Here is a 230,151-nt window from a genome sequence, read left to right as displayed (position 1 = left end):
GCGAAGCGTCGGGCCGGGCCAGCGCGATGTTCTCGGCGATCGTGGCCGAGAACAGGAACGACTCTTGCGGCACCCAGCTGGTGGCGCCGCGCAGGGCGCTCAGGCGATAGGCGTCGAGCGGCTGCCCGGCCCAGCTCACGTGGCCCTGCTGCGGCGTCGCCTGGCGCAGCAGCACGCGCAGCAGCGTCGATTTGCCCGAGCCGGTCGGGCCGACGAGGCCCAGCGTCTGGCCGGGTTCGAGCGTGACGGACACGTCGGACAGTGCTGGCGCCTGCGCCGTGTCGTCGGCGGCCGCGCCGTCCTTGCCGGCACCGTTCACGCCATACGTGAACGTGACGCCATCGAGTACCAGCGGGCCCTGGCCCACCTGGTCGATCGTGCCGGCGTCTTCGACCGACAGCGGCGCCTCGAGCAGCGGCTGCAGGCGCGCCATGCCGGCGCGGCCCCGTTCGATCAGCGTGACCACCCAGCCGGCGGCGAACATGGGCCAGATCAGCTGGCCCAGGTACATCGTGAAGCTGGTCAGCGCGCCGACCGTCAGTTCGTTCTGCCAGACCAGGTAGCCGCCCAGGCCCAGCGTCAGGCCGGTGGCAGCAGTCAGTGCCAGGCCGACCGCTGGTTCGTAGGCCGCTTCCCATTTCTGTGCGGTGAAGCTGGCCTCGGCCGCATTGGCCGTCAGCACGCCGAACTGGGTGCTGCTGCGCGCTTCGAGGCCCAGGGCGCGCAGCGTGCGCACGCCCGACAGCGACTCCTGCACATGGTCGTTCAGCTTCGAGAACCCCTTGAGCGCATCCCCCTCGGCCTTTTGGATGTGGGTCGAGATGTACCAGAACGCGAGCCCCATCAGCGGGAACGGCAGCAGCGCAACCAGCGCCAGGCGCCAGTCCACGCCCAGCGTCATGATCCCGAGCACCATCACCAGCGTGAGCGTGCCGTCGAACGCGGCCAGCAGCGCTTCGCCGGCGGCCATTTCGATGGCATCGATGTCGTTGGTGGCCAGCGCCATCAGGTCGCCGGTGCGCTGGCGCTGATAGAAGGCCGGGCCTTGCGCAGCCAGGCGTGCATACAGGCGCGTGCGCAGCTCGACACCGAGCTGGTAGGCGGCCGAATACAGGCGGATGCGCCAGCACACGCGCAGCACATAGATGGCCACACCCAGGCCGAGGACCTGGGCAATACCGAGCAGGAGGTCCTGTTCGGCCAGGCGGTTGTTGGCGAGCGCGTCGACCAGTGCGCCGACCTTGCGTGGGATGAGGACCGTGCAGATCGCCACACCGACGAGCATTACGGCCGATGAGGCATAGGATTGCCAATGCCGGCGCACGAAGCCGCCGATCAGCCTGGACAAACTCATTCGAATTCCTTGCGGTTGCGCCCGAAAAAAAAGCGGGCCAGAGCCCGCTAGTGTAGTCGTTTTGCCTAGTTGGCGCAGCGCAGCACCCTGCTTGATGCCCTCGTCTGCTGCGCTCTGGCTATGACGCCCGCCATGTCACTACTTGCGGCGCCGGCGTGGCGTGGCCGCCGTGGCAGGAGCGTCCGGGTCGCGCCGCTCGATCGGCGCGGCTGCTGGCGCCAGTGGCGTTGCCGCCAGGACGGCGCCGTTGCCGGCGGCCTGGGCGATCGGCGTGGGCTTGGCGGCCGCAGGACTCGACAGTACATTCAGCGCCGCGTCATCGGGCGCTGGTTCCTGCACCATGCTGGCCACTTCTTCGATGGCCGGGGCAGGCTGGGGTGCAGCTTCTGCTGCTGGCGCTGTTTCAATTTCTGGCGCTGGCGATTCTGCAACCGGCGCCGGTGCCGCTGCAACGGCCTCGATCGTGCGCTCGGCCGCTGCCTGCAATGTAGCAGAGGCGTCCTCGCCGGCTTCGGTTACGGCCTGCGCCATCTCGGCGACCGGCGCTGCCATTGGTGCCGGCGTCACGCTGCGCACCAGAAACGGCTGGACGCCGGCAGCGATGCCGAGCAATTCGCGGCTGTAGGCAAACAGGCTGCGCACCTGTTCTTCGGCGTGGCTGCGCAGTACGGCGAGGTCGCGCGCATCGCGTGCGCCGATCAGCTGGCGCGCCGTCTGCGCCGAGCGCTCGAGGACTTCCTGGGACGTGGACAGGTTCAGCGCCGTGATGCGGCTGGCGCTGTCGAGCGCCTGGGTGGTCAATGCATTGAGCACCGTGAGTTGGGCGTTCATCGGTGCAGTCAGGTAATGATTGGGTGCTGCGGACAACTGCTCGGAGAGTGAGGTCATGAAGTTTCCTATCTATCAAGTATGGCGCGCTGCAATAAAGTCAGTGTACCCACGATTGTGGGCCCATGCAATGAACGATGGCGGCTTATTCGGCGAGGGTGATATTGCGTTGCAGCATTGCCATACGGCGGCGCTACAGTTGCTACAATCGGGCAACCATTTAATGGAGTCACCATGGACCTCGTGATCCGCAATACCACGCTGCCAGATGGCCGCACCGGCATCGATATCGGCATTCAGGACGGCCGCATCGCAGCGCTGGCCCCCCAACTCGCAGCGCGCGGCGTGCGCGAGATCGACGCTGCCGGCGACCTGGTCAGCCCGCCATTCGTCGATGCGCATTTCCATATGGATGCCGTGCTGAGCTACGGCCTGCCGCGCGTGAACCGCAGCGGCACCTTGCTGGAAGGGATCGCGCTGTGGGGCGAGTTGAAACCGCAGCTGAGCCAGGATGCGCTGATCGAGCGCGCGTTGCGTTATTGCGACTGGGCAGTGGCGCGCGGCCTGCTGGCGATCCGCACCCACGTCGACGTGTGCGACGACCGGCTGCTGGCGGTCGAGGCGCTGCTGGAAGTCAAGCGTCGCGTTGCGCCGTATCTCGACCTGCAACTGGTCGCGTTTCCGCAAGACGGCCTGCTGCGCAGCGCCAATGCGTTCGAGAACCTCAAGCGCTCGATTGACATGGGTGTCGATGTGGTCGGCGGCATTCCGCACTTCGAGCGCACGATGGCGCAGGGTGCCGAGTCCGTCCGCCTGCTGTGCGAATTCGCCGCCGAACGGGGTCTGCGCGTGGACATGCACTGCGACGAGAGCGACGATCCGATGTCGCGCCATATCGAAACCCTGGCGTACGAAACGCAGCGCCTGGGGCTGCAGGGCAGGGTGGCTGGCTCGCATCTGACGTCGATGCACTCGATGGACAATTATTACGTGAGCAAGCTGATCCCGCTGATCGCCGAGAGCGGCGTGGCGGCGATCGCCAATCCGCTCATCAACATTACGCTGCAGGGCCGCAACGACACCTACCCGAAGCGGCGCGGCATGACGCGCGTGCCCGAGCTGATGGCGGCCGGCGTCGACGTCGCCTTTGGCCACGATTGCGTGCTCGATCCGTGGTACGGCATGGGCTCGGGCGACATGCTCGAGGTGGCGCACATGGGCCTGCACGTGGCGCAGATGACGGGGCTGGAAGCGATGCAGTCGTGTTTCACCGCCATCACCGAAACGCCCGCGCGCATTCTCGGACTCGACGGCTATGGCCTGGCGCCCGGCTGCCATGCCGACCTGGTGATCCTGGACGCCGGCTCGACGGTGGAAGCCATCCGCCTGCGCGCCCCGCGCCGTCTCGTCTTGCGGCGCGGCCAGGTCGTGGCCGAAGCGCCGGCAGCGGCCAGCCGCCTGCATCTGCCGGGGCGCCCGGACAGCGCCGACTTCCGCCTCGGCCGTAGCTAAAATGTCAATATAGTGCGTGATAATCTGTGTATTTTCAGGCAAAATAGCGGACCGCCCTGTCCCGGCACTCCTGTAGATTGTTGTGAAAGATCTTGTTATCCGTCCTGCGCTCGAAGCCGATTTCGAGTCGATCTGGACTATTTTTTGCGCCCATATCGAGGCGGGTGAAAGCTATGTCTTCAGCACGGCAACGTCCCGCGAAGCCGGTTACCACTACTGGCTGGGTGAGGGCGTGGCCAGCTTTGTCGCGGTGAGCGCGGGCGGTCGGGTGCTGGGCATGTACCGCCTGGTACCGAACCAGGTCGGGCGCGGCCATCACGTGGCCAATGCCTCATACATGGTCAGCCCGACGGCGCAGGGCGCGGGCGTGGGCCGTGCGATGGGTCAGCACAGCCTGGCCGAAGCGCGCGAGCGCGGCTATCTGGCGATGCAATTCAACCATGTGGTCAGCACCAACGGTCCGGCCATCGGGCTGTGGAAGAAGCTCGGTTTTTCGATTGTCGGCACACTGCCCAAGGCGTTTCGGCACAAGCGCCTGGGCTATATCGATGCCTATGTGATGTACCAGCTGCTGCAGGATCCCGATCACTGGCCGACGGCTGACGACGTGCCAGTTGCGTGACGGGTACTGCCGATCCCGGTGCTGTTACGTGGTCGAAGGGCGCATTTGTAGGATCCCTCAAACTTCGATGAGGTTAGTGCCCCCGAATGACGACGCTCAGGGCTCGGTGCGCACAGTACCCTGATCATACTGGTCGTCGTCGGTCTCACTTGGCGGCATCGTCGCCTGCTGTTCTTCAGTTTCGGCCGGTTTGTCCACGGCGGGGTCGCTGCCTGCGCCGTCACCCATGCGCTGCTGGTCACGATTTGCCTTGACGTCATTGTCTTCATTTTGCATAGCCATGCTGATCTCCTCGTGATGAAATGTAGCCTCATGATAGTCAGGTACCTTCAGCACACGAATAGTCCCGAAGCTGGCTCGAATGTAGGATTGCGCTGTCTGTAGTCGCTGCTGCGCTCATCGTTTTCGGAACCAGTGCGGCATCCTCAGGCGCGCACTCGTCATCCATTGCAGTACCATTCGGAAGCGATGCCAAGCTCATGGCTCAATTCAATATCTGGATTACGCAGCGATCGAACCCAGTCAATCGGACCACATGACGACATCCAGAAGAACAAGACCAGCTTATGCATTTTTACTGGCAGCATGTCTCTCGTTTTCTTCCTCTGCGAATGCCGCAGAGCTGGCACGCGATCCATCCAGTGTCATCGCATCTTTGGCTGACCGTATTTACTCAGTGGGAGAAACTACAGGAAGTGCTGAAGAAATGATCGCGGCTGAAGCCAGCGCTGCCGATGAAATACGCCGATATATCTTGAGCGGTTCGACGGCTGGTTTGCTCGGAAAAGAGCAGGGGCGTCAGTCTCCGCTGACATTGGCGGCCTATCTTGGCTACCCGAACGTTGTTTCTGCATTGCTGACATCTGACGTTATCAGGCTTCATATCAATGATGCAGGCGAAAAGGGAATGACACCATGGATCGCCGCCATCTTGTCGCTGAAGCAAGCCGCGCTGGCTTGCAACCCGAAGATGATCGAAGATCCATCCGTATTCGTACCGTTCATGGTAACGCAACCGTATTACCTGTCCAATCCGGTACCGCCGTACGCAAAGATCACCGGCATTCTCGTGGCGGCGGGAGCCGCATCCAGTCCAGACGCTGCCAAAGAGGTTTGGCTAGCACGGTGCAAGGGTCAATCAGCCGATCGCATTGCAAAAATTAAAACCAGCGTGGACCTTCAAAAAACGGTACAGGAGCTTGGTCTGCTTGAACTAATTTCGCATTTGCAAAATCTGCAAAAAAAGGTGGAAAGCAGGCGAAAAAATTGAGTTTGCGGCCTTGATCGATGATTTCACCTATCTGGCCAGAATTCTCTCTCAACACGTAAAATCGCGCATTTGCACATGGAAGAAATCAGAAAACGGGTTGTCGTTGTTTGTTACACACTCACGTCCTCGATATTTTGGGGATGTGTCGCGGCGATTGCCATTCGATATGCCATCGGCATCGATCCTGGTACGGCGCTGGTTGCGGTTGGGTTGCCTGTCGCAATAGCAGTATCGGTATTCATTTACCCGAAGCTTCGCAGAATCATCGCGGCACGCTAGTGGAGTCCAGTCACGTTACAGGCATGTGGGTAACTTGAAATGAAGTAAAAAAGTGAATCGTGCGCGCAACAAAATGTTTCGCTGATCCGGGTATGTGCCACTTTCATCGCTGGAGATTGCGTCGCGCACCGCCCTGGCGCCTGCACGTGACGGTTGAATAACGCACCTAGCGCCGGCAACGCCGGTGATACGATGGCTGCAATTTCGATCAACCATCCTTCACCGAATCGACCCTGCGATGCCAGCCACCGAGTTGCTACCTGATGCTCCTTTCTTCATTGTTCTGAACGCGGGGTCGGGTCATTCCGAAACCGAGATGCGCATCTCCACGATCAACGAGGTCATGGACGCCGGTGGCCGCGTGTGCCATCTGGAAGTGGTGGACGAGCCCGAGCGCATCGAACAGATTGCAAAGGACATGGCGGCCAAGGCCGTCGCCAGCGGCGGCGTGCTGGTGGCTGCTGGCGGCGATGGCACCATCAACACGGTCGCGCATCAGGCAGTGCTGGCCGGGTGTCCGTTCGGCGTGCTCCCGCAGGGCACCTTCAACTATTTCGGGCGCACCCACGGGATTCCGGAAGACCTGGCCGAGGCTGTTCACGCGCTGCTACGCGCCAAGATCAAGCCGGTGCAGGTAGGCATGCTCAACGACAAGATCTTCCTGGTCAATGCAAGTGTTGGCCTGTACCCGGCGCTGCTCGAAGAACGCGAGCACGACAAGCGCGAGTTCGGACGCAGCCGCGTGGTCGCGTTTCTGTCGGCCATCAAGATGGCGCTGCGCGCGCATCGCCACCTGCAGATCCGGCTCGAGCTCGATGGCAAGGAACAACGCTTGCGCACGACGACGCTGTTCGTGGGCAATAACCGGCTGCAGATGGAACAGGTCGGCATGGAACAGTTGACCGATGCGGTCGAGGATGGCCAACTGGCGGCGCTGGCGCCCAAGCCGATGGGTAAACTCGGGCTGCTGGGCCTGCTGGTGCGCGGCGCGCTTGGCAAGCTGGGCAACGCCGACGACGTCGTGGCGTTTTCGTTCAAGCGCATGACCGTGCGCACGCCGTCGCTGTATGGGCGCAAGCGCCTGAAGGTGGCCGTCGATGGCGAAGTCAGCAAGATGGCGACGCCGTTCGAGTTCCGGGTGCTGGAAGGGCGGCTCAAGCTGCTGCTGGCGCCGCCACAGGCCGCCGCCGCCACACCTGGCGAAGCCGCCTGAGCCAGCCGACCTACTTCACCCGCAGCAAGCGCACGCCCTGGATGTCGAACCGGTTCGCCGGTTCAGCGCCACCGGCGCCCGTGAAGGTGCGGTTGCTCTCCAGGTAGCTCATATTGTAGAAGTCCGTCATCTCCAGACGGTAGCTGCCGGCCTGCAGGCGCGCGGCCAGCGGCGTCGAATACACGGTTGGCGTCGCGCCCTTGAACAGCGGCGCATGCGGCAACTGGATCACGCCCTGGGCCACGACCTTGCCAGCGCCATTCTTCAGTGCCAGCCACTTCACGCCGCCGCTGATCCCCAGATTTACCTGGTTCGCGCCGTTGTGATAACGCACCTGAATCCGGTAATCACCCGTGCTTTCGACGCGCATCCCATCCACGGCAAAGCGGTCTTGCGGCCGGCCCCAGTCGCGGATCGCGGGTAGTGAAAAGCGCGCATCCGGCGCGGTGCTCGTCAGGTTCGACGTCACACGCGGGTCGGTCACGCCGATGTCGATGCCATTACCAGCACCAGCCACGGCGTCGATGCAGCGCGGCTGGCTGTGGTGACTGACATTGCCGCTGTCGGCAAAGCGCGCCTCCACCGCATAGCACGACGCCACGCCGGCCTTGTCGTCGGTCCAGGCGCCGGCCGGCAGCTTGTCGGCCACCAGCTTGCCGTCGCGGTAGACGCGGTAGGTCACACCCGTCGCATTGCCATTCGCGCCGATCATCAATCCCACGGCGCCGGACGATGCACGCGTCAGCGCCTCGATCACCGGTTCGCGCGGACCAAAGGTGACGGACGATTCTTCATACGGATTGGCCTGCACGCGGCGGATGCCCTGCGCACCGGCGACGAGCTTGCCCAGCACGATCTCGATACGGTTCCCGGCCTGCAAATCGCTGGATAGCAGTGTGTCCCTGACCTGCTTGCCATTCAACAGAATGCGCTCGACCCGGTGATAGCCGTCGCCTTCGGCCGCTGGCGGCAGGCGCAGCACCACGTCGATGCGTTTGCCGTGCAGGCGCAGGTCGTGCAGGGCAATCTCGTTGGTCGCGCCGAAGGTCTCGCGCCGCAGCCTGGCCGTCACGAACGGGCGCAGCGCAATGCCGTCGTCCTGCACGGTCACGCCGAACACATTGTCGATCACCATGCCCAGATACCCGCCGACCGACCATAACTGGCGCCGCGAGTTGATCACGGGGCCACTCAGCGCCGGGGTCTTCTCGTCGAGCAGCAGCGGCTGGCCCGACAACCACTCGAGGTTTTCCATGTTCGACAAATTCACCGCTGCGCCGCGCATCAGCGTCGCGTAGGCGGCGTCGGCCACCGCTGCGTTCTTGCCCTGCACCGCAGCGCGCAAGCCATATGCGGTGACGAAGGGCCAGATGGCGCGGTTGTGGTACACCGGCGCGCCGATCTGCTGAGGCCAGATCACCGGCGCGCCCATCGGGCCATGCGGATAGCGCGCCAGGATCGATGCCGTCTGCTGGTCGTCGGCCACGCCGCTGACAATCGCCAGCGCCTGGCCGAGCCAGTCGAACTTGTGCAGCGGCGCGCCGTCCAGGTGGCCGGCGGTAAGGCTGCTATACATGCCTTCGTCGGCCAGCCAGAGTTCCTTGTTGATCGCGCGTTTCAGCTCCGATGCCCAGCGCGTGTAGCGCGCGGCCTTGGCCGCATCGCGCTGTTCGCGCGCCAGTTGCGCCGCCAGCTTGAGCGCCTGGAAGATGACGACGTTGGTCGACAGCGCCTTCGAGCTGGCCATTGACGCCAGGTCGCCCGGCATCCACGCAGCGTAAGTCTGGTCGCGCCAGTCGAGGAACGATTCTTCGCCCGTGTACAGGCCCGTGGCTGTATCGAACGCTGCCACGCGGTCGATCTCGAGCGTGTTCGACAGCGCGATCAAAGCCTTGCTGGCAAAAGGCGCGCGCTCGGCAGCGGGCAGCGTGCGCAGCGTTTCTTCGGCCGCGAAGGCCCATGTCAGGCGGTCGGTGCTGACCGGCCAGCTGCCGCCGCTGCCGGTGTCCTGCACGATCTGCAGGCCGCCCGCCGTGGCAGGAATCTGCGCCACCGGCGTGACGCCGGCGCGCCAGCCAGAGAGCTTGAAGTCGAGCGAATTGCGCACGCGTTGCGGGTCGAGCAGGGCCAGGCCCAGATCGGCCGCATACGACAGGTCGCGTGTCCAGACATACGCCCACTTCTCGCCAGTGGAGAAGCAGTCGCAATCGATGGCGTTGCCGCTGTTGTAGTTGCCGTCCTTGATCTGGCTGACCGAATTGAGGCGCATCTCGGCGCCGGCCAGCGCGAACAGCGCATCGAAGGCGAGGTTACCGGTGCGGGCGCGCGGCAAGCCTTCCTGCTCGGCGTACGCGACATGCTGCGGACCGGGATCGCGCAGGCTCATCGTGCTTGACTGGACGTACTGGCGTAGCAGCGCCTGCGCATCCGGCGTCGAGTAGCGCACCGTCTCGGTCTTGCCGTCCCACGTTGGCCAGGCTTGCGTGGCGACCGCAGCGTGGCCCTCATGCGGATCGGGCGCGCTGGCACGGTCGGCATCGGCAAGGCGTGTGACCTTCAGCGCAGGTTTGGCCGGATCGCTCGCGTCCAGCGTGAAGCGGTAGGTGCCCGATGTGCGCACGAACAGGAAGGTCTCGGGTCCGGACAGGCGTTCGAGCTGGTACGCGGTGTCGGGCGCCACATTGACGCTCTTGTCCGGATCGATGACCCACTCGGCAGCCCAGTCGCTGCTGCCAAGCTTGAAGGCGTGGTTGCCTGGCGCGACGGCGATGTCGGCCTGGTAAATGCCCTTGCCTTTGGGCGCCAGCGCATCGGCCGTTCCCCAGCCATTGAACGCGCCGCGCACGAATAGTGCGGTATCGATCTGCGCGTGGGCGGCGCCGCAGGCGAGGAGGGCGGCCACTGCGATGGCGCTGCGCATCATCGTGCTGCCTCCAGCTCCAGCTCCAGAATCACGGTAGCACGTGCAGGCAGCGTGAGCGTCGAGCGCAGGTCGAACGTCTTGCCGGTCAGGACATCCACGCCGCTGGTCACGCCCGTGAGCATTTCGCGGAAGCGGTCGACGTCGAGCGCCATTTCTTTCGCGTTGTTGTTGAACGCGACCAGCACCTTCTTGTCCGCGTTGTAGCGGAAGTAGACGTAGGTATTGTTCTGCGGCCCGTAATGCATCATGCGGCCGCTGTGGATCACCGGCTGGCCCTTGCGCCAGTTGGCCAGCTTGCGCACGAACGCTTGCGCCGCGCGCGGCTTGTCCTTCAGACCCGTGCCGGTAAAGGCGTTGACCTTGTCGCCGGCCCAGCCGCCCGGGAACGGGATGCGGTAGCTGGCGTCGTCGCGGTCTTTCGTCGGGCTGGTAAACAGCAGCTCGTCGCCCACGTAGAACTGCGGGATGCGCGGCGCCGTCATCATGAACACCATCGCCATCTTGTACTTGTCGAAGTCTTCGCCGGCGACGCTGTAGATGCGCGACATGTCGTGGTTGTCGGCGAACAGCACCAGGTTGCTGGCTTGCGGGTACAGATAGTCGAGCGACAGCGTTTCGTACACGTCCGAGAACACGTTGCCGCCTTTCTTGTCGGCCAGCGCGTTGCGCATCGCCTCGGCCACCGGGAAGTCCATCATGCTCGGCATGTAGGCGCGGTAGCCGTCGAAGTTGTCCTTGCCGCGCTGCCAGCGCGCCACGACCGGCACCTTCGTGTTCCACTCTTCGCCGACCATGTTCAGGTTCGGGTATTCGGCCATGATGCGGCGCGTGTACTCCGACAAAAACGCGCTGTCCGAATAGCCGAAGGTGTCGATGCGCAGGCCCGAGAGCTTCGCGTATTCGATCCACCAGATGTTGTTCTGGATGATGTAGTTGGCCAGCAGCGGATTGGACTGATTCAGGTCGGGCATGCTCTTGACGAACCAGCCGCGCGTGAAGTTGTCAGCGTCTTCCTTCGAGCCGTACGGGTCCTGCACCGCCGTGTGGTAGTGCTGGGTCGGGACGAACTTGTCGTTGTAGTTGATCCAGTCCGGCGCCGGCACGTCCTTCATCCACCAGTGGTGCGAACCGATGTGCGACAGCACCACGTCCTGGATGATGCCGATGCCGCGCTTCTTCGCTTCGGTCGACAGGCGCACGAAGTCTTCGTTGCTGCCGTAGCGCGGGTCGATCTTGTACAGGTCCGTGGCTGCATAGCCGTGGTACGAGTAGCCCGGCATATTGTTCTCGATGAGCGGCGTCGGCCACAGCTGCGTAAAGCCCATGTCCGCGATGTAATCCAGGTGGTTGATCGCGCCCTGAATGTCGCCACCGTGGCGGCCAAGGCCGCCCTTGCGGTCGGCCTTGTCGAGCATGCCGGCGACGTTGTCGTTGGACGGGTCGCCATTGGCGAAGCGGTCCGGCATGATCTGGTAGATCGCGTCCTTGCTGGAAAAGCCCTGGCGCGTTGCGGAACCCGGATCGCGCGCCAGCAGGCGGTAGGCGTGCGTGGTCGTGCGGCCGGCGCCGCTGAACGTGATGTCGAACGTACCGGGCGCCACCTTCGGATCGAGCACAAGGTCGATGAACAGGTAGTTGCGATTCGGTGTGCGCGTGACGGACGCAATGCGCGCGCCGGGGTAGGTCAGCGTCGGTGTCAGCTCGCCAATTGCCTCGCCATGCACCATCAGCTGAACCTTGTTGTCGTGCATGCCAGCCCACCAGAACGGCGGCTCCATGCGGTCGATGGCCGGGGTCTGGGCGAAGGCGGCAAGCGAAGCGCTGCCGAGCACGATGGTGGCGAGGAGTTGTCTCATGGGTTCTGGGGCTGGTGCCAGTCGCGATACTGCTGACGTAGTTGGACTACAGGATCTGCATGTCGACGCTGGAACGCGGGGCCGGTAATTGTTGTGTTGATGGAAGGTTACTATAAACCCTGCCGCCCAACAATCATGCGGAGCGGATTCGATTTCACCCCGACTACATAGGCTCATCACGGGCCAACCTTCAGATTACCTTCAGATTCGGTGCGAAAGTCTTTGAAGTGCCTGAAAACGCCACAAATCTGTAGCCCAAGTACAACGTGCACAATGTTGTTGTCGTGCAAAGCATGCCATGATCCTCGCCACACATTGCTGCCTGTTCCGGTTCTAGTTTTAGTACAGAGCCGTAGCCGGCAGTTAAGAAAAACCGAGGAGACACATGAACGCCACCGCCACCCGGGCCACCCAGGCCCGCCGCCGTACTGCAGCCACTTTTGCATTCCCGTTGAACCCGTTCGCCGCCGGTTGCGCCGTGCTGCTGTCGGTCCTGGCAGGTAACGCGTATGCGCAAGCCTCGGGCAGCGAAGAAGCCACCCCCGTCGCACCGAACACGCCCGTGGCAGCCTCCACGGTGCAAACGCCGGAAGAAGCGCCGGCCGCCGCACCCACTGCGTTCCCGAACAGCGCCGTGTCGAAAGTCACCGTGACCGGCATCCGTACCGGTATCGAAGCGGCGATCTCGATCAAGCGCAATTCGAATTCGATCGTTGAAGCGATCTCGGCCGAAGACATCGGCAAGTTGCCGGACACGTCGGTTGCCGAATCGATCGCGCGCCTGCCGGGCGTGACCGCCCAGCGCAGCCGCGGTTCGGGACGTGCATCGGAAATCTCGGTGCGCGGCCTGTCGCCAAGCTTCAACGGTACGCTGCTCAATGGCCGCGAAATGGCCTCGACCGGCAATGCCCGCAATCCCGAATTCGACCTGTTCCCGTCCGAGCTGATGGGCGGCGTCGTGATCTACAAGACGCCGGACGCGAGCGTCATCGGCCAGGGCCTGGCCGCGACGATCGACCTGAAAACCGTGCAGCCGCTGGACTTCGGCAAGCGCGTCATTGCCGCCAACTACAAGCGCAGCCGCCTGGGCGTGCGCACTGCCGAAGAAGGCAGTGGCGACCGCGTCTCGTTCTCGTACATCGACCAGTTTGCCGACCGCAAGTTCGGCATCGCACTGGGCATCACGTCGTACGACGAGACCGGCGGCGAGCAGCGCAAGTTCGACGCGTGGGGCGGCAACACGGCAGCCCTGCCGTTCAACGGTCAGAACGTGCTGGTGCCACTGGGCTTTACCGCCGACACCGAATCGACGTCGCACAAGCGTGACGGCGCCTTCATGTCGCTGCAGTTCCGTCCGAACCGCGACTTCCGCTCGACCCTCGACCTGTTCTACTCGGCTGGCGAGACGGGCCTGAAGCGCAGCGGTTTCGAAGGCGCGGTCGGCTCGAACACGTCGGGCCTGTATGACCCGGCCGGCGTGCTGCAGAACGTCGTCGTGCAGAACGGTGTCGCCACCAGCGGCACGCTGACCAACTACAAGGGCGTGGTGCGTAACCACGTCGAAACGTCGGAAGACGACTTGAAGACGGTCGGCTGGAAGAACGAACTGAAGCTGGGCGACTGGAGCACCAGCGCCGACATCACGTGGTCGAAAGCGACCAAGCTGAGCGCGCGCTACGAAACCACTGCCGGCCTGCCGGGCAATGCGAACCCGCTGGACACGATCTCGTGGACTGGCTTTAACGGCGGCAATTTCACTGACGTCGCGTGGCGCACTGGCCTGAACTACTCGGACCGCGCGGTTGCGCAACTGACCGACGTGAACGGCTGGTCGGGCACCGCCACCAACATCCTGCCGCAAGCCGGTTACCTGGCCCAGCCGTACGTGGAAGACACGCTCAAGGCGATCCGCCTGAACGCCAAGCGTCCGGTGGAGTGGGGCCCGATGTCGGCTGTGCAGTTCGGCTATAACTTCACCGACCGCGAAAAAGCGCGCAGCGGCGAAGAAGGCCGTCTCGAGATTCTGGGCGGCGCCCAGTTCGCTGCGCAGACGATGCCGGGCACGGGTACCGGCGTTGCCGGCACTACCGGCCTTCCGATCGCCACGTGGAATCCGTCCGGCTCGCTTGGCACCGTGTACCAGCTGGCCACGAAGGTCAATGCCGACATCCTGACCAAGTTCTGGGATGTCAAGGAAACGGTCCAGACCGCTTACCTGATGGGCGATCTGAACGGCGAGCTGTTCGGTTTTGAGTACCGCGGTAACGTCGGCTCGCAGTTCGTGCACACGAAGCAGACGGGCGGCGGCTACAACAGCGGTAACTGCACCGGCGAAACGGCCGATGCCTGCCCGGCCGTGCGCGTTGTCGACAGCGTCAGCTACTGGGACGTGCTGCCAAGCCTGAACCTGTCGTTCGACCTGAAGAACGACCAGGTGCTGCGCATGGGTCTGGCGCAAGTGCTGTCGCGTCCGAACCTGGACGACCTGCGCGGCGGCATCGGCTTTGGCGTGAACACCGGCGTGACCAATCCGTTCATCAGCGGTGGTGGCGGCAACCCGGGACTCAAGCCATTCAAGGCCAAGGCGTTCGACCTCTCGTACGAAAAGTACTTCGCGAAGAAGGGCTATGTCAGCGCAGCCGTGTTCTACAAGAAGCTTGACACGTTCATCCTGCGCACGCCGTCGGAATACGACTTCGCGCCATGGGCGACCTCGACCACGCCGCTGCCGACCACCGGCGACTTCGCCGGCTCGACCGTTGGCGTGCTGAACCGTCCTGAAAACGGTAACGGCGGCAGCATCAAGGGCTACGAGCTGGCGGTGAATATTCCGCTGAACATGGCAAGCGAGTGGCTGGACGGCTTCGGCATCATGGCCAACCACTCGTTCACCAGCTCGGCGATCGACATTCCGGCCCTGGGCTTTGGCAACGTGCAGACCTCGGCGCAGTCGATCCCGCTGCCGGGCCTGTCGCGCAAGGTCAGCAATCTGCGCGTGTACTACGAAAAGTACGGCTTCCAGATCGCTGCCGCAGCGCGCAAGCGTTCGGACTTCCTGGGCCAGTCGCCGGACTTCTCGGACACGCTGCAGTACACGTTCGTGAAGGGCGAGACGATCGTCGACTTCCAGCTGTCGTATGAAATCCAGTCGGGCTTTGCCAAGGGCCTGTCGGTGTTTGCCCAGGCCAACAACTGGAACAATGCGCCGTACCAGGAGTACACGAACAGCAGCGATTCGATCACCCGTCGCGTCGACTACGGCCGTACCTACCAGTTCGGCGCCAACTACAAGTTCTGATGACCGGCGAGGCTGCGTAACAGTCTCCAGAGCGCATCAAGCGATCCCCGACAGCCGAAAGGCTGCCGGGGATTTTTTTCGTCTGTTGTAAAAATACAAAATTTACGTAGTGAAGTTACAAGCTGCGTTTCAGGGGCTGATTGTTTTACTACATCCTGCGCACTGATTCGGTGCAATTGAGCATAAATCGTTTCTTTTTAGAGCGTTTGTAGCGCGACTACACGCGTGAAAAACCACGCGCGTGCTACTCATCAGTTAGCAAGTCATTGTTTTTATTGATGATATTGATCGGCTGGCACCCGAGTTCGTTTGAAACCTACTCCCGTTGACAGTGCATCTAGTTTTAATACAGAATCCCGCCGAGCGTTGATGTTGAGGCGTGTCATAACAAAGTCCCGAACATGGCGGTCGAAAGCTGCTCTAGGGAAATTACGTCGTTCTGAGGAGATCATGAAAACTTTCGCCAACAAGCGTTCCGCGTTCCAGCTGAGCCCAGTGGCCGCCGGATGCGCCATCTTTGTCACCATCATGGCCGGCAGCGCGCAGGCGCAAACCGCCACGACGACTGACACCGCCGCAACCGATGTGCCAGTCGCTACCGTCACCGTGACCGGCATCCGCCGCGCCATCGAGGACGCGATTGCCGTCAAGCGCGAATCGACCGGCATCGTCGAAGCCATTTCGTCGGAAGACATCGGCAAGCTGCCGGACGTGTCGATCGCCGAATCGCTGGCCCGCCTTCCAGGTCTGTCGGCGCAGCGCGTCAACGGCCAGGCCCAGTCGATCAGCATCCGCGGCACCTCGGGCGACTTGTCGACTGCGCTGCTCAACGGTCGCGAACAAGTCACCACCAGCTCGGACCGTACCGTCGAATACGACCAGTACCCATCCGAACTGATCAGCGCCGTTACCGTGTACAAAACCGGCGACGCTGCCGTGATCGGCCAGGGCCTGTCGGGTACGGTCGACCTGCAGACCATCAAGCCGCTGTCGCTGCGTGAACGCGTCGTCACCGTCAATGTGCGCGGTGAAAAGAACTCGAAAGGCGAAATCAGCGCCGGCTCGCCGGACACCGGCAGCCGCGTCAGCGCGTCGTACATCGACCAGTTCGCCAACCGCACGATCGGTGTGGCCATCGGCTACGCCCGCCAGGACAAGCCGAACGTCGGCGAACAGTTCGAAACCTGGGACTGGGTGGACGACACCAATGTCGTGCCAGGCTCGACCGTCAAAGTGCCAAAGGGCATGAAGTCGATCGCCACGACCGGCAACCAGGTGCGCGATGGCCTGATGGGCGTGCTTGAATGGCGTCCTAACCGCAACTTCAGCTCGACCTTCGACGTCTACCACTCGCGTTTCGACCAGGAAGAAATCCGCCGCGGCATCGAAATGCCGCTCAAGGACGACGGCCAGGTGAGTTTCTCGAACCCGACCGTCGTGAACGGCACGATGATCAGTGGCACCGCCAATAACGTCAATCCGGTCGTGCGCAACAACCGCCTGACGCGCGATGACAAGCTGACCGCCTTCGGCTGGAACAACCGCTACACGACGGGCGACTGGGTCGGTATCGTCGACATCAGCCGCTCGAAGGCTGACCACAAGGAACAGCTGATCGAGATCAACGCCGGCCGCGCTGCGCGCCAGACGCTGAACTACAGCTACAACGGCGGCACGATTCCGGTGCTGGGCCTGTCGGGCACCTACGACGATCCGTCGCAGATCGCCATCGGCGGCCAGTTCGGCGAAGGCTATGTCAATGCCCCGAACATGACCGACAAGATGACCTCGTTCCGCACGAGCATCGAGCGCAAGTTCGACAACGCGTACTTCAACAGCTTGGAGCTGGGCTTCAACTACTCCAAGCGCGAGAAGGAAAAAGAACACCTGGAAACGGGCTTCTCGAAGATCGGCAACGGCACCTTCGGCGCCAACGTTCTCAACAGCTCGCAAGCGCTGTACGGTCTGCAGAACAGCCTGAGCTGGGACATCGACGGCGTGCTGGCCAACAACTTCGGCCCATTCACGCCAGCCGTGCTGGTGCCATGGGGCGCGACCAAGAACTGGACCATCGAAGAGAAGGTCAAGACCGGCTACGCCAAGCTGAACATCGACACCGAACTGATGTCGATGCCACTGCGCGGCAATATCGGCATGCAGGTCATCGAAACGGACCAGAGCTCGACCGCGAACACGCTGCGCGCCTGGCCGTTCGCCGACCTGGTGCCACTGACCGACGGCAAGAAGTACACCGACTACCTGCCAAGCATCAATCTGGCATGGAGCCTGCCTGACCAGCAATTCCTGCGCTTTGGCGCCGGCAAGACGCTGGCCCGCGCCAAGCTGAACCAGCTGAACGCGGCGCTGGAAGTGGGCCTGACTGCCCAGACCACCGGCACCCCGTACGGTAACGGCGGCAATGCGCAGCTCGATCCATGGCGCGCCAAGCAGGTCGATCTGTCGTATGAAAAGTACTTCGGCAACAAGGGCTATATTTCGGCGGCTGGTTTCTACAAGGATCTGTCCTCGTACATCTACAGCGTGACCGTGCCGCGTGACTTCTCGGAGTTCAACCTGCAGGGCGCCCTGACCAACATCGGTACCATCACCCAGCCGCGCAACGGCGAGGGCGGTAGCCTGCGTGGTCTGGAGTTTGCGGCATCGACCCCGCTGGACATGATCCACCCGATGCTCGACGGTTTCGGCATCACCGCCAACGCGTCGTTCACCAACAGCGAGATCTCGATTCTCGACCAGCGCTTCGGCAATGTCGCGATTCCGCTGCCGGGCCTGTCCAAGCGCGTGTTCAACGTGACGGCGTATTACGAGAAGGATGGCTTCTCGGCACGTATCAGCCAGCGTTATCGCAGCGATTATGTGGGTGAAATCGGCGGAATTGGTGGTGCAACCGAGCTGACTTACGTAAAAGCTGATAAAGTAGTCGACCTGCAATTGGGTTATGACTTCAAGCAAGTCGAAGGTCTGTCCGTGCTGTTCCAGGTCAACAACCTGACCGACACTGCCTTCCGCAGCTACGCTGGTACCGAAGACCGTCCGCGCGGCTATGCCAAGTATGGCCGCCAGATGCTGTTCGGCCTGAACTACAAGCTGTAATCCGGTATCAAGCGAAGGTGGCGCCACCCAATGGGGCGCTACCGCGATCGCCAATGCCCTTGCAGGTGTGCCTGCAAGGGCATTTTTCATTGTTCGGATTCTGTGGTTTCGGCCGCCCGGTCCATTGTATTTAGCGCCCCCAACGAAGCAACGGTGTAAACTGTCGCATTCGTACTTACTTAATAAGAGCAACTTCCTCTATGTCAGACACCCCAATCCCATCGTTTTCCGACCTCAATCTTTCGGCGCCTGTCCTGAAAGCATTGAAAGACGTCGGATACGAAACGCCGTCGCCGATCCAGGCAGCCACCATTCCCCTGTTGCTGGAAGGGCGCGACGTGCTGGGACAAGCGCAGACCGGTACCGGTAAAACCGCCGCCTTCGCACTGCCGATCCTGTCGAACATCGACATCAAGCAGACCGCGCCGCAAGCGCTGGTGCTGGCGCCGACGCGCGAACTGGCGATCCAGGTCGCCGAAGCGTTCCAGAGCTACGCCGCCCACATCAAGGGCTTCCACGTGCTGCCGATCTACGGCGGCCAGAGCTACGGCCCGCAACTGTCGTCGCTGCGCCGCGGCGTGCACGTCGTTGTCGGCACGCCAGGCCGCGTCATCGATCACATCCAGAAGGGCTCGCTCGACCTGTCGAAGCTGACCACCCTCGTGCTGGACGAGGCCGATGAAATGCTGCGCATGGGCTTTATCGACGACGTCGAGCAGATCCTGCAAAAGACCCCGGCCACGCGCCAGACCACGCTGTTCTCGGCCACCATGCCGCCAGCGATCAAGCGCATCGCCAAGACCTACCTGCGCGACCCGCAAGAGATCACGGTCGCGGCCAAGACCGGCACCGCCGACAATATCCGCCAGCGCTACTGGCTGGTGGCCGGCATGCACAAGCTCGACGCGCTCACCCGCATCCTCGAAGCCGAAGCGTTCGACGGCATGATCATCTTCGCGCGCACCAAGCTGGGCACCGAAGAACTGGCGACCAAGCTGCAGGCGCGCGGTTTCTCGGCTGCTGCCATCAACGGCGACATCGCCCAGCAGCAGCGCGAGCGCACGATCGATAACCTCAAGAAGGGCAAGATCGACATCCTGGTCGCGACCGACGTTGCCGCACGCGGCCTGGACGTCGAGCGCATCAGCCACGTCATCAACTACGACGTGCCGTCCGACCCCGAGAGCTACACCCACCGCATCGGCCGTACCGGCCGCGCGGGCCGCAGTGGCGAAGCGATCCTGTTCATCACCCCGCGTGAGCGCAGCCTGCTCAAGCTGATCGAGCGCACTACGCGCCAGCCGGTGTCGCCACTCGAACTGCCGACCGTCAAGGCCGTCAACGAAGTGCGCATGACGCGCTTCAAGGACCAGATCCGCGCCACGCTGGCCGAAGGCAACCTCGAAGTGTTCCGCGCGCTGATCGAAGACGTCGAGCGCGACGACAATGTCCCGGCGATCGATATCGCTGCCGCCCTGGCCAAGATGGCACGTGGCGACGAACCGCTGCTGCTGACCAAGCCTGACCGCGACGTGCGTCCTGAAAGCATGCCGTCGCAGCGCGAATTTGGCGGCAGCCACGAGCGCGCACCACGCGAGCCGCGCGGTGACTGGGAAGAGCGTCCGGCGCGCCCTGCGCGCGAGCCGGGCTTCAAGAAAGAGCGCGTCATGCGCGACCCTGAGCCGGGCATGGCGACGTTCCGCATCGAAGTGGGCTTTGCCCACGGCGCCAAGCCGGGCAATATCGTCGGCGCGATCGCCAACGAAGCGAACATCCCGTCGAAGCAGATCGGCCGCATCGAGATCTATGACGATTACTCGACGCTCGACCTGCCATCGGACATGCCGGCTGAGCTGTTCACGCAGCTCAAGTCGATCTGGGTCGCCGGCCGCCAGCTGTCGATCACGCGTGACGGCGAAACGCCAGCCGTGCCAGCCGCCGGCGCCAAGAAGCCGTTCACGAAAAGCGGCGCCGACCGCCGCGTGACCGACAAGCCGATGCCGGGCAAGAAGCCGCATCGCAAGGGCGAGGGCAGCAAGGACTGATCGTTTCACGGTAAGCTGAAAAACGTCGTTCCCGCGCAAGCAGGAGCGACGTTTTTGCATCTGCACGTCAAATAACATGCGTGCGTGCGCATGTTGTTTGACTACAAAACGCCGCATGCTCTGCGGGTGTAGCCTTGATCTCACTATGAGATCTCCACGATTGACACCCCGATAACCCCATGTTATTTTGCTACAGATACGCTGGCAGGATTGTTGTCTGTTCCGGCACGCCTCTGCATCAACGGCGCGCACCACCAGTGCGCCGCGCATTCACATAACAGCGCCCGCTCCCGTGTCGGGCCAGATTGGGGACACACATGGATATGCAATCGACCGTGCTCAAACCACGCCTGTCGTTCTGGCAGCTGTGGAACATGAGCTTCGGTTTCTTCGGCATCCAGTTCGGCTTCGCACTGCAGAACGCGAATACCAGCCGCATCTTCGCCACCCTCGGCGCCGACCCCGAAAACTTTTCCCTCTACTGGCTCGCTGCGCCCGTCACGGGTCTCTTGATCCAGCCGATCGTCGGCTACCTGAGCGATAACACCTGGCACCCGAAGTGGGGCCGCCGCCGGCCGTTCTTCTTCATCGGCGCCGTGCTGGCTGCCATTGCGCTGTTCCTGATGCCCAATTCCACCGCGCTGTGGATGGCCGTGGCCGTGCTGTGGATGATGGACGCCGCGATCAACGTGTCGATGGAGCCGTTCCGCGCCTTTGTCGGCGACAAGCTCGATCCCTCGCAGCAGACCGCCGGTTACGCGATGCAGACCTTCTTCATCGGTTGTGGCGCGGTCATTGCGTCGCTCCTGCCGACCTTCTTTGAAAGCATGGGCGTGTCGAACGCCGTCATCGGCGGCGTGATCCCCGACACCGTGCGCTACTCGTTCTATGCCGGTGGCCTCGTGTTCTTCCTGGCCGTGACCTGGACCGTGGTGTTCGCCGACGAACTGCCGCCGCCCGACATGGAAGCGTTCAACAAGGAACGCGCCGCTTCGCGCAGCGTGGGCGTGGCCATTGCCGAGATCTTCGGCGGCTTCGGCAAGATGCCGCGCACGATGGTGCAACTGGCATTCGTGCAGTTCTTCACCTGGATCGCGCTGTTCGCGATGTGGATCTACACCGGCACCGCGATTGCCGACAGCGTCTATGGCACCACCGACGCGCAGTCGAGTGCTTACCAGGACGCAGGCAGCTGGGTCGGCATCATGTTCGCCGTGTACAGCGGCGTGTCGGCACTTGCCGCGTTCATCCTGCCCGTGTTTGCGCGCATGACCAGCCGCAAGGTCGTTCATGCGACCTGCCTGACCATCGGCGGCCTGAGCCTGGCCAGCGTGTTTCTCATCACCGACAAGAACATGCTGGTCGTGCCGATGATCGGCATCGGCATCGCGTGGGCGTCAATCCTGACGATGCCGTACGCGATCCTGGCCGGCTCGCTGCCCGCCAAGCGCATGGGCTACTTCATGGGCCTGTTCAACTTCTTCGTCGTGATTCCGCAGATCGTCAGCGGCCTGCTGCTGGGTTTCGTGACCAAGCACCTGTTCGATGGTCACGCGGTGCTCACGCTCGTGCTGGGCGGCGTCTGCATGCTCATCGCCGCGCTGCTGACCCTCCTGGTGACGGACAAGGCGGCGCCGGTGCGCGCTGCCGTGTAACTGCTGGGGCGCCAGGCGCGCACGGTACGCGTGTGCGCGCCGTGAATCCGGCGTCTGTCGTATCGTAACGTTTTATCAACATTGTCCGGCCCCGTCCGGCGGTGTTGCGAACGCTTACATTGACAGGAGTAAAGCATGACCATCCAGACCGTCGCGACCACCCCGTTCGCCGGCCAGCGGCCCGGCACCTCGGGCCTGCGCAAGAAAGTGACCGAGTTCCAGCAACCCGGCTACCTTGAAAACTTTGTCGAGTCGATCTTCCTGACGCTGGGCGAAGGCGCCTGCCGTCACCTGGTCGTCGGCGGCGATGGCCGCTACTTCAACCGCGAGGCGATCCAGACCATCCTGCGCATGGCAGCCGCGCACGGTGTCGAGCGCGTGCTGGTCGGGCAGGGCGGCATCCTGTCCACGCCGGCCGTCAGCTGCGTGATCCGCAAGCACGGCGCCCAGGGCGGCATCGTGCTGTCGGCGAGTCACAATCCGGGCGGCCCGGACGGCGACTTCGGCATCAAGTACAACATCGACAATGGCGGCCCGGCGCCTGAGAAAATCACCGACGCCATCTTCGCGCACACGCAGACGGTCACGCAGTACCGGATCAGCGATGCAGCGGCCGTCGACCTCGACGTGCTGGGCACCACGCATCTCGAAAACATGGTGATCGAGGTGATCGACCCAGTGGCCGACTACGCCGAGTTGATGGGCGGCCTGTTCGATTTCGATGCGATCCGCGGCCTGTTCGCGAGCGGCTTCCGGATGCGCTTTGACGCGATGCACGCAGTGGCCGGCCCGTATGCCAGCACGATCCTCGAAGGCATCCTCGGCGCACCCGCCGGCACGGTCGTCAATGGCGTGCCGAGCGAAGACTTCGGCGGCGGGCATCCGGATCCGAATCCTGTCAATGCTGCCGAGCTGATTGCGGCCATGGCCGCACCCGATGCGCCGGACTTCGGCGCCGCTTCGGACGGCGATGGTGACCGCAACATGATCGTCGGGCGCGGCATCGCCGTCACGCCATCGGACAGCCTGGCCATCATCGCCGCCAACGCCACCGTGGCGCCGGGTTACGCAGGCGGCATCAAGGGCATCGCCCGTTCGATGCCCACGTCGATGGCGGCCGACCGCGTGGCCGAAGCGCTGGGTATCGCGTGCTTCGAGACGCCTACCGGCTGGAAGTACTTCGGCAACCTGATGGACGCCGGTCTCGTCACGCTGTGCGGCGAAGAGAGCTACGGCACCGGCTCGTTCCACATCCGCGAAAAAGACGGCGTGTGGGCCGTGCTGTTCTGGCTCAATCTGCTGGCCGTGCGCGGCCAGACGGTCGAACAGCTGCTGGCGGCGCACTGGGCGCGCTTCGGCCGCAATTACTATTCGCGCCACGACTACGAGGCCGTGGATGCCGGCGCCGCCGGCGCCATGATGGACGCGCTGCGTGCGCGCCTGCCCGAGATGGCAGGGCAGACGCTGGCCGGCCACCAGATTGCGCTGGCCGACGACTTTGCCTATACCGACCCGGTCGACGGCTCGGTCTCCACCAAGCAGGGCATCCGCATCATCATGGCGGACGGCTCGCGCATCGTTTTCCGCCTGTCCGGCACCGGCACCGAAGGCGCCACCGTGCGGGTCTACCTCGAACGCTACGAAGCCGATCCGGCGCACCACAACCTCGACACGCAGGCCGCGCTGCAAGGCCTGATCGACCTGGCCGAGAGCCTGTCCGATCTGCGCCAGCGTACCGGCCGCAGCGAACCCACGGTCGTCACCTGACCCCTTCACCACACAGGAACCCCGCATGAAACTACCCGTCCTTGCTTCCGCCATGCTGCTCGCCTTTGGTGCGATGGCCTCTGCCAGCGCCCAGTTGCCCGGCCCGGCGCCCGCCGCCAAGCCGTTCGTCTGGGAGAACGCGACCGTCTACTTTTTGCTGACGGACCGCTTCAACAACGGCAACCCGGCCAACGACAAGGCCTATGGCCGCAAGGACGACGCAGCGCCGCTGCGCGGTTTCATGGGTGGTGACATCGCCGGCATCACGGCCAAGATCAAGGAAGGGTATTTCACCGACCTGGGCGTGAACGCGATCTGGCTGACGCCCGTGATCGAACAGATCCACGGCGCGACCGATGAAGGCACCGGCAAGAGCTACGCCTTCCACGGCTACTGGGCGAAGGACTTCACGGCGCTCGACGCTGCGTTTGGCACCGAGGACGAACTGCGCACGCTGGTGGACACGGCGCACGCGAATGGCATCCGCATCGTGTTCGACGTGGTGATGAACCACACCGGTCCCGTGACGCCGCAGGACAAGGTGTGGCCAGCGTCGTGGGTGCGCACCGGCCCGACCTGCACCTACAAGGATGCGCGCACGACGGTCGACTGTACGCTGGTGGCGAACCTGCCAGACTTTTTGACCGGCAGCGACAAGCCGGTCGACCTGCCGCCGCACCTGGTGGCCAAGTGGAAGAAGGAAGGGCACTACGAACGTGAGGTGAAGGAGCTCGACGCGTTCTTCAAGCGCACCGGCTACCCGCGCGCACCGCGCTACTACCTGATGAAATGGCACGCCGACTGGGTGCGCAAGTTCGGTATCGATGGCTTCCGCGCCGACACCGTCAAGCACACCGAGCCTGGCCTGTGGAAGGAACTGAAACAAGAAGCGAGTCTGGCGCTGGCTGACTGGAAGCGCGCCAACCCGGCCAAGAGCATCGACCAGAAGCCGTTCTGGATGGTGTCCGAGGTCTACAACTACGAGATCAAGCATGCGCGCAAGTTCGACCTGGGCGGCGGCGAATTCGTCGACTACCTGGACCAGGGCTTCGACAGCATGATCAGCTTCAGTCTGCGCAGCGATGCCAAGCGCCCGTATGAACAGGTGTTCTCGGAATACTCGAACATCCTGCACGGCGACATGAAAGGCTTCTCGGTGCTGAACTACATCAGCTCGCACGATGACAGCAGCCCGTTCGATCCGCTGCGCCAGCAGCCGTTCGAGTCGGCCAACAAGCTGCTGCTGGCACCTGGCGCGGCGCAGATCTACTACGGCGACGAAACGGCGCGCATCCTGAAGTTCGACGGCGCCGAGGGCGACGCCAACCTGCGCACCTTCATGAACTGGGACGAGCTGGCGTCGAACGCCGAGCGTGGCCTGCACCGTGTGGCCGATATCCGCGCGCACTGGGCGCGCCTGGGACGCTTCCGCGCTGCGCATCCGGCCGTCGGCGCCGGCAAGCACCAGATGATCGGCTCGAGCCCGTACACGTTCAAGCGCACGTGGGAACAGAATGGCGTGAGCGACCGCGTGGTCGTCGCGCTGGGCCTGTCGACACAGCAGCCGGTGGCGATTTCGGTGGGCGGCGTCTTCAATGACGGCGCCACGGTGCGGGACTGGTACACGGGGAATACCGCCGTGGTCAAGGACGGCAAGGTGCGGTTCGCAACGGCCGCACAGGTGGCGCTGATCGCGCAGGACTGACCGGGTTCCGGGGTAGACTGGCCGTTCCGTTAACTCTCCGGCTGCCAGTCTGCCCACCTCCATGCCCGTCTTTACGCACATCGCCCGCGCCATCGCGGGCCTCGGTTTCGCCCTCGCGCTGGCCCCGGCGCAGGCGCAACCGGCCGCCGCGCCAGTCTACGGCGCCGAACTCGAAGAATTCGCCTACCCCGCGCCGACGCAGCAATACCGCTTCACGTCGCAGCGCGTCGACCTGCAGATGACCTATATGGACGTCAAGCCGGCCAGCCCGAACGGCCGCACCGTCGTGCTCATGCACGGCAAGAACTTCTGCGGCGCGACCTGGGCCGGCACCACGAAAGCACTGAGCGACGCGGGCTACCGCGTCGTGGTGCCCGACCAGATCGGCTTTTGCAAATCCACCAAGCCGCAGCATTACCAGTACACGTTCCAGCAACTGGCCGACAACACGCGCAAGCTCCTGGCCTCGATCGGCGTGAAGAAGGCGATCATCATCGGCCATTCGACCGGCGGCATGCTGGCCACGCGCTACGCGCTGATGTATCCCGAACTGACGGACCAGCTGGTGATGATCAACCCGATCGGCCTGGAAGACTGGAAGAACCTGGGCGTGCCGTCGCTGGGTGTCGATCAATGGTACGAGCGCGAGCTGAAATTGTCGGCCGAGCGCGTGCGCGAGTACGAGCGCACGACCTATTACAACGGCCAGTGGAAGCCGGAGTACGAAGTGTGGGTGGAGATGCTGGCCGGGATGTACCGTGGCAAGGGCAAGGAGCTCGTGGCCTGGAATTCGGCGCTCATCTACGACATGATCTACACGCAGCCGGTGGTGCATGAATTCCCGCTAATTAAAACGCCGACCTTCCTGCTGATGGGCTTGAAGGACACGACCGCGATCGGCAAGGACGCCGCGCCCGCTGACCTGCGCCCGACACTGGGCAACTACAAGGTGCTGGCCGAGACCACGCGCAAAGCAATCCCGGGGTCGGTGCTGGTGACATTCCCCGAGATGGGGCACGCGCCGCAGATGCAGGACCCGGTGCAGTTCCACAAGGCGCTTCTCAAGGGACTCGTGCGCTGACCAGAGGCCATTCTTTTGTCATTCGGTTAATGCTATCCTTGCGCGATGACGGAAGACCCTGATCCAAAAAGCAAACCACCGCGCGCCGCCTTCGCCGACGGCCCGCGTCTGCTGGCCGACATCGGCGCCACCCATGCGCGCCTGGGCCTGGAGACCGCGCCCGGCGTGCTGGGGCAGGTCGCCGTGCTGCGTTGCGACGATTTCGACGGCATCATCCCGCTGCTGCACGCCTATCTCGAACAGCATCCGGGCGGGCGCATTCACCACGCGGCCTTTGCGCTGGCCAATCCGATCAGCGGCGATTTCATCCGCATGACCAACCGCGACTGGCAGTTTTCGACGGATGCCGTGCGCCGCGCGCTGGGCCTGTCGACGCTGCTGATCGTCAACGACTTCACCGCGCTGGCGATGGCGCTGCCGGGCTTTCAGCCGAAGGACCTGTTGCAGATCGGCGGCGGCGCGCCGCAGACGCATGCCGTGTCGGGCGTGCTGGGGCCGGGCACGGGGCTTGGTGTCTCGGGTGTGATTCCGACCATCGACGGTTTCGTCACGCTCGGCAGCGAGGGCGGCCACGTCAACTTCGCACCGAGCGACGAGCGCGAATTCGCGATCCTGCAGTATGCGTGGCGCGAGTGGAAGCACGTATCGAACGAGCGCCTGATTTCCGGCCCCGGCATCGAACTGATTTACCGCGCGCTGGCCGAGCGCAACGGCGTGGATGCGCCAGCGCGCAGCACCGCCGATATCGTCAGCGCGGCGCTCGATGCCCACGATCCGCTGTGCCTCGAAGTGCTGGAGACCTTCGCCGGCATGCTGGGTAGCGCAGCCGCGAATCTGGCCGTGACGCTGGGCGCATTTGGCGGCATGTTCATCGGCGGCGGCATCGTGCCGCGCATGGGCGCCTGGTTCGCGCAGTCGCCGTTCCGTGCGCGCTTCGAAGCCAAGGGGCGCTTTCGCGACTACATCGCCCAGATTCCGACCTACATCATCATGACGCCTAACCCGGCGCTGTACGGCGTCTCGGCGATCCTGTCCGAGCACCTGCGCGGGCGCAGCGGTGCCAACACGCTCACCGACCGCGTGCAGCAACTGCTGCACGAGCTCTCGCCGGCCGAGCAGCGCGTGGCGGCGCTCGTGATCGAGCATCCGCGCAAGGTGCTGTCCGAACCGATCGCCGAAATCGCGCGCCTGGCGGATGTGAGCCAGCCGACCGTGATCCGGTTCTGCCGTTCGCTGGGCTTCCAGGGCCTGGCCGAATTCAAGCTCAAGTTCGCCGGCAGCCTGACCGGCACCATCCCCGTGCGCCACAGCCAGGTGCGCGTTACCGACAGCACGCATGACCTGTCGGCCAAGGTGATCGACAACACGGTCTCGGCGATCCTGAAGTTTCGCGATGCGCTCGACGTGCACGCGATCGACCGCGCCATCGAGCTGCTGCGGCGCGCGCGCCGGGTCGAATTTTACGCACTGGGCAATGCGCGCGCAGTGGCGCTCGACGGCCAGCACAAGTTCTTTCGTTTCCGCATCCCGGCCGCATCCTACGGCGACTCGCACCTGCTGAACCTCGCTGCCGATCTGCTGGGGCCGGGCGACGTGGTGATCGCGATTTCCACGGGCGGCGAGCTTCCCGAGCTGCTCGAGGCGATCGACACGGCGCGCGCGCGCGGCGCCGACATCATTGCGATTACGGCCAGCCGCTCGCCGCTGGCGAAAAAGGCCAGCGTGTGCCTGGCGGTGGATCACAGCGAAGACAGCACGAGCTTCCTGTCGATGATCTCGCGCATCCTCCAACTGCTGCTCATCGACATCATGTCGGTCGGGATTTCGCTGGGCGCACAGGGGGAGGGCAGCGGGCATCAGCAGAGCGATATCGACGCTCGCCGGCTGCTGATTTCGCACCTGGATATCTGACAAACCTGGCACTGCGGCGTCACGGACACGCGTCAACATGGCCTGCTTTGCGGGTCATGGATGGCCGGTCCACGCGCTTTTGTACCGATGTATCGCTAAAAGTTGTCAAAAAAACGTCAACGCCACGCGACGCACGGGACGGAACCTGTAGTTTCCACACAGCACTGCGTGCTACCATTTCATGTGGCTCCCCCAATCCCCGGCGCCGTGTCGACAGGGTCGTCCTGCCCTGCCGTCCCCCGTCCGGACCATGGAAGAGGTTTTATCATCGTCAGCCAAATGTTAATTGAACAGGCCCGCCTTGCTGCGCTGGCCGAACTGCAGATTCTCGACACCCCTGCCGAGACCCGCTTCGACCGCTTTACCCGCCTGGCCGCCATGACGTTCGATGTGCCGATCGCGCTGGTATCGCTGATCGATGCGGAGCGCCAGTGGTTCAAGTCGCACCATGGCCTGGACATGTCGGAAACCCCGCGCTCGCTGTCGTTCTGCAGCCACGCCGTGCAGGCACGCGCGCTGCTCGTGATTGAAGACGCGGCGCTGGATCCGCGCTTTGCCGAGAACCCGCTGGTCACCGGCGAGCCGCATATCCGCTTCTACGCCGGACAGCCGGTCTACAGCGATGGCGAAGCCGTGGGCACGCTGTGCATCATCGACCGCGCGCCGCGCCGCCTGAACCAAGAGCAGCGCCAGGTGCTGGCCGATCTGGCCGGGCTTGTCGAAGTCGAAATCAATCACCTCAAGGCCGTGACGGCGCGCATGCTCGCCGAGCAGGCGCTCAAGTCGCTCAATACCGACCTGGAAGCGCGCATCGGTGTCCGCACCGCCGAACTGGAAGACAAGGTCGCGCAACTGTCGCACGAAGTGACGCAGCGCGAAGCGGCCGAAGCGCTGCTGCGCGAGAGCGAAGCGTGGAACCGCACGATCATCGACTCGTCGTTCAGTGGTTTCATCGGCGCCGACAGCAACGGCGTGGTGGTGGCGTGGAACACGTCGGCCGAGCGCATCTTCGGCTGGTCGGGCGAGTACGCGCGCGGCCGCCAGTTGTCCGACCTGGTCATGCCGGCGCAGCAGCGCGAAGCGCATGACGCGAACATCCGCCGCCTGCTCGATACCGGCGCCGGCCCGTACCTGAACCAGAACGTCGAACTGCCGGCGCTGACCCAGAGCGGGCGCCAGATCACGATCCAGATGACGGTGGCGGCGCACGAATGGAATGGCGCGCGTTACATCGGCGCCTTCGTCAACGACATCTCGGACCGCATCCGCACGCAGCAGCAGCTGGAAGAAAAACAGGAACTGCTCGACGCAGTGCTCGAATCGATCGACGTCGGCGTGGTTGCCTGCGACGCCGTCGGCAACCTGACGCTGTTCAACCGCACGGCGCGCGCCTTGCATGGTCATGACCTGAAGGCGATCGCGCCATCGGAATGGCCGCAGTTCTACTCGCTGTTCCACGGCGATGGCCAGACCGCGATGGCGATGGACGACGTGCCGCTGGTGCGCGCGCTCAAGGGCGAAGTCGTGCGCGACGGCGCGATGGTGATTGCGCCGGCCGGCCGCGCGCCGTACACGCTGCTGGCCAGCGGCCGCCCGCTGCGCAGCGCCCAGGGCAAGACCCTCGGCGCCGTGGTGGCGATGAAGGACATCACCGAACTGAAGGCATCGCGCGACCGCCTGGCCGACAGCGAAGAGCGCCTGCGCACGATTACCGACAACCTGCCGGTCCTGATCGCGCACCTCGACCAGGATCACCGCTACATGTTTGCCAATGCGGTGCACCAGTCGTGGCTTGGCAAAGCGTCCGAGCAGGTCGTCGGCCAGACCATGGTGGAGGCCTTCGGCGAAGATTTTTACCTGCAGCAGAAGGAAGCGCTGGACGACGCCTGGCTGGGCAAGGCGTCGCAGTGCGAGCATGACATCGTGCGCAAGAAGCACATCCGCATCGTCCACTCCACCTTCCTGCCGCATCTGCGCGATGGCGAAGTAGTGGGCGTGTATATCCTGACCACCGATGCCACCGCTGCGCGCATGCACGAACGCAACCTGCACGCACTGGCCCACACCGACGCGCTGACCGGCATCCCGAACCGGCGCCAGTTCGAGCTGGCGCTGCAGGCGGCCGTGGAGCGCGCGCCGCAGCGCGAGCGCGCCTTTGCGCTGTTCTATCTCGACATCGATTTCTTCAAGCGGATCAACGATACCTACGGCCACGCAGTGGGCGACATGGTGCTGGTCGAATTTGCGCGGCGCGTGCGCAAGGTGGTGCGCAGCTCCGATATGGTGGCGCGTCTGGCCGGCGACGAATTCACGGTGCTGCTCGACGAAGTCAATTCGCCGCGCGACGTGGAGCTGGTGGCCAAGAAAATCATGCAGGTCATGGAAGCACCGTTCATGGTCGGCTCCCAGCCGATTTCCATCAGCGCGACCATCGGCATTGCACTGGCCGACGCACCGGGCGTGACGGCGCTGAGGATCAGCGAGCTGGCCGACAGCGCCTTGTATGAGGCCAAGGACAAGGGGCGCAACACGTTTGCGATTGCGCGGCTGGCGATGGTGGCGGCGCCGGTGCCCGTGCTGGAGCATGCCGGCTGATCTCGCTGCAGACTATCCCCGCGTGGACGGCGTAGCCGTCCACCCTACTCGACGAACACGACGGCCGTGCGCGCCGGTATCGTGAAGGTGCCGCTGGCGCTGTCGAAGCGCGCTTTGAGCGCGCGCTTGTCGGCTGCGCCAGGTGCGCTGTGCACCGGATGCAGCTTCATGCGCTTGCCGCGCAGCGTGGCGTCCTTGATCGTGTGCGCCCGCTTGTCGACGTTCACCAGGTAACCCATCCCGGCAAAGCCCGCACCCGGATAACCTTTGCCATCGAGCCAGGCGGCCAGCACGGTCGGTTCCTGCTGCGGCCCCGTATTGAAGAAGCGCAGGCGCGTGTTGATGTCGTCGGCCGTGCGCAGGCGCAGCAGCGTGCTGCTGGCGCGGATGCGCAGCAGGTCGCGGAACGCATCACGCGCGAACGCGATGTCGGCGGGCGCCGGCTTCATCGCGGCATTGGCCAGCAACGGCTTGAACAGCGGCCAGTCCTTCGCGTTGTCCGGCGCCGGCGGCAGACCGGTGCCGAAGAAGTTGTCCTGATACGTCCAGTCGATGCGGTTGAACCAGTCGCCCGAATTGAAGCTGTTGCGGTCCAGCGATTTCGAGCGCAGCGTGTCGATGCCGGCATGGTAATACGCCACGCCCTGGCTGAATGCATTGATCGCCATCCCCAGCACCTGGACCCGCGCGCGATCGAGGCTGCTCGTTGCCACGGGCAGCTTGAGCACGTTGATGTCGTACAGCGTCTGGTTGTCGTGGTTCTCGACGTAGTTGACCGCCTCACCCGGTTCGCTGGCGTAGCCGGCCGGCTGATTGCCGCCGTAGACCATCGCCTGCAACTGGCGCACCTGGCCATCGAACCCTTGCATCGGATACGTGCGCACCGAGCCGGCCAGGCCGACGCGGATCAGGTCCGCCGCGCGCAGCAGGTCGGCCTTCTGTGCATCGCCGCCAAGGGCGTTGGCGTCATACACCAGGCCATTGATATAGCCTTGCTGCTTGATCACAGGCAGGCCCGAGTCGCCGGGCGAGCCACCACGCACGGCGTCACGCGCGCGGTCGCTGAAGGTGCCGATGCCGGTGCCGTTCAGTGACAGCTGCGAGGCCTGCACGAAGCGCGCGCCGTCGGCCACTTCACCGAAGTTCCAGCCTTCGCCGATCAGCTGCACGTGGCGGCCTGCCGCCGCGTCGACGGCCTGCTGCAGGCGCACCATCGCCTCGCGCGGCTGGTGGCCCATCAGGTCGAAGCGGAACGAATCGATCTTGTACTGGCGCGTCCACAGCACCGACGAATCGATCATCAGCTTGGCCATCATCGTGTTTTCGGTCGCCGTGTTGAAGCAGCAGGTCGACGCTTCGATGCCGCCCACGGCGTTCAGGCGATGGTAGTAGCCCGGCACCACGCGGTCGAGGATCGATTTTTCTTCCTGGCCGGCGATGAAGGTGTGGTTGTAGACGACGTCGGTGCCCACGCGCAGGCCGGCCTTGTGCAGGTCCATCACCATCTGGCGGAACTCGATGATGCGGCGCGCGCCGTCCTGCGGGTCGCTCGCGTAACTGCCTTCGACGGCGTTGAAGTGCTGCGGGTCGTAGCCCCAGTTGAAGCAGTCGGTGTGGGCGGTCTTGACGACCAGCGCCTGCTGGCTCTCGCCATCCGGCGCGCCGGCAGGGGCGGGCTGCGCGCACGCCACTTCGGGGATGCTGCCGATGTCGTACACGGGCAGCAGGTGGATGTCGGTCAGGCCGGCCTGTGCCAGCGCGCGCAGGTGCCGCATGCCGTTGGAATTGGCTTCGCCAAACGCGCCGTACTTGCCGCGTTTGGCCGGCGGCACGGTCTGGTCGATCAGCGAAAAGTCGCGCACGTGCAGCTCGTAGATGACCATGTCGGTCTGCGCCTTGACCGTGGCCGGTGGCTGCGTGGTGTCCCAGCCGGCGGGCTTCAGGTTCGGCGCATCCAGGTCGGCGATGTAGCTGCGTTGGGAGTCGGCGTTCAGGCTGACCGAATATGGGTCGGTCACGAGGTTGCGTACCAGCCCGGCGCCCTCGGCGACGACGTCGACCGCGTACTTGTAATAGGTGCCGGACAAATCGCGCGGGACGCTGGCGGCCCAGGCGCCGGTGCGGGCATCCAGTGCCATTGGCAGCACGGCGTTCGCGCGCCCCGTTGCGCTGTCATAGGTGCACACTGCCACATCGCGCGCGGTCGGCGCCCACAGCTTGAAGTCGGTTTTATTGGAGGTGGGCGTCGCGCCCAGATCCGGGATGCGTTCAGCCGCCGCATACAGGTCGTCGAGTGCGCCGGCCGCTTGCACGCGGGTTGCGTCGCGCACGGTGCCGTCGGGGTTTTCGTGGACCAGCACCAGCTGTTCGCGGTGCAGGGCAGGCAGGCGCGCCAGGTCGGCTTCCTGCACGCTCAGGGTCGGGCCGCTGGCGACCCATTTGAAGCGGGTGGCGACGGCTTGCGGCACCGCGACGCGCGAGACGGCCAGCGCGATCGAACCGGCGCTGCCGGTGACCTTGCTGCCGGCCGTGGCCTGGATGCTGCCGGCAGGGGAGTGGTACAGGCGATACACGCCATCGGCAGCCACGCCGGGCCAGCGCACGAGGCGGCGGTCAAGCCAGACGGCGCGCGCGTCGAGCTTGGTGGCGGAGGCGCTGAGCACCTCCTGGAAGGCCGGGCTGTCGCAGGTGGCGAGAGGAACAGCAGCATACGCGCTGGAGGACAGCGATGCTGCAAGCAGGACAAGGTGACGTTTCATGGACCGCTTACCCCGCGACGCTGCTGCGATAGTGGTCGACCATGCGGTAGCGCGTTGCATACCAGCCGAACGCCGCCGCCGACAGCAGCGCAAACGCGGCAAAGAAGTACATCTGGAACGCCATCACGCCGACGCCCGAGCCTTCGATATAGGCGATCACCGATTCGTTCTTCACGCTGGCATTGACGATCAGCACCCACAGGTTGCCGACCGTGACGGCCAGGTACCACAGCGCCATGATCACGCCCTTCATCGAGGCTGGCGCCTGGCTGTAGGCGAATTCCAGGCCCGTGGCCGAGACCAGCACTTCACCGAGCGTGAGCAGCGCATACGGCGCGATCTGCCACGCGATCGAGACGGCGTCGCCGGCGTCGAGCGCCACCTGCAGATTGCCCACGACGATCCAGGCCGCGGCCGACAGTGCGATACCGGCCGTCATGCGGCGCAGTGGCGTTGGCTCGACGCCCATCTTGCGCATCAACGGGAACAGCGCGATGTTGTTGATCGGGATGAGCAGCATCACGAGCAGGGGATTCAAGGCCTGCATCTGGGCCGGGATCACGTCGATGGTCCAGCCCAGGAGGTTCACCTGCGTGGTCATCGTGTTGGCCTGCACGATCCAGGTCGACGCCTTCTGGTCGAACAGCGACCAGAACGGCGTGACGAGCGCGAACACGATCAGGATGCGCAGCACGGCGCGTACGCCATCGACGGCGTCGTCCGGATGCAGGCCGCGCGCGCGGTCCAGCTGCATCGAGGTGCCCATGCCGCCAAAGGCCATCAACAGCACCAGGGCGGTACACGCCGCGATCACGAAGCCCCATTGCGCGGCCATGACCAGCGACGCCAATGCGCCGGCCGCGCCCAGCAAGGCGAGGTTCAGGCCCGGACGGCCCTGGCCGGGCTGCCTGGCCAGCAGCGCGCTTTTGGCGACGCGCATGAACGAGTGCGGATTGGCGGGCGCCGGCGGCACGTGGACGTACTTCTTTTTGCCGCTCCAGAACACCATGGTCGCGATGAACATCAGGATGCCGGGCACGCCGAAGGCCCAGGCCGGACCGTAATTGCGCAGCAACAGTGGCATCGAGAGCGACGCGAAGAACGAGCCGAAATTGATGATCCAGTAGAAGGCGTCGAAGACGACTTTTGCCTTGTCCTTGTTGGTGTGGTCGAACTGGTCACCGACGAAGCTGGCCACCAGCGGCTTGATGCCGCCCGAGCCCAGCGCGATCAGGAACAGGCCGAAGTAGAAGCCGTTGACGTTGTCCTCAAAAATGGCCAGGCAGGCGTGACCGAGGCAGTACACGAGACTGAGCCAGAACACCGTGTTGTACTTGCCGAAGTAGCGGTCGGCCAGCCAGCCGCCCAGCAGCGGGAAGAAATAGACGCCGATGACGAAGGTGTGGAACACGTGCTTGGCTTCGCCGGTGCGCATGTCTTCCGGCAAAAACATCAACAGGGTCGTAATCAGGAAGGGCGTCAGGATGTTGCGCATCCCGTAGAAACTGAAGCGTTCGCACCCCTCATTGGCAATGATGTAGGGGATTTGCCGGGGCATGCGCCCGGTGCCTGGTTTTGCGAGAGTTGTCATCGAACCGCTTCCTTGAATTGGCAAACAGACGCGATGCTATGACGGGGAAGCCTCTCTTTGCAACATAAAAATTGTCGTGAAACAAACTAGAAACAAAGTGGCAACATGCATACGTAGTTTAGGTACGGATGAAGATTCGGCACAATCCAATATAACGTTTCAAGTCATTGAAATCAAATGATTAAATGGGATTTATCGCTGTCTGGCTGGAATTGTCAAGAAGGTTCGCCTGATGTATATTGCCTAGAATTACACATCACGCACCTGCCCGGACTTGCCAATGACCCAGATCTCGACGACCGACAACCCGAACTGGTGGCGCGAAGCCATCATCTATCAGGTGTACCCGCGCAGCTTCCTCGACACGGACGGCGATGGCGTCGGCGACCTGAACGGCGTGACCGAAAAGCTCGACTACATCGCGAGCCTGGGCGTGGACATCGTCTGGCTCTCGCCGTTCTTCAAGTCGCCGATGGCCGATTTCGGTTACGACATCGAAGACTATTGCGACGTCGATCCGCTGTTCGGCGACCTGGCCGACTTTGACCGCATGGTCGCCAAGGCGCACAGCCTGGGCCTGAAGATCATGATCGACCAGGTCATGTCGCACACGGCCGATACCCACAAATGGTTCGTCGAAAGCCGAGCCAGCCGCGACAATCCGAAGTCGGACTGGTATGTGTGGGCCGACCCGCTCCCGGACGGCAATCCGCCCAACAACTGGCTGTCGGTGTTCGGCGGCTCGTCGTGGCAGTGGGATACCCGCCGCAAGCAGTACTACCTGCACAACTTCCTGGTAAGCCAGCCGCAGCTGAACTTCCACAATCCGCTGGTGCAGCAGGCGCACCTGGACGCGCAGCGTTTCTGGCTCGAGCGCGGCGTGGACGGCGTGCGCATGGATGCATGCGTGTTCCACTTCCACGACCGTCAGTTGCGCAGCAATCCGCCGGCGCTGGTGCGCGACACGTCGACCGTGACGGACGTGAACCCGTACGGCATGCAGGCGCACCTGTACGACAAGACGCAGCCCGAGAACATCGCGTTCCTCGAGCGCGTGCGCACACAACTGAATGAATTTGGCGCCGTGTCGATCGGCGAGATCAGCTCGGACGATGCGCTGGCCCAGATGAGCGAGTACACCGAAGGCGGCAACAAGCTGCACATGGCCTACAGCTTCAACCTGCTTACGCCGGTCTTCAACGCCGCACACGTGCGTCGCCAGGTCGAGGAATTCAACGAGCGCGTCAAGGATGGCTGGGCGTCCTGGTCGGTCGGTAACCACGATGCGATCCGCGTGGCCACGCGCTGGGGCGGCGTCAACCCGGCCCCGGATTTCACCAAGCTGGTACTGGCGATGCAGCTCTCGCTCAAGGGCACGCCATGCCTGTACCAGGGCGATGAACTCGGCCTGACCGAGGCTGACGTGCCCTACGAACTGCTGCAGGACCCGTACGGCAAGACCTTCTGGCCCGAGTTCAAGGGCCGCGACGGCTGCCGCACGCCGATGCCGTGGGTCGCCGCTGCGCCACACGCGGGCTTTACCGACGGCCAGCCATGGCTGCCGGTGGACGCCGCGCACGTCAAGGCTGCCGTCGACGTGCAGGACAGCGACCATGACTCGATGCTGAACTTCCAGCGCCGCTTCATTGCCCTGCGCCGCAGCCTGCCGCAACTCACGCGCGGCGAGATCGCGTTCTTCGATGCACCCGAGCCGGTCCTGGCCCTGCGCCGCGACCTGGCCGGGCATGACAGCGTGCTGGCCGCGTTCAATCTGTCGGGCGAGGAGGTCAGCTTCCACTGGCCGGCAACCGATGGAGTGGCGCAGATGCCGGTCGATGGCCTGCAGGGTAGCGCGCAGCAGGGCCGCGTCACGCTGGCGCCCTACGGCGCCTGGTTCGGCACCGTGGCGGCGAACCGCTGATGGCCGGCGCGCAGCCCGAAAAATTCGCGCGCACGGCGTTTGCCGATGGCCCGCGCCTGCTGGCGGACATCGGCGCAACGCATGCGCGCTTCGCGCTGCAATACGCGCCTGGCGTGTTTCGCGACGTGGCGGTGCTACGCTGCGACGACTTCGCCGGTATCGTGCCGCTGTTGCGCCATTACCTGCTCGACCACCAGGATGTCACGCTGCACCACGGCGCGTTTGCGGTGGCCAATCCGATCAGCGGCGACTATGTGCGCATGACCAACCGCGCGTGGGAGTTTTCCACCGATGCGGTGCGGCGCGAGCTGGGCCTGGCCACGCTGTTGATCGTGAATGACTTCACGGCGCTGGCCACGGCCTTGCCGAATTTTGCGCGCGACGACCTGATGCAGGTCGGCCCGGGCAAGGCGGTGCCGGGCGCCGTCATCGGCGTGCTGGGTCCGGGCACGGGCCTGGGCGTCTCGGGCGGCATTCCGACTGCCGACGGTTTCGTCACGCTGGGCAGCGAAGGTGGGCACGTGAACTTCGCGCCGTTCGACGAGCGCGAATTCGCGATCCTGCAATACGCGTGGCGCGAGTGGCCGCACGTGTCGAACGAACGCCTGATTTCCGGGCCGGGGATGGAAGTGATCTACCGGGCGCTGGCCGACCGCAATGGCGTCGACGCCGCGCCGCGCACGGCCGCGACGATCGTGGCCGGTGCACTCGAACAGAACGATGCACTGTGCCTGGAAACGCTCGAATGCTTCTGCGGCATGCTGGGCGGCGCAGCGGCCAATCTGGCCGTCACGCTCGGCGCGTTTGGCGGCGTGTACATCGGCGGGGGCATCGTGCCGCGCCTGGGCGAGTGGTTCGCCAGCTCGCCGTTTCGCGCGCGCTTCGAAGCCAAGGGCCGTTTCTCGGACTACCTGGCCGACATTCCGACCTGGGTGATCACGACGCCGAACCCCGCCTTCCACGGCGTGGCCACCATCCTGGCCGAACACCTGCGCGGGCGCAGCGGCGCTAACACGCTGATGGAGCGCATCACGCAGCTGCGCCACGAACTCTCGCCGGCCGAAGGGCGCGTGGCCAGCCTCGTGATCGACCAGCCGCGCATGGTGCTCAATGAACCGATCGCCGAGATCGCGCGCCTGGCCGACGTGAGCCAGCCGACCGTGATCCGTTTTTGCCGCTCGCTGGGCTTCCAGGGCCTGGCCGACTTCAAGCTCAAGTTCGCCAGCAGCCTGACCGGCTCGATCCCCGTGCGCCACAGCCAGGTGCGCCTGAGCGACAGCACGCACGATCTGTCGGCCAAGGTGATCGACAACACGGTGTCGGCGATCCTGCGTTTTCGCGACCAGCTCGACGTGCGCTCGCTCGACCGCGCGATCGAGATGGTCAGCCGCGCCAAGCGGGTCGAGTTCTACGCGATGGGCAATTCGCGCGCGGTGGCGCTCGATGGCCAGCACAAGTTCTTCCGCTTTCGCATTCCTACCGCGCTGTATGGCGACGCACACCTGTTCACGCTGGCCGCCGAATTGCTCGGGCCGGGCGACGTGGTGATTGCGGTGTCGAATTCAGGCGGTCTGCCCGAACTGCTGGAGGCGGTGGACATTGCGCGCGCGGCCGGCGCCGACGTCATCGCGATCAGCAACAGCCAGTCGCCGCTGGCGCGCAAGGCCAGCGTGTGCCTGGCGGTCGACCATGCCGAGGACAGCACGAGTTTTCTGTCGATGATTTCGCGCATCCTGCAGTTGCTGCTGATCGACATCATGGCAGTCGGGATTTCGGTCGATGGCCAGCATGGACCGGCCCCGGGGCAGGACCCGCGCCGGCTGCTGATCTCGCACCTGGATAGTTAATCCGCGCTTTTCAGGTTGACGCGCTCGATCGTGCGGCGCCATTCCTGCAGGCTCAGGAGAGTGTCCGATTCGGTGTCCTCGACCAGGATCTCGCTGCCGTCCTGCGCGACCAGGAAGCTCTCGTGGCGCCGCGCGTCCTGCGCGCGGTTTTCGACAAAACTCAGCTGGTAGTAGGTCTTGCCATTCACCTCGCGCGGGGCCGGGTTGTCTTCGACCACGGCGCCGTGCGCCTTGCCGCCCGTGCGCCGCTCGATCTGCGCCGACCAGGCAGCCAGTTCCGGCAATGCCAGCAGCGTTGCCATCGCCTGTTCCTTGCTGTACGCGGGCGCCTGGGCGACAGGCGCAGCTGGCGCTGCTGCGGGTGGTGTCACGGGCCGCTCGGCGCGCTTGCAGCCGGCGAACGCGCAGCACAGGGCGAGCGCGGCAAGGGTCATGCGCAGGGTAGGGAAGGCAGCGGCGCGATTGGACATGGCAGGTTCCGGGAGACGAGACGGCCATACTAAACCATGCTTGTTTTAGCGGCAACATGCGTCGCCAGCGACGTCCATACGAGCGTTATTATTTCCACATGGAAATGCTTTCGTGGTTTTCACCACGCTCGCCAGGTGTTTCATGATGGCATCTGATTATGTTGGTGCAACTAATGCTATTCTGTAGGATCACTCCTACCAGTCAGTACATCGCATGGATACCCGCGCTACTTATCAACGTCGTCTTGAAAAAAGCTCGCACCGCGAAAAACGCCTGATGACGCTGGCTGTGCTGGGCGTAGCTGTCGGTGTGGCTGGCGTCGTGCTGCCAGCGCCATCGATCAGCTGGCCGACTTTCGGAGCGCCGTCGAATGCGGCCATGGGCACCGCAGCACCGGCACACGCATTGAGCCCGACGGCGCCAACGGCGCAGCAGACAGCCTCGGCGCGACGCATCTACCGCCATTCGGTCGTGCCGGGCGGTGTGGCAGACAAGGTCGAACTGGCGCGGATACTGCGGACCGACCGGCTCGTGGCAGCGCACTATGCGACGTTCAATGTCGACAATGCGCGCGCCGTCACCGTAACATCCCCGCGCGCCGTCTACGTCTCGTACCGGAAGAACGACCAGATCTACTGGACGTCGAAGAAGGTCATGCTCGAAAAGGGCGAGACACTCCTGACCGACGGCGAGCACGAAATCCGCGCCCGCTGCGCCAACCGCATTTCGGACGTGCCGCAGTATCCGGTCGAACCCCATGGCCCAACCGAAGCCGAGCTCGATACCGTGCTCGCGGTTGCCGCCCCATCCGATATGGTGGGAGTGGACGGTGAAGAAGGCGGCATGCTGCCCGTAGGCATGGACGACCTGACCACCAATGAGGCAGTGGGGCAGCGTTACTACCCGACCAGTTTCCCCAACGGCGCCGGCCTGCTGACGATGGCAAATACGTTGCCGATGCAGTCGCGGCAGGATCCGGCACCGGGCTTGCCTGGCTTGTACGACACACCGATCTATCGTGGTGGCGTGCTGGGTCCCGTCAGCCCTGCCGGCGGCATCGACGACATCGGCAATGGCCAGCCGGCGCTGGTCGCGGACCTCGGCGGGACCAGCTCGATACCGGGACGCGCCAGCGTTGTTGACGCCGGTGGCGTTGGTCGACCTGGCGGCGACACGCGGCCGGTCCCGGTCGCAACGCCGGATGGTGGTGGGACGACGGAGGTGCCGGTCGGTACACCGCCCTCCGTGCCAACACCAGCCGCTGATACGCCAGGCGATACGCCTGTCACGCCGGCCACGCCAACGACGCCTGGCACGCCAACCGCACCAACACCACCGGGCAACACCGTGGTCGAACCGGTCGCCCCGACCGAAGTCCCGGAACCAGGCACGCTCTGGCTTGGCGGTATCGCACTGGCCGCGCTGTTGTGGCTGCGCCGCAAAGGGCCGCGCGCCCGCTGAGGCGCACGAACGCACGAAGCGCAGGCAACAAAAAACCCGCGAGGTGTGAACCTCGCGGGTTTTTTATCGTGGGTGACCTGGGCGAAGCATGCAGCGCGCTTCGCCCGGACCGCCCCGGCAATTACATCATGCCGTCCATACCACCCATACCGCCCATGCCGCCCATACCACCCATGCCGCCGGCTGGCTTGTCTTCCGACAGTTCCGACACCATGCAATCGGTCGTCAGCATCAGGCCGGCGATCGACGCTGCATTCTGCAGTGCCGAACGGGTGACCTTGGCTGGATCCAGCACGCCCATTTCGACCATGTCGCCGTAGGTGCCGTTGGCTGCGTTGTAGCCGTAGTTGCCGGTGCCGGCCAACACTGCTGCAACGACGACCGATGGCTCTTCGCCGGCGTTCTGGACGATCATGCGCAGTGGCTCTTCCATTGCGCGCAGGACGATCTTGATACCAGCGTCCTGGTCAGGGTTGTCGCCCTTGACGGTGATGTTGGCACGAGCGCGCAGCAGGGCCACGCCGCCGCCGGCAACGATGCCTTCTTCCACGGCAGCGCGGGTAGCGTGCAGTGCATCTTCAACGCGTGCTTTCTTTTCTTTCATCTCGACTTCGGTAGCTGCACCGACGCGGATCACGGCAACGCCGCCGGCCAGCTTGGCCACGCGCTCTTGCAGTTTTTCGCGGTCGTAATCCGAGGTCGCTTCTTCGATCTGGGCGCGGATCATCTTGACGCGGCCTTCGATCGATTCAGCCTGGCCGGCGCCGTCGATGATGATGGTGTTTTCCTTGCCGACTTCGATGCGCTTGGCCTGGCCCAGCTCTTCGAGCGTGACCTTTTCGAGCGTCAGGCCGACTTCTTCAGCGATGACCTGGCCGCCGGTCAGGACAGCGATGTCTTCCAGCATGGCCTTGCGACGGTCGCCAAAGCCTGGGGCCTTGACAGCGACGGTCTTCAGGATGCCGCGGATGTTGTTGACGACCAGGGTCGCCAGCGCTTCGCCGTCGATGTCTTCAGCGACGATGACCAGTGGACGGCCAGCTTTCGCGACTTGTTCCAGTACCGGCAGCAGGTCACGGATGTTCGAGATTTTCTTGTCGCACAACAGGACGAATGGGTTTTCGTGCACAGCGACTTGCTTGTCCGGGTTGTTGATGAAGTACGGCGACAGGTAGCCGCGGTCGAACTGCATGCCTTCCACGATGTCCAGCTCGTCGTTCAGCGACTTGCCGTCTTCCACGGTGATGACGCCTTCCTTGCCCACTTTTTCCATCGCTTCAGCGATGCGCTCACCGATCGAGGTTTCCGAGTTGGCCGAAATGGCGCCGACTTGTGCGATCTCTTTGGTGGTGGTGGTTGGCTTGGCGATCTTGCGCAGTTCTTCGACGGTGGCAGCAACTGCCTTGTCGATGCCGCGCTTCAGGTCCATCGGGTTCATGCCGGCGGCAACGAACTTCATGCCTTCGCGAACGATGGCTTGTGCCAGCACGGTCGCGGTGGTGGTGCCGTCACCGGCGTTGTCGCTGGTCTTGGAAGCAACTTCCTTGACCATCTGCGCGCCCATGTTCTGCAGCTTGTCTTTCAGTTCGATTTCTTTGGCGACCGAGACACCATCCTTGGTGACGGTCGGCGCACCGAACGAGCGCTCGAGCACGACGTTACGGCCTTTCGGGCCCAGGGTGACTTTGACTGCATTGGCGAGGATGTTGACGCCTTCGACCATCTTGGCGCGCGCTGCGTCGCCGAATACTACTTCTTTAGCTGCCATTTGTTATTTCTCCGAATGTTCGTGAGTGGGGTCAGAAATTACAGTGCGACGATCGCGAGAATTTCTTCTTCGCGCAGCACCAGCAGTTCCTGGCCATCGATCTTGACGGTCTGAGCGCCATACTTGGAGAACAGCACGCGATCGCCGACTTTCACTTCCAGAGGGCGGAGCTGGCCGTTATCTTGCACTTTACCGTTACCAACGGCGAGAACTTCGCCTTGGTCCGGCTTCTCTGCCGCGGCATCAGGGATGATCAGGCCGGACGCAGTTTTGGTTTCCTGGTCGAGACGCTTCACGATTACGCGATCGTGCAGAGGGCGAAGGTTCATGCAAAACTCCTTAATATTCAATGGTTTAACTGGCGTTTTTGACGCCGCCGCAGCAATTTGATGATGCTGCGCCGGTCTGCAAAGAGTTGTTAGCACTCTCAGCTAACGAGTGCTAATTATAGGGACGATACCCTGTCATTTCAAGGCGCATGATGGCGAAATCATTTTATACATGTGATATAGCGCAATGATGACATTGGCATTCGCACCATGTTTGCAGCGCCTTATCCGCTGTTGACAGCAAGACAGGAGGCCGGCAGCGTACACCGCCAGCCACATCGGCGCCGCACGCCAGTGCGCTACTACTGCCGCACAGCAATTTGAACCGGTTGACGGAAAAAGCAACTCGATCCTATAGTGTCGGATGATTTCCGAATTCCAAGACCTCCCAGAAAAAATCGACCGGCTTGCGCAACTGACCCAGTCGTTGCGCGCCGAGAATTACCTGCTGCGCCAGGCCAATACGCTGCTCAGCGCCGAAAATCTGGCGTTCAAGGAGCGCCTGATCGAAGCGCAGCGTCGCGTCGAAGCGTTGCTTGACGAGCTGCCCAAGCCGCCAGACGCGTCGGACGCTGCAGACGAACCTGCCGCAGACGCGCTTGCCTCAGACGCACCGCGCGATGCCAGTGCGCCGGTCCCGCCGCATCTTGCCCACGCCCATCGTGAGGGGACAGCATGATCTATCTCGACGTACATATCATGGGCCAGTCGTACCGTCTGTCCTGCCGCGACGGCGAACAGCGCACGCTGCGCGAAGCAGTGAGTTATCTCGACAACAAGATGTGCCAGCTGCGCGATTCGGGCAAGGTCAAGGGCACGGACCGCATCGCCGTGATGGCGGCGCTGAGCGTGGCCGCTGAATTCCTGTCGGTGAAATCACCGCAAGGGCCGCTGTCGGACATGTCGATTCTCGAGGTCAAGCAAAAACTCGAGTCGATGCACATGGTGCTGGACCGGGTTTTGGCTGACCAGGAAAATCTGGCCTGAAAGGCCGAATCCGTTTGACAGGGCCGGACAAAGGAGTAAACTCCTTTCTACCCTGCGGTGTTCGAGATTTGCCATATATTCCTTGAACCATTCTTACGCATAGGTCGTGGAACAAGTTCGATGGGTGTGAGCGTCGCTAGTCCGACGAACCCGAAATTGATCTGACCGTGACCGCCTTGAACCGTTGTGGTTCAGGATGCCGGCAAAAACGGCACAGGCGGGGGCTAAACATACAGGCGGTTGCGCACTCGGTACGCAGCCGCTTTTTTTATGTGCGCATTCACTGATGCATCCGGTGCATCGTGTGCTGGCAGGGAGAACAGCGCGATGCGCTATTGGTTGATGAAATCCGAGCCCGACGAAGTCAGTTTCGACGACGTCCTGGCCGCCCCCGGCGCCACCGTGGCCTGGTTTGGCGTACGCAACTACCAGGCGCGCAACTTCATGCGCGATGCGATGGCCGTCGGCGACGGCGTGCTGTTCTATCACTCGGGCGGCAAGCTGCCGGGCGTGGCCGGCATCGCTGAAATCGTCAGCGGCGCGTACCCGGATGCATCGCAGTTCGACACCGCCAGCCACTACCACGATCCGAAGGCCACGCCGGAAACGCCGCGATGGGTCTCGGTCGATGTCAAGGCGGTTGAAACGGGCCGCTTCGTGCCGCTGGCCGAACTGCGCACCGTCGCTGCGCTGGAGGACATGGTGCTGCTGCAGAAGGGCAGCCGGCTATCGATCTCGCCAGTCACGAAAGCCCAGTACACGGCCATCGTTGCGCTCGTGCGCGGCAAGGGAGCTCGATAATGGTGCCCGCATTCGATCCGCTGCTGATCCTGGCCCTTCTGGGAATGGGCGCGTTTGGCGGCTTCGTGGCCGGCATGCTTGGCGTCGGTGGCGGCATGATCCTGGTGCCGTTCATCACGATGATCTTCACGGCGCGCGGCTTTCCCGAAGAACTCGTGGTGCACATGGCGATCGCCACCTCGCTTGGCACCATTTTTTTCACGTCGTTGTCGTCGGTACGTGCGCACCACAAGCACGGCGCCGTGCTGTGGCACGTCGTACGCCTGTTCACGCCCGGCATCCTGCTCGGCGCGTGGATCGGGCCCTGGATCGGCAAGCAGATGAACACCTCGGTGCTGGCATTTTTCTTCGGCTGCTTCGTGGCGTTTTCGGCGATCCAGATGCTGATCGGGAAAAAACCGGCGGCGGCGCGCGAACTGCCCGGCAAACCGGGCATGTTCGCAGCGGGCAGCGTGATCGGCATCCTGGCGGGGCTTGTGGGCGCAGGCGGCGCCTTCGTCTCGGTCCCGTTCATGACGCGCTGTAATGTGCGCATCCATAATGCGGTGGCCACCAGTGCGGCAATCGGCTTTCCGGTGGCGCTGATGGGCACCCTGTCGAACATCTATTTCGGCTGGGGCGAACCCGGGTTGCCGCCCTGGTCGCTGGGCTTCATCTACCTGCCGGCGCTGGCGATCATCGTGCTGGCCAGCGTGTCGATGGCGCCGCTGGGCGCGCGCACCGCTCACAAGATGCCGGTGCGGCAGCTGCAGCGCATCTTCAGCGTCATCCTGTGTGCGCTGGCTGCCTACATGTTCTGGAAAGCCTTCAACTAGGCTTTGCGAACTCGTGCCCGATCCAGCGGCAGGTCGCGCATGCGCAGGCCGCAGGCGTCGAACACCGCATTGGCGATGGCCGCCGCAGCCGGGCCCTGCGCCGCTTCGCCGGTGCCCAGGAATGGCTGGCCGGGCCGGTCGATCAGGTGCACGTCGATCTGTTCCGGCGCCTGGGCAAAGCGCAGGATCGGATACGACGCCCAGTCCACCGTCAGCACGCGCGACGCGTCGAAGCGCACCTGTTCCAGCAAGGTCCAGCTGGCCGACTGGATGATGCCGCCCTCGATCTGGTTGCGCACGCCGTCCGGGCTGACGATCTCGCCGCAATCGACGGCGCTCACCGCGCGCGTGATGCGCACCAGGCCCGTCTCGCGCGCCACCTCGACTTCCACTGCGATGGCGCAGTACGACGCCAGGTTTTTATAGCGTGCAAACGCGAAGCCTCGGCCGCGCCGGGCCGGGCGCCGGTACGCATCCCAGCCGAACTTCGACGCCGCCAGCTTGACCACGTCGAGCGCGCGAGGATCGTCCAGATGCCGCAGCCGGAACGCGACCGGGTCGCTGTTCGCGGCGCGCGCCAGTTCGTCTATGAAGCTTTCGATGGCAAACACATTGCAGTAAGCGCCCAGGCCCCGCAGCGCCGACGAGCGCAGGACCGGCTTTGGCTGAAAGTGGTGCACCACGCGCGCATTGGGCAGCACGTAATACGGAATCGCATTGCGGTCACCGCTGCCTTCGGGTTGCGGCGCAGGCTTGGCGACCGGTGGCGCAAACGGGCGTGCCAGGTGCGTGGCCGCCAGCAGGTTGCCCGCCTTGCCGGGGCGCGTGTTGTGCGGCGGCGTGAAGACATCGTGCTGCCAGTCGGCGATGCGGCCGGTGCTGTCGAGCGTGGCGGCCACCTGCACCACCATCGCCGCGCCGAATGGCTCCCATGCGTGTTCTTCTTCGCGCATCCACTGCACGCGCACGGGCCGGCCGGGCAGGGCGCGCGCAAGCAGGATGGCGTCGGCCGCGACATCGTCGGCGCCATTGTGGCCGTAGCAGCCCGACCCCTCGACGTGGATGCAGCGGATCGTGTCTTCGTTCACGGCGATCAGTTCGGCCAGGGCCGTGCGCAGTGGGAACACACCCTGTGCGTGGGTCCAGACCGTGTAGCGGCCGTCGACCAGTTGCGCCACGGCGCACGAGGGACCGATGGAGGCGTGCAGCTGGAACGGGCGCGTGTAGCGCGCGGCGAACTGGCGGCCGGCCGATCCTGCGGCGCCGCGCGCCAGAATCGGCAGCGCCTCGGCGGGCTGGGCGCGGATGAACGCATTCACGTCGGGATGCACCGGCAGCGACGCCGGCGTCTCCCAGCGCGTGGCCCGCGCCAGCGCCGTCGCCGCCTTCACGGCGCGGTACTCGCCCTCGGCGATCACGGCGAGAAAGCGTCCGTCCTGCACTACCTTGAGCACGCCCGGCAGGCGTTCGATTGCGGCGACATCGACGGCGATCAGCCGCGCGGCCTGCGACGGTGGCCGCACGATCCGCGCATGCACCATCTGCGGCAGGCGCAGGTCTTGCACATAGGCGGCGCCGCCCGTGACCTTGGCCGGAATGTCGACGCGCGGCACCGACTTGCCGATTGCCGTGCGCGGGCCTGGCGGGGGTGGTGCGGGCACCAGCGTGGCGCGCAGGTGCAGTTCCTGGCCCGTCACCAGCTGGCCGAACGTCACGCGCCGGCCACCCGCGCCGAATGCGCCATCCTTGAGCGCCAGGCTGGCCACGGGTGCGCCCAGCTGCGTGGCGGCCAGTTCGCCCAGGCGCATGCGTACCTGGCCTGCCGCATGGCGCAGCGCCGTGCCGCTGTCCTTCATCGAGTTGCTGCCCGCGGTGATGCCTTCGTCCGGCGTGCGCGCCGTGTCGGCGGTGACGAGCTGCAGGCGGCCAGGCGCCAGGCGCAGTTCGTCGGCCACCACCTGCAACAGCGCGGTCTTGATGCCTTGCCCCAGTTCGGCCTTGCCGGTAAACACCGTGATGCGTTCATTGGCCTCGATGCGGATCCAGGCGTCGAGCCACGGCGACTTGTCCAGGCTCTTGGGCAGTTCGCCCGGGGCGGCAAAGGCGCTTGCCGGCATCGCGAACGACAGCGTCAGGGCGCCGCCGCCGGCGAGAAAGGCACGGCGGCCGGTATCGATCGTCATTGCTTGCCCTTCGCTGCCAGCGTATTGGCGGCGCGCCGTACGGCGCGCAGGATGCGCATGTGCGTGCCGCAGCGGCACAGGTTCGGCGACATGTGGGCGCGGATCTGGGCGTCGGTCGGCGCGGGGGTCTTTTCGAGCAGCGCCGTGGCCTGCATCAGCATGCCGGCGATGCAGTAGCCGCACTGGGCTGCCTGCTCGTCGATGAACGCTTGCTGCAGCACGCCCGGGGTGGTGGCATTGCCCAGGCCTTCGACCGTGCGCACCGGCCGCTGGCCAACGACGGACACCGGCACCATGCACGACATCGCCGGCTTCCCGTCCAGCAGCACGGTGCACGAACCACACTGGCCAAGGCCGCAGCCGAACTTGGCGCCATTGAGTTCCAGGTCGTTGCGCAGCACGTACAGCAGTGGTGTATCGGCGTCCTGATCGACGGCGTGCACCTTGCCGTTCACTTGCAGGCGGTAGGTCGTCATTCTTTGCTCGCTTTGCGCACGGCCTTGTCCAGATCGGGCCACACGGGTTGGTTTGCGCCGTATTTGCGCAGGTAGGCCGCCAGAGCGCCGGTCTGTTCGTCGGTGAGAATCGTCCGGAAGGCCGGCATGAAGCGCGACGGCTCGCCATCGGGCGGCGTGATGCCGTCCAGCGTGATGTGAATCAGGTCGCGCGGGTCGGGGTCGTATAGCGCGATCGCTTTTTGCAGCTGCAGTGCGGTACCCGAACTGGCGTCGCGTCCGGCGTCGTGGCAGCGCGCGCACGAATTGGCATACACGGCGTAGCCGAGCGTCATGCGCTGCAGGTCGGGGTCGTCATTGGCCGGCTTGGGCAGTGGGCCGGCCTGCTGCGCCGGCGTCGCGCGCGGCGGCGCCTTGGCCAGCTGGCTGTGGGTCCAGGCGGCCAGCGCCGCCACGTCGCGCTCGTCCGCTTGCGCCAGGTGCGTGACCACATCCTGCATCGGCCCGGCTGCCATCGCGTGGTCGTGCGCGACGCCGGTGCGCAGATACGCCTGCAACTGGTAACGGGTCCATGGCAGGGGCGACGGCGACTTCTCGTTCAGCGCCGGCGCGTACCAGTCATCGGCTTCGCCGCCGCCAAGCTGCTTCTTCAGATCGGGGCCGCCCAGCAGCGTGCGCGGCGTGTGGCAGGCCGCGCAGTGTGCGACTGCGTCGGCCAGGTACGCGCCGCGGTTCCATTCGGCCGATTGTGCAGACACCGGCTGCCATGGCGCATCGTCCAGGTACAGCACATTCCAGAAGGCTACCAGTGGGCGGAACCCGAACGGGAAGGTCATCCGGTTCTCGCGCGCCGGTGCCACGATCGCGGGGCGCGTCATGAAATAAGCGTACAGGTCCTGGATGTCGCCGTCGGTCATCCGTACGTAGTGGTTGTACGGGAAGGCGGGGTACAACAGGTGGCCGTCGCGCGCGACGCCTTCGCGCATCGCGCGTGTAAAAGCCGCTTCGCTCCAGGCGCCGATGCCGGTCGCGGTGTCGGGGGTGATGTTGGTGCTGTGGACTGTGCCGAACGGGGTGTTCATCGGCTTGCCGCCGGCGAAGGGCCGCGACAGATCCGGTGTATGGCACGACGCGCACATGCCAAGGCGCGCCAGGTTGGCGCCGCGCCCGATGCGGGTGGTGTCGAAGGATGCTTGTGTGGATTGCGGCGCCAGTGCGGGGCGCCACATGATGGCAAACGCGATGCCGCTGGCGACGATGACGGCTGCGAGCAGCAGCCACCAGCCGATATGTCGTTTGCGCCGGATTTTTACCATCGGGACTCCGTGTCGGGGAGTCCCATTGTCGATGCGGTACGGGTGGGCGCTCTGTGCGTTCGCCCACCCAGGGGATACTTATGCCGTCAGGGGCCGCGCTGGCGCTTTGCGATACGCCCACACCAGCATGGCCAGCGCAGCGACGATCATCGGCAGCGACAATACCTGGCCCGACGTGATCGGCAAACCGAACACGGTGGTTTCCCAATCCGGCACGCGGAACCATTCGGTGAAGAAGCGCGCGCAGCCGTACAGCAGCGTGAACATGGCGCCTACGGCAAGGCGCGGACGCGCCTTGCGCGCGAACAGCCACAGGATGATGAAGACCAGCACGCCGTCGATCAGCGCCTGGTACAGCGGCGACGGATGGCGCGGGCCGGTCACGCCCGGCCACAGCATGGCCCACGGCAGGCTCGGATCGGCCAGGCGGCCCGGCAGTTCGGCGTTGATGAAGTTGCCCATGCGGCCGGCGGCATACCCGAGCGGCACGAGCGGCGCGATGAAGTCGTACACGTCGAGGATGTTGCGGCGGCGCTTGCGGGCCCACAGCGCCATCGCGATCAGCACGCCCAAAAAGCCACCATGGAACGACATCCCGCCGCGCCAGATCATGAAGATTTCGAGCGGGTGGGCCAGGTAGTACAGCGGCTGGTAGAACAGCACTTCGCCCAGGCGGCCGCCGAGAATCACACCGAGCATCCCGTAGAACAGCATGTCGTCCAGATCATCCTTGGTCCAGCCCTGCACCGCCACGTGCGGCATGCGGATGCGCACGCGGCCCAGCATGATGAACAGGGCAAAGGCGACCACGTACATCAGGCCATACCAGTGGATTTGCACCGGCCCGAGCGCGAGCGCGATCGGGTCCGGCTGCGGATGAATCAGCATAGTCAGTCTTTCTTCAATAGGTCCAGGAAGCCCTTGAGGACGGGCGAATCGTTATCGCGCCGCCACGCCAGGCCCGTTTCGGCCAGCGGCGCGGCGTCGCGCAGGGCACGGTATTCTACGCCGGGGCGCATCAGGTTCGACACGGATTGTGGCACAAGTGCCAAGCCCATGCCGCCGGAAACCAGGCTGACGATGGTCTGCATCTGGATTGCCTCCTGCCCGATCGTGGGCAGCACGCCGGCGGCGCGGTAGCACGCGAGGATCGCATCGTGCAGGCTGGGCGCCACCGTGCGCGGGAAGATCACCAGCGGCAGCGGGGGCAGGTCGCGCAGCCACACCGGCCCCGGTGCAGCCAGCGCCGCCAGTCCGCTGGGCGCGCACAGTACCAGTGGCTCGTCGAGCAGCTTGCGGTAGTCGAGCGCAGGATCGGCCATGCCTGCCGGTGCGCCCGGCTGCAGCGGGATCACGAAGCCGGCATCGATGCGGCCGGACAGCAGGTCGTCGAACTGCACGTCGGACGTCGCCTCGTGCAGCACCAGGCGCACGCCCGGGAACGCGGCGCGGTAGCGGCGCAGCACGTCGGGCAGCATGCCCAGGCCGGCCGTGGAAACAAACGACAGCGCCAGGCGGCCCGCCTCGCCGCTGGCCGCGCGCCGCACCAGTTCGGGCAGCGCGCCGGCTTCGTCGAGGATGCGGCGCGCTTCAGGCAGCAGCGCGCTGCCGGCCGCCGTCAGGCCGACCATGCGGCGGTTGCGCAGGAACAGCGGCGCGCCGAGCAGGTCTTCGAGATTGGCGATGCTTTGCGAGAGCGGCGGCTGCGTCATGTGCAGGCGCTGCGCGGCGCGGCCGAAATGCAGCTCTTCGGCCACGGCGACGAAATGGCGAAGCTGGCGCAGTTCGGGATGCATTGATGGAGGTGATGAATGGACAGGACTCGGTGAGTTGTCCAATGTATCACAGCAAGGCGGTCACCGGCCCTGCGGCTGGCGGCAATGCGGTCGTGCTAGCGGCGTTTTTCCATCGACTTTTTCACGCGGTCGGTGCGACGCTGTTCATCGACGTCGTGCGCCTTGCGCTTGTCCAGGCCCAGTGCCTTTTCGATGTATTCGAACCAGATGAAGGCGACCACCATCAGGCCGATGATGTACCACCAGGACAGGTCGGCGAAACGCCAGACCTCGAAGCCGCGCAGGGCGGCAAGCAGGGCGATCAAGAGGATCAGGGGCATGGTGAAAACTCCTTGTAGCCACACATCTTACGGCGTAAATGATGCTCATGGGCAAATTTAACAGTTTCCTGTTACACCGTATGAGCAAATGTGGTGATCGCGTTACAGAGTGTATCGCTTGCAGATGGCCCGGGGGATTGCCGGTAAAATTCACTCAATCACTAATCCGGAGAATTCCATGAAGCGGTCCCTGTTGTTGTGTGTCGTGCTGTCGGCGTTTGCATCCGGCAGCGCCCTGGCCCAGGCCGACCTGGCCAAGGCCAAGAATTGCATGGCCTGCCACACGTCGGCTACCAAGCTGGTCGGGCCGGCCTACAAGGACGTCGCCGAGAAATACGCGGGCCAGAAGGGCGCCGAAGACAAGCTGGTGCAGAAGGTGCTCAAGGGCGGCTCGGGCACCTGGGGTCCGATCCCGATGCCCGCCAATCCGCAGGTTAGCGAGGCCGAAGCGCGCTCGCTGGTCAAGTGGGTGCTCGCGACCAAGTAAGCCATCTGGCTGCTGCACGACATGAAGCGCGCCTGCGTGAGCAAGGCGCGCTTTTTCATTGGGGGGGGCACAGGCAGCGTGGTGTAAGATCGCCCTTTGTTCGCCTGCCACCCCACCTGACCGACGCATGACCACCACCGATCCTGCTGTACCCGATACGCCCCGCCAGGTCGTCAAGCCCACCATCGGCGTCTACCGCCGCCACCTGCTCGTGTGCACCGGCCCTCGCTGCAATGCCGATGGCGCTGCACAGGCGCTGTTCGACAGCCTGGGCGAGAAGTTCAAGGCCAGCGGTCTGGATGGCGGCCCGCTGCGCGTCAAGCGCAGCCGGGTGAGCTGCTTCGCCGCCTGCAAGGGCGGGCCGATCGTCTGCGTCCAGCCGGACGGCACCTGGTACTACGACGTCACGCCGGACAACATGGACCGCATCATCGACCAGCACCTGTGCAAGGGCGAGCCGGTCGAGGACCTGGTGTTCCACCAGGCAGGCACAGAAGCGTGACGACAATGGCGCACCGCTTCGACGACGCCCAGGTCGACGGCGTCTACCGCGCCATCGCCGAACGGCGCGACGTGCGCCATTTCATCCCCGGCGCGATCGATGAGGCGGTACTGGTGCGCCTGTTGACGGCGGCGCACCAGGCGCCCAGCGTCGGCATGATGCAGCCGTGGCGCTTCATCCGCATCGCGTCAACGCCATTGCGCGAGCAGATCTGCACGCTCGTTGAAGCGGAGCGCGTGGCCACCGCCGACGCCCTGGGCGAGCGTGGCGCCGAATTCATGCGCCTGAAGGTCGAGGGACTGCGTGAATGCGGCGAGGTGCTGGTCGTGGCGCTGATGGACGGACGCGAACGCCACGTGTTCGGGCGCCGCACGCTCCCCGAGATGGACCTGGCCTCGGTGTCCTGCGCGATCCAGAACATGTGGCTGGCCGCGCGTGCCGAAGGCTTGGGAATGGGGTGGGTGTCGCTGTTCGATCCCGCGCAACTGGCGGCCTTGCTCGGCATTCCGGAAGGCGGCAAGCCGGTGGCGATCCTGTGCCTGGGGCAAGTGGCCGAGTTTTATCCGAAGCCGATGCTGGAACTGGAAGGCTGGGCCCAGCGGGGCACATTGGGCGACTTTGTCACGCTCGACCGCTGGTAGCGGGCGCTGCTGCGGCATCAGCTCGGGATCAGCTCGCAAACATCTTCAGTAACGCCACTGCCGGGGCTGCTGCGCCGATCCGGCGATTGGCTTGCGCAGCTTCCAGGACCTCGACCAGTTCATCGTATTTGTCGGCTTGACGATCGTTCAGGTTGATCATGTTCATGCTCCAGCGTGGGAACGTACGGAACTTGGCCGGCTCGTTGTAGAGAACGCGCGAATTCTTGTGGCGGGGATCGAGTTCGATTTTCTGGTACAGCTCGTCGAGCGTGCTCACCGGCCCCTCCAGCACCTGCAGGAACCAGCCGCCGTTGTAAAACAAGCTTCCAGTCACGTCGAGTGGAGCATTATTGTTTTTCGCCGTATCCTGAATAGCAGCCAGGTCGGCAGGGGACATCTTGCGGGTGGCCTGGCTGACGTAGACGAGTTGATTGATCGACATGGTGAAGTTCTTTCTTTTTGGAAAGAAAGAACGATAGCGCGACAAAACCCGCATGTCGATGTAATGTTGCTTTGTGGAAAATTAGAGCGGTTCAAAGATGCGCGCATCTGCACCGTGGAGTCGGCTGCGGGTTGTTGCCAAAAACTTATGTGACAACTGCTATCGCAACCATCAACATTGCCAATCCACGAGTGAGCGAATTGTTCCTATAATTTTGTCAAATCTTACCGATCAGACAGGAGAAACAAATGAGTGTGGACAATATCCCGGCCAAGTGCCCGTTCAGCGGCGCAGCCGGCACCGGTACGACCAATCGTGACTGGTGGCCAAAGGCACTGCGTCTCGATCTGCTCGCACAACATTCGGCCAAGTCCGACCCGATGGGTGGCGACTTCGATTACCGCGCCGCCTTCAACAGTCTCGACCTCGAGGCTGTCAAGGCCGACCTGGCCAAGGTGATGACGGATTCCCAGGAGTGGTGGCCGGCTGACTTCGGTCACTACGGCGGCCTGTTCGTGCGCATGGCATGGCACAGCGCCGGCACCTACCGCATAGGCGACGGCCGCGGCGGCGCCGGCCGTGGGCAGCAGCGCTTTGCGCCCCTGAACAGCTGGCCCGACAACGTCAGCCTCGACAAGGCACGCCGGCTGATCTGGCCGGTCAAGCAGAAATACGGCGCAAAGATTTCGTGGGCCGACCTGATCATCCTGACCGGTAACGTCGCTCTCGAAACCATGGGCTTCAAGACCTTCGGCTTTGCCGGCGGTCGTCAGGACGTGTGGGAACCCGACCTCGACGTGTACTGGGGCCGTGAAAACAAATGGCTGGGCAGCGATGAGCGCTACACGGTGGGCTCGCCCGGGGTCGAAGGCCGCGGCGTCATCGACAAGGATGACGACAGCGAGATCACCCACACGCGCGACCTCGAGAACCCGCTGGCGGCAGTGCAGATGGGCCTGATCTACGTGAACCCGGAAGGCCCGGACGGCAAGCCCGACCCGGTCGCATCGGCACGTGACATCCGTGACACGTTCGGCCGCATGGCCATGAACGACGAAGAAACCGTGGCGCTGATCGCCGGCGGCCACACCTTCGGCAAAACCCACGGCGCCGGTCCGTCCGAGCACGTCAAGGAAGAGCCAGAAGCAGCCGGTCTGCATGCCCAGGGCTTCGGCTGGCAGAACAGCTTCGGCAGCGGCAAAGGCCCGGACACGATCACCAGCGGTCTCGAAGTCACCTGGACCAGCACGCCGACCCAATGGGGTCACGACTACTTCACGTACCTGTTCGGCCACGAGTGGGAATTGACGAAAAGCCCGGCCGGCGGCCACCAGTGGATCGCCAAGGACGCCGATGCCACCGTGCCGGATGCGTATGACGCTGCCAAGCGTCACCGCCCGACGATGCTGACGTCCGACCTGGCCCTGCGCATGGACCCGGCCTACGAGGCGATTTCGCGTCGCTTCCTGGAAAACCCGGACCAGTTCGCGGACGCCTTTGCCCGCGCCTGGTTCAAGCTGACCCACCGCGACATGGGCCCACGTGCCCGCTACCTCGGCCCTGAAGTCCCGGCCGAAGTGCTGATCTGGCAGGATCCGGTGCCGTCTGCTGAAGGCGCGGCGATTGACGACGCCGATGCCAAAGCCCTGAAAGACAAGGTACTGGCATCCGGCCTCGGCATCGGTGAGCTGGTGGCGACGGCGTGGGCCTCGGCGGCAAGCTTCCGCGGTTCGGACAAGCGCGGCGGCGCCAACGGTGCACGCATCCGCCTGGCCCCGCAAAAGGACTGGGCTGCCAACGAGCCGGAACAACTGGGCCGCGTGCTGGCGCAGCTCGAAAGCATCCAGGGCGAGTTCAACGGGGCGCAGGCGGGCGGCAAGCAGGTCTCGTTGGCTGACCTGATCGTCCTGGCCGGTAACGCCGGTGTCGAGGCTGCAGCCAAGGCGGCGGGCCACGACATCACCGTGCCATTCACGCCGGGCCGCACCGATGCGTCGCAGGAGCAGACCGACGTGGAATCGTTCCATGCGATGGAACCGGTCGCGGATGCCTTCCGCAACTTCGAGAAAGCCCTGTACAGCATCCCGGCTGAATCGTTGATGATCGACCGCGCCCAGTTGCTGACGCTGACGGCGCCGGAAATGGCAGTGCTGGTGGGTGGTCTGCGCGTGCTGGGCGCCAACACGGGCGGCAGCGCCGACGGCGTGCTGACGCAGCAGAAGGGTGCGTTGACGAACGACTTCTTCGTCAACCTGCTCGACATGGCCACCGAATGGCATCCTGCCACGCGGCCTGGCCAAGGCGTCGAACGCTTTGAAGGCCGCGATCGCAAGACCGGCGAGAAGAAGTGGACCGCGTCGCGCGTCGACCTGGTGTTCGGCTCGAATGCGCAGCTGCGTTCGATCTCGGAGGTGTATGCCAGCGCCGACGCCGGCCAGAAGTTCGCGAAGGACTTCGTGGCAGCCTGGACCAAGGTGATGGAGCTGGACCGCTTCGACGTGAAGTAACTCTGTAGTCTGGCCCGGGGTGAATCCCGGGCCTTTTTCTTTTCAGCCTGGTTGGGGAAGATCAGCGCGTGATGCGGCGCTTGGCGACATCGGCCAGCACCTTCGACAGTCCCTGCGCATCGGCTTGCCCCGTTGCCGCAATATAGCCCCGTACATAGGCCGCCTGCTTGGCGACCTGGCTGCTGCCACCCTTGAGTTCTTCGAGCAAATGGTCGGCCACGGCCAGATCGTTCAGCGCGCCGAGGCGGTCCTGCAGCTTCTCAAGGTGCCCGAGGTAGCGTTTGACGCGCTGCGCCGGCAGCAGGTCGCGGAAGAATTCGGCCGCATAGCGCGCCTTCTTGGCCGCGATGCGCACACGGTGACGGCCCGGCGCATCGGCTTCGTCCAGTCCGTCGATGCGCTTGGCCAGACGCTTCTCGGCTGTGCGCAGCAGCGGCAGGGCGCTTTTTGCGGCGCGCTCCAACAGCGGCGAATCTTTCGGCAGGCCGCCTTCGGGCTGCCAGCGGCGCTCGCCCAGCCAGTCGGTCAGTTGCGCCATCAGCTCGGTGTAACGCGCATCGCGCAGCACGTGCAGGATCTGCGCGTGATGGCCCGTGGCGCGGTCGTGCGCGGCCTGGCGCAGCGCCTGCGCATCGATGCCCGGCACGCGCTTGATGGTGGAATCGGCCAGCACGTCCCAGTCGCGCGCGGGACCGAGTTCGCCGGACAGCCACTCGATGCTTGCATGCAGCGGCACCGGCGGCGGCGCCAGTTCCTCGAACATCGCGAGCAGCGCGCGCAGGCGGCGCAGGCCCACGCGCATCTGGTGCAGGCTCTCGACATGCTGCTTCAGCACGCCCGGCACGTTCGCTTCGATCTGCGCCACACAATTGAGGCCAATGGCCTGGAACGCGTCTTCGAGCGTCATGCGCCCGCGCAGGTGGACCGGCTCGGCCTTGACGGCGCCGATCGGCGCTTGTTTGACTTCTGGCGCCGGCTCTTGCGGCAGCGGCTGGTCCGTCTGCGGTTCGTCGGCTGCCTCGGTCGCCTCGGTTGCCTCGGTGATGGTCACTGCGTCCGTCAGATCGGGCGTGGCGATCGCCGCGATCTCGGGCGTCAGGTGCTTCGTTTTATGGTGCTTGCTCATGCTGGTGCCTCTCGTGGACAGTGGGTGAGTCCATCATACGCCTGAGCGCTCATCCGTTCACATCTCCATGACAGGCACGTGACATGGCGCACGGCAAGGCGGGGCAGCTTACCTGGCGATCCGGTAAATCACGTCCACACCCTGCACGAATTTCTGCACGCCCACCAGCTGCGGATCGCCTGGCGACGACACCGACGGGTAGCGCGGCGCATCGCTGGCCAGTCCCATCGCGTTGGACAGGTTCTTCAACGGCGCGAGCGCCACGCCACCCGCCGGCCCCAGTTTGGCGCCGATGCCGCGCGCGATGTTCTGCGCCTTTACGCGCGCTGCACCCAGCGCCTGGCTGACGAGTTCCGCCTCGATCTTGTCGGCGTCGCTGCGGCTGAACGCCACGGCCAGCGCTTCGACATTGGGCAGGCCCATCAGGTTCTGGATCAGCGCCGTCCACCCGTTCAGGTCGCGCACCGTCGCGTGCACGGCGGCGCGGGTTTCGATCGCCGTCACCCGCTCGCCCTCCTTGAGCGGGCGGCGCAGCACGTCCTGCACCGAGATGTCCTCGACCTTCACACCCTGTTCGGCCAGCAGCGCGCGGCTCGCTGTCAGGCGCTCGTGGACCAGCTTCCATGCTGCCTCCAGGTCGGCGTCGGTGGTGACGATCTCGAAGTCGATCTCGCCGGTGTCCGGCATCACGTGCAGGTCGGCAGCGGCAGTCACGTGGATGAAGGGGTAGGCGGGCAGGTCGGCGGCGCGTGCAGGCGCAGCGTGCAGCACGGCGGCGACAGCCAATGCGGTGGCAAACATCTTGAGCATGATGATCCTTGTCGTAGCGGGAACATTCCCGTGGCAAGGCCAGCGTAAAGCCTCTAGACCTTGATGTCTATATAAAGTAGATATCAAGGTCTAGATTATGTGGCGCGCATGACGTCAGCTGTGCGATCAGTGTGCGCTACTCGATCACGAACGCCAGGTCGCGCCCGTTCTGCGCCACCTGGCCCGCATAGTCAGCGGCATGGATGCGCAGCAGGTACTCGCCCGGCGCCAGGTCGGCGATGCGCCAGCTGCCCGTCTCGATCCTGCCATCGTGCAGGCGGTTGTTCAGCGCATAGTCGAACTGGGTCGACGCGCTGCCGTAGACCGTGATGCCGCTGGTCGGCGCATAGGCCGCTTTTACGGCGTCAGGGTTGCGCGGCAGGCGGTCGTAGACCTGCGTGATGACGGGCTGCTCGAAGCCGGGCACTGGCGTGCCGTCGGCGCGCAGCACCTGGTAGCCCAGCTTGTACAGCCCCAGCTTGCGGCGCGCCAGGTTGCCATCCACCTGGTCATAGGCATTCACGACGATCTGGAGCTCGCCCAGTGTGCGCTCCAGGCGCAGGGGCTGGCCCTTCTTCGCCGTGATGCGCTTGCCGGCAGTGTCGTACAGCGCGATGCGCGAGATCGTCGGCGTTACCGTGTCGACGAAGCCGATGAACGGCAGTGTGAGCGCATTGACGAGCGAGCCGCCCTGGTAGTAATCGAGGTGCACGTGCGACAGTGCATTGAGCGTGCCGAGCTTGTCGCCGACGGCAAAGCGCGTGCCGCGCGGCACCCGCACGCGCACGGCCTTGCCATTGGGTTTGCCATTGGCGGTTTCTTCGCGCTGGATCTGGAAGCGCGGATCGAGCGCGCGCCCTTGCGGGTCGCGGCCCACGCGCATGTGGATGTACGACAGCGGTCCGACGCTCATGCCTTCGCCAAGGTTGTTGAAACCCCAGTTGGCATATGGATCGGTTACCTTGGCCGGCAGGATCGCCAGCACCGTTGCGCCGACGTCGCCGCGTACGTCCAGGCCCGCATGGAAATGGTCGCGGCTGTCGCCGCCATACGTGCCGCGTACTTCGCCCATCACGCCCACGACTTCATGGACGGTGTTCTGCGGGCCGAGCGGCCAGGGCATCGGTGCCGTGCGCCGTTGCAGCGGCGGGCGCGCCAGCACGGGCGCGGCTTCGCCTGCGCGCGGCGGCGCGAGTCGGTGCAGGCGATGGGCGTTGGCGTCAGCCACCACCAGGCTGCCGTCGCGCGCAACCGCGATGCCGCGCGGGCCGTTGAGCTGCACGGTGCCGTCGCTGCCGAAACCGTTCGGCTCGAGCGGGTGGTCGGTATCCTCCAGCGGGCGGAATTCACCGGTTGGCGTCATCTGCAGGATGCGTCCGCCGGCACTGGCGACGATGTACAGGTAGCCGTCGCGCGTGACGGCCAGGCCCACCGGGCGGCGCAGCGCGGGGCGGCGCTCGGCCTCGGGCGGCAGCGCGAGCGTGTCGACCGTGCCGTCGGGGCGCAGGCGGCGCACTGCGTTGTTGCCGGTGTCGGCGATGTACAGGTTGCCGTCATGGTCGACGGCCAGTGCGCTCGGGGTGTCGAACGCCGCGGCCGGGCCGGGGCCGTCGAACAGGTTTGGCTTGCCGGTGCCGGCCAGCGTGGTCACCGTGCCATCCGGGGCGATGCGGCGGATAAGGTCGTTGTAGGTGTCGGCCACGTAGACGATGCCGGCGTCGTCCACCGCGATGCCGACCGGGCCGTTGAACTGGGCGGCACGGCCGATGCCATCGACATAGCCGGGACTGCCGTTGCCGGCCAGTGTCGTCACGGCGCCACCCGGCGCGATGCGGCGGATCGCGTGGTTGCCCGTGTCGGCTACGTACAGGTTGCCCAGGTGGTCGAGCGCGATGGCGGATGGCGTGTTGAACGCGGCGGCCGTGCCCAGGCCATCGACAAAGCCTTCCTTGCCGCCGGCCAGCGTCGAGACCGCGCCATCGGGTTGGACAACGCGGATGCGGTTGGCCTCGCCCCCGTCGGCGACATAGATCGCGCCGCGCGGGCCAATCGCCACGCCATACGGATCGCTGAAGCGGCTGGCGGGCGCTGCGCCATCGAGCGCGCCGTCCTGGCCGTCGCCGGCCAGCAGGTGCACGCGGGCGGGCCAGAATGGCTGCGTTTTGGCGACCGGGGCGGTCAGTACCGGGGTGGCACCGCTGTGGGGTTCGACCCGGTCAGTGAACCAGAAGACGGTGCCGACGGCCAGGATGGCGGCGCCGGCGAGTGCTGCGATGAGGGGAGTGCGTTTCACGACGACGACCGGCTGATTGCTGAAGTTGCAATCTTAGCCGAAACACGTAAATGGATGGGGCAGGCAGAAATGCGAACGCCGCCGGACGAAGGTCGCGGCGGCGTGCAGGTCTTGCGTATTACTGCGAGGCTTAGATGCGCAGATCGTCCAGCGACTTGCCCTTGCCCAGTGCTTCGACAACCCATTTTGGTTGACGGCCGCGGCCGGTCCAGGTCTGGGTATTGTCAGCCGGGTTGTGATATTGCGGATTGACTTTGGCGCCGCCGGTCTTCTTGGCTTTGGTACTGCCGCCCTTGGCCAGCAGTTCCTCGACCGAGATACCCATATTCTGGGCGATCTCGAGAATTTGCTCACGCGCTTTCTTTACGTCTTGCTGCTGGCGGTTTTTGATCTCCTTTTCGATATCGAATTGAAGACCTTTCAGTTCGGCGAGGTTATAACCCGACAGATTGATGTTTGCCATTTTGTTTCTTCCTTGATTAGGTGATTCGATTCGTTTCGAAGGGCCGCGCAGCGATTTTACTATTGAATCGCCAATTTGGAATGACAATCGTGCGCGGGGTTAATTTCGAATCAAATGGAAGACAGAATGGCCGCTGGTGCGGGTTTATTTGTCCAGCATTCTGATGTGCGCGATTTCCTGTGAAACTGCGCGCGTCACGACCTCGTTCAGGGTATCGCCGAGACTGCTGCGAATATCGGCTGAGAGATTGGTCATTGCTTTGTCGACGGCATCGGCGATGCCATCGCGCAGGCGCTGTTCGAGCACGAAATCGATCCGGCCCTGCAATTGCTGCAGGATGCGCTCGGTGACGCGGCGCTCCATCACGCTCCATTGCTCGCCACTCCAGTGGTCGACGGCGCGCCGTTCCAGCATCTCTGGCGAATCCTGCGGTGCGGCTTCTATCACTGGCGCAGGCTGCGTTACCGGTACGTCCGGTACGATCGGGGTGTCTGGTTCCACGACGACCTCGGTCAACACAGGAATACTGGCATCGAAAGCGGGATCGTGGCTCATGACTGTCCTGCGACGAAGTGGGTCAGGGGATAGGATTCTTTTTTATACGCGATATAGCGTTTGCGGCCTTCGGCAGCATCTTCTTCATCGATCGAGATAATTTCAAACACACGCGCGAATTGCGTGAAATTGCGTGGCCGGCGGCGGGTCAGGTTCACGAGCATATCGTGGTGTGGCAGTTCGCTGTCTTCATTATCGGTAATCACGATCGGCGTTTGCGGCGCCAACGCATCGCCTGCCATCACATGCGGAATAAAATCAGTATCCGACACGGTCCACATGGCGGCATTCAAGGCGTCGGCCTGTTCGGGGCTATCGGCCAGCACGACGATTTTGGCGCGCGCGCCATATGCCTTGCGCGCAAGGCGGCAGGCATAGGCCAGCTTATCCGGGATATTGGTATGAAAGTCGATGCGGGTCATGGGCGCTTATGGAAAATCGGAAGTGCGCTGGCGCTCCCGACAGGGTCAATCCAATTAATCAGGCATTCATGCCACTATGGCGCAGCAAGGCATCGATCGATGGCTCGCGGCCGCGGAAGGCTTTGAATGAATCGAGCGCCGGCCGCGAACCGCCCACCGCCAGAATCTCGCGCTGGAAGCGCCGGCCCGTTTCGAACAGATCGGCCCCGCCACCTTCGACCGCTTCTTCGAATGCAGCATAAGCGTCGGCCGACAGCACCTCGGCCCACTTGTAGCTGTAGTAACCGGCCGCGTAGCCACCCGCGAAGATGTGGCTGAACGAATGCAGGAAGCGGTTGAACGACGGCGGCGTGATGACCGCGAAGTTGCGGCGCACATCGTCGATCAGCGCCTGGACTTGCCCGTTGTGCGCATCGAAGTCGTAGTGCAGGTGCATGTCGATCAGCGAGAACTCGACCTGGCGCAGCGTCTGCATCCCGGACTGGAAGTTCTTCGCGGCCGTCATCTTGTCGAACAGCGCGCGCGGCAGCGGCTCGCCAGTTTTCACGTGCGCCGTCATCTGCTGCAGCTTGTCCCACTCCCAGCAGAAGTTTTCCATGAACTGCGACGGCAGTTCCACCGCATCCCATTCGACGCCCGAGATACCCGAGACCGACAGCTCTTCGACTTCGGTCAGCATGTGGTGCAGGCCGTGGCCGAATTCGTGGAACAGCGTGGTCACTTCGTCGTGCGTGAACAGCGACGGCTGCAGCACGCCGTCTTTCATCGCCGGTGGCGTGAAATTGCAGACCAGGTAAGCCACCGGCGTCTGCACGGTGCCGCCGTGGAGCAGGCGGCGCCCGCGCGCATCGTTCATCCATGCGCCCTGCGCCTTGCCGGCGCGCGCATACAGGTCGAGGTAGAACTGGCCGACCAGCTGACCATCGCGCTCGATGCGGAAGAAACGCACGTCCGGGTGCCAGGTCGGTGCGTCGTCCGGGCGCACGGTCACGCCGAACAGCTCCTGGATCACGCCGAACAGGCCGGCAACCACTTTCGGCTCGGGGAAGTATTCCTTCACTTCCTGGGCCGAGAACGCGTAACGCTGCTCGCGCAGCTTTTCGGATGCGAAGGCCACGTCCCACGATTGCAGGTCGTCGATTGCCAGCTCGTCGCGGGCAAAGGCGCGCAGTTCGGCCAGGTCTTTCTCGGCATACGGGCGGGCGCGGCGCGCCAGGTCTTCGAGGAATTCGATCACGTGCTGCGGGCTTTGCGCCATCTTGGCCACCAGCGAGACATCGGCGAAGCTGCCGTAGTCGAGCATCTTCGCTTCTTCATTGCGCAATTGCAGCAACTTGACGATGTTCGACGAGTTGTCCCACTTCGCGACGTCGGTAAACATGATACCGGCGTCGGACGCCTTGGTCGCGGTGGCGCGGTAGATCGTTTCGCGCAGCGCGCGGTTGGTACTGAACTGCAGGATCGGGAAGTACGACGGGAAGTGCAGCGTGAACAGCCAGCCGGTCTTGCCATCGCGTTCGGCGGCGGCTTTCGCAGCGGCCTTCACGTCGTCCGGCAGGCCGGCCAGTTCGGCTTCGCTGTCGACCACGAGCTTGTAGTCGTTGGTGGCATCGAGCACGTTTTCAGAGAAACGCGTCGATAGTTGCGACTGCTGTTCCTGGATCTCGGCGAAGCGTTCTTTCTTGTCGGCGGCCAGCTCGGCGCCGCCCAGGCGGAAGTCGCGCAGCGCGTTTTCGACGATGCGCTTGCGGGTATCGCTCAGCGCCTCGAAACCGGCGCTTTCGCGCAGCTGCTTGTATTTGGTGAACAGTGCCTCGTTCTGGCTCAGGGCGGTCGAAAACTCGACGACCTTCGGCTGGTTCTCGTTGTAGGTGGCGCGCAGTTCGGGCGTGTCGACCACGTGGTTCAGGTGGCCGACCACGCCCCAGGCGCGGCCCAGTCGCTCGCCGACGTCGTCGAGCGGGGCCAGCGTGGCCCAGGTAACCTCATCCAGCGGCGCCTCGAGCTGCGCCATGACGGCGTTCGCCTCGGCGATCAGACTGTCGATGGCGGACGTGACGTGTTCGGGCTTGATCGCGTCAAAGCGCGGCAAGTCGGAAAAGTCGAGGAGGGGATTGCTCGTTTCGTTCGTCATCAATAGTCCTTCCAGATCGTTAGCGTTGGTTCTTCAGTTCGCGTTCCGCCGATTCCACCGTGTTTTGCAGCAGCATCGTGATCGTCATGGGGCCCACACCGCCCGGCACCGGGGTGATGTGGCCGGCCACTTCACGCACGCCGGCAAAATCCACGTCGCCACACAGCTTGCCCGCGTCGTCGCGGTTCATGCCCACGTCAATCACGATCGCGCCCGGCTTGACCATATCGGCGGTCAGGGTATTGCGGCGGCCGACAGCGGCCACCACGACATCGGCCTGGCGGGTGTGGTAGCCCAGATCCGCGGTCGCGCTATGGCATATGGTCACGGTGGCATTGGCTTGCAAGAGCAGCATGGCCATTGGTTTGCCGACGGTGTTGCTGCGGCCGATAACAACGGCGTGCTTGCCGCGCAGGTCGACACCCGTGGTTTCGATCAGCTTCATGCAGCCGTACGGGGTGCATGGACGGAAGCCTTCCAGGCCCGTCATCAGTTCACCGGCCGACAGCACCGAGTAGCCGTCGACGTCCTTGGCTGTCGAAATCGCTTCGATGACCTTGTTCGGGTCGATGTGCTTCGGCAGCGGCATTTGCACGAGGATGCCGTGGATGGCCGGGTCAGTGTTCAATGCTGCAATGCGATCAAGGAGGGCGGCTTCGCTCAGGTCGGCGTCGTATTTTTCGAGCACCGAGTGGAAACCCACGTCGCCGCAGGCCTTGACCTTGTTGCGCACATAGACCTGGCTGGCGGGATCTTCCCCGACCAGGATCACGGCCAGGCCGGGCTGCTTGCCGGCTGCGGTGAGCTTGGCGGTGCGCGCGGCGATGTTGGTGCGCAGTTGTTGGGAAAGAAGGATTCCGTCGATGTGTTGGGCTGGCATGGTGGGAGGCTCGTCCTGGGCAAAAACAGAATTATACGGCCCGCACCTGTGTTGCCGTTCGCTGTCGACCGTTCCGGATGGCCGAAAATCCCCTTTTCTGCCGTGTTTCAGACGCTTCGGTATACGATGATTGGTGGCAGGAAGTTCAACATTTCCCTATACAAATTGTGCGGTCGCAGCATAGGTTTTCACATTATGAAATCGAATATCATAGTTTGAAAATGGGGAAGTCCACTGTTAGAATCTGATGGTTTAGCTAAAAGATAGTTCGAATTTCATCAACCGCCGCCAGCCTGCGCAGGGATCGGATGGGGCGTACCACACTAGGAGACGCATGACATGGCAGCTCAACTCGACCAGTTGACCTCGCAAACCGCCAACGATCCGGATGCAATCGAGACCAAGGAATGGCTCGATGCGCTGGAGGCGGTGATCGAACATGAAGGAACGGAACGCGCCCATTACCTGATGGAGCGCCTGGTGGACCTGGCGCGCCGTCGCGGCGCGCACGTCCCGTTCTCGAGCAACACCGCGTACGTCAACACGATTCCCGCGCACCTGAACCAGAACTCGCCCGGCAACCTCGAATACGAAGAGCGCCTGCGCTCGTGGATGCGCTGGAACGCGATGGCGATGGTGGTCAAGGCCAACCGCGCCGACGGCGACCTCGGTGGCCACATCTCGTCGTTCGCCTCGCTCGCCAATATGCTGGGCACGGGCTTCAACCACTTCTGGCACGCCCCGACCGAAGACCACGGCGGCGACCTGCTGTACATCCAGGGCCACTCGTCCCCAGGCATCTACGCGCGCGCCTTCCTCGAAGGCCGCCTGACCGAAGAACAGCTGCTGAACTTCCGCCGCGAAGTCGACGGCAAGGGCCTGTCGTCGTACCCGCACCCGAAACTGATGCCGGACTTCTGGCAGTTCCCGACCGTGTCGATGGGCCTGGGCCCGCTGATGGCGATCTACCAGGCGCGCTTCCTGAAGTACCTGCATGCACGCGGCATCGCCAAGACCGACAACCGCAAGGTCTGGGTCTTCTGCGGCGACGGCGAGATGGACGAGCCGGAATCGATGGGCGCGATCGGCATGGCCGCGCGCGAGCAGCTGGACAACCTGGTCATGGTCGTTAACTGCAACCTGCAGCGCCTGGACGGTCCGGTGCGCGGCAACGGCAAGATCATCCAGGAACTCGAAGCCGACTTCCGCGGCGCCGGCTGGAACGTCGTCAAGGTCATCTGGGGCTCGCAGTGGGATCCGCTGCTGGCCCAGGACAAGGACGGCATCCTGCAGCGCGTGATGATGGAATCGGTCGACGGCGAATACCAGAACTACAAGGCCAAGGACGGCGCCTACGTGCGCAAGCACTTCTTCGGCAAGGATCCGGCGCTGCTCGAGATGGTGTCGAAGATGAGCGACGACGACATCTGGCGTCTGACCCGCGGTGGCCACGATCCGCACAAGATCTACGCCGCGTTCAAGAACGCGCAAGAAAACAAGGGCACGCCAACCGTCCTGCTGGTGAAAACCGTCAAGGGCTTCGGCATGGGCAAGTCGGGCGAGGCGCGCAACACGGCGCACCAGACCAAGAAGCTCGATGACCAGGCGATCCGCGACATGCGCGACCGCTTCAACATCGCGATCCCTGACGACCAGCTGGCCGACATCCCGTTCTTCAAGCCGGCCGACGATGCGCCCGAAATGGTGTACCTGCACGAGCGCCGCAAAGCGCTGGGCGGCTACCTGCCACAGCGCCGTGAAAAGTCGGACGAAAAGCTGACGGTGCCGGCACTGGCGTCGTTCAAGGGCGTGCTCGAGCCAACCCCGGAAGGCCGCGAAATCTCGTCGACCCAGGCGTATGTGCGCGTGATCACGAGCCTGTTGAAAGACGAAAGCATCGGCCAGCGCATCGTGCCGATCCTGGTCGACGAATCGCGTACCTTCGGCATGGAAGGCCTGTTCCGCCAGATCGGTATCTTCAACCAGCAGGGTCAGTTGTACGAGCCGGTCGACCGCGACCAGGTGATGTACTACCGCGAAGACAAGGCAGGCCAGATCCTGCAAGAGGGTATCAACGAAGCGGGTGGCATGAGCTCGTGGATCGCTGCAGCGACGTCGTACTCGTCGAACAACCGCACGATGATCCCGTTCTACACGTTCTACTCGATGTTCGGCATGCAGCGCGTGGGCGACCTGGTCTGGCTGGCCGGCGACATCCGTGCGCGCGGCTTCCTGATGGGCGGCACTGCCGGCCGCACGACGCTCAATGGCGAAGGCCTGCAGCACGAAGACGGCCATAGCCACATCATCGCTGCGACCGTGCCGAACTGCCTGCCGTACGATCCGACCTTCGGTCACGAAGTCGCGGTCATCATCCAGGACGGTCTGCGCCGCATGGTGGAAGAACAGGAAGACGTGTTCTACTACATCACCATCATGAACGAGAACTACCCGCAACCGGGCCTCAAGCCTGGTCAGGAAGCCGGCATTCTCAAGGGCCTGTACCTGCTGCAGGAAGGCGGCAAGGACAACGCCCAGCGCGTCCAGCTGATCGGTTGCGGCACCATCCTGCGCGAGTCGATGTTTGCGGCCGAACTGCTCAAGAACGACTGGAACGTCGATGCAGACGTGTGGTCGGCGCCGTCGCTGACGCTGCTGGCACGTGACGGCAACGATTGCGAACGCTGGAACATGGTCAATCCGGAACTGCCGCAGCGCGTGCCGTACGTGACCGAGATGCTGGGCGCCACCAGCGGCCCGATCGTCGCGACGACCGACTACATGCGCATGTTCGCCGAACAGATCCGCGGCTTCATGCCGAAGGACCGCACCTATAAAGTGCTGGGCACGGACGGCTTCGGCCGCTCGGATTCGCGCGTCAAGCTGCGCGAGTTCTTCGAAGTGAACCGCTACTACATCACGGTGGCTTCGCTGCGCGCACTGGCCGACGAAGGCAAGATCGACCGCGCCATCGTGTCGCAGGCGATCGCCAAGTACGGCATCGACCAGAACAAGCCGAATCCGGTGACCCAGTAATGCTCACGTCCGCCGCCCTGCGCTGTTCGGGGTGGCGGGTCGAGGCTAACTCACATAACAATTGGAGCTAACACTATGAGCATTGTGGAAGTCAAAGTCCCTGATATCGGCGACTTCAAGGAAGTGGAAGTGATCGAGCTGATGGTCAAGCCGGGCGACACCATCAAGGTGGACCAGTCCCTGGTGACCGTCGAGTCGGACAAGGCCAGCATGGAGATCCCGTCGAGCCACGCCGGCGTGGTCAAGGAAATCAAGATCAACGTCGGCGACAAGGTTGCAGAAGGCTCGCTCGTGCTGCTGCTCGAAGAAGCGGGCGGCGCGGCTGACGCACCGGCTGCTGCATCAGCTGCTGCCCCGGCTGCCGAAGCTGTACCTGCTGCTGCACCGGCTGCCCCTGCGCCTGCTGCCGCCGAAGCGCCAGCCGCAGCACCCGCTGCATCCGGTGGCCTGGTCGATGTGACCGTGCCGGATATCGGCGATTTCAAGGAAGTCGAAGTCATCGAACTGATGGTCAAGGTGGGCGACACGATCAAGGTCGACCAGTCGCTGCTGACCGTCGAATCGGACAAGGCCAGCATGGAAATCCCGTCGAGCCATGCCGGCGTGGTCAAGGAAATCAAGGTCAAGGTTGGCGACAAGGTCGCCAAGGATTCGCTCGTGCTGGTCGTGGAAGCGACCGGTGGCGCGCCGGCTGCCGCACCTGCAGCCGCACCAGCCGCCGCTGCACCGGCACCTGCTGCTGCACCTGCACCGGCACCAGCCGCTGCGCCTGCACCAGCCGCCGCACCGGCACCAGCCGCACCAGGCGTGACCGGCTCGAAAGCCCACGCCTCGCCATCGATCCGCAAGTTCGCGCGCGAACTGGGCGTCGACCTGGGCCGTGTGCCGGGCAGCGGTCCGAAAGGCCGCATCACCCAGCAGGACGTGCAGAACTTCGTCAAGGGCGTGATGGCAGCGCCGCCTGCTGCAGCGCCGGCAAAAGCCGGTGGCAGTGGCGTCGGTCTGGACCTGCTGGCCTGGCCATCGCTGGACTTCTCGAAATTCGGTCCGACCGAAACGGTGCCGCTGTCGCGCATCAAGAAGATCTCGGGTCCGAACCTGCATCGCAACTGGGTCATGATCCCGCACGTGACGCACTTCGACGAAGCCGACGTGACCGACCTGGAGCAGTTCCGCGTCGATACCAACGCGTCGCTGGCCAAGCAGAAGTCTGCCGTCAAGCTGACCATGCTGGCCTTCGTCATCAAGGCAAGCGTCGCCGCGCTGAAGAAGTTCCCGCAATTTAATGCGTCGCTGTCGGGCGATGGCGCAGCCCTGATCACGAAGCAGTACTACAACATCGGCTTTGCGGCCGACACGCCGAACGGCCTGGTGGTCCCTGTCGTGAAAGATGCGGACAAGAAGACCATCTCGCAGATCGCCACCGAAATGGGCGAACTGTCGGCACAGGCGCGCGACGGCAAGCTGCCGCCGACCGCGATGCAAGGCGCAACGTTCACCATCTCGTCGCTGGGCGGCATTGGTGGTACCGCGTTCACGCCGATCATCAACGCACCGGAGCTGGCAATTTTGGGCCTGTCCAAGTCGGCGATGAAGCCGGTGTGGGACGGTTCGACCTTCCAGCCGCGCCTGATGCTGCCGATGTCGCTGTCGTACGATCACCGCGTGATCGACGGCGCCGGCGCCGCACGCTTCTCCGCCTATCTGGGCGAAGTGCTGGCGGACCTGCGCAAGACCCTTCTGTGATTGGAGCGCACTGATGAGCACTGTTGAAGTGAAAGTCCCGAATATCGGTGACTTCAAGGACGTCGAAGTCATCGAGTTGATGGTCAAGGCCGGCGACACGATCAAGGTCGACCAGTCCCTGGTCACCGTGGAATCGGACAAGGCCAGCATGGAAATCCCGTCGACGCACGCGGGCGTGGTGCAGTCGATCACCGTCAAGGTCGGCGACAAGATCAACGAAGGCACGCTGCTGCTGACGGTGGAAGAGGGCGCAGCCAGCCCTGCCGCCGACGCCAAGCCGGCCGAGGCCAAGCCGGCCGAGTCCAAGCCTGCCGACGCCAAGCCAGCCGCGCAGATCGGCGCGCAAGCCGTCGCACCAACGGCGGCCACGGGCCCAACGGATTCGTACGCACCGGCCCATCCGGCGCCAGCAGCCCAGTTGGGTGCAGCGCCAGCGCCGGCTCCGTCGAGCTACAGCGGCCAGGTCGACATCGAGTGCGACATGATGGTGCTGGGCGCCGGTCCCGGCGGCTACTCCGCTGCGTTCCGCGCGGCCGACCTGGGCATGAACACCGTGCTGGTCGAGAAGTATGCAACGCTGGGCGGCGTGTGCCTGAACGTGGGCTGCATCCCGTCGAAGGCACTGCTGCACGTGGCCTCCGTCATGGATGAAACGGCGCATATGGCCGACCTGGGCGTGGCGTTTGCCAAGCCAGAAGTCGACATCGACAAGCTGCGCGGCTACAAGGATGGCGTGATCAAGAAGATGACCGGCGGCCTGGCCTTCATGGCCAAGGCGCGCAAGGTCAACACGGTGCAGGGCGTGGGCGCATTCCTGAGCCCGAACCACATCGAAGTCACGGCAGCCGATGGCGGCAAGAAGGTCATCGCTTTCAAGAAGGCCGTGATCGCGGCCGGTTCGTCGGTGGTCAAGCTGCCGTTCGTGCCGGAAGACCCGCGCATCGTCGATTCGACGGGCGCGCTGGAACTGCGCCAGGTGCCGAAGAAGATGCTCGTCATCGGTGGCGGCATCATCGGCCTGGAAATGGCAACCGTGTATTCGACGCTCGGTGCGCGCATCGACGTGGTCGAGATGATGGATGGCCTGATGCAGGGCGCGGACCGCGAGGCCGTCAAGGTCTGGCAGAAGTACAACGCGCACCGCTTCGACAACATCATGCTCAAGACGAAAACCGTTGGCGTGGAAGCGCTGCCGGAAGGAATCAAGGTCACGTTCGAATCAGCCGAAGCGGGTACAGCTGCACCGGAACCGCAGCTGTACGACCTGGTCCTGGTGGCCGTGGGCCGCAGCCCGAACGGCAAGAAGGTTGCTGCCGACAAGGCCGGCGTGACGGTGAGCGACCGCGGCTTCATCGCCGTGGACAGCCAGATGCGCACCAACGTGCCGCATATCTTCGCCATCGGCGACCTGGTGGGCCAGCCGATGCTGGCGCACAAGGCGGTGCACGAAGCGCACGTGGCGGCCGAGGCGGCCTTCGAGAAGAAGACGCACTTCGACGCCAAGGTCATTCCATCGGTGGCCTACACCGATCCTGAAGTAGCGTGGGTCGGCCTGACCGAAGACGAAGCCAAGCAACAGGGCATCAAGGTCGAGAAGGGCCACTTCCCGTGGAACGCCAGCGGGCGCGCCGTGGCCAATGGCCGCGACGAGGGCTTCACCAAGCTGCTGTTCGACGCTGAAACGCACCGCATCATCGGCGGCACCATCGTCGGCACGCATGCCGGCGACATGATCGGCGAGATCGCGCTGGCGATCGAGATGGGCGCCGACGGCGTGGATATCGGCAAGACGATCCACCCGCACCCGACGCTGGGCGAGTCGATCGGCATGGCAGCCGAAGCGTACGAAGGTGTCTGCACCGATTTGCCGCCACCGCGCAAGCGCTGATCGGCAATGTGGCAAGCGAGACCGGGACCTTGATGGTCCCGGTTTTTTTTGGAGCGTGCGTGCCGCTTGAAGCACGCCGCCAAAGGTCTAAGATGCAGTGATATGGCGGCAGCAGTGTTGCTGCCTTTCTCGCAACATGCCGGAGGGCATATGGACGAGTACAGTAACGACTACATCGGGACCATCTACGTGCTGCCGCAATCGCACGCATTCGAACTCCACACCACGATTCATGGCACAGTCACCGTCATCACCGGCATCGTGGCCCAGCCGCTGGCGCAGCAACTGGCCGATGCCATACCGGGCGGCGGCGGGGTCACCGATCCATGCCAGCTTGCCCTGCGGCCGCGCCGCGTCGAGGTGGTCACGCGTGTACTCCACGAACGTCACCGGGCGCCACACAAGATGCACTTCCTGACCCGCGTCCACGAGGTCGAAGAGCAGGGCCGGCCGGTTCCGCTGTCGGCTGTCTGACGGCATCCCACAAAAAAAAATGCCGCCAGGTTTGCACCGGGCGGCATGGATGGAGACGCATCGCAGGCTTCAGGCGAAGCTGACGAAACGCTCCGGAATATCGATTGCGCCGTTCTTGGCGGCTGCTGCGTAGGTACGCATGTCAGCGATGACCGCTTCCAGCTGGTCATCGCCCGGATTTTCGATAAAACTCTTCATGCGCTCTTGCAGGGCAGCTGCCTGATCACGCCATTCATATCTGGACGACTTGCTCATGTTTCCTCCTCGCGGTCACACCGCTCTTATTTGAATTCACGACACCTGTTGTGAACATTTACATAATGACACAGTTTAATGGTAACAGTCGGTACGATGGCACACCGAACTTTCCACCAGGCTATATGGTGAAAGTTCAGCCAGGTTTGAGCACGCTGCTGTAGAACAGTTCCATCCGCACCGCCAGGTAGCGCCGCGCTTCCTCGCCCGACGGCTCGGCATCCGGGAACAGAAAGCGCCCGACCGGGTCGCCGTTGATGCAGCCGATCAGGTGCGTCACGATAATGGACGACGGCACGTCGTCGCGCAGCTGCACGCGTATATCGGGGCGCGCGAAAAAGCGCGCCAGCATCTCGCGCGTCATGCGCGGCCCGCCTTCATAAAACGCTTCCGCCAGTTCGGGATTGGTGCCTGCCTCGGCGATCACCACGCGCTGCAGTGCAAGGGCGTCGGGTTCGACCAGCAGGGCGTAGAAATCGCGCGCGAACTCATCGAGGATCGTGCGCAGCGGGCGTGGATCGACGTCCATATTGCGCTTGGCAAACAGGCGCTCGCGCCGCGAGGCGAGCACGGCCTTGAGCAAGCCGGCCTTGCCGCCAAACTTCACATAGATGGTACGCACTGCCACCCGCGCTTCGCGCGCGATCGACTCCAGGCTGGTGCGCGTGTAGCCGTTTTTCAGGAACAGGCGGCCAGCGGCCTCGATCAGTTCCTGGTTACGTGTTTCGATATCGGCTGCCTTGGGACGCCCGGCGGATTTGGTGCATGTCGATGCTGTGTTCATACGCTGGACTCTAGAGCAAAATAAAATGAAATGCAACCGTTTCATTTCTTGACTTCGTTGTATTGATGACGAATAATGCGACGAATCCATTTCATTTCATTTCGGAGCAGCACCATGGCAGAGAACGACATCAAGGCAGGGCAGGCGAGCGCAGCGCAACCTCGGGCGGACGCTCCCGCCGCCAAGAAGCCGCCCAACAAGCGCGTTCTGGTCGTGGTCGGCGTGATTGCACTGCTGGCCATCGGCGCCGGCGGGCGCATGTGGTATCGCAGCAGCCATTTCGTGGAAACTGAAAACGCCTATGTCACCGGGCGCATGCACCAGGTCTCGTCGCGCGTGGCCGGCGTGGTCACGAAAGTGCTGGTCGAAGACAACCAGATGGTCAAGGCGGGCGATGTGCTGGCGCTGCTCGATCCGGCTGATCAGTCCGTGCGCGTCGAGCAGATCCAGGCGCAGATCGCCAGCATGGAGCAGCAGGTCAAGCAGTCCGACGCGCAGCTGCTGCAGGTGCGCGCCCAGGCCGGCGCCGCCGGCGCCCAGGTGCGCCAGGCCGAAGCCCAGTTGCTGCGCGCCCGCCAGGACGCCGAGCGTTTCGGCCAGCTGTACAACGACACGATGAAGGCCGTGTCGAAATCCGAAGTCGATGCGTCGAGCGCAGCACGCGCCGGCGCCGTGGCCGACGTGGCCGCGCGCCGCGACAATGCCGCCGCCGCGCAGGCACAGATCGGCGCCGCCGAAGCGGGCCGCGATGTGCTCAAGGCCGAAATCAAGGTGCTGCAGGCGCAGCTGAAAGACGCGCGCCAGCAGCTGGCCTACAACAGCATCGTGGCGCCGGTAGCGGGCCGCATCGGCCGGCGCAGCGTCGAAGTCGGCGCACGCGTGCAGCCGGGGCAGGCCATGCTGGCCGTGGTCGAAGACAACGTCTGGGTCGTCGCCAACTTCAAGGAAACGCAGCTGGGCGGTCTCACGCCGGGCCAGGCCGTGAGCCTGGAAGTCGATGCGCTGCCCGACCATCACCTGGTCGGCCGCGTGGACAGCTTCTCGCCAGCGTCGGGCAACCAGTTCGCATTGCTGCCGGCTGATAACGCGACCGGCAACTTCACCAAGATCGTCCAGCGCGTGCCGGTCAAGATCACGCTCGATCCGCAGGACGTCAAGAAGTACGCGGGCCGCCTGGTGCCGGGCATGTCAGTGGTGGCCGAGGTCAGGCTGAACCAGGACGTGAAACCGACGCAGACCGCAGCCGCGCGCTAAGCACACCATGACCAGCTTGAGCAAATCAGCCCCGTCGGGCGCGATGGGCAGCGGCATGCCGGGCGCGCCCGCGAATGGCGCTGCAGTGGACATGCGCACCTGGGTCGCGATCGCCGCCGGCATGCTGGGCGCCTTCATGGCGGTGCTCGACATCCAGATCACCAATTCGTCGCTGCGCGACATCCTCGGCACGCTGTCGGCCACGCAGGAAGAAGGCTCGTGGATATCCACCGCCTACCTGTGCGCCGAGATCGTCGTGATCCCGATGACGGCGCTGTTTACGCGCGCCTTCGGGTTGCGCAACTACATGATGGGCACGACCGCGCTGTTCCTCGTGTTCTCGACGCTGTGTGGCGCGGCCTGGAGCCTGGACAGCATGATCGTGTTTCGCATGCTGCAGGGCTTTACCGGCGGCGCCCTGATTCCGATGGCGATGATGCTCGTGATGACGCGCCTGCCGCCCTCCAAGCGCGCCACCGGCATGGCCATTTTCGGCCTGACCGCAACGCTCGCGCCGGCCATGGGCCCGACGCTGGGCGGGTACCTCACCGAGCTGTATGGCTGGCCGTCGGTCTTCTACATCAACTGGGTGCCGGGCGTGCTGCTCATCGCCGGCATGATGTGGGGAATGGATGCCGAGAAGTCCAACGTCCGCACGCTGATCAAGGCCGACTGGCTCGGCATCGGGCTGATGGCCATGGGCCTGGCGTGCCTCACGATCTTCCTCGAAGAAGGCAACTCGAAGGACTGGTTCGATTCCAGCTTCATCGTGACCTTCGCCGCGCTCTCGCTGACGGGCATCCTGGGCTGGATCGCGCTGAGTTTTACGCGGCCCGATCCGTTCGTGAACCTGGCGCTGTATGGCCAGCGTAACTTCCTGGTGGCGACCACGCTGTCGGCGGTGATCGGCATGGGCCTGTATGGCTCGGCCTATCTGCTGCCGCTGTACCTGGGCCAGATCGCCGGCTACACGCCGATGCAGATCGGCGAAGTGATCGCCTGGGTCGGCCTGCCGCAACTGCTGGTGATGCCGTTCGCGGCCAAGCTGTCCTCCAAGGTGGACAATCGCATCCTGTGCAGCTTTGGCCTGTTCATGTTTGGCATCTCGTGCATCATGAATTCGTACATGGATGCGACCACCGGCTACGACCAGCTGATGTGGACGCAGGTCGTGCGCGCCATCGGCCAGCCGTTCGTGATGCTGACGCTGTCGAACTTCGCCATGTCCGGCCTGCCGCCGCGCGAGATGGGCTCGGCCTCGAGCCTGTTCAACATGACGCGCAATCTGGGTGGCTCGGTCGGCATCGCACTACTGGCCACCACGCTCACCAACCGCGAACACTTTCACTCGGCGCGCCTGGGTGAGGCTGTCTCGACCTATGCGCCGGCCACGCAGGAGCGGCTCGACATGCTGACCCAGGCCTTCATCGCCAAGGGTATCGATCCGGCGGCTGCGGCCAACCAGGCGCTGGGCGTGGTCGACCGCCTCGTGCGGCGTGAATCGTATGTGATGGCCTACAACGACGGCTTCTGGATCATCGGCATCATTCTGATCGGCTGCATCGCAGCGATCTGGATGGCCGACAAGGTCAAGTCGCCCGGCGGTGGTGGCCACTGAACCCGCATTCAATTGAAGAGAATAACCATGTTCAAGCCTGTATTTAACGGCGTCCTTGCGATCGCCATCAGCACCCTGTTCGCTGGCTGCACCACGCTGGGCCCGGATTTCAAGGCGCCGCCGGCGCCCGCCGATGCGGCGTTCCGCCACGTCGACGCTGGCACGAACGGCGCGCGCCTGCCGGCCACCTGGTGGCAGGTGTTTGGCGACGCGACGCTCGATACGCTGGAGGCGCGCGCCTTGCGCGACAACCCGGGCGTCGAAGCCGCAGCCCAGCGCCTGCTGCAGGCGCAGGCCCAGCTGGGCGTCGTGCGCGCCGGGCAGCTGCCGTCGGTGTCGGTGGGCGCGGGCGTGTCGAATGCCCGCACATCGAGCGAGACGTCGCAGGGCCTGGCCCTCGGTGGCCGCTCGATCGAAGGCAACAACTACAGCGTGGCTGCATCGTTCTCGTATGAGCTCGACCTGTGGGGCCGCGTGCGCCGCATCGTTGAAGCCAGCGACGCGCAGGCACTGGCCGCGCAGATCGACCGCGATGGCGTGCTGCTGATGCTCTCCGGTCAGGTGGCGTCGAACTACTGGCAGTTGCGCGGGCTGGACGCCGAGATGGCAATCCTGCGCGACGCACTGGCCACGCGACGCGAATCGCAGGATCTGATCGAAGCGCGCTTCAATGCCGGGCTGTCGAACGAGCTCGATGTGTCGCGCACCCGCATCGAGCGCGCCAACGCCGAAGCCGACCTGCACGAAGTCCAGCGTCAGCGCAATCTGGTCGAACACGCTCTGGCCACGCTGGTGGGCGCCTCGCCCACTGCGCCGCTGCTGCCCGAGACGGCGGCGGGCGCGCTGCCGCAGCCGCCATCGATTCCAGTGGGGCTGCCGGCCAGCCTCGTGGGCCAGCGCCCCGACCTGGCGGCCAGTGTGGCGCAGCTGAAGGCGGCCAATGCACAGATCGGCGTGGCCGAGGGCGCGTTTTATCCGGCGCTGTCGCTGACGGGCAATTTCGGCTATGCGTCGCAAAGCCTGAACGACCTGACCAGCGGCGGTGCACGCCAGTTCTCGGCCGGGCCGCTGGCCCTGTCGCTGCCGATCTTCGACGGTGGCCGCAACCGCGCCAACCTGGCGCTGGCGCAGGCGCGCTACGACGAGGCGCGCGCGAACCACGACACGCGCCTGCTGACGGCGCTGCGCGAAGTGGAAGATGCGCTGTCGGACGTCGAGCAGCGCTCGAAGCAGGGCGATGTGCAGGCGCAATCGCAGCAGGCGGCGGCGCGCGCGCTGCTGGTGGCGCAGGCACGCTACGACCGCGGCGTCTCGACCTATCTGGATGTAACCGATGCCCAGCGCAGCACGCTGGCAGCGGATCGCGCTGCGGCGCAGATCCGCACCCAGCGCCTGCTGGCAACGGTGGCGGTGGCACGTGCCCTGGGTGGTGGCTGGGAGCAGGGCGCGGCACTGGCCACCGTGCGCTGAGACGTGACGACCCGTGGTTGTCACGACCGACCACGGGCAAGTGTTGCGTAATGGTGCACACGAGGTGCACACGATTCAGATTTGATTCCAATGGGCAATATCGGGTGATATATTTGCGCACGCTGAAAGAAAACAGAAAGTTTTCTTTGCGACCCACTGATCTCGACCCCTCCCATGAAAAACAAGAACCTCACGATCGGCGCCCGGCTGGCTTTCGGCTATGGCGTCGTCTTTTTGCTGATGATCGTCCTGGTGGCGCTGGGTGCAAGCCGCGTGGGGCGCATCGAAAATGTCCTGAATTACATCAATGACGTGAACAGCGTCAAACAACGCTACGCGATCAATTTCCGCGGCAGCGTGCACGACCGCGCGATCGCCTTGCGTGATGTGGTGCTGGCGGCCGACCCGGCCGGCGCCGCGATCCCCATCGCGCTGATCAAGACGCTGGACGACAACTACGCGCGTTCGGCCGGCCCGCTGGACGCTCTGTTTGCCGAGCGCACCGACATGCTCCCCGAAGAGAAGGACGCGCTGGCGGCCATCAAGGCGCAGGAAAGCCTCACCAAGCCGCTGATCGAGCGCGTGGTCGCGCTGCACGCCGCCGGCCAGGGCGCCGACGCCGCCGCGCTGCTGTCGCAATCGGCCGCACCGGCATTTACCGGTTGGCTCGCCAGCATCAACCGTCTGATCGACCTTGAAGAAAAACTGAATAACGAGGCGGCCGCCGATGCACGCGCGATGGCCAAAGGGTTTGTCGGCTGGATGGCGCTGCTGTGCCTGGGCGCGATTGCCGCCGGTTCGCTGGCGGCCTGGTACACGGCCCGTGGCCTGCTGCGCCAACTGGGCGGCCAGCCGGATTACGCGGCATCGATCGCCTCGGCCATCGCCGGTGGCGACCTGGGCGTGGCGATCGTCACCCGCCCAGGCGACAACACGAGCCTGCTGTTTGCGATGCAGGGCATGCGCGACAGCCTGGTCCGCATCGTGTCGCAAGTACGCAACGGCACCCTGGCAATCAGCGCCGTGTCCACCGAAATCGCCGACGGCAACCGCGACCTGTCCAGCCGCACCGAACGCCAGACCGGCACGCTGCACGCCACCGCCACGTCGGTCACCCAGCTGACCGGCATCGTGCGCCAGAACGCCGAGAATGCACGCCAGGCCAACAGCCTTGCCGAGTCGGCATCGGCCGTGGCGCTACGCGGTGGCGAGGTGGTCGCACAAGTAGTCGACACGATGGCGTCGATCAATGAATCGTCGAAAAAGATCGTGGATATCATCGGCGTCATCGATGGCATCGCGTTCCAGACGAATATTCTGGCGCTCAATGCCGCCGTCGAAGCGGCGCGTGCGGGCGAGCAGGGCCGTGGCTTTGCCGTGGTCGCCACCGAGGTGCGCAATCTGGCGCAGCGCTCGGCTGCAGCGGCGAAGGAAATCAAGGTGCTGATCGGCAGCTCGGTCGAACGTGTGGACGCTGGCGCCGTGTTGGTCGACCGCGCTGGCGAGACCATGGGCGAAATCGTCACGGGCGTCAAACGCGTGACCGATATCATGGCCGAGATCAGCCATGCAACGGTCGAGCAGAACGCCGGCATCGAGCAGGTCAATGGCGCCATTGCGCAGATCGACGAAGCCACGCGCCAGAACGCGGCGCTGGTGCAGCAGGCCAGTGGCTCGGCGGCCACGCTCGAGGATGAATCGCAGCGTCTGGCGCAGCTGGTGAGCATCTTCCGGCTGAACGACGGCGCGCCTGCCGGTGTACACGCTGCAACGAAGGCATCAGGCTATCAACCGCAGCTGCTTAATTGATTTTTTTGCAAGTGTACGGTGTCGCACAGAGTGATTTACGGGGATGACGTTTAATGGCTACACCAACAACCTAATAAGGGACTTCACCATGAAATCGTTCATCGCCACCTTGATCACCGCCGCTGCCTTCGCCGCCGTTGGTATCGCACCTGCAGCCGCCCAGACCGTCAACAAGGCCGCGCACAAAACGGCAATGGACAAGGCCAAGGCCGACTACAAGGTCGCCAAAGACAAGTGCGACGCCATGAGCGGCAACGCAGAAGACATCTGCGAAGATGAAGCCAAGCTGATGCGCGCAAAGGCCGAGCACGATGCAGCGATGAAGTTCGACAACACCGGCAACAACGTGATGAAAGCCCGCGGTAACGTCATCGAAGCCGAATACGACCTGGCCGACGAAAAATGCGACGCCCTGAAAGGCGATGCAGAAGACAAGTGCGAAATGCAAGCCAAGTCGACCCGCGACGCAGCACGCGACGCCAACAAGGCCAAGTAATTCCTGATCTGCGCCTGGCCGCACCTCACTGCGGCTCGTGCCAGTCATGAAGACGTCGTCCCCGGACCTGTTCCGCGGACGACGTTGTTGTATCCGGCGTGCGTGTGGCCTTGACGCCACAGTTAGTACGCGCTAGCCATGGGGGGCGTCGACGCCACCGGCTGGTCATACGGCGGGCGCTATAATCTCCGGGTGAATAAACTCGAAGCATTCGGATACATCGCCGCGCAAGCTGTCCGCGGCGAAATTACGTTCCCTACCAGCGTGAATGCCGTGCTGCGCCTGCAGCAGGCGCTCGACAATCCCGATTGCCATATCGATGAGGCGATCAGGCTGGTGCTGGCCGAACCACAACTGGCTGCGCGCACGGTCGCCATGGCCAACACGGCGGCATGCGGCGGTAGTAGTTCGCTGCCCGTGACCAATGTCCGCACTGCGGTGTCGCGCATCGGCTACCGCCGCCTGCAGGCGCTCGTTGCCAGCCTGGTGGTACGCCAGTTCGGCAACCGCATCAAGGATCCGCAACTGCGTGCCAAGGCCGAACAGTTGTGGGAGCACACGACCCACATGGCCGCGCTGGCCTATTCGCTGGCGCGGCGCGTGACTGGCGTCAACGCTGATACCGCGCTGTTCGCCGGTATCGTGCACGAGGTGGGCGCTTTCTATCTGCTGGCGCGGGCCGACGAATTTCCTGGCCTGCTCGATGACGATGCCGACAACTGGGGCGCGCTGTGCGAGGACGTGGTCAGCGCCGAGGTGATGAAGAAGCTGTCGATTCCACCGGCCGTGTCCGAGGCCATCGCCGACATGCGCGGCGGCTGGCTCAATATGCCGCCCGCCACGTTGCTTGACACGCTGCTGATGGCCAACCAGTACGCCCCGGTGCCATCGCCACTCGATGCCCCACGTGAGCCGTTGCCGCCGCATGGTGAAAACGCGATCGACTTCGTCTTCGATGAAGTCACGCTGGCCGAGATCCTGGAAGAAGCCGCTGAAACCGCACGCGCAATGGGTGGTGTCGCGCTCGTCTGATTCGTTTGCTGTGTGGAACCACTTCTGGTAATGATACTATTAATCATTATCAATTTCTGCATGGAATTAACGTGATCAAGCTTGGCGTATTGCTGGCCGCAGCACTGGCAACGACCGGCGCGCACGCCGGCGTGCTCGATATCGGTTCGATTATGGGTGGTGCAAACGTCTTCACCGCTGGCAATTTCACCGCCAACTCAAGCGACGTCGAAGGCGCCATCGTTTCCGGGGGCAGTGTCTCGATCGCCAGTTACGCAGTCAACCAGAACGGCAAGGCCGCGTATGGCGGCTACGCAGTGGCCGCAGGCGGCAATCTGTTTCTGGAAAATGGCGCGATCAGCAACGGCAAGACCTATGCTGGCGGCACGACCACGCTCAAGGGTGCCGCGCAGACCCCCGGCACTACCGTTAGCCCGGTCGATTTTGCCGCTGCAACAAAGCAATTCAAGGACATCGCCGCAGGCCTGAGCCTGGTCGCATCGACCGGCACGGTCACGCGCCAGTACAGCGCCAACCAGGTCACCGGCAGCGGCAAGGGCGGGGTCGACGTGTTCAATGTCAACGCTGACTTTTTCAACGGCGGGGACAACTGGATGCTGAGCGGACTGAGCGCAGGCCAGACGCTGATCTTCAATATCAGCGGCAAGCAGGGCGGGTTCAACGGCGGCAATCTCAGCTTTGAACCACTGAGCGGCTACAACGTGCTGTTCAACTTCTATGAAGCCCAATCGGTCAACGTCAGGGGCATCATCGGCAGCGTGCTGGCGCCGTATGCGACCGTCGAAAACGGCTGGGGTGTGATCAATGGCCAGGTGGTTGCCGATACCTGGAACTCGAGCGTCCAGGTGAACTCGAACCACTACTTCAAGCCGGTCGACGTGGCGGGCTTTGAGCTCGTCAAGAAGATGCCGCCGACCGAGGTGTCCGAGCCGGGCACGCTGGCGTTGATGCTGGCCGGCGCGGTTGGTGTCGCCGGCGCTGGCGCCTCGCGCAGGCGCCGCCTGCGCGCAGCCTGCGCCTGAATCGATTTGGTCGTTACGCCGGCGGCGAGGTTACCGGCTGTGCTTCGCTCAGCATGCGCTCGACCGTCCGGGCCAATTCGCGTGCTTTCCAGCGGCGACGTGTCAGCATCAATGCCGTCAGAACCACACCGCACAACGCCATCGCAGCCGCAACCCACTGCGGCGCGGTGTAGGCAAAGCCCAGCGTCAGCGGAATCCCGCCCAGCAAGGCGCCCAGCGCATTGCCGACATTAAAACCGGCCTGGCCCAGTGACGAGCCCAGCATCTCGGCTTCGCGCGAATGCTCGATCAGGAGCACCTGGACCGGCGGACCGATGGCCAGCGCATTGGCGCCGGTCAGGAACGCCAGCACCACCATTGCGATCTTCGACTCGGCCATCAGGCCATTGCACAGCAGCAGTACCACCATCGACACCATCAGGATCAGCAAGGCCGGCAGCGGATGGAACTTGTCGGCCAGATAGCCGCCAAACTGCACGCCGACCGTCATGCCGACACCGACCGCCGTCATGATCAGCGGCAGCGCACCCGTGCTGAAGCCCGTGACATCGGTCAGCAGCGGCGCGATATAGCTGAACCACGCGAAGAAGCCGCCGGTGCCGATCGAGACGATGCCCAGGGCCAGCCACAGATCCAGGTGCCTGAAGATGCGCAGGTCCTGCATCAGGCCCGTACGTTTGCTTGGCTCGATCGGCGGCACCCACTGATACAGGCTCCACATGGTGAGTAAGCCAATGACCGCCACGATAAGGAACACCATGCGCCAGTCGAACGCATGGCCGATCCAGGTGCCGAACGGCACGCCCAGCACATTGGCCAGCGTCAGGCCGGTAAACATCATGGCCATCGCCGCCGCCGTCTTGCCCGGCTCGGCCAGGCGGCTGGCGACGACCGCGCCCACGCCAAAGAAAGCGCCATGCGGCAAGCCGGCCAGAAAGCGCGAGGCCATCATCGTTTCGAAGTTCGGCGCGAACGCCGACATCGCATTGAATACGGCAAACATCAGCATGAACCAGATCAGCACGGTGCGTGGCGGCCGGCCGGCGACAATGGTGACGAGGGTCGGTGCGCCGACCACCACACCGAGCGCATAGGCGGTGATGAGGTAGCCGGCTTGTGGAATCGTGATCTGCAGACCACGGGCAATATCGGGCAGGATGCCCATCATGACGAATTCGGTCATGCCAATGCCGAAGCCGCCAAGGGCGAGGGGAAGTAGGCTTTTCTTGATCACAGGGGAGGTGGTTGTACTGCGGTGGAAAATGATCCCTGCCGACGGAGGAATTTGCGGCTGGGTCTGTCACTATACCGGCTGCATGGCCAAACGTCCGCTCACGAGTCGTGATGACAGGTATAGGGCGCCCGAATGGGCCTGGTTACGAGGGCAGTGGCTCGTCGTCGTCCGGCGGCCACACAATGCGGCCATGGCCCACGTCGCCCAGCCGAGCGCGGATGCCGGCGGCGTCGCTGGCGGGCAGGCTGAACGTGAACTGCACGTCGTCGCCATGCGCCACCTCGTCGAGCGTGGCGCCAGCCGCATCGAGCTCGCGCCGCAACATCCCTTCCATCGCATACGGCGCGCTGCAGCGCAACTGGCGCAGCTTGATGATCGGGATCTTCGGCGCGCCGAGCAGCGCCTGCGCCACGCTGTCGGTATAGGCTCGCACGAGGCCGCCCGCGCCAAGCTTGACGCCGCCGAAATAGCGTACCACCGTGGCCAGCACGCCATCGAGATCCTGGTGGCGCAGCACATCGAACATCGGCCGCCCGGCCGTGCCACTCGGTTCGCCATCATCGACCGCCGCCGACTGGCCACCGGCCAGCAACGCCCAGCACGCATGCGCCGCACCAGGATGCTGCGCACGCAGCGCCGCCACGACCTGTTGCGCGCCAGCACGGTCAGCCATCGGCTGCACGCACGCGATGAAGCGGCTTTTCTTGATGATCAGTTCGTGGTGGACAGCGCTGGCGATGGTCTGGGGCATGGGGCGCGCAGTAAAAGGACAACGAAAACGACAACGCCAACCCGAAGGTTGGCGTTGTCGATGAATCTTTGGTAGGCCGTGCGGGATTCGAACCTGCGACCAACGGATTAAAAGTCCGCTGCTCTACCAGCTGAGCTAACGACCCGAAGAAGACGAGATTATAGCGGCACTTGGCAGATTTACCAAGTGCTTCCGCTCATTCTTTCTTTTTGTCTACGTCAGCGTGGTAGTCCTCGCCCTGTTCTTCAGCATGTTGCTCACCTTCTTCCGAGACATCTTCGCCTTCGATGACCTTGTCTTCGGCCTGCACATCGTGCATGGCGTGCGGCTCGAGTTCTTCGGCGCTGACGTTCATCCGGACGAACATGCCCCAAGTGGCGAGCAGGGCGGCAGCGGCAATACCGATCGACGCAGCGTGTGGCAAGTATTCCGGGCTGCCATGGACAAACTGGAACACCCCGATCAGGCACTCGACCGACAGGGACACGACGACCACGATCAGGAAGCGCGACAGGAAGCGACGCACGCGGGTAGGCGAGCTGATGTTGGCTTCGCGCTGGATTTCTTCTTCCAGCACGGTTTGACCAAGACCGAGCGCGGCAACGGCGATGGTCAGCATGCCGATGCATTCGAGAATGAGGTCGAAACGTTCGCGGGCAACGGTATCGGCGGAAGGGCTGAGGGCAGACCAGATTTCGACGCCAGCCAGCACGACAAGGCCGATGCCGCAGGCGAAGAACAGGATGACGATGAACACGTAACCGAGTTCGAAGAGTTTTGTTATGGCTTTCACGGGGGAGCGGTGGTTGTAAAGATGCGAGACTTTAGCAGTAAAGGCTGAGTTCGAGATGTTCAGGAGGTGGTGGGTGTGGACGTTGTGCGACAGCGGGTGGGGGACGTGCGCGACGAGCTGGGTGACATGTGTGAGCGATGTTCGCTGCAACAATTCGCTTGGCTTATTTGCTTCGGTGCTTAATTCGAGACGATCTCGGAAAGTAGGCCAGGGCGATTTACTAGAAGTGTTTAGCCTGACAGGTTAGCCAGCTGCAGATAAGGACATAGTTGCAGATGCCGGGACATTTAGTTGCCGCTACAACGCCGAGCACTCGATATGAGATGTTAATGCGGAAGAAAAGCTGCGCCGGTCATCAAGGTGCCCAAAATATGTGGGTGCGATCCCAGCGTCAACCTGATGTAACGACTTTCGATGGCCGTAGCGGCATGACGGCTGTGCTAAAGCGATCCTGTGACGCAATCCAGTGCACATCGACATGCCCAGCCTCAACGGACAGGGAATGATCCGGGTCGTGCGCACGGCGCTAAACGACGCCTGAGATTACGGGACGACATTACTTATCCCAGTGAGGCGAAACACTGTGGCGATCAGGCACCGATCTTCTTGCGGCATTCTTTGATGGCGGCCTGAAGGCGGATCTGCACATTCTTGTCCATGTTCAGGGGCGCCGGCGTACCCCAAAACATGCTGTCAAGTTCTGGATTGGTGAAGTTGTTGAAGTGGGTCTCATAGACACAGGTGCAATAAGGCTTCGCCAGCTTGGGATCCTTGGGCGCATCTTTGTCTATCTGGATAACACTCATGCATCCATCGGTATTCGCTTTCTTCAGCATGTCCAAGTTCTCATCGGCATGCGCTGGAAGATGCAGGGCGATGGCAGCGATCATGCCGGCGAGTTTCAATCCGTGTTTCATGTCGTTCCTTTGATAAACGGCTTCTGGAATAGACAAGGCAGTTGGTCTGCCCACGCATCAGGTACGCTTGACCAGTTCGACGCGTCGGTTTTTGGCGCGACCCGTATCGTCCTGGTTATCAGCCACCGGCTTGGCATCGCCCAGACCCACGGCATTCAGGCGGTCTTTAACAATCCCGCCGGCAAGGAGTAAGCCCATCACGGCGTCTGCTCGCTGCTGCGACAAGGCCTTGTTGTGCGCCGAATCGCCAACATTATCCGTATGGCCTTCGATGGTCAGCTTGAGGGAAGGGTCCTTCTCCAGAAGTTTGGTGATCTCGTCCACTGCCGGCCGACCATCCGGCCGAATGGCGGCCTTGTCCGTATCGAAGTTGATATACAGTGCGACGTGGCCGGCCGAAGCCAGTTGGCTTTGCATTACATCGGCCGTGACAAAGGAGATGGTTTGCTTGAATGGCTGTTCTGCGATTACGCGTGTAACGACCCTGCTGTTGTTTGCCATGAGCACGATCCACACCAGTTGGTCGGGCTTTCGAACCAGATAAACGTCGTATGTCAACGAGCCGTCCGGAATTCGGGTTTTTCTCGCATTTGCGATGATGTCGTCGACCGAGTCCGGTGACAGGCCCTCTGGTGTTACATCGTTAACTTTCACACCACCCATCTGCGCGATCAGGTTTTCATAATTGCGCCGCGCTTCCGTTTCGCTCATTTGTGTTGCGTTCAGGTAGAACTGATGCGACTCGACACGGCCTTCCACTTTGCGAAGTTGTTTGCCGGTTATCACGTGAAGCGAATCGAAATTTGCCTTGTCCGTAAAGCGCTCCCCTTCGCCGAGACCAGAAGGGTATTCCAGATAAGGGAAGGGTGGTAACGCGCCATCGCTGACCGGGACTTTTTCAATATCGAATTGGGCCTGCGATGCTGGCGCGCCCTTGGTAACCGGTGCGGCAGCCGTACCATCCGCGTCTTGCGAGGAGGCTACTGTGGTAGCTGGAGCATCTGGGGGTAGCGAGGACGCTTTGGGTTTGCAAGCGACCAACGGAAGGCTCAAGACGATCAGAGCGATGGCGACGGAATATTTAGGCATGCCTGTCTTTACAAAATGGAATCCGCCGGATTTTAACTGATTTTATTCAATATCAACATGGAAAGTAATGGAATTTTCTCGATAAACCGCATCGATTAACTTTCGGCAACTTTTATGTATCTCTGTATTCCAAATTGCTTGCGAACTTCTGATAAATGAATTCTATGAGCAACGCGAGTGGTTCAATCCACAACCTGACTCAGTGACATTTTGTGATATTTTTATTTGGAAATATAAATGTCCTCAAGGATGTATTAAAACCTACGCCCAGTAATCCTTCGTATCAATTAAGTCTTCTCTTCGGCTGAGTGGCACGGCAAGGTGTTTTTATCCCATTGAGCTCAGGTTTTATATAGGTGACGATCACCGGGATTTTGATAATGGAGTTAGATGCAGAGATGCGATAGCCCGAGGATGGCTTATTCAATTTGGGTCGCGCACAGGCAACCACAAAGGGCTATTGTTAGCGGATGTTTGCACAGTTGTTGTTTGCCTATAGCAAGAAGACGCGACAGGATCTGTGAAACGCTGCGAACAGAGGCTTATGCAAAGCCGCATACGCGAAGGGCATGACGGGCACTTCGAACTTGGCGAGGCCAGACGTTTTCCGAAGCGAGCAAAGCGTAGCCAGAATGCAAAAAGCCCACGAACCGAAATTCGTGGGCTTCTCGATAATTCTTGGTAGGCCGTGCGGGATTCGAACCTGCGACCAACGGATTAAAAGTCCGCTGCTCTACCAGCTGAGCTAACGACCCAAGGAGGCAGCATTATAGCGGGCGATCCGGCATCGCGCTAGGCCTCCCGCATAAATTTCTACAAAGAACTACTCAAGACAACGCCGACGTCACCTTCAGCACCTCGTCCGCCGTGGTCACGCCTTCAACCACTTTCATCGCGCCGGCAATGCGCAGTGGCTTCATGCCATCGAGAACACTCTGCTGGCGCAGCGCCACCAGGTCGCCCGCACCCCGCATCAGCTTGCCAAAGCCCTCACTCACGCTCAACAGCTCATAAATCCCGGTCCGTCCCCGATACCCGGTCTGGCGGCACTCTGGACAGCCAATCGGCCGATATACAACAGCAGGCTTGGGAATCTTCCACGCACCGCCAACGCTGTCCCACACATCGTCGCTCAACTCGCCACCGGGCGTCTTGCAGGCAGGGCAGAGCGTGCGTACCAGGCGCTGGGCCATCACGCCGATCAATGTCGCCTCGAGCAGGTAATCCGGCACGCCCAGTTCGATCAGGCGCATCACTGCCGATGGCGCGTCGTTCGTGTGCAGCGTCGAGAACACCAGGTGTCCGGTCAGCGCGGCCTGGATCGCCATCTCGGCCGTCGGCAGGTCGCGGATCTCGCCGACCATGATGATGTCCGGGTCCTGGCGCATCAATGAGCGCACGCCATCGGCGAACGACAGATCGATCCCTGGCTGCACCTGCATCTGGTTGAAGGCCGGTTCGACCATCTCGATCGGGTCTTCTACCGTGCAGACATTGACTTCGCTCGTCGCCAGCGCCTTGAGGGTCGTATATAGCGTCGTCGTCTTGCCCGAGCCAGTGGGGCCGGTCACGAGGATGATGCCATGCGGGCGCTTGGTCAGGCGATCCCAGCGCAGGGCGTCGTCAGCCGGAAAGCCTAGCTCGGGCAATGTCTTGACGACGACTTCAGGGTCGAAAATACGCATCACGAGCTTTTCCCCGAACGCGGTGGGCATCGTCGACAGGCGCAATTCGACTTCCTGGCCGCCGGCGGTGCGGGTTTTGATGCGGCCATCTTGCGGGCGGCGCTTTTCAATCACGTCCATCCGTCCCAGCAATTTGATCCGCGCCGTCATCGCAATCATGACCACGGCCGGCACCTGGTACACCTGGTGCAGCACGCCGTCGATGCGAAAACGTACGACAGCAAGTTCACGCTTCGGTTCCAAATGAATATCCGAAGCCCGCTGTTCGAAGGCGTAACCCCACAGCCAGTCGACGATATTGACGATGTGCTGGTCGTTGGCATCGAACTGCTTGTTCGCCTTGCCCATTTCGACCAACTGCTCGAAGTTGTTGCGCATCGCGACGTCTTGTCCGCTGCTGCGGTTGGCGTCGCGGATCGATTTGGCCAGTGCGAAAAATTGCGAGATGTACTGCGCAATGTCGAGCGGATTGGCCAGCACCAGTTCGATGCGGCGCCGCGCGACTTTGGCGATCTCGGCCTCCCATTCGGTCAGCGATGGATCGGCCGTGGCCACCACCAGCGTCGTCGCTGTCATTTCCACTGGCAGGATATTGAAGCGCGCCGCGTAGCCGGCCGACATCACGTCGGCCACTTTCGTGAAATCGATCTTGAGCGGATCGATGCGGATGAAGGGCAGGCCGACCTTGGCGGCGCACCATTCGGTCAGCACGTCCAGCGTGAGCAGGCGATGGGGCGGTAATTCCGAAACCAGCTTGCATTGCGCCACCGCCGTGAGCGGGTGCATTGTGCCCGGTGCATTCTTGAGGATGCCCTGGGCTTGGGCGAATTGGGCCTTGACGTTGTCCTTCGTGACGATCCCGTCGGCCAGCAGCCACGAAAAAATCGATTGCAGATCGAGCTTACGCAGGCTGGCGGGTTTTTGCGGGATAGCGTTCACGGTGGCCCTTGGCAAATCAATCGGTGGCGAACAATCCCTTGACCCAGGATGCGGCGGGCAGCTTGGTCTGGAGTTTGATCTGCGCCGCCCGTTTGCTCAGCGCGTCCTCGTCAAGCGTGGGGCGCGTCTTGAAGCAGAGTGCGACCACATTACCATCGTGCACTTCAGGCAGGCACAGTACGTGGCCGAAGGCGAACTTCATGGCCTTGAGGTTCTTGGCAAAACTCGGGTGGTCGCCAAACAGGTTGACGGTCATGATGCCCTCGTCGGTCAGGCAATTGGCGCAGGCCACGTAGAACTCGGGCGTGTCGAGCACAGGGCCGCGCGCGGTGGCGTCATACAAGTCGCATTGCAGCACGTCGAACGCGCCGTGGTGCTGCGGGTCTTCGACGAAGTCCAGCGCATCCATCTCGAGCACGGTCAGGCGTTCGTCCAGGCCCGGCAGCTTGAACATCGAGTTGCAGATGGCGATCACCGACGGGTTCAGTTCGATAGCGGTGACGGTGGCCTCGGGAAACTGGCGGTAGCAGAACTTGGTCATCGTGGCCGCGCCCAGGCCGAGCTGGACGATGGCGCGTGGCGACTCGATGAACAGCATCCAGGCCATCATCTGCTGGGCGTACTCGAGTTCCGGCCAGTCAGGCTTGCGGATGCGCATGGCACCCTGAACCCATTCGGTGCCGAAATGCAGGTAGCGTACGCCTTCCTGTTCGGACAGCGTGACGGGCGCGTATTTTGGCTTGCGGGAAGGGCGGCGCGACGATTCGGCCTGTTCGATGGATTTGCGTTTGATGAGCATAAGACTGCCTGATGGAATCGCCCTATTATCGGCGGTTGCGTTCCCGCAGCGCAAGCTCGGTCCACGATCCGCACCCTGCATACGACAACGCGGCCACCGGGGCCGCGTTGTCGTATGCAATGATGACGAAGCTTAGCGCTGATACTGGCTATAGGACTGGCCGTCGTCATAGCTGTCCAGTGGCTGGACCGACACGCGCAGACGCACGCGGTTGCCCGGGTCATTGCGCATCAGCGACGTGTAATTCTGGCCACGGTATTCGTAGGTCACGTTGTAGCCCGAGGTGCGCGATTCGATGGCTTCCACGGTGCGGCATTGCTGCACTGCCTGTTCTTGCACGCTGCTGCCCTGGCGACCATTGTTCTGGACGCGGTCGCCCACCATGGCACCGGCGATGGCGCCGGCGGCCGACGCAGCCACTTTACCGTTGCCGCCGCCGATCTGGCTGCCGAGCAGGGCGCCGGCGATACCGCCGACAATCGTGCCGCCTGCGTTGCGTTCTTGTTGCACCGGCACTTGCACGTATTCGGTACGGCACTCCTGGCGCGGGGTGCGGACTTGTTCGACGCGTGGCTCGACGCGCACCACCCGGCCGAAATCTTCAAAGTCGGCAGCCTGTGCCAGCGGCAGGGTGACCACACCCAGGGCTGCGATGATCAGTTTGGCTTGGAATTTCATGATGGTCCTCGTTCAGTGGTGCGACGTTGGTTGAGACAATAAATACAGTCTGCGTTCAAGTCTTGATAGTACGCCGATCGCAAAAACACATCGAGTCCCTGTGGCAACAAAATGTAACAGCCGATTGACTAGTCGCGGAAGCGCGCCAGAATGAAGCCGACCGATTTGCCTTGTTTTTGAGGCCGTCAAGGTGGTACCGATTCTTACAAATGACTATTCGCAATGCACATTTGGGTTGCTTCCAATACCACAAAACGTTACCCTTACACAAATCATGGACTTATTGGCGTATAGCAACGACAGCGAGGTGAGCGGCAGCAACGCCCCATGGCGTCGCGACGGGTTGCGCCATGGCGCGTTATTGACAGGTCAACTTGAGGAAAAAATGAGTTTGTTGATGAGAGTGGCGCCGAATATTGTGCAAGCGATCCGCGCGTTTAACGTTGGCGATCTGCAACAGGAGGCGGGGCAACTCGGACATCATTTTCTGTACGCACATTGCGCCAACACGCTCACCAAACAACAAGTCTGCGCCCGTATCGGCGAACAATTCTACTTTCCAAAGCCGTGCAGCAAGAACTTCGATGCGCTGCGTAAATGCCTGACCGAAACCGTCCACGAAGCAGGCCCGCAGCCGGGCTTCATCGTGGTGCTGGAGCAGCTGCCAAGCGCCCAGAAATTCGACAAGGAAGCACGCGAAAACCTGCTCGACGTGTTTCGCGATGCGGCCGAATTCTGGGCCGAAAAGAAGGTGCCGTTCCGCGTGTTCTACTCGTTCGCGACGGTGCCGCCGACCGCCTGAGTCAGGATCAAAGGCAGCATTTGGTGCCCGTCGTTACGGTACAATGCCGCCTATGAAAAATATCGTGATCCTGATTTCGGGCCGCGGAAGCAATATGGAAGCGGTCGTACGAGCGCTTGATGCTGAAGGTTGGCCAGCCCGTATCGCCGCCGTCATCAGCAATAAACCTGAAGCCGGTGGCCTGGCGTTTGCGCAGGCGCGCGGCATTCCCACTGCAGTGGTGCCGAGCAAGTCGTTTGCCACCCGCGCCGAATTCGACGCCAAGCTGCAGGAAACCATCGACGTCTTCGAGCCGGATCTGGTCGTGCTGGCCGGTTTCATGCGCATCCTGACGGCGCCGTTCGTCGAGCATTATGCAGGCCGGATGCTCAATATTCACCCGTCGCTGCTGCCGCTGTTTCCGGGATTGCACACGCACCAGCAGGCGCTCGACGCCGGTTGTGTCGAGCATGGCGCGACGGTCCACTTTGTCACGGCCGAACTCGATCACGGCCCGGCGGTCTTGCAGGCACGCATTCCCGTGCTGCCAGGCGACACCGAAGCCACGCTCGCTACCCGCCTGCTGGTCGAAGAACACAAGCTTTATCCGCGCGCGGTGCGCCTGTTCGTCGAAGACCGTCTGGTCGTCGAGAACGGTGCGGTGCGCATCGTCGAGCCCAGCTTTGACGCCATTAGTATTTAAAACGCATTGTTTTAAGTAAGCAGTTTACAACCCAAGGATTTACATGAGATTGCCTCCAGCGATCGTCGCCAAGACTGAAGAAGTCCTGCGCGAGATTCTCCGTTTTACCTCCCCAGCCGACGTCACCCTGTCGCGTTTCTTCAAAGACAATCCGCGTTTTGGCGGCCGTGAGCGTGGCGTGATTGCCGAAGCCGTGTATTCGGTGCTGCGTAACAAGTCGTTCTTCACCGATTTCGCCGGTCATGGCAGCACGCCGTCGATGCGCCGCCTGGCGCTGCTGGGCCTGGCCGAAACGGCTGGCATCGATTCGATCGGTGGCCTGACCGAAGATGAAACCCACTTCCTGACCCGCATCAAGGAAGTCGATCGCACGTTGTTGCCAGGTCCGGTGCAAGCCAATCTGCCGCAATGGCTGTACGACAAGCTGGTGGCCCAGTTCGGCGAAGCCGAAGCCCTGGAACTGGCTGCCGTCCTCAACACGCCGGCGCCGCTCGATTTGCGCGTCAATTCGATCAAGGCCGAGCGCGACGCCGTCATCGCCACGCTGCTCGAAGCGCCGATCGTGGCCGAGCCGATGCCGTATGCGCCGCTGGGCCTGCGCGTCAAGCAAAAGCCTGCGCTGCAGAATCTGCCGCTGTTCAAGGAAGGCGCGATCGAAGTGCAGGACGAGGGCAGCCAGGTGCTGTCGCAGATCGTCGGCGCGCGCCGCGGCGAGATGGTGGTCGACTTCTGCGCTGGTGCCGGCGGCAAGACGCTGGCACTGGGCGCGCTGATGCGCAATACCGGTCGCCTGTACGCGTTCGACGTGTCCGAAAAGCGTCTGGCCAAACTGAAGCCGCGCATGGCGCGCAGCGGTTTGTCGAACGTGCATCCGGTGCTCATCGCGCACGAGCGCGATGCCAAGGTCAAGCGCCTGGCCGGCAAGATCGACCGCGTGCTGGTCGATGCGCCATGCTCGGGTCTGGGTACCTTGCGCCGCAATCCGGACGTCAAGTGGCGCCAGCAACTGGGCGCCATCGCCGAGATGCAGGAAAAGCAAGCCGCGATCCTGGACGGTGCTGCGCGCCTGGTCAAGAACGGTGGCCGCCTCGTGTACGCCACCTGCAGCCTGCTGAATGAAGAAAACGACGTCATCGTCGAGGGCTTCCTGGCAACGCACCCTGATTTCGATCTGGTGCCGATGAGCCAGGTGCTGGCCGAGCAAAAGATTCCGCTCGAAATGGACAAGTACCTCAAGCTCTTGCCGCACAAGCACCAGACCGACGGCTTCTTCGCCGCTGTTCTGCAACGCAAGGCACTGGTCAAGGCAGCACCAGTCAAGGCAGACGCCGATCTTGACGCCGATGTGACGGCCACCGACGAAGAATAAGGAAACCTGCGATGCCCTTGTCCGACCTCTGGAATGTCATGATTGTCGACATCCGCAACCCGGCCCTGTTGTGGCAGGCGCTTGCGATTGTCTTCTGTGTGGCGGCGGGCTGGGGGTTGGCAGGGTTGATCGGGCGCTCGCTGCTCAAGAATCGCGATGAGCAGGGCCGCTTGATGCGTGTCGGGCTGGGCGGCGTTGCCCGTGTGCTCGGGCCGCTGCTGACGGTCGCGCTGCTGTCGCTCAGCAAGGTCATCCTGGAGCATTTCCAGACCGTGAACCTGCTGCGCGTGGCGCTGCCGCTGTTCGTGTCGCTGGCGGTCATCCGCACCTTCTTTTACCTGCTGCGCCGTGCCTTTGCGCGCCGTGGCCAGGTGGGCGAGGCGCTGCAGACGTTCGAGCGCGTGTTTGCCTTCACGGCCTGGATCATCGTGGCGCTGCACCTGACCGGCATTCTGCCGGACGTGTTGCACGCGCTCGAGACGACCATGCTGCCGGTCGGGGCCAAGAAAACCTCGCTGCTCGACCTGTTGCAGGGCGTCGTCTCGATCGTCGTGCTGATGATCGTGGCGCTGTGGGCCGGCGCCGCGCTCGAAGAGCGGCTGATGCATGTCGAGCGCATGCACTCGTCGCTGCGCGTCGCGTTGGCGCGCGTGGGCCGTGCTGCGCTGATCCTCGTTGCCGTGTTGTTGAGCCTGTCACTGGCGGGGCTGGACCTGACCGTGCTATCGGTGTTCGGCGGCGCGCTTGGTGTGGGTCTGGGTCTGGGCATGCAGCGGATTGCCAGTAATTATGTGTCCGGTTTCATCATCCTGTTCGAGCGCAGTCTGGCGATTGGCGATCCGATCACCCTCGACAAGTATTCCGGCAAGGTCGCGCGCATCAATACGCGCTACACGGTGTTGCGTAGCGCCGACGGTACGCAGACGCTGTTGCCAAACGAGATGCTGATCACCGGCGTGGTGCTGAACCAGTCGGTGACGAACAAGAATGTGCGCGCCGTCACCAAGCTGGTGGTGTCGTACGACAGCGATCTGTCGGTCGTAATGCCGTTGCTGGAAGAGCAACCCAAAGGCGTTGACCGCGTGCTGGAGACGCCGGCGCCGAATGTGCTGCTGACGGCCTTTGTCGCCGATGGTTACGAGCTCGAAGTGGGGTTCTTCCTGGGCGACCCGGAAAACGGGCAGGGCGGACCGATCTCGGAAGTCAACCGCAAGATTTACGCGCTGGTGCACACTGGCGCCATCAAGCTTGGCCATCCTTCGATGGACACGCGCCTGCTCGACGCGCACATCACGTCCGTGATGGCGCGTACCGCTGAAGGTGCGTCAGACGCTACCGAAGGTGGCGTAAAACAGACTGGCGCGGATTTAGGCAAAAATTGAAGCCGTGCTGCTGCCGTGCGGCAGTAGAAACACGTAAAATGCAAGGGTTATGCATGTGCGATCTTCCTGATCGACGTCATACAAGCCCTGCATTGGAGACTGAATGAATTTCTTTAACGACACTTTGCACGCTGTGCTGTCGTTCTTGTCGACCGGCCTGCTGGATTTTTCGGCATGGGAAGTCGTTCTGTACACGCTGGTGGTCACGCACATCACCATCATCAGCGTCACTGTGTACCTGCACCGCCATCAGGCGCACCGCGCGCTTGACCTGCACCCGATTCCAAGTCACTTCTTCCGTTTCTGGCTGTGGCTGACCACTGGTCAGGTCACCAAGGAGTGGGCCTCGATCCACCGCAAGCACCACGCCAAGTGCGACACCGAAGAAGATCCGCACAGCCCGCAAACGCGCGGCATCCGCAAGGTGCTGTTCGAAGGCGCCGAGCTGTACCGCGCCGAGAGCAAGGTCCAGGAAACCATGGACAAGTATGGCCATGGCACGCCGGACGACTGGATTGAGCGTCACGTGTACACCGGTCGCAGCATGATGGGCGTGGTCGCGATGCTTGTGATCAACGTTGCGCTGTTCGGCATCATCGGTTTGTCGGTGTGGGCGGTGCAGATGATGTGGATTCCGATCACTGCTGCCGGCATCATCAATGGCCTGGGCCACTGGTGGGGCTACCGCAATTTCGATTGCAGCGATGCCGCGACCAACATCTTCCCGTGGGGCATCCTGATTGGTGGCGAAGAGCTGCACAACAATCACCACACGTATGCCACGTCGGCCAAGCTGTCGAGCAAGTGGTACGAGTTCGACCTGGGCTGGGGCTATATCCGCATGCTCGAAATGGTCGGACTGGCCAAGGTCAAGAAAGTGGCGCCGAAGCCGAAACTGGCCAAGAACAAGGATCAGGCGGATTTCGATACGCTGCAATCGGTGATCGCCAATCGTTACGACGTGATGGCCAAGTATGCGAAATCGGTACGGCATGCGTTCCATGAAGAATTCGAGCAGCGCAAGCATGCCAGTGGCCTGGAAACGCGCTTCCTGAAAAGCTCGCGCAAGCTGATGCAGCGCGAACCGGCCAAGCTGGAGTTGTCGCAGAAAGAGCAGCTGGTCGAGCTGTTCCAGCACAGCAAAGCGCTGGAGACCATGCACAATATGCGTGTGGAACTGGGCGCGATCTGGGAACGTTCGCATCACACCCGTGATCAGTTGCTGCATCAGTTGCAGGACTGGTGCAACCGCGCTGAGGCGTCCGGCATCAAGGCGCTGCAAGAGTTTTCGTTGCGCCTGCGTACCTATGCCTGATCCTGTATCAGCGGATTGAAAAACGGCTCCTTCGGGAGCCGTTTTGCATTTGGTCGCGCCTGCTTTATTCACCTACACAGCTGGGGTCAGGTCTGACATTCGGACACGACCTCAGCCTTAATCAGTTCGATGTTGGCTCGTACATTTTTAGCACGACACGGCGTCAGCTATTCCGACTACCTGACTGTCGGGATCGTGTCCGAATGTCAGACCTGACCCCGGCTTTTTATGCGCATCGGCGGCCAGGTCAGGTAGGTCAGCGCGCGCCAGACCCATTCGACCGGGCCGTACTGGTAGCGCGCCAGCCACCAGTGACTCAGGCCGATCTGCAACGCGCACAACCCCAGCGCGATGCCCACTTGCGCCGTCCGTCCCATCCCCCACAGCCCCATTCCGTGGGCATAAAACAACAGCGAAAACACGAGCGATTGCGTCAGGTAATTGCTCAGAGCCATGCGCCCGAACGGTGCCAGCAGGCGGATCCGTGCCAGCGCGCCACGGCTGTGCAGCATCAACATGACCGCGCCAATATAACCAAGCGCAGCGGGCAGACTGCCCAGCGACAGCAGGGCGTAGGCAAGATCATGGCCGCCATCGTCGACCCCAAGCGGCCGGCCTGTCGCAATCAGGCTGCCAAGCAGGCCAAGTCCGACGCCGAGCGGAATGCCAATAATGGCCAGCTGGCGGTAGAGCGCTTTGTACTCTCCCGCGCGTGCGATGACGCCCGATCGCACGAACCAGACGCCGATCAGGAATACGCCTACCAGCAACACTGCGAACCCGACCTCGTCACGCAGGCGTTCGGCCAACTGCCTGAACCGCATCGCCACGGCATCCCGATAACTGCCCTGCGTGAGTACGGCACGCTCTTCGACGCTGCGCGCGACCTGCTCGCGGTAGCGTAGCGCGCGGCCATCGTCGGCGCGCGCGTCGGCGTCATCGGTGCTGGCGCGTGTGCTGGTGGTGGTGCTCGCACTCATCATCTGGGTAACTGCAGGTGCGAAGTGCCGCACGCCGGCTTCTGCCGCGATGAACGAATAGGTCAGCAGCACGATCTGGAGACCGATGCGTAGTGGCTTCTGTTCGGACAGGCCGCGCCGGCAGGCAAGCAGGCCCAGTCCCATCAAGATGGCGCCCGTCGCGGCAAGCATTGTCGTGTCGTCGCCCTTGCTGCCCCAGGCTGCGCCCAGCGCCGCCAGCAGCATCAACACACCGGCGCCGATCGTCAGCAGCGGAAACAGCCACGCTTGCCGCGCGCGCAGGTACAGCGCGACCAGTGCCGCCAGGATGATCGGCGCCAGCAACCAGCCCAGCCAGCCCAGACCCGGGATCTGCGGCAGCACCGCGCAGGCAATGAATGCGGTCACGAGCACCCGCGCCGGCGCCAGCAGCGCGAGCATCAGCGCAAGCGCGCCGACCGCATAGCTGATCAGGATATCGCCGCTCCAGAGCAAGGTGTGGTGCAGCAGCCCGATCGCCAGCAGCACGCCGACCCGGCGGCCGTAAATGGGCGCAAACCGCCGCTCGGCCACACGGGCGCGCTCGAGCATCAGTGCGAAGCCCATGCCGAACAGCAGCGAAAAGATGGTCCAGAACTTGCCGCTGACCAGATATGCGACAAGAAACGCCACGAGCCAGTCCAGGCCGTGCAGACCAGCCGGGATGCCTTGTCCGGATTCGACCACGGGCCGGTTGAAAAATTCGACGTTGGCGATGCAGATGCCGATCAGCGCAAAGCCGCGCAATACATCGAGGGCGTCGAGACGGTCGGTGGCGGGAGAGAGGGAGGGCAGGGGCGAACTGGTCATTCCGCCATGGTAACGCGGACGGTGTCCGGCCATAAAAAAAGCCGCCAGGCTTGCGCCGGCGGCTTTTTGAAAGACAACAGGATCGATTACTTGATCTTGGTTTCTTTGTAGATCACGTGCTTACGTGCCTTAGGGTCGAATTTGGTAATTTCCATTTTCGCCGGCATCGTGCGCTTGTTCTTGGTGGTGGTGTAGAAGTGACCCGTACCTGCAGTCGATTCCAGCTTGATTTTGTCGCGGCCAGTTTTTGCCATGATAGCTCCCTAATTAAACTTTTTCGCCACGAGCACGCATGTCGACCAGCACGGCATCGATGCCGAGCTTGTCAATCAGGCGCAGGCCGGCGTTCGACAAACGCAGCGAAACCCAGCGGTTTTCGGATTCGACGTAGATACGACGATTCTGCAGGTTAGGCAGGAAACGACGCTTCGTTTTGTTGTTAGCGTGGGAGACGTTGTTACCAACCATCACACCCTTGCCGGTTACTTGGCAAACACGTGCCATAGTGCACTCCTTAAATATGTTCCAGGACTGGAAAAACGAGAGTATAGCGCGAAAAATGAAGCGGAATCAATCACTTGCGAAAAACAATGGTCAATTCAATGGATTAAAAAATTTAACAATTGCCGATGCGGGTATATCAGCACGGGTAAGCCCCTGTTTACGCGCTGTAATTTATGCCAAGGACCAAACGGCAAGCGGGTGGCAAATCCGTCACAACTGCCCATGTTCGGCAAACGAATACACCTGGTTGCCGGCCACCACGAAATGGTCCAGCACCCGGATTTCTACCAGTGACAGCGCCTGCGTGAGCGCGCCCGTGAGCCGCAGATCCGCGTCGCTGGGCTCGGCCACGCCCGATGGATGGTTGTGCGCCAGGATCACGGCCGCCGCATTGCGCCGCAGCGCCGCCTTGACGACTTCGCGCGGATAGACACTGGTATGTGTCAGCGTGCCCCTGAACATGTCGTCACAATTGATCAGGCGGTTTTTTATATCCAGGAACAGCACGGTGAACGATTCATGCGTGCGCAGCGCGAAGTGGCTGCGCAGATAGTGCCGCACTGCCTCAGGCGAACACAACGCCTCGCGCCGGAATTGCTCGGCTACCGCGCGTCGTGCCAGCTCGAGCGCCGCCTGGAGCTGCGCATACTTGGCGGGCCCAAGACCGTGCAGTTGGCCGAATTCGCCGGCATCGGCATGCAGCAGCCGCTGCAGCGAGCCGAAGTGGGCGAGGGTGTCGCCCGCCAGCGTCACAGCGCTTTTCCCCGCCACGCCCACGCGCAGGAAAATTGCCAGCAGTTCGGTGTCCGACAATGCCGCCGGGCCATCGCGCAGCAAGCGCTCGCGGGGGCGGTCCTGCTCGGGCCAGTCACAAATTCCCATCGTGATTCCTCGCCAAAAAAAGAGGCAGCCCGGGCGCAAGCTGCGCGCGTGGCTTACAATAGCGGTTTGCCCCACCGGGGCTGCCCGCACTCATACGAAACGTCGCAAAGAACATGGCCAACGCTGCTCCTGTCGTCAATGAATCCTCGTACCTGACCCTGCATTACCGCCTGGCTGTTGCCGGTGGTTCTGATGTGATCACCACCTTCAACGGCACGCCGGCAACGCTGTTGCTGGGTCAGGGCCAGCTGGCACCGTTCCTCGAAGAACGCCTGCTCGGCCTGCCCGAAGGCACGCACCAGACCTTCGAGCTCAGTGCGCAGGAAGCGTTCGGTGAACGTAACCCGGAACTGATCCAGTCGGTGTCGAAGGCGACGCTGGAAGAAAATTCGGTGCCGGGCGCCGACTACCTGGTCGGTGAAGTGGTCGAATTCAATGCGCCGAAGGGCGGCCGGTTTGCCGGTGTGCTGCTTGAAATGCGTGACGACTCGGCCCTGTTCGACTTCAACCATCCGATGGCTGGCCGGGCGCTCCAGTTCGAAGTGAAACTGATTTCGGTGCTGTAAAGGAAGACTATGGAAAACGAAATTCTGCTTGCCCAGCCGCGCGGCTTTTGCGCTGGCGTCGACCGCGCCATCGAAATTGTCGAGCGCGCCCTGACCCAATTTGGCGCCCCGATCTATGTGCGCCACGAGATCGTCCACAACGCCTACGTGGTGGCCGACCTGCGCACCAAGGGCGCGATCTTCATTGAGCAGCTCGAAGACGTCCCGCCCGGCAATACGCTGGTGTTTTCGGCGCATGGCGTCTCGAAAGCGGTCCGCGCCGACGCCGAAGCGCGCGGCCTGACGATCTTCGACGCGACCTGCCCACTGGTGACCAAGGTGCACGTCGAAGTGGCCAAGATGCGCAAACTCGGCGCCGAGATCATCATGATCGGCCACGATGGCCACCCTGAAGTCGAAGGCACGATGGGCCAGGCCGAAGAAGGCATGCACTTGGTCGAGACCGTTGCCGATGTCGAGAACCTGCAGGTGCGCAACCCCGACCTGCTCGCGTATGTGTCGCAAACCACGTTGTCGGTCGACGACACGGCCGACATCATCGACGCGCTCAAGGTGCGCTTCCCGAATATCATCGAGCCGAAGAAGGGCGACATCTGCTACGCCACCACCAACCGCCAGGAAGCCGTCAAGTTCCTCGCACCGCAGGTGGAAGTGGTGATCGTCGTTGGCAGCCCGAACAGTTCCAACTCAAACCGCCTGCGCGAAGTGGCCGACAAGATGGGCACGCCTGCGTATATGGTCGACAACGCCGCCGCCATCGATCCGGCCTGGATCGCCGGCAAGAAACGCATCGGCGTCACCGCCGGCGCATCGGCGCCCGAGGTACTGGTGCAGGCTGTGATCGATCGCCTCAAGCAACTGGGCGCCGCCAGTGTGCGCGCCCTTGAAGGTGTCGAAGAGAACGTCACGTTCCCGCTGCCGAAAGGGCTGGACGGGGTTCGGCAAGTGGCCTTCAAGGCGGAAAGCTGAACATTATTTTTCGTTCCGGCAGAAAACAAAAATTAGCTACTGCCGCCATTTACCGTTGTTAGTTTTCCGGCAGCCAAGCTATGATGGCGGCGCTCGGATTTGTCGTAGCGACGCGCCCACCAGCGCTTTGTTCGGCCGCAAACAGCGGTAAGGCAGCGGCTTCAGACCATGAGCGGCACGTCGGGATATCCGGCGTGCCGTTTTTTGTTATTGCACAACAGGCGGAACGATGGAAACCTTTATCCAACAACTACTGAACGGGCTCGTGCTCGGCAGTATGTATGCGTTGGTCGCGCTCGGCTATACGATGGTGTACGGCGTTCTCAACCTGATCAATTTCGCCCATGGTGACGTGCTGATGATCGGCGCGATGATTGGCCTGACCATCCTGCAATTGCTTGAAGCCTATGTGCCTGGCCTGCCTGGTTATGTGCAACTGGCGCTGGCAATCCTGGGCGCCATTCCTGTCACCATGCTGGTCAATATCCTGATTGAACGCATTGCCTACCGCCGCCTGCGCAATGCGCCGCGCCTGGCGCCGTTGATCACGGCCATCGGCATCTCGATCCTGCTGCAAACGTTCGCGATGATGATCTGGGGCCGCAGCCCGTTGCCGTTCCCGCAACTGCTGTCGTCCGAGCCGATCATGATTGGCGGCGCCATGATTTCGCAAACGCAGGTGCTGCTGCTGGTGCTGGCCGCGCTGGCGATGGGCGGCCTCGTGCTGCTGGTCGAGCGCACGAAGATGGGCCGCGCGATGCGCGCCGTGGCCGAGAACCCGCGCGTGGCCGGCCTGATGGGCGTGGATTCGAACCGCGTGATTGTCGCCACCTTTGCCATTGGCGCCGCGCTGGCCGCCGTGGCCGGCGTGATGTGGGGCGCCAACTATGCGTCGATCACGTTCACGATGGGCGTGCTGCCGGGCCTGAAAGCGTTCTGCGCCGCGGTGCTGGGCGGCATCGGCAATATTTATGGCGCCATGATCGGTGGGCTCGTGCTGGGCATCATCGAAGCGCTCGGCGCCGGCTATATCGGCGACCTGACCGGCGGCTTCCTTGGCAGCCACTACCAGGACATCTTCGCCTTCGTGGTGCTGATCCTCGTGTTGACCCTGCGCCCGTCCGGGATCATGGGCGAACGCGTGGCCGACCGCGCTTAACCGGAGCACACCATGGCACTCCTGACGTTCGACACCCAGCACAAGCCGCGCCAGGCCTATACCAGCATGGCGCTCCTGCTGGTACTGCTGCTGATCTTCCCGTTCTTCGCCGCGCAATTCGGCAACTCGTGGGTCCGCATCATCGACATCGCGCTGCTGTACATCATGCTCGCGCTTGGCCTGAACATCGTGGTGGGCTTTGCCGGCCTGCTCGACCTGGGCTATATCGCGTTCTTTGCCGTCGGTGCTTATCTGGTCGGCCTGTTCTCGTCGCCACAGTTCGCTGCGCTGCTGGAATCGGTGATCTATTATTCGCCCGCCATCGGCGAGGCGCTTGTCGCGTTCTTCGGCCCCGAGATCCAGCAGAACGGCATCCACCTGTCGCTGTGGGCGATCGTGCCGCTGGCAGCCTTGTGCGCCGCGCTGTGCGGCGCGCTGCTGGGCGCCCCGACGCTCAAATTGCGCGGCGACTACCTCGCCATCGTCACGCTGGGCTTCGGCGAGATCATCCGCATCTTCATGAACAACCTGAACGACCCGATCAACTTCACCAACGGGCCGCAGGGGATCAACATGATCGACCCGATCCGCATCTTCGGGGTGTCGCTGGCGGGCGAGGAAGGGTCGAACGCCACCGTGCACATCGGCAGTTACGCGATGCCGTCGGTGAACGCGTATTACTTCCTGTTCCTGGCGCTGGTGATCGCGTCGATCTTCATCACAGGCCGCCTGCAGCACTCGCGCCTGGGCCGCGCCTGGGTGGCGATCCGCGAAGACGAAATCGCGGCCAAGGCGATGGGCATCAATACCCGCAACGTCAAGCTGCTCGCGTTTGCCATGGGCGCCTCGTTCGGCGGCGTGGCCGGCGCGATGTTCGGCGCCTTCCAGGGCTTTGTCTCGCCGGAATCGTTCTCGCTGACCGAGTCCATTGCCGTGCTGGCGATGGTGGTGCTCGGCGGTATCGGCCACATCCCGGGCGTGGTGCTGGGCGGCGTGCTGCTGGCGGCCCTGCCGGAAGTGCTGCGCCACGTGGTCGACCCGGCCCAGCAGGCGCTGTTCGGCAAGGTGATCATCGAGGCCGAAGTGCTGCGCCAGTTGCTGTACGGCCTGGCGCTGGTGCTGATCATGCTGGTGCGCCCGGCCGGCCTGTGGCCATCGCCCAACAAGGAAGAGCGCCCGAATGCCGCACTGGCGCGTGACGACGAAGAAGCGAGTACCACATGAACGACCAGGTCATTCTGAACATTGCCGGCGTCAACAAGCGCTTCGGCGGCCTGCAGGCGCTGACCGATGTCGGCATCCGGATCATGCAGGGCCAGATCTACGGCCTGATCGGCCCGAACGGCGCCGGCAAGACCACGTTCTTCAATGTGATCACGGGTCTCTACCAGCCCGACAGCGGCACGTTCGAGCTGGCCGGCAAGGCGTACTCGCCGTCGGCCCCGCATGATGTCGCCAGGGCCGGCATCGCGCGCACGTTCCAGAACATCCGCCTGTTCGGCGAGATGAGCGCGCTGGAAAACGTCATGGTGGGCCGCCATGTGCGCACCAAACAGGGCGTGCTCGGCGCGATCCTGCGCCACAAGGCGGCGCGTGAAGAAGAACGGGCGATCCGCGTCCGCGCCCAGGAGCTGCTCGATTTTGTGGGCATCGGCCAGTTTGCCAACCGCACGGCAAAGTTTTTGTCGTACGGCGACCAGCGGCGCCTGGAAATCGCGCGCGCGCTGGCGACCGATCCGCAATTGCTGGCGCTGGACGAACCGGCGGCCGGCATGAACGCCACCGAAAAACTGGGACTGCGCGAACTGCTCGTCAAGATCAAGGCGCAGGGCAAGACCGTGCTGCTGATCGAGCACGACGTCAAACTGATGATGGGTCTGTGCGACCGCATCACGGTGCTCGAATACGGCAAGCAGATTGCCGAAGGTGTGCCGGCCGAGATCCAAAAGAACCAGGCCGTGATCGACGCCTATCTGGGAGGTGCCCACTGATGGACGCAACGAAGAATGAAACGATCCTGCAGATAGCGGGCCTGAAAGTCGCGTACGGCGGCATCAAGGCCGTCAAGGGGATCGACCTGCAAGTGGGCCGGGGCGAACTGGTCACGCTGATTGGTGCGAATGGTGCCGGCAAGACGACCACGCTGAAGGCCATCACCGGCACGCTGCCGCCATGCAAGGTCGAAGGCGACATCAGCTACCTGGGGCAACCACTGCGCGGCACCCAGTCATTCCGCATGGTCCAGCAAAAGCTGGCGATGGTGCCGGAAGGGCGGGGGGTGTTCACCCGCATGTCGATTCACGAAAACCTGTTGATGGGCGCCTACACGCGCAATGACAAAGCCGGGATCGATGCCGATATCGAAAAGTGGTATGCGGTGTTCCCGCGCCTGAAGGAGCGCGCGGCCCAACTGGCCGGGACGCTCTCGGGCGGCGAGCAGCAGATGCTGGCGATGGCGCGCGCACTGATGTGCCATCCAACGCTGCTGTTGCTGGACGAGCCGTCGATGGGCCTGTCGCCGATCATGGTCGAGAAGATTTTCGAGGTGATCCGCGATGTGTCGCAGCAGGGCATCACGATCCTGCTGGTCGAGCAGAACGCCAAGCTGGCGCTGCAGGCCGCGCACCGCGGCTATGTGATGGAGTCGGGCGAGATCATCATGACGGGCAATGCGCGCGACATGCTGACCGATCCGCGTGTGCAGGCCGCGTATCTGGGCGAATAACCCATACCGACGTAAAAATGGCCGGGACGCTTGCGCGACCCGGCCTTTTTTTTACCGATCAGCGATGCTGCAGTATTACGCAGCAGCAGCCGTTGCGGCGTTGGTGGCTTTGGCAGCGGTGGCCGAGAATTGCGACACGGCGGCGTTCACATTGGTTTCGATGGCTTCGACAGCCTGCTTCGAGGTCTTGCTGAACTGCTCGTAACCGGCATTGGCGTTGCTGATGGCGGTCTTGACGGCGGCGACGAAGTTTTCCGAACCGGCCGGTGCATTCTTGCTCACTTCGTCGACCAGCGAAATCACCTTGCGGTTGGCTTCGACGATCTGGCTTTCGGCCGCTTTCGAGAATTCGGCGCCGGTGCCGCTGGCGATCGATGCCAGCTGACGGCTGTAGGCCATGGCTTTTTCAGCGCTTGGCTGGGCCTGGGTAGCGGCCAGCGAGAAGAATTCTTGTGGATCCTTGGCGCTCAGCATCTTGCTGGCCAGGGCTGACGATTCTTCGAGGCTGGCACGTGCGGTGCTGATGTTCAGGGCAACCAGTTTTTCCATGCTCTCGAACGTCTTCGACGTCAGCGACGAAAACAGGGCGAACTGCGATTCCATGCTGGTCTTGGTGGCGGTGGAAAACTGCTCAGGGATTGCAAACATGTGTCTCTCCAAAATGTTACGTTTCGTGAATGGACTGTTGCTCGGGTAGGGGCAGGTTCTTTGACAAACGCGACGAAGCTCTTCTTTTGTGCACCGCAACAGGGCAGATTTTGTGCCACTTCGTTTGAGGCGTCAAGCGATTTTGATGCGATGCACAATCCCGTGGTACGGAAGTGACAAGATTGCATTTGCCATGAGAAAGCTCAATTGATCTACCGCAAACGAACATTCTTTTTCTGCCTTTTTTGCTGCATCAGGACCGTGTGCTAGACTCGATCCTTGTCTTTACCTTAACTACCGTGGTTTTTTCGGGATACCCGTTCATCCATGTCACAGCGCGCCGCTTCTCCGCCGGTTTCTGCTGCCGCCCCGGCCGCCCCGGCTGCCCCATGGCTGTCGCCAGTGCCGCTGTTCTTTGTGCTGTTATGGAGCACCGGCTTTATCGTCGCCAAGTTCGGCCTGCCTTATGCGCCGCCGCTGACCTTCCTCATCGTGCGTTGCCTGGGCGTGCTGGCCGTGTTGCTGCCGATCGTGCTGATCTGGCGCGCGCCGTGGCCGCGTGGCCGGATCCTGCATGTGGCGCTGGCCGGGCTGCTGTTGCAGGCAGGGTACCTGGGCGGGGTCTGGGCTGCCATCGGCCTGGGCATGCCGGCCGGGCTGACGGCGCTGATCGTCGGCATGCAGCCCATCCTGACCGCGGCGGCCGCACCACTGATTGGCGAACGCGTGCGGCGCCTGCAGTGGCTTGGCTTGCTGCTAGGCCTGTCCGGCGTGGCGCTGGTCGTGTATGCCAAGCTGGGCCTGGCTGGCATGTCGCCTGCCGCGCTGGCGCTGTGCCTGTTTGCGCTGCTCTGCATCACGAGCGGCACGCTGTATCAGCGCCGTTTCTGTCCGCAGTTCGATCTGCGCACCGGCACCGTGATCCAGTTCGGCGCCACGGTGCTGGTGCTGATTCCACTGGCCATCTGGCTGGAAAACCTTGATCCGGCGTTCAGCCACATCACCTGGAGCGGCGACTTCATCCTGGCCCTGATGTGGTCGGTGCTGGCACTGTCGATCGGCGCCATCTTCCTGTTGTTTACCCTGATCCGGCGCAGCCAGGCCACGGAAGTAACGAGCCTGATGTACCTGACCCCGCCCACCACCGCCATCATGGCGTGGCTGCTGTTCGGCGAATCGTTCAGCCTGCTTGGTCTGGTCGGGATGATGGTCGCCGTCAGTGGCGTCGCCTTTGTCGTCAAGAAACCAAGGAATCTCCGATGATCAGCAGTCCCAGCCAGGAAGCGGTCGATGCCGCCATCACGTCGCGCCGCTCGATCCGCGCCTTTCTCGACAAGCCGGTGGAACGCGACGAGATCGCACGCATTCTCGACGTTGCCGCGCGTGCGCCGTCGGGCACCAATACGCAACCGTGGAAGGTGTATGTGCTCACTGGCGCGGCGCGCACGCGGCTGTCGAACGCGATCCTGGCGGTCAATGCCGATCCCGGGCAGGCACGCGGGCACACCGAGGAATACGCCTACTATCCGCGCGAGTGGACGTCGCCGTACATCGACCGGCGCCGCAAGGTCGGCTGGGATCTGTACAGCCTGCTGGGGCTGAGCCGCGACAACAAGGCTGGCATGGCGGCCCAGCATGCGCGCAACTACGCCTTCTTCGACGCGCCGGTGGGCTTGATCTTCACGATCGACCGCATCATGGCGCAGGGCTCATGGCTCGACTACGGCATGTTTTTACAGAACATCATGGTGGCAGCGCGCGCACGCGGCCTCGACACTTGCCCGCAAGCGGCGTTCACGCAGTATCATCGGATCATTCATGCCGAACTTGGCCTGGCGGACAGCGAGATGGTGGTCTGCGGCATGGCGCTGGGCTGGGCCGATCCGGAGCGGATCGAGAACACCCTGGTGACCGAGCGTGAGCCCAGTGAAGGCTTCTCCCGCTTCATGGACTAGCGTAAATACCGTCAATATCCTGTTGATATCAAAAGAAAAATTGTTTTCATGTTCGTGTTGTTTTAATCGGTTATTGCCGCGCGGAATGTGAATTTTGCTTGCGAACGGACGTCGTTCCGCTACACTTCACTACGTATCTCATCTGTTCGGATCAGGGGCTTCATCATGTTCAAACTTGCTGTGGCTGCTGTCGTTGCCGCTTTATTCGCCTTTTCCCCGGTGCAAGCCGCAGGTGCTGGTGCCGGCGCCGGTGCAGGCGCCACCGAGCAGGCGAAAAAATCCGCCGCTTCCAAGAAAAAAGTCAAACGCCAGGTCGTGCGCAAAGCGACGACCAAACGCACCAAACGCGCCAAACGCCAGGAACTGGCAGCTGCGGACGACCGTCCGCGCCTGGTCCGCCGTGTCAAGACAGTGCGCGGCAAGCGCGTCGTCACGTATCAGCCAGTGCGCACGGCCGCTGCCGCCGTCGCGGTGGGTGTCGCTGCCAAGACTGCTGGCGACATGGCGGGTCTCGATAACACGGCCGATCCGCTGGCGCTGCGCTCGAACGTGGCCTACGTGGTCGACCAGAACAGCGCCGAAGTGCTGTTCGAGAAAAACGCCAATGTCGCACTGCCGATCGCGTCGCTGACCAAGCTGATGACGGGCATGGTCGTCATGGACGCCAGGCAAGACCTCGATGAAGTCTTGCGCGTGACCGACGACGACGTCGACCGCCACAAGTTCAGCAGCTCGCGCCTGCCGGTCGGTGCCAGCATGACGCGCCGCGAACTGCTCCACATTGCCCTGATGAGTTCCGAGAACCGCGCTGCGGCGGCGCTGGGCCGTAACTATCCGGGCGGCATCAATGCCTTCGTCGGTGCAATGAATGCCAAGGCGCGCGAACTGGGCATGCGCGACACCCATTACGTCGATTCCAGCGGCCTGTCGAGCCGCAATGTGTCGAGCGGCCGCGATCTGGCCAAGCTGGTCATGGCGGCGCACGGCAATCCGGTGCTGCGTGAATTCTCGACCACGCCAAATTCGACGGTGCAAGCCAGCGGCCGCACAATGCACTATCGCAATACCAATTACCTGGTGTCGCTGCCTGACTGGAATATCGGCCTGCAAAAGACTGGCTTCATCAACGAAGCAGGGCGCTGCCTGGTGATGCAGGCCATGATCCATGGCCGCAACGTGGTGATGGTGTTCCTGGATTCGAAGGGCAAGATGTCGCGCACGGCCGACGCCGGTCGGATCCGCCGCCTGATCGAGTCGCTGCCGGACCGGATGGATGTCGATGCGATCCGGCCATCGACCATCACCGCCAGCGCGCCAGGCCTGGCGCGCTAAACAACAAGGGCAGGCTCCGCGCCTGCCCTTGTTGTATCTGCCCTTGTGGTTTATACCGTTGGCATCGGCCGATACCCGAGCGTCGCCGAAATGCGCGCCGCGGTCTGTACCAGATCATCGAGCCAGTCTTCCTGCAAGCGGTCGGCCGGCGCCGAAATCGACAAGCCCGCCACCAGCTTGCCACTGTCATCGTGGATGCCGGCAGCCATGCAGCGCACACCCAGTTCCAGCTCTTCGTTGTCGCGTGCATAACCGCGCGAGCGCACCAGGCTCAGCTCACGCTCCAACCGCGCCAGCTCGGTGATCGAATTGCGCGTGTGGCCCGAGAGCCCCGTGCGGGTCGCGTAGGCGCGCGTGGCTTTCACGTCGTCCACGGACAAAAATAGCTTGCCGGTCGAGGTCAGGTGCAGCGGACCGCGTCCGCCAATGGCGCGCACGACCTGCATGCCCGAGCGCTCCGAGAAGGCCCGGTCGATGTACACGATCTCGTCGCCCTGGCGCACCGACAGGTTCACCGTCTGCTGCGTCTTGCGGTGCAGGGCGCGCATGGCGTCGAGCGCCGCTTCGCGTACCGACAGCCGGCTCTTGACCACATTGCCCAGTTCCAGCAAGCGCATGCCCAGCCGGTACGTGCCTGGCTCGACCCGGTCGACAAAGCGCGTGACCACCATATCGTTGAGGATCCGGTGCGCCGTGGACGGGTGCAGGCCCGATACACGTGCCAGCTCCTTGAGGCTGACCGGGTCGGAATAGCTGGCCAGTGCGTCCAGAAGGGAGGTCATGCGTTCGATCACCTGGATCGAGGTCTTGGCGGGTTGGGGCGTTTCCATTTTCATATGATGGTTGGTGCGGTGCAGTAGGCCCATTCTTTATACCATGATGTGAAACGCTCACGCAAACCTGGCCTTGCATTGTGGGTACACTTGCCACATGCTGATCCGGAGGCTGCATAATGACGTTCCTGCATCCTCACTGGACAACGATGGACAACCCGATCAGCGAATTCAAGACCTTGCGCGGCCTCGAGCGCATTGGTGCGGCGTGCCGCAACACCTGGGACGGCTTGCGCTGGGCCTGGCGCAGCGAAGCGGCGTTCCGGCAAGAGGTGGTGCTGATCGTTGTGGCCAGCGTGATCGCGCTGCTGTTGCCGGTCTCGGGTTTCCAGCGCCTGGCCATGATCGGCGTGCTGGTCGTGGTGCTGATCGTCGAGCTGATCAATTCGGCGATCGAGGCGATCGTCGACCGTGTTTCGCTCGAGCGCCATCCATTGTCGAAAGCGGCCAAGGACATCGGCAGCGCCGCCGTCGCGCTGACGCTGCTGCTGGCGTTCGCTGTCTGGGCCGTCGTCCTCTACAATCGCTTCATGTAGACCATGCAACGCGCCGTCCGTGCCGGACGGTGCCCCGAACAAGTTTGATCAATCACAGGAGATGACCATGACGTTACGCCTCGGCGATACCGCCCCCGACTTCGAGCAAGCATCCAGCATTGGCCCTATCCGTTTCCACGAATGGGCAGGCGACTCGTGGGTCGTGCTGTTTTCGCACCCGGCCGACTTCACGCCGGTCTGCACCACCGAACTGGGCCTGACCGCCAAGCTCAAGCCTGAATTCGACAAGCGCAATGTCAAGGCGATCGCGCTGTCGGTCGATGCGGCCGAAAAGCACCTCGACTGGATCCGCGACATCGAAGAAACCCAGCAAACCGTCGTGGGCTTCCCGATCATCGCCGATGCCGACCGCTCGGTCTCGACGCTGTACGACATGATCCACCCTGAACAATCGGCCACCGCCACCGTGCGTTCGCTGTTCATCATCGATCCAAACAAGAAAGTGCGCCTGACCATCACCTACCCGATGAGCACCGGCCGCAACTTCGACGAAGTGCTGCGCGTGATCGACGCACTGCAACTGACCGATGGCTATACGGTCGCTACGCCGGGCAACTGGAAAGATGGCGACGACGTCATCATTCCGCTGACCGTGACCGATCCTGACGTGATCAAGCAAAAGTACCCGAAAGGCTTTGAAGCGCCGCGTCCGTATCTGCGCATGACGCCGCAGCCGAACAAGTAAGCCGGTTCGCACGGCATCGGAGAGATGGCCCAGGCACATGCCTGGGCCATTTTTTTTGTCCAGCGAACGACCATTTCCGCATATCGCCATGCAAGCGCCGCACCTCTACATAGCGTTTCGTGTCTATACAAATAAGGATTGCTTCGTTTGCGTTATGACGATCACGTGAGAATATTCGATTCCAATAGAAGAATTTGTAATAAGGACTCGCATGACATCGCTTGCTATGCCAGGCAGTACGGCAGCGTCGAAGTCGTCGAAAGCACCGGGCCGGGTCATACCCGGCTTTGGCATTTCGCTCGGCTTCACGCTGTTTTACCTGGCGCTGATCGTTCTTATCCCGCTCTCGGCGGTGTTCCTCAATACCTTCAGCATGACCTGGCCCGAGTTCTGGGCCACTGTCACGTCCGAGCGCGTCATGGCCTCGTATCGCCTCAGCTTTGGCGCCTCGCTGATCGCAGCCGCCCTGAACGTCGTGTTCGGCGGCATCGTCGCCTGGGTGCTGGTGCGGTATAAATTCCCCGGCAAGCGCTTCATCGATGCGCTGGTCGACCTGCCGTTCGCGCTGCCTACCGCCGTGGCCGGTATCACGCTGACCGCCCTGTACGCGCAGAATGGCTGGATCGGCCAGTACCTGGCCACATGGGGCATCAAGGTCGCGTTCACGCCGCTGGGCGTCGTGGTCGCGCTGACCTTCATCGGGCTGCCGTTCGTCGTGCGCACGGTGCAGCCGGTGCTCGAAGAAGCCGAACGCGAACTCGAAGAAGCCGCCGCCAGCCTGGGCGCACCGCCGCTGCAGACGTTTACGCGCGTGGTGTTGCCAACGATCGTGCCGGCGCTGCTGACCGGCTTTGCGCTGGCCTTTGCGCGCGCCACCGGCGAGTATGGCTCGGTCATCTTCATCGCGGGCAACCTGCCGATGGTGTCCGAGATCACGCCGCTGCTCATCATCTCCAAACTCGAACAATACGATTACGCCGGCGCCACCGCGATTGCCGTCGTGATGCTGGTGTTCTCGTTCATCCTGCTGCTGACGATCAATCTGCTGCAGGCCTGGACACGCAAGCGGGCGGGCAAATCATGAGCGCCGTCCTCGACAAAGTCACGCCGCCACGTCCACCGGCGGCCCGCGGCAAGCGCCTCGACACCAGCGTGCTCGAGCCACGCTGGGTCAGCGTTCTGCTGATCGCCATTGCACTCGTGTTTCTCACGCTGTTCCTGTTCATCCCGCTCGCGGCGGTGTTTACCGAAGCGCTCAAGAAGGGCTGGGAAGTGTATGTCGAATCGGTCATCGATCCGGATGCGGTATCGGCCATCAAGCTCACGCTGATTGCCGCCGTGATCTCGGTACCGCTGAACCTCGTGTTCGGCGTATCGGCTGCCTGGGCGATCACCAAGTTCGAATTTCGTGGCAAGAGCATCCTGCTCACGCTGATCGACCTGCCGTTCTCGATCTCGCCCGTGATTGCGGGCCTGATGTACGTGCTGCTGTTTGGCGCCTCGGGCTGGTTCGGCCCGTGGCTGGCCGAGCACGACATCAAGATCCTGTTCGCAGTGCCGGGCATCGTGCTGGCCACCGTGTTCATCACGTTCCCGTTCGTGGCGCGCGAGCTGATTCCGCTGATGCAGCAGCAGGGCACCGAAGAAGAAGAAGCGGCGCTGGTGCTCGGTGCATCGGGCTGGTCGACGTTCTGGCGCGTGACGATGCCGAACATCAAATGGGGCCTGCTGTATGGCGTGATCCTGTGTAACGCCCGGGCGATGGGCGAGTTCGGCGCCGTCTCGGTGGTCTCGGGCCACATCCGCGGTGAGACCAACACGATGCCGCTGCACGTCGAGATCCTCTACAACGAATACAACTTCACGGCCGCCTTTGCTGTGGCGTCGCTGCTGGCGCTGCTCGCGCTGGTGACGCTGGCCATCAAGTCCTTTATCGAATGGCGTCTGCACCAGGCCAAATCGGCCTCGCTGGACGCCCCTCACTGAATTTACGCCGGAGCCACGCATGACGATTGAAGTCCAACACATCCGTAAAAATTTCGGCCAGTTCAAGGCGCTCGACGACGTCTCGCTGCAGTTCCCGGACGGCGAACTGACCGCCTTGCTCGGCCCGTCGGGCTGCGGCAAGACCACGCTGCTGCGCATCATCGCCGGCCTGGAATACCCGGACTCGGGCACCGTGCTGCTCGACGGCCAGGATTCGTCGCACCGCCACGTGCGCGAGCGCCAGGTCGGCTTCGTGTTCCAGCACTACGCGCTGTTCAAGCACATGACCGTGTTCGAGAACGTCGCGTTCGGCCTGCGCGTGAAACCACGCAGCGAGCGCCCGAGCGAAGACCAGATCCGCGACAAGGTCAAAAAACTGCTCGAGCTGGTGCAGCTCGACTGGATCGCCGACCGCTATCCGCCGCAGCTGTCCGGTGGCCAGCGTCAGCGCATCGCGCTGGCGCGCGCACTGGCTGTGGAGCCGCGCGTGCTGCTGCTCGACGAGCCGTTCGGCGCGCTCGACGCCAAGGTGCGCAAGGAACTGCGCCGCTGGCTGCGCCGCCTGCACGACGACCTGCATGTGACGTCGATCTTCGTCACACACGACCAGGAAGAAGCGCTCGAAGTGGCCGACCAGGTGGTCCTGATGAACAAGGGCCGCGTCGAGCAACTGGGCAGCCCCGACCAGGTCTACAACCATCCCGCGTCGCCGTTCGTGTATGGCTTTTTGGGTAACGTCAACCTGTTCCACGGCCGCATCCACGAAGGCGTGCTGGCCAGCGGCGACGTCAACTTCCAGGCCCCGCAGCACATCGATGTGCGCGATGGCGCCGGCATCGGCTACGTGCGCCCGCATGATTTGGATGTCGAGCGCTATACGCCGGGCGCCGAGGGCGTTGTGGCCAAGCTGCGCCGCGCGCATGCGATCGGGCCGCTGGCCCAGCTCGACCTGGAGCGCGCCGACAATGGCCAGATGATCGAAGCGGTGCTGCCGAACGAGCGCTTTGCCAGCCTGGGCCTGAAAGAAGGCGACACGCTGGTGGTGCGCCCGCGCCGCATCGAAGTCTTTGTTGACCAGGGAAGCGCCGCATGAACTTCCAGCAGCTGCGCTCGGTGCGCGAAGCGGCCCGCCGCGACTTCAACCTGACCGACGTGGCCAACGCGCTGTTCACGTCGCAGCCGGGCGTGTCGCGCCAGATCCGCGAACTCGAAGACGAACTGGGCGTCGTGATTTTCGAGCGCAACGGCAAGCGCCTCACGGGCCTGACGCCACCCGGCAAGGGCATCCTGCGCATCGTCGAAAAGCTGCTAGTCGAAGCCGAGAACCTGCAGCAGGCCAGCCGCGAATTTGCCGGCCAGGACAGCGGCACGCTGACGGTGGCCGTGACCCACACGCAAGCCCGTTACGCGCTGCCGCAGGTGGTGCAATCGTTTCGCGCCGCGTTCCCCAATGTACGCATCGCCCTGCAGCAAAGCGCGCCGGAACACATCGCGGCGTGGGTCGCTTCGGGCAAGGCCGATATCGGCATCGCGACCGAAGGCCTGTCGGCGTTTCCCGATCTGGTGTCGTTCCCGTGCTACCGCTGGAGCCACCTGATCGTGGCGCCGGAAGGCCATCCGATCTTCGCCAGCGGTTCGCCGCTGCGCCTGGAAGATCTGGCCGAGCATCCGCTGATCACGTATGACCAAGGCTTTACGGGCCGCAGCCACATCGACGCAGCGTTCCTCGAAGCCGGGCTGGCGCCGGACATCGTGCTCACGGCGATGGATTCGGACGTGATCAAGCAGTACGTGTCGCTGGGGATGGGCGTGGGGATCGTGGCGTCGATGGCGTTCGACCATGGCCGCGACAAGGGGCTGCGCGCGATCGAGGCATCACACCTGTTCGCGCAGAACGTGACGCGCCTGGCGGTGCGGCGCGGCTCGTACCTGCGCTCGTACGCGTTTCACTTCATCGAGCGCTTCGCGCAAGGCTACACACGGGCCGATATCGAAAAGGCGATTGCGACCGCCGAATAGGGTCGTGCCGCCGGCACGCCAGGCTGGCGCGCCGGCCGGGTTTACTTCTTCTTTTTCTCGCGCAGCACGTCGGCGCAATCGCGCACCAGGCCTGGCCCGGCGTAGATCAAGCCACTGTACAACTGCACCAGCTTGGCGCCGGCCGCGATCTTCGCGCGTGCATCGACGCCGCGCATGATGCCGCCCACGCCGATGATCGGGATATCGTCGCGCAGCTCGGTCTTGAGCGCGCGGATCACGATATTCGATTGCTCGAACACGGGCGCGCCCGACAGGCCACCCGCTTGCTGCGCATGCTTCATGCCCTCGACATCGCGCCGGTTCAGCGTGGTGTTGGTGGCGATGACGCCGTCGATCTTGTGCCGCAGCAGGGCGCTGGCGATATCGCGGATCTGGTCACCATCGACATCCGGTGCGATCTTGAGCGTCAGCGGCACGTAGTGGCCGTGCTGGTCGGCCAGGCGCATCTGCTCGTGCTTGAGCTGCGACAGCAGGCTGTCGAGTTCGGACGCACCCTGCAACTGGCGCAGGTTCTGCGTGTTCGGCGACGAAATATTGACCGTCACGTAGCTGGCGTACGGGTACACCTTGCGCAGGCATTCGAGGTAGTCGTCGGCAGCGCGCTCGATCGGCGTGTCGGCGTTCTTGCCGATGTTCAGCCCCAGCACGCCTTGCTTTTCCTGGAAGAAGCGCGAGGCCTGCACATTGGCCACGAACGCATCGACACCGCCGTTGTTAAAGCCCATGCGATTGATGATGCCGCGTGCACGCGGCAGCCGGAACATGCGCGGTTTCGGGTTGCCGGCCTGGCCACGTGGCGTGACCGTGCCGATTTCAATGGAACCGAAGCCCAGCGCGGCCAGGCCGTCGATATACGCCCCATCCTTGTCCAGCCCGGCGGCCAGGCCGACGGGATTCGGAAACGTGATACCCATGACGGTGCGCGGATCGGGCCGTGGTTTCCGGATGGCGCCAGTCAGGCCGAGCGCTGCTGCGCGACGCAGCATGGGCAGGGTCAGGTTGTGCGCCGCTTCGGGATCGAGCGAGAACAGTGCGGGTCGAACGAGGGTATACAGGAATTTATCTGGCATGGGGTACTCGGTTGACGTATCCCCGACATTCTAACGTGCGGCGAGGGCCAGTACGTAACGAAGTGCTAATGCAATTGTTAGCGGTTGTGTCCGTTGACCCGGCAAGCAACAGGTTAGGGAAGCACTGATTTATTCTGGGGGATGGAATTGGCTGCGGAAAAAGCCACCATGCAAGGCGCAAATCGCAGCAATAGCGGGCTATTGCGAGAATTTGCAACGCCGCAGGGTGGCTATTTTCCGCGCCAAGTCCGCCTCCATGAATTAATCAGTGCTTCCTTAGGCCTCGAGAACGCCCCATTGCCCGTCAATGCGCGCTTCGAGTGGCCGGAAGTTGATCTTGTAGGCCATCTTGGGGCTCTGCGCGATCCAGTAGCCCAGATACACGTGCGACAACCCGAGTTCGTGCGCCTGGTTCACCTGCCACAGGATGTTATAGGTGCCGTACGACGCGTTCTCGATGTCCGGGTCAAAGAAGGTGTAGACCGACGACAGGCCATCGGAGAGCACATCGATGATCGACACCATGCGCAGGGTGCCGTCGGGCTCGCGGAACTCGACCAGGCGCGTGTTGACGCGGCTTTGCAGCAGGAACTGTGCGTACTGGTCGCGGCTGTCCTGGTCCATGCCGCCGCCGACATGGCGCGTGGTCTGGTAGCGCAGATACAGCGCGTAATGCTCGTCCGAGAAGGCCAGGTTGGCCACCATCGCGACCAGGTTGCCATGGCGCTTCCAGACGCGGCGCTGGGTGCGGTTGGGTGTGAAGTCGGCGCACCTGACGCGCACCGGAATGCAGGCCTGGCAACCGTCGCAGTACGGGCGATAGGTAAAGATGCCACTGCGCCGGAAGCCATTCTTGACCAGCTCGGAGTATACGTCGGCATTGATCAGGTGCGAGGGCGTGGCAACCTGCGAGCGCGCCTGGCGTGCGTCGAGGTAGCTGCAGGGGTAGGGCGCCGTGGTGTAGAACTGCAGCGTGGCGAAGGGCAGGTCGTGTAGGTGCGTCATGCAAGAGCTCTCGGAACGACGTGGGGTTGCTGCCTATTCTAGCGAAAACCGCGCCGCGATTCCGTTAGTCAGGCAACGGTGACGCCACCGTCCATGACGCAATGCCCGGCCTGGCCGTCGCGCGGTGAACGTGTTCAAGAAAGCGGCTGCGCGGGATCGGCATTGCGCCAAGCGACGCCAGGTGGCCGGTCTCTTGCTGGCAGTCGACCATTTCGACGTCATGGCGGCGCAGAAACGCTACCAGATAGGCGAGCGCGACCTTGGAAGCATCGGACACGCGCGCGAACATCGACTCGCCATAAAACATGTGGCCGATGCAGACGCCATACGCGCCGCCCACCAGCTCGCCATCGAGCCAGACTTCGGCAGAGTGCGCGTAACCCAGTGCGTGCAGGCCCGTGTAGCCGGCGATGATCTCGTCCGAAATCCAGGTGCCCGGCCCGTCGCGGCGCGGCGCGGCGCAGGCCTGCATGACGTCGTCGAACGCGCTGTCGAAGCGCACGTCCCAGCGCCCGCCATCCAGACGGCTGCGCTCGATCTTGCGCAGCGTTTTTGCCAGGCTGTTACTGACCTTGAACTGGTCGGTGTACAACACCATGCGCGGATCGGTACTCCACCACAGGATCGGCTGGCCTTCGGAAAACCACGGGAAGATGCCATTGCGATAGGCCTGCAGCAGGCGCGCCGGCGACAGGTCGGCGCCGGCCGCCAGCAGGCCCGGCGCTTCAACCGTCAATGCCTTCGACACGTCAGGGAACGGCGTATCGGTCTCGAGCCAGGGAATCATGTCAGTCCGGTTCGCGTGGGGCCATCATGGGGCGGTTGACGGCCACGCTGTGAACGCCGAAGTCGCCACCCTCGCGCACTTTGATCCGGTCGGCAAAGAACAGTTCCAGCGTCGTGCGGATCGTGGGGAAGGCCAGATCGTCCCACGGGATGGTCGCTTCGGTGAACAGTTGCACGTCGAGGCTTTCGATGCCCGCCGCATAGTCGAGGTCGAGCAGGCGTGCCAGGTAGAACAGATGGACCTGATGTACGTGCGCGACGTTGAGCAGCGAGAACAGCGGGCCGAGTTCGATGTTGGCGCCGGCCTCTTCTTCGGTTTCACGCTGCGCCGCCTGTTCGGTAGTTTCTTCGTTTTCCATGAACCCGGCCGGCAGCGTCCAGTAGCCGTAGCGCGGCTCGATCGCGCGCTTGCACAGCAGGATCTGGAGTTCGCCATCGTGTTCCCACACGGGAATCGAACCGATGACCAGCTTCGGGTTCTGGTAATGGATCGTGTCGCAGTGCGTGCACACGTAGCGCGGCCGGTTGTCGCCTTCGGGAATGGCCAGCACGACAGGGTGGGCGCACTCGGAGCAGAATTTCATGGTGGATAGGGCAGGTTGGTCGTGGCAATACTGTACACCGAATGCGGTGTCGGCAGGGGCAGGGGGCGCGTTCGCAGCTGGCGCTCGTACGGTCCCACGAGATATAAGTTTCCTCAATAGACCATGCAATAAGGATTAGATTTGCCTAATGACCCGTGGAGGCGTATAATTCATTTCACAGACGCGGGGTGGAGCAGTCTGGCAGCTCGTCGGGCTCATAACCCGAAGGTCACAGGTTCAAATCCTGTCCCCGCAACCAAGATTAGAGGCCGTTGATTCGAAAGAATCAGCGGCTTTTCGTTTTTCTGGCCCTGCTTTCTTGCTTTGATGTAAGGGCTTCGATACAGGTCAACGTCACGCGCCGCCGTCGCAATGCACGGCTGCTTGCCCGGTCCAACCCGCAACGGACGACAAGTCGGGGAGCAAGCCATGATCGATGTAGACGACATCAACCAATCCTGGGGCTGGGTGGGCATGAGTGCGGTGGAAGTGCTCGGCGCCAATGCCTTCGGCAATCTCATCATCCGCGACGAAGACGACCGGTTCTGGTGCCTGCGCCCGCACGAGCTTTGTTGCGAGCCGCTCGCCAGCAACCGGGCAGCGCTCGATGCGCTGTCGTACAACCAGGATTTTCTCAACGACTGGTACATGCCCGAGGCCGTGTGCCTGGCCGAAGCCGCGCTGGGGCCACTCACCGACGGGCGCACCTATTGCCTGAAAATTCCCAGTGCGCTTGGCGGCAAGTATGGGTGCGATAACTTGGCGACTGTACCGTTGGCGGCGTTGATCCGGTTTTCGGGGGAGGGGGCGCAGCAGTTTGATGGCTTGCCGCGCTGGAACTAAGCGGGCTTGTCCGCTGCTGGCGTGTCTGCCAGGCTGGCCCACAGATAGGCCGCTGCCATCGTGCGGTGCGGCGCGTAGCGCGCCAGCATGCGCTCGGCTTCCGCAACCGTTGGCCGGTTTGCGCTGCCCGAGAGCTTGTGCAGCGCGGCGCGCACGGCGACGTCGCCTTCCAGCGAGCAATCGGGATAGCCATAGCCGCGCAGCAGCACGTAATTGACGGTCCAGGGGCCGATCCCCTTGATGGCTAGTAGTGTTTCGCTGACATCGGCGCTCGCCGAGACAGCGACGTCCTCTAAGGCAGCGTTCCGCTCGAGCACCAGGCTGCCATCGACCACCATCCGCGCCACGCGCAATATCGTCTCGGCCTTGGCGTTCGAGAATTTGCGGCCCGTGAGTTCACTGAGGTCGAGCCGTGCCACGTCGGGCGCCTCCGGATAGCACCACAAGCCAGATGCATGCGCGCGGCCCGCCAGTTGAATCAGCGTGCGGCGCAGCGCAATGGCAAACGTCAGGTTGATCTGCTGGCCGATGATGGCCCAGGTCAGCGCCTCGAAGATTGTTGCCGACTGCACGATGCGCAGGCCTGGCTGGCGCGCCACCACGGGCCCCAGCCAGGGGTCATCCTGGACGGCCGCGCCGAATGCCGACGGATCGATCCGTAAGCCCAGCACGTTCAGCAGCGCCTCGTGCGTCCGTGCCTGGACATCCGGCGTAACCGGCCCGTCGAAGGTCACGCGGCAGTGCGCTGCGCCGTCCTCGAACCGGATGTCCAGCAGCGTCGGCACGCCACCGAGCAGCACGCCCTTGCGCAAGCCATCGGTATCGACCTGCTCGGCCACGCGTTCGGGATCGCGGCCGTGAAATGCCAGCACGTCGGCGACGCGGTAGCCGGGCGGCAGGGCGATCGCATGGGATTCGGTCATCGTGTTCCCGTTGCCACCGGCACGCGCCGCCAGGCCGGCTTGAATCCCGTCACCAGCGCCGTGCCGAGCAGGACGATCGCCGAACCGACGATCGTGTGCCAGCCGATGACCTCATGCAGGAACAGCGCGCCCCACAGGATGCCGAACACGGGGCTGAGGAACGTGACGGTCAGCGCCGATGTGGCGCCGACGTCTTCGATCAGTTTGAAATAGACGATGTAGGGCGATGCCGCTGCAGACCACGCCCAGCGTCACCACGGCGGCCATGATGCCGACGGTCGGCTCGCCCGGCGCCGGGAAGAACGCGACGAGCGGCAGCACCAGCAGGGCCGAGGCCCACATCGAGCCGTGCGCATTGGCGAACGGCGCCACGCCACCTTTGCTGGCAGCGGCCGATTTGGTGTACTGGCTGGCCACGCTGTAGCTGAAGGCGGCGATCAGCGCTGCAGCCACGGCCAGGCCCGCGCCGGGCCGCTCGGCCACATGATCAAAGCCGACCAGCAGCGCGACGCCGGCGGTGCCAAGCAGCAGGCCGAGGGCACTGCGCCGCGTGACCTGCTGGCGCGCCCACACGGCGCCGACGAGCGCGCCCCACATCGGCGCGGTGGCGTTGAGCACCGCCAGCACCGACGCCGACAGCGTGCGCGCGGCAAACGCGAACAGCAGGAAGGGCAGGGCGGAGTTGAACAGGCCGAGGATCAGGTAATGCTGCCAGTGGCGCCGCACGTTCAGCGGCGCACCGCGCCCACGCAGATGCAGCACCCAGCTCACCAGCGCGAGAAACACGGCCGCCAGCGCGAGCCGGTATTCGATCAGCACGGCCGGACCGAGCACCGGCGCGGCGATGCGCATGAAGAGGAAGGAGCCGCCCCAGATGGCGGCCAGCGCAACGAGGCGCAGCATGTTCGCGGTGTTCATGAGGACGAAAAAAATGGCCAGTTGTCAGGCTGACCATTGTGGCAGGGCCGGCAGCAATGTGCCAGCCGCTTCTTGCCATCGATACCCGTTCGTCAGGCGGCGCTGGCGAGCGTCAGTGCGGCCGCATGCGGCATGAGTAAGGTCTGTGGCACCGCGTTCTTCACAGCCGTCATTTCGGCCATGATCGACACCGCGATTTCAGCCGGCGTCTTGCTGCCGATGTACAGCCCGATCGGCCCGTGCAGGCGCGCCAGTTCCACATCGGTCAGATCGAACAGCTTGAGACGTTCGCGCCGCTTGGCGTTGTTGGCGCGCGAGCCGATCGCGCCCACGTAGAAGGCTTCGGACTTGAGCGCTTCCATCAGCGCCAGGTCGTCCAGCTTGGGGTCGTGCGTGAGCGCCACGACGGCGCTGCGCGCATCGAGCCTGGCGTCGATCACCAGATCGTCGGGCATCGCGTGTACCAGCGTCACACCGGGGATGTGAAAGCCGCTGCGATATTCTTCGCGCGGGTCGCACACGGTGACGCGGTAATCCATGCCGGCGGCGATTTGCGCCAGGAAGCGCGACAGCGGACCGGCGCCGATGATATACAGGCGCCAGCGCGGGCCGTGCAGCGTGTGCAGCACGCCGTCTTCGACACGCTGGATGGCCGTGGCCTGCGCCGTGGCGAGCGTGACGGCGCCGGTAGCCAGCTGCACGCTGCGTTCGACCAGTTCACCTTCGCCAAGACGCGCGAGCAGCTCCTTGATGCCGCTGTCGACCGACAGTGGTTCGATGGCCAGCTCGATGGTGCCGCCGCAGGGCAGGCCGAAGCGGTGCGCTTCATCGGCGCTGATGCCGTAGCTGATGATTTCGGGGAGGGTGATTTCGATGCCGTTGTCGCGCACGCGGGCGATCAGATCGTCCTCAATGCAGCCGCCGGAGACCGAGCCGACCACCTGGCCATCTTCGCAGATGGCCAGCGTGGCGCCCACCGGGCGTGGGCTGGAACCCCAGGTCTTGATGACCGTGACCAGCTGGCAGCGCTGGCCGCCGTCAAGCCAGGCGGCGCAGGTTTTCAGTACGTCGAGGTCGATGCTGTCCATGGTGTTCGTGTCGCCGGAGCGGGTGAATAAGATGGACAATCATACAAAAAAAGCGCCGCACGTGTCGGCGCGCAGGCCAGCGCTCAAGGCACCAGCGGTTTCTTGGCGCTTTGCTTGGCCTTGACCTCCGCCACGGTCTTGTCGATCGCCGCCACGCGCATCGGTGTGGCCGGGTGGTTCGCCGTGTAGCCATTGAGGATTTTGGCCGGGTAGGTCGCCGCCAGGCGTTTCCAGAATGCGGACGCACCTTCGTAGCGGTAGCCGGCGCGCGCCAGCAGGTAGACCGCCAGACGGTCGGCTGCCACGTCATCGGCTGCCGGCATCGCCTTGATGCCGCCGCTGCCGATCAGCATCGAGGTGTCGGGCGTGATCGCGGTGAGGTTGTCGATGATGCTGCCGATGGTGGCCGCATTGCGCTGCGTGGCCGCATGGCCCAGCATATTGTGCGCCATCGTGCGTGCCACCACGTACGCCAGTTCGTCGTCGTTCTGCGCGAAGCCCAGCATGCCGCGCGTGACCATCACGCGGCTGCCGTCGGCGTATGCGTTGATGTTGTCGGCGTTGCCCAGCTCAATGGCGAAGGCGCAGGCGCGCGTGACGGGAATCGTCAGGTCGCGCGGCTTGCCACTGCGCTCGATCGACAGCGGCAGGCTGGCCTGCTTGGCCATGATCGGGCCGAACACGGCGCCGGCCTTGCTCAAGGCATTCGGGCCCACCGGGAGCGGCGTGCCGGCGGCGGCCAGCAGGCGGTCACCCTGGCGCAGGCCTGCCTTGGCCGCGCCGCTGCCGTTCAGGACATTCGTGACCTGCAGATGCTCGTCCATGCCCAGCACCACCCACGCCGCCTCGTTGTACTGGCCCGGGTAGGTGTAGCGGTTCTTTGCCGTGAAGCCCAGCAGGTTGCGCGCGTGCTTGGTGCACAGCGCGGCGTTGTCGATCAGGAGGGGCGCGGCGACGCGGTACAAGCGGTCGTGTTGCGTGGCCATGCGCTGGAGCACTTCGGCGGCGGCGGCCATCTGCGGCGTGACCTCGGGCTTGCCCGGCGCCTGTTCGACCGGCACCGCGCCCGGCTCGGTCGACGATTGCATTGGTCCCGGCGTGCTGCAGGCAGCGAGCAGCGCTGCCGTGGCGAAGATCAACGCCGGGGAAGTGAATCGGTACAGGCGCTGGATGCGCATCGGGGTGCTCCTCATGGTTTGTTATTGTTTGCCGGTGCTGCCGAAGCCACCGACGCCACGGTCGCTCGACGCGAAGTCCGTCACCACGTTGAAAGCCACTTGCAGTACCGGCACGATGATCAGCTGCGCGAGCCGATCCATTGGTTGCAGCACGAAGGCGGTGCTGCTGCGATTCCAGGTAGAGACCATCAGCTGGCCCTGGTAATCGGAGTCGATCAAGCCTACCAGATTGCCCAGTACGATGCCGCTCTTGTGGCCAAGGCCACTGCGCGGCAGGATCATCGCGGCGTAGCCCGGATCGCCGATATGGATCGCGAGACCCGTCGGCACCAGCACGGTTTCGCCCGGCGCGATGGTCAGCGGCGCATCGAGGCAGGCGCGCAGGTCCAGGCCTGCGCTGCCCGGCGTGCCGTAGGCCGGCAGCAGGTCCTGCATGCGCGGGTCGAGGATTTTGAGGTCGATATGTTTCATTACAAATTCTTGGGTAATCAGGTGAGCAGGGAGCGTTGTTCGAGGCGCTTGCCGATCTCGGACACCAGCTGGCGCGCCAGCGTGAGCTTGTCGGCGCGCTCGAGCAGTACGTGGCCGTGTTCATCGAACAGGATGATCGTGTTGTCGTCCTGGCCGAATGTCTGCGGCCCGATATTGCCAACCAGGAGCGGAATGCCTTTCTTTTCGCGCTTGGCCGCGCCGTAGGTCTCGAGCTGCTCGGATTCGGCGGCAAAGCCCACGCAATAGGGCCAGCCCGACAGCGACACGGTCGCTGCGACCGACGCCAGGATGTCCGCGTTCTGCGCAAATTCCAGCGCAGGCGGGGCGCCGTTGGCCGTCTTCTTGAGTTTCTGGTCGCTGGCATTCACCACGCGCCAGTCGGCCACCGCGGCCACGCCGATGAACACGTGCTGGCCCGTGACGCCGGCCATTACGGCATCGTGCATCTGCTGTGCGGTGAGCACGTCGATGCGGCGCACGCCATGCGGTGTGGGCAGCGATACCGGCCCGGAAACCAGCGTCACGTCGGCGCCGGCTTCGCGCGCGGCGCGCGCAATCGCGTAGCCCATCTTGCCGGACGACAGATTGGTGATACCGCGCACCGGATCGATCGGTTCGAACGTCGGCCCGGCCGTGATCATCACGCGCCGGCCCGCCAGCACCTTCTGCTGGAACGAGGCAATCAGCTCGTCGACCAGTTCATCCGCTTCGAGCATGCGCCCCATGCCCGTCTCGCCACAGGCTTGCTCGCCGCGGCCAGGGCCGAACAGGCAAATACCGTCAGCGCGCAGCTGCGTCACATTGCGCTGCGTGGCCGGGTTGTCCCACATCTCGACGTTCATTGCCGGCGCCACGTGCAGCGGCACGTGACGGGGCCGCGCGACGCACAGCAGCGACAGCAGATCGTCGGCCGCGCCGTGCACGAGCTTGCGGATGAAATCGGCCGAGCAGGGCGCGATCAGGATGGCGTCGGCGCCTCGGGTCAGGTCGATGTGGGCCATGTTGTTGGCCATGCGCGCATCCCACTGGTCCAGGTAGACCGGGTTGCCCGACAGCGCCTGCATGGTGACCGCACCGATGAAATGCGTCGCCGCCTCGGTCATCACGACCTGCACGCTGGCGCCGTGCTTGACCAGGGCGCGACACAGTTCGGCCGCCTTGTAGCAGGCGACACCGCCAGTGAGGCCCAGGACGATGCGCTTGCCTTTCAGGTCCATGCTCATGGTTTAGTCCCGGTCACGACTTGTTCACGCGCCGGAATTCATCCAGCACGAATAGCACGGCGCCGACCGAGATGCCGATGTCGGCAATATTGAAGGCCGGGAAGTGGCCGATGCCGGTCCAGTAGAAATCGAGGAAGTCGATCACGTGGCCGTGCACGACGCGGTCGATGCCGTTGCCCACCGCGCCGGCCATGATCAGCGCGAGCGCGAAGCAGAACAGGCGCTGCGTCGCGTTCTTGCTCATCATGTACAGGCAGAACACCACGGCACCGATGGCGATACCCAGAAACAGCCAGCGCTGCCAGCCGCTCGCGTCACCCAGGAAGCTGAACGCCGCACCCGGGTTGTACACCTTGATCAGGTTGAAGAAGCCCGTGATCGGCACCGTCTCGGCGTACGCGAAGGTGCGTTCGACGGTGAGCTTGGTGACCTGGTCGAGCAGGACGATGATCAGGGACAGCCCGATCCAGGGGAACATGCTGGCGCCGACGCTCTTGTTCGTGCTGCGCTTGACTAAGGTGGCGCCGGACGGCGCTGGTTTCTTTTTGGTTGCCATGGTGTCTGGGCCCGGTACTTATGCGAAGCGGCGCGCTTCGCCGGCGCCGAAGAGGTTGCTCGTGCAGCGGCCGCACAGCGTTGGATGTGCAGGGTCGTGGCCGACGTCGCGGCGATAGTGCCAGCAGCGCTCGCACTTCTCGGCGTCCGACGGCACGACGGCCACGGCTTCTTCAGCCTCGCTTGCCACTTCCGTGACGCTCGCCTGCGACGTGATGAAGACGAACTTCAGGTCGTCGTCCAGGCTGGCCAGCGCGCGGTACTTTTCGCCCGAGGCCTTGATCGCCAGTTCGGCCTGCAGCGACGAACCGATCGCGCCCGAAGTGCGCACTTCTTCCAGTTGCTTCGTCACGTCCAGGCGCACCTGGCGCAGCAAGGCGTACTTGGCCAGGAGCGCATCGCCATCCGGCAGCTCCGGGAAGGTCCACAGGGTCTGCGTGAAGATGGTCTCGTCGCTGGCGTTGAACGTTTCCTGGTCCGCAAACACAGCCCACGCTTCTTCGGCCGTGAACGACAGCACCGGCGACATCACGCGCAGCAGCGCATGCGCGATGTGCCACAGCGCGGTCTGGGCCGAGCGCCGTGCTGGTGAATCGATGGCGGTCGTGTACAGGCGATCCTTCAGGATATCCAGGTAGAAGCCGCCCAGGTCTTCCGAGCAGTAGTTCTGCAGGCGCGAGACGACCGGGTGGAATTCGTAGCGCTCGAAGTGCGCCGCCACGTCCTTCTGCAACTGGGCCATCGAGGCGATCGCGTAGCGGTCGATCTCGAGCAGCTCGCCCATCGGTACGGCGTGCTGCGCCGGGTTGAAGTCCGACGTGTTGGCCAGCAGGAAGCGCAGCGTGTTGCGGATGCGGCGGTACGATTCGGTCACGCGCTTGAGGATCTCTTCGCCGATCGACAGCTCGCCCGTGTAATCGGTCGAGGCCACCCACAGGCGCAGGATGTCGGCGCCGAGCGTGTCAGAGATTTTCTGCGGCGCCATCGTGTTGCCGAGCGACTTGGACATCTTCTTGCCATGCTCGTCGACCGTGAAGCCGTGCGTCAGCAGCGCCTTGTACGGCGGCTCGCCATTGAGCATCGAGGACGTCAGCAGCGACGAGTGGAACCAGCCGCGGTGCTGGTCCGAGCCTTCCAGGTACAGGTCGGCCGGGAAGCCCAGCTGCTCCTTGTGCGAGCCGCGCAGCACGGTCTGGTGGGTTGCGCCCGAATCGAACCAGACGTCCAGCGTGTCCCTGTTCTTTTCATAGATCGCAGCGTCGTCGCCCAGCAGCGTGACCGGGTCGAGCGTGTGCCAGGCGTCGATGCCGCCCGTTTCGAACAGCTTGGCCACTTGCTCCAGCAGTTCCGGCGTACGCGGGTGCAGCGTGCCGGTCTCTTTGTGGATGAAGAAGGCCATCGGCACGCCCCACTGGCGCTGGCGCGACAGGGTCCAGTCCGGGCGGTTCTCGATCATGCCGTGCAGGCGCGCCTGGCCCCAGTCCGGGAAGAACTGGGTCTTGGCGATGCCGGCCAGCGCGGTCTGGCGCAGGGTCGGGCCGCCATCCTTTGGCGTGAGGTCCATGCCGGCGAACCACTGGCTGGTGGCGCGGTAGATGATCGGCGTCTTGTGGCGCCAGCAGTGCATGTAGCTGTGATCGAACATCTTGAGTTCGAACAGCGCACCGGCTTCGGTCAGCGCCGCGCAGATTGGTTTGCTCGCTTCCCAGATCGTCAGGCCGCCAAACAATGGCAGCGTCGGGACGAAACGGCCGTCGCCCATGACCGGCTTGAGGATGTCGTCGTCCTGCATGCCATGCGCCTTGCACGACACGAAGTCTTCCAGGCCGTAGGCTGGTGCGGAGTGTACGACGCCGGTACCGCTGTCGACCGTCACGTAGTCGGCCAGGTACAGCGGCGAGAGGCGGTTGTAGAACGCGTCCTGCGCATGCAGCGGGTGCTTGAAGTTGATGCCGGCCAGCTTTTCGCCGACCGTGGTGGCGACGACCGTGCCTTCGAGCTTGTAGCGCGTCAGGCACGACTCGACCAGTTCCGAGCCCAGGATGAGCAGCAGCGGCTTGCCGTCACGTTCGGCCTGCACCAGCGAATACTGCACTTCCGGACCGGCGTTCAGGGCCTGGTTCGACGGGATGGTCCATGGCGTCGTGGTCCAGATGACGATGAAACCGTCGCCAGCCGGGAGTTTGTCCAGGCCGAAGGCGGCCGCGATCTTTTCCGGCTCGGCAAACGGGAAGCCGACGTCGATCGCCGGGTCGCGCTTGTCCTGGTATTCGACTTCGGCTTCGGCCAGCGCCGAACCGCAATCGAAGCACCAGTTCACGGGCTTGAGGCCCCGGTAGACATACCCTTTTTCGAGCAGTGTGCCGAGCGCGCGCAGCTCATCGGCCTCATTGCTGTAGGCCATGGTCATGTAGGGGTTGTCCCATTCGCCCAGCACGCCCAGGCGGATGAAGCCGGCGCGCTGGCGGTCGATCTGTTCGAGCGCGTAGGCACGGGCCTTTTGCAGCACCTCGGCCGTGGGCAGGTTCTTGCCGTACAGTTTTTCGATCTGGATCTCGATCGGCATGCCGTGGCAATCCCAGCCCGGCACGTAGGGCGCATCGAAGCCTGCGATCGTGCGCGACTTCAACACCATGTCTTTCAGGATCTTGTTGACGGCGTGGCCCAGGTGGATATCGCCATTCGCGTACGGCGGCCCGTCGTGCAGGATGAACGTTGGACGGCCCTTGGCCGCCTTGCGCACGCGCTCGTAGATTTTCTTGTCCTGCCATTGCTTGACCCAGCCCGGTTCGCGCTTGGCGAGGTCGCCGCGCATTGGGAACGGGGTGTCGGTCATATTTACCGGGTATTTGCTCTCAGGCTTTTTGCCGCCCTTGGCAGGGTTGTGCTGTTTGGTATCGGACATAAGGTTCTTTTGTTGGGTGTTCGTGTGCACGGCGCGGTGCGCCGTGTCGAATAGGGTCTGGCAAACAGGGGGAGGCGCTTCCTGCCAGTCGTTGACTGGCCGGGAAGCGCACTCAAATTCGGTCGGTCGCGTTCAGGGCGTTGTTACGCCGGTCGAAGAACGCGCGCGCCTGCAGCGCGTCGTTGTCGATCGCGGCGGTGAGCAGGGCCAGGTCGGCGTATTTTTCTTCGTCGCGCAGCTTGGCCAGAAACTCCACGCGCACCAGCTTGCCGTAACACTGGCCGGCATAGTCGAACACATGGACTTCAAGCAAGGTGCGGCCGGCGTCTTCAACGGTGGGGCGCACGCCCAGGCTGGCCACGGCCGGCAGCGGATGGCCGGCCAGACCGTGCACCTGCACGACAAAGATGCCGGACAGGGCAGGGCGATGTGTGACGCGCAGGTTCAGGGTCGGGAAGCCCAGCGTGCGGCCGAGCTTGGCGCCGTGGATCACATGGCCCGACATTGCGTAGGGATGACCGAGCAGCCGGCTGGTGGCGCAGAAGTCGCCATCGGCCAGCGCCGCGCGCACGGCCGACGACGAAATGCGTACGGCGCCATGCATCACGGTGCCCAGCGTGTGGACTTCGAAACCGTGTTCGCGACCGGCTTCGGCCAGCATCGCGATGTTGCCGGCGCGGCGCGCGCCGAAGCAGAAGTCATCACCCACCATCAGCCACTTGACGTGCAGACCGTCGACCAGCACGCGCTGGACGAAATCCTGCGGCGACATGGCGGCAAACTGCTCATTGAAATGTTCGACGATAACGCGGTCGATACCGGCCTGGTCCAGGTCTTCGAGCTTGTCGCGCAGATTGGCCACGCGCGCCGGGGCTTTGGACGGGTCGCCCAGTTTGTGGGCAAAGTATTCGCGGGGATGCGGCTCGAACGTCATCACGGCCGCATCCAGCCCGAGCCGGTCGGCGGCGCCGCGCACTTGCGCCAACAGGGCCTGGTGGCCGCGATGGACGCCGTCGAAATTGCCGATCGTGAGCGCGCATGGTGCGCGCGCCCTGTCGTTGGGAAGTCCGCGAAATACCTTCATCAAGTCTGGTTCCGGTTGCGCGCCATGCTGTCGGTATGCGGCGCCAAAAACCTGATTATACGGGAACTGCGCAGCAAACTGACGTTGCATAAGAGGAATGGTTCGCCGCTGACGGTGCATGCCACGGTATGCGGACGCTGACCAAATAAAAACGCCGCCCAAGGGCGGCGTTCTGGCCGATTGAAACGTAGCGTGGACGGGGAACCCGTCCACGCTACCGCTTTCTAACCAATTACGACAGTGGGTGGTTGACTGCCAGGATCCAGTAGCGTGCCAGTTCGGCCGTGCCGTCCTTGCCGCCAACGGTCTTGAACGCCGCAAGGGCTTGCGACTTCTTGCCAGCAACGGCATAGGCTTCGCCCAGGCGCAGCTTGGCTTCTTCGGCATTGCGCAGGCCGCCGGCCTTGATCGCCGCTTCCATCATTTTCAGGCCCTTGTCGGCCTGACCAGCCTGCACCATCGCGTAACCCAGGCCAACCATCTGGTCTGCGTCCTTGGCGGCGGTGTACTCGGCTTCGAGCGCAGCAAAGTTCTTATTTTGCTCGGCCAGGTTTTTCTCAGCCAGTTCCTTCAGGCGCTGGTGGCGCGCGGCATCGGTGCCGGTGCCCAGTGCGCCAGCCTTGTAGCCGCGGTCGATGATCTTGAGCGCTTCAGCAGGGGCTTTCGCCTGCAGGACCAGCTGGGCCATTTCCATGAACTCGCTCGGCTTCTTGAGCAGGTTGTTGGCCAGCTTCAGGCGGTAGACGTCGATGTTCAGACGCTGCGAGTAGCCTGGCTGACGCTGCACACGGTTCAGCAGGTCGGTCCAGTACTGGGCTTTCGGATAGCTTGCTGCCAGCTTCTCGATGGTGCGGACATAGCCGGCCGTATCGTTTTTCTTGAGCTGGATATTGGCCAGCATGCCGAGCTGATCTTCGCTCAGGCGGCCACTTTTTTCGATGGTGCGCAGTTCTTGCTCGAGCGCGGCAGTGTTGCCTTGCTTGTAGTAGTTCTGCAGCAGGTAAGCGCGCAGCTTTGGATCGTCTTTCTGCTTGAGCAGGGACTGGATCGTGCTGTTGGCTTTGTTCAGATCGCCGGCGCGCATATAGATGCCGACCAGGCCTTCTGAAAACTGCGAACGCTCGGAGGCGCTCAGCTTGCCCGAGTCGAGCAGTGCTTCGAACGATTTGGCGGCGGTGTCAAAGTCACCGGCCGACGAGGCTGCCGCAGCGCGAACGCGCTCGATCGTGTAAGTCTCGTTGGCGGTCTTGTTACCCACTTTGTCCAGTCCACGCAGGGTCGCCAGTGCATCCTTGTGCTTGCCCTGTTTCATTTGTGCCTGGGCTTGCTGCAGTGGTTTGCCGATCTCCGCACGCAGTGCTTCTGCAGCGACAGCGGAGGACAGGCCGATCACCGGAGTGGCGGCAACGAAGCCGAGTGCGGCCATCGCGATACTGAGGTGAGCGAGACGGAACTTGATCATCTGAAAAATCCTTATTTCAAAATGGACACGGCAGGGGGTAGCCCTGCCGTGTTGGTCAAAACATGGAACGATTACTGGAATTGCTCGTTACCGACCATGCCGATTTTGGTGACGCCGATGCGCTGGGCAGATGCCATCACGCCGGCAACAACTTTATACTCTACCAGCTTATTCGGACGCAGGTGCACTTCAGGCTGGTCAGCCATCGCTGCGACTGCATTCATCTTTGCTTCGAGGGCTGCACGATCCGGAATCACTTCGCCATCCCAGAGGATGGTGCCGTCAAAGTCCACGTCGATGGTGACCACGACCGGCTTGACATCCGTCAGCGGTGGCGGGGTACCCGTCGGCATGTTCAGATTGACCGAGTGGTTCTGCTTCGGAATCGTGATGATCAGCATAATGATCAGAACGAGCAGGACGTCGATCAACGGCGTCATGTTCATTTCCATCATCGGTTCCGGATCAGCATCCTTAGCGGAGCTCGAACCTACGCTCATACTCATGGTGTTTCCTTTTCAAATGTCGGGAGAAGGGCGCGGCGCCCGGCTCGATGAGCCTGACGCCGCGTGCAGGGCAATTAGCCCGGTGGCTCGATCACGAAGCCAACCTTCTGCACCCCAGCACGTTGTGCCGTGTAGATGACCCGACCGATTGCTTCGTAGCGTGCTTCCTGGTCGCCACGAACTTTTACTGCCGGTTGCGGCACCTTCACCGACTGCTCCGCGAGAAACTTGAACAGTTCATCCGTGTTCGCGAGGTGCAGCTGGTTATAGTACATTTCGCCGTCTTTATTGACGGTGATGTTAATGTCTTCCGGCTTGGTCAGGGTGACCTGGTTCTCTTCTGCAGGCAGTGCAACTTTTTGCAGCTTCAGAACCACCGGACTCGTGATCAGGAAGATGATCAGAAGAACCAACATGATGTCAACGAGTGGCGTCGTGTTGATCTCTGAATTCAGCTCATCTTCTCCGTTATCGGATCCGACACTCATCGACATAATTTATCCAATCTTCTTGGCGCTGATTGCTGCGTTCGAGGTCGACATTGCGCCCGAGATCAGTACCGAGTGCACGTCAGCCGAGAACGAGCGGATGTCTTCCAGCGCGGTCTTGTTACGACGAACCAGCCAGTTGTAACCCAGCACGGCAGGAACTGCAACGAACAGACCGAAGGCGGTCATGATCAGTGCTTCACCGACTGGACCTGCAACCTTGTCGATCGATGCGTTACCCGACATGCCGATGGCGGTCAGTGCATTGTAAATACCCCAGACGGTACCGAACAGACCGATGAACGGCGAGGTCGAACCAACGGTTGCCAGGAACGACAGGCCATCTTGCAGACGCGACTGAACACGGTCAACAGCGCGCTGGATCTGCATGGTAACCCAGGTCGACAGGTCGATCTGCTCGAGCAGGGCGCCGTCGTGGTGCTGGGTAGCCTTGGTACCGGTTTCAGCGATGAAGCGGAATGGCGAACCTTCTTTCAGCGTAGCCGAACCAGCGACGATCGACGGTGCTTTCCAGAACTTGGCCTTCATGTCTTTAGCCTGGTTCATCACTTTTTGCTGATCGATCAGCTTGGTGATGATGATGTACCACGAGCCCATCGACATCAGCGACAGAATGATCAGGGTGCCCTTGTTGACGAAGTCGCCGTGTTCCCACATGGCTTGCAGGCCGTACGGGTTGTAGACTTCTTCGCTTTTTTCGGTGCCTGGAGCAGCAGCTGGCGCGCCGGCATCGGCCGGTGCAGCAGCAGCGTCAGCAGCAGGAGCAGCAGCTGGATCGACAGCTGGTGCAGCTGCGTCGGTCGTCGCTGGTGCAGCTGCGTCGGTTGCTGGGGTGGCTTGAGCGAAGGCTGGTGCCGACACCAGCGCCGATGCTGCGGTTACCGACAACAGGACAGCCGCCAGGAAAGCGGACAAACGGGTATTCTTAAACATGCTTCCTCCAAAATATTTAAATAGACAGTTCGCTGAACTTACGACAACGACAATCAAAGTTTGAGACGGTGTTTTGTCCCGGTTTTATTCCAGCGTCCAGACGTACTGCACCGCTGTCCACGCCTGTTCTGGCTTGCCATCGATCATGGCTGGCTTGAATCGGCATTTGCTCAGAGCCGATTGCGCGGCCCGGTCCAAGTCTCGGAAGCCACTTGACTTCGCCAGCTTGGCTTCCAACACGCGACCATCGACACCAATCAGGAACTGCAGGGTCGTGGTACCCGTTTCTTCATTGCGTTGCGACGAACGCGGATATTCCGGACGTGCGCAAGTATTAAAGTCTGCTACTGCCTCGCTGCGGCTGACGCCACGCGGTGCCGGTGGTGCTGGCGGCGCGGACGGTGCCGGTGGTGCAGGCGGTGCCAGCGACGTGGTCGGTGGCGGTGTCTGCGTCGCTGCGGCGATCACGTTCTGCGGCGGTGGCGGCTGCTGCACCTGCACTTCGACCGGCGGGATGAATGGAGGCGGTGGAGCCTTCATTTCCGGCGGTGGCGGCGGTGGCGGGGTTTCCGGTGGTGGCGGTGGTGCCACTTCTTCAATCAGCTTGGTTTCCACAGCTTCGGTCACCGTGCTGACGATCCGGGTACCCAGGCCGGCCACGAGTGCCCAACCCACAAGGATGTGGAAGATGATCACGACGATCAATCCTGTGAAATTTTTCCCGGGTTGCTTTTCGTTCGAAAAATTCATGCCATATTTCTCCAATGCCAACTCTTTTTTGTTGCTACCAAACCCACTAAATACGACGGAAACCTAGAGCCGCATCCGGGACATTCGAGGAATTATACCTACGAATTCTTTTTTGCACATACATTTTTACAGCAGCGAAAGGACCGCTAACTGCTTGTAAAAGCAGGCAAAGCAGCTCATCTATACAAGAACGGATGGGCCGCACGTCGGGGTTTGGAAGTCCGGAAATTGTCTAATTTATTAATGGATTCTCCTCGTCACGTGGAAGATCAATGCTCAGGCTGCTTTTGCCAAATTATTGTCGCTAATTGCTTGGTTTGGCAAATTTCCTATGACTAGGCATGGGCTTTTCGTCGAACTATCGCTATTCCCCCTATCTGGCATCGTTCAGCAACGCACTTGGAACAGGTAGCTGCCATCACGAGCTATAGATAAAAGTTATACGAGTTGTCACCATTGAGATAACTCAACCGTGCGCCCAACAATCACGTCAACTTGACAGGAATGAAAGCTGCGAACCCCCACACCTGCTTCGCCAAACTATATTACTTAGTTTTGCTAGGTACTTCACCACCATATTGCCATGACGTGGATGTGACAGCGCCAACATGTGATGACGGCAACATACCATGAAATCGGTTTATTGGCGATACCAAGAGAACGCAACCACGTACGTAGTGGTACGCACGCGCGGTGTTTACGGGTGAAAGGGGTTGAAAATGGGGGAGGGGGGATTCGCAGGAGGATCGATCGTCAACACAGTCGCGTGGGCAGGCTCAATGAACCCGAGCAGTAGCGTGGACGGCGCAGCCGTCCACGCTACAGTCAGCGCGCGGGCATTTGGATGGCGTGGCTGCCCCCGTTACCGTCAGCGCGTGCGCTTTTCGCGCCGGCACTCAAGGAAGCTGACAACATGGCCGCTGGGATCGGCCGTCTCGAGGCGCACGTCGAAGCCCCACAGGCGCGCGACGTGCTTCAGGACCTCTTGTGCCTGCTGGTTCAGCGGACGGCGGTTGTACTGCGTATGCCGCAGTGTCAATGCGCGGTCGTCACGTGTATTGACTTGCCAGACCTGGATATTGGGCTCGCGGCTGCCCAGGTTGTACTGTTCGGCCAGCTTGTGCCGCACATAACGGTACCCCGCTTCATCGTGAATTGCCGAGATCGACAACTTGTCACTGCGATCGTCGTCCAGCACGGCAAAGAAGTGAAATTCGCGGATCAGCTTTGGTGACAGGTACTGCGCAATGAAACTCTCGTCCTTGAAATTACGCATCGCAAAGTCCAGCGTCTTGCGCCAGTCGCTGCCGGCGATATCGGGGAACCAGGTACGGTCTTCGTCGGTCGGGTGTTCGCAGATGCGGCGGATGTCGCTCATCATCGCGAAGCCGAGCGCATACGGGTTGATCCCGCTGTAATACGGACTGTTGGCCGGTGGCTGGTAGACGACGTTGGTGTGGCTTTGCAAAAATTCGAGCATGAAGCCGTCGCCGACGATGCCTTCCTGGTACAGGTCCTGCAAGATCGTGTAGTGCCAGAACGTGGCCCAGCCTTCGTTCATCACCTGGGTCTGGCGCTGCGGATAAAAGTATTGCGAGATCTTGCGCGTGATGCGCACCAGCTCGCGCTGCCATGGCTCGAGCAGCGGGGCGTACTTTTCGATGAAGTACAGCAGGTTTTCTTCGGGCTCTGGCGGAAAGCGCACTGGCGCGGCGCTGAGTACCTGCTCTTCACGCAGCGGCAGCGTGCGCCAGATGGCGTTCACTTGCGACTGGGCATAGTCTTCGCGCTCCTTGGTGCGCGCCGCCTCTTGCGCCACCGACAGCTTGGCCGGGCGCTTGTAGCGGTCCACGCCATGGTTCTGCAGCGCGTGGCACGAGTCGAGCACGTCTTCTACTGCATCGATGCCATGTCGCTGCTCGCATTCGGCGATGTAGTTCTTGGCAAACACCATATAGTCGACGATGGCATCGGCATCGGTCCAGCTTCGGAACAGGTAATTGCCCTTAAAGAAGGAGTTGTGGCCGTACGCTGCATGGGCGATCACCAGGGCCTGCATCGTCAGGCTGTTTTCTTCCATCAGGTACGCAATGCAGGGATTGGAATTGATGACGATTTCATAGGCCAGCCCCATCTGCCCACGGCGGTAGCTTTTCTCGGTACTCAGGAAATGCTTGCCGAACGACCAGTGGTTGTATGACACCGGCATCCCAACCGAGGTGTAGGCATCCATCATTTGCTCGGCGGTGATGATCTCGAGCTGGTTCGGATACGTGTCGAGGCCGTAGCGTTGGGCCACACGCCTGATTTCTTCGTGCGCTTGCTCGATCAGGTCGAAGGTCCATTCCGACTGCTCGGGCAGGGCGCGCGGGTTGTCTGGATCTCTTGGCATGGGGCACCTCGCTGCGGTTGGCTGGTTCGGCAAGTGGCGCGGTTACTTGACCTGCTTCTTGAATAGTTCCCGGAACACGGGATAGATATCGGCCGGGGTCACGATCTTTTGCATCGCGAAATTGCGGTGCTGGCTGGCGACGTCGCAGTATTGTTCCCACAAATTCTGTGGCGGGCCATCCGTGATTTCGACATACGTGTAGTACTGGACGCGCGGCATGATCCCATTGGACAGAATCTGTTTGCACAGCACCGAATCGTTGTCCCAGTTGTCGCCATCGGAGGCTTGTGCCACGTAGGCATTCCAGTCAGCACTGCCATAGCGTTCGCTGAGGACTTTTTGTAGCAGATGCAGGGCGGACGAGACAACGGTGCCGCCCGACTCGCGCGAATGAAAGAACTCGTTCTCGTCGACCTCGGCCGCCGCCGTGTGGTGGCGGATGAAGACCACATCGATCTTTTCGTACACGCGCTTCAGGAACAAATACAGCAGGATGAAAAAACGCTTGGCCGTGTCCTTGCGCGTTTCGTCCATCGAGCCTGACACGTCCATGATGCAGAACATCACCGCCTGCGTGCTCGGTTTGGGCACCTTGATCCGGTTGGCATAACGCAGGTCGAACGGGTCGATGAACGGAATCGCATTGAGCCGGATGCGCAGGTGATGAATGTGATCCTTCAGTTCGATGACGCCCTGGTCGTCGCCCGGAGCCCCTTCGTCGAACAGCGCCTGCAATTGTTCCTGGGCTTCAGCCAACTGGCGCCGCGCCGGGCCACCCACGGCAATGCGCCGGCCCAGTGCGCCGCGCAGCGAGCGCAGCACGTGGATGTTCGACGGCGTGCCCGAGACGTTGTAGCCAGCGCGCTGGTTCTTGTATTCGATGGTCTGGGTCAACTGCGTCTTGACCATATTTGGCAGCTCGAGGTCTTCGAAGAAATAATTCATGAATTCTTCGCGCGACAGTTCGAAGATGAAATCGTCTTCGACGGTCTGATCGCTGTTGCCGGCGCGGCCGCGGCCAGCGCCGGCGCCACCGCCGCGCGGGCGACTGAACTGGTCGCCCTTTTGGTATTCGGTATTGCCAGGGTTGACGGTTTCCCAGACGCCGCCATGGGCGTGGCCAAAATGCGGCTCGTTCACGTCCTTGACGGGAATGGTGACCTTTTCGCCGTTTTCGATGTCGGTGATCGAGCGGCCCTTGATGGCGCGGCCGACGGCATCCTTGATCTGCGCCTTGTAGCGGCGCAGGAAGCGTTCGCGGTTGACCGCAGACTTGTTCTTGCCCTGCAATCGGCGGTCGATGAGGTAAGTCAAAACAGGCCTCCTGCTCAATGTAAGCGCGGATCCGGCGTTGATGACACGCTGGTGTGGCGCTGTGGCGCCGCCATCACAACGGCAGCACCCTTATCTTAATACGCTACGCGAACGCGCGTACGCCGCACGCACAGCGTGGACCGGTACCGGCTGACGGCCTGCGGCCAGCCGGCAACGCGATTGCTTACACGCTGTTGTCTAGGCGCCGTTGCTTACGATGATTTGCGCACCCGCAGATACCACTCGCACAGCAGCCGCACCTGCTTCGGCGTATAGCCTTTCTCGACCATGCGCGCCACGAAATCGGCATGCTTGTTCGCATCCTCGGTATTCGCTTTTGCATTGAATGAAATCACCGGCAGCAGTTCTTCGGTATTCGAGAACATTTTTTTCTCAATGACGCTGCGGAACTTTTCATAACTGGTCCAGGCCGGATTCTTGCCGGCATTGGTGGCGCGCGCACGCAGGCTGAAGTTGACGATCTCGTTGCGGAAATCCTTCGGATTCGAAATGCCGGCCGGCTTTTCGATCTTTTCCAGTTCGGCGTTGAGCGACTCGCGATCAAAACTCTCGCCCGTATCGGGATCGCGAAATTCCTGGTCCTGGATCCAGAAGTCGGCGAACGTGACGTAGCGGTCGAAGATGTTCTGGCCATATTCGGAATAGCTTTCCAGATAGGCCGTCTGGATCTCTTTGCCGATGAAGTCGACGTAGCGCTGCGCCAGGTGTTCCTTGATATACGACAGGTAGCGCTGCTCGGTCTCGGGCGGGAATTGTTCGCGCTCGATCTGCTGCTCGAGAACGTACAGCAGGTGCACCGGGTTGGCCGCCACCTCGGTATTGTCGAAATTGAACACCTTCGACAAAATCTTGAAAGCAAAGCGGGTCGACAGGCCGTTCATGCCTTCGTCCACACCGGCGTAATCGGCATATTCGTGCAGCGACTTGGCTTTGGGATCGGTGTCTTTCAGGTTGTCGCCGTCGTACACCAGCATCTTGGAATAGATGCTGGAATTGTCCGGATCCTTCAGGCGCGACAGCACGGCAAACTGCGACATCATGCGCAGCGTACCGGGCGCGCAGGGCGCCTTGTCGAGCGACGAATTGCGCAGCAGCTTGTCGTAGATTTTGACTTCGTCCGACACGCGCAGGCAGTACGGCACCTTGACGATGTAGATGCGGTCGAGGAACGCCTCGTTATTGCGGTTGTTGCGGAAGGTCTTCCATTCGGATTCGTTCGAGTGCGCCAGCACGATGCCGTCGAACGGGATTGCGCCGAACCCTTCGGTGCCCTTGTAATTGCCTTCCTGCGTGGCCGTGAGCAGCGGGTGCAGCACCTTGATCGGCGCCTTGAACATCTCGACGAATTCCATCAGGCCCTGGTTGGCCAGGCACAGGCCGCCCGAATAGCTGTAGGCGTCCGGATCGTCCTGCGAGAAATCCTCGAGCTTGCGGATATCGACCTTGCCGACGAGGGACGAAATATCCTGGTTGTTTTCGTCGCCCGGCTCGGTCTTGGAAATGGCGATTTGCTTGAGGATCGACGGGTAGCGCCGCACGACGCGGAACTTGTTGATATCGCCGCCGAATTCATGCAGGCGCTTGACGGCCCAGGGACTGGGCACCGCGCGCAGATAACGACGGGAGATGCCGTAATCTTCTTCGAGGATCTGGCCGTCTTCGTCTTCGCTGAACAAGCCCAGCGGCGACTCGTTGACGGGCGAGCCCTTGATCGCATAAAAGGGCACCAGCTCCATCAGGCTCTTGAGTTTTTCGGCAATCGACGATTTGCCGCCGCCCACCGGGCCCAGGAGATACAGAATCTGCTTGCGTTCTTCGAGGCCTTGCGCCGCGTGGCGGAAATACGAAACGACCTGCTCGATCACTTCTTCCATGCCATAAAACTCGCGAAACGCCGGATAGATCTTGATGACCTTGTTGGCGAAAATGCGCGACAGGCGCGAATCGAGGCGGGTATCGACCAAGGTGGGTTCGCCAATGGCAGCGAGCATGCGCTCCGGTGCGCTGGCATAGGTCAGCGGGTCGCGCTTGCACATCTGCAGGAACTCGGTCATCGAGTATTCCTCTTCCCGAGTACGCTCATAGCGGGCCGTGTAGTTTTCAAAGATGCTCATTGAAGTTCCTTTAATGTGCCAACAACGAATCACTGTCACAACAGCGCATGGCGCTGCCCGGGGCCCCGGTTATTTCGGCGTACTCCTTGTTCGTTCGTCACGTGCGGCGCCAGTGTGGTCGGCGTCGTGGAAGATGCGCGTGCGATTGCTTGTTGTCGATCCGAACATATCGAACAGACTGCAGTGCGGAGAGCGTCCTTTTGCGTTACTGAAATTTATTATGTGCCTAATAGTTTCCGAAGTCAAAGTCCTGTTGTACGACATAATGAACCTGCAACAAGTGCTTGATTCAACAACAGAAAATCGGATGTTGACCTGCGTGGCGCATGCGTGCGGAAGGTGCATGAACACGGTTTGAACCACATCCAGGTTCATGCAAAGCGTATCGAGTTTTCACCGACTGTACAACAGGCGACGCACGCGAATCGTGCGTTGCCCAAACGATGAACCCACGCTTTTTCGCTATGGCATGAGCCGATCGCATGCATGCGTTACACTTGCCGGTCGCCTCAACGCGACCTTATTCACTGAACACCTGTTGGAGAACACCATGCTAGACGATCGCTTGCGCACCCTGCTGCAGAACATGCCCAAGGCTGAACTGCACATCCATATTGAGGGCTCGCTCGAGCCAGAACTGATTTTTGCTCTGGCACAAAGAAACAACGTCCAGCTGGCCTATGCCTCGGTCGAAGCGTTGCGCGACGCCTACGCTTTCAACGATCTGCAATCGTTCCTCGACATTTATTACGCAGGCGCCAGCGTCTTGCTGACCGAGCAGGACTTTTATGACATGACCGCCGCCTATCTGGCGCGTGCGCATGCCGACAATGTCCGCCATACCGAAATCTTCTTCGACCCGCAAACGCACACCGCGCGCGGCGTGCCGTTCGAGACCGTCATCAACGGCATCTGGCGCGCGTGCCAGGATGCGCCGCTGAGCGCTGAACTGATCATGTGCTTCCTGCGTCACCTGTCGGAGGACGACGCGATTGCCACGCTCGACGAGTCGCTTCCGTACCGCGACAAGTTCATTGGCGTGGGCCTGGATTCGTCCGAGGTCGGCCATCCGCCCGAAAAATTTGCGCGCGTGTTCGAGCGCGCCCGCAACCTGGGCCTGCGCCTGGTCGCACATGCGGGCGAAGAAGGCCCGCCGGCCTATATCGAAAGCGCGCTCGACGTGCTCAAGGTCGAGCGTATCGACCACGGCGTGCGCAGCCTGGAAAGCCCGGTGCTGGTCGAGCGCCTGGTGCGCGAGCAGATGGCGCTGACCGTGTGCCCGCTGTCGAACATCAAGCTGCGCGTGTTCGACGTCATGGGTTCGCACAATCTGCGCACCTTGCTCGACGCCGGCCTGGCCGTCACGGTCAACTCCGACGATCCGGCCTACTTCGGCGGCTACGTCAACGAGAACTACTTTGCCGCTTTTGATGCCTTGCCGCTGGATGCGACGCACGCGCGGCAACTGGCGCGCAACAGCTTCCAGGCCGCCTTCATCGACCCGGAGCGCAAGCGCGCCTTCCTGGCCGAAGTCGACGACTTCTTCGCCAACGCCTGACCCAACCACGGAGCGACGCCATGTTCGTCCAGGCACTTCGCATGACGGCGCGCGACTGGCGCGCCGGTGAACTGCGCTTCCTGCTGGTGGCGCTCATCGTCGCCGTGGCGGCGCTCACGTCGGTCGGCTTTTTCACTGACCGCATGCGCGCCGGCATGGACCGCGACGCGCACCAGCTGCTGGGCGCCGACCTGCTGGTCAAGACCGATGACCCGGTGCCCCAGGCCTGGCGCGATGAAGCGGCGCGGCGCGGCCTGCTGCTGGCCGATACCGTGACTTTCCCGAGTATGGCGCAGGCAGGCGAGGGTGATGACTCGCTGGCGCAGCTCTCGTCGATCAAGGCGGTGTCAACAGGCTATCCGCTGCGCGGCCAGATGAAGATCACGACCGATCCGGTCGCAGCCAGCGGCGCGCGCGGCGAGCCGACACGCGCCGTGCCGGCGCCGGGTACCGTGTGGGTCGACCCTGGCCTGCTCGCGCAGCTGTCGACGCAGGTGGGCGGCATGCTCACGCTGGGTAACAGCCAGTTGCGCATCACGCAGCTGATCGCCACCGAGCCCGATAAAGGCGCGTCGTTCGCGAACTTCGCGCCGCGCGTGATGCTGTCGATGGCCGATCTGAAGGCCACGGGCCTGGTGGACGACTTTGCGCGCGTGGACTTCCGTCTGCAGATTGCCTCGACCAACCGCAACGACCTGACGGCCATCAAAGCCTATGAAACCTGGCTGCGCGCGCAGATCAGGGATGGGAACCTCAAGGGCGTGCGCATCGAGACGTTGGAGAACGGGCGCCCTGAAATGCGTGCGACGCTTGATCGCGCGGGTTTGTTCCTGTCGCTCGTGGGCCTGCTGTCGGCGATGCTGGCAGCGGTGGCCGTGGCGATGGCGGCGCGCCGCTTCATGAGCCGCCACCTGGATGCCTGCGCGATGCTGCGCTGCCTGGGCCTGACCCAGAACCAGGTCACCGTCATGTACGTGACCGAATTCGCCCTCATCGGCTTGCTGGGCAGCGTGCTCGGTGTACTGGTGGGCTTCGGGGCACACTTCGTGCTGCTCGAACTGATTGCATCGCTGATCCGCACCGCGCTGCCGCCGGTCTCGATCCTGCCGGCGCTGCAGGGCGTGGCCACGGGCATGCTGCTGCTGGTGGGCTTTGCGCTGCCACCGATCCTGCAATTGCGCAATGTGCCGCACAACCGCGTGATCCGGCGCGAAGCCGGCGCGCCGCAACCGGCCGCTTTGGCGACTTATGGCCTGGGCGTGGGCGCGTTCGTCCTGCTGCTGTATTGGCAGGCGGGCGACCTGACGCTGGCGCTGATCACGGCCGGCGGTTTCCTCGGCGGCTTCGCGGTGTTTGCGCTCGTGGCCTGGCTGGTCCTCAAGCTGCTGCGCCGCATGCGCAACCTGTTCCCGCAGCAGGCCTGGCGCTTTGCCGTCACGTCGCTGCAGCGCCGGCCCGGCGCCACGGTCGTGCAGGTGGTGTCGCTGTCGCTCGGCCTGATGGCGCTGCTGCTCCTGACCGTCGTGCGGGGCGACCTGATGGCGGCCTGGCAGTCGGCCACGCCGGCCGACGCGCCGAATCGCTTCGTGATCAACATCCTGCCCGAGCAGACAAAGGGCGTTGAAGGCCAACTGGTGGCGGCCAACGTGAAGGAGCCGGTGCTGTTTCCGATGATCCGCGGGCGCCTCACGGCGATCAACGGCGCTGCCATCAAGAGTGACACCTTTGCCGATGGCGAGGCGCGCCGCCTGGCCAACCGCGAATTCAACCTGTCGACCACCAATGCGCTGCCGGAGGGGAACGAGGTCGTCGAAGGTGCCTGGTTCAGGGACGCCCCTGGCCTGGCCGAAGCGTCGGTCGAGAAAAGCATCATGGACCGCCTCGGCCTGAAGCTGGGCGACAGCCTGCGCTTCGACATGGCGGGACTGATGGTGGACGCGAAGATCACCAGCGTGCGCAAGCTCGAATGGGGCTCGATGCGCGCCAACTTCTTCGTCATCATCAATCCGGCCGCGATGGCCAACGCGCCGACCACCTACATGACGGCGTTCCACGTGCCGGCCGAAGGCGCGAATCTCGGCAATGCGCTCACGCGTGCGTACCCGAACCTGACTGTGGTCGACGTCTCGGGCATCATCCGCCAGTTGCAGGACGTGCTGGATCAGGTGGTGGTCGCAGTTGAGTTCCTGTTCCTGTTCACGCTGGCCTCCGGCGTGCTGGTGCTGTATGCAGCGTTGATGGGGTCGACCTCCGAGCGCACGCGTGAAGGTGGCCTGCTGCGGGCGCTGGGCGCAACGCGCCAGCAACTCGCGCGGGCGCAGCGGATCGAGTTCGTGCTGGTGGGCGGCCTGTCGGGTCTTCTCGCCGCGACGGGCGCTGCGGCGCTGGGCTGGGCGCTGGCGACGTACCAATTCAAATTCCCATGGACGTTCGCGCCGGGCGTGTGGCTCGCTGGCCTGGTGGTGGGCATCCTGTGCGCGATCGTCGGCGGCTGGTTCGGCTTGCGCGGCGTACTGCGTCAGCCACCGCTGCAGACCTTGCGGGAGGCGTGAGCATGCAAGATACGCAAGCCGACACGCCAACGCTGTACGAGATCATGGGCGGCGCCGAGCGCCTGCGCGCGCTGGTCGATCGCTTCTATGACCTGATGCAGCTCGAACCGGAGTTCGCCAACATCCACGTGATGCACCCGGTGCCCAACGACAGCTCGCGCGACAAGCTGTTCATGTTCTTGTCCGGGTGGATGGGCGGTCCGGACCTGTATATCGAACGCTATGGCCATCCGCGCCTGCGCGCGCGCCACCTGCCGTATGCGATCGGCACCAAGGAGCGCGACGCGTGGCTGCGCGCAATGGCGTGGGCGATGGAAGACCTGGGCTATGACGAGGCGCTGCGGGTGCGCCTGCTGACGTCCTTCTTCGAGACCGCCGACTGGATGCGTAACAAGGCCGATTGAGACGATGACGACAGCAGAAATCCTGATCCTGGTGGGCCTCGCGCTCATCATCGCGTTGCTGGTGCTGGTCTTGCTGCGTCTGCGCGGCAGCGGCGATGGCAACGGCGCGCACATCGAACGGCTCGAGCGCGAGCTGCGCCAGGAACTGCAGGCCAGCGCGCAATCGACGCGCCAGGAGACCGCCGGCCACCTGGCCCAGTATCACAATGCCTCGGTCCAGCAGTTTGACAGCATGCGTCAGCAGATGCAGCTGCAGTCGAGCAGCGGGCGCGAAGAGCAGGCGCGCGCGCTCAAGCGTTTTGCCGACACGCTGCAGCAAACGCTGGGCAACCTGACCGAATCGAACGCCCAGCGCATGCTCGAAGTGCGTAACACGCTTGAGTCGAAGATCCGCGACCTGCAGGCGGACAATGGCAAGCGTCTGGAAGAGATGCGCCAGACGGTCGACGAAAAGCTGCACGCGACGCTGGAAACGCGGCTGACGGAATCGTTCCGCCAGGTGTCCGAGCGGCTGGAAAAAGTCCACCAGGGCCTGGGCGAAATGCAGCAGCTGGCCATCGGCGTGGGGGACCTCAAGCGCGTGCTCACGAACGTGAAGACGCGCGGCACGTGGGGCGAGGTGCAGCTGGAGATGCTGCTGGAGCAGGTGTTGACGGTCGAGCAGTATGCGAAGAACGTCGAGACGGTGGCGGGCTCGAACGCGCGGGTCGAGTTCGCGATCAAGCTGCCGGGCACTGTCGACGGCGGCGCGCCGTTGTGGCTGCCGATTGACGCCAAGTTCCCAAAGGAGCAGTACGAACGCCTGCAGGCCGCAGCCGACATTGCGGATGCCGAAGGCGTCATCCGCGCCGGCGCCGAGCTGGAAAGGGCAGTGCGACGCGAGGCCCAGACCATCTGCGACAAATACGTCTCGCCGCCACAGACGACGGATTTCGCGATCCTGTTCCTGCCGACCGAAGGCCTGTACGCCGAAGTGATGCGCCGCCCGGGCCTGGCCGACGACCTGCAGCGCACGCTGCGCGTGACGATCGCCGGCCCGTCGACGCTGAGCGCCTTGCTCAACAGCCTGCAAATGGGTTTCCGCACGCTGGCGCTGGAAAAGCGCTCATCCGAAGTGTGGCAGGTGCTGGGCGCAGTCAAAACCGAATTCACCAAATTCGGCGACGTGCTGGCTGCCACCAAAACAACGCTGGAGCGGGCCGCCAAAAACATCGAAAACGCCGAAGTGCGCAGCCGCCAGATGGCGCGCAAGCTCAAATCCGTCGAAGCCCTCCCAACCGAAGCCGCCCAATTACTCCTGGGCTCTGACGGCCTCGAACGCGAAGACTAACAGCACCCCACAATTTCCCCCAGGTCACAAAAACAATCAGGGTCAGAGTAGAATTAATGGGCAATTACCTAAAGTTGTCAAACAATTCGACTCTGACCCTAATTGTTTTAGGGCGTTTTTGACCGACAAACGCCAAATCTGATTCCGGCTGAAACTCAATTTCCAGGATGACTCGATTTAGTCGAAAAAACAGCCAAAATTAATTAGGGTCAGAGTCGAATTAATGGGCAATTACCCAATGTTGTCAAACAATTCGACTCTGACCCTAATTGTTTTGTAAGGGTCTGGGGGCAATGATTTGGTGATTGCGGCAGGTGTGGCGCTGCGTCTGGGAGTTAGAACAGGCCTTCGAAGGGCAGGATATCGACCATGTCGCCGGCGGCTACGCTGCCTTGTTCGTCATGCAGTACCACCATGCAGTTGGCTTCGGACATTGAGCGCAGGATGCCTGAGCCTTGGGCGCCGGTGAGGCGGACTTCGGGCGTGCCGTCGACGCTGCGCGTGACGATACCGCGCTGATATTCGGTGCGGCCTGGCTTTTTGCGGATCGCCTCGGCTGAACGGGCCTGCAGCAGCGGGAGTGGGGCGTTGGCGCCCATCATTTGCAGCAGCGCGTCGCGCGCGAAGAAGTAGAACGACACCATCACGGCCACCGGATTGCCTGGCAGGCCGAACAGGAAGGCGCTGCGGCCGTTCGATGTGACGCGCCCGAATGCCAGCGGGCGGCCGGGGCGCATGCCCACTTTCCAGAACGTGACGTCGCCTAGTTGCGCCATCACCTGTTTGGTGTAATCGGCTGCGCCGACCGAGACGCCACCCGACGTGATGATCGCGTCGGCGTTTTCGCAGGCGGTGCGCAGCGCGTCTTCCAGCGCTTCCGGGCTGTCGCGCACGACGCCCATGTCGATGATCTCGCAGCCCAGGCGCTGGAGCATGCCGTAGATCGTGTAGCGGTTGCTGTCGTAGACGCAGCCTTCGCCCAGCGGCTCGCCGATCGAGCGCAGCTCGTCGCCGGTGGAGAAGAAGGCCACGCGCAGACGCCGTTGCACGGGGATCTCGGCAAAGCCCAGCGATGCGCACAGGCCCAGGTCGGCCGGCCGGATGATGCGCCCGGCCTTCAGCGCTGCACTGCCGATGCTCAGGTCTTCGCCCGCCAGCCGGCGGTTGTCACCGGCGCGGATGGCGCCGGCCCGCACGGTCATCGCGACGTCGTCGCCGCTGTCGGCAAATTCCTGCGGCAGCACGCTGTCGCAGCCGGCCGGCATCACGCCGCCCGTCATGATGCGCACGCATTCACCGGCGCCGGGCACCACAGCGGACGGTTTGCCCGCATACACGATATCGACCACCTTGAAGCTCGCCACGCCGTCCTGCGGCAGGTCGGCGCCGCGCAGTGCGTAGCCATCCATTGCCGAATTGTCGTGTGCCGGCACGTTGATCGGCGAGACCAGGTCGCGCGCCAGCACGCGGCCCAGGCTTGCGCGCAGCGCCACCATCTCGACGGCGCGCACTGGCTGGACGAATTCGCGGATGATGCGCTGGGCGTCGCGCACCGGCAGCGCGTCCGGGTCATAGCCGTTGATGCAGCTGGCCACCTGGGCCAGGCTGGCAGGGAAGGCGGGTTGTTCGAGCCCGCGCAGCTCGTCGAGCGTGTTGATGTTGCGGAATGCGTCGGCATCGTCGAACACGACTTCAACGGCCTTCAGGTCGCGGTACCAACCGTCGACCCGCCGGCCACCCTGGGCCAGATAGGCCGACAACACCGGCAGCCGGTCAGCGCGCACCAGGCAGAACACGGGATGCGGCTGGACCAGCATGCCGGCTTCTTGCGTCGCGGCGTAGGCCACGTCGGCGTCGTGCTCTTGCAGCGCAGCGAACAGGCGGGCGGCCAGATCGGGTGGCAGGAATGGCGAATCACATGGCACCGTCAGCAGATACGGCGTGGCGCAGTGGCGCAAGCCCGTTTCGAGCCCGGCCAGCGGGCCCGGAAAATCCGCCATCTCGTCGGTCAGCACGGGCGCGCCAAATGCGCGGTAGGTGTCGAGATTGCGGTTGGCGCTGATCAGCAAGGGCCCGACCTGCGGCCGCAAACGCGCCAGCACGTGTTCGACCATTGTGCTGGAACGGAACGGCTGCAAGCCCTTGTCCACGTTGCCCATGCGCGAGCCACGCCCGCCCGCCAGAATCAACCCGCTGATCAAGCCTGCCTCCATCGTTTGATTAACCACCGGCTGTCAGCCACCAATATAGGACATTTCAACCCGGCGCGGCCCGTCCAGCTGGCCTGTGCCGGTCTCTGCCGAGCGGGTTTCGGAATAGCGGTCGGCCCGGCCGCGCCACAGTTGCGCGATGGCGCCGCTCAGGGCCAGGTCGTCATGCCCTTCGCGTAGCAGCGCGCGCATGTCGTGGCCGCGCGTGGCGAACAGGCAGGTATACAGCTTGCCTTCGGTCGACAGGCGCAGACGGCTGCAGTCGCCGCAGAACGCCTGCGTAACGCTGGAAATCACGCCGATTTCACCGTCGCCGTCGAGATAGCGCCAGCGCGATGCGGTCTCGCCGCTGTAGTTGGCGGCCACCGGCACCAGCGGCAGCTCGGCCGAGATGCGGCGCACCACGTCGCCCGACGGCACGACGTCGCGCATGTCCCAGCCGTTCGATGCGCCTACATCCATGAATTCGATGAAGCGCAGGATCGTGGGCGAGCCCTTGAAGTGGCGCGCCATCGGCAGGATCTGGTCGACATTGGTGCCGCCCTTGACGACCATATTTACCTTGACCGGTCCCAGCCCCATCGCATGCGCGGTGTCGATCCCGTGCAGCACGTCGGCCACCGAAAAATCGACATCGTTCATGCTGCGGAACACGCCATCGTCGAGCGCGTCGAGCGACACCGTGACACGGTCCAGGCCAGCGTCTTTCAGGGCTTGCGCCTTGCGCGCCAGGATCGAGCCGTTGGTCGTCAGTGTGAGGTCGAGCGGGCGCCCACTGGGTGTGGGCAATGCGCGCAGCATGCCGACCAGGCGTTCGAGATTCTTGCGCAGCAGCGGCTCGCCGCCCGTCAGGCGCAGCTTTTCGACGCCGTGCGCGACAAACAGGCGCGCCACGCGCGTGATCTCTTCGAACGACAGCAGGTCGCCGTGCGGCAGGTATTGGTAATCCTTGTCGAACACTTCCTTCGGCATGCAATACACGCAGCGGAAATTGCAGCGGTCAGTGACGGAAATGCGCAAGTCGTGCAGAGGCCGGCCGAGCGCGTCGCTCAGCAGGCCCGTAGGTGCTTCCGGCACGGCCGGGACCCGCAGCTTCGATGAGCGCAGGTCATTGATAAGGATGATTTTTTCAGCCATTCCAATACGATAGCATGCGCCCGGGAATACTGCCGGGCGCGCTGCTGCATGGAGAGAAGGGATGGGGTCCGGCGTACGTTCTTCCCCTGCTTGAGCGAGGGGCGACGTACGCCGGATGTACTACTTGTTGCTTACTGACGGCTGGTATCGACCTGCACCAGCGGCTCGTCGACCGGCACGACGACCGGCTTGCGGGCACGGCCAACGCGCACCGGCGTGGCCGCCTGTGCTGCTGCAGCCTGGGCGGCGCGCAGCTTTTCAGGGTCGGTTGCGGCCAGTTGCAGGCCGGCTTCGGCCAGCATGTCGTCCAGCTTCGGCGCCGGGGTTGCAGCCACTGGCGCGGGCGCCGTGGTCACTTCCGCTGCTGCTACCGGTGCGGGCTCGACGGCCACGGCAGTCACGGGCTCGACAACCGGCGCAGGCGCAACTTCCACCACTGGCGCTGGCTCGACCGGCGCAGGTGCAGGTGCAGGCGCTGGTGCAGTCTCGGCCACGACCGGCTCAGCAGCAGCCTGCTCAGCTTCCACCGATGCCGCCGTCGGGAACATGACCGGTTCGGTCGGTGCCGGTACTGGTGCCGAAACCGCTGCCGGCGCCCCCATCGATGCTGCTGTCGGGAAGTTGACTGGCTCGACGTTGGCAGGTGCCGCCTCGGCCGTCGTTGCCGCCATCGATGCCGACGTCGGGAACATATTGCCTTCGACTGGTGCCGCATCGGCCACCACCGGCGCTGCCGCTGGTGCCGGAGCTGCTGCTGGCGATTGCGCCGCAACATCCCTGGCAGCGACCGATGCCGCGGTCGGGAACGGCCATGGCGCTTGCGCCGGCTTGGCTTTGGCAGCGCGCGCTGCTGCGGCAACCTTGGCCACTTCTTCGTCCGCTACCGGCGCGAACGCTGGTGCGTCTTCGTTGCCTTCGCCGCCTTCGCCTTCGATCTGGTCACGATCGCGACGATTGCGGTTACGGCCACCGCGACGACGACGACGGCGTGGCTCGTCGCCATCCATCTCGACTTCTTCGCCATCCGGGCCAATCGTAGTCACCGATTTGATGACTTGCTGGACCACTTCCTGGCTGCCTTCCGGACCGGTGGTGGTCACGGCGACGGTGGTGTTCGACACCACCTGGCTGACATTGATTTCATCGAGCTTGGCTTCGATGACCTGGGTGGTGCGTTCCGTACGCTCGGTGCGCTCGCGTGGCTGGCGTGGCTGACGTTCCTTGCGCTCGGAGCCGCGTTCGGCACGGTCGGCACGCTCAGGACGCTCGGCGCCGTCGACGCGTGGCGCGGCGTCGGCCGGCTCGCGTGGTTCACGCGGCTCGCGGCCTTCGCGCGGTGGGCGTGGCGGGCGCGGTGGACGTGGTGGACGCGCTTCGGCGTCCGGGCCCTTGGCCAGCTCTTCACCCGGTGCGCCAGTCTTGGCAACCGGCTCGCGCTCTTCACGCTCACGGCCTGGTTTGCCAGCTGGACGGCCACCGGTACGGCCATTCTTGTTACGGTTGTTGCGGTCGCGCTCTGCCTGGGCAGGGGCAGCAACAGGCACTTCGACCAGCACGGCCGGTGCGGCGCCTTTCGGTTCGGGCTTGCCGAAGAAGAAATTGCGCAGTTTGGCGAAGAAACCTTCTTCTTCCACCGGCGCAGGCACGGGCACCGCCACAGCAGGGGCGACGGCCGGCTTGGCTGGCTTGGCCGCTTCGCTGCGGTCGACCAGCGGGGCAGGCTGGGCCGGCGTGATCGTCTTGACGACGGCTTCCTGGCGCGGCTTGGCTTCTTCTTTCTGGCGCTTTGCGTAGGCCATGTCGGTATCGGCCGACTCGGCCATCGCGTAGCTGGCGTGTGCGTCTTCGAGGCGCGGATCGTCGTGCTTGATGCGCTCGAGCTTGTAATGCGGCGTGTCCAGATGCTTGTTCGGGATCAGGATCACGGTGATGCGGTGGCGGTTCTCGATCTTGAGCACTTCGCCGCGCTTTTCGTTCAGCAGGAAGGCGGCGACATCGACCGGCACCTGCACGTGGATGGCGGCCGAATTTTCCTTCATCGCCTCTTCCTGGATGATGCGCAGGACTTGCAGGGCCGACGATTCGGTATCGCGGATGTGGCCGGTGCCCGAGCAGCGCGGGCAGGTCACGTGGGAGCCTTCCGACAGCGACGGACGCAGGCGCTGGCGCGACAGCTCCATCAGGCCGAAGCGCGAAATCTTGCCCATCTGGACACGGGCACGGTCATGGTGCAGCGCATCCTTGAGGCGCTGTTCGACTTCGCGCTGGTTCTTGGCCACTTCCATGTCGATGAAGTCGATCACGATCAGGCCGCCCAAGTCGCGCAGGCGCAACTGGCGCGCCACTTCGTCGGCCGCTTCGCAGTTGGTGTTGAAGGCGGTCGTTTCGATGTCCGAACCGCGCGTGGCGCGGGCCGAGTTGACGTCGATCGAGACCAGTGCTTCGGTGTGGTCGATCACGATGGCGCCGCCCGATGGCAGCGGCACGGTGCGCGCGTAGGCGGTTTCGATCTGGTGTTCGATCTGGAAACGCGAGAACAGCGGCACGTCGTCGCTGTAACGCTTCACGCGGTGCGCCATGTCGGGCATCACGTGGCTCATGAACTGCTGCGCCTGTTCATAGATTTCGTCGGTGTCGATCAGCACTTCGCCGATGTCCGGCTGGAAGTAATCGCGGATCGCGCGGATGACGAGCGACGATTCCTGATAGATCAGGAACGCGCCGTTGGACGACTTGCCGGCGCCTTCGATCGCGCGCCACAGCTGCATCAGGTAGTTCAGATCCCACTGCAGTTCTTCGACATTGCGGCCGATGCCGGCAGTGCGCGCGATGACCGACATGCCTTGCGGCAGGTCGAGCTTGTCCATCGTTTCGCGCAGTTCCTGGCGTTCTTCGCCTTCGACGCGGCGCGAGACGCCGCCGCCGCGCGGGTTGTTCGGCATCAGGACGAGGTAGCGGCCGGCCAGCGAAATGAACGAGGTCAGGGCAGCGCCCTTGTTGCCGCGTTCTTCTTTCTCGACCTGGACCATGATTTCCTGGCCTTCGCGCAGCGCTTCCTTGATGGAGCAATTGCGCACGTCAACACCTTCACGGAAATACGTGCGGGCGACTTCTTTGAAGGGGAGGAAACCGTGGCGGTCTTCGCCGTAGCTGACGAAGCAGGCTTCGAGGGAGGGTTCGATGCGGGTGATGACACCCTTGTAGATATTCGACTTGCGCTGTTCGCGACCGGCAGTCTCGATATCGATGTCGATCAGCTTCTGGCCATCGACAATAGCGACGCGCAACTCTTCTTGCTGCGTCGCGTTAAACAACATGCGTTTCATTTTTAGTACTCCGTGACCCGGGGGGCCGTGTGAAGGCCGCCCTCGCGGGCGGCGCAGCTACAGGGATGTATGCGGGGACGGGTGACAGGAGGGGGTATGCCCGGGCGTGCGGTACAGCAAAGTAATTTCGCTGCCGCAACGGGGCGCTGTGGGGCCGAACGTCATTGTCTAAACACGCCGCAACTTTTGTTCGTTACCTGCCACCACATTGGGGTTGGCACAGCAACGAACAAGGGAGGGTGTGCTACAGCCAGCCGACCCTGGGCGCCAGCAACCATCGACCGGCCTGGAGGCGAAGAGACAGCCTTGCTCAAGCGGTGTGGATGATGCTGCAGCGGGGTCGGCGAAAACGACAAGCGTTATCGACACCATCAACCGGCAAGCACTTTGTTAAGGATGCTTGCTGGTACTTATCCTTAAGAATCCTGACAATCCAATCCGGCATCATTGCGCGCAATCCGATTACAAATCGGTTGCAACCTTGATTGGCGCAAGGATGTGCGTACACGTTCTTTCCATCGAATTTGCATTTGGCGGGGCCGATGGGGCGTGCCCCAGTGTAAAATTTCATTTTAATTCTTACACCAGCAGAGGTTTGACCGCCGCCTGTCGATTATATATTCAAAATGAAGGACTTAGAGAGAATTTCTGGGAAGACAGACCGAATGGCAATGCAGAACGATAGTGTCCCCCCTTCATCCCCCGCAGCACTGCAAGCGCAGTTCGTGACAATCGACGAAGAAGAAGCCGGCCAGCGCATCGACAACTACCTGTTGCGTGTCTGTAAAGGTGTACCGAAGAGCCATATCTACCGCATCCTTCGCTCCGGTGAAGTGCGTGTCAACAAGGGCCGCATCGACCAGTTGTACCGTCTGGTTGCTGGCGATACCGTCCGTATTCCACCCATCCGCATCGCCGAAAAATCCGCCGAGCACGCCGCGCCCGGCGCCGAATTCGCCGTGGTCTACGAAGACGCGCATCTGCTCGTGATCGACAAGCCGTGCGGCGTGGCCGTGCACGGCGGTTCCGGCGTGTCGTATGGCGTGATCGAACAATTGCGCGCCGCGCGCCCGCAAGCGAAGTTCCTCGAACTGGTGCACCGGCTCGACCGAGAAACCTCGGGTCTCTTGTTGATCGGCAAGAAGCGCAGCGCGCTGACGCACCTGCATGACCAGATGCGCGAAGGCACGACCGACAAGCGTTACTATGCGGCCGTGAAAGGCGACTGGGTCAACAAGCGCCAGCACATCCGCTTGCCGCTGCATAAATACACGAGCGCGGAAGGCGAGAAGCGCGTGCTGGTCCAGGCCGGCGGCCAGGAAGCGCACACGATTTTCAGTTTGTTAAAAAAATGGCACAATTTCGCCTTGCTTGAAGCCGAGCTCAAGACGGGCCGCACGCACCAGATCCGGGTGCACCTGGCCTCGTCGGGCTTTCCGATCCTGGGCGACGAAAAGTACGGTGATTTCGCGTTCAACAAGCAATTGCACAAGGCGACCGACAGCCGTGGCGCGCTCAAGCGCATGTTCCTGCACGCGCACCAGATCACGTTCACGCACCCGGATTCGGGCGAGCGCATGACCTTGCGCGCGCCGATGCCGGGCGAGTGTGAGCGATTCCTGACCAGTCTGGGCGCCCCGGTGTAAGACCGCCTGGCGCCGAGCAACCACATCGCGCAAGTACCGATGCGCACCAATAAAAAACAACAGGGGACCGGCGGCCTGGCCGCCACTAATTATGGCTAGAAAACAATTCGACCTGATCGTCTTCGATTGGGACGGCACCTTGATGGACAGTACCGCCGCCATCGTCAAGTGCATCCAGGCGGCGGCGCGCGACCTGGGCTTGCCCGTGCCCACCGATTCGTCGGCGGCGCACGTCATCGGCCTCGGCCTGGCCGAAGCGATGCAGGCGGTGATGCCCGACATCCAGCCGGCGCTGTATCCGCGCATGGTCGAGCGTTACCGCTATCACTTTCTGACCAAGGACCATCAGCTGGTGCTGTTCAAGGGCGTGCCCGAGATGCTCAACGAGCTTTCCAGCGAAGGCTATTTCTTGGCCGTGGCCACCGGCAAGAGCCGCGTCGGTCTGAACCGCGCGCTGAATGCGACCGGGTTACTGTCGATCTTTGACGCGACCCGTTGCGCCGATGAGACATTCTCCAAGCCGCATCCGGCGATGCTGCAAGAACTCACGCGCGAGCTCGGCCAGGATTTGCGCCGCACGGTGATGATCGGCGACACCACGCACGACCTGCAGATGGCCACCAATGCCGGCGCGGCCGGTGTTGCGGTCGAGTTTGGCGCACATCCGGTCAGCCAGCTCCACGCGTGCCAGCCATTGTTCTCTGCCAGAAACATCCCGGAGCTGCATGCCTGGCTGCTCGAGCACGCCTGAGGCCGGGAAACGGCGGGCCAGCGGCGAACGCGTGGTCTTGCCGACCGTACGCGCGAGCGCTGGCACGATATACTGATTGCCGCACGAACAGCCCCGCGCGTGACGCGCGGGGATAGCGTTCGTCGTCCACCTTCCCGACTTTATGAGTGACCATACGAGCATTGACCAACCTGGCGACAGCCGGCTCGCGTCGAATCCGACGATGAGCAACTGGGAGCGCGACACGCTCGAGAAACTGGTATTTGCCACCGTCCAGGAACGGCGCTCCGCGCGCCGCTGGAGCATCTTCTTCAAGCTCGGCTTCCTGATCGTGGCGCTGCTGGCCCTGTGGGCCTACTACGACTTCAACTTCGCCAGCGGCGACACCGAAAACCTCGGCCGCCACACGGCGCTGATCGAAATCAACGGTGAAATCGAATCCGAAGGCAGTGGCGCGGCCGACACCGTGATCCCTTCGCTGAACAAGGCGTTTTCCGATCCCGGCTCGGCCGCCGTCGTGCTGCGCATCGACAGCCCGGGCGGCAGCCCGGTGCAGGCCGGCATCATCGTCGATGAAATCCAGCGCCTCAAGCGCGGCTATCCCGACAAGCCGCTGTATGTCGTGGTCGACGAGATCTGCGCCTCGGGTGGCTACTACATCGCCTCGGCCGCTGACCGCATCTACGTCAACAAGGCCTCGATCGTCGGCTCGGTCGGCGTGCTGATGGACAGCTTCGGCTTTACCGGCACGATGGAAAAGCTGGGTGTCGAGCGCCGTCTGCTGACCGCTGGCGAGAACAAGGGTTTCCTGGATCCGTTCAGCCCGCAATCGGAAAAGCACCGCGAACACGCCCAGGCCATGCTCAACGAAATCCACCAGCAGTTCATCTCGGTGGTACGTGCCGGGCGCGGCAAGCGCCTGAAAGAAACACCCGAGACATTCTCGGGCCTGTACTGGACCGGTGCGCGCGCTGTCGACATGGGCCTGGCCGATGCCTTCGGCACGGTCGACACGGTGGCGCGTGACATCGTCAAGGCCGAAGACATCGTCGACTACACGGCGCACGAAGGCTTGCCGGAGCGCGTGCTGAAGAAATTTGGTGCGTCAGTGGGCGAAAGCGCCGTCAGGGCGGCGTACCACAGCGCCGTCCCCAAATTGCGCTAAGCATTTTGTTCTTGAAACCTGACGATGGGCGGCTATAGTAAAACGGTGGCCGACGCTGCAGTGGATGGGTTGACATGCTTGTCGATCGATCCCGGACGGCGGAGGCTGGCGACCGCACTGCGGTGCGGTTTTCGAGAGAATTGTCATTCCTCGCGGTAGGACTGTCCCGAACGGGCGCATGCGCGCGGCGGGATTGGAAACGACGGCCCAGGCCGTCGTTTTCTTTTTGATGGAACAGGAGAGTGCGGCTGGCGCGGGCTTTGTCAGCCTCTGTCGTACCGGCCGTCGTTGACGGGTGCTGTCTGTGGCGATGCCGTGAGGAGGCTGCCGATATCAGGTCATACTGCCGCGCTGGCGGCATCGTCATCGCGGCCGGTGCGGCGTGACGGGTGGTGCAGATGGCTGTCGTTGCATTGGTCAGTCAGGTCATCATCGACCTGAGGCGTCAGGGGCGGGATCAGGCGCGGCGGGTGCCACATGGTTGGCTGGCGCAGTGGCGGCAAATCGTCATGCTGGGCAAAGCCGCCGCGCTCGAGCCAATCCTGATGGGCGCTGCCGACACGCGCAAACCACGCCGTGCGCAGACCGAACCGGTCATCCTGCGGCAGGGGGCTGGTGCCACTGCACCAGCGTGCCAACGCTGTCAGCGTGGGAAACAGCGCCGCGTGAGCACGCGCAACCCGCTGGCGCGCACAGTGCACTTCATGCGGGGAGAGCTTGTCGTAACAGAGGTCGAGATCATCGTTCACGTTCGTTCCTGTTCTCTGGCGGAATTGCACCTTGATGTATGGCAAAGAATCATCAGGGTCGTCAGGCGGATTCCTAACATGTTGAAGTCTATCAATAAGAATTTCTTCAGACTTGACGCTGCTCAAATGAATCGCGGCATGCAAGTTGACTAAAAAACATTGCTCTAATTGTCAGTCTGTCCGCAGTGGACCGCTTCTGGTAAAGTCTCGCCCCATGAGTAAACTGTCCCTAGACCGCATCCTGCAATCGCAGGGATTCGGCACCCGCAAATACTGCCGCGCCCTGATCGAGGATGGCGATGTTGCCGTCAACGGCGAGGTGGCCGACAACTTCAAGGCCACATTCGAGACCGATGGCCTGGTCCTGACCGTGTTCGACGAAGAATGGGCTTACCGCGAGCGCGTCTATATTGCGCTGTACAAGCCGGCCAACTTCGAGTGCTCGCGCAAACCGAGCCACCATCCGGGCGTGCTGACCCTGTTGCCAGAACAATTTACCTGGCGCGATGTGCAGCCGGTCGGCCGTCTCGATCACGATACGACCGGTCTGCTCCTGATGTCGGACGACGGCCCGTTCATCCACGCGCAGTCGTCGCCCAAGCGCCACGTGCCAAAGGTGTATCACGCGAGCACGGCCGAACCGGTGACGGACGAACTCGTCGAAAAACTGCTCGCCGGTGTGCAATTGCACGACGAGCCAGCGCCATTGAAGGCGGTCTCGTGCGTCAAGCTGGACGAGCGGGCCATCGAGATCGTGCTGGAGCAGGGCAAATACCATCAGGTCAAGCGCATGCTGGCTGCGGCCGAGAATCACTGCAGCGCGCTGCACCGGGCCCAGATCGGCGGCTTGACGCTGGCCGCGCTGGGACTGGCCGAGGGCGAGTGGTGCTTCCTCGATCAGGCGCAGCTCGACCTGCTCGTACCGTCCTGATATACCACATCCGCATGCTGTTGTGGAAATTTCACAACGGAACATGCTTAACCACAATATTCGTGCGACATCGTCAGCCAAATTCCGCGACACTCCGTTCCGACGGCGTCCGGGCACCGGTTGTCGCACGAATGAATTTTCCAGAAAAATAACCATGTACGCATACCGACCGAGCCTCTCCCATTCCCTCGCCCTGATTCCATTGCTGCTGGCGCTGCCAGTCATGGCACAGAGCCAGCCGGCCACCCTGGCCGAATGCACCCCGATCGTCGACAGCGCCCAGCGCCTCGCCTGCTTCGACCGCGTTGCGAGCACCGGCAGTCCAACCGCCGCATCGTCCCCGTCCGTTGCGCCTGCTGTGGCCGCCCAGAGCGCATTCGACGCACCGCTGAACAGCGCCGTTGACCATACCGCCACCGTCGATCCAACCGTCCAGGCCGCTGCTGAATACACGCTGAGCAGCCACTGGGAACTCGATCCTCGCGACAAGCGCGGCGCGTTCAAGTTCCGTCCGCACCACCCGAACTATCTGATCGCCACCCGCACCCATCGTCCGAACGAAGCGCCGTACGAGGACTTCCTGGCGACCGATCCGGACGCCGAAGGCTTGTCGAAGGCCGAACTGGAATTCCAGCTCAGCGTGAAGATGAAACTGGTCGAAACCCTGTTCGAGCAACCGATCGACGTCTGGTTCGGCTACACCCAGAATTCGTTCTGGCAAGCTGCCAACCACAAGGCATCGAGTCCGTTCCGCGAAACCAATTACCAGCCGGAGATCATGGCAGTCATGCCACTGGACTTCGCCCTGGCCGGCATCAATGTGCGCTTCCTGAACCTGGGCTTCGTGCACCAGTCGAACGGCCAGTCGTCGAGCCTGTCGCGCAGCTGGAACCGCTACTACGCCCAGGTAGGCCTGGAACGTGGTCCGCTGACCATGACCGCCAAGCTCTGGAAGCGCGTCAATGAATCGCTGGAAGACGACAACAACCCGGACATCACCGATTATATGGGCCGCTTCGAGCTGGCCGGCAATTACCGCATGGGTAGTGGCCATGAAATTTCGGCGCTCGTGCGCCGCAACTTCAGCACCGACAAGGGTGCAGTCCAGGTCGGTTGGGCATTCCCGCTGGTCGGCCCGATCAAGGGCTATGTCAATGCGTTCGCCGGCTATGGCCAGAGCATGATCGACTACAATTACTTCCAGCGCAGTCTGGGCGTGGGTGTCATCGTCAAGTATTGATTGCTTCACACCTGCCGTACCGTAGAATGGCGGGCTTGATGCTTCGAGCCCGCCCATGAAACTTGCCTCGCTGGACGACGGCACCCGCGACGGCCAACTGGCCGTGGTGTCGCGCGACCTGTCCACTGCCCACATTGCCGACGGCATCGCGCCGAGTTTGCGCGCCGCGCTCGATGACTGGGCCTTCATTGCCCCGCAACTCGATGTACTGTACCGCCAACTGAATGACGGCAAGGGCGACGCCAGGGCGCGCCGCGCATTCGACTTCGACCCCACCCGTTGCATGGCGCCATTGCCGCGCGCCAGTACCCGCGTGTGCGGCGCCACCTATCTGCACCATCACGACCTGGAACAGCGTGCGCTTGGCAGCAGCATTCCAGCCGCATGGCGCGACGCGCCGCAGTTGCGCCAGGCTGCAGGCGATGGTCTGCTCGGTCCTACGCAGGATCTGGTGCTGGCGCGCGAAGAATGGGGCATCGACTTTGGGGCCGAACTGGCCATCGTCAGTGGCGACCTGCGCCAGGGTGCGACGCCCGATGCGGCGCTGGGCCAGATTCGTCTGTTATTGCTTGCCAACGACATCACGCTGCGCAACCTGGTGCCGGATGCGCTGGCGGCGGGCTTCGGTCTGCTGCAGGCCAAACCGGCCACTGCGTTTGCGCCAGTGGCGGTCACGCCGGATGAACTGGGCGAGGCCTGGGCGGCCGCGAAAGCCGCGCTGCCGCTGCGCGTGCGCGTCAATGGCAATCCGGTCGGCACCCTCGACGCCGGCGAGGACATGACGTTCAATTTTGCCCAGCTGTTGTCGGCGCTGGCAATGACGCGACCGGTCACGGCCGGGACGATCGTGGGCTCGGGCGTCGTGTCGAATCGGGTGACCCGGCGCCACACGCCGGGCTACGCCAGCATTGCCGAGGCGCGCTGGGTAGAGCTGGCCGCTGGCGACGACGCGGTCACGCCGTTCATGCGCTTTGGCGATACGGTGCGCATCGAGATGCTTGACGCGCATGGCAAATCGCTGTTCGGTGCGATCGAGCAGACGCTCAAGGCTGTGGCCTCCTGAGGCCGGGCGCGTCCCAGAAGCCATCGCCATCCGGCACGTCGCGCAGATTGACCTGTACCGGCCGGCTGATCCGGCGCAGCGCATCGGCGCGCACCAGTCGCCCGTCCGGTTCCTGCAGCCGGTACCAGAGAAACGCCACGCCGGACAAGGCCAGCCGCTCGCCCGTGAACAGGTGATCGCGCTGTACCGCAAGACCTTCCAGGCGCAGGTCGACATCGAGCACCAGTGCGCCGACGCTGCGCTCCGCCTGGCCGAGATAGCGCGCCGTTATGAACAGCAGGCTCTTGTCACTGGCTTCGCCGGCGCGCAGCGAATCGATGAAACTGTCGGTCGCCTTGAGCGCTACCATCGCAGCGGCCGCGATGGCGGCCAGTGCTTTCTTGTGTTCGCCCTTGGCGGTCGCGGCCAGCGCTTCAAGGACATCGATGTGCCGCGCGAGTGCAGCGCGTTCGAGACCCACCAGCCGCACCCGTTCCAGCAGGGCTGCGTGGCGCGTGACATCGAGTTCGCCCATATAGCCGCCGCTCAGGCCAGCCAGGCGGGCAGGGCAGCTGCGCGCCATGGCGCTGGAAAACAGCGCACGGGCGCCGTCGCCGTAGGCAGTGCCGGCCAGCGTGGTGTCGGTTTTGAACAAACTGGCCAGATCGGCGCCGGCGCGCAGCAGCATCGCCGGCGCCGTCAGCCAGGCAAGTAGTGGGGTGCTGTTTTGGCGAGCCGCGGGTAGCGTGTTGGCCTCGATGTAGCGCTGCAGCTCGGCGTTATGCGCGGCGAGTTCGTGCGCCTGCCGCATCAGTGCTGCGTCAACGGTGCGCGCGACCACGATGCCCTGGCTGACGAGCGGGTCATACAGGATGACGAGCCGCTCGGGCGGCAGGATCCGGCATAGCTCAGCTGCCAGTTCCAGCGTCAGGTCGACTGCGCGCACCAGGCCGGCGGCGCCGAACCCGCGGGTGTCGACACTGCCACTGAGGGCCCTGGTCTGGGCTGGCGGCAGGCGTGCCAGCAGTTCGGCGCGCTCGGCTTCGGCAATTGCTTGCCGCGCCTGGGCTTCCTGCAAGCGCGCGCGGGCTTCGCTCAGGTCGGATGATGCGGCGGTCTGGGCTGGTGCATTGGCAGAATGGATGGCGCCCAGACATAACATGAGGATCGAATAGAACGCTCGTGCGGTTGAATATCGTCGCGTCATGATTCGCCCCAATCGGGTAATAAGAAATAAAACTATCTAAATATCACGGGAGAAAAGTGTAACAATTTGTGGAGAAATGGTAGGAGAAGTATCTGTACTATTGATTGTTGCAGCGCAACGTACCTAAAATCGTTTAATAAGTCGTTCCCAATCAAGGGCTTGCATGACAATGTTCATAATGTGTGAGATTGCGCGAGAAACCCTTCGTCAACACGATTGGGAGGAAAACGACCCGAAATGCGATAGAATTGACGAGTTAACCAAGTGGTTCTATGAGTATTTATAACCTGCCAGTAGCCGGCCTCGAAATCGGCTTCGCCACATCGCTGATCGTATCGCTCCTGCTCGTGCTTACCACACGCTGGCATGGCCGCTACTCGCTTGATGCAACGCGTGGCGTGCAGAAATTCCATATCACCCCAACCCCGCGTATCGGCGGCGCTGCGATCATGACCGGCCTGTGGCTGGCGCTGGGTGTCTTGCCACCGGCGCAGCGCAATCTGTTGCTGCCAGTTCTCATCGCCTCGCTGCCAGCCTTTGTCTTTGGCCTGGCCGAAGACCTGACCCGTACCGTTTCCGTGCGTACCCGCCTGCTGGCCACCATCGGCAGCGGCGTCGTGTGCTGGTGCCTCACGGGCGTCAGCTTGCAGCACACGGGCCTGCCACTGCTTGACGACATGCTCGCCTGGCTGCCGTTCTCGGTGCTGTTTACCGCGTTCGCAGTGGGTGGCGTGGCCAATGCCGTCAATATTATCGATGGCTTCAATGGCCTGGCCAGTGGCACCGTTGTTATTGGCCTGGGTACGCTGGGCCTGATCGCTCACGGCGCTGGCGATGTTCACCTGGCGCAGTTGTGCTTCGTGATCTGCGCCGTGACCGCCGGCTTTTTCGTCGTCAATTTCCCGTTGGGCAAGCTGTTCCTTGGGGATGGCGGCGCTTACCTGCTTGGCTTCCTGCTGGCCTGGTTGTCGGTCATGCTGGTCTACCGCAATCCGTCGGTCTCGGCCTGGGCGCCGCTGCTGGCCTGCGCCTACCCGGTATTCGAAACCGTCTTCACGATCATGCGTCGGCTGTGGTGCCGCCGCCATCCGGGTCATCCGGACAGCTGGCACCTGCACAGCCTGGTCAAGACGGCGATCACGGCGCGCTACCTGCGCATGCTGCCGCCGCCGCTGCGCAACGCCTTCGTCTCGCCGGTCTCATGGGGCATTGCCCTGGTGCCGGCTGCGCTGGCTGTCAACTATGCCGGCGAGCCAGACGTGCTGGTGCAGGGCGCATTGGCCAGTTTCGCGCTGTATCTCGGTGTGTACGCGCTGGTCGTGTCGGCCTGGCGCGCCCGTCGCCGCCATGCGCCGGTCGTGATGCCGGTCATCATGCCGGTCGTGACCGCGCCGCTGACGCCGAAGGCAGCCACCGTCGTCATCAAACCGCTCATCACGACCAGCAACACTGGCCAGGGCGCCACGGCAGGGCTGGTCGCTGCGCGTGTCGCCAATCCATCTGCCAATCAGCCAGGCAGCTTGTCGGATCACGTCCACCAGCAAACGGCGCCGGTCCTCGCGCGCCGGCGCATGTAAGTCCACGCAGACCGCACCCTGCGGTCTGCCGTCTGCAGGAGCCGCCCTTGAACTGGGGCGGGTTTCCCCGCTTGTTCTCGATCTGTCCGCACAGCAATTTCGGCGATAATCTCGCTCGCGCGATACAAAGGCGCAGATAAGATATTGCATGGCAATCGAGCGGGGGCACCATGTCGGAAGATAGCGACGCAGAAAAGACCGAAGACGCCTCGCCCAGAAAGATCGAGAAAGCGCGCGAAGAAGGCGACGTTCCCCGATCGCGCGAGCTGGCGACGTTCACTGTCCTGATGACGGCGGGCGCCTGCCTGTGGGCATTTGGCGGCATGCTCGTCGGCAGGCTGGCGACCTCGCTGAAGTCCGGTCTCACGCTCGACCGCGAGCAGATCTTCAATCCCAACATCCTGCTCGAACGCATTCTCAACGACATCGTCAGCGTCCTGCTGGCCTGCCTGCCGATCGCCGGCGCCGTCATGCTCATCGCCCTGATCTCGCCGATGCTGATCGGTGGCTGGCTGTTTTCGTCCAAGGCATTCATGCCCAACTTCGGCAAGCTCAACCCTATGAAGGGTATCGGCAACATGTTCTCCAAGAACGCGCTGGTCGAGTTATTCAAGGCCATCATCAAGACGATCATCATCGGCGTCGTGGCCTGGATCGTCGTCAGCGGTCAGAAGGAGGCAATGCTGGGCCTGGCGGTCGAGCCGCTCAACGAAAGCAGCGCCCACGTTGGCGACATGATCGGCCGCTCGTTCCTGTTCATCACCGGCGCGTTGGGGGTGATTGCCCTCATCGATGGCCCCTATCAGTTGTGGCATTGGAAAGACAAACTGAAAATGACGCGCCAGGAAATGATCCAGGAATCGAAGGAATCGGACGGCAATCCTCAGATTAAGGGGAAGATTCGGCAGATGCAGCGCGAAATGGCCCGGGGCCGGATGATGCAAAATGTCCCTACTGCTGATGTGATCGTCACCAACCCGACGCATTATGCAGTCGCACTGAAGTATGCGGATGGCAAGGGAGCACCGCGGGTGGTGGCCAAGGGCGTCGATGACGTCGCGGCCAAGATCCGCGAAATGGGGGCCGAGAACAAGGTGCCGATGCTCGAAGCCCCGGCCCTGGCCCGCGCCCTGTTCAAGCACACCGAGATCGATGAAGAGATTCCGGAAAAGCTGTACTCGGCAGTGGCGGAAGTGCTGGCCTACGTGTACCAGCTGCGGGCATACAAGAAGGGCGAGGGCGACTACCCGGATCGCCCGACCAGGTTGAAAGTACCTGCCGAGATGGACCCGCTGAACCCGGCCTCGCAACAGCGACCGGCACCCGATAATGGAGCAACTGAATGACCAACAGCATGAAACTGCCAGCCTGGATGAGCGGCCTTGGAGCACAAGGCGGCAAGGCGGCAGCCCCGATCCTGATCATCATGCTGTTGGCCATGATGATCTTGCCGTTGCCGGCGTTCGTGCTGGACGTGTTTTTCAGTTTCAATATCGCGCTGTCGATCATCGTGCTGCTGACCGCGCTGTACACGGTCAAGCCGCTCGACTTTCTGGCCTTCCCGTCGATTCTTCTCGTGTCGACCATGCTGCGCCTGGCGCTGAACGTCGCCTCGACCCGTATCGTGTTGACCGAAGGCCATACCGGTAGCGCCGCTGCCGGCAAGGTGGTCGAGGCCTTCGGCCACTTCCTGATCGGCGGTAACTATACCGTTGGTATCGTCGTCTTCATCATCCTGACCATCATCAACTTCTCGGTCGTGACCAAGGGCGCGGGCCGTATCGCCGAAGTCGGCGCACGCTTTGCGCTGGACGCGATGCCGGGCAAGCAGATGGCGATCGACGCCGACCTGAACGCCGGCCTGATCGGCGAAGACGAAGCGCGCAAGCGCCGCCTGGAAGTCTCGCAAGAAGCTGAGTTCTACGGCGCGATGGACGGTGCCTCGAAATACGTGAAGGGTGACGCTGTCGCCGGTATCATGATTACCGTGATCAATATGATCGCCGGCCTGATCGTCGGCGTCGTGATGCACGACCTGGCCATTGGCGAAGCAACCAAGATCTACACGCTGCTGGCCATCGGTGACGGCCTGGTGGCCCAGATTCCTTCGCTGATCATCTCGATCGCCGCCGGTATGGTGGTTTCGCGCGTGGCCAACGATGAAGACGTCAGCTCGCAGCTGACCAACCAGCTGTTTGCCCGCCCGGAAGCGCTGTACATCACGGCCGCCATCATCGGCGGTCTGGGCATGATCCCGGGCATGCCGAACGTGGTGTTTTTGCTGCTGGCCGGCTCGCTTGCTGCCGGTGGTTATTTCATCTCGAAGCGCAGGAAAGAGGCGCCGGCCGCGGCAGAGGCCGCCGCCGCCGCCGTGGCCGATGCCGCCGCTGCTGCCCGCACGACGCCGGCCGAGAGCGAAGAAGCGACCTGGCAAGACGTGATGCCGGTCGACACGCTGGGTCTGGAAGTGGGCTACCGCCTGATTCCGCTGGTCGACAAGAACCAGGGCGGCGAGCTGCTCAAGCGCATCAAGGGCATCCGCAAGAAGTTCGCGCAAGAAGTAGGCTTTTTGGCGCCGCCGGTGCACATCCGCGACAACCTCGAACTCAAGCCATCGGCCTACCGCATCACGCTCAAGGGCGTCGAAGTGGGCAGCGGCGAAGCACTCAACGGCCAATTTTTGGCGATCAACCCGGGCATGGCCAGCGGCACGCTGCCCGGCGTGGTCACCACCGACCCGGCCTTCGGCCTGCCGGCCACCTGGATCGAAGCGAGCCTGCGCGACGAAGCGCAAAGCATGGGCTACACCGTGGTCGATGCCGGTACCGTCGTTGCCACGCACCTGAACCACCTGATCACGCTGCACGCGTCGGAACTGCTGGGTCGCATGGAAGTGCAGGCGCTGCTGGACCACCTTGGCAAGGAAACCCCGAAACTGGTCGAAGACCTGGTGCCGAAAGTCGTCTCGCTGTCGACGCTGCAAAAAGTGCTGCAGAACCTGCTGCTCGAAGGCGTGCACATCCGCGACATGCGCTCGATCATCGAAGCGCTGTCGGAGCACGCCGGCATGACGCAGGACCCGGCCGAACTGACCGCCGTGGTGCGCGTGTCGCTGGGCAGGGCGATCGTCCAGCAATTGTTCCCGGGCGAGAACGAGCTGTCGGTGATGACCCTGGATAACCGCCTCGAGCGCCTGTTGATGCAGGCGATGGGTGCGGGCGGCGACGGTACCGGCATCGAGCCGGGCCTGGCGGACACGATCGCGCAACAGGCAGCGCACGCCGCCAACCAGCAAGAGCAGATGGGCCTGTCGCCCGTGCTCTTGGTGCCGGCGCCGCTGCGCGTGTTGCTGTCGCGCTTTTTGCGCCGCGCCGTGCCTGCGCTCAAGGTGCTGTCGCATGCCGAAGTGCCTGAGACCAAGACGATTCGCGTGACGAGTTTGGTGGGTGTGCCGATGTAACAGGCAGGGGCAGCAGGGGCAGCAGGTGCTGCGCCTTGTGCCCATCATGCTGGCGCAGGGCGATGGATGTGACGCCAGACGAGCCAGCCAAGCATCGTGATGGTCGTGATCACGGTAAATGCCAGCCCCAGGGTGACGAGTATCTCGAGATCGGCCAGCTCTTCGCCATCCCTTGAGCCATACAGCTCGATCAGGCAGATTGCCCATGCCTCCGGGAACGGTGGGAAAAGGTCGTGATGGATAATCAGAACAGAGATAGTCGTAGCAGTGTCCTCTTCATTGAACAGTCACTCGTCCATAAGCGTGTAAGAGGTGCCTGGAATGAGAACCTGACCGCCTGCGATGAGTTGATGTCGAAGTACGTCGAAGTCAGTCCGGGTTGTCAGCGTAATGCACTCTTGTAACTGAGACCAAGACGATTCGCGCAACGAGCCTGGTGGGTGTGCCGATGTAATCGCCAGGGCAGCGCTTGTGCACTGCCCTGGCTCTGGCTAGTCGTGCGCCAGAGGAGGTGGGCGTAGTTTGCGCCAGACAAGGATGCCGGTCGATGTGACGATCAGTACGATCACCAGTGCACCGGCCAGAGCGACAAGCAATTCGACATCGGCCATTTCCTCACCGTTGGTTGCGCCATATAGATCGCTGAGCCAGATAAAGAAGGGAATTGGCACCTGCGGGAAGAGGTAATGGTAGGTCAGCCATAAGCGGGCAAGTGCGGCGGTAGCGACCAGTACCCACATCGTCATCAGGCTTCGCAGGATAATTTTCTTCACGTGACAGTCACCCGGCCGTAAGCTGTCAACGTGCTATCGGGGATGGTCATCCTGGTCGTCGCCTTGATATGAGTGCGCAAAATATTGAAGTCGACCTCCCGCTCGATGGTGATGCAGCCTCTGCTGATACCGGCTGGTCCTTTCGGATGCAGACGGAAGTTGCCCCGTTTGACCCTGTCGCAAAAAAATTCGTCATCGACGTTGCCATCTGCGGCATAGAGGGCAAACCAGTCAGAGCGGCCGGTGAATACATCGCGGAGTGCTCCCAGCGTACCGCCAGAGTGGCGATCGAGCAGGTAGTAGACACCGGGAGGAATTGGACCGGAATTCGCGTTGCAAATGAACTCCCGGCGGTTTACCTGGTTGTCCAAGCCTGAAAAGGCTGGAAATTTTAACGAGTTCATTTCAAACGTACTCAGCGGTTTACCGTTGAGTTTGAATGTACATTCGACCATAGGGAACCCTTTGAAGCCTGGTTGAGGAGCTTTTGATCATAGGTAGCTGACGCAGGCGGTTGCTGAGGTGCCACAACCGATGACGCTGCCACAGCGGCGCGCGGTGTCGCCTAGCCAATCACGATCTGCTTTTCGATCCGCCCCAGATCGGTGATCGTCACGACGACATGCAGCGGACTGTCCCAGTCGACATGCAGATGAAACTCGACGCCGCCGGCGCCGCCTTCGGGATCGTGCGGCCCGATATTGGTGACATACACATTGGCGTCGCCCAGGTGAGGGCGGCCGGGTGGTGAATCGAACGGGTCAAGAACCGGTTTCCATTCTGCGGCCGTGATCAGTACGGCCGAGCTCTCGGTGAGGCCGGGCCAGTTGAAATTCTGGCGTACACGGCCATGTACGTTACGGTAAATCAGCCGGATCGAGCGTGCCATGGGAGTCTCCTGATAAGTGGAACTGGCACGCCAGCCGTGCCAGTCACGGTTCGACCTGGCCGGCATCGGCAAAGTCGGCACCCGCACGCCACCTTTTTGCGCCAGCGCAAACCCGGACAGCAACCGCATCAATCCTGCCAAGTTGCAAAAAACTGGTATCACTTTTTCTGATTGTGGGGAAATAGGCCCTTTTCCCCATCCTTCTCGGCTGATCGTTTCCACACGGCATCGACAATAATGATTCCTATCGATGGGCATGTGCCCGTCATGCAGAACATAGATTGAAGTGCGGAGAACCACGATGAAAGTGAAGAAATTTACAGCGGCAACTTCCCGGGATGCCTTGCGCAAGGTGCGCGAAGCCTTGGGCCCGGATGCCGTCATCCTGTCCAACCGTCCGGTCGATGGCGCCGTCGAAATCCTGGCGCTCGATAACGATGACGTCGCCTCGCTGTCGGCACCTGTCGCCGATTCCGAGATGGCCCAGCCGAAGCCGCAGCTGCAGCACTTCGACGAACTCGCACCGGCGGCGCCGCGCGCCACCCCGGCCCGCCGCTACCAGGATGCCGGTCCGGCCATGAACGCGCCGGTCGCACCCGCCTACGTCGCACCTGTCGCCCCACTGGCGCCGACCGAGCCGGTCGCAACCTACGCCGAACGCCGCGCACCGGCGCCTGAACCGACCATCGACATGGCCGCCATGACCGCCATGATGAGCGCCGCCATCACCCAGGCCAAGGAATCGGCGACCTCTGAAGTCAGCAGCATGATGAGCGAAATCCGCGCCATGCGCGGCCTGATGGAAACCCAGCTGGCCGAACTGTCGTGGGGCTCGACCGCCCAGCGCGAGCCGCACAAGGCGACCGTCCTGCGTGAGATGCTCGCTGCCGGTTTCTCGGCCACGCTGGCGCGCTATATCATTGAAAAAATGCCTGCCACCGACGACGCAGCGCAAGCGATGCGCTGGGTGAAGACCGTGCTGGCACGCAACCTGGCGACCATTGGCAACGAAGACGCGATGCTGTCCGAAGGCGGCGTGTTCGCGCTGGTCGGCCCGACCGGCGTGGGCAAGACCACCACCACCGCCAAGCTGGCCGCACGCTGCGTGATGCGCCACGGCCCGGACAAGCTGGCCCTGATCACCACCGATGCCTACCGTATCGGCGGTCACGAGCAACTGCGCATCTACGGCAAGATCCTCGGCGTGATGGTGCACTCGGTGAAGGATGAAGCCGACCTGCGCATCGCCCTGAAAGAACTGCGCAACAAGCACACGGTGCTGATCGACACCATCGGCATGTCGCAGCGCGACCACATGGTGGCCGAGCAGGTCGCGATGCTGTCGGGCTCGGGTGCTGAAGTCAAACGCCTGCTGTGCCTGAACTCGACGTCGACCAACGAGACGCTGAACGAAGTCGTGCGCGCCTACCAGGGCAGCGGCCTGCACGGCGCGATCATGACCAAGATGGACGAAGCGGCCTCCACCGGCGGCGTGCTCGACATCGTGATTCGCCAGAAGCTCAAACTGCATTACGTCTCAAACGGCCAGCGCGTGCCGGAAGACCTGCACGTGGCCGACAGCGCGATGCTGATCGATCGCGCGTTCCGCAACCGTGGCACGGCCCCGGCGGACGCCGACCTGCCGATGCTGATGGCAGCCACTGCGCAGGCCAACCGCCGCGAGGTGTCGCATGGCTAGTTTTGACTTCGACCAGGCCGAAGGCCTGCGCCGCATGCTGCAAGGCCCGCGTCCGCGCGTGGTCACGTTTCTGTCGGCCACGCCGGAAGACGACAAGGGCGCGATGCTGGTGAACCTGGGCGCCTCGCTGGCCCAGGCGGGCAACGAAGTGCTGATCGTCGACGCCTGCAACGTGGAATACGGCGTCGCCCGCCGTCTGGGTCTGAACCGCGGCGCGTCGCTGCTGCAGGTCGCACGCCAGGAAAGCGCGCTGAACCAGGTGATCCATCCGGCCCCGCAAGGCTTCTCGGTGGTGCCCATGGGCGCGCCTGAATCGACCGACGACGTGCGGCGCCTTGGCAAGACGTTCGATGTGCTGGCCACGCAAGCGGGCATCGTGATCGTCGATGGCGAACTGGGCCCGGACGGCGAATTCCCGGTGCCGTTGATGTCCAGTTCCGAGATCGTGATCCAGGTATCGACCAGCGCAGCCTCGATCACCAATGCCTACTCGCTCATCAAGCGCCTGACGCAGGAACTGGGCCGCCGCCCATTCGGCATCCTGGTCACCGGCGCTACTGAGGGGGAAGCCAAGGTGGTATACGATAATATGTCACTGGCAGCAACACGTTATCTGGCCGTCAAGCTCAGTTTCATGGGCGCCGTGCCGGCCGACGAATACCTGCACCGCGCCGCGCGTCTGGGCCGGGCCGTGGTCGATGCGTTTCCGCTGGCCGGTGCATCGGTTGCGTTTCGCCAGCTGGCCGGCAAGTTCGCACTGCCTGCAATGCCGCAGTTCGGCCGCCAGGGCAGCGCGTCCATCGGTTCCTGACGCAGCCGCCATCGAATACGCACATAGAAAAAGATACATATCAGCATGTACACGGCCAAAGGGAAAGCGGACAAGAATTCTTTGCTGACGGAGCATATGCCGTTGGTAAAGCGTCTTGCCCACCACATGAAGGCGAAGCTGCCGCCTTCGGTGGAGGTCGATGACCTGATCCAGGCCGGCATGATCGGTTTGCTCGACGCGATCAACCGCTACGAAGACGACCACGGCGCGCAGTTCGAGACCTACGCCGTGCTGCGCATCCGCGGCGCGATGCTGGACGAACTGCGCGCCAGCGACTGGATGCCGCGCAGCACGCGCCAGAACATGCGCAAGGTCGAAGGCGCGATGCAGTCGCTGCAGCAGCGCCTGGGCCGCCCGCCGAGCGAATCCGAAGTGGCCGCGTCGCTCAAGATCTCGCTCGACGAGTACCAGGACATGCTGGCCGACTCGGGCGGCCACCAGCTGCTGTACTACGAAGACTTCCACGCCGACGAAGGCAGCGACAGCTTCCTCGACCGCTATGCGGTGGACGATGCCGATCCGCTGCGCAGCCTGATGGAAACCGATTTCCGCCAAGCCGTGATCGACGCGATCGACAAGTTGCCGCCGCGCGAAAAACTCCTGATGGGCCTGTACTACGAAGAAGAACTGAACCTGAAGGAAATCGGCGCCGTGATGGGCGTGAGTGAATCGCGGGTGTCGCAGCTGCACACCCAGGCCGTCGCACGTTTGCGCACCACCTTACGGGAGCAATTATGGACTGGGCCAGCGTAATCGGCCTGGTGCTGGCGATCGCCGGCATCTTTCTCGGTTACACCCTCGACGGCGGCAAGTTCTCGTCGTTGATCCAGCCTGCCGCATTTGCCATCGTGGTGGTCGGCACCTTCGGCGCCGTGCTGCTGCAAAGCGAGACGCGCACCTTCTTGCGCGGCATCACCATGCTGCGCTGGGTATTCGTGCCACCCAAAAACGGCCGCCAGAAACTGTCGCGCGAAATCGCGCTGTGGAGCCTGACGGCACGCCGCGATGGCTTGCTGTCGCTTGAACAATTCATGAGCAAGGCCGACCCCTTCATCGCCAAGGGTTTGCGCCTGGTGGTCGACGGGATCGCGCCCGACAAGGTGCGCAGCCTGCTCGAACACGAAATCAACGGCTACGAATTCGCCCAGCGCCAGGCGGCGCGCATCTGGGAATCGGCCGCCGGCTATTCGCCGACGATCGGTATCCTGGGCGCCGTGCTGGGCCTGATCCACGTGATGGAAAACCTGTCCGATCCGGCCCGCCTGGGTTCCGGCATCGCGGTCGCGTTCGTCTCGACCGTGTATGGCGTGGGCATGGCCAACCTGTTCTTCTACCCGGTGGGCAACAAGCTCAAGGCCATCGTCAGCGACAAGGTGTCGCAGTACGAGATCCTGGCCGAAGTGTTCTCGGACCTGGCCAGCGGCGACCATGGCCGCGTCATCGACGAACGCGTCGCCAGCCTGCTCACGCACCACTAGGACAGCGCCATGGCCCGCAAGCGCTACGACGACGATGTCCCCACCGAAAACCACGAACGCTGGCTGATTTCATACGCCGACCTGATTACGCTGCTGTTCGCGTTTTTCGTCGTCATGTACGCCATCTCGATCGTCAACGAAGGCAAGTACCAGGTGCTGTCCGATGCGCTGGGCGATGCGTTCGGTGGGCGCGGCGCCGCCACCAAGGTCAACACCAACGTCGAGCCGGTGCTGCCGCTGTCGCACATCATCAACCGCCGCCGCAACGAAGCGGCGCGGCGCGAGCAGGAAAAGATGGGCGTGATGGCGCGCGAACTGTCGGCGACCTTGCTGCCGCTGGTGAAGTCGGGCCAGGTGCGGGTGATCCAGAACGCGCGCGGCATCAGCGTCGAGATCAATGCCAGTGTGCTGTTCCCGCAGGGTGAGGCGGTGCTCGACGGCGAGGGCCAGGTCATCCTGGCGCAGGTGGCGGGCCTGCTCAAGAACGACTCGCACCGCATCGAAGTCGAAGGCCACACCGACGACCTGCCGATCGCCAATCCGCTGTATCCATCGAACTGGGAACTGTCTACCGCACGTGCAAGCAGCGTGGTGCGGCTGTTTGCCGCCAACGGCGTGCCCGAGGTGCGCCTGTCGGCGATCGGCTTTGCCGCGACGCGCCCGGTGGCGCCCAATACCGACGAGGCCGGCAAGGCGCGCAACCGGCGCGTGGCGGTGATGATCCTGGCAGCGCTGCCGGAAACCGGCGGAAACATACTTCCGTGAATGTATTGATCGAATCATGGCATAATCGACAGGCAGCGTCGCGCGGGTGACGCCTGCCGTGATCCTCTAGGAGTCGCAATGCATGTCAAACGAAGCTCGCCGGCGGCCAAGCTGGCAATGGTGCTGTCGCTGGTCGGCGTAGTTGGCGTGGTCAAGGCCGTGGAGGCCAAGGTGAACGTCCATCACCGGCTCGAAGTCGAAACCGGGGCCGGCAAGGTCAAGGTGCGGGTGCTGATCGAGAACCGGGGCGATGCGCCGGTATGGATTCCGCGCGAGATCGCGCTGGGCGACGACCTGAGCGCGCCACGGTTTGCACTCAGTTCACTGACGGACACGGTCGCCTACACGGGCCGCATGGTCAAGCGCGGCCCGCTGAACGCTGCCGATTACCTCGAAATAAAGCCGCAGACGACCTACCTGAACACGCTCGACATCACGCAGGCCTATGCGTTCAAGCCGGGCCAGCACAGTTACGAGATCCGCTACGCCGGCCCGTGGGTGACCGATCTGCGCAAACTCGACGCGGGCGGCATCAAGAGCAGCCCGGCGCTGCCGGTGAAGTTCTCGCACACGGTCAGGATGGCCGCGCGCTGATTCAGGGCGCCTTGCAGTTGGTGGCGCTGGCGATCAGCGTCGCGCCACAACTCGTCTTGTCGCCATCGAAGGCAATCAGCTTGCCATCGATTTTATGCTGCGCCGAGCCGCTGACGATCTTGCAGCCATTGTGACCTTTGATGGGGCAACTGCAGGTGTCGCCCACGCACGCCACTGGAATACCGCCCACCTTCACATGCCGCGCGCTGACGCTTAGGACCTTGCCGCCATGCGAGGTGGCGTCGCCGAGCCTGATGATGTTGCGCATGATTGAGCCTTTCTTGTGACGATGATTCAGTCGGATGCCGTGTCGTGTTCGGGGACTGCGTCTGCGCCCAGTACCGAGGCCACGGTCGGTGGCTTGTAGTTGTCCGGATCGATCGACGGCTGGACGATGTGCTTGAAGATGTTCGCCCCTTGTGCTTCGCGCCGTTCCTTGCTCGGCGGGCTGATGAACACGATGCTGGCGCCGGTCGGATCGCGCAGATTGATCGCCGCTGAGGCACCGCCGTCGATATAGCTGCCCATCACGCCCACCGCCATCTGGACGAAGAAGGTCGCCGCGCCGGTATTGCCCATGCGCTGGTCGGTATCGATGAACTGCGACGTCTTGCCGGTGTCGATGTCGGGGCCGCCCTGGGCGGCATACGCGTGCAGCGTGCCTGCCAGCGCGATCTTCTGCTCGGTGTCATGGTTGAACGCAGCGATGATGCGCGCCGGGCCTGCTGCGCGCTGTGCTTCGGGCAGCGTTTGCAGCGCCTGCTGCCAGCCGGCCTCCAGCACCTTTTGACGCGCGTCGCGGCGCTTGACCGGCTTGCCTTCTTCATCCTCAAACTTGACGAACACGGGGCGGTGGATGAAGCCCATCGAGGGCAGGGCGTCGAAGGCGGCAAGCTGGTTGCGGTTCCAGGGGACCGGGAACCAGGGGGTGGGTTTCCAGTCTTTCGGAGGCGGATTGGCCCAGCGTTTGTAGTCGTCGAGCAGCGTGCTTTCGGGGCGGTCGAAGACGGGGTGTTTGGCGAATTTGGCGGCGGCGGGGAGCCATTCGGCGACGGTGGGTTGTCTGGTGCTATTTGGCCACTCGGCTTTCATTTCTGGCCGCATGGGTACTGTGCTCATGAGTTGGTAGTACATCTGGCGCAGTGTTTCCTGCAGATAGTTATTGTCCGGATCGTTCCATGCGTAAGGACGCAGTGGCTCGACTCGCTCACGTCGTGCCAGAACGAAGACCGCTGTGGCATCGGAGTACTCGGGAATGTAGTGACCAGTTTGAACACGCGGCTCTTTACCTGGTAATTGTCCATAGTCACGACTTGAATCACTCTCAGTACTAAGCAGCACCAGATATGGAAGATCAGGGTGTGCATCGAAAAAAGCGAATGCCTGTTCCAGTAATTGGTCAGGATTTTCACTAAGCTGCCACGGCCCTATTGTAAATAGATGCCATGCCATACCAGTTCCTTCTGCGCTTGCCGCAAGGCCGGACATTGGCGAGACTTCGCTGGGCTGGTCTTTGGGATTCTCCACTGAGCTACCTGCATACATTGATGGTACCCCCCAAAACATCGGGGACGAATTGGCGCCGTTTTCGAGAGCATCACAGGCCCGACTACCGGTTTGGCCCATTTTGTCGAATCCAGTCCATGGATACTTCTCGGGATCTAGTTCGCGAATACTTGTGTAGGGTCCACCTTGTTGCAGCACATGCCAAAGTTTCCCTTGGCGGTACTTTTCTACTGTGATTCCTAAACCCAACACTTCAAGCACATATTCACGTCTAGAGTGTTCCGATTTTTTTGCGCGAGCATCTTGATCCGCAAGGTATTGTTTTTTTTGTTGCCATTCATGCTCTCGCCCATTGGCAGCATGTACATCGATTAGCCACTTGCCGCCGAATAAGAGAATCACCGCGATCAGAGGAATGCCGAACCATCGCAATTTGTTCATCGCCGCTCCCGTATCAATATCAGTAAGTTCCGGACGCAAAGCCCAGATGTCGAACCCTACCCACAGTGAAAAAAGAACTGGAAATGTGAAAAATGCACCCAGCAGATATTTCCACAATCGTGGCCACTTGATTTGAGATTCATCGATTTGATCATTGCCCATTACTAACCTCCCAATATGGAAGTAACCCGTTTGCCTGATATTGTTTCTGAAATAACAATATCCCATAACTTCCCAGTTAATAGCGGAAGAGCAGTTGGCAGAATGCCGAGACTGTAATAGTCGCAGTTCCCTCTGATCAAACCCTTTCGCCAATCGGGCTCGCTTTCATAGTAAGAATTGAATTGCTGACGAAACAGGTCCCAAGTTAGTATATTTTCTTGTGACTGCACTTTCGGGTCTGGTTTCTTCAGCCGCCAATCCGCCACAGCGCACAAATATGCGCGAAACGTCGGATCACTCACTGCTTTGCCACTCCCAATCGATAAATCGTATGCAGTGACCTGCCGATGATTCTTGCTACTTGCAAAAATCACGCTATGAAACGATTTCGGACTCAATTCTTTCTGCCAGCGCAGCCTTGCCGCATTAGGGCTTTCTTCTATCTGCGCCTTGATCGCACCATTGGCGAAACGTTCGCCTGACACTATGCGTTCCCTATCCTCAGGGTTGGTATTGCCGGGACGTTTGACCTGGTTGTAAGCGGCTTCCAGCCGTTTAAGATCAGACTCCACGACATCGCCGGTCCTCCATGACCGCAATGACGCAATGACTGCAGGCTTCAGGCCTTCGCTCCTGACGTGAAGGCCTTTATTGCTTGTGACGGCAGTGGCGGCGTCAATCGCATCAACTTCCTCGCAAGGCCCGCGATCCTTGAGTTCGACCTGTGAGAGCATCGAATCCGATGGAATCTTGTCAGCAGCAATCTGATTACCCTGAATGTCGGCTTGGCATGGGGTTTTGAGCGCCTCGCCATTGATCGTCCTGACACCTCGCCGGTCAATTTCCCGCTCGAGCGTCGCTGATGACGTCACCGGCAATGACTCGCGCAGGGTGCGGCCGCTTGCCGCGACGTGGGCATGGTCGTCTTCGTTCGGTAGCCTCAGGATGAAATCGTGCGGCGCTTGGCCTACTAGCACTGGCGCGGCCTTTCCCGTTCCAGAATGTGGTCGCAGCTTTGCTGTGAACACCCTCTGACGGAAGGCAAGGCCGAGTTCGCCAAGAGCCTTGCGCCGCCGCGGCGTAGGTGCATTGTCATGACTCCTGGCGTAAGCTCTCACCTCTTCCGAGGTGACTACGTTTGCAACGGTATCCGGAACGCCTTGCCAGCCAATGCCGCGCATATTGTCCAGTGCGACCGTCATATCCTCTGGGCTGAAATATAAATAGACCTTGCCACGGTTGTCTCGGTCAGAATTCGGTTTCCAGCGGCCATGCACCATGCCGCCGGAGTCTGTTTCACTAATGCGGGCGAATACGGGTGACTTTGTCTTGGACTTCGCGACGCCTGTAACGATATTGACTAGTGTCTCCAAGCGAGCCCTGATCGTTTGTCTGTCAGAGATCAGGTCATAGAAATTGCTCATGGCTTCGTCCATATCGCCCTTGACGAATGCGGCAGTCCGCATCGACAAGCCTATCCCTTGATCCAGGCTATACGGCGGATGCGTCAGAATCAGCGTATCCGCCGTACGCTCACCCATCTCCATCAGGAAAGCCTGTGCCAGCAAGCTGATCAAACAACCCTGGCTGTGCGCGACGATGTTGACAGTGTCAGTGGGCTCATACTGGCGAATCATTGCTACCAGCGCCGCCAGGCGTCGTGCAGCAAGCACCATGTACATTCGGCCCGGGCCGTTCTTGACAGGTCGGAGCGGGTCACCGGCCGGATCGAATGGCGCATATATGCCCTTGTTCCACATGTCGGGCAGAGTGCTGGTGGCATTGCCGAACGGGCCGCCGCCCTTGGACAGGTCCTTGTCGAGGCGATTGCCGTTGCGATCCGTCTTCTGGCCATTCACAGTCTTCGTAAGATTGCCCACTTCACGAAAGCCCCAGTAAAACGGGATCACCGGACTATCCGTGTCGGGCGCCGTGTGGCGCTTGAAAAACACCGCATCAGGATCATCCAGCAGCGTCTCCTTGTCCTTTGCGCCAGGCATCCGGTAGGTCCCAGGCTTGAACTTGCGTAGCAGGCGATCCTGCAGTCCCGCGCACAGCCCTTCCTCGACCGCGCCATAGCTGGTGCCAACATCATTTACGCCATGTACCACGATGATGTTGCAGGGTTGCTCACGCGGTACGTCGACAACCTTGTCGCTGATGCGACAAGGTTGCAGCAGCGCGTTGTCGCGTTTGATGACGTATTCACTTTTCGGATATTTGTTGGCCATTTCGCTCTCCTATTGGTCTTCGCCACCACGCGATAGCACGATCTCTGCCATATGCATCGCATCACGCGCCAGCAATTCCGATTTGCCCTGCGCATCGCTGACACCCTCCAGGCTCGTGCCATCGCTCAGCGCCACGTGCATCTTCATGTCCTTCACCAGCGCGCCCAGCGGCTCGGCGCCGTCGTCGTCCGCCACGCCGCGTGGATAGCGCAGTTCCAGTTTCTGGTCCGCACCGCCGGCGCCAAACGTCGGGAACTGGGCCGCCATCGATTCAGGCCCGTCGAGCGTGTAATCCGGCGCATGAAACCGCAAAGGCGCCTTGCTGCCCAGTACAGGCGGGCCGTCGCCCAGTTTGAGGAACGAGCCATCAGCAGCCACCAGCAGGATGACCTTGCCCGTGACCGTCACCGTGCCCTCCGTCGCCGTGAGCTGCATGTTCGGCGCCGATTCGATGGCCGTGTCGTCATGCTGGCTTTGCATCAGGAGCTTGCCGTTGTGGGCGATCGCATGCAGTCCGCCGTGATGCGCGAACAGCGACAACCCTTTGCCGGCATTGACCGAGAACCGCTGGCCCGCGGTCAGTTGCATGTGCTGCTGCGCGGCTGTGTCGACGTTGGTGCCCGCGTAGCTGACCACGGCTTTCGAGCTGGCAAAGCCGATCCCTGCCGGCGACGTCACGGCGATCACCGGTTCGCCCGGCTGCGTTGCCTCCGGCTTGGTATTGCTGCCGTCTTCCCACGCCGTGAAGCGCGCCAGCAGCGACTCCTGCTCGGCCGTGTCGATGGCTAGCCCGTTGTGCTGCGCCGCGTAGTTGCCCAGCGACGCGCACAGTTCGCCGCAGTCGCGCAGCAGGCCCAGATAATCGTCGCGGGCCAGCTGCGCACCCTTGTCGCCGGCACCGCCGAGCAGCTTCCAGGCGCTGAGCAGGATGCCGCGCGCTGCGTGCAGTGCAATGGCGTCTTCGGTGCGTAGTTCGGCCCCTTCGCCGCGCGGCCTGGCGCGGCCTTCCTGGCGCGGTTCGGTCAGGTAGCCCAGATTGAGTTCGCTGGCTGCATGGTCGCTCGCCAGCTGAGCGCTGATCTGCCCGGTCGTGTCGTCGAGCCGCAGCTGGTTGCCGCGCTGGCCGCGGATTTCACGGCTGCGCAGGCCTGACTGATAGCGGTTGGCGGGCAGGCCGTCTTCGCGCCGGAAGCGGGGCGGCGGGGCGGCGCCGTTGTAGACCTGGGCGATGATGACCGGCTTGTCGGGATCGCCAGCGGCGAACGCCACCAGCACCTCGGCGCCCACGGGTGGCAGCAGGCGCGCGCCACACTGGTTACCGGCGCCGTTGCCCGCCCAGCCGGATGCGACGCGCACCCAGGCCGAGTCGCGATCAGAACCCGAGGCACCGGCGCCGTCCACGTTCTCCTGTGCACGCGTCGCCGGGAAACGGATCTTGACGCGTCCCAGGTGGTCGCACCACACGGCCTCGTCCTTTGGCCCGACGACGATCGCGCTTTGCAACTGCGGCTGCGGGATCACTGGTGGCGGCGGCACGATCCGTATGCCGCGCCGCACGCAGGTAAAGCGGCACCGGTAGCGCAGCGCCTGGGCAGTGTCGTCAAGCCGGGCGGTGTCCCAGCCGCTGCGCGCAAACAGCCGTTCGACCTGGGCGTTGATGTCCGCCGGCAGGTTGTTGGTAGCATCGATGCGCTGCGCAGTCACGACGAATTCGCGCTGTTCGGGCTGGTGCTTGTCGATTTCGGGATGGCCCGTCAGACCGAACCACTCGCCAACGGCCAGGTCGCGCACCGCACCTTCGCCGTGGAAGCACTTGGCGACGAATTCGTGGTACGCCACCAGCGCATCGCTGATTGCCAGCAGGTCAGGGCGGTTGTCGCCAAGATGCGGCGCCGTCACCTGATAATGTTCCAGGCTGGCGGCCAGTGCGTTCCCCGTCTTGCCCTGGTTGACGCGCAGCGGCGAACTGGTCGTGGCGCCCCCGTTGGCAGGGGTCAGGTAATCCCAGCTGTGCAACGAGGTATGGCCGGGCACCAGCGTGCGCTCGGCGCTCCAGAGCGTGATCGCGTCGCGCTCCTCGGTCGCACCGTCGCGGTGAAAGCGGATGGTGCCGGCCGCATTGCACGCCAGCGTCTTGTCATCATCGAACAGCACCAGCGTGTGGCCGACGCCGGCGGCCTCACCGCCGGCCTGATTCTGACGGTCGGCTCTGCCCGGGCGAACGAACCAGGCGATGCCGCGGCGCTGCATCAGGCGGCGCACGAAGCTGGCATCCGATTCGTTCAATTGCATCGTGAGCGCGCGCTTCGGAAGCTTGCGGTTGAGCAGGCCGCTGGCGATCTCGAAGTCGAAGGTCGATGCGATCACGGGATTGTTTCTTTGCCATTCCTTGAGGACCAGTTCGATGATCTCGAGCTCATTCTTGTCGCGGAAAACGCGCGTCGTGCGCGTCACATCCATCACCGACAGTGCGTCGCGCACGGTCAGCTTGTAGCTCGCGATGCCGCCGTCGCTGTGGCCCGACGCAGCCGCCGTGACGATTCCGCACAGCCTGCGCAGGTTGCCGCGGTCGGTCACGATCTGCAGCTCGCAGGGCAGGCCGATGAAGCGCTTGAGTTCGAGCTTCGCGCTTTCGCACAGGCACAGAATCTGCAGCTCGAGGCCGCCGCACACGGATTCGCTGGCGCTGGCGTAGTGCGGCAGCAGCGCATTCACATCGGTCGCGCCGGGCTGGCCCAGTACCATGCGCAGTGGCCGGTTACGGGTGTCGAGCCGGTAGCTGGCCAGGGCGGCGGCAAGGGTGGCGAGAGGCAGTGTCATGGTCGATCACTCCCCTGCAGCCTGCGACAGGCTCGCCTGCGCCGGCGTGTTCTCGCCGAAATATTCATGCGAGTCGGCGTTGTCGATTGCCCGCTGCGGTGCGCTGCGCGCCAGTTCTGCTGCGCCGGTCTGGCCGTACACATGGTCGTCGGTGCCCGCCACCACATCGAAGTGACTCAGCTCGTGCAACAGCGTGCCGCCGCGCGAATCGGTGCCGGTCGTTGCCGCCGCCCAGAACGCCTTGCAGACCCAGACCGTGTACGGTCGCGCCGGATACACGTAGGCAAAATACGGCTCGTCGCAATCGCAGTCGATCCTGACCGGCTTGTTCTCGAACGCCTCCTTGATCGCCGTGACATTGGCCGTGACTTTTGCGCCGCGCGCGGCATCCTGCGCACCGAACCACAGCGCGTAGCGCGCGCCGTACGAGGCGCCCGAGGTCAGGTAGGCCTGGCTGTCGGCCGCCATCGCGCGCACGGCTGCCATCGCGGTCACCAGCTGCGTCTGCTGGGCCTTGCTGCAATTGGCAAAGCCAGGGCCTGCGGCGGGGGCATCCTGCGGGAGCGGCGTGCTGCTGCCATCGACCCGGATCGTGACAGGGTTGGAGGCAAGTTCGCCCACGACTGCGCCGACGGTCGTGGCTGGCGCCGGCAGGGCGGGACTACGATAGCGGATCGTGTAGTTGCCGGTCATGCGCATCTCGTAGAACCGCGACAGCTCGACGGTGTGCGTGAGCGCCTCGCCCGGAGCCAGTTGCAGGAAATCGGCTGGCTCCGGCGCGGCGCGCTTGATGCGGCGGCCCAGGTAGCGCACCGGCTGGCCGTCGCGCTGCACCTCGAACAGCGGCGCGTCGAGACCCTGCTGCGGCGTGCGCCAGCGCAGCAGATGCTGGAACGTGCCGGACGTATTGGTCAGCGTGACCGTCACCAGGACGTTGTCGCCGCGACCAACCGCCGGCTGCGCCGGGTTCAGCGTGACGATGACCTGGGCCTGCGCCGCGCCGGCACTGCACAACACAGCGAAGGCGCCTGCGGCGCGCGACAGCAAGGAACCTGAATGCATGGTGGACTCCGGTTGGGTTGGACCGGATGACTCTCACCTTATTTTCTCTGCCCACATTGCGCTGCTGCAGCGGCTGCCATTGGCCAGCTTGCATCAGGTCAGCCACTACCCAGAAACCTCACACAAAATAACAACAGCGGATCGACAACGGTCGCCTGCACGGCATTGGTTTGCTATCATGCAACAATTGTATCCAACAAAAAAATAACATTCGATCACGTTGGATAGCCACAGGTGCTTCCCATGATGATCCAGACGAACGAGACTTCCGCGCCGCCCCTTGTGTCGGCGACCGATCTGCACGCCACCGCCGCCGAACTTGCCCGGCACACCAGCGAAGCCCACGCGCTGCGTGATGCCCACGCGCTGCTCGGCCAGAACCGCAACTACCTCGAGCAAGTGATCGACGGCATGCCGGCAGGCTTGCTGGTCATCGATGCCGAGCGCTGCGTGCGCTCGATGAACCGCATGATGGCCGAGCTGATCGACGCGCCGGAAGAAGCCGCCAGCGCCGGTCATCCGCTCGCGCGCTGGCTGCCCGACGCTGGCCTGGCCGCGCGGGTCAGCGATGCACTGGCGACCGGCATGCCGCAGGACCACATCCTCGTCTCGCTCGACGGCCGCCCGGACGGCGTGCGCCATCTCGAATTCAATATCCGCCGCACCGAGCAGGCCGGTGGCTACATGCTGCTGCTGATCGGCCAGGACATCACCTTCCGCCGCAAGGCGCGCCTGCGCCTGCAGGAGAGCGAGGAATTCTTCCGCCTGACTTTCAGCCAGGCGGCGGTGGGCATCGTGCTGCTGGGTCCGGACGGCCGCCTGCTGCGCGTGAACGGCAAGATGGCGCAGATCCTGGGCTATAGCGAAATCGAACTGCTGCAGCGCTTTTTCCAGCAACTGACCCACGTCGACGATTTGCCGGACGAGCTGACACTGGTCAAGCGCCTGCGCGACGGCGAGATCAGTGACTACCAGCGCGAGCGGCGCCTGCTGCGGCGCGACGGCACGCCGATCTGGGTCAATGTCAGCGTCTCGACGATGCGCGATGCCTACGGCAACCAGCGTTTCATCGCCGTGGTCGAAGACATCTCGCGCCGCAAGGGCGCCGAAGAAGCGCTGCTGCGCGTGATCAACCATGACGCGCTGACGGGCCTGCCGAACCGCGTGTTGCTGCAAGACCGGCTCGAGCGCGCCATCGCCCACGCGCACCGCGCCGGTACGCAGGTGGCCGTCATGTTCATCGACCTGGACCGCTTCAAGCACGTCAACGACACGCTCGGCCACGATGCCGGCGACCAGTTGATCGTCGAGATCGCGCGCCGCCTGTCCGGCACGCTGCGCGAGAGCGACACCGTGGCGCGCCAGGGCGGCGATGAATTCGTCGTCGTGCTGCCCGAGATGAACGGCGAGACCGACGCCGCACGCGTGGCCCGCAAGCTGCTCGATAACCTGTTCCAGCCGCTGCTGCTGTGCGGACAGGAGGTATTCCCGACCGGGTCGATCGGCATCGCCATGTTCCCGCGCGACGGCACCGACAGTGCCACGCTGCTCAAGTGCGCCGACAGCGCCATGTACGGATCCAAGGGCGGTGGCGGCAACGGCTTCAGCTTCTACATGGCCGACATGGGCGCGCAGACCGCGCTGCACCTGCGCATGGAAAGCGAGCTGCAACGCGCGCTGCAGCGCCGCGAGTTCGTGCTGCACTACCAGCCCGTGGTCGACATCGCCACCGGTCACCTGGGAGGCGTCGAAGCGCTGCTGCGCTGGCAGCCGCAAGGCAAGCCGATGGTGTCGCCGGCCGACTTCATTCCGCTGGCCGAAGAAACCGGCCTGATCGTGCCGATCGGCGAGTGGGTGCTGGAAACCGCGATGGCGCAGCAGGTGGCCTGGCAGCAGGATGGCCTGCCGCCGGTGCGCGTCAGCGTGAACCTGTCGGCGCGCCAGTTCCTGGGCCAGGACGTGGCCCAGCGCGTCGCGGTGCTGCTCGAGAAAACCGGCTGCGACCCGCGCGCGCTGACGCTCGAAATCACCGAAAGCGTGCTGATGCAGAACCCGGTGGCGGCCACGGAAACGATGGCGCGCCTGACCGCGATGGGCGTCCAGCTGGCGATCGATGACTTCGGCACCGGCTACTCCAGCCTGGCCAGCCTGAAGCGCTTCCCGATCCACAGCCTCAAAATCGACCGCTCGTTCGTCAGCGACCTGATCGACGATGCCGACGACGCCGCCATTGTCGACGCCGTGATCGGCCTGGCCCATTCGATGAAGCTCAACGTGATTGCCGAAGGCGTGGAAACGGCCGACCAGCTTGCCTTCTTGCTGGCCCACGGCTGCGACCAGATGCAGGGCTTCTGCTACAGCCGGCCGGTGGCGCCGGACGCCATCGAAGCGCTGCTGCGCGCGGCGCCTGCTGGTAAGGGCCAATAGAAGGTCATTGCGCAAGCTGGCACGCGTTTATGGAAAGAGCTCGAAAGTAAAAGGTAACTAAAAAGAAAAAAACAACGAGATGTAAAAGTATTTCGTAAGTCGTTGTGCGCGCTGTGACAACGTTATAAGCTTCAACACGCGATGAAACGTGGTTTTGAAGTGAATTTTCGCTCTTCGACCGTTGCTGATGTAAGGTCTTGGCCCGGCGCGGCCGATATGAAACGAAAGTCAATCCCAACCTGTGTCAAACAGGCCTGTTGGCCAACAATGTGCCTGCCGCCAGTCAGCGCACGCAGCGTGCGTTGATGGACCGGACAAGTGTCAGTCACACCATTTGCTGATGCTCGCCGGCAACTCGCGCTTTATCTTCACGCGCTGCGTCAACCGGCGCTCATCCATTGATGTTCACCGAATCATACAAAGGAGACAGTATGAAAAAATATGCACTTTTGAGCGCCATGTTGGCTTGTGTTGCAAGCGGCATGTCGACCCCGGTTCAGGCGCAGGTAGTCGCGACCAAGATCGGCGTCATCAGTTACTGGGGCACGAATGCAAGCCTGTACAACCAGCTACCTACCGGATCGCTGGCCTTGATCAACCCTGACAGTGGCATCTTTCAGGGCCAGACAACGACGTTGGTCCCGGATCTTGCTAGCTATAAAAGCATCGTCGATCAACAGACGAGCCGCAACGTACGGCTGATCGGGTACGTCCCGACAGGTTATTTCAACCATTCCTGCAATCAAATGGGGGTCTGCCAAACCTGGGAACGGATCGAAGCCCAGGTCCGCAACTATTTCCAGCAGATGCCCAATATCAAAGGAATCTTTTTCGACGAAGCTGCCCCGGCAAACTGGAACTGTGCAGCGTTCGTGAACGAATACCAGCAGCTGCGAACCATCGTTAAGAAGTACCGTGCGGATGCAACGATTGCGTTCAATGCGGGCGTGCCGGACAACTGCGTGGTCAATGCAACACAGGCAGGCGAAATAGCCGTATTGTTCGAGAGTGATACGTCCTCGTACACCAGCCAGGTCCAGCAGATCACCAACGCAACGGCGACAGCACGAGCCAAAGGCGTGTTGACATGGCATCTCGTGCACTCCGTACCTGCGCAGGCAGATATGGAACGTGTGGTTCAGGAAATCAGGACCCGTGGGGCGGATTATGGCTATGTCACCAACATCGGCGGCAACTGGCAGGCTGGCGAAAACACCTGGGGAAGCTTGCCGCCATACTGGGCGCGAGAAACCGAGCTCCTCAATGGCAGCAGCACGGCAGCACCAGGCGTCAATTGGGGGAACCTGAACCGCAAGATCGTTAACAAAGCAAGCTATCTCTGCCTGTCGGCCACGAGTGGTCACGCGGAGCAGCAGGTTTGTACATCCGCTGCCAGTTGGAATCTGGTCTACCAAAACGTCTCGGGCCAGAATTTCTACAAGCTGACTTATGGCGGTCTGTGTCTGACAGCCGGGTCAAGCAACGCGAATGCAGTGACGTGGGAAAGCTGCACGCTGGGAGATCGTCAGTTGTTTGCCATGAGAGAGGCTGGCGGATTGGTATACTTCACTGCCAAGACGACGGGGAACGCCCTCACCATGGACACCAGCAGTGCAGGTTCGTGGGCAAGCGCCTGGCCGTATAGCGCAGCGTCGAGCCAGCAATTCTACTTCCAGGATTAGTCGTTTTTCGGGCTGATTCTAGAACATCCACGAGGCCGGCCTTGTCAAGGCTGGCCAATTTCCCTTCATGCGTCTTGCCGGCGTTCCAGCTGGAAGGTATAAGCGCAAGTGCGGCAGGAACGCCAGTCGCCACGCGAAAGTACATCAGGCCGCCGACGCAGCTACACTGATCGTTCCTATTCACGGCAAGCCTGCCCACGCGATTGCAGGCAGCGACTTCTCATGGAAAACGATCATGCACTGCACCCGCCCGAGCAATTGCCACACCCGCCGTACACTCCCTGTCCTGCTGGCCTGCCTGTCGGCGCTGACGCTGCTGTCATCCGCCAGCATCGATGCCGTGGCACAGCCAGCGACTGCCGATACGCGTTATGAACGTGGCGCACCCAGCCCGGACGGCATCGGCAAGCGCTACATGGGTCGCGAGATCTCCGGCGTGATGGGATGGGAGGGCGCGCAATGGCTCGAACGCGAAAGCCGCGCACACGAGGAGCGGCCGGCATTGCTGCTGCAGGAACTGGCGCTGGCGCCCGGCATGACGGTAGCTGACATCGGCGCCGGGACCGGCTATTACACCTGGCAACTGGCGAAAAAAGTCGGGCCCAATGGACGTGTGTACGCCGTCGATGTGCAGCCGCAAATGATCGCCATGCTCGACAGCCAGATGGCAAAGCGCGGCGTGCGCAACGTGGTCTCGGTGCTGGGCAGCGAAACCACCGTCAAACTGCCACCGGCCAGCGTCGACCTGGCCATCATGGTCGATGTCTATCACGAACTTGCCTATCCCGCAGAAGTCCTCGACAGCATCGTCGCTGCCCTCAAACCGGGCGGGCGCGTTGTCTTCGTCGAATACCGCGCCGAGGATCCGGCAGTCGCGATCAAGCCGCTGCACAAGATGAGCGAGGCGCAGATACGGCGTGAAGCCACGGCGCATGGCCTGAAATGGGAACGCAGCATCAAGTCGCTGCCGATCCAGCATGCGGTCGTGTTTCGCAAGCCCTGAGCACAATGCGCAACCAGAGGGTCTATGCAGCACCGATTGTCTTGACAGGCCATTCAGGTATGTGACGTGCCGTTTGATAAACCACTTAAAGATGAGAATCGGAAAGCCGGCAGAAGCGCTCAGACGCAAGGAGCAGGAACAACGAGCGTCAGGTCTTTGCGATCATGCGTGTGATGACGTCTGGCGCGATTCTCAACAGAAGGGGCAACATCCGCACTGGCCCAGGCAGGGCCAGCGGCCGTCGCTTTGCCAGCGCCCTGAGCGTGACCTGAGCCACCGCGGCGGTTGACATTTTCTTTCCCGTGGCCTTCGCATTCATGGGCGTATCGGTCATCGCTGGCATCAGCTCGAGGACGTGCGTGGCCTCAGGATCAAGCTGGCGTCGAAGAGCATCTGCAAATGCGTGCAGTCCCGCCTTTACTGCGCCGTAAGTGGGCGCACGGGTAGGCGACACCAGCGCGAAGCCCGAGGTCACAAACACGATAGCCTCCAGCGATGGCCAACGCACCAGCACTTCTCCCGTCAACTGGATGGGCGCGGTCAGGTTCAACGCGATTTCCTCTTCGAGTGCGGGAGTTGCATCGACACCGGCAGCGAAGTCACGTTCAACGAAGGTGCCTGCGTTATTAACTAATACGTCCAGCCGGCCGAATTTATCGGCAACCGCTTGCAGCATACCAGTGCGCGCCACAGCGCTTGTCACGTCGGCCTGGATTGCGAGCGCCTGTGGAAAACGTTCAGTGAAACGCGTGAGCGCCGGTACCGAGCGACCGCATACAGCAACTTGGGCGCCTTTGTCCATGAATGCCTGGGCCAAGCCAAGACCAATACCCGAGGTACCACCTGTAATCAGAATAACTTGTTGCGTCATGAACTATGCACTCCTGTAAGCCGAAGAGATAAACTGCTCTCTATTGGTTACCTACTGTATAGACGAAACTATTTCACGCCAAGGAGGCACTATTTTGAAATCAAGTTACCTAGAGGTAACCGCACCATGCGCACGTCTTACCTGCGCACTGGCGCGAATTGGCGACAAGTGGACGGTACAGATTGTCATGCAGTTGGAAGCAGGACCACAGCGCTTCAGTACGTTGCGCCGCGCAATAGGGGGCATCTCACAGAAAATGCTTGCGCAAACGTTGAAAGGGCTTGAGCGTGACGGTTTCGTCACACGCACCGTCTACCCGACCAAGCCACCAAGCGTCGAATATGTGTTGACCGAGCTGGGCCGCGAAATGGTCGTACCTGTCAAATTACTCGGTACTTGGGTGAATACCAATCTTGACCGGATCGACAATGCCCGCCAGCACTTCGATCTGCAGGCTAGCCGCCTGAAAGTTCTCTGACCTTGCCAAAAACGCAGCAGGCTTCAAAACACGATAAGGAGCAGCTCAATCTGGTTAATGCGCTTACCGGTGTCTGCTTTTGGTCTTGGATTCAGCCGTTCATTTTACGGCAGCAATCCACTCGAAGCGGCCTGCATTCCACCATCTCCCGTTTCACGACGAATTCGACATGGTCATACGACGTCGCTGACTTTCCTGCGCTACTTCTTCCAGCACCGATTCCAGGTCATCGACATCGACATCCAGTATTTCGGTGCGCCTGCGTAATACCGCGTCAAGGTCCGCACGTGTGAATACCTCCGTCGCGTCACGGTTGGCCGCAGGCGTCCTGTGAACCGAGTGGTGAGGATAGCGATGCCCGGTGAGCCTGTGATAAACCAGGGCGCCGGCAAGCAGGGCAACAGAATTGAGGCCGATCGGTAACAGCACGAATGCATACCCGAGTGCATGAATCTTGCTGCCTCCCAGCACCGCTGTGATCGCCACCGCACCGGACGGTGGATGCACGCAGCGAAACGAAAACATCAGCATGACCGTGACTGCCACGGCAACTGCTGCCGCCAGGAGCGGCATCGGGATCAAGTAAGCGCAGCTGACGCCTGTTACTGCGCCGATCAGATTTCCTCCGATGATCGCCCATGGCTGGGCCAGAGGGCTTGCGGGTACGCCGAACAACAGCACGGCAGACGCGCCCAAGGGCGCTGCCAGCAATGGCAGATTGTCGACTGGTCCGCCGAGAAACGAGGCAATCACGCCCGTAAAAAATATCCCGATCAGCGCGCCCAGGCTGCTGCGAAATTGTTCACGAGGCGCTATTTGAATCGGGGCGGGAAGGAAGTCGCGACACCATTGCTGAAAGGACGACAAGATGAAATCTTTCTAAAAACTGAGTGGACCGTTCGGGCTGCGAATATAACCACTCACAACCATAAGGTCCAAGACTGATATACGATGATGTCGATAAGTAAAACGAATCATTGGAGCTTTCGTGCTGCTGCGCCATATCCGCTATTTTCTTGCCGTTGCAGAGCATCGCAACTTCACCCGTGCCGCGGCGGCGCTGCATGTGTCGCAACCGGCGCTGTCGCAGCAGATCAAGCAGCTCGAAGCGTTGCTGGGTGTCCAGCTGTTTGACCGCAGTGGAAAAAGCGTACGCCTGACCGATGCCGGCGAGGCATGGATGGGCCACGCCAAACTCGGCATGCAGCATCTTCACGCCGGCGCCCGCGCGATCCAGGATGTCGGCACTGCACACCGTGGCGTGCTGCGTTGTGCCGCGCCGCCGACGTTATCGCTATATCTGATCGGTCCGCTGATCGCCAGGTTCCATGCACTGCATCCAGGGGTCACAGTCAGTTTTTCGGAAGTCGCGCAGGAAGACATCGAAGCGATGTTGATCAACGACGAACTCGACCTCGGCATCGCCTTCAGCCCGCTGCAGCCGGGTGAACTCGACTACACACCGGTGTACGAAGAACAGCTCGGCTTCGTGACCGGCGCCAGTCACCGACTCGCCGCCCGGTCTGCCGCGTTGCCGCTGGCGGCGTTCGCTGCCGAACCGCTGGTGTTGCTCAACAAGTCGTTCGCCACCCGCCAGCAAATCGATGCGTACTGCGCGTCCCACGGTATCGCGGCAAAGGTCGCCGTCGAAGTCAATGCCATCGGCGCGTTGGTCGAAATCGTTCGTCAGGGAACGCTGGGGACAGTTCTGCCCAACCCGATCTCTGCCGCCTGTACCGATCTGCACGCGGTTGCGCTGCAGCCGGCGATGATGACGCGCCATGTCGTCTACGCCTGGCGCAAAGGGGCGTACCGCACGGCGGCGAGCAAAGCACTGGTCGACGTATTGACCGGCCTGGTGCGGGATTTGACATCAGGCGCCTGACGATCTGTGCCGGCGCACTGCTGATTGTCTTTCCCGCTGTGCGGATTCAATTGCCGCGGTAAGTCGAATAGCCGTAAGGGCTCAGCAGCAGGGGCACGTGGTAATGCGGCACACTGCCGTCGGCCGTAAAAATGACAGGGATCTCGGGGAAGAACGTCGGGCTCTTGTGCTCGGCAAACCACTTGCCGGTCTTGAATGTGACCCGGTAAGTGCCGCGTACCATGGTCACGCCGGCGGGGAACAGGGCCGGGATGCGGCCCTGGGCATTGGTGACGCCTTCGCCGAGCATGGTCCACCCGTCGCCTACGCGCTGTTCGAGAGTCACAGCCACATCGGCTGATGGCAAACCGTCCTGCAGGTTGAGGACATGGACGCTGAGCGGGTTGATCGCGGCGGAAGGTGCGACAGTGGGTGCGGCCGCGACACTGGCGGAGTGCGCAGCAGCGCCGAGGGTAACAACGAGCAGGGTCTGAATGAATTTCATGCGTTCTCCGTAGAGGTGGGTGTGAAGATAATCGGAAGGTCAAGACCGCCAGCGATCAGGGCGTCTTGCGGAACACGTTGTCGATTGCGGCCTGTGCGCAGGCTTCGTCTGTGGCAGGTCCGCCAGCGCCGGCAATGCCGATGGCGCCAATGAGCTCGCCGTCAGCCATCAGTGGCACGCCGCCACCGAGCAGCAGCAGCGTGTCGACCGTGTTCAGGTTGGCCCCTTCGGCGCTGGCGCGGGCATTGGCAGCCAGCAGGCGGGTTGCCGTTCTGGTTGACAGCGCCGTGTAGGCCTTGCGCTGGGCAGCGATGGTGTTGTGCGGTCCGACGCCATCGTCGCGGCGCAGGGCAACCAGGTTGCCGCCGCGGTCGACCACGGCGGCGGCCAGCACTTTGCCGTCGGCATGGCAGGCAGCCATTGCTGCGTCGAGCAAGCGGCTGGCACCATCGAGTGAAACAGTGCGGTGGGGTACGGTCAGCGGGGCGGCAGTGCTGGCCTGGGTGCAGGCCAGTGACAACGCGATGAGCAAACCTGCAGGCAGTGGGTGGTACATGGAATCATCCCGGTGGTATTCGAATGGCCGCATGGTACGCAGCACATGGCGACAACCAGATGACGGCCAGATGACAGTTTTGTCATCTGGCGCGCGGCGGGCAGTAAGATTGCGAAACAAGGAGCCACCCAATGCGCATACTGATTGTGGAAGATGAACGCAAGGCGGCCGACTACCTGCAAAAGAGCTTGCGCGAGTCTGGCTACATCGTCGAAGTGGCAAGCAATGGTTTTGACGGCCGTTACATGATCGAGGAGTTCGACTTCGACCTGGTGATCCTCGACGTGATGCTGCCGGGCCTTGACGGCTGGGCGCTGCTGCAACTGGTGCGCGCCAGGTCGGCCACGCCGGTGATGTTCCTGACAGCCCGCGACGCCATTGAAGACCGCGTGCGCGGGCTCGAACTGGGCGCCGACGACTATCTGGTCAAGCCATTCTCGTTTGCCGAACTGCTGGCGCGTGTGCGCACGCTGCTGCGGCGCGGCCCACCGCGCGACATGCAGGAATTTCGCGTCGCCGACCTGCAGGTCGATGTGCTGCGCCGCCGGGTTACGCGTCAGGGCGACCGGATCACCCTGACGGGCAAGGAATTCGCGCTGCTGCACCTGCTGGTCAGCCGGGTCGACGAGGTGCTCTCGCGTGCGGTCATCGCCTCGCACGTGTGGCAGATGAACTTCGACAGCGACACCAATGTCGTCGATGTGGCCATCCGCCGCCTGCGCGTGAAAATCGACGATCCCTATCCACTGAAACTGATTCATACGGTACGTGGCATGGGTTACATGCTGGGCGAGACGCCATGAGGCTCGCGTTGGCGCCCCGTTCGCTGAGCATGCGCCTGGCGCTGTGGTTTGCCCTGGCAAGCGCGCTGCTGCTGGGGGCCATCGGCGTGTTCCTGTACCGGTCCCTGGCAAGCGAACTGGCGTGGCGCGACGACATCGCGCTGGCGGGCCGGATCGATCGCATGCGCGCACTGGTTGCCGACAGCGACAGTATCGAGGCGTTGCGCCGGCGCCCGCAGCTGTACGCCAACATGCTGGGCAACCGCGACAACGCCTTGTGGATGCTCGACGCGACTGGCCAACTGCTGATCGCCGTGAATCCGGGCGGCCTGGCGCTGCCGACTCTGCCGCCCGCGCCATCGATCCGCCTCACCGATGTCGCCACCGGCCAGGCGGCGCGGCTGGCGTGGGTCGATGTCTGGCAGGGCAACCGCCGGTTCACCGTGGTTGCCGCCAAAATGCTGGCCGAGCGCGAGCGCATGCTGGCCAGCTACCGCATGACCTTGGGGACAGCGCTGGCCGGCGGGGCGCTGCTGTCGTTTGTACTGGGCTGGCTGATCAGCCAGCGCGCGCTGCGGCCTGTGCGGCTTATCGCGCAGCAGGCCGCCGCCGTCGACGTGCGGCGCCTGCAGCAGAACGTGGCGGTGAAGCTGACACCGGCGCCGCTGAAAGAAACGCAGGAGCTGCAGCAACTGGGGGCAGCGCTCGACCAGATGCTGACGCGCCTGGCCGACGGCTTTGTCCAGCTGTCGCGCTTTTCCGAAGACCTGGCCCACGAGATGCGTACGCCTCTGCACAACCTGATGGGCAACACGGAACACGCGCTGCGCAAGCGCCGCAGTGCCGACGACTATGAACAACTGCTGGTGTCAAATCTGGAAGAATACGAGCGCCTGGCGCGCATGATCGACAGCATGCTGTTCCTTGCGCGTTCGGAGCAGCCGGCCAGCGGCGTCACGCTTGAAACCATTGATCTGGCAGAGTTGTGCTCCCAGTTGGCGGACTATTTCGAAGGTGTGGCCGAAGAACGCGGGATCAGCGTGGTGGTGCACGCGGCCGGCGAACTGGTTGCTGACCGCGCGCTGGTGCGGCGTGCCCTGGCTAACTTGCTGGCCAACGCGCTGCGCTACGGCGCTGCCGAAGGTACAGTCACGATCCACACAGGCGCCGATGGCGAGACGGTCAGCATCGCCGTGCACAATACCGGCATGCCCATCGCGGCCGTCCATCTCCCGCACGTGTTCGAACGATTTTATCGTTGTGACCCGGCACGCAGCCAGGGCGGTGATTCGGGCGGCCTGGGACTGGCCATTGTCGCCTCGATCATGCATCTGCACGGCGGTGAAGCCCGGGTTGAAAGCGACGACACGGGCAATCGCTTCACCCTGTTGTTCCCACAATCTGACGCGATGTAGCTGGTTCCACCCAGCCGGCCGCCTATTCGCGCGGCACACTTTCCAGCCAAATGTTAGTATTACCTCAACGAAACGTACGAGGCCACCCGGCATTGACAAAATACCTACACTGCCGGGAGAATGTGCCGATATGTCACGTTTTTGCTATCTAGTCATCATAAAATAGTAGCAACAGTGCATGGACGGCCTACGCCGTTCGTCCACGACAATTCTCAGGTTCGCGCAGCGCCCAGGCGCCGCGCAGCCACCGATACCTTTTTCAGGAACTGCAGGCATGACTATCCTCGTGACTGGCGGAGCGGGCTTCATTGGCTCGAACTTCGTCATCGACTGGCTCGCTCACAATGACGAACCCGTCGTTAACCTCGACAAGCTGACGTACGCCGGCAATCTTCAAAACCTGACGAGCCTGGAAGGCGACAGCCGCCACCACTTCGTGCGCGGCGACATTGGCGACGGCGCCCTGGTGGCACGTCTGCTGGCCGAGCACAAGGTGCGGGCCGTGCTGAACTTCGCGGCCGAAAGCCACGTCGACCGTTCGATCGAAGGCCCGGGCGCCTTCATCCAGACCAATATCGTCGGCACCTTCAACCTGCTCGAAGCCGTGCGCGCCTACTGGAATGGCCTGGACGAGCAAGCCAAGGCCGACTTCCGCTTCCTGCACGTGTCGACCGATGAAGTGTATGGCACGCTCGAGAGCGATGCGCCGGCCTTCACCGAGCAGCACCGTTACGAACCCAACAGCCCGTACTCGGCCACCAAGGCAGCGTCCGACCACCTGGTGCGTGCCTACCACCACACCTATGGCCTGCCGGTCCTGACGACCAACTGCTCGAACAACTACGGCCCGTACCACTTCCCGGAAAAGCTGATCCCGCTCGTGATCCACAACGCGCTGGCCGGTAAACCGTTGCCGATCTACGGCGATGGCCAGCAGATCCGCGACTGGCTCTACGTCACCGACCATTGCAGCGCGATCCGTCGCGTGCTCGAAGACGGGCGCCTGGCCGAAACGTACAACGTCGGCGGCTGGAACGAGAAAGCCAATATCGACGTCGTGCGCACGCTGTGCGCGATCCTCGACGAACTGCAGCCGCGCGCCGATGGCGCGTCGTACGCGACGCAGATGACGTTCGTGAAAGACCGCCCGGGGCACGATCGCCGCTACGCGATTGACGCCGGCAAGCTCGAGCGCGAACTGGGCTGGCGCCCGGCCGAAACCTTCGACACGGGTATCCGCAAGACCGTCGAGTGGTACCTGGCCAACGGCGCCTGGGTCGAGAACGTCACCAGCGGCGCGTACATGGAATGGGTCGACCGCCAGTACACGCCAGAAAACGGCGCCGCATGAAGATCCTGCTACTGGGTAAGGACGGCCAGGTCGGCTGGGAACTGCAACGCGCGCTGGCGCCGCTGGGCGAGCTGCGCGCGCTGGGCCGCAGCGAGGCCGATTTCACCGATCCCGAATCGCTGCGCGCCGTCGTGCGCGCATTTGCGCCCGATGTCATCGTCAACGCCGCTGCCTACACCGCGGTCGACAAGGCCGAGAGCGACGCCGCCACGGCGCACAACGTCAATGCGGTCTCGCCAGGCGTGCTGGCCGAGGAAGCCGCCGCCGGTAACGCCTGGCTCGTGCACTACTCGACCGACTACGTCTTTGACGGCACGAAAGAGGGCGCCTGGGTCGAAACCGACGCCGTCAATCCACTGTCGGTCTATGGCCGCACCAAGTACGACGGCGAGCAGCGCATTGCCGCCAGCGGCGCGCACCACCTGATCCTGCGCACCAGCTGGGTGTTCGCACCGCGCGGCGGCAATTTCGCCAAGACGATGCTGCGCCTGGCCAAAGAGCGCGAGACGCTCAATGTGGTCGCCGACCAGCATGGCGCGCCGACCGGCGCCGAGCTGCTGGCTGACGTCACCGCGCTGGCGCTGCACCGTATCGCCACGCCTGGCGCCGACGCGCAGCACCTGTCGGGTGTGTATCACCTGGCCGCCGCCGGCGCCACCACCTGGCACGCCTACGCCCAGCACGTGCTGGCGCAGGCGCAAAGCCACGGCGCCGTGCTCAAGGCCGGGCCGGACGCCGTGCAGCCGATCGCTGCCAGCGCGTTCCCGACCCCGGCCGCGCGGCCCGCCAATTCGCGGCTCGACTGCAGCAAGTTCAGCGCCAATTTCGGCCTGAACCTGCCCGACTGGCGCCACCACGTCAACCGATTGATTGCCGAACTGTCGGCACAAGGAAATCTATGAGCAACGCTATGCAACGCAAAGGCATCATCCTCGCCGGCGGCAGCGGTACCCGTCTGCATCCGGCCACGCTGGCGATCTCGAAGCAGCTGCTGCCCGTGTTCGACAAGCCGATGATCTACTACCCGCTGAGCACCCTGATGCTCGGCGGCATCCGCGACATCCTGATCATCTCGACCCCGCAAGACACGCCGCGCTTCCAGCAACTGCTGGGTGACGGCGCGCGCTGGGGCCTGAACCTGTCGTACGCCGTGCAGGCTTCGCCCGACGGCCTGGCCCAGGCGTTCATCATCGGTGAAGATTTCATCGGCAATTCGCCATCGGCACTGGTGCTGGGTGACAACCTGTTCTACGGCCACGATTTCAACCAGCTGCTCGAGCGCGCCGATGCCCGCACCGACTGCGCCAGCGTGTTCGCCTACCACGTGCAGGATCCCGAACGCTATGGCGTCGTGGAATTCAACGACGACGGCAAGGCCATCAGCCTGGAAGAAAAGCCGGCCAAGCCGCGTTCGAACTACGCGGTCACAGGCTTGTATTTCTACGACCAGAACGTCGCCAAAATGGCGCGCACGCTCAAGCCATCGCCACGCGGCGAGCTCGAGATCACCGACCTGAACCGCATGTACATGGACATCGGCAAGCTCGATGTCGAGATCATGGGCCGCGGCTACGCCTGGCTCGACACCGGCACCCACGAGTCGCTGCTCGACGCCGGCCAGTTCATCGCGACGATCGAACAGCGCCAGGGCCTCAAAGTGGCTTGCCCTGAGGAAATTGCGTATCGCAAGGGCTGGATCGACGCGGCACAGCTCGAAGAACTGGCTGCACCGCTGCGCAAGAACGGCTACGGCCAGTATCTGGTGCGTGTTTTGAATGAAAAGGTATTCTGATGCAAATTACTCGCTTGGCAATTCCAGACGTCCTGAAGATCGAACCGCGCGTGTTCGGCGACGACCGCGGCTTTTTCTACGAAAGCTTCCACCAGGCCCGCTTTGAAGAAGCGGTCGGCCGCAAGGTATCGTTCGTGCAGGACAACCACTCGAAATCCACCAGCAACGTGCTGCGCGGCTTGCACTACCAGATCAAGCAGCCGCAGGGCAAGCTGGTGCGCGTGGTGGCCGGCAGCGTCTATGATGTCGCGGTCGATTTGCGCCGCGCGTCGCCGACGTTTGGCCAGTGGGTCGGTGAAATCCTGTCGGCCGAGAACAAGGCCCAGCTGTGGGTACCGGAAGGCTTCGCGCACGGCTTCGTCGTGCTGTCCGAAACAGCCGAGTTCGTCTACAAGACCACCGACTACTACGCGCCCGAGCACGAGCGCTGCATCGTCTGGAACGATCCGAGCCTGGCGATTACCTGGCCGATCAGCGCGACGCCGTCGGTGTCAGCCAAGGACGAGAAGGGCACCATGTTCGCCACCGCGGAAGTGTTCGAGTAAGCGGTCGCTTAGCCCCGGGGCCCTGGTACGGCCCTAGGGAAGCACTGATTTATTCTGGGGGATGGAATTGGCAGTTGAAAAAGTCAGCCTGCAAGGCGCAAAATCGAAGCAATAGCGAGCTATTGCGAGAGTTTGCAACGCCGCAGGATGGCTCTTTTCAACGCCAAGTCCGCCGCCATGAATTAATCAGTGCTTCCCTACCGCTTCCTGCCTTTCTTCTCGCCGCCGGCGAACAGCTCGATCTTCTTGGTCGGGCCCGACACGATCAACAGGTCGCCCGGCAGGATGCGGGTCTCTCCCAGCGCATGCTGGAAGTCTTCGTTGAGCCGTTCCACGCCCACCACCGTGACGCCAAAGCGCGCGCGCACGTGCGACTCGGCCAGCGTGAGGTTGTGCGTCTCGGCCGGCGCATTGATCTTCGCGATCGCAAATCCGTCCTCGAACTCGATGAAATCCATCAGCCGCCCGGTGATCAGGTGGGCCACGCGCGCGCCCATGTCCGCCTCGGGGTAGACCACGTGATGGGCGCCGATGCGCTGCGCGATCTGGCCGTGCTCGGGTGTCATCGCCTTGACCCAGATATCCTTGATGCCCAGTTCGGACAGCACCATCAGCGTCATCAGGCTGGCGGCGAGATCCGAGCCGATGGCGACGATGGCGTGCGAAAAGTCAGCCACGCCCAGCTGCAGCATCACGTTCTCGTTGGTCGAATCGGCCTGCACGGCGTGCGTGAGCCGCTCGCTCCAGAGCTGCACCAGCTCTTCCTTGCGGTCGATGCCCATGACGTCGTGCCCCAGGCGCATCAGCGATTGCGCCACCGCGCCACCGAAGCGGCCAAGGCCGATGACGACGACGCTGTCGCCCGACGAAAAGGCGAACTGTTCTGTGAAAATTCTACCCAACAATTGGATGGTCCTCCGGATAACGATACGGCATGCGCCGCTTGCCCAGGACGAGCGAGGTCGCGAGGGTGATCGTGCCGACCCTGCCGATGAACATGAGTAATGCCAGCACCACTTGGCCCGAGGCCGGGAGCTGGGCCGTGATGCCGGTGGACAGGCCGGCGCTGCCAAAAGCGGCGATGACTTCAAAGATAATCTGATCGGTCGGGAAATGCGAGATCCGCAGCAGCGCCAGTGTGCCCAGCGCCACGATCACGCTGCCCAGTACCAGCACGGTAACCGCCTGGCGCTGCGCCGCCATCCCGACCCGGCGGCCGAAGGCCTCGGTATCGGACTGGCCGCGCGCTTCGGCCACGACGAGCAGGACCAGGATCATGACGGTGGCCACCTTGACGCCGCCCGCCGTGCCTGCGCTGCCGCCGCCGATGAACATCAGCAGATAGTGCAGCGCCCAGGTCTCGGGCGTCAGCGCGCTGTAGTCGACGGTGTTGAAGCCCGCCGTGCGCGATGCCACCGAAATGAACATGCTGTTGAGCAGCTTGTCGGGCGTTGACAGGGCGCCCAGCGTGGCAGCGTTGTTCCACTCGAACAGCAGCACCGTGGCGAACCCGCCCACCAGCAACATCAGCGTCCCGGTGAGGGTGAGCTTGGTGTGCAGCGACCAGTGGCGCGGATCGCGCAAGCGGTGGCGCAGGTCGTGCAGCACCGGGAAACCAATCCCGCCGACCACGATGGCGATCATGATCGGCAGCAGCACCAGCGCATCGCTCGCATAGCGGGTGAGGCTGTCGGCATGCAGTGAAAAGCCGGCGTTGTTGAATGCCGAGACGGCATGGAAGAGGGCGCTCCACGCCGCATCGCCCCACGCCAGATCGTGCCCGGCGCGCAGCCGCACGAACAGGATGGCGGCGATCACGAGCTGCAGCAGCACCGACACGGTCAGCACGACCCGGGCCACGCTCGCGATGTCGCCCATGCCCAGCGAGCGCGTTTCGGTCTGCGCGATCAGGCGCGTGCGCAGACGCGACGAGCGATTCACCATCAGGCCGAGCAGCGTGGCGGCCGTCATCATGCCAAAGCCGCCCAGCTGGAACAGCACCATGATCGACGCCTGGCCGAACCCCGACCAGTAAGTACCTGTATCGACCACGGCCATGCCGCTGACGCACACGGCCGATACGGCCGTGAAGAACGCCACCATGAACGGCGCGCCATGGCCGCTGGCGCTGGCCAGCGGCAGCATCAACAGCAGCGTGCCGGCCAGGATCGCGCCTGCAAACAGCAGGACGACGACCCTGGCCGGATGCAGGATGGTGGTCATGCCGCCCGGGCTGGCCCGGTATCCGTGGTGCCGTCATCGAAATCCATGGTGTCCGGATCGGTATCGCCTTCGGCTGGCGCGCCTAACAGCTTGAGCCAGACGAAGCCCAGGATGCCCGCCGTCAGCGACGCCGCCAGAATCGCCATCTTCGATGCGTTGATGATCTCGGCCTCACCGACAAACGCCAGGTTGGTGATGAAGATCGACATCGTGAAGCCGATCCCGCCCAGCAGACCGGCGCCGATCACGTGGCGCCATGCCAGGTCGAGCGGCAGGCGGCACACGCCGAGCGTTACGGCGGCAAAGGTAAACAGGAAGATGCCCACCGGCTTGCCGGCGACCAGGCCGGCGATGATGCCCATGCTGTTCGACGACATCAGTTCGCCGGCCCAACCGGCGCCGATCACGATGCCGGTATTGGCCAGCGCAAAGATCGGCAGGATCAGGAAAGCGACCGGCGTGTGCAGCACGTGCTCCATCCGGTGCGCCGGCGACGCGGGATCGTCCTGCGTGTGCGAATACGGAATGGTGAAGGCCAGCAGCACGCCGGCAATCGTCGCGTGCACGCCCGACATGAGCATCAGGAACCACATCACCGCGCCGCCCAGCAGGTAGGGCCACAATGCCAGCACCCGCAGGCGGCGATTCATCAGGAACAAGGCGACGAACATGGCCAGCGCGCCGACCAGATAGCCGACCTTGAGCTCGGCCGTATAGAACACGGCGATGACGATGATGGCGGCCAGGTCATCCATGACGGCCAGCGCGGTCAGAAAAATCTTGAGCGACGCCGGCACGCGGCTGCCCAAGAGGGCCAGCACGCCCAGCGCGAACGCGATGTCGGTGGCCATCGGGATGCCCATGCCCGGCTGGGTGTGGGTGCCGCCATTGAGCGAAAAGTGGATCAGCGCCGGCACCGCCACGCCACCCGCTGCGGCAATGATCGGCAGCAGCGCATTGCGCAGGTCAGACAGTTCGCCATTGTTCAGTTCGCGCTGCAGTTCCAGGCCAATCAGGAAGAAGAAGATGGCCATCAATGCGTCGTTAATCCACAGTTCGATGCTCAGGCCGGCCAGGTTGATCTGCCAGAACGCCAGGTAGGGCGCACCCCAGGGTGAATTGGCGACCATCAGCGACAGGATGGTGCACAGGATCAGAACCGTGCCGCCCGCCTTGCCGGACGCTGCGAATTCCTTGAACGTGTTCGATAGACGCTTTTCAATGCGCATGGTGGTTCTCCAAAAGTGCTTGGGCGTCATCTGGCAACCCCCGTGTGGAATGAGGCGGCGCAGCTGCTGCCGGGGCGCTTGTGTGAGCAGGATGTGCGGTGATACGGCCATGACGGCCGGTCGTGTGATGGACAGCGGATGTTGGCCCGTAAGCCTGGTAAGAATGCAGGTGCATGGTGGTCGCGTCGTGGCCCGCGTGGCGGCCCGACCAGCGCAAATCCTGTCATGCCTGGCGGCATGAACACCCTGGTCGGATTATAACGTAATTAATTGACATGCCGCCCACGCCACGGCGCGGGCGGCGTGTCATGGCGTACGCTCTGGCGGTTCGCCCGGGCTCGCCGGGTGAACGGGGCGCGGCGGCAACTGGATCGTCGCGAGCGCGCTGTACAGCGGCGGCGTGAGCACGCGCGAGACGGTACTGGCGACGACCGCGCAGGCCATCAGACTGAGCACCATGCTGTGGCCATCGACCATTTCCATGACGATGATGAAGGCCGTCAGCGGCGCCTGCGTGGCGGCCGCCAGAAAGCCCACCATGCCCAGCGCAATCAGCGCGGCGCTGTACGGGTAACCGGTGAGCGAGGCGATATTCTGGCCCATGGCCGCGCCAATGGACAGCGATGGCGCAAAGATACCGGCCGGCACGCCCGACCAGGCGGTGAGCCAGGTTGCAACAAACTTGAAGAGCGCAAACGCCGCCGGCACGTTGGCTTCGTTTTCCAGCAGGCTGCGCGTGGCTTCGTTGCCGCTGCCGTAGGTCGCTCCACCGCTGAGTACGCCAATGACCGCGATCAGGAAACCGCAGCCCAGTGCGAAGCGCACCGGATAACGGGCGCGCCAGCGCGTGGGCAGGTCGGGCGAGACGCCCCGCAGGCTGGCGATCAGCACGCGCGCGAACAGGCCGCCGGCAAAGCCGCACACGACGGCGGCGAGCAAGCCCGGCCACAGCAGCGACAATCCGATCGGCCCCGGATGGATGACGCCGAAGTGCGGGCCATTGCCATGGACGGACACGGCGATCAGACCGGCCAGCACGATCGCCGCGACGATCAGACCGCTGTTGCGCTGTTCGGGCGCGCGCGACAATTCTTCGATCGCGAACATGATCCCCGCCAGCGGCGTGTTGAACGCGGCCGCAATCCCCGCCGCGCCACCCGCCACCAGCAGCGAATGGGCGCTGATGCCGCTGCCGCGCGGCAGCCAGCGGCGCGCCGCGAGCATCACGCCGGCAGCGATCTGGACCGATGGGCCTTCACGCCCGAGCGACAGGCCACCCAGCAAACCTGCCGAGGTCAGGCCAATCTTGGCGAAGCTGATTTTCAACGACACGAGCAGGGGCCGCCGGCCGCCTGAAATAGCCGGGTCGAGGGCCGCCATCACTTGCGGAATGCCGGAGCCGCCCGCGCCACGCACGAAGCGCCGGGTGACCCAGACGATGGCGGCGCACAGCAGCGGCGTCCAGATCAGGGGCACCCACCAGGCGAAATCGGCGATCTTGTTGAACTGGGCGAATGCCGATTCGGCCAGCCAGGTGAATGCCACAACAACGAGGCCGGCGATGGAGGCCGTGCCGACGACGACGATGCGGGTGCGCCAGAGATTGGCAGAAATGAGTTCGCGTTTGAAAGCGGAGCGTACGTCGTGCGGAGAGGGGTCGTGGGACATGGTGGGCTCGAGGGGACGAGGCCGTATTATATAGATTTGTGCGAATGTATTTGCGCCCACACTGTTGTAATGACACAAATATGGAAGGAAATGTGCACGCACTGCTGGTCAGGCGGTTACGGACAGTTACATGCCAACAAGGCCGGTATGGCCTGCCAGGGCGGTTACGGTTCTATACTCGGGGCCATGATCAGCGATTCCATTGCGCGCAACCGCCTGGGCCTCGGTGCGCGACCGGACGACAAGCCCGTCACCGATCCACAACGCTGGTTGCTGGCGCAGCTCGATGCGTACGAGCCGTTGCCGGCGCCATGGCGTTCCATCGAGCGCACCCCGATGCGCGTGGCGCAGTGGACTGAGCAGCAAGCCGCCATCCGCAGCGCCCCCGAGGCGCAGCGTGCGAGCGTCCGTGCAGACTACCAGCGCGCGGGCAGGGCAGCCTATCTGGCCGGCGTGGAGGCGCGCACCAACAGTGCCCTTCAGAGCAACACGCCGTTCGTCGAGCGCCTGACCCACTTCTGGGCCAACCATTTTGCGATCTCTGTTGAAAAAGTCCCGGTTCTTGGCTTTTCTGCCAGCTATGAGGCCGATGCCATCCGGCCCCACGTGCTGGGCCGGTTCGAGGATCTGCTGCTCGCGACCGTGCGCCATCCCGCCATGCTGTTGTATCTCGACCAGTCCGTTTCGACGGGGCCGGATAGCGTCGCCGCGCGCCGCGCCAGTGCGAAAGCGCCGGATCGGCCAGCGCGCGGCTTGAACGAGAACCTGGCACGCGAAATTCTCGAACTGCACACGCTGGGTGTGCGAAGCGGCTACACCCAGGCCGACGTGGTGGAATTTGCCCGCGCGCTGACCGGCTGGACGCTGCCCGGCCCGCAGTCGCCTGAGGACGCCGCGCAAACCTTCCGGTTCCAGGCGAACCAGCATGAGCCGGGCGTGCGCACGGTGCTTGGCCGCAGCTATGCCGACGATGGCGAGCAGCAGGCAACCGCCATCCTGCGCGATCTGGCCAGGGCGCCAGCGACCGCCAGCCATATCGCCACCAAGCTGGTCCGCCACTTCATCACCGACGATCCACCGCCGGCGTTGGTCAAGCGGCTCGCCGACAAGTTTCTGCAGAGCGGCGGCGACCTGACGGCCCTGTACCGCGAACTGGTGAGCGCAGCAGATGCAGCGCAGCCAATGGCCGCCAAGTTCAAGTCACCCTGGGACTGGACGCTGTCCAGCCTGCGCGCGATGGGCGTGCAGACGGTGCCTGCAGCGCGCATCCAGTTTTTGCTGGGCCGGCTCGGGCAGCCTGTCTGGCGACCCGGTTCGCCAGCGGGCTACGGCGATGTGACGGCCACCTGGGCGGCCCCGGATGCGCTGCTGCGCCGGGTAGAAATTGCACAGCGACTCGCCACGGAGTTTGGCAGCAAGATCGATGCGCGCGCCCTGGCGCCACGCGTGCTGCCGACTACCTTGAACCAGGCGACCGCCACCGCAATTGCACAGGCAGAAAGCCCCGCCAATGCCCTCGCGTTGCTGCTGGCGTCGCCCGAATTCCTGAGAAGGTAAAACATGCTCAACCGACGTGGTTTTATTTCCAGCGCAGCAGCATTGCTCGCCGCGCCCCGGATCGCATTTGCAGGCGCCGAGACCGACCGCCGATTCGTGTTCATCATCCAGCGCGGCGCTGCCGACGGCCTGCACACGCTGATTCCCTATGCCGACCCGGCCTATGCACGACTGCGTGGGGCGCTCGCCATCGATCCCACCGAAGCGTTGAAGCTGGACGGCACCTTTGCGCTGCACCCGTCGCTGACCGGCATTGCCGGGCTGTACAAGGCGGGGCAGGCCAGCCTGTTCCACGCGGTGGCGTCCCCCTACCGCGAGCGCTCGCACTTCGACGCGCAGAATGTCCTTGAAACCGGCGGCAAGGCGCCGTTCGACGTCAAGGACGGCTGGATGAACCGCCTGGCCGGCATGCTGCCACGGCGCAGCAATCAGGCCATCGCGTTTGCGCCCACATTGCCGCTGGCGCTGCGGGGCGCCATCGATGTCGTGTCGTACGCACCATCCGGCCTGCCGCATGCCAACGACGATCTGCTGCTGCGCGTGCAGAAGCTGTATGAAGGCGATGCCCAGTTGAGCAGCCTCTGGTCGACGGCGCTCAAGTCACAGGGCATTGCCGGTGCGGCCGCGGGCGCCAAGGGCCAGCAGTCTTCGGTCGAACTGGGCAAGATTGCTGCAGGGTTTCTGGCGCGCGCGGATGGCCCCCGGATCGCCATGATCGAAACCAATGGCTGGGATACGCACAGTGCGCAAAAAGGGCGCATGGCCACGCAGCTGAACAATCTGGATGACCTGATCGGCGGGCTGCAGCAGGGGCTTGGCGATACATGGAGCCAGACAACGATTCTCGTTGCCACCGAGTTCGGGCGCACTGTCGCGGCCAATGGTACGGGCGGGACGGATCACGGGACGGCGTCAGCTGCGATGCTGATTGGCGGTGCGGTCAAGGGTGGAAAGGTCATTGCCGACTGGCCCGGACTCGCACCCGGTGACTTGCTTGATAACCGCGATCTCAGGCCGACGCTCGGTCTGGACATGCTGGTGGCGCATGCCTGCGCCGAAGCGTTTCAGCTGGATCCGGAGCGCACGGCGCGCGTCTTGTTTCCCGGTTCGCAGCCGGGAAAGTCAACGACGCGCCTGCTACGCGGCTGATGGCTGCAAGAGCGGCTTATCAGCCCTGTTGCTTTGGCGTATCCGTGCCGCCATCCGATGCTTCGCCATCCGGCTCGCCTGGCGCCTTGGGGCGCGAGCCACCTGGAACGTCACCGGTTGCCTGCCCATGGCTCGCCTGCGGCGCGCCTGCCGGACCGACGTTGCTCTCTGGTGACGCTTTGGCGAAATTGCTGTTGATGCCCGACTGGCTGGTGCCCTTGACCGGATGACCGATGCTCGAATCGCCGTCGGCATCGTTCGCCACGAAGCCGGCATAGGCATCCGGGCCGCCGTCGCGCAGGCCGGTGTCTTTCGGATCGTTGGTATTGTCGTTGTTCATGCTGTTCTCCTGGATGCGTTGGTATGAACAACAGGTGGGTGTGCATGCCACGCTTCCCAATAGGAGGGGGGAGCGTCACGACGTAGGACTGATCGCTCAGCGGCCGGTAACAAACTTCGGCGACGGCCGCACGACATGCAACGGCGGTGCCAGTGCAATCACCTGATCGCGGCCGGCCGACTTGGCGGCGTACAGCGCCGAGTCGGCGCGCGCCAGTGTGGTCTTGAACGGTTCCCCGTCCAGTGTGACGGTCGCGCCGATGCTCAGCGTGAGCTGGCGTTGCGCAGCCGGCATCGTGCTGGTGGCCTCGCGCAGCGCTGCAGCCAGCGCCTTGCCCACGGCGCTCGCGCGCGCCAGGTCGGCGCCCGGCAGCAGCACCGCGAATTCATCGCCGCCCAGGCGCGCGATGCAATCGATGGCGCGCAGCGTGTCGCGCGCGCGGGTGGCCACCAGTTGCAACGCGATGTCGCCTGCTTCGTGGCCGGCGCTGTCATTGATCGCCTTGAAATGGTCGAGGTCGATCAGCATCAGGGCCAGTGGCTGGCGCCGGTGGGTGGCGCGTGTCGCCTCGCGTTCGGCGATCTCAAAAAACGCCTTGCGCGACCAGGCGCCGGTCAGGTGGTCGTGGTTGGCGATGTACTCGGCCTGGTGCACGATGTGGCGGTGCAGGGTCAACAGGCCCCCGAGGGTCAGCGCCGGCAATGCCAGCGCGGCAACGGTCAGGATCGCCAGGCTGGCAGTGCTGGGTTGCAGCAGCGACGTCGGTGGATCGGGTGCCACCAGCAGCCAGAGCATGCGCACGCCGTGCCCGCCGGCGACCAGTACGCACATGAGCAGCACGAAGCGCTGTACATGCTGCTGTCCCGGTCCTTGCAGGTGCAACTGGCCATGCAGGCGTCGCTGGTGCTCGCCGCGCCCGGCCAGCACGCTGTGCGCAATGTCGATGCAGATGCCGGCCTGGAACAGCGAGACGACGGCGCTGCGCAGCGTGAACGAGTCGAACCAGTCGTGAAACAGCACGGTCAGAAGGCCGACTGCACCGACCAGCACCGCCAGCACCTTGACATGCGCCTGGCGTCCCGACAGCTGGCGATAGCCGGCGGCCAGGGCAGCGCCGGCGCCGGAATAGGCCATGTTTGCCACTTCGTAGCCCAGCAGGGTCGGCAATTCGCGACCGAAGGCATACAGCAGGTTACCAAGCAGCCCCAGCAGCGCGCCCCAGCGCATCGCGCGCATGCCACTGAGCGATTGTGAGCCGGCCGACCCCAGCGCAAGATAGACAAGAAAGCAAAGCAGGGACGCGATCAGGAAAATCTGCTGGGTGGCGAGCATGGCGAACGGGCCTGGCGCAGTGGGATGCGCAGTGATGGACAAAGAGGGGGCAAACCGAACCGAGCCGGTATTATGCCGTCGATGTATCCAGGCCGGGCGCTTATTTGGCGCCGTTGTTCAATTACTTTTTTTTAACGTGGCGAGCCGCAGAGGTGGTTTTGCCCGCGACGGCGCTTACCCGATGACGTAGCGTTTGGAGACGCCCACGCCCATGGTCTGGCCACTGGCGCCATAGATGGTGCCGGTCGGTGCGTTGGTCGGAGTGCGCAGGGCGTTGAGCACGCCCTGGTTGTGCGCCAGCTGCTTGTTGATCAGCATGCCATTGACGCGGTTGAGTTCTTTGGCTTCGCGCGCAGCGTCGAGCATGCGCTCCCATTGTTGCCGTACGTTGCCGTCGTCATTGACGGCCAGCCAGGGTTCCATGCCCGCTTCCGATGCATCGCAGCCCGCCGCTGCCAGCGCTGCGTGGCGCCGTTGCGACAGCGAGGCCAGGTCGGCCAGCATTGCATTCTTGCGTGAGGTCAGCGCCGCCAGCGTGTCGGCATCGAGCGATACCAGGGATTGCTGTTCCTGCTTCATCAGCGCCAGAAGGGCGGTGAGGTGATCGTGTTCGGCGGCGATGGTCTGGAACGGGCTGTTGGTCATGGTTTAGCGTTGTCTCGAATGGAGCAAGTCGCGTACGGTGTCTAGCAAGCCGTCAGCCACTTTCTCGGAGTTGACTTGGAACTGGCCATCGGCGATGGCCATCTTGATACGTTCTACTTTCTTGGCGTCGAATACGGCCGCGCCGCCACCGATGCTGCTGGCCATGGCCTGGCCCTGCGGGGACAGGCGCACGCTGTCGGTTTGCGCCCCGGTCAGGGGCGCGGTCGTTGCTGCCTTGTCGGCACCACGCGCGTTGTTCGTCTGCGTGGTGGCGGGTTGAAGGCCTGGGTTGCTCTTGAGTGTGTCGTTGATTTTCACGGCTTCATCCTTCTCGGTGCGCGGAGCACAAGCTCCGGGATCTGCTTGTTGTAACGGCTGTGCCTTTACAAACTTTAGCAATCATCACCGATTCAGCGAAGGAGAAATTACAATTATTTATAAAACGATCTCCACAGTGCCACCATCGCGCGCCGTGCCACTGATGATCCGGCCGGCCGTCGTGCGTACCTGCACGATCTGGCCATCGCTGGCATTGTTAATGGCCTTGCCTTCGCTGCTTACCGAAAAGTTCGATCCACGCGATACCAGTCGTACCGCCTGGCCCTGCTTGATGACGGCCTGACTGCGCAAGGCATCCACGCGCAGTGCAGTGCCGGCAGGCAGCGACACCGTGGGCGTACGGCCCAGCGCCTGCGCCATATCGGTGATGATGCCATTGGGCATCGCGGCGATATCGCCCTTCACCATCACCAGCTGACCCGGCACCAGCGGCTGGCCCTGGGCCAGCGGCACGCCGGCGGCAACATACTCGGCCACGACACTGACCTGGGCCTGCACATACATCGTCCACGCCGGCGCCGTGCAGCGCACGCCCACGGTCGTCTTGCCCCAGGGGCGGGCACCCGGTTGCTGGAATGCCTCCGGCGCCGGACAGGCTGGCAGGCTCAAGCGTTGGTCGATACTGCCGACCTGCACGCTGACCTTGCCCGGCAAGCCGGCGCTCTGGGTAGCCAGGAACTGCTGCACCATGGCGCGCACGGCCTCAGGTTGCTGGCGGCTGTTCGCCCCCTGCTGGGCCTGCGCAACACTATGTACAAGTGCCAGCAGCGAAAAAGCGACAAGTTTTGCTGTCATGGTTGGGCGGTCGACCAGAGATTCGGGAATGCTGCTATCTTAGGTCTAATGATTCCGTAGTGAAACTTTGAATAGCGGGGGGAATGTTGGCTCTTCTCCGTCGATTGGTGTAGCGAACCGAACCGTATGATCGCTTCTGTCCCAACAAAGCACAGCCCGGAGGCGGCATGATCGGCAAACTCGACGAGTACATGCGTTTTAATGAAACGGCATTGTCCCTGCGCTCACAGCGCCAGGAGCTGCTGGCGTCCAATATCGCCAATGCCGATACCCCGAACTACAAGGCGCGCGACATCGATTTCGCGGCAGCGTTGCAGGGGGCAATGGCAGGCGCCAGGCCGGGCGGTGCGATGAACACCACCAGCGCGAACCATATGGCACGCGGCGTTGCCACCGGCGACACGCTGGCCAATGGCACGCCGGTGCAGTACCGCGGCGTGGTGCAGGGCAGCGTCGACGGCAACACGGTCGACATGGACGTCGAGCGCAACCAGTTCGCCGACAACGCGCTGCGCTACGAGGCCGGGATCAACATGATCAACAGCCAGATCAAGGGCCTCCTGAGCGCGATCCAGGGCCAATAAGGAAACTTGCCATGTCGCTATTTAATATCTTTAACGTGTCCGGTTCGGCCATGAGTGCGCAGGCGCAGCGCCTGAACACGGTGGCCAGCAACCTGGCCAATGCCGACAGCGCCACGTCGCCGTCGGGCGAAGCCTACCGCGCCAAGTCGGTCGTGTTCGAGTCGGTGCCCACCGCCTCGGGCGCCACCGGCGTGCGCGTGCGCGAAGTGGTCGAAGACCCGTCGCCGCTCAAGCAGATGTACGACCCCAAGCATCCGATGGCCGACGACAAGGGCTATGTATCGATGCCTAACGTGAACGTGGTCGACGAGATGGTCAATATGCTGTCGGCCTCGCGCTCGTACCAGACCAACGTCGAAACCATGAATGCAGCCAAGACCATGCTGCTCAAGACCCTGACCATCGGCCAATAAGCCGCCAAGAACCGACACCATGACCAGCCCAATTGCCAGCACCAGCGCGACCGCCAATATCTCGAGTCTTCAGACGGCCATGAACGCCAAGGCGGCTGCCGCCACCGATAGCGTCCAGGCCGACACCGACAAGTTCATGACCCTGCTCGTGACCCAGTTGAAGAACCAGGATCCAATGAATCCGATGGACAATGCTCAGATGACGAGCCAGCTGGCCCAGCTGCAGACCGTCACCGGCGTGAACAAGCTCAACACCACCCTGGAGTCGCTCAAGGCCAGTTACCAGTCGAGCGAATCGCTGTCGGCAACGAACCTGATCGGGCACGGCGTGCTGGTCGAGGGCGACGGCATCCTTCTGTCGAAGGGCCAGGCGATCATGGGCGTCGAGCTGGAAACGCCGGCTGACAAGGTGCAGGTCGTCATCGTCGACAAGGCCACGGGCAAGGACGTGGCGGCGATCGACCTGGGCGAGCAGAAAGCCGGCATTGTGCCGGTCGCGTGGGATGGCATTGCCGACCCGAACAACCTGGGCGCCGACGGCAAGCCGGTCGTGCTGTCCGATGGGAGCTATACCTTCCGCGTGGTCGCGTCGCGCGGCGGAGAGGAGCTCAAGGACGTCAAGACCCTGTCATTCGACAGCGTGGCCAGCGTCACGACGAATGGCAAGGATGGCGTCAAGCTGAACCTGCCGGGCAAGGGCGCTGTCGCCCTGGCCGATATCAAACAAGTGCTGTAAGCCGAGCCGCTTACTCTCTCACCTTTACTGGAGCATCACCATGTCTTTCCAACAAGGCTTGAGCGGCTTGAACGCTGCTGCCAAATCGCTGGACGTTATCGGTAACAATATTGCCAACGCCAACACGGTCGGCTTCAAGGGCTCGACCGCCCAGTTCGCCGACGTCTACGCCAGCGCGCTCAACGGCGCCGGCGGCATCACGGCCGGCATCGGCGTGAAAACCGCTGCCATTGCCCAGCAGTTTACGCAAGGTAACGTCGAAGCCTCCAGCAATCCGCTCGACATCGCCATCAACGGCGGTGGCTTTTTCCGTATCGAGCAGGCCGGCATGACGCAATATTCGCGCAACGGCCAGTTCTCGCTCGACAAGGATGGCTTCATCGTCAATGCCCAGGGCGCGAAACTGACCGGCAACGGCATCGGTGCCAATGGCCAGTTGGCCGTTGGTGCGGCCGTGCCCCTGCGGATCGACCCGGCAGACCAGCCGCCGAAAGTCACCTCGGCCATCCAGATCCAGCTGCAGCTGGACTCGCGTGTCGAGACGCCGAAGAAAAAAGATTTCGACCCGGCCGATCCGGACACCTACAACAAGCAGGTCCCGATGACCGTGTATGACACGCTGGGCAATTCGCACACCCTGTCGACGTACTATGTGCGCTCGCCCGACGACGCGAGCGTATGGAACGTCTACGCGGCCAAGGATGGTACTGAATTCGGCACGCTGAAGGCGCTGGGGAAGACGCAGTCCGATCCTGCCTCCGTTGCTGCGCGCGCCGCTTTCGAGACCGCCAACGCCGCCGTGCCGCCAGTGCCGGCCGACATCACCGCCGCCGCCAAAGCCTATGCCCTCGCCGCCGGCGCTGCCGTGAGCGCGGAGGCAAGCAAGATTGTCCCACCTGCAACCGTGGCGCCTGTAACCGCGGCAAATCTGGCTGAAGTCCAGACCGCTGCAGACGCCGCCGCCGCGGTAAAGGGCGCCACGCCGGAACAGATCGACGCAGAGATCGCCAAGACGCTGCAGATGACGCCGGCCCTCGTCGGAACACTCACCTTCGATACCAACGGCGCATTGGGCAGCAGTATCGCCAGCCGCGTGCTGTCGACCAACATCCCGATCGTGCCCGACACCGGTGCCAAGGAAAGCATTGCGGTGACGCTCGACTTTACCGGCACCACGCAGCACGGCGCGTCCATGGCCGAGAAATTCCTGGCCCAGGATGGCTACAAGCCGGGTTCGCTGCAGCGGTTCACCACTGGGACCGATGGCACTATCGTGGGCCAGTACAGCAATGGCCAGACCAAGGCGCTGGGCCAGGTCGTGCTGGCGAAATTCACCAATCCGAACGGGCTCGAGCCGCTGGGTAACAATGCCTGGGCCGAATCGACCAACTCCGGCATTGCGCTGATGGGCACGCCGGGAACTGGTGGCATGGGCGTGCTGCAATCGTCGGCCACGGAAGCGTCGAGCGTCGATCTGACGGCCGAGCTGGTCAACATGATTACCGCCCAGCGTTCTTACCAGGCCAATGCGCAGACCATCAAGACGCAGGATTCAGTGTTACAGACGCTGGTGAACCTGCGTTAAACGCTCGCCTGATCCACACCGCTTCCCGCTTCGAGGGAAGCGGTGTGGCAACACATCAAGGAAACCACGATGGACCGCCTGATCTACACCGCCGCCTCCGGCGCCAAACACATCCTCGAGCAGCAAGCCACGACGTCCAACAACCTGGCCAACGTGAGCACGACGGGCTTTCGCGCTCAGATCGACATGTTCCGCGCGGCGCCGGTGCAGGGCCCGGGCATGCCGACCCGCGCGTTCGTCGTTGACTCGACCGCCGGCAACGACTTCGCCGCCGGCCCGCTGCAGGCCACGGGCCGCGACCTGGATGTGGCGGTGAAAGGGCAGGGCTGGCTGGCGCTGCAGATGCCGGACGGTACCGAGGCGTACACCCGAAACGGCGCGCTCCAGATGAGTCCGAATGGCGTGCTGCAAACGCCGGGCGGCCAGACGATTGCGGGCGAAGGCGGTCCGATTACGGTCCCGCCCGACGCCACTGTGACGATCGGCAGTGACGGCACCATCTCGACCATCTCGAACGTCGACACGCCAGCCGCGCCCGCGGTGATCGGCCGCCTGAAGCTGGTCAATCCGCCACAGGGCGATATGGTACGTGGCGACGACGGGCTGTTTCGCGTCAAGAACGGCGCGCCGGTCCAGGCCGACCCGACCGTGCAGGTGGCAGGCGGCGCGCTCGAGGGCAGCAACGTCAATCCGGTCGATTGCATGGTCGACATGATTGCTCTGGCACGTTCCTTCGACACGCAAATGAGCCTGTTGAAGAACGCCGAGAACAACGCGGCGAAAGCCACCCAGATCCTCGCTTTGAATTAAGTGTTGCCGCTGCATAATTCTATTGTCCGTGGAGGCATTCGCCTGCCACCAATAGGAGAATGCAATGATCCGTTCGCTCTACATCGCCAAGACCGGTCTCGAAGCCCAGCAGACCAATCTCGACGTCATCTCGAACAACCTCGCCAACGTCAGCACCAACGGCTTCAAGAAGTCGCGCGCCGTGTTCGAGGACTTGCTGTACCAGAATGTGCGCCAGCCAGGTGCACAGTCGTCCCAGCAGACCAATCTCCCGTCGGGCCTGCAGATCGGTACCGGTGTGCGCACCGTCGCTACCGAGCGCATTCACACCCAGGGTAATCCCCAGTTGACCGGCAACGACAAGGACGTGATGGTCAACGGTCCTGGCTACTTTCCTGTGTTGATGCCGGACGGCACCCAGGCCTACACCCGCGACGGCTCGTTCCAGAAAGACCAGAACGGCCAGCTCGTCACCTCGAGCGGCTTCGTCATCCAGCCGCCGATCACTGTGCCAATCAACGCCCAGTCGATCACGGTGGGCCGTGACGGCACCGTATCGGTCAATGTCGCCGGCGAAACCGCCACCACCCAGATCGGCGCCTTGCAACTGGCCACCTTCATCAACCCGGCCGGCCTTGAGTCGCGCGGCGAGAACCTGTACACCGAAACCACCGCCTCCGGCAACCCGAACCTGAACGTGCCGGGCACGAATGGTGCCGGCAACATCATGCAGGGTTATGTGGAAGCGTCGAACGTCAACGTGGTCGAGGAAATGGTCGCGATGATCCAGACCCAGCGCGCCTATGAGATCAACAGCAAGGCGATCACGACATCCGACCAGATGCTGCAAAAACTGTCGCAGCTTTAATTTTCTTCAGCCATCATGAAAATCCTGACTTCGTTCGCTGCGCTGGTATTGCTCGCCGGTTGCGCCGCTACCCCCACCACCATCGTGCAGGGTCCGACCAGCGCCCGTCCGATGCTGGTCGATGGCGCCCCGGCCACCGATGGCGCGATCTTCAACGTCAACAGCTACCGGCCGATGTTCGAGGACCGCCGCGCCCGTCATATTGGCGACCTCTTGACCGTCAATATCAGCGAGCGCACGACGGCAACCAAGGCCGGCGCGAGTTCGGGCAACAAGACCGGCAGCGCGAGCTTCACCAGCCCGGGCCTGCTGGCCGGCGTGATCGGCGCTGGCGTGGCGCTGGAGTCCGGCACCAAGTTTGCCGATGGCGACAACCAGAGCGCGTCGAACAACTTCACCGGCACGATCGGCGTGACCGTTACCGAAGTGCTGCCGAACGGGAACCTGATCGTCGCCGGCGAAAAGCAGGTCGCGATGAACAAGGGCACCGAGTTCATCCGCTTCTCGGGCATGGTCAGCCCCGACACGATCCAGGCCGGCAATATGGTCTCGTCCAACGTGATCGCCGATGCGCGCGTCGAATACCGCACCAACAGCCGCCTCGATCGCGCCGAAGTGACGTCGATGCTGTCGCGCTTCTTCCTGTCGATGCTGCCGTTCTGAAAGACCCTACCCATGCGTAAATTTGCTTCCGTTGTCCTGCTGGCTGCCGCCTTTGGCGGCATCGCCCCCCTGGCCCAGGCCGAGCGCCTGAAGGACCTGGCCACCATCGCCGGCGTGCGTCAGAACCAGTTGTCCGGCTACGGCATCGTCGTGGGCCTGGACGGCACCGGCGACCAGACCAGCCAGACGCCGTTCACCGTGCAGTCGATCCGCGCGATGCTGCAACAGAAGGGCGTCAACCTGCCGGCCGGCACCCAGCTGCAACTGAAGAACGTGGCGGCCGTCATGGTCACCACCTCGCTGCCGGCATTTGCCCAGCCGGGCCAGACGCTCGACATCACCGTGTCGTCGATCGGTAACGCCAAGAGCCTGCGCGGCGGCACGCTGCTGATGGCGCCGCTGCATGGCGCCGATGGCCAGGTCTACGCCATGGCCCAGGGCAACCTGGTGGTCGGCGGCGTGGGCGTCCAGGCGCAGGGCGGCGGCGCGCAAGTGCAGGTCAATCACCTGGCTGTGGGTCGCATCTCGGCCGGCGCCACGGTCGAGCGCGCCGTCGCATCGAACCTGGGCGAAAACAACCAGATTCGCCTGGAACTGAAAGAGACCGATTTCGCCACTGCCGCACGCGTTGTCGACGCCGTCAACGACCAGTTCGGGCCCGGCATCGCCACGGCCCTGGATGGCCGCGTGGTGCGCGTGCGCACCCCGTCGTCGAGCGACCAGCGCGTCGCTTTCCTGGGCATGCTGGAACAGATCGACGTCAATCAGCCGCTGGCCTCGGCCAAGGTCATCATGAACGCCCGCACCGGGTCGGTCGTGATGAACCGCGCCGTGATGCTCGACAACTGCGCGATCTCGCACGGCAACCTGTCGATCACCATTGGCTCCGATACGCAGGTGAGCCAGCCGAATGCACTGGCCGGTGGCCAGACCGTCGTCACGCAGAACCAGTCGGTCGAGATCAAGAAAGAGCCCGGCCAGATGATCAATGTGAAGGGCGGGGCATCCCTTAGCGAAGTGGTCAAGGCGATGAACTCGATCGGCACCACCCCGCAAGACTTGCTGGCCATCCTGCAAGCGCTCAAGGCCGCCGGTTCGCTGCGCGCCGAGCTCGAAATCATCTAAATCGAGAGACACGCCATGATTGCATCGCCCAACCTTGACCAGACCAGCAAGCTCGCGCTCGACACCAACAGCCTCAACGGGCTGAAGAACAGCGCGAAAGCCGGCACGCCGGCCGCCATGAAAGAAGCGGCGACCCAGTTCGAGGCGATGTTCATCAACATGATGATGAAGAGCATGCGCGACGCCTCGCCGCAGGAAGGCGTGCTGGACAACCAGCAGACCAAGACCTTCACGACGATGCTCGACCAGCAGACCAGCCAGAACCTGGCCAAGCGCGGCGTCGGCCTGGCCGACGTGCTGGTGCGCCAGCTGAGTGCGAACCAGATGGGGCAGCAGGCGCTGGCCATTGGCGCCGATGGCATGGGTGGTGACGCCGCCGCTGGCGCCGGCCGCCTGACGCCGTCGCTGAACAACGCCGCGGCCATGTATGGCAACGGCGCTGCACTGGGTGCTGGCGCGGCCGCCTCCAGCAAGGCGCCGCCGCTGCCGGCGACGACCGAGTCGGGCCGGGTGCAGGCGCCGCACGTGCGCGCGTTCCAGGAAAAACTGCACGAGCACGCCCATGCGGTCGAGCAGACCACTGGCGTGCCGGCCAAGTTCATGCTGGGCCAGGCCGCGCTCGAGACTGGCTGGGGCAAACGCATGATCAGGAACGCCGATGGCAGCAACAGCAACAACCTGTTCGGCATCAAGGCCGGGGCCAGCTGGAAAGGCAAGGTCGCCACCGCCGTCACCACCGAATACGTGAACGGCAAGCCGCAGACGAAGGTCGAGAAATTCCGGGCCTACGACAGCCCGGCCGATTCGTTCCGCGATTACGCGAACATGATCGCGAAGAACCCGCGTTACGAAAAAGTCATCGGCAGCAGCGACGCGGCGACCTTTGCCCAGGGCCTGCAGCGCGCCGGCTATGCGACCGATCCGAACTATGCGGCCAAGCTAACCCGCCTGATCAAGAATTCGCTGGCGTGATCCAATTGTTACGTCGGCCAACTGTCAAGTTTTCTGAATTGCTGCCGTTGACTGTACTGTCACAGAGAGAAAAAAATTATGTCCGGTAATCTCCTCGCCATCGGTAAGACAGGTCTGTATGCAGCACAGGCGGCCCTCGCCACGACCGGCCACAATATCGCCAACGCGAACGTGGCGGGTTTCTCGCGTCAGACCGTGGTCCAGGCCACATCGGCCGCGCTCGATACGGGTGTTGGGTTCCTGGGAACCGGGACCGAGATCGCGCAGATCAAGCGCTACAGCGACAGTTTCCTGAACACGCAGGTGCGCTCCGCCCAGGCCAGCACCAGCGGCCTGGAATCGTACTATTCGCAGATCAAGCAGATCGACAATCTGCTGGCCGACCCCACGTCGGGCCTGTCGCCGGCGATGCAGGGCTTCTTCAAGGGCGTGCAGGACATGGCGGCCAACCGCGCTTCGGTGCCGTCGCGCCAGGCGATGTTGTCCAGCGCCGAAACGCTGGCCACGCGCCTGCAGGATATCGACGGACGCCTGGATGAAATTCGCACCGGCGTCAATTCCGAGATCGAGACGAGCATTACCGAGATCAACACCTACGGCGCGCAGATCGCCAAACTCAATGAGCAGATCGCCAACTATGCGTCAACGCCGCAGCGCCCGCCGAATGACATGCTCGACGAGCGCGACCAGCTGTTGCTCGAACTGAACAAGTATGTGAAAACGACCGTCACGCCGGCCGACAACAACAGCCTGACGGTGTCGATCGGTAATGGCCAGCCGCTGGTGGTGGGCCAGGAGTCGTTCAAGCTCGCCGCGATTGCCTCGCCGACCGACCTGACGCGCCTTGAAGTGGGCTACCAGACCGGCGCGAAGGTGTCGGTGCTGTCCGATGGCGCCCTGACTGGCGGCAAGCTGGGCGGCGTGCTCGAGTTTCGCACCACCACGCTCGATACGGCGCAAAGTGCCTTGGGCAAGATTGCGATCGGCATGGCCGTCGAATTCAATAACCAGCACAAGCTGGGGCTGGATCAGAATGCCAACGCGGGAAAGGACTTCTTCAAGGTCGCCCCGGCCTTTGTGGGCGCGAGTATCAATAATTCCAGGGCGACGGCGCCCAACAAGGCTGCTGCGATTGATGCCGTGGTGACCGACCCGAGCAAGCTCAAGGACAGTGACTACGAAGTCACGTTCGATAAAGGCGCCTACAACGTTGTGCGGCTATCGGACAATGCGAAAGTCGGCACCGTGATACCGGCGGCCGACGGCACCGCCAAAGTGGACATCGATGGTATCGCGTTTGACTTCTCGGGCACTGCGCGCAGCAAGGATTCCTTCCTGGTGCGCCCGACCATCAACGGCGCGTCCGACTTCAAGGTGCTGGCCAATGACGTGTCGCAGATCGCCGCGGCAGCACCGATCCTCACCAGCATGCCGCTGACCAACACCGGCACCGCCAAGATCAGCGAAGGCAAGGTTTCGGGCCAATTTTTGACCGCGCCGCCGGCGTTGCCGGTGAAGCTGAGTATCAAGGGGGATAACCTGACCGGTTTCCCGGCCGGCAGCGTGGTGACGGTCACGGACAGCGCTGGCAAGCCTGTTACCGACAGCGATGGCAATCCTATCCCGGTTGACGATCTGGACAATATCAAATTTGTGGATGGCGCGACCTACAGTTTTAGCGGGGTCAGCGTCACCATCTCCGGCAAGCCCGGCAATGGCGACCAGTTCAAGATCGAAGGCAACGGCAGCGGCGTGGGCGACACCCGCAACATCGCCGCGCTGGGCGAACTGCAGACCAAGAACATCTTCAACAACGGCACTGCGACCCTGACCTCGTCGTATGCGCAGATGGTCAGCCAGGTCGGCAACAAGACACGCGAAGTACAGGTCAATGCGCAGGCCGGCAATGCCTTGCTGGCGCAGGCCACCGGCGCCCAGGCCGATGTGTCGGGCGTGAACCTGGACGAAGAAGCCGCCAATCTCATCAAGTACCAGCAGGCCTACCAGGCCTCGGGCAAGGTGATGCAGATCGCCAGTACCATCTTCGACACGCTGCTGTCGATCAGCCGCTAACGTAGCGAAAGAACATCATGCGAATCAGTACCGCGAACCTGTATGCCACCTCGACCAACCAGCTCAACACGCTGCAAGGCGCGCTCGCGCGCACGCAGATGCAGCTCTCGACCGACCGGCGTCTCCTGACCGCTGCCGACGATCCGGTCGCCTCGGCGCGCGCGCTCGAAGTGGGCCAGTCGCAGGAAATCAACGCCCAGTTCGCCACCAACCGCAACAGCGCCAAGTCGTCGCTGTCGCAGGTCGAGTCGACGTTGCAGAATACTGGCGACCTGCTGCAGGATATGCAGACGCTGGCCGTTTCAGGCGGTAACGCCACGATGTTGCAGAGCGATCGCGAAAAGCTGGCCACCGAACTCGAAGGCAAGCTGGCCGACCTGCTGGGCCTGGCCAATACCGCCGACGGGTCGGGCGGCTATCTGTTCTCGGGCTACAAGACCACGACGCAGCCGTTTACCAGCAGCCCGGGCGGCGCTGCCTACCAGGGCGACCAGGGCGTGCGCCAGCTGCAGGTGAGCGACTCACGCAAGATCCCATTGTCGGCATCCGGCAGCGCCATTTTCGAGGCGATCCCGACTGGCAACGGCACGTTCCAGACGCAGGCCGGCGACATCAAGAACAACGTTGTTAACAAGGGCAATGCCCTGATCTCCTCCGGCTCGGTCGTGGACCGTAATGCACTGACGAGCAATAAGTATGCAATCGAGTTCGACATCAGTGCGACCACGCCGCCGGTGACCACCTATTCCGTCTACAACACGACTTCCGGTACGAAATCGCTTGTCAGCAATGGCAACACGTATGAAGACGGCAAGCAGATCAAGCTCGATGGCATGGCCTTCGACATCAAGGGTGCGCCAGCGGACGGCGATACCTTCACCATCGAGCCGAGCCAGAAGCAGTCGGTGTTCAAAACCGTGACCGACCTGATCGCCACCTTGCGCGCACCGGCCGACGGCTCAACCGGCAAGGCCGCGCTGACCAATGGCCTGAACACGGCCCTCGACAACCTCAAGAACGCGCACGACAATGTGCTGACGGTGCAGGCCTCGGTGGGTGCGCACATGAAAGAGCTCGATTATCTCGACAGCACCGGCGACGACCTGGACATCCAGTACGCCGCCACGCTCAATGATCTGGTGGGGCTGGACGAGGTCAAGGCGATCTCCGATTTCTCGCAACAGCAACTGACGCTGCAGGCCGCGCAGATGTCCTTCAAGACGATGTCCGGGTTGTCGCTGTTTAACTACCTTTGATCTTCGGCGCGACTTTCCCGTTCACTTTCGGTGGTTGTTTCGCGGCGCTGATCTCGGCGCCGCAGTTCGTATCGGGCGCCTTGTCGACGTTGATCAACGGCAGCAGGGCGGCCAGCGGATTGATCGCTGCCAGCGCCACGGCCGCGCCAGCCTTGAGCGCCAGCGGTCCGGCATGTGGGCCCACCTTCGGATCGGTAAACGTGCCGCGCGCGTACAGCGGCGTGCGCAGCGACAGGATGCGCGCGCCTTTCGTTTTCGGCCGCACATCCACGTCGAGCTTCTCGGTCGCCAGGTCGATATAACCGGTCGCGTTTACCACCGCATCTTCACTGTCGAGCACGAAGCGATCGATGTTCGCGCGGCCATTGCGCACCGTGGTCGTCGCCGCCACGCAGTTGAGCATGGTCTGCTTGTCACCGAAAATCTTGACGTAGACGGCATTGGCCACGTTCAGTCCTGCCAGTTCGAGGACGAACTGGCTAACCGTGCCTTCCGTGACGACGGCATTGATTTCACCCTGCGACGTACCCAGCATCGCGGCCACGGTATTGCCCTTGCCGACCAGCGCGCCATCGCCATTGATTTCACCGAAGGTCGCCTGCATCGATTGCAGCTTGGGGAACAGTTCGCGGATCTTCACGCCACGCGCCGCCAGCCGCGCCGATGCGTCCAGCGTCTTTTCGCGACCGTCCAGCCGGATATTCGACGTGATCCGACCGCCCGCCAGCGCAAAGCTCAGCGGGGTCAGCGTCAGGACCTTGTCCTTCATGCGGATCGTGGTGTCGATGTCGCGCAGCGGAATGTTGGCAGTGCGCAGGATCTGCTTGCCGGTGAACTTGACCTCGGCGTCAAGCGCGCCCCATTTGGCCGTGTTGAACTGGTCGACCGGCAGGGCCTTGCCCGGCGCAGGCGCCTTGACCTTGCCGGCGGCCTTGGTGCCTTCGCCGGTGTCGGCGCCGACGGTCGGGCCCAGGTCGGCCAGGCGCAGTTGCTGCGACGTCAGCGAGCCCGTCAGCAACGGCCGCGGTTTGCGCTGGGCATAGGCGAGGGTACCTGCGATATCGCTGGCGCCGACCTTGCCGGTGAAATCTTTATAGGTAAAGGTCCAGAAGTCGCCGTCTTTCTTGCCCAGCAACGTGCCCTTGGTGGCATATGGCGGCGTTTCCGGCAGCAGCACGCCGGTCAGGCCGTACAGATCGGCCATGCTGGCGCCGGCCAGTTGCATCTTCAATGCAAAGCCCGACAGTGAGCGCGGATCGCGGATGATGCCGCGCAGGCCGAGCTTGTTTTCGCCGGCGGTAGCTTCCGCTTCGATCGGGAAGCTGGTGTTGTCGCCAGTGAGCGACAGCACGGCGCCGGCCTTGCCGCCACCGGTGATCTTCGCCTTGTTGTAGGTGCCGGCAAGGGTGAATGCCAGACCATAGGGCGGCACACCCACCGCCGTCGAGGCGGCTTCGCCGCCCTTGATCGAATCGGCGGTGGCGCGCAGGTCCAGGCCCACCGGCTCGTCGACGTAGCGCACCTTGGCGCTATCGAAGGCCAGGCGCTGCAGATCGACCTTCCATTCGGAAGGGCCGTTGTCCTTGAAGGTCCACGAATTGCTGCCATCGGCGCGGCGCTGGACGGCAATGTCCGGATTGGCCAGGCGCAGGTCGGTGATCACGACATCCTTGGTCAGCAACGGCAGGATGCGCACGCCGGCTTCGATGCGCTGGGCGGCGGCCATCTGCTTGCCGACCGTGCTCCAGGCAGGATTGCTCATGTAGACATTGTCGGCCGTGATATGCGGTTGCGGCACGAAGCGCCGCCAGCCGGTTTCACCGTTGCGATCACGCTGGAACTTGACGTCCAGGTCACCGCGGATGGCGAATTCACGCCCGGTCGTCTCCGACACCTTGCGGTTGATGTAGGGACGCAGCATGTTCCAGTCGAACAGCATGAGGAACAGGATCACTGCCACGGTGATGGCTAGCAAGATCCAGCCGGTTATTTTGAGAGGCTTGGAGAGGGTCATTGTCAATCGTGCCCATGAGTGGGTCGGCGGCTGGCGCAGCGAGGCACCGGGATCGTCAGGCTAGCAGGGTCAGGCCGATATTGTTGGTTGGCTAAGTCGCACTACTGCACATTTAATTGGTATTTTTTTATGCTTTACATCAGGCGAGGAAAAATTCAAGGCCACGCGCCATGGCCGGGAAGGTTGCGGACCCGTGGTCCTCGTGCGTCAGCAGGTGGAATTGCACACGCGCCAGCGTCCCGGTCTTGTGCAGCTGCTCGCCCAGTTCACGCGCATTGTCCACCATGCGGCGTGCGGCGGCGATGGCGTCACGGCCCTGCAGCGGGCCGTTCGCGGTGGATGGTTGTTCCAGCTCGCCCACGGCCAGCATCAGCGACGGCTTCGCGGGCAGGGCAGCAACGCGCTGCTTGAAGCCGTCCATCCCGCCCAGCACCACGCGTTCGCGGTACCAGATCGATGGACTGGCGGCCAGCCAGGTCTGGAACATCGCCGGGCGGGTGAACAGCGCGTGCAATGTGCACAGGCCGCCGTATGAGTGGCCATACAGCGCCTGGCGCGCCGGATCGAGTGGCGCCAGCGTTGCGATCAGCGGCTTGAGTTCGCGTTCGATAAAGTCCAGAAACAGGTCGGCGCCGCCTTCCTTCGCAGGGCCGCCCGCACCCGACGGCGGCGTGTAGTCGCGACCGCGCCCCATCCCGTAATCGAACTCGCCTGGATAGCCGATGCCGACGACCACGGGCAGCGCAGCGCCCCGCGGCAGGATCGTGCGCGCCATCACCGCCAGCGTCGGGAAGGTCGCGTTGCCGTCCAGTGCGTAGATGACCGGGTAGCCAGCCGGTGGCGGCGGGGTGGTCGGGATGCTGATGAAGATGCGGTAGGTCTGGCCCGTGATGGGCGAGGTGATGTCGAGTTGCCGGGCTTGGGGCAGCGTGGCGGTTTGCCACGCAGCCGCGGCCCTGGCCACTGGGGTGGCGAGGGCGGTCAGGGCGGCAGCGGCACCGAGGATACGGCGGCGCGGGAAGGAAGTCGGAACGGCAGCAGGAGTGGCCATGCGCTTGATGAATAATGAGAATGATTCTCATTGTAACGCAGCGTGCGGGCCGCCATTACCCCGGCGCCGGTACCACCGGCCTGGCCACCGGCTGCGCACCCGCCGCCCCCGGCTGCGGATTGCTGGCGCGCGGCAATGATCTGCTTACTTCAATGCCCTGGTTGAACAGGTTGACGATCGGCGTGCCCAGGTACGGCAGCACCAGGCTCAGCGTCAGAAAACCCACGCCCAGCGTGATCGGAAAGCCGATGCCGAAGATGTTCAGCTGCGGCGCGGCGCGTGTCAGGATGCCGAGGGCAACCTGCGTGATCAGCAGCGCGGCGATGATCGGCATGGCGATCTGCAGCCCGGCCGAGAAGATGCGCCCGCCCCAGCGCACCAGTTCGAGTGCGGTATTCGATGAAAACGGCGTGTCGGTGATGGGCATGGTGATGAAGCTTTCGGCCAGCGCCTCGAGCAGCACCAGGTGGCCGTTCACGGCCAGAAACGCCATGGTCGCGACCAGCGCCATGAACTGGCTGATGGCCGACGAGCGGCCGCGCGTACTGGGGTCGAAGAACATCGCGAAACCCAGGCCCATCGTCTGGCTCGAGACTTCGCCGGCGTACTCGATGGCGGCGAACACGATGCGCATGGCAAAGCCCATCGCCAATCCGATGATCATTTCCTTGGTCAGGATAAGGAGGCCCGCCCACGAGGTCGGGTCGGCCGCCGGTACAGCTGGAACGAGGGGCGCGATGACGATTGCGAGCAGGATGCCGAGCGAGACCTTGGCGCGCACCGGGACGCCGGCATTGCCGAACAGCGGGGCCGCTGCGATCAGCCCGAGAATGCGCGACAGCGGCCATAGCAGGCCGGCGATCCAGGCATTCATTTCCGCCGAAGTCAGCGTCAGCATCGGGCGCGTCCGGGCGTGCGCACGCGGGCCTTAGCCGATCAGGCCGGGAATACCCGTGAACACCTGGCGCATATAGTCCAGCATCACCGACAACATCCACGGCCCGGCCACCACCAGCGTGACGAACACGCCGACCAGTTTCGGGATGAACGACAGCGTGGCCTCGTTGATCTGGGTCGCGGCCTGGAAAATACTGATGATCAGGCCGACGATCAGCGCCACCAGCAACAATGGGGCAGACACCATCAGGGTCACCTCCATGGCAGTGCGGCCCATCGTCATCACGCTTTCGGGAGTCATCGCGCGGGCCCTCTAGTAAAAACTCTGGGACAGCGAGCCCAGCAGAAGTTGCCAGCCGTCGACCAGCACGAACAGCATCAGCTTGAATGGCAGCGCGATGACGGCCGGGGACATCATCATCATGCCCATTGCCATCAGGACCGAGGCGACCACCATGTCGATGATCAGGAACGGAATGAAGATCGCAAAGCCGATCTGGAACGCCGTCTTGAGTTCACTCGTGACGAACGCCGGAATCAGGACGCGCAGCGGAATGTCTTCGGGGCCCTGCAGCGCCGGTGAGCGCGAAATCTTGACGAACAGCGCCAGGTCGGATTCACGCGTCTGCTTGATCATGAATTCCTTGAGCGGCACGGCGCCCCGGTTCATGGCCTCGGTCATCTGGATCTGGTTGTTCTGCAGCGGCAGATACGCTTCGCTGTAGATACGGTCGAAGGTCGGCCCCATCACGAAAAACGTCAGGAACAATGCCAGCCCGACCATCACCTGGTTCGGCGGCGCCGTCTGGGTGCCCAGCGCCTGGCGCAGCAGCGAGAGCACGATGATGATGCGCGTGAAGCTCGTCATCATCAGAAGGGCAGCGGGCAAGAAAGTGAGCGAAGTCAGCAGCAGCAGTGTCTGCACTGGCAGCGAATACGCGGTGCCGCCGTTGGCTGCCGGGCTGCTCTGGAATGCCGGGATGCCGGGCTGGGCCGCCGCGATCAGCGGCAGCAGGGCCAGGCCAGCGGCCAGCCACAGGTGTTTATGACGCATTGCGTTTGTCCATCGTGTTCTTGAGCCAGTCGGCAAAGCGTGTGGCCGGGACGCTGCCTTGCGCGGCGCCCGTGCCCGCGCCCAGGTCGACGTCCTGGCGCGGCATCGTGTGCAGCGCGTTCACGCGGCCCGGTGCGGCGCCGACGACGATCCACTGGTCGCCCACTTCCACCACCATGATGCGTTCGCGCCCGCCGATATTCAGGGCGCCGACCACGCGCAGGTTGGCCAGGCCGCCGCCCGGCTTGGGGCCGTAGCGCTTGAGCAGCCAGGCCAGGCCGATCAACAGGCCCAGCACGAGCAGCAGTGCGAAAATGGTTTGCAGCAGGCCCGCTGCGCCAGGGCCGTTCGACGCCGGCAGCGCGACTTGCGGTGGCGCTCGCATCGGTGCGATGGCAGGGGCGGTGGTTGTCGTGGACGGCGCCGTCGTCACGGGCGTGCTGGCAGGAACTGCAGGCTCGGCAGACACGGCAGGCTCTGCAGGCACGGCAACATCGCCCGGCAGCGCGGCAACCGGCGGCGCGGTCGCGGCGGGTACGGTGCCTGGCGCCGGCACGGCGGGTGCAGCCGGCCGGCCGGTGGTGGTATCCGTGGCTGGCGCCGCCTGCTGCGCCAGCGCGAGGGGCGCCGCCAGCAGCAGCGCCGCAATGGTCGTTAAATAGCTGGCGGCGACGCGGCGTGCGATCATTTATTGAGTTTGCGAATTCGCTCGGATGGCGTGATGATGTCGGTAAGCCGGATGCCGAACTTGTCGTTCACGACCACCACCTCGCCCTGGGCGATCAGGCAGCCGTTCACCAGCACGTCCATCGGCTCACCGGCCAGGCCGTCGAGCTCCACCACAGAACCCTGCGCCAGTTGCAGCAGGTTCTTGATGGCGATCTTGGTGCGGCCCAGTTCCACCGTCAGCTGCACCGGGATATCGAGGATGAAGTCGATATCGTTTGGCGTTTCGTTGCGCGCGCCCTTGTTCGAAAAATCCTTGAACACGGCTGCTGCGGCCACTGGCGGGGCTGCCAGGGGGGATGCCTGGCGTTCGAGTGCTGCCGCTTCGGCCGCAGCCTGCTCGGCAATGGCGGCGCCCCAATCGTCGTCGATGTTTTCCTGGTCTTCCTGATTGTCGGACATGGTGTTCTCCTGTGCGGCGGGCGCTGCGCGCCTCGCCAATATACCGATTACTTGTTGAATGTGTCGCTATTGGCGAGCAGCTTCTCGACCTTCAGCGCATATTGCCCGCTGAAGACGCCGTAGCTGCAGTCCATCACGGGCACGCCGTCGACCGTGGCCTGCACCATCTCGGGCACCACGATCGGGATCACGTCGCCGATTTTCATGTTGAGGATTTCGTCGAAGTTGGCCTTGCCGTGGCCCAGCACCGCGACCAGCTCGACTTCGGCGACCTGGATCTGCTGCGTCATCAGGCGCACCCAGCGCTTGTCGACTTCCAGCGCCTCGCCCTGCAGGCTCGAGGTCAGCGCATCGCGGATCGGCTCGATCATCGAATACGGCATGCAGAAGTGGATCTGGCCCGACACCGAGCCGAGCTCGACCGTGAAGGTGCACGACACCACCACCTCGTTCGGCGTGGCGATATTGGCAAACTGCGTGTTCATCTCGGAACGGATGAACTCGAATTCGACCGGGAACACCGGCTCCCACGACTTGGCGTAGGCCTCGAAGATGATGTCCAGGATGCGCATGATGATGCGCTGCTCGGTCTGGGTAAAATCGCGGCCCTCGACGCGGGTGTGGAAGCGCCCGTCGCCACCGAACAGGTTATCCACCAGCAGGAACACGAGGCCCGGATCGAGCACCATCAGCGCCGTGCCGCGCAGCGGCTTCATGTGCACCAGGTTCAGGTTGGTCGGGACCACCAGGTTGCGGATGAACTCGCTGTATTTTGACACCCGCACCGAGCCGACCGACACTTCGGCGCTGCGGCGCAGGAAGTTGAACAACCCAATCCGCAGATACCTGGCGAAGCGCTCGTTGATGATCTCGAGCGTCGGCATGCGGCCGCGCACGATGCGCTCCTGCGTTGCCAGGTTGTAGGTGCGGACCCCCGAGGTGTCTTCAGGCGCCGAGATGTCGTCCTGATCGCCGTTGACCCCTTTTAAAAGGGCATCGACTTCTTCCTGGGAGAGGAAATTATCGGCCATGTTTGTCTGGATTTACTGGATGATGAACGAGGTGAATAATACGTCGGACACTTCCTGTTCGTCGCCATCTTTCTCAAAGGGTTCGGTAATGGCCGTCCGGATCTCGGTGGCAAGCTGCTGCTTGCCCTCGACGGTGCTGATCTCAGATGCCTTTTTGCTCGACAACAGCAGCAGCATGCGATTGCGCACGATCGCCATATTGTCCTTGACCAGCGTGGCCTGCTCGGGGCCCGCCACTTGCAGCGTGAACTGGACTTGTAAATACTGTTCGCCGTTTTCCGGTTGCAGGTTCACGGTGAACGATTCGATCGGCACGTACTCGGCCTTCGCGTCCGGGTTCTTCTTTTTCTTTTTCTTGTGTTCCTTGGCCGGTGCGTCTTCGTCTTCGCCATGGGCTGCTCCGCCCTGCGTGAAGTACCAGCCCGCACCCGCGCCCGCGCCCAGCACCAGCACGGCGGCGAGGATCATGATGATCAGCTTTTTCTTCGAGCCGGAAGGTGCCGCTGCGGTGTCCGCTTTCGGATCAGCTTTCATTTTCGGATTCGCTTTCAAGATGTGTCTTTGCCGCTGGTTGGTGAGGGTTCGTCATTATGGCATTGTCGTGGAAAGATGCGTCCCGGCAAGCCTCGAATAGAGGGGAGAAGGCGTGGTAATCCGTGTGATTGTTGCTCAGGTGCGATGATGGAATAGAAAAGGGCGGCCAGGTGGCCGCCCTGTTGACGCCAGTGCGGTATCAGGCAAACAGATCGACCATCCCGCGGTCGCCAATCGACACGGTGCGCGTACGCGGCGCGACCTCGTTGACGGCCGGCGCAGCATCCTGGCCATCGCCCGTCAAGCCACCGGCGCCGCGCTGGCCGCCCTGCGCCCGGCGGTCACTATCCTGCTGTTGCTGGCGCTGGTCGGGTACGTTGGCGTCGACCGTGGCATTGCCCAGCGCGATGCCGCTTTCACTCATCATCTCACGCAGGCGGGGCAGGGCGTTTTCAAGCGCCTGGCGCACATCGAGCTGGTCGGACGAGAAGGCCACGGTGGCCTGGTCGTTGGTCACGTTCAGCACGATCTGCACCGGGCCCAGGTCGGGGGGATTCAAGGTCAGTGTGGCGGCTTGCTCCTTGCCCACCATGTACACGATGCGCTGGCTGACCTGGTTGTCCCAGGCCTGGGTGCCCAGACGCGCCGGGATGCGGTCGCCCGGCATCGCCGGATTGCCCGTGGCATCGACCTTGGTTGCCTGCGCCTGCAGTGCGGCCAGCGGGGCCGGGGCTTCTTCGGCCACCGGCAACTGCTGCTGTTGGTGCTGTTGCTGTGTATCGCGCAGCTGGGCCTGGAATTGGCCGACATCCTGCTCGCCCTGGGGCAGCGCGGTGCCGGGTGCCTGCGTGGTGCGCAGTTCGGCGCTCGCCTGCTGCACGCCGCTGGCGGGTGCCTGGCCCTTGCCGCCGGTGGCGTCCGTGTCGTCGGTCGCGCCGGTGGCCACGGCTTTCATGTTGTCAAGCGCCGTTTCGAGCGCGGTCAGTTGCGCATCGCCTTCCGTGGCGGCGCCGGTTGGGGCGGCATCCGTGCTGACGGTGGCCGCGGTGCTGGCCGGCTGGCTCAGGCTGGCCATGAAGGCGAGCATGTCGGTGACCGGCGTGGTGGCTGCTGCAGCGGCCGCGGCCGCGGCTGCTTCTGCGGCGGCCGCATCCTCGGCGTCGCTGGCCGCGTCCGCAGTATTGCTGCTGGCCGCCTGTGTGGACTTGGCGTCGCCATCGTGCATCGGCGGGCGGATGGTGGAGCGGGTCGGGCCGTCGCGGACCGGATCGCGGTTGGCTGGTTTGTCGGCGGTGGCCGGCTTCGGTCCCTGCGCCGGTTTTGGTTGCACGGCAGGTTGCTGCGGCGGCGTGGCGGGCTGGCGCGTGGCCATTTCACGGTTCAGCGTGGCACTGAACCCGCCAGTGCCGCTGCTGCGTGCTGCGTCGGCCAGGCGATCCGGCGTCGCAGGGCGCTGCGCCGTGGCGTTGGCGCCGGTGACCTGGAACGGAAGGGTATTGGTCTGCATCGTCATGGTGGGCTCGAATATCGGCGTGGGTTCAGCGTTGTTTGTAACGGGCGCCACGGGCTGCGTGGTCATCCATCTGTTTCTGGTCGCGCTTGTTCTCGACCTTGAGTGCTTCGCTTGCCGCGCGTTCGTTCAGCGTGCGATAAGACAGGCGCTTGCGCTCGCTTTCCTGCCAGGTCGTGCGCTCGAATGCCGCCTTGTTCTGGGCATGTTTGAGCACGTCGCGCTGGCCGCTCAGTGCGTGGTCCAGCTTGCCGATGAAGGCAACGAAGTTGTGGTACGCGAAAGGGGTGATGCCGTCCATCTGGGCGGTATCGAGCTTGCGCGCGTATTCGTCGCGGTAGCCGACCAGCATGTCCAGCTTCTGCTCGGCGTCCTCGACCAGTTTCAGGGCCGCACCGAGCCGCTTGGCGGCCGCGTCGGAATCGCGTTGCGCCAGGTCGATCAGTGTTTCGAGAGCAGAAGCTTGTGCCATGGTGAATTACATTCTACTGGCATGACGTTGCCTGCAATCACTAGAATAACGTGGTCAATCGCCCCAAGCTCTCGGGAAGCGACGCGTTGTCGTGGATTTCCTGGCACAGGAATTCCTCGATCTCGGTGTTCTTGGCAATCGCCATGTCGAGCACCGGATCGCTGCCAGCTGCATACGCGCCCACGCTGATCAGGTCGCGCGAGCGCTGGAAGCGCGAATACAACTGCTTGAGCTTGCGCGCCGCCAGCTGGTGCTCATGCGTCGTGATCGAGTGCATGGCGCGCGAGATCGATTGTTCGATGTCGATCGCCGGATAGTGGCCCGCTTCGGCCAGGTGCCGGTTGAGCACGATGTGGCCGTCGAGAATACCGCGCGCGGCATCGGCGATCGGATCCTGCTGGTCGTCGCCCTCGGACAGTACGGTATAAAACGCCGTGATCGAGCCGCCGCCTTCCAGGCCGTTGCCGGCCCGTTCTACCAGCACCGGCAGCTTGGCGAACACCGATGGCGGATAGCCCTTGGTCGCCGGCGGCTCGCCGATCGCCAGCGCGATTTCACGCTGCGCCATCGCGTAGCGGGTCAGTGAATCCATGATCAGCATGACGTTCTTGCCCTGGTCGCGGAAATACTCGGCAATGGCGGTGGCGTAGGCCGCGCCCTGCAGGCGCAGCAGCGGCGGCGAGTCGGCCGGCGCAGCGACCACGACGGAGCGCGCGCGGCCTTCCGGGCCCAGGATCTGGTCGATGAATTCCTTGACCTCGCGGCCCCGTTCGCCGATCAGGCCGACGACGATGATCTCGGCCTCGGTGTAGCGCGCGATCATCCCGAGCAGGACCGATTTACCGACACCGGTACCGGCGAACAGGCCCAGGCGCTGGCCACGGCCGACCGTCAGCATCGAATTGATGGCGCGCACGCCAACGTCGAGCGTGTCCTTGATCGGCGCGCGGTCGAGCGGATTCACGGGGCGGGCGTTCAGCGGCGCCATGTCGGACGTGCCGAGCGGCCCCAGGCCATCGAGCGGGCGGCCAGCGCCATCGACGACACGGCCCAGCAGCTGGATGCCCACCGGCAGGTGGCGCGCGCGGTCCTGTGGCCGGCGCCGTCCGTGCGGCACGCTGCCCGGTGGCGGCAGCACGCTTTCGACAGGGAACACGCGCGAGCCGGGCACGACGCCTTCGGTATCGCTCTGCGGCATCAGGAACAGCCGCTCGCCTTCAAAGCCGACGACTTCGGCCTCGATCTGGCCGCTGGCGGTGGGGATCGTGCAGGCCGCGCCCACGGCCAGGCGCAGGCCGACGCATTCCATGACCAGGCCCGCCACGCGCGTGACGCGGCCCGAAATCTGCAGCGGCTCGGCGAAGCTGACGAGCGTGTCGCAATCGCGGATGTACGCTTTCCAGCGCGCCGTGTGACGGTCGTGCGAGGTCACCTGGGGCGGGTGCGGGGCGGTGTGGTCGTCCATATTATGGGCTCAGCCAGTCGACGTTGGCGGCCAGCGCATGGGTCAGACGTTGCCAGCGGGCCTCGACCTGGGCATCGATCTGGTTGCTGGCTGTCTCGACGCGGCAGCCGCCGCGCGCAATCGCCGCGTTCTCG

General features: G+C 63.1%; 201 protein-coding genes, 3 tRNA genes and 1 other RNA gene (2 of these 205 running past the window's edge). 101 read left to right on the top strand and 104 right to left on the bottom strand.

What is annotated here, in order from left to right:
• Both AC56LY_RS15710 and AC56LY_RS15705 read right to left on the bottom strand, forming a co-directional pair.
• Nucleotides 1-1,354: the 5' portion of an ABC transporter ATP-binding protein gene (locus AC56LY_RS15710; RefSeq protein ID WP_499580992.1), read on the bottom strand. It extends 437 nt beyond the left edge of the window; 1,354 of the gene's 1,791 nt are visible here — the first part of the coding sequence; its start codon is at nt 1,352-1,354; its stop codon lies off the left edge, out of view.
• Nucleotides 1,355-1,492: 138 nt separating this feature from the next.
• Complete coding sequence (locus AC56LY_RS15705) at nt 1,493-2,242, bottom strand: phasin family protein (protein ID WP_499580990.1); 750 nt, start codon at nt 2,240-2,242, stop codon at nt 1,493-1,495.
• Between the two features lie 174 nt (nt 2,243-2,416).
• Here AC56LY_RS15705 and AC56LY_RS15700 point away from each other — a divergent pair, with 174 nt between their 5' ends.
• Together AC56LY_RS15700 and AC56LY_RS15695 are read left to right on the top strand one after the other, a co-directional pair.
• Nucleotides 2,417-3,694 carry an amidohydrolase family protein gene (locus AC56LY_RS15700; RefSeq protein ID WP_499580988.1) on the top strand — a complete coding sequence of 426 codons (1,278 nt, stop codon included), beginning with the start codon at nt 2,417-2,419 and terminating at the stop codon, nt 3,692-3,694.
• Between the two features lie 82 nt (nt 3,695-3,776).
• A complete protein-coding gene (locus AC56LY_RS15695; RefSeq protein WP_499580986.1) occupies nt 3,777-4,316 on the top strand; it encodes a GNAT family N-acetyltransferase in 540 nt (179 codons plus the stop codon).
• A gap of 96 nt (nt 4,317-4,412) precedes the next feature.
• Here the strand turns inward: AC56LY_RS15695 and AC56LY_RS15690 are convergent, their stop codons facing one another.
• Entirely contained in the window at nt 4,413-4,598 is a 186-nt protein-coding gene (locus AC56LY_RS15690; protein WP_499580984.1) for a hypothetical protein, read from the bottom strand.
• Between the two features lie 253 nt (nt 4,599-4,851).
• On the opposite strand from AC56LY_RS15690, the gene AC56LY_RS15685 reads away from it, so the two are divergent.
• Nucleotides 4,852-5,586 carry a hypothetical protein gene (locus AC56LY_RS15685; protein ID WP_499580982.1) on the top strand — a complete coding sequence of 245 codons (735 nt, stop codon included), beginning with the start codon at nt 4,852-4,854 and terminating at the stop codon, nt 5,584-5,586.
• A 517-nt stretch (nt 5,587-6,103) separates the two neighbouring features.
• Entirely contained in the window at nt 6,104-7,078 is a 975-nt protein-coding gene (locus AC56LY_RS15680; RefSeq protein WP_499580980.1) for a diacylglycerol/lipid kinase family protein, read from the top strand.
• A 10-nt stretch (nt 7,079-7,088) separates the two neighbouring features.
• Here AC56LY_RS15680 and AC56LY_RS15675 read toward each other — a convergent pair whose 3' ends face one another.
• Both AC56LY_RS15675 and AC56LY_RS15670 read right to left on the bottom strand, forming a co-directional pair.
• Nucleotides 7,089-10,001 (bottom strand): alpha-L-rhamnosidase-related protein, encoded by a 2,913-nt coding sequence (locus tag AC56LY_RS15675; protein ID WP_499580978.1) that lies wholly within the window; start codon nt 9,999-10,001, stop codon nt 7,089-7,091.
• Nucleotides 9,998-11,857, bottom strand: coding sequence for a glycoside hydrolase family 13 protein (locus tag AC56LY_RS15670; RefSeq protein WP_499580976.1), 1,860 nt, complete (start codon nt 11,855-11,857; stop codon nt 9,998-10,000). The genes AC56LY_RS15675 and AC56LY_RS15670 overlap by 4 nt, the downstream gene beginning before the upstream one ends.
• A gap of 385 nt (nt 11,858-12,242) precedes the next feature.
• Here AC56LY_RS15670 and AC56LY_RS15665 point away from each other — a divergent pair, with 385 nt between their 5' ends.
• The 9 genes from AC56LY_RS15665 (at nt 12,243) to AC56LY_RS15625 (ending at nt 31,028) form a co-directional block, all read left to right on the top strand.
• Nucleotides 12,243-15,155, top strand: coding sequence for a TonB-dependent receptor (locus tag AC56LY_RS15665; protein ID WP_499580974.1), 2,913 nt, complete (start codon nt 12,243-12,245; stop codon nt 15,153-15,155).
• Nucleotides 15,156-15,605: 450 nt separating this feature from the next.
• A complete protein-coding gene (locus AC56LY_RS15660) occupies nt 15,606-18,269 on the top strand; it encodes a TonB-dependent receptor (RefSeq protein ID WP_499580972.1) in 2,664 nt (887 codons plus the stop codon).
• A gap of 200 nt (nt 18,270-18,469) precedes the next feature.
• Nucleotides 18,470-20,314 carry a DEAD/DEAH box helicase gene (locus AC56LY_RS15655; RefSeq protein ID WP_499580970.1) on the top strand — a complete coding sequence of 615 codons (1,845 nt, stop codon included), beginning with the start codon at nt 18,470-18,472 and terminating at the stop codon, nt 20,312-20,314.
• A gap of 317 nt (nt 20,315-20,631) precedes the next feature.
• Nucleotides 20,632-21,969: an MFS transporter gene (locus AC56LY_RS15650; protein WP_499580969.1), complete on the top strand. Its 1,338-nt coding sequence runs from the start codon at nt 20,632-20,634 to the stop codon at nt 21,967-21,969.
• Nucleotides 21,970-22,104: 135 nt separating this feature from the next.
• A complete protein-coding gene (locus AC56LY_RS15645; RefSeq protein WP_499580967.1) occupies nt 22,105-23,736 on the top strand; it encodes an alpha-D-glucose phosphate-specific phosphoglucomutase in 1,632 nt (543 codons plus the stop codon).
• Between the two features lie 25 nt (nt 23,737-23,761).
• Complete coding sequence (locus AC56LY_RS15640) at nt 23,762-25,441, top strand: alpha-amylase family glycosyl hydrolase (protein ID WP_499580965.1); 1,680 nt, start codon at nt 23,762-23,764, stop codon at nt 25,439-25,441.
• 61 nt (nt 25,442-25,502) lie between these two features.
• The gene (locus tag AC56LY_RS15635) at nt 25,503-26,522 is read left to right on the top strand and encodes an alpha/beta fold hydrolase (RefSeq protein ID WP_499580963.1); all 1,020 of its coding nucleotides are present in this window, start codon (nt 25,503-25,505) and stop codon (nt 26,520-26,522) included.
• A gap of 45 nt (nt 26,523-26,567) precedes the next feature.
• On the top strand, nt 26,568-28,433 hold the full coding sequence (locus AC56LY_RS15630; RefSeq protein ID WP_499580961.1) for a glucokinase: 1,866 nt from the start codon (nt 26,568-26,570) through the stop codon (nt 28,431-28,433).
• Nucleotides 28,434-28,712: 279 nt separating this feature from the next.
• Nucleotides 28,713-31,028 (top strand): sensor domain-containing diguanylate cyclase, encoded by a 2,316-nt coding sequence (locus tag AC56LY_RS15625; RefSeq protein WP_499580959.1) that lies wholly within the window; start codon nt 28,713-28,715, stop codon nt 31,026-31,028.
• A 44-nt stretch (nt 31,029-31,072) separates the two neighbouring features.
• Here AC56LY_RS15625 and AC56LY_RS15620 read toward each other — a convergent pair whose 3' ends face one another.
• Together AC56LY_RS15620 and AC56LY_RS15615 are read right to left on the bottom strand one after the other, a co-directional pair.
• Nucleotides 31,073-33,787 (bottom strand): alpha-1,6-glucosidase domain-containing protein, encoded by a 2,715-nt coding sequence (locus tag AC56LY_RS15620; protein WP_499580957.1) that lies wholly within the window; start codon nt 33,785-33,787, stop codon nt 31,073-31,075.
• Between the two features lie 7 nt (nt 33,788-33,794).
• Nucleotides 33,795-35,378, bottom strand: a complete 1,584-nt coding sequence (locus AC56LY_RS15615) for a POT-type proton-dependent oligopeptide transporter (protein ID WP_499580955.1) — start codon at nt 35,376-35,378, stop codon at nt 33,795-33,797.
• 280 nt (nt 35,379-35,658) lie between these two features.
• Here AC56LY_RS15615 and AC56LY_RS15610 point away from each other — a divergent pair, with 280 nt between their 5' ends.
• Entirely contained in the window at nt 35,659-37,299 is a 1,641-nt protein-coding gene (locus AC56LY_RS15610) for an alpha-glucosidase (RefSeq protein ID WP_499580953.1), read from the top strand.
• Entirely contained in the window at nt 37,299-39,146 is a 1,848-nt protein-coding gene (locus AC56LY_RS15605) for a glucokinase (protein WP_499580951.1), read from the top strand. The genes AC56LY_RS15610 and AC56LY_RS15605 overlap by 1 nt, the downstream gene beginning before the upstream one ends.
• Here the strand turns inward: AC56LY_RS15605 and AC56LY_RS15600 are convergent.
• Nucleotides 39,143-39,616 (bottom strand): hypothetical protein, encoded by a 474-nt coding sequence (locus AC56LY_RS15600; RefSeq protein ID WP_499580949.1) that lies wholly within the window; start codon nt 39,614-39,616, stop codon nt 39,143-39,145. The genes AC56LY_RS15605 and AC56LY_RS15600 overlap by 4 nt on opposite strands.
• A 214-nt stretch (nt 39,617-39,830) precedes the next feature.
• On the opposite strand from AC56LY_RS15600, the gene AC56LY_RS15595 reads away from it, so the two are divergent.
• Entirely contained in the window at nt 39,831-41,078 is a 1,248-nt protein-coding gene (locus AC56LY_RS15595; RefSeq protein ID WP_499580947.1) for a PEP-CTERM sorting domain-containing protein, read from the top strand.
• A gap of 121 nt (nt 41,079-41,199) precedes the next feature.
• On the opposite strand, the gene groL is transcribed toward AC56LY_RS15595, so the two are convergent.
• Nucleotides 41,200-42,846 carry a chaperonin GroEL gene (gene groL, locus AC56LY_RS15590; protein WP_183555886.1) on the bottom strand — a complete coding sequence of 549 codons (1,647 nt, stop codon included), beginning with the start codon at nt 42,844-42,846 and terminating at the stop codon, nt 41,200-41,202.
• Between the two features lie 38 nt (nt 42,847-42,884).
• Nucleotides 42,885-43,175 carry a co-chaperone GroES gene (gene groES, locus AC56LY_RS15585; protein ID WP_183555885.1) on the bottom strand — a complete coding sequence of 97 codons (291 nt, stop codon included), beginning with the start codon at nt 43,173-43,175 and terminating at the stop codon, nt 42,885-42,887.
• Between the two features lie 364 nt (nt 43,176-43,539).
• Between groES and AC56LY_RS15580 the strand changes: the two genes are divergently transcribed.
• The 5 genes from AC56LY_RS15580 (at nt 43,540) to AC56LY_RS15560 (ending at nt 45,778) form a co-directional block, all read left to right on the top strand.
• Nucleotides 43,540-43,854: a hypothetical protein gene (locus AC56LY_RS15580; protein ID WP_499580945.1), complete on the top strand. Its 315-nt coding sequence runs from the start codon at nt 43,540-43,542 to the stop codon at nt 43,852-43,854.
• A complete protein-coding gene (locus AC56LY_RS15575; protein ID WP_499580943.1) occupies nt 43,851-44,162 on the top strand; it encodes a cell division protein ZapA in 312 nt (103 codons plus the stop codon). The genes AC56LY_RS15580 and AC56LY_RS15575 overlap by 4 nt, the downstream gene beginning before the upstream one ends.
• Nucleotides 44,163-44,208: 46 nt before the next feature.
• Nucleotides 44,209-44,390, top strand: a non-coding RNA gene (ssrS, locus tag AC56LY_RS15570) — 6S RNA.
• Nucleotides 44,391-44,489: 99 nt separating this feature from the next.
• A complete protein-coding gene (locus AC56LY_RS15565; RefSeq protein ID WP_499580941.1) occupies nt 44,490-44,963 on the top strand; it encodes an EVE domain-containing protein in 474 nt (157 codons plus the stop codon).
• Nucleotides 44,963-45,778 carry a sulfite exporter TauE/SafE family protein gene (locus tag AC56LY_RS15560; RefSeq protein WP_499580939.1) on the top strand — a complete coding sequence of 272 codons (816 nt, stop codon included), beginning with the start codon at nt 44,963-44,965 and terminating at the stop codon, nt 45,776-45,778. Before AC56LY_RS15565 ends, AC56LY_RS15560 begins: the two co-directional genes overlap by 1 nt.
• Here AC56LY_RS15560 and AC56LY_RS15555 read toward each other — a convergent pair.
• The 6 genes from AC56LY_RS15555 to AC56LY_RS15530 form a co-directional block, all read right to left on the bottom strand.
• A complete protein-coding gene (locus AC56LY_RS15555) occupies nt 45,775-47,961 on the bottom strand; it encodes a xanthine dehydrogenase family protein molybdopterin-binding subunit (RefSeq protein ID WP_499580937.1) in 2,187 nt (728 codons plus the stop codon). The two genes, AC56LY_RS15560 and AC56LY_RS15555, sit on opposite strands and share 4 nt — an antisense overlap.
• Nucleotides 47,958-48,437, bottom strand: a complete 480-nt coding sequence (locus AC56LY_RS15550; RefSeq protein WP_499580935.1) for a (2Fe-2S)-binding protein — start codon at nt 48,435-48,437, stop codon at nt 47,958-47,960. The genes AC56LY_RS15555 and AC56LY_RS15550 overlap by 4 nt, the downstream gene beginning before the upstream one ends.
• Nucleotides 48,434-49,732: a c-type cytochrome gene (locus tag AC56LY_RS15545; RefSeq protein ID WP_499580934.1), complete on the bottom strand. Its 1,299-nt coding sequence runs from the start codon at nt 49,730-49,732 to the stop codon at nt 48,434-48,436. The genes AC56LY_RS15550 and AC56LY_RS15545 overlap by 4 nt, the downstream gene beginning before the upstream one ends.
• 78 nt (nt 49,733-49,810) lie before the next feature.
• Entirely contained in the window at nt 49,811-50,620 is an 810-nt protein-coding gene (gene lgt, locus AC56LY_RS15540) for a prolipoprotein diacylglyceryl transferase (RefSeq protein WP_499580932.1), read from the bottom strand.
• A 2-nt stretch (nt 50,621-50,622) separates the two neighbouring features.
• Complete coding sequence (locus tag AC56LY_RS15535; RefSeq protein WP_258835469.1) at nt 50,623-51,528, bottom strand: LysR family transcriptional regulator; 906 nt, start codon at nt 51,526-51,528, stop codon at nt 50,623-50,625.
• 95 nt (nt 51,529-51,623) lie between these two features.
• Nucleotides 51,624-51,848: a TIGR04438 family Trp-rich protein gene (locus AC56LY_RS15530; RefSeq protein ID WP_499580930.1), complete on the bottom strand. Its 225-nt coding sequence runs from the start codon at nt 51,846-51,848 to the stop codon at nt 51,624-51,626.
• Nucleotides 51,849-52,026: 178 nt separating this feature from the next.
• On the opposite strand from AC56LY_RS15530, the gene AC56LY_RS15525 reads away from it, so the two are divergent.
• The 3 genes from AC56LY_RS15525 (at nt 52,027) to bluB (ending at nt 53,478) form a co-directional block, all read left to right on the top strand.
• Nucleotides 52,027-52,335 carry a c-type cytochrome gene (locus AC56LY_RS15525; RefSeq protein WP_258835467.1) on the top strand — a complete coding sequence of 103 codons (309 nt, stop codon included), beginning with the start codon at nt 52,027-52,029 and terminating at the stop codon, nt 52,333-52,335.
• 127 nt (nt 52,336-52,462) lie between these two features.
• Nucleotides 52,463-52,837: a (2Fe-2S) ferredoxin domain-containing protein gene (locus AC56LY_RS15520; RefSeq protein WP_499580928.1), complete on the top strand. Its 375-nt coding sequence runs from the start codon at nt 52,463-52,465 to the stop codon at nt 52,835-52,837.
• A 5-nt stretch (nt 52,838-52,842) separates the two neighbouring features.
• Nucleotides 52,843-53,478, top strand: coding sequence for a 5,6-dimethylbenzimidazole synthase (gene bluB, locus AC56LY_RS15515; RefSeq protein ID WP_499582062.1), 636 nt, complete (start codon nt 52,843-52,845; stop codon nt 53,476-53,478).
• 28 nt (nt 53,479-53,506) lie between these two features.
• Here the strand turns inward: bluB and AC56LY_RS15510 are convergent, their stop codons facing one another.
• A complete protein-coding gene (locus tag AC56LY_RS15510) occupies nt 53,507-53,920 on the bottom strand; it encodes a BLUF domain-containing protein (protein ID WP_499580926.1) in 414 nt (137 codons plus the stop codon).
• 248 nt (nt 53,921-54,168) lie between these two features.
• Here AC56LY_RS15510 and katG point away from each other — a divergent pair, with 248 nt between their 5' ends.
• On the top strand, nt 54,169-56,427 hold the full coding sequence (gene katG, locus AC56LY_RS15505; RefSeq protein WP_499580925.1) for a catalase/peroxidase HPI: 2,259 nt from the start codon (nt 54,169-54,171) through the stop codon (nt 56,425-56,427).
• 61 nt (nt 56,428-56,488) lie between these two features.
• Here katG and AC56LY_RS15500 read toward each other — a convergent pair whose 3' ends face one another.
• From AC56LY_RS15500 to folD, 8 genes are all read right to left on the bottom strand, one after another.
• Entirely contained in the window at nt 56,489-57,553 is a 1,065-nt protein-coding gene (locus tag AC56LY_RS15500; RefSeq protein ID WP_499580923.1) for a CHAD domain-containing protein, read from the bottom strand.
• A 108-nt stretch (nt 57,554-57,661) separates the two neighbouring features.
• Nucleotides 57,662-58,363 carry an SIMPL domain-containing protein gene (locus AC56LY_RS15495; protein WP_499580921.1) on the bottom strand — a complete coding sequence of 234 codons (702 nt, stop codon included), beginning with the start codon at nt 58,361-58,363 and terminating at the stop codon, nt 57,662-57,664.
• 136 nt (nt 58,364-58,499) lie between these two features.
• A complete protein-coding gene (locus tag AC56LY_RS15490; RefSeq protein WP_499580919.1) occupies nt 58,500-60,656 on the bottom strand; it encodes an NHL repeat-containing protein in 2,157 nt (718 codons plus the stop codon).
• A 130-nt stretch (nt 60,657-60,786) separates the two neighbouring features.
• On the bottom strand, nt 60,787-61,119 hold the full coding sequence (locus AC56LY_RS15485; protein WP_499580917.1) for an H-NS histone family protein: 333 nt from the start codon (nt 61,117-61,119) through the stop codon (nt 60,787-60,789).
• A gap of 144 nt (nt 61,120-61,263) precedes the next feature.
• On the bottom strand, nt 61,264-61,674 hold the full coding sequence (locus AC56LY_RS15480; protein ID WP_499580915.1) for a DUF2486 family protein: 411 nt from the start codon (nt 61,672-61,674) through the stop codon (nt 61,264-61,266).
• Nucleotides 61,671-62,096: a DNA polymerase III subunit chi gene (locus AC56LY_RS15475; RefSeq protein ID WP_499580913.1), complete on the bottom strand. Its 426-nt coding sequence runs from the start codon at nt 62,094-62,096 to the stop codon at nt 61,671-61,673. The genes AC56LY_RS15480 and AC56LY_RS15475 overlap by 4 nt, the downstream gene beginning before the upstream one ends.
• Nucleotides 62,097-62,154: 58 nt before the next feature.
• On the bottom strand, nt 62,155-64,230 hold the full coding sequence (locus AC56LY_RS15470; protein ID WP_499580911.1) for a M3 family metallopeptidase: 2,076 nt from the start codon (nt 64,228-64,230) through the stop codon (nt 62,155-62,157).
• Between the two features lie 19 nt (nt 64,231-64,249).
• Entirely contained in the window at nt 64,250-65,110 is an 861-nt protein-coding gene (gene folD / locus AC56LY_RS15465; protein ID WP_499580909.1) for a bifunctional methylenetetrahydrofolate dehydrogenase/methenyltetrahydrofolate cyclohydrolase FolD, read from the bottom strand.
• A 339-nt stretch (nt 65,111-65,449) separates the two neighbouring features.
• On the opposite strand from folD, the gene aceE reads away from it, so the two are divergent.
• From aceE to AC56LY_RS15445, 4 genes are all read left to right on the top strand, one after another.
• Entirely contained in the window at nt 65,450-68,146 is a 2,697-nt protein-coding gene (gene aceE, locus AC56LY_RS15460; RefSeq protein ID WP_499580907.1) for a pyruvate dehydrogenase (acetyl-transferring), homodimeric type, read from the top strand.
• Nucleotides 68,147-68,221: 75 nt separating this feature from the next.
• Nucleotides 68,222-69,892 (top strand): dihydrolipoyllysine-residue acetyltransferase, encoded by a 1,671-nt coding sequence (gene aceF / locus AC56LY_RS15455; protein WP_499580905.1) that lies wholly within the window; start codon nt 68,222-68,224, stop codon nt 69,890-69,892.
• A 13-nt stretch (nt 69,893-69,905) separates the two neighbouring features.
• Nucleotides 69,906-71,780: a dihydrolipoyl dehydrogenase gene (gene lpdA / locus AC56LY_RS15450; RefSeq protein ID WP_499580903.1), complete on the top strand. Its 1,875-nt coding sequence runs from the start codon at nt 69,906-69,908 to the stop codon at nt 71,778-71,780.
• A gap of 150 nt (nt 71,781-71,930) precedes the next feature.
• Nucleotides 71,931-72,254, top strand: a complete 324-nt coding sequence (locus AC56LY_RS15445; protein WP_499580901.1) for a hypothetical protein — start codon at nt 71,931-71,933, stop codon at nt 72,252-72,254.
• A gap of 69 nt (nt 72,255-72,323) precedes the next feature.
• Here AC56LY_RS15445 and AC56LY_RS15440 read toward each other — a convergent pair whose 3' ends face one another.
• The gene (locus tag AC56LY_RS15440; RefSeq protein WP_183555857.1) at nt 72,324-72,509 is read right to left on the bottom strand and encodes a hypothetical protein; all 186 of its coding nucleotides are present in this window, start codon (nt 72,507-72,509) and stop codon (nt 72,324-72,326) included.
• Nucleotides 72,510-72,645: 136 nt separating this feature from the next.
• Nucleotides 72,646-73,293: a TetR/AcrR family transcriptional regulator gene (locus AC56LY_RS15435; protein WP_499580900.1), complete on the bottom strand. Its 648-nt coding sequence runs from the start codon at nt 73,291-73,293 to the stop codon at nt 72,646-72,648.
• A 114-nt stretch (nt 73,294-73,407) separates the two neighbouring features.
• Between AC56LY_RS15435 and AC56LY_RS15430 the strand changes: the two genes are divergently transcribed.
• The 7 genes from AC56LY_RS15430 to AC56LY_RS15400 all read left to right on the top strand — a co-directional run bounded on the left by AC56LY_RS15430 (nt 73,408) and on the right by AC56LY_RS15400 (nt 81,994).
• Nucleotides 73,408-74,547, top strand: coding sequence for an HlyD family secretion protein (locus tag AC56LY_RS15430; protein WP_499580899.1), 1,140 nt, complete (start codon nt 73,408-73,410; stop codon nt 74,545-74,547).
• A 7-nt stretch (nt 74,548-74,554) separates the two neighbouring features.
• The gene (locus AC56LY_RS15425; RefSeq protein WP_499580897.1) at nt 74,555-76,165 is read left to right on the top strand and encodes a DHA2 family efflux MFS transporter permease subunit; all 1,611 of its coding nucleotides are present in this window, start codon (nt 74,555-74,557) and stop codon (nt 76,163-76,165) included.
• Between the two features lie 27 nt (nt 76,166-76,192).
• Nucleotides 76,193-77,635: an efflux transporter outer membrane subunit gene (locus AC56LY_RS15420; protein WP_499580895.1), complete on the top strand. Its 1,443-nt coding sequence runs from the start codon at nt 76,193-76,195 to the stop codon at nt 77,633-77,635.
• 174 nt (nt 77,636-77,809) lie between these two features.
• Nucleotides 77,810-79,444, top strand: a complete 1,635-nt coding sequence (locus AC56LY_RS15415) for a methyl-accepting chemotaxis protein (protein WP_499580893.1) — start codon at nt 77,810-77,812, stop codon at nt 79,442-79,444.
• Nucleotides 79,445-79,532: 88 nt separating this feature from the next.
• A complete protein-coding gene (locus AC56LY_RS15410) occupies nt 79,533-79,940 on the top strand; it encodes a cell envelope biogenesis protein TolA (RefSeq protein WP_258835449.1) in 408 nt (135 codons plus the stop codon).
• Between the two features lie 138 nt (nt 79,941-80,078).
• Nucleotides 80,079-80,972 (top strand): HDOD domain-containing protein, encoded by an 894-nt coding sequence (locus tag AC56LY_RS15405; RefSeq protein ID WP_499580891.1) that lies wholly within the window; start codon nt 80,079-80,081, stop codon nt 80,970-80,972.
• A 71-nt stretch (nt 80,973-81,043) separates the two neighbouring features.
• Complete coding sequence (locus AC56LY_RS15400; protein ID WP_499580890.1) at nt 81,044-81,994, top strand: choice-of-anchor A family protein; 951 nt, start codon at nt 81,044-81,046, stop codon at nt 81,992-81,994.
• 13 nt (nt 81,995-82,007) lie between these two features.
• Here the strand turns inward: AC56LY_RS15400 and AC56LY_RS15395 are convergent, their stop codons facing one another.
• The 10 genes from AC56LY_RS15395 to AC56LY_RS15350 form a co-directional block, all read right to left on the bottom strand.
• Entirely contained in the window at nt 82,008-83,228 is a 1,221-nt protein-coding gene (locus AC56LY_RS15395; protein WP_499580888.1) for an MFS transporter, read from the bottom strand.
• A 142-nt stretch (nt 83,229-83,370) separates the two neighbouring features.
• A complete protein-coding gene (locus tag AC56LY_RS15390) occupies nt 83,371-83,979 on the bottom strand; it encodes an IMPACT family protein (protein ID WP_499580886.1) in 609 nt (202 codons plus the stop codon).
• Nucleotides 83,980-84,048: 69 nt separating this feature from the next.
• Nucleotides 84,049-84,124 (bottom strand) — tRNA-Lys (locus AC56LY_RS15385).
• A 51-nt stretch (nt 84,125-84,175) separates the two neighbouring features.
• Complete coding sequence (locus AC56LY_RS15380) at nt 84,176-84,922, bottom strand: hypothetical protein (protein WP_499580884.1); 747 nt, start codon at nt 84,920-84,922, stop codon at nt 84,176-84,178.
• 440 nt (nt 84,923-85,362) lie between these two features.
• Nucleotides 85,363-85,689: a hypothetical protein gene (locus AC56LY_RS15375; protein WP_499580882.1), complete on the bottom strand. Its 327-nt coding sequence runs from the start codon at nt 85,687-85,689 to the stop codon at nt 85,363-85,365.
• 57 nt (nt 85,690-85,746) lie between these two features.
• On the bottom strand, nt 85,747-86,778 hold the full coding sequence (locus tag AC56LY_RS15370; RefSeq protein ID WP_499580880.1) for an OmpA family protein: 1,032 nt from the start codon (nt 86,776-86,778) through the stop codon (nt 85,747-85,749).
• Nucleotides 86,779-87,457: 679 nt separating this feature from the next.
• Nucleotides 87,458-87,533 (bottom strand) — tRNA-Lys (locus AC56LY_RS15365).
• A gap of 72 nt (nt 87,534-87,605) precedes the next feature.
• Nucleotides 87,606-89,402 carry a type IV pilus assembly ATPase TfpB gene (gene tfpB, locus AC56LY_RS15360; RefSeq protein WP_499580878.1) on the bottom strand — a complete coding sequence of 599 codons (1,797 nt, stop codon included), beginning with the start codon at nt 89,400-89,402 and terminating at the stop codon, nt 87,606-87,608.
• 16 nt (nt 89,403-89,418) lie between these two features.
• Nucleotides 89,419-90,201, bottom strand: coding sequence for a spermine/spermidine synthase domain-containing protein (locus AC56LY_RS15355; RefSeq protein WP_499580876.1), 783 nt, complete (start codon nt 90,199-90,201; stop codon nt 89,419-89,421).
• A 132-nt stretch (nt 90,202-90,333) separates the two neighbouring features.
• On the bottom strand, nt 90,334-90,879 hold the full coding sequence (locus tag AC56LY_RS15350) for a glycine zipper 2TM domain-containing protein (RefSeq protein WP_499580874.1): 546 nt from the start codon (nt 90,877-90,879) through the stop codon (nt 90,334-90,336).
• A 307-nt stretch (nt 90,880-91,186) separates the two neighbouring features.
• Here AC56LY_RS15350 and AC56LY_RS15345 point away from each other — a divergent pair, with 307 nt between their 5' ends.
• The 5 genes from AC56LY_RS15345 to AC56LY_RS15325 all read left to right on the top strand — a co-directional run bounded on the left by AC56LY_RS15345 (nt 91,187) and on the right by AC56LY_RS15325 (nt 96,429).
• The gene (locus AC56LY_RS15345) at nt 91,187-91,681 is read left to right on the top strand and encodes a barstar family protein (RefSeq protein ID WP_499580872.1); all 495 of its coding nucleotides are present in this window, start codon (nt 91,187-91,189) and stop codon (nt 91,679-91,681) included.
• Between the two features lie 52 nt (nt 91,682-91,733).
• Nucleotides 91,734-92,363 (top strand): phosphoribosylglycinamide formyltransferase, encoded by a 630-nt coding sequence (purN, locus tag AC56LY_RS15340; RefSeq protein WP_499580870.1) that lies wholly within the window; start codon nt 91,734-91,736, stop codon nt 92,361-92,363.
• 43 nt (nt 92,364-92,406) lie between these two features.
• Nucleotides 92,407-93,732 (top strand): RsmB/NOP family class I SAM-dependent RNA methyltransferase, encoded by a 1,326-nt coding sequence (locus AC56LY_RS15335; protein ID WP_499559618.1) that lies wholly within the window; start codon nt 92,407-92,409, stop codon nt 93,730-93,732.
• A gap of 11 nt (nt 93,733-93,743) precedes the next feature.
• Complete coding sequence (locus AC56LY_RS15330; RefSeq protein ID WP_499580869.1) at nt 93,744-95,114, top strand: mechanosensitive ion channel family protein; 1,371 nt, start codon at nt 93,744-93,746, stop codon at nt 95,112-95,114.
• 103 nt (nt 95,115-95,217) lie between these two features.
• Nucleotides 95,218-96,429: a DesA family fatty acid desaturase gene (locus tag AC56LY_RS15325; RefSeq protein ID WP_499580867.1), complete on the top strand. Its 1,212-nt coding sequence runs from the start codon at nt 95,218-95,220 to the stop codon at nt 96,427-96,429.
• 206 nt (nt 96,430-96,635) lie between these two features.
• On the opposite strand, the gene AC56LY_RS15320 is transcribed toward AC56LY_RS15325, so the two are convergent.
• The 4 genes from AC56LY_RS15320 to radC form a co-directional block, all read right to left on the bottom strand.
• The gene (locus AC56LY_RS15320) at nt 96,636-98,237 is read right to left on the bottom strand and encodes a DUF418 domain-containing protein (protein WP_499580866.1); all 1,602 of its coding nucleotides are present in this window, start codon (nt 98,235-98,237) and stop codon (nt 96,636-96,638) included.
• A gap of 86 nt (nt 98,238-98,323) precedes the next feature.
• A complete protein-coding gene (rpmG, locus tag AC56LY_RS15315; RefSeq protein ID WP_005665735.1) occupies nt 98,324-98,491 on the bottom strand; it encodes a 50S ribosomal protein L33 in 168 nt (55 codons plus the stop codon).
• 13 nt (nt 98,492-98,504) lie between these two features.
• The gene (gene rpmB / locus AC56LY_RS15310; protein WP_183555830.1) at nt 98,505-98,741 is read right to left on the bottom strand and encodes a 50S ribosomal protein L28; all 237 of its coding nucleotides are present in this window, start codon (nt 98,739-98,741) and stop codon (nt 98,505-98,507) included.
• 210 nt (nt 98,742-98,951) lie between these two features.
• On the bottom strand, nt 98,952-99,623 hold the full coding sequence (gene radC / locus AC56LY_RS15305) for a RadC family protein (protein WP_499580864.1): 672 nt from the start codon (nt 99,621-99,623) through the stop codon (nt 98,952-98,954).
• 113 nt (nt 99,624-99,736) lie between these two features.
• On the opposite strand from radC, the gene AC56LY_RS15300 reads away from it, so the two are divergent.
• The 6 genes from AC56LY_RS15300 (at nt 99,737) to AC56LY_RS15275 (ending at nt 105,042) form a co-directional block, all read left to right on the top strand.
• A complete protein-coding gene (locus tag AC56LY_RS15300) occupies nt 99,737-100,189 on the top strand; it encodes an FKBP-type peptidyl-prolyl cis-trans isomerase (RefSeq protein WP_499580862.1) in 453 nt (150 codons plus the stop codon).
• 9 nt (nt 100,190-100,198) lie between these two features.
• Entirely contained in the window at nt 100,199-101,158 is a 960-nt protein-coding gene (gene ispH / locus AC56LY_RS15295) for a 4-hydroxy-3-methylbut-2-enyl diphosphate reductase (RefSeq protein WP_499580861.1), read from the top strand.
• Nucleotides 101,159-101,387: 229 nt separating this feature from the next.
• Complete coding sequence (locus AC56LY_RS15290) at nt 101,388-102,317, top strand: branched-chain amino acid ABC transporter permease (protein ID WP_499580859.1); 930 nt, start codon at nt 101,388-101,390, stop codon at nt 102,315-102,317.
• Nucleotides 102,318-102,329: 12 nt separating this feature from the next.
• The gene (locus AC56LY_RS15285) at nt 102,330-103,541 is read left to right on the top strand and encodes an ABC transporter permease subunit (protein ID WP_499580857.1); all 1,212 of its coding nucleotides are present in this window, start codon (nt 102,330-102,332) and stop codon (nt 103,539-103,541) included.
• The gene (locus AC56LY_RS15280) at nt 103,538-104,308 is read left to right on the top strand and encodes an ABC transporter ATP-binding protein (RefSeq protein ID WP_499580856.1); all 771 of its coding nucleotides are present in this window, start codon (nt 103,538-103,540) and stop codon (nt 104,306-104,308) included. Before AC56LY_RS15285 ends, AC56LY_RS15280 begins: the two co-directional genes overlap by 4 nt.
• On the top strand, nt 104,308-105,042 hold the full coding sequence (locus AC56LY_RS15275; RefSeq protein WP_499580854.1) for an ABC transporter ATP-binding protein: 735 nt from the start codon (nt 104,308-104,310) through the stop codon (nt 105,040-105,042). Before AC56LY_RS15280 ends, AC56LY_RS15275 begins: the two co-directional genes overlap by 1 nt.
• A 75-nt stretch (nt 105,043-105,117) precedes the next feature.
• Here the strand turns inward: AC56LY_RS15275 and phaP are convergent, their stop codons facing one another.
• Complete coding sequence (gene phaP, locus AC56LY_RS15270) at nt 105,118-105,690, bottom strand: TIGR01841 family phasin (protein WP_499580852.1); 573 nt, start codon at nt 105,688-105,690, stop codon at nt 105,118-105,120.
• 327 nt (nt 105,691-106,017) lie between these two features.
• On the opposite strand from phaP, the gene AC56LY_RS15265 reads away from it, so the two are divergent.
• The 3 genes from AC56LY_RS15265 to pbpG all read left to right on the top strand — a co-directional run bounded on the left by AC56LY_RS15265 (nt 106,018) and on the right by pbpG (nt 108,977).
• Nucleotides 106,018-106,953: a DMT family transporter gene (locus AC56LY_RS15265; RefSeq protein ID WP_499580851.1), complete on the top strand. Its 936-nt coding sequence runs from the start codon at nt 106,018-106,020 to the stop codon at nt 106,951-106,953.
• Nucleotides 106,950-107,645 carry a nitroreductase gene (locus AC56LY_RS15260; protein ID WP_499580849.1) on the top strand — a complete coding sequence of 232 codons (696 nt, stop codon included), beginning with the start codon at nt 106,950-106,952 and terminating at the stop codon, nt 107,643-107,645. The genes AC56LY_RS15265 and AC56LY_RS15260 overlap by 4 nt, the downstream gene beginning before the upstream one ends.
• Nucleotides 107,646-107,810: 165 nt before the next feature.
• The gene (gene pbpG, locus AC56LY_RS15255; RefSeq protein ID WP_499580848.1) at nt 107,811-108,977 is read left to right on the top strand and encodes a D-alanyl-D-alanine endopeptidase; all 1,167 of its coding nucleotides are present in this window, start codon (nt 107,811-107,813) and stop codon (nt 108,975-108,977) included.
• 50 nt (nt 108,978-109,027) lie between these two features.
• Here pbpG and AC56LY_RS15250 read toward each other — a convergent pair whose 3' ends face one another.
• Nucleotides 109,028-109,813, bottom strand: a complete 786-nt coding sequence (locus AC56LY_RS15250) for an IclR family transcriptional regulator (protein ID WP_499582060.1) — start codon at nt 109,811-109,813, stop codon at nt 109,028-109,030.
• Between the two features lie 146 nt (nt 109,814-109,959).
• Between AC56LY_RS15250 and AC56LY_RS15245 the strand changes: the two genes are divergently transcribed.
• The 6 genes from AC56LY_RS15245 to AC56LY_RS15220 all read left to right on the top strand — a co-directional run bounded on the left by AC56LY_RS15245 (nt 109,960) and on the right by AC56LY_RS15220 (nt 115,057).
• Nucleotides 109,960-110,346 (top strand): diacylglycerol kinase, encoded by a 387-nt coding sequence (locus AC56LY_RS15245; protein ID WP_499580846.1) that lies wholly within the window; start codon nt 109,960-109,962, stop codon nt 110,344-110,346.
• 67 nt (nt 110,347-110,413) lie between these two features.
• On the top strand, nt 110,414-111,052 hold the full coding sequence (locus AC56LY_RS15240) for a peroxiredoxin (RefSeq protein ID WP_499580844.1): 639 nt from the start codon (nt 110,414-110,416) through the stop codon (nt 111,050-111,052).
• Between the two features lie 211 nt (nt 111,053-111,263).
• Nucleotides 111,264-112,136 carry a sulfate ABC transporter permease subunit CysT gene (gene cysT, locus AC56LY_RS15235; RefSeq protein ID WP_499580842.1) on the top strand — a complete coding sequence of 291 codons (873 nt, stop codon included), beginning with the start codon at nt 111,264-111,266 and terminating at the stop codon, nt 112,134-112,136.
• Nucleotides 112,133-113,038: a sulfate ABC transporter permease subunit CysW gene (cysW, locus tag AC56LY_RS15230; RefSeq protein ID WP_482899884.1), complete on the top strand. Its 906-nt coding sequence runs from the start codon at nt 112,133-112,135 to the stop codon at nt 113,036-113,038. The genes cysT and cysW overlap by 4 nt, the downstream gene beginning before the upstream one ends.
• 19 nt (nt 113,039-113,057) lie before the next feature.
• Nucleotides 113,058-114,131, top strand: coding sequence for a sulfate/molybdate ABC transporter ATP-binding protein (locus tag AC56LY_RS15225; protein WP_482899883.1), 1,074 nt, complete (start codon nt 113,058-113,060; stop codon nt 114,129-114,131).
• A complete protein-coding gene (locus tag AC56LY_RS15220; RefSeq protein ID WP_499569894.1) occupies nt 114,128-115,057 on the top strand; it encodes a CysB family HTH-type transcriptional regulator in 930 nt (309 codons plus the stop codon). Before AC56LY_RS15225 ends, AC56LY_RS15220 begins: the two co-directional genes overlap by 4 nt.
• A 41-nt stretch (nt 115,058-115,098) precedes the next feature.
• Here AC56LY_RS15220 and AC56LY_RS15215 read toward each other — a convergent pair whose 3' ends face one another.
• The 4 genes from AC56LY_RS15215 to AC56LY_RS15200 all read right to left on the bottom strand — a co-directional run bounded on the left by AC56LY_RS15215 (nt 115,099) and on the right by AC56LY_RS15200 (nt 118,523).
• Entirely contained in the window at nt 115,099-116,148 is a 1,050-nt protein-coding gene (locus AC56LY_RS15215) for a quinone-dependent dihydroorotate dehydrogenase (protein WP_499580841.1), read from the bottom strand.
• Between the two features lie 276 nt (nt 116,149-116,424).
• On the bottom strand, nt 116,425-117,153 hold the full coding sequence (locus tag AC56LY_RS15210; protein ID WP_499580839.1) for an arginyltransferase: 729 nt from the start codon (nt 117,151-117,153) through the stop codon (nt 116,425-116,427).
• Nucleotides 117,154-117,217: 64 nt separating this feature from the next.
• Nucleotides 117,218-117,940 carry a leucyl/phenylalanyl-tRNA--protein transferase gene (gene aat / locus AC56LY_RS15205; protein ID WP_499580838.1) on the bottom strand — a complete coding sequence of 241 codons (723 nt, stop codon included), beginning with the start codon at nt 117,938-117,940 and terminating at the stop codon, nt 117,218-117,220.
• A 1-nt stretch (nt 117,941) separates the two neighbouring features.
• Complete coding sequence (locus AC56LY_RS15200; RefSeq protein WP_499580836.1) at nt 117,942-118,523, bottom strand: NUDIX hydrolase; 582 nt, start codon at nt 118,521-118,523, stop codon at nt 117,942-117,944.
• A gap of 182 nt (nt 118,524-118,705) precedes the next feature.
• On the opposite strand from AC56LY_RS15200, the gene AC56LY_RS15195 reads away from it, so the two are divergent.
• Together AC56LY_RS15195 and AC56LY_RS15190 are read left to right on the top strand one after the other, a co-directional pair.
• Nucleotides 118,706-118,782, top strand: a tRNA-Met gene (locus AC56LY_RS15195).
• A 170-nt stretch (nt 118,783-118,952) separates the two neighbouring features.
• On the top strand, nt 118,953-119,366 hold the full coding sequence (locus AC56LY_RS15190; RefSeq protein ID WP_499580834.1) for a T6SS immunity protein Tdi1 domain-containing protein: 414 nt from the start codon (nt 118,953-118,955) through the stop codon (nt 119,364-119,366).
• On the opposite strand, the gene AC56LY_RS15185 is transcribed toward AC56LY_RS15190, so the two are convergent.
• The 18 genes from AC56LY_RS15185 to AC56LY_RS15100 form a co-directional block, all read right to left on the bottom strand.
• Nucleotides 119,363-120,289, bottom strand: a complete 927-nt coding sequence (locus AC56LY_RS15185) for a DNA-3-methyladenine glycosylase family protein (RefSeq protein ID WP_499580832.1) — start codon at nt 120,287-120,289, stop codon at nt 119,363-119,365. The two genes, AC56LY_RS15190 and AC56LY_RS15185, sit on opposite strands and share 4 nt — an antisense overlap.
• Complete coding sequence (locus tag AC56LY_RS15180) at nt 120,286-120,462, bottom strand: EamA family transporter (RefSeq protein WP_499582058.1); 177 nt, start codon at nt 120,460-120,462, stop codon at nt 120,286-120,288. Before AC56LY_RS15180 ends, AC56LY_RS15185 begins: the two co-directional genes overlap by 4 nt.
• Complete coding sequence (locus AC56LY_RS15175) at nt 120,401-121,207, bottom strand: DMT family transporter (protein ID WP_499580830.1); 807 nt, start codon at nt 121,205-121,207, stop codon at nt 120,401-120,403. Before AC56LY_RS15175 ends, AC56LY_RS15180 begins: the two co-directional genes overlap by 62 nt.
• A gap of 92 nt (nt 121,208-121,299) precedes the next feature.
• The gene (locus AC56LY_RS15170; RefSeq protein ID WP_499580829.1) at nt 121,300-122,295 is read right to left on the bottom strand and encodes an XdhC family protein; all 996 of its coding nucleotides are present in this window, start codon (nt 122,293-122,295) and stop codon (nt 121,300-121,302) included.
• An 83-nt stretch (nt 122,296-122,378) separates the two neighbouring features.
• Nucleotides 122,379-123,473 (bottom strand): M48 family metallopeptidase, encoded by a 1,095-nt coding sequence (locus AC56LY_RS15165; protein WP_499580827.1) that lies wholly within the window; start codon nt 123,471-123,473, stop codon nt 122,379-122,381.
• Nucleotides 123,474-123,494: 21 nt separating this feature from the next.
• Nucleotides 123,495-123,944 carry a dUTP diphosphatase gene (gene dut / locus AC56LY_RS15160; RefSeq protein ID WP_258835399.1) on the bottom strand — a complete coding sequence of 150 codons (450 nt, stop codon included), beginning with the start codon at nt 123,942-123,944 and terminating at the stop codon, nt 123,495-123,497.
• Between the two features lie 17 nt (nt 123,945-123,961).
• Entirely contained in the window at nt 123,962-125,182 is a 1,221-nt protein-coding gene (gene coaBC, locus AC56LY_RS15155) for a bifunctional phosphopantothenoylcysteine decarboxylase/phosphopantothenate--cysteine ligase CoaBC (RefSeq protein WP_499582056.1), read from the bottom strand.
• Between the two features lie 19 nt (nt 125,183-125,201).
• On the bottom strand, nt 125,202-125,744 hold the full coding sequence (lspA, locus tag AC56LY_RS15150; protein ID WP_183555802.1) for a signal peptidase II: 543 nt from the start codon (nt 125,742-125,744) through the stop codon (nt 125,202-125,204).
• Nucleotides 125,745-125,762: 18 nt separating this feature from the next.
• Complete coding sequence (ileS, locus tag AC56LY_RS15145) at nt 125,763-128,648, bottom strand: isoleucine--tRNA ligase (protein ID WP_499580825.1); 2,886 nt, start codon at nt 128,646-128,648, stop codon at nt 125,763-125,765.
• 112 nt (nt 128,649-128,760) lie between these two features.
• On the bottom strand, nt 128,761-129,732 hold the full coding sequence (locus tag AC56LY_RS15140; RefSeq protein WP_499580823.1) for a bifunctional riboflavin kinase/FAD synthetase: 972 nt from the start codon (nt 129,730-129,732) through the stop codon (nt 128,761-128,763).
• A gap of 232 nt (nt 129,733-129,964) precedes the next feature.
• The gene (locus AC56LY_RS15135; RefSeq protein WP_499580821.1) at nt 129,965-131,194 is read right to left on the bottom strand and encodes a tetratricopeptide repeat protein; all 1,230 of its coding nucleotides are present in this window, start codon (nt 131,192-131,194) and stop codon (nt 129,965-129,967) included.
• A 71-nt stretch (nt 131,195-131,265) separates the two neighbouring features.
• A complete protein-coding gene (locus tag AC56LY_RS15130; RefSeq protein ID WP_258835395.1) occupies nt 131,266-131,700 on the bottom strand; it encodes an ExbD/TolR family protein in 435 nt (144 codons plus the stop codon).
• A gap of 74 nt (nt 131,701-131,774) precedes the next feature.
• On the bottom strand, nt 131,775-132,194 hold the full coding sequence (locus AC56LY_RS15125) for an ExbD/TolR family protein (RefSeq protein ID WP_482899869.1): 420 nt from the start codon (nt 132,192-132,194) through the stop codon (nt 131,775-131,777).
• Nucleotides 132,195-132,197: 3 nt separating this feature from the next.
• Nucleotides 132,198-133,142 (bottom strand): MotA/TolQ/ExbB proton channel family protein, encoded by a 945-nt coding sequence (locus AC56LY_RS15120; protein WP_499580819.1) that lies wholly within the window; start codon nt 133,140-133,142, stop codon nt 132,198-132,200.
• Between the two features lie 84 nt (nt 133,143-133,226).
• Nucleotides 133,227-133,892 carry an energy transducer TonB gene (locus AC56LY_RS15115; protein WP_499580817.1) on the bottom strand — a complete coding sequence of 222 codons (666 nt, stop codon included), beginning with the start codon at nt 133,890-133,892 and terminating at the stop codon, nt 133,227-133,229.
• An 868-nt stretch (nt 133,893-134,760) separates the two neighbouring features.
• Complete coding sequence (locus tag AC56LY_RS15110; RefSeq protein ID WP_499580815.1) at nt 134,761-136,284, bottom strand: SpoVR family protein; 1,524 nt, start codon at nt 136,282-136,284, stop codon at nt 134,761-134,763.
• Nucleotides 136,285-136,326: 42 nt separating this feature from the next.
• Nucleotides 136,327-137,598, bottom strand: a complete 1,272-nt coding sequence (locus tag AC56LY_RS15105) for a YeaH/YhbH family protein (protein ID WP_499580813.1) — start codon at nt 137,596-137,598, stop codon at nt 136,327-136,329.
• Between the two features lie 212 nt (nt 137,599-137,810).
• Nucleotides 137,811-139,733: a PrkA family serine protein kinase gene (locus AC56LY_RS15100; RefSeq protein WP_499580811.1), complete on the bottom strand. Its 1,923-nt coding sequence runs from the start codon at nt 139,731-139,733 to the stop codon at nt 137,811-137,813.
• Nucleotides 139,734-140,283: 550 nt separating this feature from the next.
• Between AC56LY_RS15100 and AC56LY_RS15095 the strand changes: the two genes are divergently transcribed.
• The 4 genes from AC56LY_RS15095 to AC56LY_RS15080 are packed head-to-tail and all read left to right on the top strand — an operon-like array spanning nt 140,284 to nt 145,577.
• Entirely contained in the window at nt 140,284-141,291 is a 1,008-nt protein-coding gene (locus AC56LY_RS15095) for an adenosine deaminase (RefSeq protein ID WP_499580809.1), read from the top strand.
• A 20-nt stretch (nt 141,292-141,311) separates the two neighbouring features.
• On the top strand, nt 141,312-143,843 hold the full coding sequence (locus tag AC56LY_RS15090; RefSeq protein ID WP_499580807.1) for an ABC transporter permease: 2,532 nt from the start codon (nt 141,312-141,314) through the stop codon (nt 143,841-143,843).
• A gap of 2 nt (nt 143,844-143,845) precedes the next feature.
• Nucleotides 143,846-144,247, top strand: coding sequence for a group II truncated hemoglobin (locus AC56LY_RS15085; RefSeq protein ID WP_258835387.1), 402 nt, complete (start codon nt 143,846-143,848; stop codon nt 144,245-144,247).
• A gap of 4 nt (nt 144,248-144,251) precedes the next feature.
• Entirely contained in the window at nt 144,252-145,577 is a 1,326-nt protein-coding gene (locus tag AC56LY_RS15080; protein WP_499503489.1) for a DNA recombination protein RmuC, read from the top strand.
• A 335-nt stretch (nt 145,578-145,912) separates the two neighbouring features.
• Here the strand turns inward: AC56LY_RS15080 and moeA are convergent, their stop codons facing one another.
• The 3 genes from moeA to AC56LY_RS15065 all read right to left on the bottom strand — a co-directional run bounded on the left by moeA (nt 145,913) and on the right by AC56LY_RS15065 (nt 152,250).
• Nucleotides 145,913-147,778 (bottom strand): molybdopterin molybdotransferase MoeA, encoded by a 1,866-nt coding sequence (gene moeA, locus AC56LY_RS15075; protein WP_499580805.1) that lies wholly within the window; start codon nt 147,776-147,778, stop codon nt 145,913-145,915.
• A 33-nt stretch (nt 147,779-147,811) separates the two neighbouring features.
• Nucleotides 147,812-148,924, bottom strand: coding sequence for a GTP 3',8-cyclase MoaA (gene moaA / locus AC56LY_RS15070; RefSeq protein WP_499580803.1), 1,113 nt, complete (start codon nt 148,922-148,924; stop codon nt 147,812-147,814).
• A 131-nt stretch (nt 148,925-149,055) separates the two neighbouring features.
• Complete coding sequence (locus AC56LY_RS15065) at nt 149,056-152,250, bottom strand: Rne/Rng family ribonuclease (RefSeq protein WP_499580801.1); 3,195 nt, start codon at nt 152,248-152,250, stop codon at nt 149,056-149,058.
• A gap of 665 nt (nt 152,251-152,915) precedes the next feature.
• On the opposite strand from AC56LY_RS15065, the gene AC56LY_RS15060 reads away from it, so the two are divergent.
• From AC56LY_RS15060 to AC56LY_RS15050, 3 genes are all read left to right on the top strand, one after another.
• A complete protein-coding gene (locus tag AC56LY_RS15060) occupies nt 152,916-153,896 on the top strand; it encodes an RluA family pseudouridine synthase (protein ID WP_499580799.1) in 981 nt (326 codons plus the stop codon).
• A 91-nt stretch (nt 153,897-153,987) separates the two neighbouring features.
• Entirely contained in the window at nt 153,988-154,647 is a 660-nt protein-coding gene (locus AC56LY_RS15055; protein ID WP_499580797.1) for an HAD-IIIA family hydrolase, read from the top strand.
• Nucleotides 154,648-154,789: 142 nt separating this feature from the next.
• Entirely contained in the window at nt 154,790-155,791 is a 1,002-nt protein-coding gene (locus AC56LY_RS15050; protein WP_499580795.1) for a S49 family peptidase, read from the top strand.
• 338 nt (nt 155,792-156,129) lie between these two features.
• Here the strand turns inward: AC56LY_RS15050 and AC56LY_RS15045 are convergent, their stop codons facing one another.
• Nucleotides 156,130-156,540 (bottom strand): hypothetical protein, encoded by a 411-nt coding sequence (locus tag AC56LY_RS15045; RefSeq protein ID WP_499580793.1) that lies wholly within the window; start codon nt 156,538-156,540, stop codon nt 156,130-156,132.
• Nucleotides 156,541-156,754: 214 nt separating this feature from the next.
• On the opposite strand from AC56LY_RS15045, the gene AC56LY_RS15040 reads away from it, so the two are divergent.
• From AC56LY_RS15040 to AC56LY_RS15030, 3 genes are all read left to right on the top strand, one after another.
• Nucleotides 156,755-157,471 (top strand): pseudouridine synthase, encoded by a 717-nt coding sequence (locus AC56LY_RS15040; RefSeq protein ID WP_499580792.1) that lies wholly within the window; start codon nt 156,755-156,757, stop codon nt 157,469-157,471.
• A 154-nt stretch (nt 157,472-157,625) separates the two neighbouring features.
• Nucleotides 157,626-158,711 carry a phospholipase A gene (locus AC56LY_RS15035; RefSeq protein WP_499580790.1) on the top strand — a complete coding sequence of 362 codons (1,086 nt, stop codon included), beginning with the start codon at nt 157,626-157,628 and terminating at the stop codon, nt 158,709-158,711.
• Between the two features lie 55 nt (nt 158,712-158,766).
• Nucleotides 158,767-159,774 (top strand): fumarylacetoacetate hydrolase family protein, encoded by a 1,008-nt coding sequence (locus AC56LY_RS15030; protein WP_499580788.1) that lies wholly within the window; start codon nt 158,767-158,769, stop codon nt 159,772-159,774.
• Here AC56LY_RS15030 and AC56LY_RS15025 read toward each other — a convergent pair.
• Nucleotides 159,755-160,915 carry a hypothetical protein gene (locus AC56LY_RS15025; RefSeq protein ID WP_499580786.1) on the bottom strand — a complete coding sequence of 387 codons (1,161 nt, stop codon included), beginning with the start codon at nt 160,913-160,915 and terminating at the stop codon, nt 159,755-159,757. The genes AC56LY_RS15030 and AC56LY_RS15025 overlap by 20 nt on opposite strands.
• 317 nt (nt 160,916-161,232) lie before the next feature.
• On the opposite strand from AC56LY_RS15025, the gene AC56LY_RS15020 reads away from it, so the two are divergent.
• The 3 genes from AC56LY_RS15020 (at nt 161,233) to flhA (ending at nt 165,997) form a co-directional block, all read left to right on the top strand.
• A complete protein-coding gene (locus tag AC56LY_RS15020; protein WP_499580784.1) occupies nt 161,233-162,537 on the top strand; it encodes an MraY family glycosyltransferase in 1,305 nt (434 codons plus the stop codon).
• Between the two features lie 170 nt (nt 162,538-162,707).
• On the top strand, nt 162,708-163,883 hold the full coding sequence (flhB, locus tag AC56LY_RS15015; protein WP_499580782.1) for a flagellar biosynthesis protein FlhB: 1,176 nt from the start codon (nt 162,708-162,710) through the stop codon (nt 163,881-163,883).
• Nucleotides 163,880-165,997: a flagellar biosynthesis protein FlhA gene (gene flhA, locus AC56LY_RS15010; RefSeq protein ID WP_499580780.1), complete on the top strand. Its 2,118-nt coding sequence runs from the start codon at nt 163,880-163,882 to the stop codon at nt 165,995-165,997. The genes flhB and flhA overlap by 4 nt, the downstream gene beginning before the upstream one ends.
• A gap of 491 nt (nt 165,998-166,488) precedes the next feature.
• Here flhA and AC56LY_RS15005 read toward each other — a convergent pair whose 3' ends face one another.
• The 3 genes from AC56LY_RS15005 to AC56LY_RS14995 form a co-directional block, all read right to left on the bottom strand.
• Complete coding sequence (locus AC56LY_RS15005; RefSeq protein WP_499580778.1) at nt 166,489-166,770, bottom strand: hypothetical protein; 282 nt, start codon at nt 166,768-166,770, stop codon at nt 166,489-166,491.
• The gene (locus tag AC56LY_RS15000; protein ID WP_499580776.1) at nt 166,767-167,225 is read right to left on the bottom strand and encodes a DUF2778 domain-containing protein; all 459 of its coding nucleotides are present in this window, start codon (nt 167,223-167,225) and stop codon (nt 166,767-166,769) included. Before AC56LY_RS15000 ends, AC56LY_RS15005 begins: the two co-directional genes overlap by 4 nt.
• Nucleotides 167,226-167,335: 110 nt before the next feature.
• Nucleotides 167,336-167,659 (bottom strand): hypothetical protein, encoded by a 324-nt coding sequence (locus AC56LY_RS14995; RefSeq protein WP_499580774.1) that lies wholly within the window; start codon nt 167,657-167,659, stop codon nt 167,336-167,338.
• Nucleotides 167,660-167,960: 301 nt separating this feature from the next.
• Here AC56LY_RS14995 and flhF point away from each other — a divergent pair, with 301 nt between their 5' ends.
• From flhF to AC56LY_RS14965, 6 genes are all read left to right on the top strand, one after another.
• Nucleotides 167,961-169,358: a flagellar biosynthesis GTPase FlhF gene (flhF, locus tag AC56LY_RS14990; protein WP_499580772.1), complete on the top strand. Its 1,398-nt coding sequence runs from the start codon at nt 167,961-167,963 to the stop codon at nt 169,356-169,358.
• Nucleotides 169,351-170,169, top strand: a complete 819-nt coding sequence (locus tag AC56LY_RS14985; RefSeq protein ID WP_499557941.1) for a MinD/ParA family ATP-binding protein — start codon at nt 169,351-169,353, stop codon at nt 170,167-170,169. Before flhF ends, AC56LY_RS14985 begins: the two co-directional genes overlap by 8 nt.
• Nucleotides 170,170-170,214: 45 nt before the next feature.
• Nucleotides 170,215-170,943 carry an RNA polymerase sigma factor FliA gene (locus tag AC56LY_RS14980; RefSeq protein ID WP_499580770.1) on the top strand — a complete coding sequence of 243 codons (729 nt, stop codon included), beginning with the start codon at nt 170,215-170,217 and terminating at the stop codon, nt 170,941-170,943.
• A complete protein-coding gene (locus tag AC56LY_RS14975) occupies nt 170,925-171,668 on the top strand; it encodes a flagellar motor protein (RefSeq protein WP_499580768.1) in 744 nt (247 codons plus the stop codon). The genes AC56LY_RS14980 and AC56LY_RS14975 overlap by 19 nt, the downstream gene beginning before the upstream one ends.
• A gap of 9 nt (nt 171,669-171,677) precedes the next feature.
• On the top strand, nt 171,678-172,433 hold the full coding sequence (gene motD / locus AC56LY_RS14970) for a flagellar motor protein MotD (RefSeq protein WP_499580766.1): 756 nt from the start codon (nt 171,678-171,680) through the stop codon (nt 172,431-172,433).
• Between the two features lie 78 nt (nt 172,434-172,511).
• Entirely contained in the window at nt 172,512-173,027 is a 516-nt protein-coding gene (locus AC56LY_RS14965) for a hypothetical protein (protein ID WP_499580764.1), read from the top strand.
• Nucleotide 173,028: 1 nt separating this feature from the next.
• Here AC56LY_RS14965 and AC56LY_RS14960 read toward each other — a convergent pair whose 3' ends face one another.
• Genes AC56LY_RS14960 through AC56LY_RS14940 form a run of 5 tightly spaced genes read right to left on the bottom strand, consistent with a single transcriptional unit; the run spans nt 173,029 to nt 181,249 of the window.
• Entirely contained in the window at nt 173,029-173,295 is a 267-nt protein-coding gene (locus AC56LY_RS14960) for a PAAR domain-containing protein (RefSeq protein WP_499557933.1), read from the bottom strand.
• 26 nt (nt 173,296-173,321) lie between these two features.
• On the bottom strand, nt 173,322-175,136 hold the full coding sequence (locus AC56LY_RS14955) for a type VI lipase adapter Tla3 domain-containing protein (RefSeq protein WP_499580762.1): 1,815 nt from the start codon (nt 175,134-175,136) through the stop codon (nt 173,322-173,324).
• Between the two features lie 2 nt (nt 175,137-175,138).
• Nucleotides 175,139-177,367: a T6SS effector phospholipase Tle3 domain-containing protein gene (locus AC56LY_RS14950; protein ID WP_499580760.1), complete on the bottom strand. Its 2,229-nt coding sequence runs from the start codon at nt 177,365-177,367 to the stop codon at nt 175,139-175,141.
• Nucleotides 177,368-177,376: 9 nt separating this feature from the next.
• Nucleotides 177,377-180,187: a type VI secretion system Vgr family protein gene (locus AC56LY_RS14945; protein ID WP_499580758.1), complete on the bottom strand. Its 2,811-nt coding sequence runs from the start codon at nt 180,185-180,187 to the stop codon at nt 177,377-177,379.
• 6 nt (nt 180,188-180,193) lie between these two features.
• The gene (locus tag AC56LY_RS14940; RefSeq protein WP_499580756.1) at nt 180,194-181,249 is read right to left on the bottom strand and encodes a M35 family metallo-endopeptidase; all 1,056 of its coding nucleotides are present in this window, start codon (nt 181,247-181,249) and stop codon (nt 180,194-180,196) included.
• A 243-nt stretch (nt 181,250-181,492) separates the two neighbouring features.
• On the opposite strand from AC56LY_RS14940, the gene AC56LY_RS14935 reads away from it, so the two are divergent.
• The 3 genes from AC56LY_RS14935 (at nt 181,493) to AC56LY_RS14925 (ending at nt 186,361) form a co-directional block, all read left to right on the top strand.
• On the top strand, nt 181,493-183,676 hold the full coding sequence (locus AC56LY_RS14935) for a putative bifunctional diguanylate cyclase/phosphodiesterase (RefSeq protein WP_499580754.1): 2,184 nt from the start codon (nt 181,493-181,495) through the stop codon (nt 183,674-183,676).
• A 431-nt stretch (nt 183,677-184,107) separates the two neighbouring features.
• Nucleotides 184,108-185,358 carry a spherulation-specific family 4 protein gene (locus AC56LY_RS14930; protein ID WP_499580752.1) on the top strand — a complete coding sequence of 417 codons (1,251 nt, stop codon included), beginning with the start codon at nt 184,108-184,110 and terminating at the stop codon, nt 185,356-185,358.
• Nucleotides 185,359-185,593: 235 nt separating this feature from the next.
• Nucleotides 185,594-186,361 (top strand): class I SAM-dependent methyltransferase, encoded by a 768-nt coding sequence (locus AC56LY_RS14925; RefSeq protein ID WP_499580750.1) that lies wholly within the window; start codon nt 185,594-185,596, stop codon nt 186,359-186,361.
• A 148-nt stretch (nt 186,362-186,509) separates the two neighbouring features.
• Here the strand turns inward: AC56LY_RS14925 and AC56LY_RS14920 are convergent, their stop codons facing one another.
• A complete protein-coding gene (locus AC56LY_RS14920) occupies nt 186,510-187,232 on the bottom strand; it encodes an SDR family NAD(P)-dependent oxidoreductase (RefSeq protein WP_499580748.1) in 723 nt (240 codons plus the stop codon).
• Nucleotides 187,233-187,326: 94 nt separating this feature from the next.
• Between AC56LY_RS14920 and AC56LY_RS14915 the strand changes: the two genes are divergently transcribed.
• Nucleotides 187,327-187,710 (top strand): winged helix-turn-helix transcriptional regulator, encoded by a 384-nt coding sequence (locus AC56LY_RS14915; protein ID WP_499580747.1) that lies wholly within the window; start codon nt 187,327-187,329, stop codon nt 187,708-187,710.
• Nucleotides 187,711-187,863: 153 nt separating this feature from the next.
• Here the strand turns inward: AC56LY_RS14915 and AC56LY_RS14910 are convergent, their stop codons facing one another.
• Nucleotides 187,864-188,577 (bottom strand): HPP family protein, encoded by a 714-nt coding sequence (locus AC56LY_RS14910; protein ID WP_499580746.1) that lies wholly within the window; start codon nt 188,575-188,577, stop codon nt 187,864-187,866.
• A gap of 121 nt (nt 188,578-188,698) precedes the next feature.
• Here AC56LY_RS14910 and cynR point away from each other — a divergent pair, with 121 nt between their 5' ends.
• Nucleotides 188,699-189,595 (top strand): transcriptional regulator CynR, encoded by an 897-nt coding sequence (gene cynR, locus AC56LY_RS14905; RefSeq protein ID WP_499580744.1) that lies wholly within the window; start codon nt 188,699-188,701, stop codon nt 189,593-189,595.
• 46 nt (nt 189,596-189,641) lie between these two features.
• Here cynR and uraH read toward each other — a convergent pair whose 3' ends face one another.
• Together uraH and AC56LY_RS14895 are read right to left on the bottom strand one after the other, a co-directional pair.
• Nucleotides 189,642-190,079, bottom strand: coding sequence for a hydroxyisourate hydrolase (gene uraH / locus AC56LY_RS14900; RefSeq protein ID WP_499580742.1), 438 nt, complete (start codon nt 190,077-190,079; stop codon nt 189,642-189,644).
• 55 nt (nt 190,080-190,134) lie between these two features.
• Nucleotides 190,135-190,635, bottom strand: a complete 501-nt coding sequence (locus AC56LY_RS14895) for a GlcG/HbpS family heme-binding protein (RefSeq protein WP_499580740.1) — start codon at nt 190,633-190,635, stop codon at nt 190,135-190,137.
• Nucleotides 190,636-190,766: 131 nt separating this feature from the next.
• On the opposite strand from AC56LY_RS14895, the gene AC56LY_RS14890 reads away from it, so the two are divergent.
• From AC56LY_RS14890 to rfbC, 6 genes are all read left to right on the top strand, one after another.
• Entirely contained in the window at nt 190,767-191,438 is a 672-nt protein-coding gene (locus tag AC56LY_RS14890; protein ID WP_258835355.1) for a heavy metal response regulator transcription factor, read from the top strand.
• A complete protein-coding gene (locus AC56LY_RS14885) occupies nt 191,435-192,832 on the top strand; it encodes a heavy metal sensor histidine kinase (protein WP_499580738.1) in 1,398 nt (465 codons plus the stop codon). The genes AC56LY_RS14890 and AC56LY_RS14885 overlap by 4 nt, the downstream gene beginning before the upstream one ends.
• A gap of 274 nt (nt 192,833-193,106) precedes the next feature.
• Nucleotides 193,107-194,183: a dTDP-glucose 4,6-dehydratase gene (gene rfbB, locus AC56LY_RS14880; RefSeq protein WP_499580736.1), complete on the top strand. Its 1,077-nt coding sequence runs from the start codon at nt 193,107-193,109 to the stop codon at nt 194,181-194,183.
• Complete coding sequence (gene rfbD / locus AC56LY_RS14875; protein ID WP_499580734.1) at nt 194,180-195,085, top strand: dTDP-4-dehydrorhamnose reductase; 906 nt, start codon at nt 194,180-194,182, stop codon at nt 195,083-195,085. The genes rfbB and rfbD overlap by 4 nt, the downstream gene beginning before the upstream one ends.
• A complete protein-coding gene (rfbA, locus tag AC56LY_RS14870) occupies nt 195,082-195,975 on the top strand; it encodes a glucose-1-phosphate thymidylyltransferase RfbA (RefSeq protein ID WP_499580733.1) in 894 nt (297 codons plus the stop codon). Before rfbD ends, rfbA begins: the two co-directional genes overlap by 4 nt.
• The gene (gene rfbC / locus AC56LY_RS14865; RefSeq protein WP_183555750.1) at nt 195,975-196,520 is read left to right on the top strand and encodes a dTDP-4-dehydrorhamnose 3,5-epimerase; all 546 of its coding nucleotides are present in this window, start codon (nt 195,975-195,977) and stop codon (nt 196,518-196,520) included. The genes rfbA and rfbC overlap by 1 nt, the downstream gene beginning before the upstream one ends.
• Before the next feature lie 197 nt (nt 196,521-196,717).
• Here the strand turns inward: rfbC and AC56LY_RS14860 are convergent, their stop codons facing one another.
• From AC56LY_RS14860 to AC56LY_RS14845, 4 genes are all read right to left on the bottom strand, one after another.
• On the bottom strand, nt 196,718-197,422 hold the full coding sequence (locus tag AC56LY_RS14860; RefSeq protein ID WP_499580731.1) for a potassium channel family protein: 705 nt from the start codon (nt 197,420-197,422) through the stop codon (nt 196,718-196,720).
• The gene (locus AC56LY_RS14855; RefSeq protein WP_499580730.1) at nt 197,415-198,743 is read right to left on the bottom strand and encodes a TrkH family potassium uptake protein; all 1,329 of its coding nucleotides are present in this window, start codon (nt 198,741-198,743) and stop codon (nt 197,415-197,417) included. The genes AC56LY_RS14860 and AC56LY_RS14855 overlap by 8 nt, the downstream gene beginning before the upstream one ends.
• The gene (gene nhaA / locus AC56LY_RS14850) at nt 198,740-199,972 is read right to left on the bottom strand and encodes a Na+/H+ antiporter NhaA (protein ID WP_499580728.1); all 1,233 of its coding nucleotides are present in this window, start codon (nt 199,970-199,972) and stop codon (nt 198,740-198,742) included. Before nhaA ends, AC56LY_RS14855 begins: the two co-directional genes overlap by 4 nt.
• A gap of 306 nt (nt 199,973-200,278) precedes the next feature.
• Complete coding sequence (locus AC56LY_RS14845) at nt 200,279-201,640, bottom strand: chloride channel protein (protein ID WP_499580726.1); 1,362 nt, start codon at nt 201,638-201,640, stop codon at nt 200,279-200,281.
• Nucleotides 201,641-201,826: 186 nt separating this feature from the next.
• On the opposite strand from AC56LY_RS14845, the gene AC56LY_RS14840 reads away from it, so the two are divergent.
• On the top strand, nt 201,827-203,197 hold the full coding sequence (locus AC56LY_RS14840) for a DUF1800 domain-containing protein (RefSeq protein WP_499580724.1): 1,371 nt from the start codon (nt 201,827-201,829) through the stop codon (nt 203,195-203,197).
• Between the two features lie 3 nt (nt 203,198-203,200).
• Complete coding sequence (locus AC56LY_RS14835; RefSeq protein WP_499580722.1) at nt 203,201-204,346, top strand: DUF1501 domain-containing protein; 1,146 nt, start codon at nt 203,201-203,203, stop codon at nt 204,344-204,346.
• A gap of 19 nt (nt 204,347-204,365) precedes the next feature.
• Here the strand turns inward: AC56LY_RS14835 and AC56LY_RS14830 are convergent, their stop codons facing one another.
• From AC56LY_RS14830 to flgA, 5 genes are all read right to left on the bottom strand, one after another.
• Complete coding sequence (locus AC56LY_RS14830) at nt 204,366-204,686, bottom strand: hypothetical protein (RefSeq protein WP_499580721.1); 321 nt, start codon at nt 204,684-204,686, stop codon at nt 204,366-204,368.
• Between the two features lie 96 nt (nt 204,687-204,782).
• Entirely contained in the window at nt 204,783-206,018 is a 1,236-nt protein-coding gene (locus tag AC56LY_RS14825) for a GGDEF domain-containing protein (RefSeq protein WP_499580719.1), read from the bottom strand.
• 174 nt (nt 206,019-206,192) lie between these two features.
• Nucleotides 206,193-206,663 (bottom strand): flagella synthesis protein FlgN, encoded by a 471-nt coding sequence (locus tag AC56LY_RS14820; RefSeq protein WP_499580717.1) that lies wholly within the window; start codon nt 206,661-206,663, stop codon nt 206,193-206,195.
• A gap of 3 nt (nt 206,664-206,666) precedes the next feature.
• The gene (gene flgM, locus AC56LY_RS14815; protein ID WP_482899823.1) at nt 206,667-206,981 is read right to left on the bottom strand and encodes a flagellar biosynthesis anti-sigma factor FlgM; all 315 of its coding nucleotides are present in this window, start codon (nt 206,979-206,981) and stop codon (nt 206,667-206,669) included.
• A gap of 117 nt (nt 206,982-207,098) precedes the next feature.
• On the bottom strand, nt 207,099-207,797 hold the full coding sequence (flgA, locus tag AC56LY_RS14810) for a flagellar basal body P-ring formation chaperone FlgA (protein WP_499580716.1): 699 nt from the start codon (nt 207,795-207,797) through the stop codon (nt 207,099-207,101).
• A 167-nt stretch (nt 207,798-207,964) separates the two neighbouring features.
• Here flgA and flgB point away from each other — a divergent pair, with 167 nt between their 5' ends.
• From flgB to flgL, 11 genes are all read left to right on the top strand, one after another.
• Entirely contained in the window at nt 207,965-208,381 is a 417-nt protein-coding gene (flgB, locus tag AC56LY_RS14805; RefSeq protein ID WP_499580715.1) for a flagellar basal body rod protein FlgB, read from the top strand.
• 11 nt (nt 208,382-208,392) lie between these two features.
• Nucleotides 208,393-208,794 (top strand): flagellar basal body rod protein FlgC, encoded by a 402-nt coding sequence (gene flgC, locus AC56LY_RS14800; protein ID WP_343027988.1) that lies wholly within the window; start codon nt 208,393-208,395, stop codon nt 208,792-208,794.
• Between the two features lie 19 nt (nt 208,795-208,813).
• The gene (locus AC56LY_RS14795; protein ID WP_499580714.1) at nt 208,814-209,530 is read left to right on the top strand and encodes a flagellar hook assembly protein FlgD; all 717 of its coding nucleotides are present in this window, start codon (nt 208,814-208,816) and stop codon (nt 209,528-209,530) included.
• A 40-nt stretch (nt 209,531-209,570) separates the two neighbouring features.
• Complete coding sequence (locus AC56LY_RS14790) at nt 209,571-211,115, top strand: flagellar hook protein FlgE (protein WP_499580712.1); 1,545 nt, start codon at nt 209,571-209,573, stop codon at nt 211,113-211,115.
• 69 nt (nt 211,116-211,184) lie between these two features.
• Entirely contained in the window at nt 211,185-211,925 is a 741-nt protein-coding gene (gene flgF / locus AC56LY_RS14785) for a flagellar basal-body rod protein FlgF (protein ID WP_499580711.1), read from the top strand.
• A 64-nt stretch (nt 211,926-211,989) separates the two neighbouring features.
• Nucleotides 211,990-212,772: a flagellar basal-body rod protein FlgG gene (gene flgG / locus AC56LY_RS14780; RefSeq protein WP_499580709.1), complete on the top strand. Its 783-nt coding sequence runs from the start codon at nt 211,990-211,992 to the stop codon at nt 212,770-212,772.
• Between the two features lie 15 nt (nt 212,773-212,787).
• Nucleotides 212,788-213,435: a flagellar basal body L-ring protein FlgH gene (locus AC56LY_RS14775; protein ID WP_499503436.1), complete on the top strand. Its 648-nt coding sequence runs from the start codon at nt 212,788-212,790 to the stop codon at nt 213,433-213,435.
• 12 nt (nt 213,436-213,447) lie between these two features.
• A complete protein-coding gene (locus AC56LY_RS14770) occupies nt 213,448-214,560 on the top strand; it encodes a flagellar basal body P-ring protein FlgI (protein ID WP_499557869.1) in 1,113 nt (370 codons plus the stop codon).
• Nucleotides 214,561-214,575: 15 nt separating this feature from the next.
• Nucleotides 214,576-215,532: a flagellar assembly peptidoglycan hydrolase FlgJ gene (gene flgJ, locus AC56LY_RS14765; protein WP_499580707.1), complete on the top strand. Its 957-nt coding sequence runs from the start codon at nt 214,576-214,578 to the stop codon at nt 215,530-215,532.
• A 78-nt stretch (nt 215,533-215,610) separates the two neighbouring features.
• Complete coding sequence (flgK, locus tag AC56LY_RS14760) at nt 215,611-217,605, top strand: flagellar hook-associated protein FlgK (protein ID WP_499580705.1); 1,995 nt, start codon at nt 215,611-215,613, stop codon at nt 217,603-217,605.
• Between the two features lie 17 nt (nt 217,606-217,622).
• Nucleotides 217,623-218,861 carry a flagellar hook-associated protein FlgL gene (gene flgL / locus AC56LY_RS14755; RefSeq protein ID WP_499580703.1) on the top strand — a complete coding sequence of 413 codons (1,239 nt, stop codon included), beginning with the start codon at nt 217,623-217,625 and terminating at the stop codon, nt 218,859-218,861.
• Here the strand turns inward: flgL and AC56LY_RS14750 are convergent.
• The 13 genes from AC56LY_RS14750 to fliH form a co-directional block, all read right to left on the bottom strand.
• Nucleotides 218,848-220,875, bottom strand: coding sequence for an AsmA family protein (locus AC56LY_RS14750; protein ID WP_499580701.1), 2,028 nt, complete (start codon nt 220,873-220,875; stop codon nt 218,848-218,850). The genes flgL and AC56LY_RS14750 overlap by 14 nt on opposite strands.
• A 139-nt stretch (nt 220,876-221,014) precedes the next feature.
• Entirely contained in the window at nt 221,015-221,926 is a 912-nt protein-coding gene (locus AC56LY_RS14745; protein WP_499580699.1) for an alpha/beta hydrolase, read from the bottom strand.
• 55 nt (nt 221,927-221,981) lie between these two features.
• Nucleotides 221,982-222,824 (bottom strand): flagellar biosynthetic protein FliR, encoded by an 843-nt coding sequence (fliR, locus tag AC56LY_RS14740; RefSeq protein ID WP_499580697.1) that lies wholly within the window; start codon nt 222,822-222,824, stop codon nt 221,982-221,984.
• A gap of 30 nt (nt 222,825-222,854) precedes the next feature.
• Nucleotides 222,855-223,124: a flagellar biosynthesis protein FliQ gene (gene fliQ / locus AC56LY_RS14735; RefSeq protein ID WP_183555720.1), complete on the bottom strand. Its 270-nt coding sequence runs from the start codon at nt 223,122-223,124 to the stop codon at nt 222,855-222,857.
• A gap of 12 nt (nt 223,125-223,136) precedes the next feature.
• The gene (gene fliP, locus AC56LY_RS14730) at nt 223,137-223,877 is read right to left on the bottom strand and encodes a flagellar type III secretion system pore protein FliP (RefSeq protein WP_258835324.1); all 741 of its coding nucleotides are present in this window, start codon (nt 223,875-223,877) and stop codon (nt 223,137-223,139) included.
• Nucleotides 223,867-224,565: a flagellar biosynthetic protein FliO gene (gene fliO / locus AC56LY_RS14725; protein WP_499580695.1), complete on the bottom strand. Its 699-nt coding sequence runs from the start codon at nt 224,563-224,565 to the stop codon at nt 223,867-223,869. The genes fliP and fliO overlap by 11 nt, the downstream gene beginning before the upstream one ends.
• Nucleotides 224,562-225,005, bottom strand: a complete 444-nt coding sequence (gene fliN, locus AC56LY_RS14720; RefSeq protein ID WP_499580693.1) for a flagellar motor switch protein FliN — start codon at nt 225,003-225,005, stop codon at nt 224,562-224,564. Before fliN ends, fliO begins: the two co-directional genes overlap by 4 nt.
• 47 nt (nt 225,006-225,052) lie before the next feature.
• Nucleotides 225,053-226,036, bottom strand: coding sequence for a flagellar motor switch protein FliM (gene fliM, locus AC56LY_RS14715; RefSeq protein WP_183555716.1), 984 nt, complete (start codon nt 226,034-226,036; stop codon nt 225,053-225,055).
• A gap of 12 nt (nt 226,037-226,048) precedes the next feature.
• A complete protein-coding gene (gene fliL / locus AC56LY_RS14710) occupies nt 226,049-226,570 on the bottom strand; it encodes a flagellar basal body-associated protein FliL (RefSeq protein ID WP_499580691.1) in 522 nt (173 codons plus the stop codon).
• A gap of 199 nt (nt 226,571-226,769) precedes the next feature.
• Nucleotides 226,770-228,083: a flagellar hook-length control protein FliK gene (locus AC56LY_RS14705; protein WP_499580689.1), complete on the bottom strand. Its 1,314-nt coding sequence runs from the start codon at nt 228,081-228,083 to the stop codon at nt 226,770-226,772.
• 25 nt (nt 228,084-228,108) lie between these two features.
• Entirely contained in the window at nt 228,109-228,552 is a 444-nt protein-coding gene (gene fliJ / locus AC56LY_RS14700; protein WP_499580688.1) for a flagellar export protein FliJ, read from the bottom strand.
• A 40-nt stretch (nt 228,553-228,592) separates the two neighbouring features.
• Nucleotides 228,593-230,017: a flagellar protein export ATPase FliI gene (gene fliI / locus AC56LY_RS14695; protein ID WP_499580686.1), complete on the bottom strand. Its 1,425-nt coding sequence runs from the start codon at nt 230,015-230,017 to the stop codon at nt 228,593-228,595.
• Nucleotide 230,018: 1 nt separating this feature from the next.
• A protein-coding gene (gene fliH / locus AC56LY_RS14690) for a flagellar assembly protein FliH (protein ID WP_499580684.1) crosses the window boundary here: on the bottom strand, nt 230,019-230,151 show its 3' end. The gene runs 611 nt beyond the window's last position; the window shows 133 of its 744 coding nt (coding positions 612-744); its start codon lies off the right edge, out of view; the stop codon is at nt 230,019-230,021.

The organism is Telluria sp. ZT3P25 (assembly GCF_059685895.1).
Note: the sequence above shows the minus strand (reverse complement) of the source record. Positions and strands in the feature narration are given on the sequence as shown.

Excerpts from the sequence above, each read along its gene's own strand:
- AC56LY_RS15705 (WP_499580990.1), bottom strand. The coding sequence starts at position 2,242 with ATGACCTCACTCTCCGAGCAGTTGTCCGCAGCACCCAATCATTACCTG.
- AC56LY_RS15700 (WP_499580988.1), top strand. The coding sequence starts at position 2,417 with ATGGACCTCGTGATCCGCAATACCACGCTGCCAGATGGCCGCACCGGC.
- AC56LY_RS15690 (WP_499580984.1), bottom strand. The coding sequence starts at position 4,598 with ATGGCTATGCAAAATGAAGACAATGACGTCAAGGCAAATCGTGACCAG.
- AC56LY_RS15685 (WP_499580982.1), top strand. The coding sequence starts at position 4,852 with ATGACGACATCCAGAAGAACAAGACCAGCTTATGCATTTTTACTGGCA.
- AC56LY_RS15680 (WP_499580980.1), top strand. The coding sequence starts at position 6,104 with ATGCCAGCCACCGAGTTGCTACCTGATGCTCCTTTCTTCATTGTTCTG.
- AC56LY_RS15675 (WP_499580978.1), bottom strand. The coding sequence starts at position 10,001 with ATGATGCGCAGCGCCATCGCAGTGGCCGCCCTCCTCGCCTGCGGCGCC.
- AC56LY_RS15670 (WP_499580976.1), bottom strand. The coding sequence starts at position 11,857 with ATGAGACAACTCCTCGCCACCATCGTGCTCGGCAGCGCTTCGCTTGCC.
- AC56LY_RS15665 (WP_499580974.1), top strand. The coding sequence starts at position 12,243 with ATGAACGCCACCGCCACCCGGGCCACCCAGGCCCGCCGCCGTACTGCA.
- AC56LY_RS15660 (WP_499580972.1), top strand. The coding sequence starts at position 15,606 with ATGAAAACTTTCGCCAACAAGCGTTCCGCGTTCCAGCTGAGCCCAGTG.
- AC56LY_RS15655 (WP_499580970.1), top strand. The coding sequence starts at position 18,470 with ATGTCAGACACCCCAATCCCATCGTTTTCCGACCTCAATCTTTCGGCG.
- AC56LY_RS15650 (WP_499580969.1), top strand. The coding sequence starts at position 20,632 with ATGGATATGCAATCGACCGTGCTCAAACCACGCCTGTCGTTCTGGCAG.
- AC56LY_RS15645 (WP_499580967.1), top strand. The coding sequence starts at position 22,105 with ATGACCATCCAGACCGTCGCGACCACCCCGTTCGCCGGCCAGCGGCCC.
- AC56LY_RS15640 (WP_499580965.1), top strand. The coding sequence starts at position 23,762 with ATGAAACTACCCGTCCTTGCTTCCGCCATGCTGCTCGCCTTTGGTGCG.
- AC56LY_RS15635 (WP_499580963.1), top strand. The coding sequence starts at position 25,503 with ATGCCCGTCTTTACGCACATCGCCCGCGCCATCGCGGGCCTCGGTTTC.
- AC56LY_RS15630 (WP_499580961.1), top strand. The coding sequence starts at position 26,568 with ATGACGGAAGACCCTGATCCAAAAAGCAAACCACCGCGCGCCGCCTTC.
- AC56LY_RS15625 (WP_499580959.1), top strand. The coding sequence starts at position 28,713 with ATGTTAATTGAACAGGCCCGCCTTGCTGCGCTGGCCGAACTGCAGATT.
- AC56LY_RS15620 (WP_499580957.1), bottom strand. The coding sequence starts at position 33,787 with ATGAAACGTCACCTTGTCCTGCTTGCAGCATCGCTGTCCTCCAGCGCG.
- AC56LY_RS15615 (WP_499580955.1), bottom strand. The coding sequence starts at position 35,378 with ATGACAACTCTCGCAAAACCAGGCACCGGGCGCATGCCCCGGCAAATC.
- AC56LY_RS15610 (WP_499580953.1), top strand. The coding sequence starts at position 35,659 with ATGACCCAGATCTCGACGACCGACAACCCGAACTGGTGGCGCGAAGCC.
- AC56LY_RS15605 (WP_499580951.1), top strand. The coding sequence starts at position 37,299 with ATGGCCGGCGCGCAGCCCGAAAAATTCGCGCGCACGGCGTTTGCCGAT.
- AC56LY_RS15600 (WP_499580949.1), bottom strand. The coding sequence starts at position 39,616 with ATGTCCAATCGCGCCGCTGCCTTCCCTACCCTGCGCATGACCCTTGCC.
- AC56LY_RS15595 (WP_499580947.1), top strand. The coding sequence starts at position 39,831 with ATGGATACCCGCGCTACTTATCAACGTCGTCTTGAAAAAAGCTCGCAC.
- groL (WP_183555886.1), bottom strand. The coding sequence starts at position 42,846 with ATGGCAGCTAAAGAAGTAGTATTCGGCGACGCAGCGCGCGCCAAGATG.
- groES (WP_183555885.1), bottom strand. The coding sequence starts at position 43,175 with ATGAACCTTCGCCCTCTGCACGATCGCGTAATCGTGAAGCGTCTCGAC.
- AC56LY_RS15580 (WP_499580945.1), top strand. The coding sequence starts at position 43,540 with ATGATTTCCGAATTCCAAGACCTCCCAGAAAAAATCGACCGGCTTGCG.
- AC56LY_RS15575 (WP_499580943.1), top strand. The coding sequence starts at position 43,851 with ATGATCTATCTCGACGTACATATCATGGGCCAGTCGTACCGTCTGTCC.
- AC56LY_RS15565 (WP_499580941.1), top strand. The coding sequence starts at position 44,490 with ATGCGCTATTGGTTGATGAAATCCGAGCCCGACGAAGTCAGTTTCGAC.
- AC56LY_RS15560 (WP_499580939.1), top strand. The coding sequence starts at position 44,963 with ATGGTGCCCGCATTCGATCCGCTGCTGATCCTGGCCCTTCTGGGAATG.
- AC56LY_RS15555 (WP_499580937.1), bottom strand. The coding sequence starts at position 47,961 with ATGACGATCGATACCGGCCGCCGTGCCTTTCTCGCCGGCGGCGGCGCC.
- AC56LY_RS15550 (WP_499580935.1), bottom strand. The coding sequence starts at position 48,437 with ATGACGACCTACCGCCTGCAAGTGAACGGCAAGGTGCACGCCGTCGAT.
- AC56LY_RS15545 (WP_499580934.1), bottom strand. The coding sequence starts at position 49,732 with ATGGTAAAAATCCGGCGCAAACGACATATCGGCTGGTGGCTGCTGCTC.
- lgt (WP_499580932.1), bottom strand. The coding sequence starts at position 50,620 with ATGCTGATTCATCCGCAGCCGGACCCGATCGCGCTCGCGCTCGGGCCG.
- AC56LY_RS15535 (WP_258835469.1), bottom strand. The coding sequence starts at position 51,528 with ATGCATCCCGAACTGCGCCAGCTTCGCCATTTCGTCGCCGTGGCCGAA.
- AC56LY_RS15530 (WP_499580930.1), bottom strand. The coding sequence starts at position 51,848 with ATGCCCCTGATCCTCTTGATCGCCCTGCTTGCCGCCCTGCGCGGCTTC.
- AC56LY_RS15525 (WP_258835467.1), top strand. The coding sequence starts at position 52,027 with ATGAAGCGGTCCCTGTTGTTGTGTGTCGTGCTGTCGGCGTTTGCATCC.
- AC56LY_RS15520 (WP_499580928.1), top strand. The coding sequence starts at position 52,463 with ATGACCACCACCGATCCTGCTGTACCCGATACGCCCCGCCAGGTCGTC.
- bluB (WP_499582062.1), top strand. The coding sequence starts at position 52,843 with ATGGCGCACCGCTTCGACGACGCCCAGGTCGACGGCGTCTACCGCGCC.
- AC56LY_RS15510 (WP_499580926.1), bottom strand. The coding sequence starts at position 53,920 with ATGTCGATCAATCAACTCGTCTACGTCAGCCAGGCCACCCGCAAGATG.
- katG (WP_499580925.1), top strand. The coding sequence starts at position 54,169 with ATGAGTGTGGACAATATCCCGGCCAAGTGCCCGTTCAGCGGCGCAGCC.
- AC56LY_RS15500 (WP_499580923.1), bottom strand. The coding sequence starts at position 57,553 with ATGAGCAAGCACCATAAAACGAAGCACCTGACGCCCGAGATCGCGGCG.
- AC56LY_RS15495 (WP_499580921.1), bottom strand. The coding sequence starts at position 58,363 with ATGCTCAAGATGTTTGCCACCGCATTGGCTGTCGCCGCCGTGCTGCAC.
- AC56LY_RS15485 (WP_499580917.1), bottom strand. The coding sequence starts at position 61,119 with ATGGCAAACATCAATCTGTCGGGTTATAACCTCGCCGAACTGAAAGGT.
- AC56LY_RS15480 (WP_499580915.1), bottom strand. The coding sequence starts at position 61,674 with ATGAGCCACGATCCCGCTTTCGATGCCAGTATTCCTGTGTTGACCGAG.
- AC56LY_RS15475 (WP_499580913.1), bottom strand. The coding sequence starts at position 62,096 with ATGACCCGCATCGACTTTCATACCAATATCCCGGATAAGCTGGCCTAT.
- AC56LY_RS15470 (WP_499580911.1), bottom strand. The coding sequence starts at position 64,230 with ATGACGAACGAAACGAGCAATCCCCTCCTCGACTTTTCCGACTTGCCG.
- folD (WP_499580909.1), bottom strand. The coding sequence starts at position 65,110 with ATGCCAGCCCAACACATCGACGGAATCCTTCTTTCCCAACAACTGCGC.
- aceE (WP_499580907.1), top strand. The coding sequence starts at position 65,450 with ATGGCAGCTCAACTCGACCAGTTGACCTCGCAAACCGCCAACGATCCG.
- aceF (WP_499580905.1), top strand. The coding sequence starts at position 68,222 with ATGAGCATTGTGGAAGTCAAAGTCCCTGATATCGGCGACTTCAAGGAA.
- lpdA (WP_499580903.1), top strand. The coding sequence starts at position 69,906 with ATGAGCACTGTTGAAGTGAAAGTCCCGAATATCGGTGACTTCAAGGAC.
- AC56LY_RS15445 (WP_499580901.1), top strand. The coding sequence starts at position 71,931 with ATGGACGAGTACAGTAACGACTACATCGGGACCATCTACGTGCTGCCG.
- AC56LY_RS15440 (WP_183555857.1), bottom strand. The coding sequence starts at position 72,509 with ATGAGCAAGTCGTCCAGATATGAATGGCGTGATCAGGCAGCTGCCCTG.
- AC56LY_RS15435 (WP_499580900.1), bottom strand. The coding sequence starts at position 73,293 with ATGAACACAGCATCGACATGCACCAAATCCGCCGGGCGTCCCAAGGCA.
- AC56LY_RS15430 (WP_499580899.1), top strand. The coding sequence starts at position 73,408 with ATGGCAGAGAACGACATCAAGGCAGGGCAGGCGAGCGCAGCGCAACCT.
- AC56LY_RS15425 (WP_499580897.1), top strand. The coding sequence starts at position 74,555 with ATGACCAGCTTGAGCAAATCAGCCCCGTCGGGCGCGATGGGCAGCGGC.
- AC56LY_RS15420 (WP_499580895.1), top strand. The coding sequence starts at position 76,193 with ATGTTCAAGCCTGTATTTAACGGCGTCCTTGCGATCGCCATCAGCACC.
- AC56LY_RS15415 (WP_499580893.1), top strand. The coding sequence starts at position 77,810 with ATGAAAAACAAGAACCTCACGATCGGCGCCCGGCTGGCTTTCGGCTAT.
- AC56LY_RS15410 (WP_258835449.1), top strand. The coding sequence starts at position 79,533 with ATGAAATCGTTCATCGCCACCTTGATCACCGCCGCTGCCTTCGCCGCC.
- AC56LY_RS15405 (WP_499580891.1), top strand. The coding sequence starts at position 80,079 with ATGGGGGGCGTCGACGCCACCGGCTGGTCATACGGCGGGCGCTATAAT.
- AC56LY_RS15390 (WP_499580886.1), bottom strand. The coding sequence starts at position 83,979 with ATGCCCCAGACCATCGCCAGCGCTGTCCACCACGAACTGATCATCAAG.
- AC56LY_RS15375 (WP_499580882.1), bottom strand. The coding sequence starts at position 85,689 with ATGAAACACGGATTGAAACTCGCCGGCATGATCGCTGCCATCGCCCTG.
- AC56LY_RS15370 (WP_499580880.1), bottom strand. The coding sequence starts at position 86,778 with ATGCCTAAATATTCCGTCGCCATCGCTCTGATCGTCTTGAGCCTTCCG.
- AC56LY_RS15355 (WP_499580876.1), bottom strand. The coding sequence starts at position 90,201 with ATGCTCATCAAACGCAAATCCATCGAACAGGCCGAATCGTCGCGCCGC.
- AC56LY_RS15350 (WP_499580874.1), bottom strand. The coding sequence starts at position 90,879 with ATGAAATTCCAAGCCAAACTGATCATCGCAGCCCTGGGTGTGGTCACC.
- purN (WP_499580870.1), top strand. The coding sequence starts at position 91,734 with ATGAAAAATATCGTGATCCTGATTTCGGGCCGCGGAAGCAATATGGAA.
- AC56LY_RS15335 (WP_499559618.1), top strand. The coding sequence starts at position 92,407 with ATGAGATTGCCTCCAGCGATCGTCGCCAAGACTGAAGAAGTCCTGCGC.
- AC56LY_RS15330 (WP_499580869.1), top strand. The coding sequence starts at position 93,744 with ATGCCCTTGTCCGACCTCTGGAATGTCATGATTGTCGACATCCGCAAC.
- AC56LY_RS15325 (WP_499580867.1), top strand. The coding sequence starts at position 95,218 with ATGAATTTCTTTAACGACACTTTGCACGCTGTGCTGTCGTTCTTGTCG.
- AC56LY_RS15320 (WP_499580866.1), bottom strand. The coding sequence starts at position 98,237 with ATGACCAGTTCGCCCCTGCCCTCCCTCTCTCCCGCCACCGACCGTCTC.
- rpmG (WP_005665735.1), bottom strand. The coding sequence starts at position 98,491 with ATGGCAAAAACTGGCCGCGACAAAATCAAGCTGGAATCGACTGCAGGT.
- rpmB (WP_183555830.1), bottom strand. The coding sequence starts at position 98,741 with ATGGCACGTGTTTGCCAAGTAACCGGCAAGGGTGTGATGGTTGGTAAC.
- radC (WP_499580864.1), bottom strand. The coding sequence starts at position 99,623 with ATGGGAATTTGTGACTGGCCCGAGCAGGACCGCCCCCGCGAGCGCTTG.
- AC56LY_RS15300 (WP_499580862.1), top strand. The coding sequence starts at position 99,737 with ATGGCCAACGCTGCTCCTGTCGTCAATGAATCCTCGTACCTGACCCTG.
- ispH (WP_499580861.1), top strand. The coding sequence starts at position 100,199 with ATGGAAAACGAAATTCTGCTTGCCCAGCCGCGCGGCTTTTGCGCTGGC.
- AC56LY_RS15290 (WP_499580859.1), top strand. The coding sequence starts at position 101,388 with ATGGAAACCTTTATCCAACAACTACTGAACGGGCTCGTGCTCGGCAGT.
- AC56LY_RS15285 (WP_499580857.1), top strand. The coding sequence starts at position 102,330 with ATGGCACTCCTGACGTTCGACACCCAGCACAAGCCGCGCCAGGCCTAT.
- AC56LY_RS15280 (WP_499580856.1), top strand. The coding sequence starts at position 103,538 with ATGAACGACCAGGTCATTCTGAACATTGCCGGCGTCAACAAGCGCTTC.
- AC56LY_RS15275 (WP_499580854.1), top strand. The coding sequence starts at position 104,308 with ATGGACGCAACGAAGAATGAAACGATCCTGCAGATAGCGGGCCTGAAA.
- phaP (WP_499580852.1), bottom strand. The coding sequence starts at position 105,690 with ATGTTTGCAATCCCTGAGCAGTTTTCCACCGCCACCAAGACCAGCATG.
- AC56LY_RS15265 (WP_499580851.1), top strand. The coding sequence starts at position 106,018 with ATGTCACAGCGCGCCGCTTCTCCGCCGGTTTCTGCTGCCGCCCCGGCC.
- AC56LY_RS15260 (WP_499580849.1), top strand. The coding sequence starts at position 106,950 with ATGATCAGCAGTCCCAGCCAGGAAGCGGTCGATGCCGCCATCACGTCG.
- pbpG (WP_499580848.1), top strand. The coding sequence starts at position 107,811 with ATGTTCAAACTTGCTGTGGCTGCTGTCGTTGCCGCTTTATTCGCCTTT.
- AC56LY_RS15250 (WP_499582060.1), bottom strand. The coding sequence starts at position 109,813 with ATGAAAATGGAAACGCCCCAACCCGCCAAGACCTCGATCCAGGTGATC.
- AC56LY_RS15245 (WP_499580846.1), top strand. The coding sequence starts at position 109,960 with ATGGACAACCCGATCAGCGAATTCAAGACCTTGCGCGGCCTCGAGCGC.
- AC56LY_RS15240 (WP_499580844.1), top strand. The coding sequence starts at position 110,414 with ATGACGTTACGCCTCGGCGATACCGCCCCCGACTTCGAGCAAGCATCC.
- cysT (WP_499580842.1), top strand. The coding sequence starts at position 111,264 with ATGACATCGCTTGCTATGCCAGGCAGTACGGCAGCGTCGAAGTCGTCG.
- cysW (WP_482899884.1), top strand. The coding sequence starts at position 112,133 with ATGAGCGCCGTCCTCGACAAAGTCACGCCGCCACGTCCACCGGCGGCC.
- AC56LY_RS15225 (WP_482899883.1), top strand. The coding sequence starts at position 113,058 with ATGACGATTGAAGTCCAACACATCCGTAAAAATTTCGGCCAGTTCAAG.
- AC56LY_RS15220 (WP_499569894.1), top strand. The coding sequence starts at position 114,128 with ATGAACTTCCAGCAGCTGCGCTCGGTGCGCGAAGCGGCCCGCCGCGAC.
- AC56LY_RS15215 (WP_499580841.1), bottom strand. The coding sequence starts at position 116,148 with ATGCCAGATAAATTCCTGTATACCCTCGTTCGACCCGCACTGTTCTCG.
- AC56LY_RS15210 (WP_499580839.1), bottom strand. The coding sequence starts at position 117,153 with ATGACGCACCTACACGACCTGCCCTTCGCCACGCTGCAGTTCTACACC.
- aat (WP_499580838.1), bottom strand. The coding sequence starts at position 117,940 with ATGATTCCCTGGCTCGAGACCGATACGCCGTTCCCTGACGTGTCGAAG.
- AC56LY_RS15200 (WP_499580836.1), bottom strand. The coding sequence starts at position 118,523 with ATGAAATTCTGCTCCGAGTGCGCCCACCCTGTCGTGCTGGCCATTCCC.
- AC56LY_RS15190 (WP_499580834.1), top strand. The coding sequence starts at position 118,953 with ATGATCGATGTAGACGACATCAACCAATCCTGGGGCTGGGTGGGCATG.
- AC56LY_RS15185 (WP_499580832.1), bottom strand. The coding sequence starts at position 120,289 with ATGACCGAATCCCATGCGATCGCCCTGCCGCCCGGCTACCGCGTCGCC.
- AC56LY_RS15175 (WP_499580830.1), bottom strand. The coding sequence starts at position 121,207 with ATGAACACCGCGAACATGCTGCGCCTCGTTGCGCTGGCCGCCATCTGG.
- AC56LY_RS15170 (WP_499580829.1), bottom strand. The coding sequence starts at position 122,295 with ATGGACAGCATCGACCTCGACGTACTGAAAACCTGCGCCGCCTGGCTT.
- AC56LY_RS15165 (WP_499580827.1), bottom strand. The coding sequence starts at position 123,473 with ATGCGCATCCAGCGCCTGTACCGATTCACTTCCCCGGCGTTGATCTTC.
- dut (WP_258835399.1), bottom strand. The coding sequence starts at position 123,944 with ATGAAACATATCGACCTCAAAATCCTCGACCCGCGCATGCAGGACCTG.
- coaBC (WP_499582056.1), bottom strand. The coding sequence starts at position 125,182 with ATGGACCTGAAAGGCAAGCGCATCGTCCTGGGCCTCACTGGCGGTGTC.
- lspA (WP_183555802.1), bottom strand. The coding sequence starts at position 125,744 with ATGGCAACCAAAAAGAAACCAGCGCCGTCCGGCGCCACCTTAGTCAAG.
- ileS (WP_499580825.1), bottom strand. The coding sequence starts at position 128,648 with ATGTCCGATACCAAACAGCACAACCCTGCCAAGGGCGGCAAAAAGCCT.
- AC56LY_RS15140 (WP_499580823.1), bottom strand. The coding sequence starts at position 129,732 with ATGAAGGTATTTCGCGGACTTCCCAACGACAGGGCGCGCGCACCATGC.
- AC56LY_RS15135 (WP_499580821.1), bottom strand. The coding sequence starts at position 131,194 with ATGATCAAGTTCCGTCTCGCTCACCTCAGTATCGCGATGGCCGCACTC.
- AC56LY_RS15130 (WP_258835395.1), bottom strand. The coding sequence starts at position 131,700 with ATGAGTATGAGCGTAGGTTCGAGCTCCGCTAAGGATGCTGATCCGGAA.
- AC56LY_RS15125 (WP_482899869.1), bottom strand. The coding sequence starts at position 132,194 with ATGTCGATGAGTGTCGGATCCGATAACGGAGAAGATGAGCTGAATTCA.
- AC56LY_RS15120 (WP_499580819.1), bottom strand. The coding sequence starts at position 133,142 with ATGTTTAAGAATACCCGTTTGTCCGCTTTCCTGGCGGCTGTCCTGTTG.
- AC56LY_RS15115 (WP_499580817.1), bottom strand. The coding sequence starts at position 133,892 with ATGAATTTTTCGAACGAAAAGCAACCCGGGAAAAATTTCACAGGATTG.
- AC56LY_RS15110 (WP_499580815.1), bottom strand. The coding sequence starts at position 136,284 with ATGCCAAGAGATCCAGACAACCCGCGCGCCCTGCCCGAGCAGTCGGAA.
- AC56LY_RS15100 (WP_499580811.1), bottom strand. The coding sequence starts at position 139,733 with ATGAGCATCTTTGAAAACTACACGGCCCGCTATGAGCGTACTCGGGAA.
- AC56LY_RS15095 (WP_499580809.1), top strand. The coding sequence starts at position 140,284 with ATGCTAGACGATCGCTTGCGCACCCTGCTGCAGAACATGCCCAAGGCT.
- AC56LY_RS15090 (WP_499580807.1), top strand. The coding sequence starts at position 141,312 with ATGTTCGTCCAGGCACTTCGCATGACGGCGCGCGACTGGCGCGCCGGT.
- AC56LY_RS15085 (WP_258835387.1), top strand. The coding sequence starts at position 143,846 with ATGCAAGATACGCAAGCCGACACGCCAACGCTGTACGAGATCATGGGC.
- AC56LY_RS15080 (WP_499503489.1), top strand. The coding sequence starts at position 144,252 with ATGACGACAGCAGAAATCCTGATCCTGGTGGGCCTCGCGCTCATCATC.
- moaA (WP_499580803.1), bottom strand. The coding sequence starts at position 148,924 with ATGGCTGAAAAAATCATCCTTATCAATGACCTGCGCTCATCGAAGCTG.
- AC56LY_RS15065 (WP_499580801.1), bottom strand. The coding sequence starts at position 152,250 with ATGAAACGCATGTTGTTTAACGCGACGCAGCAAGAAGAGTTGCGCGTC.
- AC56LY_RS15060 (WP_499580799.1), top strand. The coding sequence starts at position 152,916 with ATGGCAATGCAGAACGATAGTGTCCCCCCTTCATCCCCCGCAGCACTG.
- AC56LY_RS15055 (WP_499580797.1), top strand. The coding sequence starts at position 153,988 with ATGGCTAGAAAACAATTCGACCTGATCGTCTTCGATTGGGACGGCACC.
- AC56LY_RS15050 (WP_499580795.1), top strand. The coding sequence starts at position 154,790 with ATGAGTGACCATACGAGCATTGACCAACCTGGCGACAGCCGGCTCGCG.
- AC56LY_RS15040 (WP_499580792.1), top strand. The coding sequence starts at position 156,755 with ATGAGTAAACTGTCCCTAGACCGCATCCTGCAATCGCAGGGATTCGGC.
- AC56LY_RS15035 (WP_499580790.1), top strand. The coding sequence starts at position 157,626 with ATGTACGCATACCGACCGAGCCTCTCCCATTCCCTCGCCCTGATTCCA.
- AC56LY_RS15030 (WP_499580788.1), top strand. The coding sequence starts at position 158,767 with ATGAAACTTGCCTCGCTGGACGACGGCACCCGCGACGGCCAACTGGCC.
- AC56LY_RS15025 (WP_499580786.1), bottom strand. The coding sequence starts at position 160,915 with ATGTTATGTCTGGGCGCCATCCATTCTGCCAATGCACCAGCCCAGACC.
- AC56LY_RS15020 (WP_499580784.1), top strand. The coding sequence starts at position 161,233 with ATGAGTATTTATAACCTGCCAGTAGCCGGCCTCGAAATCGGCTTCGCC.
- flhB (WP_499580782.1), top strand. The coding sequence starts at position 162,708 with ATGTCGGAAGATAGCGACGCAGAAAAGACCGAAGACGCCTCGCCCAGA.
- flhA (WP_499580780.1), top strand. The coding sequence starts at position 163,880 with ATGACCAACAGCATGAAACTGCCAGCCTGGATGAGCGGCCTTGGAGCA.
- AC56LY_RS15000 (WP_499580776.1), bottom strand. The coding sequence starts at position 167,225 with ATGGTCGAATGTACATTCAAACTCAACGGTAAACCGCTGAGTACGTTT.
- AC56LY_RS14995 (WP_499580774.1), bottom strand. The coding sequence starts at position 167,659 with ATGGCACGCTCGATCCGGCTGATTTACCGTAACGTACATGGCCGTGTA.
- flhF (WP_499580772.1), top strand. The coding sequence starts at position 167,961 with ATGAAAGTGAAGAAATTTACAGCGGCAACTTCCCGGGATGCCTTGCGC.
- AC56LY_RS14985 (WP_499557941.1), top strand. The coding sequence starts at position 169,351 with ATGGCTAGTTTTGACTTCGACCAGGCCGAAGGCCTGCGCCGCATGCTG.
- AC56LY_RS14980 (WP_499580770.1), top strand. The coding sequence starts at position 170,215 with ATGTACACGGCCAAAGGGAAAGCGGACAAGAATTCTTTGCTGACGGAG.
- AC56LY_RS14975 (WP_499580768.1), top strand. The coding sequence starts at position 170,925 with ATGGACTGGGCCAGCGTAATCGGCCTGGTGCTGGCGATCGCCGGCATC.
- motD (WP_499580766.1), top strand. The coding sequence starts at position 171,678 with ATGGCCCGCAAGCGCTACGACGACGATGTCCCCACCGAAAACCACGAA.
- AC56LY_RS14965 (WP_499580764.1), top strand. The coding sequence starts at position 172,512 with ATGCATGTCAAACGAAGCTCGCCGGCGGCCAAGCTGGCAATGGTGCTG.
- AC56LY_RS14960 (WP_499557933.1), bottom strand. The coding sequence starts at position 173,295 with ATGCGCAACATCATCAGGCTCGGCGACGCCACCTCGCATGGCGGCAAG.
- AC56LY_RS14955 (WP_499580762.1), bottom strand. The coding sequence starts at position 175,136 with ATGGGCAATGATCAAATCGATGAATCTCAAATCAAGTGGCCACGATTG.
- AC56LY_RS14950 (WP_499580760.1), bottom strand. The coding sequence starts at position 177,367 with ATGGCCAACAAATATCCGAAAAGTGAATACGTCATCAAACGCGACAAC.
- AC56LY_RS14945 (WP_499580758.1), bottom strand. The coding sequence starts at position 180,187 with ATGACACTGCCTCTCGCCACCCTTGCCGCCGCCCTGGCCAGCTACCGG.
- AC56LY_RS14940 (WP_499580756.1), bottom strand. The coding sequence starts at position 181,249 with ATGCATTCAGGTTCCTTGCTGTCGCGCGCCGCAGGCGCCTTCGCTGTG.
- AC56LY_RS14935 (WP_499580754.1), top strand. The coding sequence starts at position 181,493 with ATGATGATCCAGACGAACGAGACTTCCGCGCCGCCCCTTGTGTCGGCG.
- AC56LY_RS14930 (WP_499580752.1), top strand. The coding sequence starts at position 184,108 with ATGAAAAAATATGCACTTTTGAGCGCCATGTTGGCTTGTGTTGCAAGC.
- AC56LY_RS14925 (WP_499580750.1), top strand. The coding sequence starts at position 185,594 with ATGCACTGCACCCGCCCGAGCAATTGCCACACCCGCCGTACACTCCCT.
- AC56LY_RS14920 (WP_499580748.1), bottom strand. The coding sequence starts at position 187,232 with ATGACGCAACAAGTTATTCTGATTACAGGTGGTACCTCGGGTATTGGT.
- uraH (WP_499580742.1), bottom strand. The coding sequence starts at position 190,079 with ATGAAATTCATTCAGACCCTGCTCGTTGTTACCCTCGGCGCTGCTGCG.
- AC56LY_RS14895 (WP_499580740.1), bottom strand. The coding sequence starts at position 190,635 with ATGTACCACCCACTGCCTGCAGGTTTGCTCATCGCGTTGTCACTGGCC.
- AC56LY_RS14890 (WP_258835355.1), top strand. The coding sequence starts at position 190,767 with ATGCGCATACTGATTGTGGAAGATGAACGCAAGGCGGCCGACTACCTG.
- AC56LY_RS14885 (WP_499580738.1), top strand. The coding sequence starts at position 191,435 with ATGAGGCTCGCGTTGGCGCCCCGTTCGCTGAGCATGCGCCTGGCGCTG.
- rfbB (WP_499580736.1), top strand. The coding sequence starts at position 193,107 with ATGACTATCCTCGTGACTGGCGGAGCGGGCTTCATTGGCTCGAACTTC.
- rfbD (WP_499580734.1), top strand. The coding sequence starts at position 194,180 with ATGAAGATCCTGCTACTGGGTAAGGACGGCCAGGTCGGCTGGGAACTG.
- rfbA (WP_499580733.1), top strand. The coding sequence starts at position 195,082 with ATGAGCAACGCTATGCAACGCAAAGGCATCATCCTCGCCGGCGGCAGC.
- rfbC (WP_183555750.1), top strand. The coding sequence starts at position 195,975 with ATGCAAATTACTCGCTTGGCAATTCCAGACGTCCTGAAGATCGAACCG.
- AC56LY_RS14855 (WP_499580730.1), bottom strand. The coding sequence starts at position 198,743 with ATGACCACCATCCTGCATCCGGCCAGGGTCGTCGTCCTGCTGTTTGCA.
- nhaA (WP_499580728.1), bottom strand. The coding sequence starts at position 199,972 with ATGCGCATTGAAAAGCGTCTATCGAACACGTTCAAGGAATTCGCAGCG.
- AC56LY_RS14845 (WP_499580726.1), bottom strand. The coding sequence starts at position 201,640 with ATGTCCCACGACCCCTCTCCGCACGACGTACGCTCCGCTTTCAAACGC.
- AC56LY_RS14840 (WP_499580724.1), top strand. The coding sequence starts at position 201,827 with ATGATCAGCGATTCCATTGCGCGCAACCGCCTGGGCCTCGGTGCGCGA.
- AC56LY_RS14835 (WP_499580722.1), top strand. The coding sequence starts at position 203,201 with ATGCTCAACCGACGTGGTTTTATTTCCAGCGCAGCAGCATTGCTCGCC.
- AC56LY_RS14830 (WP_499580721.1), bottom strand. The coding sequence starts at position 204,686 with ATGAACAACGACAATACCAACGATCCGAAAGACACCGGCCTGCGCGAC.
- AC56LY_RS14825 (WP_499580719.1), bottom strand. The coding sequence starts at position 206,018 with ATGCTCGCCACCCAGCAGATTTTCCTGATCGCGTCCCTGCTTTGCTTT.
- AC56LY_RS14820 (WP_499580717.1), bottom strand. The coding sequence starts at position 206,663 with ATGACCAACAGCCCGTTCCAGACCATCGCCGCCGAACACGATCACCTC.
- flgA (WP_499580716.1), bottom strand. The coding sequence starts at position 207,797 with ATGACAGCAAAACTTGTCGCTTTTTCGCTGCTGGCACTTGTACATAGT.
- flgB (WP_499580715.1), top strand. The coding sequence starts at position 207,965 with ATGATCGGCAAACTCGACGAGTACATGCGTTTTAATGAAACGGCATTG.
- flgC (WP_343027988.1), top strand. The coding sequence starts at position 208,393 with ATGTCGCTATTTAATATCTTTAACGTGTCCGGTTCGGCCATGAGTGCG.
- AC56LY_RS14795 (WP_499580714.1), top strand. The coding sequence starts at position 208,814 with ATGACCAGCCCAATTGCCAGCACCAGCGCGACCGCCAATATCTCGAGT.
- AC56LY_RS14790 (WP_499580712.1), top strand. The coding sequence starts at position 209,571 with ATGTCTTTCCAACAAGGCTTGAGCGGCTTGAACGCTGCTGCCAAATCG.
- flgF (WP_499580711.1), top strand. The coding sequence starts at position 211,185 with ATGGACCGCCTGATCTACACCGCCGCCTCCGGCGCCAAACACATCCTC.
- flgG (WP_499580709.1), top strand. The coding sequence starts at position 211,990 with ATGATCCGTTCGCTCTACATCGCCAAGACCGGTCTCGAAGCCCAGCAG.
- AC56LY_RS14775 (WP_499503436.1), top strand. The coding sequence starts at position 212,788 with ATGAAAATCCTGACTTCGTTCGCTGCGCTGGTATTGCTCGCCGGTTGC.
- AC56LY_RS14770 (WP_499557869.1), top strand. The coding sequence starts at position 213,448 with ATGCGTAAATTTGCTTCCGTTGTCCTGCTGGCTGCCGCCTTTGGCGGC.
- flgJ (WP_499580707.1), top strand. The coding sequence starts at position 214,576 with ATGATTGCATCGCCCAACCTTGACCAGACCAGCAAGCTCGCGCTCGAC.
- flgK (WP_499580705.1), top strand. The coding sequence starts at position 215,611 with ATGTCCGGTAATCTCCTCGCCATCGGTAAGACAGGTCTGTATGCAGCA.
- flgL (WP_499580703.1), top strand. The coding sequence starts at position 217,623 with ATGCGAATCAGTACCGCGAACCTGTATGCCACCTCGACCAACCAGCTC.
- AC56LY_RS14750 (WP_499580701.1), bottom strand. The coding sequence starts at position 220,875 with ATGACCCTCTCCAAGCCTCTCAAAATAACCGGCTGGATCTTGCTAGCC.
- AC56LY_RS14745 (WP_499580699.1), bottom strand. The coding sequence starts at position 221,926 with ATGGCCACTCCTGCTGCCGTTCCGACTTCCTTCCCGCGCCGCCGTATC.
- fliR (WP_499580697.1), bottom strand. The coding sequence starts at position 222,824 with ATGCTGACGCTGACTTCGGCGGAAATGAATGCCTGGATCGCCGGCCTG.
- fliQ (WP_183555720.1), bottom strand. The coding sequence starts at position 223,124 with ATGACTCCCGAAAGCGTGATGACGATGGGCCGCACTGCCATGGAGGTG.
- fliP (WP_258835324.1), bottom strand. The coding sequence starts at position 223,877 with ATGCGTCATAAACACCTGTGGCTGGCCGCTGGCCTGGCCCTGCTGCCG.
- fliO (WP_499580695.1), bottom strand. The coding sequence starts at position 224,565 with ATGATCGCACGCCGCGTCGCCGCCAGCTATTTAACGACCATTGCGGCG.
- fliN (WP_499580693.1), bottom strand. The coding sequence starts at position 225,005 with ATGTCCGACAATCAGGAAGACCAGGAAAACATCGACGACGATTGGGGC.
- fliM (WP_183555716.1), bottom strand. The coding sequence starts at position 226,036 with ATGGCCGATAATTTCCTCTCCCAGGAAGAAGTCGATGCCCTTTTAAAA.
- fliL (WP_499580691.1), bottom strand. The coding sequence starts at position 226,570 with ATGAAAGCTGATCCGAAAGCGGACACCGCAGCGGCACCTTCCGGCTCG.
- AC56LY_RS14705 (WP_499580689.1), bottom strand. The coding sequence starts at position 228,083 with ATGACGATGCAGACCAATACCCTTCCGTTCCAGGTCACCGGCGCCAAC.
- fliJ (WP_499580688.1), bottom strand. The coding sequence starts at position 228,552 with ATGGCACAAGCTTCTGCTCTCGAAACACTGATCGACCTGGCGCAACGC.
- fliI (WP_499580686.1), bottom strand. The coding sequence starts at position 230,017 with ATGGACGACCACACCGCCCCGCACCCGCCCCAGGTGACCTCGCACGAC.